The 222,692-nt window shown below is 66.3% G+C and carries 222 protein-coding genes, 2 tRNA genes and 1 pseudogene (2 of these 225 only partly in view); 71 read left to right on the forward strand and 154 right to left on the reverse strand.

The window, feature by feature from the left end; translation table 11 throughout:
• From eno to lipA, 7 genes are all read right to left on the reverse strand, one after another.
• A protein-coding gene (eno, locus tag Q9R14_RS05925; protein ID WP_039243670.1) for a phosphopyruvate hydratase crosses the window boundary here: on the reverse strand, positions 1–20 show its start. 1,258 nt of this gene lie to the left of the window's left edge; the window shows 20 of its 1,278 coding nt (coding positions 1–20); its start codon is at positions 18–20; its stop codon lies beyond the left edge, outside the window.
• A gap of 89 nt (positions 21–109) precedes the next feature.
• Complete coding sequence (locus tag Q9R14_RS05930) at positions 110–727, reverse strand: hypothetical protein (protein WP_306003800.1); 618 nt, start codon at positions 725–727, stop codon at positions 110–112.
• A 109-nt stretch (positions 728–836) separates the two neighbouring features.
• Entirely contained in the window at positions 837–1,019 is a 183-nt protein-coding gene (gene rpmF, locus Q9R14_RS05935) for a 50S ribosomal protein L32 (RefSeq protein ID WP_026108365.1), read from the reverse strand.
• A gap of 134 nt (positions 1,020–1,153) precedes the next feature.
• Positions 1,154–1,705: a sugar O-acetyltransferase gene (locus Q9R14_RS05940; protein WP_306003801.1), complete on the reverse strand. Its 552-nt coding sequence runs from the start codon at positions 1,703–1,705 to the stop codon at positions 1,154–1,156.
• Positions 1,702–2,817, reverse strand: a complete 1,116-nt coding sequence (locus Q9R14_RS05945; protein WP_306003802.1) for an NAD(P)/FAD-dependent oxidoreductase — start codon at positions 2,815–2,817, stop codon at positions 1,702–1,704. Before Q9R14_RS05945 ends, Q9R14_RS05940 begins: the two co-directional genes overlap by 4 nt.
• Positions 2,814–3,266, reverse strand: coding sequence for a type II toxin-antitoxin system RatA family toxin (locus Q9R14_RS05950; protein WP_306003803.1), 453 nt, complete (start codon positions 3,264–3,266; stop codon positions 2,814–2,816). Before Q9R14_RS05950 ends, Q9R14_RS05945 begins: the two co-directional genes overlap by 4 nt.
• 7 nt (positions 3,267–3,273) lie before the next feature.
• Positions 3,274–4,236, reverse strand: a complete 963-nt coding sequence (gene lipA, locus Q9R14_RS05955) for a lipoyl synthase (protein WP_017504838.1) — start codon at positions 4,234–4,236, stop codon at positions 3,274–3,276.
• 183 nt (positions 4,237–4,419) lie between these two features.
• Between lipA and Q9R14_RS05960 the strand changes: the two genes are divergently transcribed.
• Positions 4,420–5,973, forward strand: a complete 1,554-nt coding sequence (locus tag Q9R14_RS05960) for an AMP-binding protein (protein WP_306003804.1) — start codon at positions 4,420–4,422, stop codon at positions 5,971–5,973.
• Here the strand turns inward: Q9R14_RS05960 and ygiD are convergent, their stop codons facing one another.
• From ygiD to Q9R14_RS05980, 4 genes are all read right to left on the reverse strand, one after another.
• Positions 5,974–6,732, reverse strand: a complete 759-nt coding sequence (gene ygiD, locus Q9R14_RS05965) for a 4,5-DOPA dioxygenase extradiol (RefSeq protein ID WP_306003805.1) — start codon at positions 6,730–6,732, stop codon at positions 5,974–5,976. It abuts the gene before it with no gap.
• 4 nt (positions 6,733–6,736) lie between these two features.
• Positions 6,737–7,339 (reverse strand): NAD(P)H:quinone oxidoreductase, encoded by a 603-nt coding sequence (gene wrbA, locus Q9R14_RS05970; protein WP_055805062.1) that lies wholly within the window; start codon positions 7,337–7,339, stop codon positions 6,737–6,739.
• Positions 7,340–7,437: 98 nt separating this feature from the next.
• The gene (locus tag Q9R14_RS05975) at positions 7,438–7,896 is read right to left on the reverse strand and encodes a hypothetical protein (RefSeq protein WP_306003806.1); all 459 of its coding nucleotides are present in this window, start codon (positions 7,894–7,896) and stop codon (positions 7,438–7,440) included.
• Complete coding sequence (locus Q9R14_RS05980; protein ID WP_306003807.1) at positions 7,872–8,729, reverse strand: D-alanyl-D-alanine carboxypeptidase family protein; 858 nt, start codon at positions 8,727–8,729, stop codon at positions 7,872–7,874. Before Q9R14_RS05980 ends, Q9R14_RS05975 begins: the two co-directional genes overlap by 25 nt.
• A gap of 105 nt (positions 8,730–8,834) precedes the next feature.
• Between Q9R14_RS05980 and Q9R14_RS05985 the strand changes: the two genes are divergently transcribed.
• The 3 genes from Q9R14_RS05985 to Q9R14_RS05995 are packed head-to-tail and all read left to right on the forward strand — an operon-like array spanning position 8,835 to position 11,654.
• Positions 8,835–10,196: an MFS transporter gene (locus Q9R14_RS05985; RefSeq protein ID WP_161639248.1), complete on the forward strand. Its 1,362-nt coding sequence runs from the start codon at positions 8,835–8,837 to the stop codon at positions 10,194–10,196.
• Positions 10,193–10,987, forward strand: coding sequence for a nucleoside triphosphate pyrophosphohydrolase (gene mazG / locus Q9R14_RS05990; RefSeq protein ID WP_371929767.1), 795 nt, complete (start codon positions 10,193–10,195; stop codon positions 10,985–10,987). The genes Q9R14_RS05985 and mazG overlap by 4 nt, the downstream gene beginning before the upstream one ends.
• A 10-nt stretch (positions 10,988–10,997) precedes the next feature.
• Positions 10,998–11,654 carry an HAD-IA family hydrolase gene (locus tag Q9R14_RS05995; RefSeq protein ID WP_306003808.1) on the forward strand — a complete coding sequence of 219 codons (657 nt, stop codon included), beginning with the start codon at positions 10,998–11,000 and terminating at the stop codon, positions 11,652–11,654.
• A gap of 3 nt (positions 11,655–11,657) precedes the next feature.
• Here the strand turns inward: Q9R14_RS05995 and Q9R14_RS06000 are convergent, their stop codons facing one another.
• The 7 genes from Q9R14_RS06000 to dusB all read right to left on the reverse strand — a co-directional run bounded on the left by Q9R14_RS06000 (position 11,658) and on the right by dusB (position 20,561).
• Positions 11,658–13,295, reverse strand: a complete 1,638-nt coding sequence (locus Q9R14_RS06000) for a Na+/H+ antiporter (protein ID WP_306003809.1) — start codon at positions 13,293–13,295, stop codon at positions 11,658–11,660.
• 6 nt (positions 13,296–13,301) lie between these two features.
• Entirely contained in the window at positions 13,302–14,615 is a 1,314-nt protein-coding gene (gene hflX, locus Q9R14_RS06005; protein ID WP_306003810.1) for a GTPase HflX, read from the reverse strand.
• A complete protein-coding gene (gene hfq / locus Q9R14_RS06010) occupies positions 14,616–14,861 on the reverse strand; it encodes an RNA chaperone Hfq (protein WP_003164861.1) in 246 nt (81 codons plus the stop codon). It lies immediately after the preceding gene.
• A 101-nt stretch (positions 14,862–14,962) separates the two neighbouring features.
• Complete coding sequence (locus Q9R14_RS06015) at positions 14,963–15,823, reverse strand: D-amino-acid transaminase (RefSeq protein ID WP_306003811.1); 861 nt, start codon at positions 15,821–15,823, stop codon at positions 14,963–14,965.
• The gene (locus tag Q9R14_RS06020) at positions 15,823–17,229 is read right to left on the reverse strand and encodes a sigma-54 dependent transcriptional regulator (RefSeq protein ID WP_306003812.1); all 1,407 of its coding nucleotides are present in this window, start codon (positions 17,227–17,229) and stop codon (positions 15,823–15,825) included. The genes Q9R14_RS06015 and Q9R14_RS06020 overlap by 1 nt, the downstream gene beginning before the upstream one ends.
• 9 nt (positions 17,230–17,238) lie before the next feature.
• A complete protein-coding gene (locus Q9R14_RS06025; protein WP_306003813.1) occupies positions 17,239–19,509 on the reverse strand; it encodes a PAS domain-containing sensor histidine kinase in 2,271 nt (756 codons plus the stop codon).
• Complete coding sequence (dusB, locus tag Q9R14_RS06030) at positions 19,506–20,561, reverse strand: tRNA dihydrouridine synthase DusB (protein ID WP_306004126.1); 1,056 nt, start codon at positions 20,559–20,561, stop codon at positions 19,506–19,508. Before dusB ends, Q9R14_RS06025 begins: the two co-directional genes overlap by 4 nt.
• Positions 20,562–20,656: 95 nt before the next feature.
• On the opposite strand from dusB, the gene Q9R14_RS06035 reads away from it, so the two are divergent.
• Entirely contained in the window at positions 20,657–21,808 is a 1,152-nt protein-coding gene (locus tag Q9R14_RS06035) for a bifunctional 2-C-methyl-D-erythritol 4-phosphate cytidylyltransferase/2-C-methyl-D-erythritol 2,4-cyclodiphosphate synthase (RefSeq protein WP_306003814.1), read from the forward strand.
• On the opposite strand, the gene Q9R14_RS06040 is transcribed toward Q9R14_RS06035, so the two are convergent.
• On the reverse strand, positions 21,805–24,093 hold the full coding sequence (locus Q9R14_RS06040) for a fused MFS/spermidine synthase (RefSeq protein ID WP_306003815.1): 2,289 nt from the start codon (positions 24,091–24,093) through the stop codon (positions 21,805–21,807). The genes Q9R14_RS06035 and Q9R14_RS06040 overlap by 4 nt on opposite strands.
• Before the next feature lie 40 nt (positions 24,094–24,133).
• Here Q9R14_RS06040 and Q9R14_RS06045 point away from each other — a divergent pair, with 40 nt between their 5' ends.
• Positions 24,134–24,622, forward strand: coding sequence for a CinA family protein (locus Q9R14_RS06045; RefSeq protein WP_306003816.1), 489 nt, complete (start codon positions 24,134–24,136; stop codon positions 24,620–24,622).
• On the forward strand, positions 24,619–24,870 hold the full coding sequence (locus tag Q9R14_RS06050; RefSeq protein ID WP_306003817.1) for a sulfurtransferase TusA family protein: 252 nt from the start codon (positions 24,619–24,621) through the stop codon (positions 24,868–24,870). Before Q9R14_RS06045 ends, Q9R14_RS06050 begins: the two co-directional genes overlap by 4 nt.
• Here Q9R14_RS06050 and Q9R14_RS06055 read toward each other — a convergent pair.
• Positions 24,827–25,675 carry a YihY/virulence factor BrkB family protein gene (locus Q9R14_RS06055; protein ID WP_371929783.1) on the reverse strand — a complete coding sequence of 283 codons (849 nt, stop codon included), beginning with the start codon at positions 25,673–25,675 and terminating at the stop codon, positions 24,827–24,829. The two genes, Q9R14_RS06050 and Q9R14_RS06055, sit on opposite strands and share 44 nt — an antisense overlap.
• Before the next feature lie 297 nt (positions 25,676–25,972).
• Here Q9R14_RS06055 and Q9R14_RS06060 point away from each other — a divergent pair, with 297 nt between their 5' ends.
• The gene (locus Q9R14_RS06060) at positions 25,973–27,280 is read left to right on the forward strand and encodes a diguanylate cyclase domain-containing protein (RefSeq protein WP_306003819.1); all 1,308 of its coding nucleotides are present in this window, start codon (positions 25,973–25,975) and stop codon (positions 27,278–27,280) included.
• A 6-nt stretch (positions 27,281–27,286) separates the two neighbouring features.
• Here Q9R14_RS06060 and mfd read toward each other — a convergent pair whose 3' ends face one another.
• Both mfd and Q9R14_RS06070 read right to left on the reverse strand, forming a co-directional pair.
• Positions 27,287–30,736 carry a transcription-repair coupling factor gene (gene mfd, locus Q9R14_RS06065; RefSeq protein WP_306003820.1) on the reverse strand — a complete coding sequence of 1,150 codons (3,450 nt, stop codon included), beginning with the start codon at positions 30,734–30,736 and terminating at the stop codon, positions 27,287–27,289.
• Positions 30,736–31,077 (reverse strand): succinate dehydrogenase assembly factor 2, encoded by a 342-nt coding sequence (locus tag Q9R14_RS06070; RefSeq protein WP_306003821.1) that lies wholly within the window; start codon positions 31,075–31,077, stop codon positions 30,736–30,738. Before Q9R14_RS06070 ends, mfd begins: the two co-directional genes overlap by 1 nt.
• A 146-nt stretch (positions 31,078–31,223) precedes the next feature.
• Here Q9R14_RS06070 and recG point away from each other — a divergent pair, with 146 nt between their 5' ends.
• Complete coding sequence (gene recG, locus Q9R14_RS06075; RefSeq protein ID WP_306003822.1) at positions 31,224–33,311, forward strand: ATP-dependent DNA helicase RecG; 2,088 nt, start codon at positions 31,224–31,226, stop codon at positions 33,309–33,311.
• Here recG and Q9R14_RS06080 read toward each other — a convergent pair.
• From Q9R14_RS06080 to Q9R14_RS06100, 5 genes are read right to left on the reverse strand one after another with little or no spacing between them, the layout of a single operon-like run.
• Entirely contained in the window at positions 33,308–34,102 is a 795-nt protein-coding gene (locus Q9R14_RS06080; protein ID WP_306003823.1) for an MBL fold metallo-hydrolase, read from the reverse strand. The two genes, recG and Q9R14_RS06080, sit on opposite strands and share 4 nt — an antisense overlap.
• Entirely contained in the window at positions 34,099–34,881 is a 783-nt protein-coding gene (locus Q9R14_RS06085) for a TatD family hydrolase (protein WP_306003824.1), read from the reverse strand. Before Q9R14_RS06085 ends, Q9R14_RS06080 begins: the two co-directional genes overlap by 4 nt.
• A complete protein-coding gene (locus Q9R14_RS06090; RefSeq protein WP_306003825.1) occupies positions 34,881–35,870 on the reverse strand; it encodes a DNA polymerase III subunit delta' in 990 nt (329 codons plus the stop codon). Before Q9R14_RS06090 ends, Q9R14_RS06085 begins: the two co-directional genes overlap by 1 nt.
• Positions 35,867–36,499, reverse strand: coding sequence for a dTMP kinase (tmk, locus tag Q9R14_RS06095; protein ID WP_306003826.1), 633 nt, complete (start codon positions 36,497–36,499; stop codon positions 35,867–35,869). The genes Q9R14_RS06090 and tmk overlap by 4 nt, the downstream gene beginning before the upstream one ends.
• A 49-nt stretch (positions 36,500–36,548) precedes the next feature.
• Positions 36,549–37,382, reverse strand: coding sequence for a septal ring lytic transglycosylase RlpA family protein (locus Q9R14_RS06100; RefSeq protein ID WP_306003827.1), 834 nt, complete (start codon positions 37,380–37,382; stop codon positions 36,549–36,551).
• Between the two features lie 105 nt (positions 37,383–37,487).
• On the opposite strand from Q9R14_RS06100, the gene Q9R14_RS06105 reads away from it, so the two are divergent.
• Positions 37,488–37,577 (forward strand) — tRNA-Ser (locus tag Q9R14_RS06105).
• Positions 37,578–37,650: 73 nt separating this feature from the next.
• On the forward strand, positions 37,651–38,970 hold the full coding sequence (locus Q9R14_RS06110) for an Hsp70 family protein (RefSeq protein WP_306003828.1): 1,320 nt from the start codon (positions 37,651–37,653) through the stop codon (positions 38,968–38,970).
• An 8-nt stretch (positions 38,971–38,978) separates the two neighbouring features.
• Here the strand turns inward: Q9R14_RS06110 and Q9R14_RS06115 are convergent, their stop codons facing one another.
• The 10 genes from Q9R14_RS06115 to Q9R14_RS06160 form a co-directional block, all read right to left on the reverse strand.
• Positions 38,979–40,097: an acyl-CoA dehydrogenase gene (locus Q9R14_RS06115; RefSeq protein WP_306003829.1), complete on the reverse strand. Its 1,119-nt coding sequence runs from the start codon at positions 40,095–40,097 to the stop codon at positions 38,979–38,981.
• A 4-nt stretch (positions 40,098–40,101) separates the two neighbouring features.
• Positions 40,102–41,283 (reverse strand): acyl-CoA dehydrogenase family protein, encoded by a 1,182-nt coding sequence (locus tag Q9R14_RS06120; protein ID WP_306003830.1) that lies wholly within the window; start codon positions 41,281–41,283, stop codon positions 40,102–40,104.
• A gap of 131 nt (positions 41,284–41,414) precedes the next feature.
• The gene (gene rodA, locus Q9R14_RS06125; protein ID WP_039243638.1) at positions 41,415–42,569 is read right to left on the reverse strand and encodes a rod shape-determining protein RodA; all 1,155 of its coding nucleotides are present in this window, start codon (positions 42,567–42,569) and stop codon (positions 41,415–41,417) included.
• The gene (gene mrdA / locus Q9R14_RS06130) at positions 42,566–44,596 is read right to left on the reverse strand and encodes a penicillin-binding protein 2 (protein ID WP_242076648.1); all 2,031 of its coding nucleotides are present in this window, start codon (positions 44,594–44,596) and stop codon (positions 42,566–42,568) included. The genes rodA and mrdA overlap by 4 nt, the downstream gene beginning before the upstream one ends.
• On the reverse strand, positions 44,593–45,111 hold the full coding sequence (locus Q9R14_RS06135; RefSeq protein WP_306003831.1) for a hypothetical protein: 519 nt from the start codon (positions 45,109–45,111) through the stop codon (positions 44,593–44,595). The genes mrdA and Q9R14_RS06135 overlap by 4 nt, the downstream gene beginning before the upstream one ends.
• A complete protein-coding gene (gene mreC, locus Q9R14_RS06140) occupies positions 45,108–46,253 on the reverse strand; it encodes a rod shape-determining protein MreC (RefSeq protein WP_306003832.1) in 1,146 nt (381 codons plus the stop codon). Before mreC ends, Q9R14_RS06135 begins: the two co-directional genes overlap by 4 nt.
• Positions 46,254–46,404: 151 nt before the next feature.
• On the reverse strand, positions 46,405–47,445 hold the full coding sequence (locus Q9R14_RS06145) for a rod shape-determining protein (protein ID WP_017504801.1): 1,041 nt from the start codon (positions 47,443–47,445) through the stop codon (positions 46,405–46,407).
• Positions 47,446–47,665: 220 nt separating this feature from the next.
• The gene (locus tag Q9R14_RS06150) at positions 47,666–48,121 is read right to left on the reverse strand and encodes a hemerythrin domain-containing protein (protein WP_371929784.1); all 456 of its coding nucleotides are present in this window, start codon (positions 48,119–48,121) and stop codon (positions 47,666–47,668) included.
• A 73-nt stretch (positions 48,122–48,194) separates the two neighbouring features.
• Positions 48,195–48,908 (reverse strand): TVP38/TMEM64 family protein, encoded by a 714-nt coding sequence (locus Q9R14_RS06155; RefSeq protein WP_306003834.1) that lies wholly within the window; start codon positions 48,906–48,908, stop codon positions 48,195–48,197.
• 4 nt (positions 48,909–48,912) lie between these two features.
• Entirely contained in the window at positions 48,913–49,947 is a 1,035-nt protein-coding gene (locus tag Q9R14_RS06160) for a hypothetical protein (protein ID WP_306003835.1), read from the reverse strand.
• Positions 49,948–50,046: 99 nt separating this feature from the next.
• On the opposite strand from Q9R14_RS06160, the gene Q9R14_RS06165 reads away from it, so the two are divergent.
• A complete protein-coding gene (locus Q9R14_RS06165) occupies positions 50,047–51,252 on the forward strand; it encodes a pyridoxal phosphate-dependent aminotransferase (RefSeq protein WP_242076655.1) in 1,206 nt (401 codons plus the stop codon).
• A gap of 39 nt (positions 51,253–51,291) precedes the next feature.
• On the opposite strand, the gene Q9R14_RS06170 is transcribed toward Q9R14_RS06165, so the two are convergent.
• The 9 genes from Q9R14_RS06170 to serS form a co-directional block, all read right to left on the reverse strand.
• Positions 51,292–51,579, reverse strand: coding sequence for a hypothetical protein (locus tag Q9R14_RS06170; RefSeq protein WP_306003836.1), 288 nt, complete (start codon positions 51,577–51,579; stop codon positions 51,292–51,294).
• 86 nt (positions 51,580–51,665) lie between these two features.
• Entirely contained in the window at positions 51,666–52,655 is a 990-nt protein-coding gene (gene secF, locus Q9R14_RS06175; RefSeq protein ID WP_039243629.1) for a protein translocase subunit SecF, read from the reverse strand.
• Positions 52,655–54,247, reverse strand: a complete 1,593-nt coding sequence (secD, locus tag Q9R14_RS06180) for a protein translocase subunit SecD (RefSeq protein ID WP_055804957.1) — start codon at positions 54,245–54,247, stop codon at positions 52,655–52,657. Before secD ends, secF begins: the two co-directional genes overlap by 1 nt.
• A gap of 36 nt (positions 54,248–54,283) precedes the next feature.
• Positions 54,284–54,595: a preprotein translocase subunit YajC gene (gene yajC, locus Q9R14_RS06185; protein WP_306003837.1), complete on the reverse strand. Its 312-nt coding sequence runs from the start codon at positions 54,593–54,595 to the stop codon at positions 54,284–54,286.
• A 103-nt stretch (positions 54,596–54,698) separates the two neighbouring features.
• Complete coding sequence (locus Q9R14_RS06190; RefSeq protein WP_306004127.1) at positions 54,699–55,778, reverse strand: peptidoglycan DD-metalloendopeptidase family protein; 1,080 nt, start codon at positions 55,776–55,778, stop codon at positions 54,699–54,701.
• A 198-nt stretch (positions 55,779–55,976) separates the two neighbouring features.
• Positions 55,977–56,621 carry a protein-L-isoaspartate(D-aspartate) O-methyltransferase gene (locus tag Q9R14_RS06195; protein WP_306003838.1) on the reverse strand — a complete coding sequence of 215 codons (645 nt, stop codon included), beginning with the start codon at positions 56,619–56,621 and terminating at the stop codon, positions 55,977–55,979.
• Entirely contained in the window at positions 56,618–57,412 is a 795-nt protein-coding gene (surE, locus tag Q9R14_RS06200) for a 5'/3'-nucleotidase SurE (RefSeq protein WP_306003839.1), read from the reverse strand. Before surE ends, Q9R14_RS06195 begins: the two co-directional genes overlap by 4 nt.
• A gap of 2 nt (positions 57,413–57,414) precedes the next feature.
• Entirely contained in the window at positions 57,415–57,807 is a 393-nt protein-coding gene (locus tag Q9R14_RS06205; RefSeq protein ID WP_199060474.1) for a hypothetical protein, read from the reverse strand.
• Positions 57,808–57,809: 2 nt separating this feature from the next.
• Complete coding sequence (serS, locus tag Q9R14_RS06210; RefSeq protein WP_306003840.1) at positions 57,810–59,213, reverse strand: serine--tRNA ligase; 1,404 nt, start codon at positions 59,211–59,213, stop codon at positions 57,810–57,812.
• A gap of 718 nt (positions 59,214–59,931) precedes the next feature.
• On the opposite strand from serS, the pseudogene Q9R14_RS16370 reads away from it, so the two are divergent.
• Positions 59,932–60,150: pseudogene (locus tag Q9R14_RS16370) on the forward strand (cyclic nucleotide-binding domain-containing protein); the annotation flags it as partial.
• On the opposite strand, the gene Q9R14_RS16375 reads toward Q9R14_RS16370, so the two are convergent.
• The gene (locus Q9R14_RS16375) at positions 60,057–60,371 is read right to left on the reverse strand and encodes a hypothetical protein (protein WP_371929768.1); all 315 of its coding nucleotides are present in this window, start codon (positions 60,369–60,371) and stop codon (positions 60,057–60,059) included. The pseudogene Q9R14_RS16370 and the gene Q9R14_RS16375 overlap by 94 nt on opposite strands.
• Before the next feature lie 149 nt (positions 60,372–60,520).
• Here Q9R14_RS16375 and Q9R14_RS16380 point away from each other — a divergent pair, with 149 nt between their 5' ends.
• A complete protein-coding gene (locus Q9R14_RS16380; RefSeq protein WP_371929769.1) occupies positions 60,521–61,600 on the forward strand; it encodes a patatin-like phospholipase family protein in 1,080 nt (359 codons plus the stop codon).
• 1 nt (position 61,601) lies between these two features.
• Here the strand turns inward: Q9R14_RS16380 and Q9R14_RS06220 are convergent, their stop codons facing one another.
• Together Q9R14_RS06220 and Q9R14_RS06225 are read right to left on the reverse strand one after the other, a co-directional pair.
• Entirely contained in the window at positions 61,602–63,407 is a 1,806-nt protein-coding gene (locus Q9R14_RS06220; RefSeq protein ID WP_306003841.1) for an aminopeptidase P family protein, read from the reverse strand.
• A gap of 9 nt (positions 63,408–63,416) precedes the next feature.
• Positions 63,417–64,280, reverse strand: a complete 864-nt coding sequence (locus Q9R14_RS06225; protein WP_039243620.1) for a 50S ribosomal protein L11 methyltransferase — start codon at positions 64,278–64,280, stop codon at positions 63,417–63,419.
• A gap of 184 nt (positions 64,281–64,464) precedes the next feature.
• Between Q9R14_RS06225 and Q9R14_RS06230 the strand changes: the two genes are divergently transcribed.
• The 4 genes from Q9R14_RS06230 to Q9R14_RS06245 all read left to right on the forward strand — a co-directional run bounded on the left by Q9R14_RS06230 (position 64,465) and on the right by Q9R14_RS06245 (position 68,832).
• On the forward strand, positions 64,465–65,070 hold the full coding sequence (locus Q9R14_RS06230; RefSeq protein ID WP_306003842.1) for a hypothetical protein: 606 nt from the start codon (positions 64,465–64,467) through the stop codon (positions 65,068–65,070).
• 246 nt (positions 65,071–65,316) lie between these two features.
• Complete coding sequence (locus tag Q9R14_RS06235) at positions 65,317–66,882, forward strand: DEAD/DEAH box helicase (protein WP_306003843.1); 1,566 nt, start codon at positions 65,317–65,319, stop codon at positions 66,880–66,882.
• Between the two features lie 110 nt (positions 66,883–66,992).
• Positions 66,993–68,042 (forward strand): GGDEF domain-containing protein, encoded by a 1,050-nt coding sequence (locus Q9R14_RS06240; RefSeq protein ID WP_306003844.1) that lies wholly within the window; start codon positions 66,993–66,995, stop codon positions 68,040–68,042.
• Positions 68,043–68,079: 37 nt separating this feature from the next.
• Positions 68,080–68,832, forward strand: a complete 753-nt coding sequence (locus Q9R14_RS06245; protein ID WP_306003845.1) for a 1-acyl-sn-glycerol-3-phosphate acyltransferase — start codon at positions 68,080–68,082, stop codon at positions 68,830–68,832.
• Here Q9R14_RS06245 and Q9R14_RS06250 read toward each other — a convergent pair.
• From Q9R14_RS06250 to Q9R14_RS06290, 9 genes are read right to left on the reverse strand one after another with little or no spacing between them, the layout of a single operon-like run.
• Positions 68,825–69,184 carry a TfoX/Sxy family protein gene (locus Q9R14_RS06250; RefSeq protein WP_306003846.1) on the reverse strand — a complete coding sequence of 120 codons (360 nt, stop codon included), beginning with the start codon at positions 69,182–69,184 and terminating at the stop codon, positions 68,825–68,827. The two genes, Q9R14_RS06245 and Q9R14_RS06250, sit on opposite strands and share 8 nt — an antisense overlap.
• A 1-nt stretch (position 69,185) precedes the next feature.
• Positions 69,186–69,575, reverse strand: a complete 390-nt coding sequence (locus Q9R14_RS06255) for an iron-sulfur cluster assembly accessory protein (protein WP_055753478.1) — start codon at positions 69,573–69,575, stop codon at positions 69,186–69,188.
• 13 nt (positions 69,576–69,588) lie between these two features.
• Positions 69,589–69,978 (reverse strand): SUF system Fe-S cluster assembly protein, encoded by a 390-nt coding sequence (locus Q9R14_RS06260; RefSeq protein WP_039247388.1) that lies wholly within the window; start codon positions 69,976–69,978, stop codon positions 69,589–69,591.
• Between the two features lie 4 nt (positions 69,979–69,982).
• Positions 69,983–71,221: a cysteine desulfurase gene (locus Q9R14_RS06265; RefSeq protein ID WP_306003847.1), complete on the reverse strand. Its 1,239-nt coding sequence runs from the start codon at positions 71,219–71,221 to the stop codon at positions 69,983–69,985.
• Positions 71,200–72,222, reverse strand: coding sequence for a Fe-S cluster assembly protein SufD (sufD, locus tag Q9R14_RS06270; protein WP_306003848.1), 1,023 nt, complete (start codon positions 72,220–72,222; stop codon positions 71,200–71,202). Before sufD ends, Q9R14_RS06265 begins: the two co-directional genes overlap by 22 nt.
• Positions 72,219–72,980 carry a Fe-S cluster assembly ATPase SufC gene (sufC, locus tag Q9R14_RS06275; RefSeq protein ID WP_242076671.1) on the reverse strand — a complete coding sequence of 254 codons (762 nt, stop codon included), beginning with the start codon at positions 72,978–72,980 and terminating at the stop codon, positions 72,219–72,221. Before sufC ends, sufD begins: the two co-directional genes overlap by 4 nt.
• A gap of 13 nt (positions 72,981–72,993) precedes the next feature.
• Complete coding sequence (gene sufB, locus Q9R14_RS06280; RefSeq protein WP_306003849.1) at positions 72,994–74,460, reverse strand: Fe-S cluster assembly protein SufB; 1,467 nt, start codon at positions 74,458–74,460, stop codon at positions 72,994–72,996.
• Positions 74,460–75,599, reverse strand: coding sequence for a cysteine desulfurase family protein (locus tag Q9R14_RS06285; protein WP_306003850.1), 1,140 nt, complete (start codon positions 75,597–75,599; stop codon positions 74,460–74,462). Before Q9R14_RS06285 ends, sufB begins: the two co-directional genes overlap by 1 nt.
• Positions 75,596–76,075, reverse strand: a complete 480-nt coding sequence (locus tag Q9R14_RS06290) for an Rrf2 family transcriptional regulator (RefSeq protein ID WP_055753471.1) — start codon at positions 76,073–76,075, stop codon at positions 75,596–75,598. The genes Q9R14_RS06285 and Q9R14_RS06290 overlap by 4 nt, the downstream gene beginning before the upstream one ends.
• A 158-nt stretch (positions 76,076–76,233) precedes the next feature.
• Between Q9R14_RS06290 and Q9R14_RS06295 the strand changes: the two genes are divergently transcribed.
• From Q9R14_RS06295 to Q9R14_RS06305, 3 genes are all read left to right on the forward strand, one after another.
• Positions 76,234–76,884, forward strand: a complete 651-nt coding sequence (locus Q9R14_RS06295; RefSeq protein WP_017504016.1) for an alpha/beta hydrolase — start codon at positions 76,234–76,236, stop codon at positions 76,882–76,884.
• Between the two features lie 85 nt (positions 76,885–76,969).
• Positions 76,970–77,782: a transporter gene (locus tag Q9R14_RS06300; protein WP_306003851.1), complete on the forward strand. Its 813-nt coding sequence runs from the start codon at positions 76,970–76,972 to the stop codon at positions 77,780–77,782.
• Between the two features lie 5 nt (positions 77,783–77,787).
• Positions 77,788–78,093: a hypothetical protein gene (locus tag Q9R14_RS06305; RefSeq protein WP_306003852.1), complete on the forward strand. Its 306-nt coding sequence runs from the start codon at positions 77,788–77,790 to the stop codon at positions 78,091–78,093.
• Between the two features lies 1 nt (position 78,094).
• Here the strand turns inward: Q9R14_RS06305 and ahpF are convergent, their stop codons facing one another.
• From ahpF to Q9R14_RS06330, 5 genes are all read right to left on the reverse strand, one after another.
• Positions 78,095–79,684, reverse strand: a complete 1,590-nt coding sequence (ahpF, locus tag Q9R14_RS06310) for an alkyl hydroperoxide reductase subunit F (RefSeq protein WP_306003853.1) — start codon at positions 79,682–79,684, stop codon at positions 78,095–78,097.
• Positions 79,685–79,862: 178 nt separating this feature from the next.
• Positions 79,863–80,426 (reverse strand): alkyl hydroperoxide reductase subunit C, encoded by a 564-nt coding sequence (gene ahpC, locus Q9R14_RS06315; protein ID WP_017504020.1) that lies wholly within the window; start codon positions 80,424–80,426, stop codon positions 79,863–79,865.
• A 107-nt stretch (positions 80,427–80,533) separates the two neighbouring features.
• A complete protein-coding gene (locus tag Q9R14_RS06320; RefSeq protein ID WP_306003854.1) occupies positions 80,534–81,217 on the reverse strand; it encodes a DUF6624 domain-containing protein in 684 nt (227 codons plus the stop codon).
• Between the two features lie 62 nt (positions 81,218–81,279).
• The gene (locus tag Q9R14_RS06325; protein WP_306003855.1) at positions 81,280–82,482 is read right to left on the reverse strand and encodes a DUF1343 domain-containing protein; all 1,203 of its coding nucleotides are present in this window, start codon (positions 82,480–82,482) and stop codon (positions 81,280–81,282) included.
• Complete coding sequence (locus tag Q9R14_RS06330) at positions 82,479–82,997, reverse strand: DOMON-like domain-containing protein (RefSeq protein ID WP_306003856.1); 519 nt, start codon at positions 82,995–82,997, stop codon at positions 82,479–82,481. Before Q9R14_RS06330 ends, Q9R14_RS06325 begins: the two co-directional genes overlap by 4 nt.
• A gap of 71 nt (positions 82,998–83,068) precedes the next feature.
• On the opposite strand from Q9R14_RS06330, the gene Q9R14_RS06335 reads away from it, so the two are divergent.
• From Q9R14_RS06335 to Q9R14_RS06350, 4 genes are all read left to right on the forward strand, one after another.
• Complete coding sequence (locus tag Q9R14_RS06335) at positions 83,069–83,257, forward strand: hypothetical protein (protein WP_306003857.1); 189 nt, start codon at positions 83,069–83,071, stop codon at positions 83,255–83,257.
• Between the two features lie 616 nt (positions 83,258–83,873).
• Positions 83,874–85,127, forward strand: coding sequence for a tyrosine--tRNA ligase (tyrS, locus tag Q9R14_RS06340; RefSeq protein ID WP_306003858.1), 1,254 nt, complete (start codon positions 83,874–83,876; stop codon positions 85,125–85,127).
• Positions 85,127–85,591: a peroxiredoxin gene (locus Q9R14_RS06345; RefSeq protein WP_306003859.1), complete on the forward strand. Its 465-nt coding sequence runs from the start codon at positions 85,127–85,129 to the stop codon at positions 85,589–85,591. Before tyrS ends, Q9R14_RS06345 begins: the two co-directional genes overlap by 1 nt.
• 114 nt (positions 85,592–85,705) lie before the next feature.
• Entirely contained in the window at positions 85,706–86,251 is a 546-nt protein-coding gene (locus tag Q9R14_RS06350) for a polymer-forming cytoskeletal protein (RefSeq protein ID WP_082503411.1), read from the forward strand.
• An 87-nt stretch (positions 86,252–86,338) separates the two neighbouring features.
• Here the strand turns inward: Q9R14_RS06350 and prfB are convergent.
• Both prfB and Q9R14_RS06360 read right to left on the reverse strand, forming a co-directional pair.
• A protein-coding gene (prfB, locus tag Q9R14_RS06355; RefSeq protein ID WP_099052186.1) for a peptide chain release factor 2 occupies positions 86,339–87,461 on the reverse strand; the annotation gives its coding sequence in 2 pieces (ribosomal slippage) (positions 86,339–87,391 and positions 87,393–87,461; 1,122 coding nt in all).
• A gap of 118 nt (positions 87,462–87,579) precedes the next feature.
• Positions 87,580–89,994, reverse strand: coding sequence for a penicillin-binding protein 1A (locus Q9R14_RS06360; RefSeq protein ID WP_165117043.1), 2,415 nt, complete (start codon positions 89,992–89,994; stop codon positions 87,580–87,582).
• Between the two features lie 267 nt (positions 89,995–90,261).
• Here Q9R14_RS06360 and Q9R14_RS06365 point away from each other — a divergent pair, with 267 nt between their 5' ends.
• Together Q9R14_RS06365 and cobS are read left to right on the forward strand one after the other, a co-directional pair.
• On the forward strand, positions 90,262–90,690 hold the full coding sequence (locus Q9R14_RS06365; protein ID WP_306003860.1) for an organic hydroperoxide resistance protein: 429 nt from the start codon (positions 90,262–90,264) through the stop codon (positions 90,688–90,690).
• A gap of 59 nt (positions 90,691–90,749) precedes the next feature.
• Positions 90,750–91,754 (forward strand): cobaltochelatase subunit CobS, encoded by a 1,005-nt coding sequence (gene cobS / locus Q9R14_RS06370; protein WP_055753459.1) that lies wholly within the window; start codon positions 90,750–90,752, stop codon positions 91,752–91,754.
• Between the two features lie 3 nt (positions 91,755–91,757).
• Here cobS and Q9R14_RS06375 read toward each other — a convergent pair whose 3' ends face one another.
• Positions 91,758–92,117, reverse strand: a complete 360-nt coding sequence (locus Q9R14_RS06375) for a phage holin family protein (protein ID WP_242076686.1) — start codon at positions 92,115–92,117, stop codon at positions 91,758–91,760.
• Positions 92,118–92,225: 108 nt separating this feature from the next.
• Here Q9R14_RS06375 and Q9R14_RS06380 point away from each other — a divergent pair, with 108 nt between their 5' ends.
• On the forward strand, positions 92,226–92,663 hold the full coding sequence (locus Q9R14_RS06380) for an HIT family protein (RefSeq protein ID WP_242076687.1): 438 nt from the start codon (positions 92,226–92,228) through the stop codon (positions 92,661–92,663).
• On the opposite strand, the gene Q9R14_RS06385 is transcribed toward Q9R14_RS06380, so the two are convergent.
• The 7 genes from Q9R14_RS06385 to cyoA all read right to left on the reverse strand — a co-directional run bounded on the left by Q9R14_RS06385 (position 92,660) and on the right by cyoA (position 99,544).
• Entirely contained in the window at positions 92,660–93,196 is a 537-nt protein-coding gene (locus tag Q9R14_RS06385; RefSeq protein WP_306003861.1) for a response regulator transcription factor, read from the reverse strand. The genes Q9R14_RS06380 and Q9R14_RS06385 overlap by 4 nt on opposite strands.
• A complete protein-coding gene (locus Q9R14_RS06390; RefSeq protein WP_306003862.1) occupies positions 93,186–94,517 on the reverse strand; it encodes an ATP-binding protein in 1,332 nt (443 codons plus the stop codon). The genes Q9R14_RS06385 and Q9R14_RS06390 overlap by 11 nt, the downstream gene beginning before the upstream one ends.
• Positions 94,514–95,212, reverse strand: coding sequence for an SURF1 family protein (locus Q9R14_RS06395; protein ID WP_306003863.1), 699 nt, complete (start codon positions 95,210–95,212; stop codon positions 94,514–94,516). The genes Q9R14_RS06390 and Q9R14_RS06395 overlap by 4 nt, the downstream gene beginning before the upstream one ends.
• Before the next feature lie 67 nt (positions 95,213–95,279).
• Complete coding sequence (cyoD, locus tag Q9R14_RS06400) at positions 95,280–95,675, reverse strand: cytochrome o ubiquinol oxidase subunit IV (RefSeq protein ID WP_045811653.1); 396 nt, start codon at positions 95,673–95,675, stop codon at positions 95,280–95,282.
• The gene (gene cyoC, locus Q9R14_RS06405) at positions 95,672–96,295 is read right to left on the reverse strand and encodes a cytochrome o ubiquinol oxidase subunit III (protein ID WP_306003864.1); all 624 of its coding nucleotides are present in this window, start codon (positions 96,293–96,295) and stop codon (positions 95,672–95,674) included. Before cyoC ends, cyoD begins: the two co-directional genes overlap by 4 nt.
• A 2-nt stretch (positions 96,296–96,297) precedes the next feature.
• Positions 96,298–98,301 (reverse strand): cytochrome o ubiquinol oxidase subunit I, encoded by a 2,004-nt coding sequence (gene cyoB, locus Q9R14_RS06410; protein ID WP_306003865.1) that lies wholly within the window; start codon positions 98,299–98,301, stop codon positions 96,298–96,300.
• Positions 98,302–98,314: 13 nt separating this feature from the next.
• A complete protein-coding gene (gene cyoA, locus Q9R14_RS06415; protein ID WP_306003866.1) occupies positions 98,315–99,544 on the reverse strand; it encodes a ubiquinol oxidase subunit II in 1,230 nt (409 codons plus the stop codon).
• Between the two features lie 210 nt (positions 99,545–99,754).
• Here cyoA and Q9R14_RS06420 point away from each other — a divergent pair, with 210 nt between their 5' ends.
• On the forward strand, positions 99,755–101,107 hold the full coding sequence (locus tag Q9R14_RS06420; RefSeq protein ID WP_017504041.1) for an MFS transporter: 1,353 nt from the start codon (positions 99,755–99,757) through the stop codon (positions 101,105–101,107).
• 92 nt (positions 101,108–101,199) lie between these two features.
• Here Q9R14_RS06420 and Q9R14_RS06425 read toward each other — a convergent pair whose 3' ends face one another.
• The 4 genes from Q9R14_RS06425 to Q9R14_RS06440 all read right to left on the reverse strand — a co-directional run bounded on the left by Q9R14_RS06425 (position 101,200) and on the right by Q9R14_RS06440 (position 107,053).
• Entirely contained in the window at positions 101,200–102,552 is a 1,353-nt protein-coding gene (locus Q9R14_RS06425) for a hypothetical protein (protein ID WP_306003867.1), read from the reverse strand.
• 12 nt (positions 102,553–102,564) lie between these two features.
• On the reverse strand, positions 102,565–103,203 hold the full coding sequence (locus Q9R14_RS06430) for a TonB-dependent receptor (protein WP_306003868.1): 639 nt from the start codon (positions 103,201–103,203) through the stop codon (positions 102,565–102,567).
• Entirely contained in the window at positions 103,200–105,638 is a 2,439-nt protein-coding gene (locus Q9R14_RS06435) for a TonB-dependent siderophore receptor (protein ID WP_306003869.1), read from the reverse strand. The genes Q9R14_RS06430 and Q9R14_RS06435 overlap by 4 nt, the downstream gene beginning before the upstream one ends.
• Positions 105,639–105,700: 62 nt before the next feature.
• Positions 105,701–107,053, reverse strand: coding sequence for a dicarboxylate/amino acid:cation symporter (locus Q9R14_RS06440; protein WP_371929785.1), 1,353 nt, complete (start codon positions 107,051–107,053; stop codon positions 105,701–105,703).
• Between the two features lie 332 nt (positions 107,054–107,385).
• On the opposite strand from Q9R14_RS06440, the gene Q9R14_RS06445 reads away from it, so the two are divergent.
• The gene (locus Q9R14_RS06445; protein ID WP_306003871.1) at positions 107,386–109,125 is read left to right on the forward strand and encodes an ATP-binding protein; all 1,740 of its coding nucleotides are present in this window, start codon (positions 107,386–107,388) and stop codon (positions 109,123–109,125) included.
• Positions 109,125–110,456: a sigma-54 dependent transcriptional regulator gene (locus Q9R14_RS06450; RefSeq protein ID WP_306003872.1), complete on the forward strand. Its 1,332-nt coding sequence runs from the start codon at positions 109,125–109,127 to the stop codon at positions 110,454–110,456. Before Q9R14_RS06445 ends, Q9R14_RS06450 begins: the two co-directional genes overlap by 1 nt.
• Positions 110,457–110,476: 20 nt before the next feature.
• Here the strand turns inward: Q9R14_RS06450 and Q9R14_RS06455 are convergent, their stop codons facing one another.
• Positions 110,477–111,226: a sterol desaturase family protein gene (locus tag Q9R14_RS06455; RefSeq protein WP_306003873.1), complete on the reverse strand. Its 750-nt coding sequence runs from the start codon at positions 111,224–111,226 to the stop codon at positions 110,477–110,479.
• 74 nt (positions 111,227–111,300) lie between these two features.
• Here Q9R14_RS06455 and Q9R14_RS06460 point away from each other — a divergent pair, with 74 nt between their 5' ends.
• On the forward strand, positions 111,301–111,786 hold the full coding sequence (locus Q9R14_RS06460; protein WP_306003874.1) for a sterol desaturase family protein: 486 nt from the start codon (positions 111,301–111,303) through the stop codon (positions 111,784–111,786).
• Here the strand turns inward: Q9R14_RS06460 and fni are convergent.
• Positions 111,753–112,796, reverse strand: a complete 1,044-nt coding sequence (fni, locus tag Q9R14_RS06465) for a type 2 isopentenyl-diphosphate Delta-isomerase (RefSeq protein ID WP_306003875.1) — start codon at positions 112,794–112,796, stop codon at positions 111,753–111,755. The genes Q9R14_RS06460 and fni overlap by 34 nt on opposite strands.
• 109 nt (positions 112,797–112,905) lie before the next feature.
• Here fni and Q9R14_RS06470 point away from each other — a divergent pair, with 109 nt between their 5' ends.
• From Q9R14_RS06470 to Q9R14_RS06480, 3 genes are read left to right on the forward strand one after another with little or no spacing between them, the layout of a single operon-like run.
• Entirely contained in the window at positions 112,906–113,802 is an 897-nt protein-coding gene (locus Q9R14_RS06470) for a polyprenyl synthetase family protein (protein ID WP_306003876.1), read from the forward strand.
• The gene (locus tag Q9R14_RS06475) at positions 113,792–114,709 is read left to right on the forward strand and encodes an ABC transporter ATP-binding protein (protein WP_306003877.1); all 918 of its coding nucleotides are present in this window, start codon (positions 113,792–113,794) and stop codon (positions 114,707–114,709) included. The genes Q9R14_RS06470 and Q9R14_RS06475 overlap by 11 nt, the downstream gene beginning before the upstream one ends.
• Positions 114,706–115,773, forward strand: coding sequence for an ABC transporter permease (locus tag Q9R14_RS06480; RefSeq protein WP_306003878.1), 1,068 nt, complete (start codon positions 114,706–114,708; stop codon positions 115,771–115,773). The genes Q9R14_RS06475 and Q9R14_RS06480 overlap by 4 nt, the downstream gene beginning before the upstream one ends.
• Before the next feature lie 3 nt (positions 115,774–115,776).
• Here Q9R14_RS06480 and Q9R14_RS06485 read toward each other — a convergent pair whose 3' ends face one another.
• Genes Q9R14_RS06485 through crtY form a run of 3 tightly spaced genes read right to left on the reverse strand, consistent with a single transcriptional unit; the run spans position 115,777 to position 119,353 of the window.
• Complete coding sequence (locus Q9R14_RS06485) at positions 115,777–116,709, reverse strand: phytoene/squalene synthase family protein (protein ID WP_153922776.1); 933 nt, start codon at positions 116,707–116,709, stop codon at positions 115,777–115,779.
• On the reverse strand, positions 116,706–118,187 hold the full coding sequence (locus Q9R14_RS06490; RefSeq protein ID WP_055754144.1) for a phytoene desaturase: 1,482 nt from the start codon (positions 118,185–118,187) through the stop codon (positions 116,706–116,708). Before Q9R14_RS06490 ends, Q9R14_RS06485 begins: the two co-directional genes overlap by 4 nt.
• Positions 118,187–119,353: a lycopene beta-cyclase CrtY gene (gene crtY, locus Q9R14_RS06495; RefSeq protein WP_306003879.1), complete on the reverse strand. Its 1,167-nt coding sequence runs from the start codon at positions 119,351–119,353 to the stop codon at positions 118,187–118,189. The genes Q9R14_RS06490 and crtY overlap by 1 nt, the downstream gene beginning before the upstream one ends.
• Before the next feature lie 80 nt (positions 119,354–119,433).
• Between crtY and Q9R14_RS06500 the strand changes: the two genes are divergently transcribed.
• On the forward strand, positions 119,434–120,159 hold the full coding sequence (locus Q9R14_RS06500; protein WP_306003880.1) for a fatty acid desaturase: 726 nt from the start codon (positions 119,434–119,436) through the stop codon (positions 120,157–120,159).
• Positions 120,160–120,257: 98 nt separating this feature from the next.
• On the opposite strand, the gene Q9R14_RS06505 is transcribed toward Q9R14_RS06500, so the two are convergent.
• Positions 120,258–120,349: transfer RNA gene (locus Q9R14_RS06505), tRNA-Ser, on the reverse strand.
• 138 nt (positions 120,350–120,487) lie between these two features.
• Here Q9R14_RS06505 and Q9R14_RS06510 point away from each other — a divergent pair.
• From Q9R14_RS06510 to Q9R14_RS06525, 4 genes are read left to right on the forward strand one after another with little or no spacing between them, the layout of a single operon-like run.
• Complete coding sequence (locus tag Q9R14_RS06510) at positions 120,488–121,972, forward strand: exopolysaccharide biosynthesis polyprenyl glycosylphosphotransferase (protein WP_306003881.1); 1,485 nt, start codon at positions 120,488–120,490, stop codon at positions 121,970–121,972.
• Positions 121,969–123,429 (forward strand): lipopolysaccharide biosynthesis protein, encoded by a 1,461-nt coding sequence (locus tag Q9R14_RS06515; protein WP_371929770.1) that lies wholly within the window; start codon positions 121,969–121,971, stop codon positions 123,427–123,429. Before Q9R14_RS06510 ends, Q9R14_RS06515 begins: the two co-directional genes overlap by 4 nt.
• Positions 123,426–124,358, forward strand: coding sequence for a glycosyltransferase family 2 protein (locus Q9R14_RS06520; RefSeq protein ID WP_306003882.1), 933 nt, complete (start codon positions 123,426–123,428; stop codon positions 124,356–124,358). The genes Q9R14_RS06515 and Q9R14_RS06520 overlap by 4 nt, the downstream gene beginning before the upstream one ends.
• A 2-nt stretch (positions 124,359–124,360) precedes the next feature.
• Positions 124,361–125,293 carry a glycosyltransferase family 2 protein gene (locus Q9R14_RS06525; protein WP_306003883.1) on the forward strand — a complete coding sequence of 311 codons (933 nt, stop codon included), beginning with the start codon at positions 124,361–124,363 and terminating at the stop codon, positions 125,291–125,293.
• On the opposite strand, the gene Q9R14_RS06530 is transcribed toward Q9R14_RS06525, so the two are convergent.
• From Q9R14_RS06530 to Q9R14_RS06545, 4 genes are all read right to left on the reverse strand, one after another.
• Positions 125,294–125,797, reverse strand: coding sequence for a DUF1543 domain-containing protein (locus Q9R14_RS06530; RefSeq protein ID WP_306003884.1), 504 nt, complete (start codon positions 125,795–125,797; stop codon positions 125,294–125,296). It abuts the gene before it with no gap.
• Between the two features lie 11 nt (positions 125,798–125,808).
• Positions 125,809–127,473, reverse strand: a complete 1,665-nt coding sequence (locus Q9R14_RS06535) for an FAD/NAD(P)-binding protein (RefSeq protein ID WP_306003885.1) — start codon at positions 127,471–127,473, stop codon at positions 125,809–125,811.
• Positions 127,474–127,592: 119 nt separating this feature from the next.
• On the reverse strand, positions 127,593–128,294 hold the full coding sequence (locus tag Q9R14_RS06540; RefSeq protein ID WP_306003886.1) for a hfsB: 702 nt from the start codon (positions 128,292–128,294) through the stop codon (positions 127,593–127,595).
• A 47-nt stretch (positions 128,295–128,341) separates the two neighbouring features.
• A complete protein-coding gene (locus Q9R14_RS06545; protein ID WP_306003887.1) occupies positions 128,342–129,781 on the reverse strand; it encodes a chain-length determining protein in 1,440 nt (479 codons plus the stop codon).
• Positions 129,782–129,902: 121 nt separating this feature from the next.
• Here Q9R14_RS06545 and Q9R14_RS06550 point away from each other — a divergent pair, with 121 nt between their 5' ends.
• Complete coding sequence (locus Q9R14_RS06550) at positions 129,903–130,652, forward strand: polysaccharide biosynthesis/export family protein (RefSeq protein ID WP_306003888.1); 750 nt, start codon at positions 129,903–129,905, stop codon at positions 130,650–130,652.
• 9 nt (positions 130,653–130,661) lie between these two features.
• Here the strand turns inward: Q9R14_RS06550 and Q9R14_RS06555 are convergent, their stop codons facing one another.
• The gene (locus tag Q9R14_RS06555; RefSeq protein ID WP_306003889.1) at positions 130,662–130,967 is read right to left on the reverse strand and encodes a sel1 repeat family protein; all 306 of its coding nucleotides are present in this window, start codon (positions 130,965–130,967) and stop codon (positions 130,662–130,664) included.
• Between the two features lie 314 nt (positions 130,968–131,281).
• On the opposite strand from Q9R14_RS06555, the gene Q9R14_RS06560 reads away from it, so the two are divergent.
• Both Q9R14_RS06560 and Q9R14_RS06565 read left to right on the forward strand, forming a co-directional pair.
• Positions 131,282–131,866 carry an RcnB family protein gene (locus Q9R14_RS06560; protein WP_306003890.1) on the forward strand — a complete coding sequence of 195 codons (585 nt, stop codon included), beginning with the start codon at positions 131,282–131,284 and terminating at the stop codon, positions 131,864–131,866.
• 162 nt (positions 131,867–132,028) lie between these two features.
• On the forward strand, positions 132,029–133,123 hold the full coding sequence (locus tag Q9R14_RS06565; protein ID WP_306003891.1) for an RcnB family protein: 1,095 nt from the start codon (positions 132,029–132,031) through the stop codon (positions 133,121–133,123).
• 121 nt (positions 133,124–133,244) lie between these two features.
• Here the strand turns inward: Q9R14_RS06565 and gatB are convergent, their stop codons facing one another.
• The 4 genes from gatB to Q9R14_RS06585 form a co-directional block, all read right to left on the reverse strand.
• Positions 133,245–134,738 (reverse strand): Asp-tRNA(Asn)/Glu-tRNA(Gln) amidotransferase subunit GatB, encoded by a 1,494-nt coding sequence (gene gatB, locus Q9R14_RS06570; RefSeq protein WP_306003892.1) that lies wholly within the window; start codon positions 134,736–134,738, stop codon positions 133,245–133,247.
• Between the two features lie 2 nt (positions 134,739–134,740).
• Complete coding sequence (gene gatA / locus Q9R14_RS06575; RefSeq protein ID WP_306003893.1) at positions 134,741–136,219, reverse strand: Asp-tRNA(Asn)/Glu-tRNA(Gln) amidotransferase subunit GatA; 1,479 nt, start codon at positions 136,217–136,219, stop codon at positions 134,741–134,743.
• Between the two features lie 2 nt (positions 136,220–136,221).
• On the reverse strand, positions 136,222–136,509 hold the full coding sequence (gatC, locus tag Q9R14_RS06580; protein ID WP_039247681.1) for an Asp-tRNA(Asn)/Glu-tRNA(Gln) amidotransferase subunit GatC: 288 nt from the start codon (positions 136,507–136,509) through the stop codon (positions 136,222–136,224).
• A 109-nt stretch (positions 136,510–136,618) separates the two neighbouring features.
• Positions 136,619–137,164 (reverse strand): hypothetical protein, encoded by a 546-nt coding sequence (locus Q9R14_RS06585; RefSeq protein WP_306003894.1) that lies wholly within the window; start codon positions 137,162–137,164, stop codon positions 136,619–136,621.
• A 73-nt stretch (positions 137,165–137,237) separates the two neighbouring features.
• On the opposite strand from Q9R14_RS06585, the gene ruvX reads away from it, so the two are divergent.
• From ruvX to pyrC, 4 genes are read left to right on the forward strand one after another with little or no spacing between them, the layout of a single operon-like run.
• Positions 137,238–137,717, forward strand: a complete 480-nt coding sequence (gene ruvX / locus Q9R14_RS06590; RefSeq protein WP_242076719.1) for a Holliday junction resolvase RuvX — start codon at positions 137,238–137,240, stop codon at positions 137,715–137,717.
• Complete coding sequence (locus Q9R14_RS06595) at positions 137,714–138,637, forward strand: AEC family transporter (protein WP_242076720.1); 924 nt, start codon at positions 137,714–137,716, stop codon at positions 138,635–138,637. Before ruvX ends, Q9R14_RS06595 begins: the two co-directional genes overlap by 4 nt.
• Before the next feature lie 39 nt (positions 138,638–138,676).
• Positions 138,677–139,660 carry an aspartate carbamoyltransferase catalytic subunit gene (locus tag Q9R14_RS06600; protein ID WP_306003895.1) on the forward strand — a complete coding sequence of 328 codons (984 nt, stop codon included), beginning with the start codon at positions 138,677–138,679 and terminating at the stop codon, positions 139,658–139,660.
• A complete protein-coding gene (pyrC, locus tag Q9R14_RS06605; protein ID WP_306003896.1) occupies positions 139,657–140,931 on the forward strand; it encodes a dihydroorotase in 1,275 nt (424 codons plus the stop codon). Before Q9R14_RS06600 ends, pyrC begins: the two co-directional genes overlap by 4 nt.
• Before the next feature lie 8 nt (positions 140,932–140,939).
• On the opposite strand, the gene Q9R14_RS06610 is transcribed toward pyrC, so the two are convergent.
• Positions 140,940–141,872: a glycerophosphodiester phosphodiesterase family protein gene (locus Q9R14_RS06610; RefSeq protein ID WP_306003897.1), complete on the reverse strand. Its 933-nt coding sequence runs from the start codon at positions 141,870–141,872 to the stop codon at positions 140,940–140,942.
• A 128-nt stretch (positions 141,873–142,000) separates the two neighbouring features.
• On the opposite strand from Q9R14_RS06610, the gene plsY reads away from it, so the two are divergent.
• Positions 142,001–142,639, forward strand: coding sequence for a glycerol-3-phosphate 1-O-acyltransferase PlsY (gene plsY, locus Q9R14_RS06615; RefSeq protein ID WP_306003898.1), 639 nt, complete (start codon positions 142,001–142,003; stop codon positions 142,637–142,639).
• Positions 142,636–143,709, forward strand: a complete 1,074-nt coding sequence (gene dprA / locus Q9R14_RS06620) for a DNA-processing protein DprA (RefSeq protein ID WP_306003899.1) — start codon at positions 142,636–142,638, stop codon at positions 143,707–143,709. Before plsY ends, dprA begins: the two co-directional genes overlap by 4 nt.
• Here dprA and Q9R14_RS06625 read toward each other — a convergent pair.
• The gene (locus Q9R14_RS06625; RefSeq protein ID WP_039247670.1) at positions 143,706–143,900 is read right to left on the reverse strand and encodes a hypothetical protein; all 195 of its coding nucleotides are present in this window, start codon (positions 143,898–143,900) and stop codon (positions 143,706–143,708) included. The two genes, dprA and Q9R14_RS06625, sit on opposite strands and share 4 nt — an antisense overlap.
• Positions 143,901–144,038: 138 nt before the next feature.
• Here Q9R14_RS06625 and topA point away from each other — a divergent pair, with 138 nt between their 5' ends.
• The 4 genes from topA to Q9R14_RS06645 all read left to right on the forward strand — a co-directional run bounded on the left by topA (position 144,039) and on the right by Q9R14_RS06645 (position 150,357).
• A complete protein-coding gene (topA, locus tag Q9R14_RS06630) occupies positions 144,039–146,654 on the forward strand; it encodes a type I DNA topoisomerase (protein WP_306003900.1) in 2,616 nt (871 codons plus the stop codon).
• A 196-nt stretch (positions 146,655–146,850) separates the two neighbouring features.
• Positions 146,851–148,743, forward strand: coding sequence for a DNA mismatch repair endonuclease MutL (gene mutL / locus Q9R14_RS06635; protein ID WP_306004129.1), 1,893 nt, complete (start codon positions 146,851–146,853; stop codon positions 148,741–148,743).
• Positions 148,744–148,883: 140 nt separating this feature from the next.
• Positions 148,884–149,897: a hypothetical protein gene (locus Q9R14_RS06640; protein ID WP_306003901.1), complete on the forward strand. Its 1,014-nt coding sequence runs from the start codon at positions 148,884–148,886 to the stop codon at positions 149,895–149,897.
• 7 nt (positions 149,898–149,904) lie between these two features.
• Entirely contained in the window at positions 149,905–150,357 is a 453-nt protein-coding gene (locus Q9R14_RS06645; protein WP_306003902.1) for a low molecular weight protein-tyrosine-phosphatase, read from the forward strand.
• 34 nt (positions 150,358–150,391) lie between these two features.
• On the opposite strand, the gene rsmD is transcribed toward Q9R14_RS06645, so the two are convergent.
• From rsmD to Q9R14_RS06665, 4 genes are read right to left on the reverse strand one after another with little or no spacing between them, the layout of a single operon-like run.
• Positions 150,392–150,967, reverse strand: a complete 576-nt coding sequence (rsmD, locus tag Q9R14_RS06650; RefSeq protein WP_306003903.1) for a 16S rRNA (guanine(966)-N(2))-methyltransferase RsmD — start codon at positions 150,965–150,967, stop codon at positions 150,392–150,394.
• Positions 150,967–151,611: a TMEM175 family protein gene (locus tag Q9R14_RS06655; protein ID WP_306003904.1), complete on the reverse strand. Its 645-nt coding sequence runs from the start codon at positions 151,609–151,611 to the stop codon at positions 150,967–150,969. The genes rsmD and Q9R14_RS06655 overlap by 1 nt, the downstream gene beginning before the upstream one ends.
• A gap of 29 nt (positions 151,612–151,640) precedes the next feature.
• Positions 151,641–152,051 (reverse strand): GFA family protein, encoded by a 411-nt coding sequence (locus Q9R14_RS06660; protein WP_306003905.1) that lies wholly within the window; start codon positions 152,049–152,051, stop codon positions 151,641–151,643.
• Positions 152,052–152,074: 23 nt separating this feature from the next.
• A complete protein-coding gene (locus Q9R14_RS06665; protein WP_306003906.1) occupies positions 152,075–153,631 on the reverse strand; it encodes a pseudouridine synthase in 1,557 nt (518 codons plus the stop codon).
• A gap of 12 nt (positions 153,632–153,643) precedes the next feature.
• Between Q9R14_RS06665 and tadA the strand changes: the two genes are divergently transcribed.
• Both tadA and Q9R14_RS06675 read left to right on the forward strand, forming a co-directional pair.
• A complete protein-coding gene (tadA, locus tag Q9R14_RS06670; RefSeq protein ID WP_066626629.1) occupies positions 153,644–154,102 on the forward strand; it encodes a tRNA adenosine(34) deaminase TadA in 459 nt (152 codons plus the stop codon).
• Positions 154,103–154,152: 50 nt separating this feature from the next.
• Positions 154,153–154,578, forward strand: coding sequence for an MliC family protein (locus Q9R14_RS06675; protein WP_084140420.1), 426 nt, complete (start codon positions 154,153–154,155; stop codon positions 154,576–154,578).
• On the opposite strand, the gene Q9R14_RS06680 is transcribed toward Q9R14_RS06675, so the two are convergent.
• The 3 genes from Q9R14_RS06680 to Q9R14_RS06690 are packed head-to-tail and all read right to left on the reverse strand — an operon-like array spanning position 154,575 to position 156,831.
• The gene (locus Q9R14_RS06680; protein ID WP_306004130.1) at positions 154,575–155,162 is read right to left on the reverse strand and encodes a GNAT family protein; all 588 of its coding nucleotides are present in this window, start codon (positions 155,160–155,162) and stop codon (positions 154,575–154,577) included. The genes Q9R14_RS06675 and Q9R14_RS06680 overlap by 4 nt on opposite strands.
• Complete coding sequence (gene aroB, locus Q9R14_RS06685; RefSeq protein ID WP_306003907.1) at positions 155,162–156,268, reverse strand: 3-dehydroquinate synthase; 1,107 nt, start codon at positions 156,266–156,268, stop codon at positions 155,162–155,164. The genes Q9R14_RS06680 and aroB overlap by 1 nt, the downstream gene beginning before the upstream one ends.
• Positions 156,265–156,831 carry a shikimate kinase gene (locus Q9R14_RS06690; RefSeq protein WP_165117140.1) on the reverse strand — a complete coding sequence of 189 codons (567 nt, stop codon included), beginning with the start codon at positions 156,829–156,831 and terminating at the stop codon, positions 156,265–156,267. The genes aroB and Q9R14_RS06690 overlap by 4 nt, the downstream gene beginning before the upstream one ends.
• Positions 156,832–156,956: 125 nt before the next feature.
• On the opposite strand from Q9R14_RS06690, the gene Q9R14_RS06695 reads away from it, so the two are divergent.
• The 4 genes from Q9R14_RS06695 to Q9R14_RS06710 all read left to right on the forward strand — a co-directional run bounded on the left by Q9R14_RS06695 (position 156,957) and on the right by Q9R14_RS06710 (position 160,059).
• The gene (locus Q9R14_RS06695) at positions 156,957–157,859 is read left to right on the forward strand and encodes a tyrosine recombinase (RefSeq protein WP_306003908.1); all 903 of its coding nucleotides are present in this window, start codon (positions 156,957–156,959) and stop codon (positions 157,857–157,859) included.
• A gap of 90 nt (positions 157,860–157,949) precedes the next feature.
• Complete coding sequence (locus tag Q9R14_RS06700) at positions 157,950–158,897, forward strand: acetyl-CoA carboxylase carboxyltransferase subunit alpha (protein WP_306003909.1); 948 nt, start codon at positions 157,950–157,952, stop codon at positions 158,895–158,897.
• Positions 158,898–159,031: 134 nt separating this feature from the next.
• Positions 159,032–159,583, forward strand: coding sequence for a PleD family two-component system response regulator (locus Q9R14_RS06705; protein WP_039247653.1), 552 nt, complete (start codon positions 159,032–159,034; stop codon positions 159,581–159,583).
• A complete protein-coding gene (locus Q9R14_RS06710) occupies positions 159,580–160,059 on the forward strand; it encodes a chemotaxis protein CheE (RefSeq protein WP_306003910.1) in 480 nt (159 codons plus the stop codon). Before Q9R14_RS06705 ends, Q9R14_RS06710 begins: the two co-directional genes overlap by 4 nt.
• Here Q9R14_RS06710 and Q9R14_RS06715 read toward each other — a convergent pair.
• From Q9R14_RS06715 to Q9R14_RS06745, 7 genes are all read right to left on the reverse strand, one after another.
• The gene (locus Q9R14_RS06715; RefSeq protein ID WP_306003911.1) at positions 160,044–161,930 is read right to left on the reverse strand and encodes an ABC transporter ATP-binding protein/permease; all 1,887 of its coding nucleotides are present in this window, start codon (positions 161,928–161,930) and stop codon (positions 160,044–160,046) included. The two genes, Q9R14_RS06710 and Q9R14_RS06715, sit on opposite strands and share 16 nt — an antisense overlap.
• Positions 161,931–162,004: 74 nt before the next feature.
• Positions 162,005–163,021 carry a low specificity L-threonine aldolase gene (locus Q9R14_RS06720; protein ID WP_306003912.1) on the reverse strand — a complete coding sequence of 339 codons (1,017 nt, stop codon included), beginning with the start codon at positions 163,019–163,021 and terminating at the stop codon, positions 162,005–162,007.
• Positions 163,021–163,974, reverse strand: a complete 954-nt coding sequence (locus tag Q9R14_RS06725) for a mechanosensitive ion channel family protein (protein ID WP_306003913.1) — start codon at positions 163,972–163,974, stop codon at positions 163,021–163,023. The genes Q9R14_RS06720 and Q9R14_RS06725 overlap by 1 nt, the downstream gene beginning before the upstream one ends.
• 51 nt (positions 163,975–164,025) lie before the next feature.
• A complete protein-coding gene (locus Q9R14_RS06730; RefSeq protein ID WP_306003914.1) occupies positions 164,026–165,714 on the reverse strand; it encodes a cisplatin damage response ATP-dependent DNA ligase in 1,689 nt (562 codons plus the stop codon).
• Positions 165,715–165,812: 98 nt separating this feature from the next.
• Complete coding sequence (locus Q9R14_RS06735) at positions 165,813–166,277, reverse strand: RcnB family protein (RefSeq protein ID WP_306003915.1); 465 nt, start codon at positions 166,275–166,277, stop codon at positions 165,813–165,815.
• Positions 166,278–166,401: 124 nt separating this feature from the next.
• Complete coding sequence (locus tag Q9R14_RS06740; protein WP_306003916.1) at positions 166,402–168,219, reverse strand: response regulator; 1,818 nt, start codon at positions 168,217–168,219, stop codon at positions 166,402–166,404.
• Between the two features lie 80 nt (positions 168,220–168,299).
• Complete coding sequence (locus tag Q9R14_RS06745; RefSeq protein WP_039247647.1) at positions 168,300–168,596, reverse strand: BolA family transcriptional regulator; 297 nt, start codon at positions 168,594–168,596, stop codon at positions 168,300–168,302.
• Between the two features lie 45 nt (positions 168,597–168,641).
• Here Q9R14_RS06745 and Q9R14_RS06750 point away from each other — a divergent pair, with 45 nt between their 5' ends.
• Positions 168,642–169,310, forward strand: coding sequence for a J domain-containing protein (locus Q9R14_RS06750; RefSeq protein WP_039247646.1), 669 nt, complete (start codon positions 168,642–168,644; stop codon positions 169,308–169,310).
• A 4-nt stretch (positions 169,311–169,314) separates the two neighbouring features.
• Here Q9R14_RS06750 and Q9R14_RS06755 read toward each other — a convergent pair whose 3' ends face one another.
• Both Q9R14_RS06755 and Q9R14_RS06760 read right to left on the reverse strand, forming a co-directional pair.
• On the reverse strand, positions 169,315–169,992 hold the full coding sequence (locus Q9R14_RS06755; RefSeq protein ID WP_306003917.1) for an SDR family oxidoreductase: 678 nt from the start codon (positions 169,990–169,992) through the stop codon (positions 169,315–169,317).
• Between the two features lie 39 nt (positions 169,993–170,031).
• On the reverse strand, positions 170,032–171,207 hold the full coding sequence (locus Q9R14_RS06760; protein WP_306003918.1) for an N-acetylmuramoyl-L-alanine amidase: 1,176 nt from the start codon (positions 171,205–171,207) through the stop codon (positions 170,032–170,034).
• Positions 171,208–171,715: 508 nt separating this feature from the next.
• On the opposite strand from Q9R14_RS06760, the gene Q9R14_RS06765 reads away from it, so the two are divergent.
• The 3 genes from Q9R14_RS06765 to Q9R14_RS06775 are packed head-to-tail and all read left to right on the forward strand — an operon-like array spanning position 171,716 to position 176,696.
• Positions 171,716–174,430: an Rne/Rng family ribonuclease gene (locus Q9R14_RS06765; RefSeq protein ID WP_306003919.1), complete on the forward strand. Its 2,715-nt coding sequence runs from the start codon at positions 171,716–171,718 to the stop codon at positions 174,428–174,430.
• 59 nt (positions 174,431–174,489) lie between these two features.
• A complete protein-coding gene (locus Q9R14_RS06770) occupies positions 174,490–175,890 on the forward strand; it encodes a M48 family metalloprotease (RefSeq protein WP_306003920.1) in 1,401 nt (466 codons plus the stop codon).
• A gap of 26 nt (positions 175,891–175,916) precedes the next feature.
• Entirely contained in the window at positions 175,917–176,696 is a 780-nt protein-coding gene (locus Q9R14_RS06775) for a thioredoxin domain-containing protein (RefSeq protein ID WP_306003921.1), read from the forward strand.
• A gap of 155 nt (positions 176,697–176,851) precedes the next feature.
• Here the strand turns inward: Q9R14_RS06775 and Q9R14_RS06780 are convergent, their stop codons facing one another.
• Both Q9R14_RS06780 and Q9R14_RS06785 read right to left on the reverse strand, forming a co-directional pair.
• Entirely contained in the window at positions 176,852–178,573 is a 1,722-nt protein-coding gene (locus tag Q9R14_RS06780; protein ID WP_306003922.1) for a hypothetical protein, read from the reverse strand.
• Between the two features lie 60 nt (positions 178,574–178,633).
• Positions 178,634–179,878, reverse strand: coding sequence for an ectonucleotide pyrophosphatase/phosphodiesterase (locus Q9R14_RS06785; RefSeq protein WP_306003923.1), 1,245 nt, complete (start codon positions 179,876–179,878; stop codon positions 178,634–178,636).
• A 99-nt stretch (positions 179,879–179,977) separates the two neighbouring features.
• Here Q9R14_RS06785 and Q9R14_RS06790 point away from each other — a divergent pair, with 99 nt between their 5' ends.
• Together Q9R14_RS06790 and Q9R14_RS06795 are read left to right on the forward strand one after the other, a co-directional pair.
• Positions 179,978–180,889, forward strand: a complete 912-nt coding sequence (locus Q9R14_RS06790) for an ABC transporter ATP-binding protein (protein WP_306003924.1) — start codon at positions 179,978–179,980, stop codon at positions 180,887–180,889.
• On the forward strand, positions 180,879–181,736 hold the full coding sequence (locus tag Q9R14_RS06795; protein WP_306003925.1) for an ABC transporter permease subunit: 858 nt from the start codon (positions 180,879–180,881) through the stop codon (positions 181,734–181,736). Before Q9R14_RS06790 ends, Q9R14_RS06795 begins: the two co-directional genes overlap by 11 nt.
• 11 nt (positions 181,737–181,747) lie before the next feature.
• Here Q9R14_RS06795 and Q9R14_RS06800 read toward each other — a convergent pair whose 3' ends face one another.
• The 31 genes from Q9R14_RS06800 to rpsJ form a co-directional block, all read right to left on the reverse strand.
• Positions 181,748–182,557: a LysR substrate-binding domain-containing protein gene (locus Q9R14_RS06800; RefSeq protein ID WP_306003926.1), complete on the reverse strand. Its 810-nt coding sequence runs from the start codon at positions 182,555–182,557 to the stop codon at positions 181,748–181,750.
• A 258-nt stretch (positions 182,558–182,815) separates the two neighbouring features.
• On the reverse strand, positions 182,816–183,274 hold the full coding sequence (locus Q9R14_RS06805; RefSeq protein ID WP_306003927.1) for a GNAT family N-acetyltransferase: 459 nt from the start codon (positions 183,272–183,274) through the stop codon (positions 182,816–182,818).
• An 89-nt stretch (positions 183,275–183,363) separates the two neighbouring features.
• Positions 183,364–183,783: a 50S ribosomal protein L17 gene (rplQ, locus tag Q9R14_RS06810; RefSeq protein ID WP_017506039.1), complete on the reverse strand. Its 420-nt coding sequence runs from the start codon at positions 183,781–183,783 to the stop codon at positions 183,364–183,366.
• A gap of 104 nt (positions 183,784–183,887) precedes the next feature.
• Positions 183,888–184,907 carry a DNA-directed RNA polymerase subunit alpha gene (locus tag Q9R14_RS06815; protein ID WP_039248576.1) on the reverse strand — a complete coding sequence of 340 codons (1,020 nt, stop codon included), beginning with the start codon at positions 184,905–184,907 and terminating at the stop codon, positions 183,888–183,890.
• A 91-nt stretch (positions 184,908–184,998) separates the two neighbouring features.
• On the reverse strand, positions 184,999–185,388 hold the full coding sequence (rpsK, locus tag Q9R14_RS06820; protein ID WP_013268944.1) for a 30S ribosomal protein S11: 390 nt from the start codon (positions 185,386–185,388) through the stop codon (positions 184,999–185,001).
• A 9-nt stretch (positions 185,389–185,397) separates the two neighbouring features.
• The gene (gene rpsM, locus Q9R14_RS06825; protein WP_026108555.1) at positions 185,398–185,766 is read right to left on the reverse strand and encodes a 30S ribosomal protein S13; all 369 of its coding nucleotides are present in this window, start codon (positions 185,764–185,766) and stop codon (positions 185,398–185,400) included.
• 110 nt (positions 185,767–185,876) lie between these two features.
• The gene (locus Q9R14_RS06830; protein WP_306003928.1) at positions 185,877–186,605 is read right to left on the reverse strand and encodes a hypothetical protein; all 729 of its coding nucleotides are present in this window, start codon (positions 186,603–186,605) and stop codon (positions 185,877–185,879) included.
• Positions 186,606–186,650: 45 nt separating this feature from the next.
• On the reverse strand, positions 186,651–187,388 hold the full coding sequence (locus Q9R14_RS06835) for an energy transducer TonB (RefSeq protein WP_306003929.1): 738 nt from the start codon (positions 187,386–187,388) through the stop codon (positions 186,651–186,653).
• Positions 187,389–187,415: 27 nt separating this feature from the next.
• Positions 187,416–187,976, reverse strand: a complete 561-nt coding sequence (locus Q9R14_RS06840; protein ID WP_306003930.1) for an adenylate kinase — start codon at positions 187,974–187,976, stop codon at positions 187,416–187,418.
• Between the two features lie 37 nt (positions 187,977–188,013).
• Positions 188,014–189,393, reverse strand: coding sequence for a preprotein translocase subunit SecY (gene secY, locus Q9R14_RS06845; protein WP_017506043.1), 1,380 nt, complete (start codon positions 189,391–189,393; stop codon positions 188,014–188,016).
• 128 nt (positions 189,394–189,521) lie between these two features.
• The gene (rplO, locus tag Q9R14_RS06850) at positions 189,522–190,115 is read right to left on the reverse strand and encodes a 50S ribosomal protein L15 (protein ID WP_017506044.1); all 594 of its coding nucleotides are present in this window, start codon (positions 190,113–190,115) and stop codon (positions 189,522–189,524) included.
• A gap of 142 nt (positions 190,116–190,257) precedes the next feature.
• Positions 190,258–190,446, reverse strand: a complete 189-nt coding sequence (gene rpmD / locus Q9R14_RS06855; protein WP_184277823.1) for a 50S ribosomal protein L30 — start codon at positions 190,444–190,446, stop codon at positions 190,258–190,260.
• A 3-nt stretch (positions 190,447–190,449) separates the two neighbouring features.
• Positions 190,450–191,058, reverse strand: a complete 609-nt coding sequence (gene rpsE / locus Q9R14_RS06860; protein WP_055753395.1) for a 30S ribosomal protein S5 — start codon at positions 191,056–191,058, stop codon at positions 190,450–190,452.
• 12 nt (positions 191,059–191,070) lie between these two features.
• Complete coding sequence (rplR, locus tag Q9R14_RS06865; protein ID WP_008259637.1) at positions 191,071–191,427, reverse strand: 50S ribosomal protein L18; 357 nt, start codon at positions 191,425–191,427, stop codon at positions 191,071–191,073.
• A 3-nt stretch (positions 191,428–191,430) separates the two neighbouring features.
• The gene (gene rplF, locus Q9R14_RS06870; protein ID WP_055753394.1) at positions 191,431–191,964 is read right to left on the reverse strand and encodes a 50S ribosomal protein L6; all 534 of its coding nucleotides are present in this window, start codon (positions 191,962–191,964) and stop codon (positions 191,431–191,433) included.
• A gap of 1 nt (position 191,965) precedes the next feature.
• On the reverse strand, positions 191,966–192,364 hold the full coding sequence (gene rpsH / locus Q9R14_RS06875; RefSeq protein ID WP_008262310.1) for a 30S ribosomal protein S8: 399 nt from the start codon (positions 192,362–192,364) through the stop codon (positions 191,966–191,968).
• A 15-nt stretch (positions 192,365–192,379) separates the two neighbouring features.
• Entirely contained in the window at positions 192,380–192,685 is a 306-nt protein-coding gene (rpsN, locus tag Q9R14_RS06880; RefSeq protein WP_017506048.1) for a 30S ribosomal protein S14, read from the reverse strand.
• A 19-nt stretch (positions 192,686–192,704) separates the two neighbouring features.
• On the reverse strand, positions 192,705–193,265 hold the full coding sequence (gene rplE, locus Q9R14_RS06885) for a 50S ribosomal protein L5 (protein ID WP_017506049.1): 561 nt from the start codon (positions 193,263–193,265) through the stop codon (positions 192,705–192,707).
• Positions 193,265–193,573: a 50S ribosomal protein L24 gene (gene rplX, locus Q9R14_RS06890; protein WP_039248554.1), complete on the reverse strand. Its 309-nt coding sequence runs from the start codon at positions 193,571–193,573 to the stop codon at positions 193,265–193,267. The genes rplE and rplX overlap by 1 nt, the downstream gene beginning before the upstream one ends.
• Before the next feature lies 1 nt (position 193,574).
• Complete coding sequence (rplN, locus tag Q9R14_RS06895; protein ID WP_003164378.1) at positions 193,575–193,943, reverse strand: 50S ribosomal protein L14; 369 nt, start codon at positions 193,941–193,943, stop codon at positions 193,575–193,577.
• An 18-nt stretch (positions 193,944–193,961) separates the two neighbouring features.
• A complete protein-coding gene (gene rpsQ, locus Q9R14_RS06900) occupies positions 193,962–194,204 on the reverse strand; it encodes a 30S ribosomal protein S17 (RefSeq protein ID WP_017506051.1) in 243 nt (80 codons plus the stop codon).
• A 10-nt stretch (positions 194,205–194,214) separates the two neighbouring features.
• The gene (gene rpmC, locus Q9R14_RS06905; protein ID WP_008263673.1) at positions 194,215–194,412 is read right to left on the reverse strand and encodes a 50S ribosomal protein L29; all 198 of its coding nucleotides are present in this window, start codon (positions 194,410–194,412) and stop codon (positions 194,215–194,217) included.
• The gene (rplP, locus tag Q9R14_RS06910; protein WP_017506052.1) at positions 194,412–194,852 is read right to left on the reverse strand and encodes a 50S ribosomal protein L16; all 441 of its coding nucleotides are present in this window, start codon (positions 194,850–194,852) and stop codon (positions 194,412–194,414) included. Before rplP ends, rpmC begins: the two co-directional genes overlap by 1 nt.
• A 3-nt stretch (positions 194,853–194,855) precedes the next feature.
• A complete protein-coding gene (rpsC, locus tag Q9R14_RS06915; protein ID WP_017506053.1) occupies positions 194,856–195,611 on the reverse strand; it encodes a 30S ribosomal protein S3 in 756 nt (251 codons plus the stop codon).
• Positions 195,611–195,991, reverse strand: coding sequence for a 50S ribosomal protein L22 (rplV, locus tag Q9R14_RS06920; RefSeq protein WP_017506054.1), 381 nt, complete (start codon positions 195,989–195,991; stop codon positions 195,611–195,613). Before rplV ends, rpsC begins: the two co-directional genes overlap by 1 nt.
• A gap of 3 nt (positions 195,992–195,994) precedes the next feature.
• Positions 195,995–196,273 (reverse strand): 30S ribosomal protein S19, encoded by a 279-nt coding sequence (gene rpsS / locus Q9R14_RS06925; RefSeq protein WP_017506055.1) that lies wholly within the window; start codon positions 196,271–196,273, stop codon positions 195,995–195,997.
• Positions 196,274–196,275: 2 nt separating this feature from the next.
• Positions 196,276–197,112 (reverse strand): 50S ribosomal protein L2, encoded by an 837-nt coding sequence (gene rplB / locus Q9R14_RS06930; protein ID WP_017506056.1) that lies wholly within the window; start codon positions 197,110–197,112, stop codon positions 196,276–196,278.
• Positions 197,113–197,116: 4 nt separating this feature from the next.
• Positions 197,117–197,419 (reverse strand): 50S ribosomal protein L23, encoded by a 303-nt coding sequence (locus Q9R14_RS06935; protein WP_017506057.1) that lies wholly within the window; start codon positions 197,417–197,419, stop codon positions 197,117–197,119.
• The gene (gene rplD, locus Q9R14_RS06940; protein WP_017506058.1) at positions 197,419–198,057 is read right to left on the reverse strand and encodes a 50S ribosomal protein L4; all 639 of its coding nucleotides are present in this window, start codon (positions 198,055–198,057) and stop codon (positions 197,419–197,421) included. Before rplD ends, Q9R14_RS06935 begins: the two co-directional genes overlap by 1 nt.
• A complete protein-coding gene (rplC, locus tag Q9R14_RS06945) occupies positions 198,057–198,806 on the reverse strand; it encodes a 50S ribosomal protein L3 (RefSeq protein WP_039248546.1) in 750 nt (249 codons plus the stop codon). The genes rplD and rplC overlap by 1 nt, the downstream gene beginning before the upstream one ends.
• Positions 198,807–198,827: 21 nt before the next feature.
• Entirely contained in the window at positions 198,828–199,133 is a 306-nt protein-coding gene (gene rpsJ / locus Q9R14_RS06950; protein ID WP_003164367.1) for a 30S ribosomal protein S10, read from the reverse strand.
• Between the two features lie 590 nt (positions 199,134–199,723).
• Here rpsJ and Q9R14_RS06955 point away from each other — a divergent pair.
• Positions 199,724–200,476, forward strand: a complete 753-nt coding sequence (locus Q9R14_RS06955; RefSeq protein WP_306003931.1) for a porin — start codon at positions 199,724–199,726, stop codon at positions 200,474–200,476.
• A gap of 118 nt (positions 200,477–200,594) precedes the next feature.
• Here the strand turns inward: Q9R14_RS06955 and Q9R14_RS06960 are convergent, their stop codons facing one another.
• The 3 genes from Q9R14_RS06960 to Q9R14_RS06970 form a co-directional block, all read right to left on the reverse strand.
• A complete protein-coding gene (locus Q9R14_RS06960) occupies positions 200,595–201,482 on the reverse strand; it encodes a GIN domain-containing protein (RefSeq protein ID WP_306003932.1) in 888 nt (295 codons plus the stop codon).
• A gap of 98 nt (positions 201,483–201,580) precedes the next feature.
• Positions 201,581–202,495 carry a transcriptional regulator gene (locus Q9R14_RS06965; protein WP_306003933.1) on the reverse strand — a complete coding sequence of 305 codons (915 nt, stop codon included), beginning with the start codon at positions 202,493–202,495 and terminating at the stop codon, positions 201,581–201,583.
• Positions 202,496–202,505: 10 nt separating this feature from the next.
• The gene (locus Q9R14_RS06970) at positions 202,506–203,666 is read right to left on the reverse strand and encodes a GNAT family N-acetyltransferase (protein WP_306003934.1); all 1,161 of its coding nucleotides are present in this window, start codon (positions 203,664–203,666) and stop codon (positions 202,506–202,508) included.
• Positions 203,667–203,815: 149 nt separating this feature from the next.
• On the opposite strand from Q9R14_RS06970, the gene Q9R14_RS06975 reads away from it, so the two are divergent.
• Both Q9R14_RS06975 and Q9R14_RS06980 read left to right on the forward strand, forming a co-directional pair.
• A complete protein-coding gene (locus tag Q9R14_RS06975) occupies positions 203,816–203,977 on the forward strand; it encodes a hypothetical protein (RefSeq protein WP_306003935.1) in 162 nt (53 codons plus the stop codon).
• A 38-nt stretch (positions 203,978–204,015) separates the two neighbouring features.
• Complete coding sequence (locus Q9R14_RS06980) at positions 204,016–205,083, forward strand: L,D-transpeptidase family protein (protein ID WP_306003936.1); 1,068 nt, start codon at positions 204,016–204,018, stop codon at positions 205,081–205,083.
• On the opposite strand, the gene Q9R14_RS06985 is transcribed toward Q9R14_RS06980, so the two are convergent.
• The 5 genes from Q9R14_RS06985 to rpsL form a co-directional block, all read right to left on the reverse strand.
• Positions 205,080–206,675, reverse strand: coding sequence for a carboxylesterase/lipase family protein (locus Q9R14_RS06985; protein ID WP_306003937.1), 1,596 nt, complete (start codon positions 206,673–206,675; stop codon positions 205,080–205,082). The genes Q9R14_RS06980 and Q9R14_RS06985 overlap by 4 nt on opposite strands.
• Before the next feature lie 179 nt (positions 206,676–206,854).
• Positions 206,855–208,045, reverse strand: coding sequence for an elongation factor Tu (gene tuf / locus Q9R14_RS06990; RefSeq protein WP_017506879.1), 1,191 nt, complete (start codon positions 208,043–208,045; stop codon positions 206,855–206,857).
• A gap of 109 nt (positions 208,046–208,154) precedes the next feature.
• Positions 208,155–210,233, reverse strand: a complete 2,079-nt coding sequence (gene fusA, locus Q9R14_RS06995; RefSeq protein ID WP_055754906.1) for an elongation factor G — start codon at positions 210,231–210,233, stop codon at positions 208,155–208,157.
• A 145-nt stretch (positions 210,234–210,378) separates the two neighbouring features.
• Complete coding sequence (gene rpsG / locus Q9R14_RS07000) at positions 210,379–210,852, reverse strand: 30S ribosomal protein S7 (protein ID WP_017506744.1); 474 nt, start codon at positions 210,850–210,852, stop codon at positions 210,379–210,381.
• An 81-nt stretch (positions 210,853–210,933) separates the two neighbouring features.
• The gene (rpsL, locus tag Q9R14_RS07005) at positions 210,934–211,308 is read right to left on the reverse strand and encodes a 30S ribosomal protein S12 (RefSeq protein WP_008260482.1); all 375 of its coding nucleotides are present in this window, start codon (positions 211,306–211,308) and stop codon (positions 210,934–210,936) included.
• Positions 211,309–211,762: 454 nt separating this feature from the next.
• Here rpsL and Q9R14_RS07010 point away from each other — a divergent pair, with 454 nt between their 5' ends.
• On the forward strand, positions 211,763–212,515 hold the full coding sequence (locus tag Q9R14_RS07010) for a hypothetical protein (protein WP_306003938.1): 753 nt from the start codon (positions 211,763–211,765) through the stop codon (positions 212,513–212,515).
• A gap of 2 nt (positions 212,516–212,517) precedes the next feature.
• Here Q9R14_RS07010 and Q9R14_RS07015 read toward each other — a convergent pair whose 3' ends face one another.
• From Q9R14_RS07015 to rpoB, 3 genes are all read right to left on the reverse strand, one after another.
• Positions 212,518–212,649, reverse strand: coding sequence for a hypothetical protein (locus tag Q9R14_RS07015; RefSeq protein WP_306003939.1), 132 nt, complete (start codon positions 212,647–212,649; stop codon positions 212,518–212,520).
• Positions 212,650–212,769: 120 nt separating this feature from the next.
• Complete coding sequence (gene rpoC / locus Q9R14_RS07020; RefSeq protein ID WP_161640102.1) at positions 212,770–216,966, reverse strand: DNA-directed RNA polymerase subunit beta'; 4,197 nt, start codon at positions 216,964–216,966, stop codon at positions 212,770–212,772.
• Positions 216,967–217,069: 103 nt separating this feature from the next.
• On the reverse strand, positions 217,070–221,185 hold the full coding sequence (gene rpoB / locus Q9R14_RS07025) for a DNA-directed RNA polymerase subunit beta (protein WP_199060940.1): 4,116 nt from the start codon (positions 221,183–221,185) through the stop codon (positions 217,070–217,072).
• Between the two features lie 340 nt (positions 221,186–221,525).
• Between rpoB and Q9R14_RS07030 the strand changes: the two genes are divergently transcribed.
• Positions 221,526–222,077, forward strand: coding sequence for an FKBP-type peptidyl-prolyl cis-trans isomerase (locus Q9R14_RS07030; RefSeq protein WP_306003940.1), 552 nt, complete (start codon positions 221,526–221,528; stop codon positions 222,075–222,077).
• A 132-nt stretch (positions 222,078–222,209) separates the two neighbouring features.
• Positions 222,210–222,692: the 5' portion of a hypothetical protein gene (locus tag Q9R14_RS07035; protein ID WP_137721394.1), read on the forward strand. Its footprint extends 3 nt past the window's final position; only the first 483 of its 486 coding nucleotides appear in the window; the start codon lies at positions 222,210–222,212; its stop codon lies beyond the right edge, outside the window.

Raw genomic sequence — 222,692 nt, forward strand, 5'->3', positions numbered from 1 at the left:
ATGTCGGCAATGTCGGTCATGGCTCGGCTCTTTGGCTCAAGGGGCAAGGGAGGTCAGACGGTTTAGCCGCCTACCCGCCAAACGCCAATGCCGACATCGTCGCCGTGCGTCAGGAACAGCCCTCGACCAATTGGATCGAAGGATCGCCCGCATGGACCATCATCACCTTGCCGTCGCTGCCGATCTCATATCGAACGCCGCGCGCCGTCGGATCGGTGACATAGGTCGTCGATCCGCCTTTCGACCAGACGAACAGATCCTCGGCTGGCGCTTCCTGGTATTTATGCGGCTGGGCGAAGACCGCGCCGCCATAGGCTTGCTTGATTGCCATAGCCGTATCGCCCACCCCGAATCCGCGATCGGTCTTGGTCGTCGCACCGCGCGCCAGGGTGATTCGCGTCAGCACGCCGTTCTGGACCATCACTTGAACATCTGCGGGCGCCTTGGCCGGATGGAACTGGTCACAGACTTCGGGCTCGGCGCCGCCAGGGGCGTTCGGTTGGGGGTCCTCGCCCCAGACCTTCACCAGTTCGGCGCGCGTCATGCCGATTCGCACCGGCCCCAGCCCTTCGGCCGTCAAAGCATTGGGATCGGCGGCGGGCGTTGCGGGCGTCTCACTCGCCGAAGCGACCGGCGCTGCGGGCTCCGAGACGCGCTCTTCCGCGCGATTGCAGGCGGCAAGGGTCAGCAGCGCGCAGGCGCTGACGGCGGTGAAACGAATCATCATGCGGCGTCTCCAATGGAAGCTTCACCGGACTGAACGCACGAAAACGGCGCGCGGGTCACCGCGCGCCGTCGAAATCGTCATCCGACCGAAGTCGGGATCGCCTGAAAGACTAGTCTTCCTTGGGCGTGATGACCTGACGACCGCGATAGGTGCCGGTCTTCAGGTCGATGTGGTGCGGGCGCTTCAGCTCGCCGGTGTCCTTGTCCTCGACGTAGACGTTCGAGGTCAGGGCGTCGTGGGCGCGGCGCATGTTGCGACGCGAGGGAGATACTTTGCGCTTCGGAACGGCCATGTCCGTCTCAATCTTCTAAGTCGGGCGCCGCCCAGAGCCGAGCTCCGTCTAGCGCGAAAACAATAGCGGCGGCCCGAAAGAGCCGCCACGCGAGGCGCGGCTTATGCATGAACCGCGCGACGATTTCAAGGCGTTTAAGCAGGCGTCAGACGCCGGACGATCTTCGCAGGATTGCCGACCACCACCACGTCGGACGGCACGTCCTTTGTCACGACCGATCCCGCGCCGATCACCGAACGATCGCCGATGGTGACGCCCGCCAGAACGATGGCGCCGCCGCCGATCCAGACGTCGTCCCCGATGACGATCGGCCGCGCCGTTTCCTCGCCCCGGCGGGCGACCGCATCCAGCGGATGCTCCGGCGTCAGAAGCTGGACGCCTGGCCCAGCCTGGAAGTTGTCGCCGATACGGATCTCCGCACAGTCCAGGAACACGCAGTTGGCGTTCGCAAAGGCCCGCGCGCCCAAATGGATGTTGACGCCGTAGTCGCAGAAGAAGCCCGGCATGATGATCGCCTTACCATCGGCAGCATTGACCAGTTCGTTGACCAGGGCGCCGCGCCGATCGCGATCCGCCTCGGCGTTGATGGCGACGGTCAGGGCCACGGCGCGGGCGCGACCGTCGCGCAAATCCGGGTCGCCCGGATCATAGGGCAAGCCCGCCAGCATCTTTTCGCGCTCGGTCATGCGGCCTCCGTCAGGGCGTCAGCCACGGCTTCGCCGATGGCCAGGGAACTGGTCAGGCCCGGGCTTTCGATGCCGAACAGGGCCATCAGACCATCGATGCCGTGATGCTCGCGGCCATGAAGCTGGAAGTCCGGTTGCGGCTCGCCCGGCCCATGCAGTTTGGGCCGAATGCCGGCGTAGTCCGGTGTCAGGGCGCCGTCGGGCAATCCCGGCCAAAAGCGGCGGATGTAAGTGGCGAACTCTTCGGCCTTGGCGGGATCGACCGAATAGTCCTCGGTGTCGACATAGGCCAGATCGGGGCCGAACACGGCCTGACCGCCCAGATCCTTGCGATAGTGGGTGCCCAGCGCGCCGGGGATGGGCGGCGGATAGATCAGGCGGTCGAACGGCGCCTTGCCCGTCAGCCGGAAATAGACGCCCTTGCCGAAATGTCCGGCAGGGATGTCGCCGGGCGGATAGCCTTCGATCAACGCCGCCACCGCCTGGGCCGACAGTCCGGGCGCGGTGACCAGAAGGCGGCTGGTGACCTGCATCGTCCCCTCCCCGCCGACACGGATCGTGAAGCCTCCGCCCGCCAGCGGCTCCGCGCCCTCGAACGGCGCCGAGACCACGACCGATCCGCCCGCATCCTCGATCTCGCCCTGCAGGGCCAGCATATAGCCGTGGCTGTCGAACAGGCCGCTCTCGGGCGACAGGATGGCGGCGTGGGCGTTCAGCTCCGGCTCCAGCGCCCGCGCCTGGGCGCCGGTCAGATGCGCCAGCCCCTCGACGCCGTTCGCCGTCGCCTGTTCGAAGATCGCCTCGATCCGCTCGACCTCGGCCTCTTGCGTCGCCACGACCAGCTTGCCGCATTTCCAATGGTCGATCTTGCGGCTGGCCAGGAAGTCGTAGAGCGCGCGGCGTCCCTCGACGCAGAAGCGGGCCTTCAGCGATCCGGTCGGGTAATAGAGGCCGCCGTGGATCACCTCGGAATTACGAGAGGAGACGCCCTGCCCGATGTGGCCTTCTTTCTCCAGCACCAACACCGTCAGGCCACGTTTCGACAGCGCCCGACCGCAGGCCAGGCCCACAGCCCCGGCGCCCACGACCGTCGCGTCGAAATCTAAACTCATCGGACGCCGAATCTTCGTTTCGCCTCGGCCTCGAAACAGCCGATCAGCTTTTCCACGGCCCGGTCGAAGTTCGCCGACAGCATCATGTCCAGCATCCGGGACTTGAAGGCGAAGTCGATAATGAACTCCAGCCGCGTGCCGTCCTGATGGGGAAAGAACTCCCAACGGTTCTTCAGGTGCTTGAAGGGGCCGCGCAGCAAGCCGACCTCGACCTTGGGCGCATTGCGATCATGCCGGACCCAGGTGGAGAATCGCTCCTTCAGGAAGGAAAACCCGACGCTGGCCTCCGCGTCCTGCAGGCCGACGCCGTCGCCTTCCTCGCGCCCGTTCCAGACGCGCATCGACGTCACCCACGGTACGAAGTCGGGATAGGCGCGCACGTCGGCGACCAGATCGGCAAGCTGTTTGGGCGCATAGGGAAGAATGCGCGTGACGCGGTGGACGGCCATGGGGGACTTAGCGGCGCAGCTGCGCCTCGCGCGCCGCCTTCAGCCGGGCGAAGTCGTCGCCGGCGTGGTGGGACGAACGCGTCAGCGGGCTGGACGACACCATCAGGAAGCCCTTGGCCCGGGCGATCGCCTCATAGGCCTTGAACTCTTCCGGCGTGACGAAGCGGTCGATGGCGGCATGTTTGCGCGTCGGCTGCAGATACTGGCCGATGGTGATGAAGTCGACACCAGCAGACCGCATGTCGTCCATCACCTGCATGACCTCTTCCTTGGTCTCGCCCAGGCCGACCATGATGCCGGACTTGGTGAACTGGTTCGGGTCGCGCTCCTTCACCATCTGCAACAGGCGCAGGCTGTGGAAGTAGCGCGCGCCCGGCCGGATCTTCAGATAAAGGCGCGGCACGGTCTCGAGGTTATGATTGAAGACGTCCGGCTTGGCGTCGATCATCACGGCCGCCGCCCCGTCCTTTCGCAGGAAGTCGGGCGTCAGGATCTCGATGGTAGTGTCCGGCGCCTGAATGCGGATCTGGCGCACCACCTCGGCGAAGTGGGCTGCGCCGCCGTCGGCCACATCGTCGCGATCGACTGAGGTGATGACGACGTGGTTCAGGCCCATCTGCTGGACGGCCAGGCCCACCTTGCCCGGCTCTTCCGGATCCAGCGGCTGGGGCAAGCCCGTCTTGACGTTGCAGAAGGCGCAGGCCCGCGTGCAGGTGTCGCCCATGATCATCAGGGTGGCGTGCTTCTGACTCCAGCACTCGCCGATGTTCGGGCAGGCCGCCTCTTCACAGACCGTCACCAGTCCCTTGGAGCGAACGATCTCCTTGGTGGCGTTATACTGACCAGAACCCGGCGCCTTGACCCGCAGCCAGTCGGGCTTTTTCAGAACGACCGACTCGGGCCGGTTCTGCTTTTCGGGGTGACGCAGCTCGGACGGCTTGCGCTGAAGGGTGTCGATCAGGGTGACCATGGCCGGTATTTCGGACTTTGAGGCCGTTTAGGCAAGGCACACCGGGTAACAGACTTGCCGCAGGCGTGATCGCGCATCGGAACTCACGCGACGTTACGCATCTTTTCAAGCTGAGGCGACGTCATTAATGACAGTCGCCCGAACAACAGAGAGGGCCGCCCGCGTCCTCCGTAGGAGACGCGCTTGCGCCAGGCCCTGGATCCCTCGCTTTACGACTCGACCCTGATCGACGCCCTGATCGATGCGCGGTCGCGGTTCGGCGACAAGGAAATCCTTGAGGATCAGGACCGGCATCCGCTGACCTACACCGGCCTGATCCGCGCCGCCTTCGTGCTGGGCCGCAAGATCGCCAACATGACTGACAAGGGCGAGCGGGTCGCCATCCTGCTGCCGTCGTCGATGGGCGTCGTCGTCACCTTCTTCGGTCTGCACGCCCACGGTCGTGTGCCGGTGATGCTGAACTTCACCGCTGGCGAGGCCAATCTGAAGGCGGCGATCAAGGCCTCGGGCGTCAAGAAGGTGCTGACCGCCAAACGCTTCATCGACCAGGCCAAGCTGGACGACCTGATCGTCGAACTGAAGACGGTGGCCGAGGTCGTCTGGCTGGACGACGTGCGCAAGACCATCGGCCTGGCCGACAAGCTCTATGGCCTCGCCGCCGGCGCGGCGCCCAAGCGGTTCCGCGTGAAGACGGACCCCGACGCGCCTGGCGTCGTCCTGTTCACCTCCGGCAGCTTCGGCACGCCCAAGGGCGTGGTGCTGAGCCAGAAGAACCTCGTCGCCAATGCGCGTCAGGTGGCGGCCCATATCGACCTGTCGCCGGACTGGGTGATGTTCAATCCCCTGCCGACGTTCCACTGTTTCGGCCTGACCGGTGGGGTCATCCTGCCGCTGCTCCAAGGGTTGAAGGCCTTCCAGTATCCGTCGCCGCTGCACGCCAAGCAGATCACCGACCTGCTGCCCCAGGTGAACGCCTCGATCCTGTTCGCGACCGACACCTTCCTGAACCAGTACGGCCGCGTCGCCGAACCGAACGACTTCTCGACGTTGAAGTTCGTGGTCGCCGGCGCCGAGAAGGTGCGCGAGGAAACCCGCACCCTGTTCAACACCAAGTTCGGCGGCGTCGAACTGCTGGAAGGCTATGGCGCGACCGAGGCCTCGCCTGTCATCGCCGTCAACCATCCCGACCGCAATACGCCCGGCACGGTGGGCCAGGTGCTGCCTGGCATCGACTGGAAGCTGGAACCGGTCGAGGGCATCGACGCCGGCGGTCGCCTGATGCTGCGCGGTCCCAATGTCATGAGCGGCTATGTCACCTCGGCCGAGCCCTTGCAGTGGGATCCGATCGGCGACGACTGGCTGGACACCGGCGACATCGTCGACGTGACCGACGACGGCTATGTCACCATCCGCGGCCGCGCCAAACGTTTCGCCAAGATCGGCGGGGAGATGGTCTCGCTGACCGCCGTCGAAGGGATCGCCGGCGCCGTCTGGCCGGACCAGCGCCACGCCGTCGTGTCGATCCCGGACAGCCGCAAGGGCGAGAAGCTGGTGCTCGTCACTGACCATGCAGACGCTGAGGTCGCGCCCCTGGCTGAATGGGCGCGGACCAACGGTGCGCCCGAACTGATCGTGCCGAAAAAGATCGTCAAGGTCGCCGAGGTCCCCGTCCTGGGCACCGGCAAGACCGACTACGTGTCGATCCAGAAGATGGTCGAGGCCGAGAAGGCGGCCTGATCAGCCGATCTGGACGCCCGTCATGGAGATCGAGCCGCCCTCGATACGGTCGTTGAAGAAGCTGACCGCCTCGCCCGGCTCCTGCTGGGCGGCGATATAAAGCACTGGCAGGAAATGTTCGTCGGTCGGCACGCTCAGTTGCGCGTCCTCGGCCAGACCCACCCAGTCGATCAGCGCCTCATGGTCGCCCCGTTCGAACGCCGCCTTGACCGCCTCGTTGAAGCCGGTCGCCCAGGCGTAGGGCTCTGCGCCGTCCTCGCGCTTCCAGGTCCGCAGATTGTGAACGAAATCGCCCGAGCCGGCGATGACGATCCCCTCGTCGCGCAGCGGTTTCAGCGCCTTGGCCAGGTCGTAATGCTGGCGCGCCGTCAACTCGCGATTCAGCGACAACTGCACCACCGGCACGTCCGCCCCTGGCCACACATGGCACAGCACCGACCAGGTCCCGTGATCCAGGCCCCACGCTTGCGTCCGGACGGCGCCGGTCAGCGCCGACACCCGCGCCGCCAAGGCGGGCGACCCGGGCGCCGGATACTGCATCTCATGAAGTTCGCGCGGGAAGTTGCCGAAGTCATGGATGGTCTCGGGCTTCTCCTGCGCGGTGACGCCCAACCCGCGCGTCTCCCAGTGGGCGGAGATCATCACCACACCCTTGGGCTTGCCGATCGCTTCGCCCAGCCCACGCCAGGCGGCCCCATAGGGACCGCCGAGCGCATTCATGGGCGAACCGTGGCCGAAGAAGACGGCGGGCTGGCGCATCGGATCAGCCGTGCAGCTTCTTGGCCAGCTCGGCGATATGCTTGCCCTGGAACCGGGCGCCGTCCAGCTCGACGTCGCTGGGCTGACGCGAGCCGTCGCCGCCCGTGATCGTCGATGCGCCATAGGGCGAACCGCCGTGGATGGCGTCCAGCGTCATCTGTCCCTGGAAGGAATAGGGCAGACCCACGACCGGCATGCCGTGGTGCATGAAGAAGTTGTGCAGGCCCTGGAAGGTCGTCTCCTGACCGCCATGTTGTGTTGCCGTCGCGGTGAAGGCCCCGCCCACCTTGCCGATCAGGGCGCCCGAGAACCACAGGCCGCCGGCCTGATCCAGGAAGGCGCGCATCTGCGACGCGGCTGAACCGAAGCGTGTGCCGGCGCCGATGATGATGGCGTCGTAGTCCTTCAGATCGTCGATCTTCGCGATCGGCGCCTTCTGATCCAGCTTGTAGTGCGAGGCCTTGGCCAGCTCTTCCGGCACAGTTTCCGGCACGCGCTTGATGTCCACGACGGCGCCTTCGACCTCGCGCGCGCCTTCGGCAACCGCCTCGGCCATGGTTTCCAGGTGACCATAGGTCGAATGATAGAGGACGAGGACTTTCGGCATCGAGGAGGCTCCATTGAATGACAAGGGTCGTCATTCGCAACAACGACCGTTGCTAACTTGGCGCGCTGCTGAGCCTTCCGCAAGTCCCCGACATCAAATCACGTCTTGAAGGGACAGACGGTATCGTAAAAGGCCTCGTCGCCCGGCGTGGGGCGACCGCGGCGACAGTGGAAACGATGCTCCATCACCATCGCCTGCTGCTCAATGTTCAACGCGTCCCACCGGCAGGTCGGTTCCACGCGATAGACGTAGGAGGCCGAGGCGTCCCCAGCCTTCAGCTTTGCGAACAGCAGATTGACGCCCTGCTGGACCTGCCAGACGTGCGTCAATTCATGAATCAGAACGCCCTGCATTCGCTCGGACGCCAAAGTGAAGTCTGCGACAAGCTGCGCTTGCGGCCACACGATCCAGTCTCGCCCGAACCAGCGCCCGGCGACGAAGGCGCGGCGGAACGGCCAACCGATCAAGCGGACGGGCGCCAGGTTGATCGCGGCCCCGAAGGCCTCTCGTGCAAGCGATTTCTCAGCTTCGGTCAGGGCGCGAACGAAGGATCCCAAGGCTTCACATACTCCCAGTGCCACGGCTCATAGACATAGGGCACAAAGCCGAAACGCCCAGCGTTCGCCACTAGCCATCGATACGTCGCCGACCGCGCCATGTATTCGCGGCTGGCCGGGGTGGTGGAATCGACGCCCAGACCCGGCGCCTGGCCGACATACAGATCGACCGCCGTGCCCGTCCGATGCGGCGAGCAGACCGCGCGACGCAGGCCATCGCAGTTGCCCTGCTGCGCACAGCGCGCAGCGTCCGCCTCAGGATCGCGGAAGCCGGAGAAAATCTGCAGCAGTTCGGGATCGGCGCCCACTTCCGGAACCTCAGCCCGTGCGGCCGCGACCAGCCGGCGATAGGCGTCCAGCACGTCCCGGCGCAGCAAGCGTGTCAGACGGTCGGCATGTTCCTCGGACGCGACCAGATAGCCGAGCTGATTGATCGGCGGCGGCTCGGGACAGGCTCCGCCGACGCGCGCCATCACGAACGGCCGCCGCTCCTGCCAAAGGCCGCGAAACACCTGGAATGTCGCCGCATCGAACAGGCCGGTCGGCGCCAGGCCATAGGTCTGCTGAAACCCCGCCAGTTGCGACGCGAAGATCGGCGTGCCGGGCCCGCACATCGTATGCAGTTCGCGCTGGATCAGCGGCAGATAGGCCTGCCACCCCCACTCCGCCGCTCCGAACGGCGCCCATTCCATGCCGTAGGCCGATTCAGCGTTCGCCAGTCCCTGCGCCTGCCAGCCGTCGGCATTGGTGTGGCAAAGCCCGGCCGCACGCGCGCCGCCGGCAAACGTAAGAACGAAGCAAACGGACAGGAACGCAAAAAGGCTTCGCCACATGTCCCACAGGAAGCCCCAAGCCGGTCGATCTCACAAGTGCATGCGTCACCGATCGCTGGCATGGTGACGCGCGGCCGACTCGCGCCGCGCCTTTCGGACCGACGCATGTCCACCGCCGCGCCGACCGCGCCCCGCCGTTCCAACGCCGTGCTTGCGGCCTTCTCCGGCCCGTGCCTGCCGCTGGCGGCCTTCGGCGTCGCCCTGCCCGTCACCCTGCCGGAGTTCTACGCCACCCATGTGGGCCTGGAGCTGGGAGTCGTGGCGGCCGTCTTCATGGCCGTGCGCCTGATCGACATCGTCTTCGACCCCTTCATCGGCTGGGGCATGGACAAGACCAAGACGCGGTTCGGTCGCTACCGTCCGTGGATGGCGATCTCGACGCCGATCCTGATGCTGTCGGCCTTCATGATGTTCGTCGTGGTCCAGCCCGGCGCCGGACCGGCCTATCTGTTTGGCTGGCTGCTGGTCCTGTATCTCGGCTTTTCGATCGGCACCCTGGGCCAACTCGGCTGGGCCGCCGTGCTTGCCCCGCAGTATGACCAGCGCAGCCGCGTCTATGGCTGGTGGCAGGTGTTCAACATCATCGGCGTCATTCTGATCCTGGTGCTGCCGACCGTGGTGGTTCAGACGGGCATTGGTAACTATGCCGACGGCGTGCGCATCATGGGCTGGGCCATCCTGATCGCCCTGCCCGTCACCATCGGCCTGGCCATGGTCGCCGTGCCGGAGCCCGTCAACGCGGGCGACCAGCCGCACGGCGGCGCCGGCGCCTATCTGGCGCTGTTGAAGATGCCGACGGTCAGAAAACTGTTGATCGCCGATCTTCTGCTGGGCGTTGCGCCGGGCATCACGGGTTCGCTGCTTTTCTTCTTCTTTGGACAGATCAAGGGCTACGACCACAGTCAGGCCGGCCTATTCATGCTGTTCTATTTCATCGCCGGTCTGTGCGGCGCGCCCATCTGGGCCTGGCTGGCCACGCGGATCGGCAAGGACAAGGCCCTGGCTGTCGCCAGCCTGATCTTCGCGGCCCTCTATATCGCCGCCACCCTGGTTCCCGGCGGCAACTTCATGCTGACGGCAGGCGCCATGTTCATCGCCGGCCTGCCCTATGCGGCCGGCCTGTTCCTGCTGCGCGCCATGATGGCGGACGCGGGCGACGAGGTGCGGCTGGAGACCGGCGTGGATCGCACCGGACTGATGTTCTCCATCCTGTCCGCGACGACCAAGATCGGCCATGTGGTCGCGCTGATCCCCTACCTGATCCTGCAGGGCGTGGGCTTCAAGGCTGTGCCCGGACCGACGGGCAACAGCGATTTTTCCCTGCTGACGCTCCAAATCCTATTCATTCTGGTCCCCGGCCTGTTGCTGGCCGCCGCCGCCTGGGTGCTGAAGGGCTATCCCCTGACGCCGAAGCGGCACGATGAAATCCGCCTCGCCCTGGAAGCTCGCGACGGAGCCCGCCGTTGAGACCGATCGACCGCCTGCTCGACGTCATGGAACGGTTGCGCGATCCTGACGGCGGCTGCCCCTGGGACGTGGAGCAGACCTTCGCCACCATAGCCCCCTACACGATCGAGGAGGCCTATGAGGTCGCTGACGCCATCGAGCGCAACGATCTGGTCGAACTTAAGGGCGAACTGGGCGACCTGCTCTTTCAGGTCGTCTTCCATGCCCGCATGGCCGAGGAACAGGGGCTGTTCGCTTTCGACGACGTGGTCACGGCCATCGCCGACAAGCTGGAGCGCCGGCACCCCCACGTCTTTGGTGACGCGGCAAATCGCTCCTCGAAGGAACAGGCCACCGCCTGGGAAGTCATCAAGGCCGCCGAGCGCAAGGACCGCAAAAAACCCGGGGTCCTGGATGATGTGCCCGTTGGCCTGCCCGCCCTGACCCGCGCCGCCAAACTGACCAAGCGCGCCGGCCGCGTGGGCTTCGACTGGCCCTCCACCGACGAGGTCTTCGACAAGCTGGCCGAAGAGGTCGAGGAATTGCGCGTCGAGATCGCCGCCGGCGACAAGGCCAAGGCGCGCGAAGAGCTGGGCGACCTTCTGTTCGTCGTCGCCAACCTGGCGCGCAAGCTGGACGTCGAGCCCGAAGACGCCCTGCGCGCCGCCAACGCCAAGTTCGTGCGCCGCTTCGGCTTCATCGAGGCGGAACTGGCCAAGGACGGCCGTACGCCCGACCAATCGGACCTGGCAGAGATGGACCGCCTCTGGGACGCCGCAAAGGTCGCGGAAAAGGCCGCGCCTCAAGCCTGAGCGACCCTGCGTGACCTACGACCTTATCATCTTCGACTACGACGGCGTGGTCGCCGACAGCGAGGTGCTGAACAGCACCGTCATGGCCGAGCAACTGACCGCCATCGGCCTGCCGACCTCGCTTGACGACGTCTTGGCCGCCTATACCGGCAAGCGCTGGCGCGACAATCGGCCGGTCGTCGAGGCAGCCTTAGGTCGTGCCTGTCCTGACAACTTCCACACGACATGGTTTGCGACCTGTCGCCAGCGCGCGCCGCAGCAACTTGAACCCGTGCCCGGTCTGCTGGACTTCGTCGCCGCCCGCCGCGAGCCCCGCTGCATCGCCTCGTCGAGCGGCCCCGACTGGATCGGCGTCGGCCTGAACCTGTTCGGCCTGACGGATCATTTCGACGGCGCGGTCTTCACCGGCCTGGTGGTCGAGCGCGGCAAGCCCCACCCCGACATCTTCCTGCACGCCGCTGACGCCATGGGCGTCGATCCGGCGCGCGTCCTGGTCATCGAAGACAGCGAGGCGGGCGTCACCGCAGGCGTCGCGGCCGGTATGACGGTCGTGGGACTGACGGCGGGCGGTCATGTCCGCGACGGCCATGCCGAACGCCTGACGGCGCGCGGCGCCCACCACATCGCCGACAGCTATGCCGCCGTCTCCGCCTTCATGGATCGCTGAGCGTCAGAGGTAGCGCAGTTCCTGTAGATCGACGTCACGGAACAGCTTCTTGGCCGTAACCTCGTCCAGCTGACGCGCCCTCATCAATCGGCGCAATTCCTCGCGTTCTGCGGCCAGCCCGGCAAGCCAGAGACGACGCTCGATGTCGTCCATCTTGCGCGTCAGGGCGGCGTCTTCCTCGTCGGTGCGGGTGTGGGTCTCGATCCGCTGGCGATAGGTTTCCATGATCCGCCCGGCGATGTCGGAATAGAGGTCGGGGTTGGACTTGCCCTCCGCCATGGCGTGCGAGGCGTCCTCGATGGCGCGGATGGCGGCCGAGGCGGCGGCGACCCGACCCCGATCCTCTTCCTGCTCGTGCGACGGCTCCGGCGGCAGTTCGACGTTCTTCAGCAACCGGGGCAAGGCGAAGGTCGCCAGCACCAGCGACACCACGATCACGCCCGCCGCCAGGAAGATCGCCAGGTTCCGCGACGGCATCGGCGACCCGTCGCCCAAGGCGAACGGCAGGGTCAGAATACCCGCCAGAGTGATCGCACCCCGCACGCCCGCCAGAGACATCACCATGGTCAGCCGCAAACCGACCTTGGCCGGCGGCCCGCGATGGCGTCGGCGAAACAGGGTCAGCTTCAGCGAGGTCCACACCCAGACGAACCGCAGCGCCGCCAGGGTGGCGACGATGCCGAACACATAGACCGCCAGCCACCAGACCTCGGGCCGGCTGGTGCCCGCCACCACCTCGGCCGCCCGCGACATGATCGAGGGCATCTGTTCACCCAGGATCACGAAGATGATGCCGTTGGCGACGAACTGAACCGTGTCCCACACGACGCTGCGCCGGATTCGCGTCATCGCCATCGACTGGCCGGCGATGCCGCCGCGTTCGGTGAAACTCATCGTCACCCCGGCCGCCACCGCCGCCAGGATGCCTGACGCATGCAGTTCTTCTGCGACCAGATAGGCCGCAAACGGGATCAACAGGCTGATGAGAATCTGCGCGCCCACGTCCTCGCCCCAGCGTCGGCTGACGAAGCTCTTGGCGTAGCTGATGGCCATGGTGACCAGAACGCCGACGGCGACCCCGACCAGGGCCAGCCAGGCGAACGTCCCAACCGCATGGCCGATCGAAAACGCGCCCGTCGTCGCGGCGGCGACAGCGATCCGCATGCAGGTCAGGCCTGTCGCGTCGTTCAACAGCGACTCGCCTTCCAGAATGTGCATCAGACGCTTGGGGATGGGCGCCCGCGCTGCGATCGCCTGAACCGCGATGGGATCGGTCGGCGACAGTATGGCGGCCAGGGCGAAAGCGACCGGCAGCGGCATCTCCGGGATCATCCACCAGATCAGAAAACCCAGACCGACGACGGTGAACAGCACCAGCCCCAGCGCCAGCTCGAGGATGACCGCCCGGTCGCGAAACAGGTCTTCCTTGGGAATTCGCCAGCCATCCAAAAACAGCAGCGGCGGCAGGAACAGCAGAAAGAAGATGTCCGGCTCAAGATCGACCGTCTTGCCCGTCATCAGGACGATGGCGGCGCCCAGCCCGATCTGAACCAAGGGCAAGGCGATGCGCGTGATCCGTGCGATCGAACCCGACACCACCACGGCCAACAGCAGAAGCAGGACGGTTTCGATCAGATGCATGAAAACTCAGTCGGTCAGGTCGGGATACAGGCGCTCGAATCGCCCGAGCGCCGCAGGATGCAGCCGCACCGTGACGTGAGTACGGCCAAGCTCGTCAGCATCGCGCGACGTGACCCGCCCATGTTCGTACAGCCACGCCAGGGCGTCGCCCTGATGCGGCTCCAGCGTCAGCTGGGTCTCGGGATCATCGTCGATCAGGCCGGCGATGATCTGGCGCAGAGGCTCGATCCCCTCGCCCGTCCAGGCTGAGACGGCGACCGCCTCACCGTCTTTCGCCAACCGTTCGGCCTGACCAAGCACGGTCTCGCGCGCTTCGTCATCCAGCAGGTCGATCTTGTTCCAGACCTCCAGCACCCGGCGCGTCTTGCCCTCTGGCGTCTCGATCTGTTTCAGCACGGCCTCGACGTCCTTGGCCTGGGCGGCGCTGTCGGGCGAGGCGATGTCGCGGACATGCAGGATCAGATCGGCCTCGCCGACTTCCTCCAGCGTGGCGCGGAAGCTCTCGACCAGTTCGTGCGGCAGGTCGGAGATGAAGCCGACGGTGTCCGCCACGATGGCGGGCCGCCCCTGTGGCAGGCGGATGGTGCGCTGGGTCGTATCCAGCGTCGCGAACAGCAGATCCTTGGCGAAGACCTCTGATCCCGTCAGCCGGTTGAACAGCGTCGACTTGCCGGCGTTGGTGTAGCCGACCAGGGCGATCGTCGGGAACGGCGCCTTCTGACGCTGTTTGCGGTGCAGGCCGCGCGTGCGACGCACCTCTTCCAACTCGGCCTTCAGCCTGACGATCCGGTCGGCGATCAGTCGCCGGTCCAGTTCGATCTGAGTTTCGCCGGGCCCGCCGGTCGAACCGGTGCCGCCACGTTGCCGCTCGAGGTGGGTCCAGGTGCGCACCAGACGCGACCGCTCATAATCCAGCCGCGCCAGCTCGACCTGAAGCCGCCCCTCCTTGGTCCGCGCGCGACGGCCGAAGATTTCCAGGATCAGGCCGGTGCGGTCGATGACCTTCACCTCCCACGCCTTTTCCAGATTGCGCTGCTGCACCGGCGTCAGGGCGTCGTCGATGATGACGGCTTCGGCGTCCGCGGCGCGCACGAGCGCGGCCAGTTCCTCGACCTTGCCCGTGCCGAACAGGGTCGCAGGCGTGGTGCTGCGCAGCCGCACGATCTCTTCGGCGCGCACGTCGAGGTCCAGCGCACGGGCAAGGCCCGCAGCCTCCACCAGCCGTTCGCTCGCCAGCCGGGGACTGTCCGAGCGTCGGTCGGGGTGAATGACGACCGCCCGGATCAGCGGGACGGTGTGGTCGATCAGTTTTTGGGTCAATCAGTCTTCTTCGGCGTCGGGCTCGTACAGCTGCACGGGCGCGGACGGCATGATGGTTGAGATGGCGTGCTTGTACACCAGCTGGGACTGGCCATCGCGGCGCAGCAGGACACAGAAGTTGTCGAACCAGGTCACGATACCCTGCAACTTGACCCCATTGACCAGGAAGATAGTCAGCGGCGTCTTGGTCTTGCGGACCGAGTTGAGGAAGGTGTCCTGAAGGTTCTGACGTTTGTCTTGCGACATGGCAGGTTTTTCCTGTTCTTCGTTGTTTGTCGCCGTGGGAGCGGCGGGGCCGATGCAGCCGACCGCGACCTTAACCGCCGCCCGGCCGCTCGGGCAACGCCCTAAATGGCCCCTCGACGCGCCTGTTCAAGATAGAGTTCCCGCAGGCGGGTCGCGACCGGGCCGGGCTGGCCGTCGCCGATCTTCACGCCGTCCAGCGAAACCAGCGGCATGACGAAGGCGCTAGCGGCGGTGACGAACACCTCGCGCGCCCGTTTCGCTTCATCGACCGAGAAGGCGCGTTCTTCCAGTTCGACACCCTCGGCGGCGGCGAGATTGAGGACCGCCGCTCGCGTTACGCCCCGCAGGATATTGGCCTGGATGTCCCGTGTTCTCAGCCTGCCGTCCTCATCCACGATCCACGCATTGGTCGATGCGCCTTCGGTGATCAGACCCATGTCGTCATACATCAGGCACTCATAGGCGCCGCGCTCGCGCGCCGCCTGTTTGGCCAGCACGTTCGGCAAGAGACCGACGGTCTTGATGTCGCAACGCCCCCAACGAACATCGGGCTGGGTGACGCCGGCTGCGCCGTTTTTCGCCAGTCGCTGATTTCGCGCCGGATCCATCGACTTGGCCGTCACGATCACGCTGGGCGCGACATCGACCGGAAAACCATGATCGCGCGGCGCCGTGCCGCGTGTGACCTGCAGATAGACCATGCCGTGACGTACGCGATTTCGCCGCACGGTCTCGCGCAGAACGACGCCCAAGGCGCCGGCGCTCATCGGAATGTCGATCTTCAGTTCGCTCAGGCTGCGATGAAGGCGGCTCATATGACCTTCGAAATCGGCCAGCCGCCCGTCAAAGACGGACCAGACCTCATAGACGCCATCTGCAAACTGGAAACCGCGATCCTCGATATGGACCACGGCCTCGCCATGCGCGCTGTAGGCGCCATTCACATAGGCGACGCGTGACATCAGGCCGGTTCTTCCTCATCGCCGCCGCGCGCAGGCGACACGCCCAGCGACTTCAGCTTCCTGTGCAGGGCCGATCGCTCCATGCCGATGAAGGCGGCGGTGCGCGAGATATTGCCGCCGAACCGCATGATCTGCGCCGCCAGATATTCCCGTTCGAAGACCTCGCGCGCCTCGCGCAGCGGCAGGGCGATGGTGCGCTCGCCGCCCAGGTTCGCCGTCCCGCCGTTCGAGGTCGCCACCTCCTGCGGCAGCATGTCGGCGGTGATCGTCTCGGCCGGATCACCGGTCGCCAGGATCAGCAGACGCTCGATATTGTTGCGCAGCTGGCGGATGTTGCCGGGCCACGGATGAACCTGCAGCACCGCCACCGCGTCGTCCCCGACGATGCGTTTAGGCAGTCCCTGCGAAGCGCTGATCGTGTCGACGAAATATTCGACCAGCTCGGCGATGTCCTCGCGCCGTTCCGACAGCGGCGGGACACGGATCGGCACCACGTTCAAACGGTGGAACAGGTCTTCGCGGAAACGCCCCTCTGCGATCTCGGCCTTCAGATCGCGCGAGGTGGAGGTCACGACCCGCACATCGACCTGAACGTCCTGCTCTCCGCCGACCCGACGGAAACGCTGATCGACCAGGACGCGCAGAATACGGCTCTGGCTCTCGCGCGGCATGTCGCTGATTTCGTCCAGATATAGCGTGCCGTTGTGGGCGCGTTCGAACACGCCGATCTTGCGGGGGCGGCCGTCTTGGCCCTCTTCGCCGAACAGTTCGACGTCCAGACGTTCCGGCGTCATGCCGGCGGCCGAAATCGCGACGAACTCGGCGCGCGCGCGCGGGCTGGCTTCGTGGATCTGGCGCGCCACCAGCTCCTTGCCCGAGCCGGCCGGTCCGGCGATCAAGACCCGGCTGTTGGCCTGGGCCACCTTGGCGATGGTGCTGCGCAAGGCCTGCGCGGCCTGCGATCGGCCGATCAGACCCGACGGCGTCATGGTCGCCGCGCGCAGGCGGCGGTTCTCACGCTTCAGCGTCGCCGCCTCGATAGCGCGTTCGACCACGACGACCAGCCGATCCGACTTGAACGGCTTTTCGATGAAGTCATAGGCGCCGCGTTTCAGCGCCGTCACCGCCGTCTCGATGTTGCCGTGACCGGAAATCATCACCACCGGCAGGTCAGCGTCCAGTTCCTTGACGACCTCCAGCAACTCCAGCCCGTCCAGCCCCCCGCCCTGCATCCAGATATCCAGGATCGCCAGCGACGGCTTCCTGGCCCGGATCGCGGCGAGGGCTTCGTCGGAGTTGGCGGCGACGCGCACGGCATGGCCCTCGTCCTCCAGCAGGCCGGACACCAGGTCGCGGATGTCGGCCTCGTCATCGACAACGAGAATGTCGGAACCGGTTGGTCGCATCTTGCCTCGCTATTCGGCGGCCAGGGTCTGGAGCTTGCGCTCCACGCCCTCGCCGCCTTTGCCGTGGGGTTTCAGGGGGAAGATCATGCACACGCGTGCGCCGCGCAGGGTCTGGGCGTCGGCCAGCTTCAGCTCGCCGCCGTGGTCCTCGCAAATACGTTTGACGATGGCCAGTCCCAGGCCCGTGCCCTTCTCGCGCGTGGTCACATAGGGTTCGGTCAGGCGATCGCGGTCGCGCGTCGGCAGACCCACGCCATCGTCTTCAATCACGAAGGTCGCGACGCCGTCTTCGACTGTCAGCGACGCGATCACGCCCGCACGATCGGACGCCGCCGCCTCGCCCGCGGCAAGCCTGTGCGCCGCAACCGACTCGCCCGCGTTCTTGAGGATGTTGATCAGCGCCTGCCCCACCATGCGGCCGTCGGCCTGCATCGTCGCCTTGGGCAGGGGCTCGGTGATGTCGACGACGATGTCCGGCGCGGCGACCCGCTGAGCGAACACCGCCTCGCGCAACATTTCGGCCGGGTTCTCGGGCGCGAACCGCGGCGCCGGCATACGAGCAAACGAAGAGAACTCATCGACCATGCGACCGATGTCTCCGACTTGGCGGATGATGGTGTCAGTGCAGCGGTCGAAGATCTCGACATCCTCGCCGATCCGCGCGCGATATTTTCGCTTCAACCGCTCGGCCGACAGCTGGATCGGCGTCAGCGGGTTCTTGATCTCATGGGCGATGCGACGGGCCACGTCGCGCCAGGCGGCGTTTCGCTGAGCTGTCACCAGGCGAGTGATGTCGTCGAAGGTCAAGACCATCTCGCCGCCCAGCCCGCCCTCGATCCGAACGCGTAGCCGCCGCGTGTCCCCGCCCCGGCTGACGTCGATGTCTTCCTCGATATGGGCCTCGGCGCGGCGCACCAGATCACTAAGTTCCGGCGACAACGCCGCCAGTTCATGGCCCAGAACCTCGGCGTCCTCGATGTGAAGCAGTTGCAGGGCGCTGTCGTTGATCGCCGACACACGCCCGCGCTTGTCCAGGCCGATGACCCCGGCGCTGACGCCCGACAGCACCGTCTCGATGAAGCGGCTGCGGTCGTGCGCCTCGTCGCTCGCGGCCTTCAGCGCGGCCTGCTGAGCCTGCAAGTCGCCGGTCATGCGGTTGAAGGCGTCCGACAGGGTGGCGATCTCGGCCGGGGCGCCGTCGCTGTCGACCCGTGCGGTGAAATCGCCGCCCGCGACCTGTCCCGCCGCCTTCACCAGACGACCAATGGGCGCGGAGATGCTGCTGGCCGCCGACATCCCCAGCCACACCGCCCCGACCAGCACCAGCAGCGCCGTTTCCAGATAGCTAAGGATGAAGGCCGACTGGATGCGGGCCCTGCTCTCCTCCGCCTCGCGATAGGCCTGGATCGACTGATCCGACGCGTTCATCCGCGCGATCAGTCCCTCTTGGAGGGGACGAACGAGATAAAGGTAGGCGTCTCCATAAGCCGGCAGGGCGATGATGGAGCGCACGGTGTCTGGATTTTGCGTGACGTCAGTAGGCGGTTTGCCGTCCTGCCCAGCGGCCTCGATATAGCTGCGCGGCGGCGCCAGGTAAGGCGGCGCGCCGGGTTGCTCGGCTCGCGCCAGAACTTCGCCGTTGCCGTTGACAATATAGATGGCCGGGTATCGGAAAATGTCGCCGACCTGCGCCAAGGCGGCGTTGAACTGGATGCGGTCGTCAAACAGTCCTCTCGCGCTGTCCAACTGATCCGAGATCGTGACCAAATCCGCATCCATCGAACTGGCCACGTCGCGGACATAGGCGCGACCGATGATCGCGCCGTTGTCGACCGACGATTTCACGTTCTCGCTGAACCATTGGTCTACGCCTCGATTGACCAGAACGCCGAACACCAGGGCGATCAGCACCGACGGGACCAAGGCCACCATCGAGAACAGGGCCACGAATCTCAGATGAAGGCGTGAACCCGCTTCGTCGCTGCTGCGCACCAAGGTCAGCACGCGCCGGCCTACAATGATAGCCAAGCCGGAAATCAGCAGCAGATTGGCCGCCAGAACGATCAGCGCGATCTGGCTGCTCGATCCGCGCGCCGACCCCGATGTGGCGCCCGGCGCGACCGCCACCAGCCAGATGGCCGCCGCCGTGATCGCGACAGCCAGAAAGAACGCCAGTCCGAAGCCGGTCCGCGCCCGTTCGCTATCGACCCACCCCCAGAACGACCCGTCGTCCGACGCGAGGTCGGGCGAAGCGGTGCGTGCTGAAGGCGTATCCGTCATGCCACAGCAGTCTCCAACACCTGTGGCCCATTTTCAACAGCAGACTTACCCAACCGAGGCAAATCCGGCCGCCACAGTTCGTGCATGGCGTCTTCGACGGCCATCGGATCGTCCAGGCGGCAAATTCTTGCCTTCGCCTCGCGACGGTGTTGCGGATCGGCCGGCCAAGGCGCCTGTTCGATGTACCAGCCCAGATGTTTGCGGAACATTTTCAAACCCAGCGGCAGGCCGTAAAACTCGGCCGACGCCCGTAGATGTTTGATCACGATCGCCAGACGCTCTTCAGGCCCGGGTTCCTCCAGCGCCACGCCGTCGATCAACGCCCGCTCAAGGTGCGCCGCCAGCCATGGCCGGCCGTAGACGCCACGTCCCAGCATCAATCCGTCCGCGCCGGACTGCGCCAAGGCCTGGCGCGCTTCATCGGCGGTGATGATGTCGCCATTGACGATGACGGGGATGCCGACCGCCGCCTTCACCGTCCCGACTGCATCCCAATCCGCTTGCCCGGTGTAGAACTGCTTTCGCGTGCGGCCATGCACCGTGACGGCCTTGACGCCGATCGCTTCCGCGCGGCGAGCCAGTTCCGCGGCGTTTCGGCTCTCGTCGTCCCAGCCCAGCCGCATCTTGACCGTCACCGGCCGATCGGTCGCCTTGACCGCGGCCTCCATGATCCGACACGCCAGATCGGGCGTCCGCATCAGGGCCGAGCCGGCAGCCGAGCCCGTGACCTCCTTGGCCGGACAACCGAAGTTCAGGTCGACGATGTCCGCCCCGGCCTTTTGCGCCATGCGTGCGCCCTCGCCCATCTGTTCGGGATCGCGCCCGACCAGCTGGATGACGGTCAGCGGCAGGCCGGCTCCCACGGCGGCGCGCCGCACGACGTCCGGCCGCGCCCGCGCCAATTCCTTGGCGGCCACCATTTCCGTGGCGACATAGGCGGCGCCTAATCTAGAGGCGAGCACGCGGAACGGCAGATCGGTCACGCCGGTCATCGGCGCCATCAGCACCTGGCCGGGGACAGTCACATCGCCGATTTGCAAGGTCTTGGGCATTTCCGTCTTTCGCCGCATCGCAGCCGCCCTCGTCAAGCACGACCGCGGCGCTTTGATGGTTTCGCCCCGTCGCCGCGCGCACTATCAAGGCCGCCATGACATTCTCGGGCATCATCGTCGCGGCCGGTTCCGGCTCGCGCGCCGGCGGCGACAAACAGTGGCGGGACCTGGGTGGAAAGCCCGTGCTGCGCTGGTCAGCCGAGGCCTTATTGAACGCCGGCGCCGACGAACTGATCGTCGTGGTCGCCTCTGACGCCGTTGAGCAAGCAGCGGATGTGCTATCCGGTCTGCCCCGTTGGAAAGCCGTCGTCGGTGGAGCCGCCCGCGCCGATTCGGTCCGCGCCGGTCTCGCGGCCCTAACCTGTCCAGCGGATCAGCCGGTGCTGATCCATGACGCCGCCCGCCCCCTGCTGGATCGCGCCGTCATCGACCGTCTGCTTTCGGCCCTTGAAACTTCGGACGGCGCCCTGCCCGCCCTGCCTGTCGCCGACAGCCTTCGGCGTGGCGAGGCGGAAATCATGACCGACGTGGTTGATCGCGACGGTCTGTGGCGCGCCCAGACGCCTCAAGCCTTCCGCCGGGGCATGATTGAGACCGCCTATGCCGCCTGGTCGGACGCCGAGGTTCCGACCGACGAAGCCGTCGTCGTCCAGCGCAACGGCGGCGCGATGGCCCTGGTTCAGGGCGATGCACGTCTGATGAAACTGACCTATCCCGAGGATTTCGCCATGGCCGAAGCTCTGCTGCCTCAAGCGCAGCGTTATCAGACCCGTATCGGCTCCGGCTATGACGTGCATCGCTGGGGACCGGGCGGCTCCGTCTGGCTGTGCGGGATCGAAGTGCCGCACGATCAGACGCTGATCGGCCACTCCGACGCGGACGCCGGTCTCCACGCCCTGACCGACGCCATCCTGGGCGCCATCGCGGCGGGCGACATCGGCGACCATTTCCCGCCGACGGATCCGAAATGGAAAGGCGCCTCCTCGGACCAGTTCCTGATTCATGCCGCCGAACTGGTCGCGGCGCGGGGCGGCCGCATCGTCAATGTCGACGTCACCCTGATCTGCGAACGCCCCAAGGTGAAGCCGCACCGCCAGGCCATGCGCGACCGGATCGCCGGACTTCTGAACCTTCCGCTCGACGCGGTCAGCGTCAAGGCGACCACGACCGAAGGGCTTGGCTTCACCGGACGCGGCGAAGGTCTGGCCGCCCAGGCCGTGGCGACCGTGGAAACGCCGGCGCTCTAGCGCGCCGCCATCTGCATCTGTCGCACCAGCGATCCGAACAGATTGACGTAGTCGTCCGTCCAAGGACGCACCGTCGTCGGCGACAGCTTGCGCCAGCGCGCATCGTCTCTGAAGCCTTCCAGCGCCGCCGGGCTCCTGCCGATCAGCAGGGCCTCGGTCGAGGCCTCGGCCATGTCGCCCTGGCCCGACTGCTCGATATAGACCTGGTGCAGGTGCGGGACCTTGAGCACCTGCGCCGCCGCCTCGGCAGGCAGGGTGATCTCCAGATTTCGGTTCGACAGATGCAGCACCACGACGCCGTCGGGCGCCAGCAGCCGCAGATAGCCGCGGATCGCCTCGACCGTCAGCAGATGCGTCGGCACGGCGTCGGACGAGAAGGCGTCGATGACCAGCAGGTCGTAGGATCCCGCCGGCTCGCGATCCATCGTCAGGCGCGCATCCCCCAGAACCGTCCGCACCGCCCCATCGGCGCAGCCGTTGATGAAGCTAAACCATTGCGGATCGCGCGACAGCCGATCCACCATCGGATCAATCTCGAAGAAGGTCAGTTGGTCCTGGGCGCGCTTGTAGGCGGCCATGGCGCCCGAGCCCTGCCCCACCACGCCGACGCGCGCGCCATCCAACCGACGCGCCTGCATCTGCAGCATCGCCTGCCCCAGCGGCGTCGAGGTCGCATAATAGAGCGTCGGCTGGCAACGGTTCGACGGCGCCTGGGCCTGGGCGCCATGCAGGGTCGTGCCGTGCATCAGCACATGAACCGGCCCGCCCATCAGCAGATCGTCGATCTTGGCCACTCGCATCACGCCAAAGAAGCTGCGTTCCGAGAGAGCCCAGTCATAGCCGCGCGCCAGATGATAGCCGGACCAGACGATGGCGGCCAAAACGATCGTGAACATCACCGCCCGATCGCGCACCAGGAAGGCGAACAGGGTCGCGATCCCCAGGATGGCTTGCGCGATCCGCACCAGTTCGGCGTCGGGGATGGCCGCGCGGACGTCCGGCGCATACCGGACCGCCTCCATCGACAGCGGCCCCAGAAGAGCGATGACCACGCCGGCGACGCAGCAGATGATCTCCCACGGCCTGATCTCGCGTCGGCTCCACGGTCGCAGCAATCCGACCGCCACCAGCACTAGCGGATATTCCCACACCATGTCGAAAACGGCCGGCGCGATTAGGCCATTGAACAGTCCGCCGACCACGCCGCCCAGCGACAGCAACAGATAGAATTCGGTCAGCCGATCCGGCGCCGGCCGTCGCGCCGCCAGCCTCTGGTGACACATCAGCGCTGTGAAGAAGAAGGCCGCCAGATTGATGGTGAAAACCAGCAGCCATTCACCAGTCCGGAACGCGATCAGGGCGGCGCAGGCCGCTGCCGCCGCGGCCTGCAGACCAAGGCCGATGGCTGGCGAAACAGCCGGCCGTGTCTGGAACGCGATGACGAACGTCAGCAGATAGAGCGCGAGCGGTATGACCCATAGAAAGGGCGCCGAGGCCACATCCGTCGTCAGATGCGCCGTCACCCCCAGCATCAGACTGGACGGTGCTGCGGCCAGCAGAACCAGCATCCCCTTTTCGCGCCAGGCGATCGGCGGGCTGGCCTCAAGCGGCGCAGGCTCCGCCGTCCCGATCTCGCGTCGTCGCCAGACCTGCACGCCCAGCCCTACGACCATCATCACGAACAGCCCATAGCCGACGCTCCAACCCAGACGCTGATCCGACAGGCTGGCCAGCGGCTCGATCACCACCGGATAGGCCAGCAGGGCCAGGAAACTGCCGAGGTTCGAGGCGGCATAGAGAACATAGGGGTTCTGGCCGTCTGCGTGTCCGGCCCGCACACGCGCATACCAGGCCTGAAGCAGCGGCGCGGTCGCCGACAGAACCGCAAACGGCGCGCCAATCGACAACGCCAGCGTCGCCAGCAGCCACATCGCCGGTTGGGACGGATCGGGATCTCCCAGCAGGCCGCTGATCTGCAAGGGCAGGAAAAACGCAGCCACGATAAGCAGACCCAGGTGAACCCCGACCTGCGCCCGCATCGTCGCCAGACGTTGCAGCAGGTGCGCATAGCCATATCCGGCGAGCAGCGCAGTCTGGAAGAACACCATCGACGCGTTCCACACCGAAGGCGATCCGCCCAGCGTCGGCAACAGCAGCTTGGCCGCCATCGGTTGAACGACGAAGACCAGACAGGCCGATGTGAAAATGGCGAGGGCAAACAGGATCGGCGCGATGCGATCCGATGTCGGGGCGGCGTGGCGTAACGGATCGACAGCCTCGGTCATGGCTCTGGTTAGAGCGGGGTTCGCGGCCTATGAAAAGACCATGTTTTCCCAAGATATCGCGCACCTGGCGCAACAGATTGTCGCAACGGCCAGTGAGCGCGGCCTGATGCTGGCGACGGCCGAAAGCTGCACGGGCGGGCTGGTGTCCGCTGCAATCACAGCCATTCCCGGTTCGTCAGCGGTTCTGGATCGCGGCTTCGTCACCTACAGCAACGAGGCCAAGGCCGAGATGCTGGGCGTGTCACTGGAAATCCTGTCCGCCCACGGCGCCGTATCGCAAGCTGTTGCTCTGGCCATGGCTGAGGGCGCCGTTGCGCACTCGCGCGCCTCCGTTTCAGTTTCCGTGACAGGGGTGGCGGGACCGGGCGGCGGGTCGGCGGATAAACCTGTGGGTCTGGTCCACTTCGCGGCGTGCGGACCGCAGGGCGTCGTTCACCGCGTCGAGCGATTCGGCGACCTCGGCCGCGACGACATTCGCCAAGCCAGCGTTCGTGTGGCGCTGGAACTGCTGGCGGATCGGCTCGCGTGAGCGACCCCGTCGTCATCGACGCCAGGGGTCACCGCTGCCCTGTTCCCAGCCTGAAGCTGATGAAGGCGATGGAAACGGCCTCGCCCGGCGCGCGGATCGTGCTGCTGGCCACCGATCCGATGGCCCGGATCGATGTGCCGTTTCTGATGTCTCAAAAAGGCGGCCGTGTGCTCGAGATCGAGGACGCCGACGGCCTTCTGCGGTTTACGATCGAGAGCGGCGCCCGGCTCGACGCTCCGACAGATTGACGACATCGGCCGGCGGCGTGTCGGCGACCGCACGCGCCTTGGCCGCCAGTTCCATTTCGGTGGCGAAGGCGCCGCCGTAGAAGATGGCGTTGACGTTCCACGACAGCCAGATCAGCAGCACCACCACGGCGCCGACCGATCCATAGGTGGCCCCCAGCGGCGCGATCTGCTCGACATAGATGGCGCACAGCCACGACGACACCACCGACATCAAGGTCGCCACCAGACCGCCCGCCGTCGCCGGCAGCCAGGCGACCGGCGCCCTGTGGCTCATGGCGTAGCGGTAAAGCAGCGTCAGCCCGATCACCAAGCCAATGGCGGGCAGGAAGGCGTCCAGCGGCGCCATGCCGCTTCGCCCGGACAGGCCGGCGGCCGACGACGACGCATGCGCCATGATGCGAACAGTCACGACCGCGCCCGACACGACAGTGAACAGCGCAAAGGCGAAGATGGCCACGAAGAAGGCCAGCAGATTGAACTTGAAGAAGCCGTGCGGCTCGGTCTCGTCATGGATCAGGTTCAATCCCGCCAACAAGGCCTTGAAACCTCGATGCGCGGCATAGGCGCCGACGAACAGGGCGAAGGCGCTCTGAGCGGAAACCGTCCGCGCCGATGCATTGCTCAAACGCGTGATTTCGCCCTGGAAAATGGTCTGCGCCGCCTTGGGCAACAGGTCCGATAGCGCGGTCGCCTGGGCGCTGACTTCGCTGATCGACAGACCCAGTTTGTAGAAGCCGATCAGGATGGCGATCGCCGGAAACACAGCCAGCAGGGCGAAGAAGGACACGCCGCCCGTGTAGAGCATGACGTCGCGCCCCCAGCTGCGGGTAAACGCTCGCACGGCCAGCCCGCCCCAGAACCCGGGCGCTTTCAGGACCGACCGTGTCAGTTGCTCACTCAAATCGGTCCCCACAACCGTTGCACAAGCGGCGGAACCTAGCCGAATTCGTCTGTGGCGAAAGTCTCATCCGCGTGAGGACGATCATTCGCGATCCGGCCACATCCCTTTGGCCTGACGACATTGCATCCTTAGCACCCTCGTCGCTATGGTCCGCGCGTTTCCGGCCGGCTATTGGCGCGGCGACCTTTGGAGACGATCGGCTTGGCTTTCGACGCGCGCGTATTGATCCTGGCGGCTGACGATGGCCGGATCGGGCCGCTCGCTGCGGGTCTGGATGCGCTGGGCTGGACGACGGTGACCGCACGCGACGTCGTCTCGGCCGAGATGACGCTTCAGGACTTTCCGCTCGAAGCCGCCGTCATCGACATCAACACCTTCGACGCCGATGTGGCGTCACGGCTGCGCGCCGCCGCCGAGCCGCGTCGCCTGCCCATCGTGGTCATGGGCGCCCGCCCTGATTCGGTGAAGGGTGCGGATCTGACCATGTCCACGCCGCCGCATCCAGCCCAGGCCGCCTTGCGTCTGGAGCAGCTGGGTCGAGCCGCCATCGCCGAGGAAGAATATCGGCTGCGCGTCACCACTTTCGCCACGCGCGGGGTCGGTCTGGACAAGCGGACGGACGACGACGGTCCCTTGCGTGTTCTGGCCGCTGGCGTAGCCGACCGGCGCTTTCTCGCCCTGTCGAACGCCCTGACTGCGGCCGGGGTCGAGGTGGTGGCGGCGCCGACGCCCTACACCGCCTTCGACTATCTGCACGAAAGCCCGTTCGACGCCGCCGTTCTGTGGGGCGCCGAAGACCATGCGCCGGCCCTGTCGATCGCGGCGGGCATGAAGCGCAACACGCGCCTCTATCACATCCCGCTGATGCTTTATCTGCGCGGCAGGAACGAGATCAGCCTGGCCGAACTGTTCAATCGCGGCTTCGCCGACGTCGCCTCCGCCGACACGCCCGAGGGCGAAACGGCCGAGCGGATCCTGTCCCTGGCCGGCGCGCACCGCATCCACCTGGGCATTCGCAAGACGCTGGACTCGGTGCGCAGCCTGGACGTGATGGACCCGGAAACAGGCCTGTTCACGCCCGAACTGTTCGCCAGCCACCTGGGCCGTGTCGCCGAGGCCTCGCGCGCCCGCAAGCGCCCGCTATCCGTCTGCGTGCTGAGAGTGCGCGAAACCGAATCCGTCACCTGGGCGCGTCAGGGCGGTTGGCTGGATCGCGCCATGCCGCAGATCGGGGCCATGGTTTCGCGCCTGGTCCGCGTCGAAGACACCCCTGCCCGCCTGGCCAAGGAGGTCTTCGCCCTGGCCCTGCCCGCGACCCACGCTGAACCGGCGCGTCTGGCCGCAGAGCGAATCGCCGCCGTGATCGGCTGCACCGCCTTCGACGCCGGTCCGGACCGGTCGCCCTTCGTCGCCGAGTTCGACGTCGGCGCCGCCGAGATGCGCCCCGACGAAAGCGCCGCCGCCCTGCTTGAGCGCGCCTCGGCCGACCTGTTCGAAAAGACGCGCTGAGGAGCTCTACGCCCCCGCCACCCGCGCCAGATCGGCGGTGATCCGTTCGGCCACCTTGAGGCGCTCTTCCGCCGTCGGCCAATCGCCCGACACGACGATCTTCTGATCCGGCCGAATTTTCCAGAAGGCGTGGTTCTTCTGAATCAGCCCGACCAGCCCCGCCGGATTGGGGAAGCTGTTGTCGCGCAGCGTCAGCACCGCGCCGCGCGGCCCGATGTCGATCTTCTCGATGCAGGCCTTGCGGCAGTTCGACTTGATGCCCACGATCTTCAGCAACTGCTGCGCCTCATCCGGCAAGGGCCCGAAACGGTCGATCAGTTCGGCGGCCAGGGCTTCACGATCCTCGGCCTGTTCGGCGTCGGAAAGACGACGGTAGAGGCTCAGACGCACGTTCAGGTCTGGCACGTAATCTTCTGGAATCAGGACAGAAGCGCCGACATTGATCGACGGCGACCAACCGCGATCCACCGCCTGTCCCTCGCCCTTCTCGCGCAGCTCCGCCACGGCGTCTTCCAGCATCTGCTGGTACAGTTCGACACCCACCTCGCGGATGTGGCCCGACTGTTCGTCGCCCAGAAGATTGCCGCCGCCGCGCTGGTCCAGATCGTGGCTGGCCAGCTGGAAGCCGGCGCCCAGATTGTCGAGCGACTGCAGAACCTGCAACCGCCGCTCGGCCGATAGCGTCATCGGCTTGACCGCATCGGTGGTCAGATAGGCGAAGGCGCGCGCCTTGGACCGGCCGACCCGCCCCCGAATTTGATACAGCTGCGCCAGGCCGAACATGTCGGCGCGGTGCACGATCAGCGTATTCGCGGTCGGAATATCCAGCCCGCTCTCGACGATCGTGGTGGAGACCAGGACGTCATATTCCCCGTCGTAGAAGGCGCTCATCACCTCTTCCAGCTGGGTCGCGCTCATCTGGCCGTGGCCCACGACGAACTTCACCTCGGGCACTTGTTCGCGCAGGAACTTCTCGATGGCGGGTAAATCCTTCAGGCGCGGCGCGACATAGTAGGCCTGACCTCCGCGATACTTCTCACGCAGCAGGGCCTCGCGCACCAGGACCGGGTCCCACGGCGTCACGTAGGTCCGCACCGCCAGGCGATCGACCGGCGGGGTGGCGATGATCGACATCTCGCGGATGCCCGACAGCGCCATCTGCAGCGTGCGCGGGATCGGCGTGGCGGTCAGGGTCAACAGATGCACGTCGGCGCGCAGCGTCTTCAGCTTCTCCTTGTGCTTGACGCCGAAGTGCTGCTCCTCATCGACGATGACCAGGCCCAGGTCGCGGAAGCCGACGTGTTCGCTGAGCACCGCGTGGGTGCCGACAACGATCTCGACCGAGCCGTCCTTCAGCCCGGCGCGCGTCTCCGCCGCCTCCTTGGCGCCCACCATCCGCGACAACTGACGCACCTTGACCGGCCAGCCCGCGAATCGTTCGGAGAAGGTCTTGAAGTGCTGGCGCGCCAGCAGGGTCGTCGGCGCGACGATCGCCACCTGCTGCCCCGTCATGGCGACGACGAAGGCGGCCCTCAGCGCCACCTCGGTCTTGCCGAAACCGACATCGCCGCAGATCAGACGATCCATCGGCGTGCCCTTGCCCAGATCCTCCAGCACATCGCCGATGGCGTTCAACTGATCGTCGGTTTCCTCGTAGGGGAAGCGCGCGCAGAACTCGGCGAACAGACCCGGCGGCGGCGTGACCGCATCGGTTTCGCGCAGCGCCCGTTTGGCGGCCAGAGCGATCAGCCCCTCGGCCATGGCGCGCAGACGCTCCTTGGCCTTGGCCTTCCGCGCCTGCCAGCCTGCGCCGCCCAACTTGTCTAGTTGAACGCCTTCAGAATCCGAACCATATCGGGTTAGAAGGTCAATGTTTTCAACTGGCAGATAAAGTTTGCTCTCACCGGCGTAGAACAGTTCCAGGCAGTCGTGCGGGGCCTGCTGGATCTCCAGCGTCTTCAGCCCTTCATACCGGCCGATGCCGTGATCCAGGTGAACCACCAGATCGCCCGTCGTCAGGGCCGACGCCTCCGCCAGGAAGTTCGAGGCGCGGCGCTTCTTGCGCGGCCGCGCCAGACGGTCGCCCAGGATGTCGGTCTCGGAAATGACCGCCACGGCGTCGGTGACAAAGCCATGCTCGACCGGCAGGACGCCGCGCAGATAGAGGTCTTTCGGCGCCGCCTGAACGTCGGCCCAGTCGCGCACGGCGACGATGTGATCCAGCCCGTGGTCGGCCAGCATGGTCGCCAGCCGCTCCGAAGACCCTTCGGTCCAGGAGGCGAACAGCACCCGCTTGCCCTCGGCCTTCAGCGCCGCCGCGTGGGCCGCCACCGCCTCGAACAGATTCACGCTGTCCTGCGAACGTTCGGCGGCGAAGGTCCGGCCCAGCCGTCCGCCGGCATCCTCGCCTCCCGTGAAGAAGGGCGTGAACCGACGCACGGCGCGACCCGCCAGCGCCTGGTTCCAGTCTCCGGCGTCCAGATAGAGCCGCTTGGGCGGCAAGGCGCGATTGGCGCTGGCCTGTCCTTTGGCCTTGGCCGCCTCAGCGCGCGCGTCATAGGCGTCCGCGACCAGATCCCATCGCTCGGCGCGGGCCGTCTCGACCTGATTGTCGAGGAAGATCGCCGCGTCGTCCGGCAGATAGTCGAACAGGCTGTCCAGAGTCTCATAAAACAGCGGCAACCACTGCTCCATGCCCTGACGCCGCGCGCCCTCGCTGATCGTCGCATACAGCGGGTCGTCGCCCGGCGCGCCGAACAGGCTCAGATAGCCCGTGCGAAAGCGCGAGATGGCCGCTGCATCCAGCAGCGCCTCCGAAACGGGCGCCAAGGACACGGACGTCATCTGGCCGGTCGACCGCTGCGTCTCGGGATCAAAGGTGCGGATCGATTCCAACTCGGATCCGAACATGTCCAGCCGGACCGGCTCTTCAAAGCCAGGCGGATAGACGTCGACGACCCCGCCGCGCACCGCAAACTCGCCGCGCTCCGACACGGTCGAGGCCCGGACATAGCCGTTGGCGGCGAAATAGCGCTCCAGCGCCTGGATATCGAGATCGCGGCCGACCTTGGTTTCGAACCCGGCCTGTGTCGTGACCGACTTGGGCGGGGTGCGCTGCATGGCCGCCGACACCGTCGTCACGACCAGCACCGGCGCATCGCCGGGCTTGCGCATCGCCAGGCGCGTCAGCGTCGCCATGCGCTGCGCCGCGATCCCTGCCGTGGGGCTCAGTCGATCATAAGGCAGACAGTCCCAGGCCGGATAATCCAGGGCTTCAATCTCTTTCGAGAAGAACTGAAACGCCTGAACGAAGCTGCCCGACCTTTGAAAGTCGCGTGCGACGAACAGGCCGACACCGCCGCCGGCCTTGATCCGTTCGGCGACGATCAGCGCGTCCAACCCCTCGGGCGCGCCGCCCAGATCGGCATCGGCTCGGTATTCGACCTTAGCGTCCATCAGCCGATTCCCTTGCCAACTTCGGCCGCGACGTAGGCGCGCATGAAGGCGCGCACCTTGGCCATCACCGGCGTGTCGAACTCGGGCGGCGTCGGATCACGCTCGATGATCCAGCCGTAAAGCCACTGATCTTCCTCGTCGATCAACCGTTCGAACTGGTCCAGTTCCGCATCGGTCAGGGTCGGCGCGACCTGATCGGAAAACGGCCCCAGCACCATATCGGCCTCGCGAAAGCCCCGCCGCCAGGCGCGGAACTGAATACGGCCTAGCCGCTGCCTGCGCTCAGGCGTCATCTGCTCAGGGGTCATTTCGCCTTCAGGACGCGCGTCGATTTCGGCCACAAGAATCCTTGCCCGTTAAAAATGCCGATGCGCTCAAGCCGCGATCCGCCGCGCGGAGAGCGATAGCGCATCAGGAATGTGAGAAGCGCAGATAGCGTTCCTGAACGCACTTCGCCACCCATCATGGTCACGCTATGTTCACGGCGATGCGTCCGCAGATTCTCTTTCCCCTGTTTGCCGAGGTCTCGACCCTCAAGGGCGTGGGCCCTCGCGTCCTGCCCCTGGTGCAAAAGGTGGCGGGCCCGCTGGTCCGCGATCTGCTGTTCCTCAGCCCCTCCGGCGTCATCGTCCGTCGCCCTGCCGAGGCCGCTACCGCCGTCGACGGCGAGGTGGGCGTCTTCACCGTGACCATCGACCGATTGTTCACGCCCAGCCGTCCCGGCGCACCGCTGAAGGTCCGGGCGAGCGATCCGACCGGCTTCGTTCACCTGGTCTGGTTCGGCGGCTCGCCCCAGCACATCGACCGGTTGTTGCCGCGCGGCGAGACGCGGTTAGTCGCGGGCAAGGTCGAAAGGTTCAATGGCGAGGTCCAGATCGTCCACCCGGACATCGTGACACTGGACAAGGCGGCCCTTATTCCGGCGTCCGAGCCCGTCTATCCGGCGACGCAGGGCCTCAGCTCGCGCCAGTTGCGCAAACTGGTCCAGGCCGCCCTGCCCGCCGCGCCCGACCTGCCGGAATGGCAGGACCGCGCCTGGCTGAAGAAGCAGAACTGGCTGGGTTGGCGCGCCGCTCTGGACGCCCTGCATGCCCCCAAAGGCGAGATCGACCTGTCGCCCGATGCCCCGGTCCGCCAGCGCCTGGCCTATGACGAGTTCCTGGCTCATCAGCTGGCTCTGGCCCGTCGCCGGCGTGCCCGCGAGATCAAGCCCGCCCCCGTCATCGCCCCCGGCGCGGCGTCCGAACACCTGCTCCGGGCCCTGCCCTTCCAGCTCACAAACGCTCAGACCCAGGCCGTCGCCGAAATCCGTCGTGATCTGGCGTCGGGCCAGCAGATGGGCCGATTGCTGCAAGGCGATGTCGGCTCGGGCAAGACCGCCGTCGCCGCGCTCGCTCTGGCCGACGCCGCTTCGAGCGGCTTCCAGTCCGCGCTCATGGCCCCGACCGAAATTCTGGCGCGCCAGCATTACGAAAAACTCGGCCCCATGCTGGACGCGGCCGGCGTCGCCGCCATCCTGCTCACCGGCCGCGACACCCCGGCTCAGCGGCGCGAGAAACTAGCTGCCCTGGCCTCGGGTCACGCCCAGGTCGCCATCGGCACCCATGCCCTGTTCCAGAACGCCGTTCGCTTCGACCGACTGGCTCTGGCCGTCATCGACGAACAGCACCGGTTCGGCGTCAACGAGCGCCAGCGATTGCAAGCCAAGGGCGACCCGCGCCTGGGCGCCGTGCACCTGCTGACCATGTCGGCCACCCCCATCCCCCGCACGCTTGAGCTGACGCAATACGGCGAGCTGGAGGTCAGTCGCCTGATGGAGAAACCGCCTGGCCGCACCCCCGTCACGACCGCCGTCCTGCCTTTAGCCCGCATCGGCGAGGTCGCCGCCCGACTGAAAACCGCCGTCGAAAGCGGCGCCCAGGCCTATTGGATCTGCCCTCTCGTTGAGGAATCTGAGGCCATCGACCTGGCGGCCGCCGTCGATCGCGCCGACGATCTGCGACGCCTGCTGGGCGTCGAGGTCGGCCTCGCTCACGGCCAGATGCCGGGTGCCGAGCGCGAGGCGGTCATGGCCGACTTCGCCGACGGCCGACTGCCGGTTCTGGTCGCCACCACGGTGGTCGAAGTCGGCGTGGACGTGCCCAACGCCTCCATCATGGTCATCGAACACGCCGACCGCTTCGGTCTGGCCCAGTTGCACCAGTTGCGCGGCCGCGTCGGTCGCGGCGCCAAGGCCAGTTCCTGCATCCTGCTGTACGGCGGTCAGGATGGCGCCTTGGGCGAGACGGCGAAAGAACGCCTCGAAACCCTGCGTCGCACCGAGGACGGATTCGAGATCGCCGAAGAAGACTTCCGCCTGCGCGGCGGCGGCGATCCCCTGGGCCTGAAACAGTCCGGTTTTCCCGCCTACCGCTTCGCCGACCCGATCCGCCACCGCAGCCTGATGCTGGCCGCCGCCGATGATGCGCGCCTGATCATGAACCGCGATCCTGATCTGACGTCGGAACGCGGCCAGGCGGTGCAGGTGCTGGAAGAGCTATTCGACTGGAAAAACCACAAGGCCGGCGCGAGCTAGCCGATCACTCGGCTCCAGCCATCGAATCCGACCTCGACGTTTTTGGGAACAAGCGCCGACAAGGTCTTGTAATCCATGTCGATGTGCAGGTTCGTCAGCACGGCGTGTTCGACATCGGCTGCGGCGATCCACGCCAGGGACTGGTCCAGATGGGCATGGGTCGGATGAGGCGCATAACGCAGCGCATCGACGATCCAGAGTTTGCACCCGGCCACCGCCGCCAGGGCCGCCTCGTCCAGATCGGACACATCGCTGGAATAGGCGATGTCGCCCAATCGATAGCCGACCGAGCGGATCGGCCCATGCGCCTGGTCAAAGGTCGTGACCGGGATCGCTCCGCCCGCACCCTCGACCGACCAGGCCGTGCCATGCGGCGGAATGATCCGCCCGTCCAGCAGCGGCGGATAACCGAACTTGCTCTCGAAGATGTAGTCGAACCGATGCGTCAGCGAGCCATGCGTCGCCGCATCCATCCACGCCGGAATGCGCTTTCTCGCCCGCGCGGCGAAGGTGCGCAGATCGTCGATGCCATGGGTCTGGTCCGCATGATCGTGGGTGTAGAGGACCGCGTCCACATGCTTCGTGCCGCTGGCCAGCATCTGTTCGCGCAGGTCCGGCGAGGTGTCGATCAGGACATTGGTCACACCCTCGGCGCCGGTCTTTCTCGCCAGCATCGAACAGCGCGTGCGCCGGTTCTTCGGCTCGGTCGGGTCGCAGGCGCCCCAGTCGCCGTCCCCGCGCGGCACCCCGCCCGACGACCCGCTGCCCAGAATGACGACTTCGAAACTCATGCAGGCCTGGGTATCCGGTCAAAGAGGCCGAAGAAGGCCTCTGTCGTGATGCGGTCCGCCTCCTCAGCGCTCCAACCCCGGATCTCGGCCAGCTTGTCCAACACATGGCCGATGTAGGCGGGCTCGTTGCGCCGCCCCCGATGCGGAATGGGCGCCAGATAGGGGCAGTCGGTCTCGACGATGATCCGGTCGCCCGGCATATCCCGGATCACCGCCCGCACATCCTCGGCCGCCTTGAAGGTCGCGATACCGGAAACCGAAAACCAGGCGCCCATTTCAGCAGCGATTTTCGCCAGTTCCGCACCACTCGTATAGCAGTGCATCAACATCTTGAACGGCCCGGCGGCATATTCCTCGCGCAGGATCGACGCCATTACGTCGTCCGCCTCACGCGTGTGGATCACCAGCGGCAGACCGGTTTCGCGCGCCGCCTTCACATGCTGCCGGAACACCGCCGCCTGCACCTCGCGCGGGCTGAAGTCGTAGTGGAAATCCAGACCGCATTCGCCGATCCCCACCACCTTGGGCCGCTGGGCCAGATCGATCAGGGTCGCCGCCGTCAGGTCCGCCGCATCCTTGGCCTCGTGCGGATGGACCCCGACCGTGCACCAGATGTCGTCGTTGGCCATGGCGATGCCGTGCGTCGCCTCGAAGGTTGTCAGCTTGTCGGAGATCTCGATCATCAGCCCGACGCCTGCCTCGCGCGCGCGCGCGATCACGGCGTCCCGGTCCTCGTCGAACTGCGGCGCGTGCAGGTTCACATGACTGTCGATCAGCATCAGCCCATCCGTTCCTGCTGGGCCTGGACCCGCTTCAGGTCCGCCAGCGCGCCGGCAAGCACATCGGCCTTGTCCAGGTTCAGGCCCGCCGCCCGTTCCGGCAACGGCTGCAGCCGCTCCCATAGTTCGGCCCATCGATTGCCTGCGCCCGGCGCGCTCTGCAAGGCGCGCATCCGCACCGCCGCGATCAACCGGTCCATAAGGGTCTCGAACCGTTCCTGCCCCTCGGCGCCGCGGAACCGGTCGGCGATGGCCAGGGCTTCGGCCCGGTCCACGTCGCCCTCGACCCATCGCCGCGCCAGCTGGTCCATCTCGAACGTCGCGCCGGACGCCAGGGCCAGGGCCGCGCCCGGCGATCCGCCCGCCATGATCGCCGCGTGTTCGGCATCCTCACGCTCGGCGCCCGTCCGGTTGCGCACCAGACTCTCCAGCCGATCCGGCGTCCAGATCGGAAAGCTCAGCCGCCGGCACCGCGACCGAATCGTCGCCAGCAACCGTCCCGGCGCATGGGTCACCAGAAAAAGCACGCCACGCTCAGGCGGCTCCTCAAGAACCTTCAGCAAGGCGTTGGCGGCATTCAGATTCAGGTCACCCGCCGCATCGATGATCGCCACCCGGAACTGGGCTTGAGACGGGCTCTTTGAAAAGAACTCCGGCAGTTCGCGCGACTGATCGACCGAGATCGACTTCTTGGTCTTGCCCCCCTCAACCAGGCGTTCCAGCACCAGCAGGTCCGGATGCGACTGGGCCGAAATCAGCCGGCTGACCGGATCGTCGCGCCGGGCGCCCAGCGGCCCGGACGCCGGATCGGCCGCCGCGCCCAGCAGCCGTCGCGCCGCGCGATAGGCGAACGTCGCCTTGCCCGTCCCCTCGACCCCGCACAGCAGCCAGGCGTGGTGCAACCGCCCCCGTTCCCAGGCGTCCAGAAACGCCGTCTCCGCCGCCGCATCAGGAACCAGGTCGAACCGGTCGCGCGGGTGGTCGCTCACAGCAGCCTGTCCTGAACCGCCTGCCAGACCCGCGCCTCGACCTCATCCAGCGATCCGACCGCGTCGATCAGCACGCAACGCTGGGGATTGGCCTCGACGATCTTCAGAAAGCCCTCGCGCAGGCGCTGATGGAACTCCAGACCCTTGGATTCGAACCGCGTCTCGAACAGGCCGCGCCCGAACGCCCGCTCCAGGCCGACCTCGACCGGCAGGTCGAACACCAGGGTCAGGTCCGGCTGATCGTCCCCGACCACGCCGGCGTCGATCTGTTCGATGAAGCTTTGCGCCACGCCGCCGCCTGCGCCCTGATAGGCCCGGCTGGAATCGGCGAACCGGTCGCACACCACCCAGTCGCCGGCCGCCAGCGCCGGGCGGATGGTCCGCTCCAGATGGTCCGAGCGCGATGCGTACATCAGCAAGGTTTCGGTCATGGCCGACCACGGCTCGGCGTCCGTGGCCACCACCAGATTGCGGATCACCTCCGCGCCCTTGGACCCGCCCGGTTCACGCGTGCGCACGACCTTGCGCTCGCCCAGCACCGTCTGCAGCCGCGCGACCAGCCGCCCGACCTGGGTCGATTTTCCGGCGCCCTCGCCGCCTTCGAAGCTTATGAATTGTCCACGGGTCACGCGCCTTCATGGCGCGCCGACGCCGCCCGGCGCAAGCCCGCCCGCGCGATCAGCTGCCGGATATCAACAGGGCGCCCGCATAACCGCGCGCCACGACCGACTGACGCGCCGCCTCGGCGGCATTGGCGCTGTCCCACGGCCCCACCACCACATTGAACCGTCCTGCGCCCCGATCAGCCCGCACCCAGCCGCTCAGGCTGTCGGCGATTCGCCCGGCCTCGACCTGATCCGAGAAACTGCCTGCCTGGACCCAGAAGGTCGTCACCTCCGCCACGATCGACGCGGGCGCAACGACGGGCGCGCTGACCGGGGGAGAACCGCGCGGCACGGGCGCCGACGCCCTTAACAGCGTGCCCCCGCCCTGCTGCGGCGCCCGCCCGAGGTAGCGCACCCGCACCCGCCCCACGCCCTGCGACAGCATTCCCAGTTCGCTCGCCGCCTCGCGCGACAGGTCGATGATCCGGCTGTCCACGAACGGCCCACGATCGTTGATCCGCACCACCAGCCGCCGCCCGTTCTCCAGGTTCGTCACCTCGACCAGACCTGGCAGAGGCAGGGTCTTGTGCGCCGCCGTCAGGGCATGCATGTCGAACCGCTCGCCGGTCGAGGTCGGCCGGCCGTTGAAGGCGTCGCCGTACCAGGACGCCATCCCGACCTCTTCGTAATCCGGCTGCTCCTTCGGCGTGTACCAGCGCCCACGCACCTGATAGGGCCGCATCGTCCCCGCCACGATCGGCGCCGGATCCTTGACGACCGGCGGACGGTCCTCGCCGCGCCCGGCGACCGTCCCGCGCACGCTTGCTCCGCCGACGGTTGAACAGGCGGCCAGCAGCGAAAACAGCCCCAGGATCAGCGCACCGCGCACTCCCTGTCCAAACGTCATCGACCCGCCTCGCAAAAAATACGAAAACAGGATGACCGAAGACATTTCCGCTTTGGTTAATGACCCGTTCGCCTGCTATGGCGTCCGCCTCCGCTGCGGCGGCAAGGAAGTGTGGCCGAGTGGTTTAAGGCACTGGTCTTGAAAACCAGCGACGGTGAGAGCCGTCCGTGGGTTCGAATCCCACCGCTTCCGCCACTATCCTTCGCTTAGCCCTTGCTATTGCCCCGTCTGCCGTTAGGAACCCGGCTCCCCTGCCTGGAGCCCTGCCATGACGGCGACGAAACCGATGACGATCGGGATCGATTTCGGCACGACCAATACGGTCGTGGCCCTGACCGATGCCGACGGCCTCGCCCATCTCGTGACCTTCGACGCGGTCGAGGGCCAGACGACCACCTTCCGCTCGGCGCTCAGTTTCCAGACCCATCCCGGCGTGGACGGCCAGCCGCCCGAGCGCGTGGTCGAGGCCGGGCCCTGGGCCATCGCCGCCTATGTCGAGGACCCGCTGGAGACCCGGTTCATCCAGTCGTTCAAGACCTTCGCTGCCAGCGCCGCCTTTACCGAGACCCGGATCGACAACAAGCGTTACGCCTTCGAGGATCTGCTGGCCGCCTTCCTGCTGCGCCTTCGCCACCATGCGGGTGACGAACTGGCTGCTGCCCCGCCCGCCGTCATCGTCGGTCGCCCCGTCACCTTTGCGGGCGGCAATCCGGACGAGACCCTGGCCCTGTCGCGCTATCAGACGGCGTTCCAGCGGCTGGGTTTCACCGACATCCGATATGCGCACGAGCCGGTCGGCGCCGCCTTCTATTTCGCACGCCAGTTGAAGGCGGACGCCACGGTCCTGGTCGCCGACTTCGGCGGCGGCACCAGCGACTTCTCCATCATCCGGTTTGAACATACGCCCGACGGCCTGCGTTCGACGCCGCTGGCCCGCTCGGGTGTGGGCGTGGCGGGCGACGCCTTCGACTACCGGATCATCGACCAGCTGGTCTCTCCCGAACTGGGCAAGGGCGGTCTGTACAGCTCCGTCGGCAAACAACTGCCGATCCCGCAACGGTACTATTCCGCCTTCGCCCGCTGGGATCAGTTGGCCCTGCTGCGCGCATCGCGCGACATGCGCGACATCCGCGCCCTGGCCCGCACCGCGCTGGAGCCCGAGAAGATCGAGCGCCTGATCGAGGTGCTGGACGACAACCACGGCCATGACCTGTACCGCGCCGTCTCCACGCTGAAGATGGCCCTGTCTGCCGACGACCAGGCCACCTTCCTGTTCCAGGCCGGCGGCGTCCATATCGAAAAGCCGGTCGCCCGCGCCGATTTCGAACGCTGGATCGCGCCGGAACTGGCCGCCATCGAGGGCGCGGTGGATCAGGCGATGGCCTGCAGCGGCCTGGCGCCTGACGCCATCGACCGCGTCTTCCTGACCGGCGGCACCTCCTTCGTGCCGGCCGTGCGGGCGCTGTTCCATAACCGTTTCGGCGCCGATCGGATCGAGACGGGCGGCGAGTTCGAATCCATCGCAGCAGGCCTGGCCCTGATCGGGCGCGAGGCGGATCTGGACCTGTGGAGCGAAAAGGCGGTCTAGACCCGACCCTAGAACCCTTGCGCCCGCGCCACTCGTTCGGCGTGGAAGCCGGCGTCGCCCAGCAGTTCGTTCAGCACCCGCACCCGCTTCATGAACAGGCCCACGTCGAATTCGTCGGTCATGCCGACGCCGCCGTGCATCTGGACCGCCTCCTGCACCGCCAGTTCGGCGACGCGCCCTGCCTTGGCCTTGGCGATGGAAGCTGCCAGCGGCGCGTCCTCGCGCCCCTCGTCGAGGGCGATCTGGGCACCGATCGTCGCCGCGCGCGCCAGCTCCAGTTCCGAAAACAGATGCGCGGCCCGGTGTTGCAGCGCCTGGAACTCGCCGATCAGCTTACCGAACTGTTTGCGGGTGCGCAGATAGTCCATCGTCGTCTTGAACGCCTGATCGCCTGCCCCCGTCAGGCTGGAGGCCGCGCAGGCCCGCCCCAGGTTCAGCGCGCCGTCCAGCAGCGCCTCCCCGCCCCCGACCGCGCCGATCACGGCGTCTGCGTCGACCGCGACCTCGTTCAGGGTGATCCGCGCGGCATTGTGCGCATCCACCATCACCGTGCGCTCGATCTCGACGCCCGCCGTCGCCGGATCGACCAGGAACAGCGTCGTGCCCTCCTCAGCCGTCGCGACGACGATCAGGGCGTCCGCCACATGGCCGTCCAGCACAAAGGCCTTGGCCCCATTCAGCTTGAAGCCGTTGCCCGCCCGTTCGGCCCGCGTGGTGATCCGAGACGGCGCGTGTTTCGCGCCCTCGTCCACCGCGAGCGCCAGGATCGACTCGCCTGCCGCGATCCTGGGCAGCCAGGCCTGCTGCGCCTGCGATCCGCCGTCGATCAGTACCTTGGCCGAGAGGATCGACGATCCCAGATACGGCGACGGCGTCAGGGTGCGCCCCAGGCTCTCGGCGATCACTCCGGCTTCGACCGCGCCCAGCCCCATGCCGCCCAGCGCCTCGGGGATGATGACGCCGGCGAAACCCATTTCGCCAAAGGCCCGCCACAGGTCGCGCGACACCCCGTCGGCGTCCCGGTCGTCCCGCAGCTTTCTCAGATGGGCGATCGGCGCCTGTTCGTTCAGGAAGCCGTCGGCGGCGTCCTGCAACATCGTCTGTTCTTCGGTCAGGATCAGCGGCATCGTCTCACGCTCCCGGCAGTTGAAGCAGATGTTTGGCGATGATGTTCAGCTGAACCTCGCTGGTGCCGCCTTCGATGGAGTTGGCCTTGGTCCGCAGCCAGTCGCGCGCCGTCTTGCCGTCGTGCGACCGCTCGCCCTCCCATTCCAGCGCATCGGCCCCGCCCGCCACCATCAGCAGCTCATGGCGCCGCTTGTTCAGCTCGGAGCCATAGTATTTCAGCATGGAGGCGATGGCCGGATGCGCCTGTTTGGCCTTCACCTGATCGCCCACCCGCTCCATCGCCAGACGGAAGGCGGCGGCGTCGATCTCCAGGTCCGCGATCCGGGCGCGCAGCATCGGCTCATCCAGTCGTCCGGCCTCGTCGGCGCCGATGGCGTCCATCGCCACCTGCCCCACAGGCCGGCCGCCGCCGACCTCGCCCATCGCGCCGATCATGGTCCGCTCGTGCGCCAACAGATATTTGGCCACGTCCCAGCCCCGGTTCAGCGTCCCGACCAGGTTTTCCTTCTCCACCCGCACGTCGTCGAAGAAGGTCTCGCAGAAGGGGGACTTGCCCGAAATCAGGGTGATCGGCCGCGTCGTCACGCCCGGCGTCTTCATGTCGAACAGCACGAAGCTGATGCCCAGATGTTTGGGCGCCTCCGGGTCCGTGCGCACCAGGCAGAAGATCCAGTCGGCCTTGTCGGCGTAGGAGGTCCAGATTTTCTGGCCGTTGACGATCCAGTGGTCGCCCCGATCCTCGGCCCGCGTCTGGATGGACGCCAGATCGGACCCAGCGCCCGGCTCGGAATAGCCCTGGCACCAGCGGATCTCGCCGCGCACGATCTCGGGCAGGAAGCGCTTTTTCTGCTCTTCGGTCCCAAAGGCCAGCAGCGCCGGGCCCAGCATCCAGACGCCAAAACTGGCCAGGGCCGGCTGCGCCTTGATGCGGCGCAGTTCGGAGGCCAGCACCTTGGCCTCCTCGCGGCTGAGGCCGCCTCCGCCGTATGCCTTGGGCCATTCCGGCGCTGTCCAGCCCCGTGCCCCCATCCGCTCCAGCCACAGCTTATGCGCCGGGGTCTTGAACGTGGGATTTCGGCCGCCCCAGATCATTTCGTCGTCGGCCATCGGCCCGCGACATTCGGCCGGGCAGTTCGCCTCCAGCCAGGCGCGCGTCTCGGCGCGGAATTGCTCCAGATCGGTCATTCCTCGTCTCCCATGGCGTGCGTCGCTGACCGGCCGAAACCGATGCGAGACATCGTTGGGAATGACCTTATCCAGGAAATCCCCGCCTTAGAAAGCGAAACCTGAATGCTGATTACTTAGCTGACGTAACGTCAGATCAGACCGTGGCCCTTGGGCAGTTCGGCATAGCGGTGAACCCGCGTCGCCATAACCAGACCGAAGCCGATCATGACGGTCAGCATCACCGTGCCGCCATAGGACAAGAGCGGCATCGGCACGCCCACGACTGGCGCCAGTCCCATCACCATCGCCCCGTTGATCAGCACATAGAGCGCGAATGTCGCCGTCACGCCCGACGCCGCCAATCGCCCGAAGTGACTGTGCGACAGCGAGGCGATCCTCAGCGAGATCAGAATGATGGCGGCATAGGAGGCCAGAAGCGTGAAGGTGCCCACGAAACCGAACTCCTCGGCGAAGGCGGCGAAGATGAAGTCGGTCTGGCGTTCAGGCAGGAACTCCAGCTGGCTCTGGCTGCCCAGGCCGAACCCGCGTCCCAGCGGCCCGCCCGAGCCCATGGCAATCTTGGACTGCACGATCTGATAGCCCTTGTCCGACATGTCGGCCTCGGGGTTCAGGAAGGTCAGCACCCGGTGACGCTGATAGTCATGCATGCCGAACATCACATAGGGCGGCACCAGCACGGCGGCGGCGATGATCAGCGGCAGGATGATCCGCCAGCTCAGCCCGGCGACGAACATAATCGCCGCGCCCGTCAAGCCGATCAGCATGGCCGATCCCAGGTCCGGCTGGTGCGCGACCAGCAGGAACGGCAGGCCGATGATCCCGACCGGGAAGATCAGCTTCCAATGGAAGCTCGCCTCCTTGGCCGAGGCGCCGTGATACCAGCGCGCCAGGGCCAGCACGACGCCGATCTTCATGATCTCGGACGGCTGGATGCGGGTGAAGCCCAGGTCCAGCCATCGCGTGGCCCCTAGCGCCGTATAGCCCAGCGGCGTCTCCACCAGCGCCAGCATAAACAGCGCCATCCCGTAGATGGGATAGGCCAGGGCGAACCAGTAGCGGATGCTGATCAGCGACAGCATCAGCATCAGCGCCAGACAAAGGCCGAACCGGATCAGGTGTTTCATCGCCCACGGCGACCAGGATCCGCCCGCCACCGAATACAGCATCAGGGCGCCGGTGCCGGACACCACGCACAGCAAGGCCGTCAGCCGCCAGTCGATCTGGCCCAGCTTGGTCGAGACGCGTTCGCGCTCGCCGGGACGTGACAGGGCCGAGGCGGTCATCGGCCGGGCTCGGACAGATAGGGACGCGGCCCGCTGGTTGCAGACGGCGCAGGGCGGCTCGGTTGCGGCGGGGCCACGACATCGGGCTCGGGCGCGGCGCCGACCACCCCGTCCTCGACGATGGCGTCGCCGGTCGGTTCGGGCGGCAGCGGCCGTTCGATGCGGGCTCGCATGTCCGGATCCTTGAGCAGCACGGTGCGCATCACCTCGCGCGCACGCGGCGCGCCGGCGGTCGCCCCGCCCTTGCCCCCGTGTTCGACGATGACGGCGACCGCATATCGCGGCGCATCCACCGGCGCGAAGGCCACGAACAGGTTGTGGTCCTTCAGCGCCCAGATATTGCTCTTGCGCGAGCCGGAGCCGTAGTTCCGGACCTGCGCCGTGCCGGTCTTGCCGGCCATCTGGATGTCGCCCAGGCCCAACTGGCTCTGGCGATATGCGGTGCCGGATCGATCGTTGGCCACGGCGATCATGCCCTGACGCACATATTCGACGTGGGACGGATCGAACGGCAGGTCCGGCGCCTCGGCCCCGCTGGGCTGTTCGACGCCGCCGATGGACTTGATCAGGCGCGGCTGAAGCTGCTTTTTCCCGTTCGCCAGACGCGAGGTCATGACCGCCAGCTGCAGGGCGTTCACCGTGATCGCGCCTTGGCCAATAGCGACCGAGGTCGTCTCTCCGGGATGCCAGACCGGATCGCGCGGGAAGGTTCGCGCCTTCCATTCCGTGGACGGCAACAGACCCTTGCGCTGGTTGCCGACGCCGATGTCAAACTCATGCTCGAAGCCCAGCGCCAGCCCAGCCTTGCGGATATTGTCCACGCCCGCGCGGTTACACATGGCGTAGAAATAGACGTCGCAAGAGTTCTTGATCGCGTCGTGCATATTCTGGGTGCCATGCCGCCCCCAGCAACGTTGCACGCGGTTGCCGGTGCGATAGGCGCCGCTGCAGAAGACGCTGATGTTGGGATCGACGCCCGCCTCCAGCAGAGCCAGAGCGGTCGTCGGCTTGAAGGTCGATCCCGGCGGGAAGGTGCCGTTCAGCGTCTTGTCGAGCAGCGGCTTGCGTTCATAGTCAGCCAGCGCGCGATAGGTCTTGGTCGGCACCCCGCCGACGAACAGGTTCGGGTCGAACGACGGCGCCGAGACCATGCACAGAATGTCGCCGTTGCGCACGTCCATGACGACGCAGGCGCCCGACTCATCGCCAAACACCTCCAGCGCGCGGTTCTGGACGTCGGCGTCCAGCGTCAGGACGACTTCCTTGCCCGGCACGGCCGGCCGCGAGCCGCCAATATCCTCGGCGACGACGCGACCGCGCGCATCGACCTCGACCCGATTGCCGCCCGGCTCGCCGCGCAGCGACATATCCAGCGCCTTTTCGACGCCCTGGCGGCCGATGCGGAAGCTGGGGTTGAACAGCAGGGCGGGCGGCTGCTCGCCCTTGTCGCGGATCGCCTTGACGTCCCGGTCCGACACCTTGGCCACATAGCCGATGACGTGGGCGAACGATCCGCCGAACGGATAGTAGCGCGCCTCGTTCATATCGACCATCACGCCAGGCAGTTCGTTGGCGTACTGATTGACCTTGGCGAACTCTTCCCATGTCAGGTCGCTCTTGACCGGCACCGGGTTGAACTTGGACGCCGCATTGACGTCGCGGATGATGGCGCGACGGCGCTCCAGCGTGTCGGGCAACAGCCGTCCCAGAAGGTCCAGGGTCTGGTCCAGGTCCTTGGTCTCGTCGCGCACCACCAGCACACGGAAGCTCGGTCGGTTGCCGGCGATGACGACGCCGTTGCGGTCCTTGATCAGGCCGCGCGGCGGCGGGACCATGCGAAAGTTGAACTGGTTCTGCGACGACAGCGTCGCATATTCCTGAGCCTGAACGACCTGCAGCTGGCCCAGCCGCCCGATCAAGGCCGTGATCCCCAACGCCGTCGCCCCGCCGAACACGAAGGTGCGCCGCAGGAATGACCCCTGACGCTCATTCACATCGGCAAAGAAGATGGAGGGCTCGCCGCTCATCGGAACCGAATATCTCCGTCGTCGAATCGCTCAAGCATCCAGTTGGCGATCGGATACAGCAGCAGCGTCGGCGCGACCTGTCCGACCAGCGGAAGAATCGCCGGCGCGTTCGTCGCTCGCATGGTCACCACAAGATAGGCCAGAAAGAAGGCGCCCAGCGTACAGGCGGCATAGGCTCCGAAGCGGATCAGCCCCTCATGCCCCGCCAGCAGATTGCGCGACAGCAGCACCGTTCCATAGACGCTCATCAGGCACAGCGCCCAAAGGCCCAGCGGCGTATTCCAGAACAGATCCAGGAAAAGGCCGATTAGAAACAACACCGCTGGCGCCAGCATCGACGGCCGGATCAACGGCCAGGCGAAGGCCAGGATCATCGGAATGACCGGCTCGGGCAGATGCAGACCGAACAGTTGGAGCGGCGTTCCCAGAATGACCGTCGCGGCGAGGACGAGCATGGCCGGATAGACGATCCACTGAAGAGGTCCGACAACGCGAACCGCGACGGGCCGTCTCACGCAGCGCCTCCCGGAGCGGGCGTCGGCGCAGGGCTGGACGCCGTCGGTGCAGGCGACGGGGTCGAAGCCGCAGGCCTCGGAGACGTCGCAGCCGGACGAGCCGCCGTCGGCCCAGCGGCGAGCGCAGGCGTTGGCGCTGGCGTCGCGGCCGCAGCACGCGCCCGGTCGGCCTGGGCCTGTTGCGCCGCCGCGCGACGGGCGGCGGCGTCACGTATAGCCCCGACCTCGGTCGCGCTCGGCTCCGGCGCCGTCGTCAGGCCTGCGAGCGGCGGCGCGTTCAAGGCGTTCGGGCTGACCAGTTGTCCAAAGCTCTGGAACAGCAGCACGCGGACATAGTCGATCGCGCCGTGATCGCTGAACAGTTTGACCCGCCAGGCGCCGTCCACGCCCTTGGCGGCGACCCCGATCGGCAGCCCACGCGGCAGACCGCCGCCGTCGCCCGAACTAAGGATGCGGTCACCCGCCTTGATCGAACCGGATCCGCGAATGAATTCCAGACGCGGGCTGTCGCCGCCGTCGCCGGTCAGCATGGCGCGCGCATCGGTCCGCTCGATCATCACTGGGGTGCGCGACGCCACATCCGTCAGCAGCACGACGCGGCTGACGCCGCCCGTCACGCCGGTTATTCGCCCGACCAGACCGTGTTCCGTCACGACCGGGTTGCCGATCCGCACGCCCTTGGCCGAACCGACGTCGATCAGCTTGGCGTTGGAGAAGGGACCGCGCGATTCCGAAATCGCTCGCCCCGTGGCCATGGGCACCGGCGGCTCGGTGCGCAGACCCAGCAGGGCCTCATAGCGGCCGTTGATGTTCTTTTGTGCGATCGCTTCGTCGCGCCAGCCGCGCAGTTCGGCGATCTCGGCCTTCAGGCGGCGGTTCTCGCCGATGGCGAAGAAATAGCCGCCGACATAGTCGCGCGCGGCCCCAGCCCAACGCACCGGCGCGGCGAAGACCCCGCCGACAGGCCCGGCCGCCGCTTCGAATCCGCCACGCGCCGCGCCCATGGTCGAGCCGCCCTCGGACGTCGTCCGGTCGCCAAGCAACAGGACGATCGCGCCGATGACAGCCACGACGACGACGACCGCGGCGGTCCACGCCAGCGGCACCTTGATGTTTTCAAAAGGGCCGTCGCGAAACGCCACGGGCGACCTTCCACTCAAAGGGGTTGGAATCGGCAGGACGCCCCCTGCCGCTGAACCTGCCTATCGCAAAATCAAGGCCGGAATGGAACCGTGATCACGCAGGCTAGACAAGGATTTGCAACCACGCTTTCACCCGGCCGCAACGGGCGGATCAAAGCGCGGAGTCGAGCACGCCCTTCATCCAGCGCGGGTGCTCCAGCACGCGGCCGCAGCCGATGGCCACGCACGACAGCGGATCGTCGGCGACCGAAACCGGCAGGCCGGTGTGATCGCGAATCTCGACGTCCAGACCGCGCAAGAGGGCGCCGCCGCCCGTCAGCATGATGCCCTTGTCGGCGATGTCGGCGGCCAGTTCCGGCGGCGTGGCTTCCAGCGCGACCTTCACGGCCTCGATGATCTGGGTGACCGGCTCGGCCAGGGCTTCCGCCGCCTGACGCTCCGAAATGCGCACTTCGCGCGGCACGCCCTGCATCAGGTCGCGACCCTTGACCTCGATCGACAGGCCTTCGCCGTCGGCCGGGATGCGGGCGGTGCCGATGTCTTTCTTGATGCGTTCGGCGGTCGTTTCGCCGATCAGCAGGTTATGGTTGCGGCGCATGTAGCTGATGATGCTGTCGTCCATCTTGTCGCCGCCGACGCGGACCGAACGCGAATAGACGATGCCCGACAGCGACAGGACGGCGACTTCGGTCGTACCGCCGCCGATGTCGACGACCATCGAGCCGGTCGGCTCATGGATCGGCAGGCCGGCGCCGATCGCGGCCGCCATCGGCTCGTCGATCAGGCCCACGCGGCGCGCCGAGGCGTTCAGGCAGCTGTCGTTGATCGCGCGACGCTCGACCGCCGTGGCGCCCGAGGGCACGCAGACGATGATCTTCGGGTTCACGAAGCCCTTTCGGTTATGAACCTTGCGGATGAAGTGCTTGATCATCTCTTCGGCGACTTCGAAGTCGGCGATGACGCCGTCGCGCATGGGGCGGATCGCCTCCATGTGGCCCGGCGTGCGGCCCAGCATCTGCTTGGCTTCGATGCCCACGGCGTGGACGACCTTGCGCCCCCCGACGTTTCTCAGCGCCACGACCGACGGCTCGTTCAGGACGATGCCCTTGCCCTTCATGTAGATCAGGGTGTTGGCGGTGCCCAGGTCCATCGCGATGTCGTTGGAGATCGCGCCGAAAAGGGAGAAGCTCATGGGAATCGATACCGTTGTTAGCTGGCAGGGCGTCTAGATGTCTCAGTCGACCTGGCGACGCCCCAACTGCCCTGACATCCCCACGCCGGACAGTTCCTGATCGTCTTCGCCACGCCTACTAGCGGCGGGTTTGCCCGTATGAAACCGGGATTACAAGCCCCGATGACAGTGTCGTCATGTGCAGAGGGCTATCGAGGCGCGACGCCTGTGGACGCCATGACTAGAACGCCGCCCTGCTCCGCCCCTGTGGGCCCAAGCCAAAATTCGTGGCGGCCAGCATCGTCGGATACAGCGTGTCTTCCTCGCGCGCGACCCTGTGCGCCAGCGCGCCGATCAACCCCTTGGTCACACCGGCGAACCGGTCACGATCCGCTAGAATTCGGGCCTGCGTCCATTCCATGAAATAGTGCGCCCAAACCCCGCTGAGCGCGCCCATGTCCTCGACGTAATGCTGAGCGAGGTCACGAACCGACACATCTTCGGACTGCATCAGGACAGGGTAGAGTTCACCGTCCTCAATCGCCAGATGCTCGGTCAGGGCGACGTTCAGCGCGCTCATCAACTCGCGGGCGCGTGTCGCATCATCCGACGTATTCAGAACGGCGGCGGTCCCGCCCAAGGCGCTGGCCAATCGTATGATCCGCCCGTGCTGCGTTTTTAGAACCTCGACATCCATAGCGATGCCTCCCACAAGCCATCATGCAACCTGTGGGTGAAGAGACTCTAAATAGCAGGCTAAGCAAATTCCCTCAGTCGCCGCGCGCGATCTCGCGCCGCTTGACCAGTTCACGCACCACCAGCATCAGCGCCAGCCAGGCCAGCGCCACGCCAGCCAGTATGGCCGAGGTCCAGATGCCGTCACCGCTGACCGCCGTCATGAAGGATCCGCCGAAGAAGGCGACCAGAGCGGTCTTCGGCAATACGCCCAGCGCGCATCCTGCCAAAAAGCCCGGGAAAGACGCCCTCGCCGCCCCGAACGCCATGTTGACGACGATGAACGGCGCAGATGGCACATTGCGGATCATGAAGCTGGCGTAGAAGGCGTTCTTGCCGACGAACCGCGTCAGCCGTCCGACCGTCTTGCCGCCGTGCCGCGCCAGCAACCGCGCCGTGGGTCCGCGTCCCAGCCAGTAGGTCACGCCCGCCGACACGACCGTCGCGATCCAGCTGTAGAGGAAGCCGAACCACGGCCCGAACGCCACGACACAGGCGGCGATCAGGATGAACTGCGGCGCCCCAAAGAAAGCCGAGACCGTGAACACCACGATGGCGGCGACCAGGCCCCAAGGCCCTTGGCGGAATCCGGCCAGCCAAGCTTCCAGCCGCCCTTCGGCCTCCAGCCCCAGTTGGCTTTTGCCCACAGCGAACAGGGCGATCATCGCGCCCAGCAGCAGGGCCGTCGCCAGCACGGCGCGCCAGCGACGCGCCTCCATATTCGACAGGAAATCGAAAAACCGACTCATGACGTCAGTCCGTGACGGAGAACGGCTCCACGGTCCAGCGTTCCAACATCCATTCCGATAGATTGGGATCCCAGACCCATATCTGGCGATAGGGCGCAGTACGACCGCCTTCCGCTTCTACTGCGCCTTCGATCTGCGCTCGTGTTCGACTTAGCCCGCGGAATTTTGTCGGCCGAAACGACATCGGTGTTTGGCCCAGTCGCGCAACAATCGCCTCAGCCACCCGGTTGTCGCGTCCCCGATCCGTCGTTGTCACCTCGCCTTGCCAGTCCAGCGTCGGCGATCCGTTTGTGCCGAGATAGGCACGCCAGACACCGGGGTCTTTGGGATCGAGCCCATAGCGCGGTCGCCCCTCGGATTGCCGGTTCCAGAGTGTGGCCGCCGCGAAGCGATCCCCTTCTAGTCCGAGGCAAGTCTCCAGAATGGTCACGCTGTTTCGCTGTTTTTTCTCGTCAAGCAGTTGGCAAGGCCCCAAGGCTTCAACTGCCCGCTTCGCCAGATCAAAGGCGTAATCCACGGTCAGTTCGCCGTCACAACCGCTTTGTGTCGCCCTTCGAACCGGTTCGGTCTTGTGGCGCGCGACCTGGCTGTTGGCCATTTCGACCGAAACGACCCAGGCATGGAGACAAATGCTCGGCATGGACGGCGGCGAACCTGCAGCATTTGGCTGTGACGGCAATGGCGCCAAAACACGATCCGCGAAGCGAGACCCTGCGACGATCGCGTCCCAGCCTTCAGGACCGACCGGCGCCGTCAGCTTGCGGCCGTTCGTGCCGGAAACCTCAACCGTTGGATCCTGTCCTGGCCGTCTCACGAAAGCGACAACAGGCAAATCGCGCCCGTATCCGTCCACATAACGAGCGCGGTAGACTTCTGACTCGCTTCGCGCCTCCTCTTCTATCGAAGCTATGCTGAGCAGGTTCTCGACCCGAGCTCGATCCTCCGCCGCGCAACGGTCACGCCAGCTGTCGTCGCGGCAGGCCCGAGGCGGCTCGGCCTGGCTCGTAAACAAGGCGGCAAGAAAAGTCGCGATCAGCATTCTTCATCTCCGACACATCGGATCATTTGCGCATGCCGTTCTGCGCACGTAAACAACCCCGCCTCCCCGGCAAAAACTTCCAAAACCACGGGATAGTTCATGTCCAGCTTGCAATCTTCCGCCCTCGCCCGCGTCAAGCCCTCGGCCACCATCGCCGTCACCGCGCAGGCCCGGAAGCTTAAAGCCGAAGGTCGCGACGTGATCGGCCTGGGCGCCGGCGAACCGGACTTCGACACCCCCGAAAATATCAAACAGGCCGCGATCGACGCGATCAACCGCGGCGAGACGAAATACACCGACGCCGACGGCATGCCCGAACTGAAGGCGGCCATCGTGGCCAAGTTCAAGCGCGAGAACGCTCTCGACTATACGGCGGCCCACATCCACGTCGCGCCGGGCGGCAAACCCGTCATCTTCAACGCCCTGGTCGCCACGCTGAACCCCGGCGACGAAGTCATCGTGCCCGCCCCCTACTGGGTCAGCTATCCCGACATGGTGCTGCTGGCCGGCGGGGAGCCCGTGACCGTGGTTGGCGAGGAGAAGGACGGTTTCAAGCTGCTGCCGGCCGTGCTGGAGGCCGCGATCACGCCCCGCACCAAGTGGCTGATCCTGAACAGCCCGTCCAACCCCACCGGCGCCGCCTACACCCGCGCCGAACTGGAAGCCTTGGCCGAGGTCCTGCGTCGCCACCCCCACGTTTGGGTGCTGACGGACGACATGTACGAGCACCTCGTCTATGGCGACTTCGAGTACACCACCATCGCCCAGGTGGCGCCGGACCTGATCGATCGCACCCTGACGGTCAACGGCGTCTCCAAGGCATATGCCATGACTGGCTGGCGCATCGGCTACGCCGGCGGGCCCAAGCCGCTGATCGACCTGATGCGCAAGGTGGCCAGCCAGACCACGTCCAACCCGTCCAGCATCAGCCAGTGGGCGGCCGTCGAGGCGCTGAACGGGCCGCAGGACTTCATCCCCGAGCGCAAGGCCGCTTTCGAAAAGCGCCGCGACCTGGTCGTCTCGATGCTCAACCAGGCGGCCGGCGTCACCTGCGCCACGCCCGAGGGTGCCTTCTACGTCTATCCGTCGATCGCCGCACTGATCGGCAAGACCACGGAAACGGGCGTGGTCATCGACGGCGATTCCACCTTCGCCGCCGAACTGCTGAACGCCGAGGGCGTCGCCGTCGTCCAGGGCGAGGCTTTTGGCCTCAGCCCCTATTTCCGCATCAGCTACGCCACCTCGGACGCCGTGCTGGAAGAAGCCTGCACCCGCATCCAGCGCTTCACCGCCTCGCTGCGCTGATCGACGAAGGGCGGAGGCTCCGGCCTCCGCCCGCCTGCCCTATTTGACCGGCTGGCTGTAAACCACCCGGCAGTCGCCATCGATGGTCGTGTAGCGGTTGTTCGATGCGTCCACGAAGGCGATCCGGCCGCCGTCGTTGTACTCAACCTTGCCCGTCGATCGTCCCTTGAAGTTCTCCACCCCATAGGTCCAGCAAGTGATATCCGCCGGCTTGTCGCCCCAGGTGGCGTCATTGCGCGCCCGCTTGCTGTCGGTGCAGGCGGACAGTCCGCCGGTCAGGGCGCCAGTCAGGGCGAGGGCGGCGGCGATATAGACGAGCGCTTTCATAGGCTCAGCCTTGCACGGACGCCGTCCAAGGAAAAGGCCGCCCCAGCGATGCCGGGACGGCCCAACTTTCGACGCTGGCGCTCGACCTACGGCCGGCTGGCCATGCCCAGCTTCACCGGCTTGGCGTCGTCGGCCAGGGCGCCGCGCTTGACGCCCCACAGCAGGATGATCGGCGCGCCGACATAGATCGACGAATAGGTGCCGATGATGATGCCGAACATCAGGGCGATAGAGAAGCCGAACAGGGCCTCGCCGCCGAAGATGGCCAGGGCCGCCAGCACCATGACGGCGGTCACGCCGGTGATGATGGTCCGCGACAGGGTCTCGTTCAGCGACAGGTCGATCACGTCGCGCAGCGGCATGGTCTTGTACTTGCGCAGGTTCTCGCGAAGGCGGTCGAACACGACGACGGTGTCGTTCATCGAATAGCCGATGACGGTCAGGACGGCGGCGACCATATTCAGGCTGAACTCGAGCTTGAACAGCACGATCAGCCCGAACGTCAGGATCACGTCGTGCAACAGGCCGACCACGGCGCCAAACCCGAACTGCGGCTCGAACCGGAACCAAATATAGAGGAACATCAGGCCGATCGCGACGCCCAGAGCCAACAGGCCCGAGGTGAACAGCTCGCCCGACACCTTGGAGCCGACGACGCTGACGCCCGAATAGTTGACCTGACCGACCGCGCCGCTGATGGCGCCCTCGACCTGATTGACCACCTGGGTCTGATCGCGGCCTTCCGGCACCTGGAAGCGAAGAATGGCGGTCGAGCCGTCATCGACATTGGTGTCGCGGCGCGCGATGCCCTGGACCTGGACGTCGCCCAGGTTCAGGCCGTTCACGGCCTCGCGGACCCGATCCAGCTCGATCGTCTGGCCCGCCGGCTTGGACACTTCCATCGAGGCGCCGCCCCGGAAGTCGATGCCCATGTTCAGGCCGGGATAGAAGCAGGACACGATCGCCGCGACGCACAGGATCACCGACAGAACGCCGGCGAACCGCGCATATTTGACGAAGTGAAAATTCGTCTTCTGCGGCAGCAGTTTGATGAGGGGCCATCCACGCATCGCCATCACTCCGCGATCGGCAGTTTTTTGGGCTTGGCCGTCTTGAGCCAGTAGCCGAGCAGGACCTGGGCGACCAGGACCGACGAGAAGACCGAGGTGAACACACCGATGGTCAGGGTCCAGGCGAACCCGCGAACCGGGCCTTCGCCGAACACGAACATGATGCCCGCCGCGACCAGGGTGGTCAGGTTGGCGTCGATGATCGTGCCCATGGCCTTGTTGAAGCCGGCGTCCATCGAGGCGATGACGCTGCGTCCCGCCCGGGCCTCGTCACGCATCCGCTCGTAGATCAGCACGTTGGCGTCCACCGCGACCGCGAAGGTCAGGATCAGACCGGCGATACCGGGCAAGGTCAGCGTCGCCTGGGTCAACGACATGGCCGCCACGATCAGCACGCCGTTCAGCACAAGGCCGACCACCGACACGCCGCCGAACAGCAGGCCGTAGGCCAGGATCATGAACAGCACGATGATGGCGAAGCCGACGGCGGTCGACAGGGCGCCGGCGGCGACCGCGTCCGCGCCCAGTTCGGCCGTCACGGTGCGGCGCTCCTCGACGTTCAGCGGCGCCGGCAGGGCGCCGCCGTTCAGCAGGTTCACCAGCGTCGCCGCTTCCTGGATCGAGAAGTTGCCGGTGATCTGACCCGAGCCCGAGGTGATCGCGCTCTGGATCGTCGGGGCCGAAATGACCTTGCCGTCCAGGATGATGGCGAAGGGCTTTTGAAGGTTGGCGGCGGTGGCTTCGCCGAAGCGACGCGCGCCGGCGCCGTCGAAGCGGAAGTCGATGGCCGGGCGGCCGCTCTGGTCCGAACCGACGCCGGCGCGGGTCAGGTTCTCGCCCGATACCAGCACGCGCTTCTTGACCAGATAGGGCGTGCCGTCCTCGCCTTGCAGCAGTTCGGAATCGGGCGGCACACGGCCGGCCAGCGCGTCCTGAACCGAGTTCTCGACATCGACCATCTGGAAGGTCAGCTGCGCCGTCTGGCCGATCACTTCTTCCAGCTTGCTCGGATCGCTCTCGCCCGGCGCCTGGACCACGATCCGGTCGGCGCCCTGGCGGGTGATGGAGGGTTCGCGCGTGCCCAGGCTGTCGATCCGGCGGCGCACCACCTCGATCGACTGGTCCACGGCCGTCGCGCCCATGCCGTTCAGCGCAGCGTCGGTATAGGCGAAGCGGATGCGGTTGTCGCCCAGGCGCGTGGCGGTGCGTTCGGCCTGGCCGCCCGGTCCGACCTGACCGCCCAGTTGCTGCAGAGCCTTGAACGCGGCATCGCCCTGAGCCGGATTGGCCAGGGTGACGACCACGCCGCCGGCTTCACGCTGGAAGCCGTTGGTGGCGACGCCCGCACCGTTCAGCGTGACCCGAACGTCTTCGATCAGGTTGGTGACGCGCTTTTCGCGCATCGCCGGCACATCGACTTCCAGCAGCAGATACGAACCGCCCTGAAGGTCCAGCCCCAGGTTCAGCTTGTTCTTGGGCATGAAGCCGGGCAGCGCCTCGCGCTGCTGATCCGACAACAGGTTCGGGAACGCCAGCAGACAGCCGAGGACGGCCGCGACGACGACGAGAATGACTTTCCAGCGCGACAGCTGAATCATGAGGGCGGTCCAGGTATCGGCGGATACGCGAGCGTATCAGGCCTTGGAATCGTTGGCGGCGATGGCGGTGCGGTTGCGCACCTCGGCGATCATGGCCTTGACCACGCGCACATTGACGCTGGGGGCGATCTCGACGTTGACCTCGGACTCTTCGACGCGGGTGACCTTGCCGATCATGCCGCTGCCCAGGACGACGGTGTCGCCACGCTTGACGGCGGCGATGGCGGTCGCGTGTTCCTTGGCGCGCTTCTGCTGCGGACGGATCAGCAGGAAGTAGAACAGGATGAAAATACCGATGATGGGCGCAAACCCGATCAACTGCGCCGTCAAGCCGCCTTCAGCGCCCATGGGTCGTCTCCGAACATAGAAGGGTAGCCCTCGTCGGAGCCCCCATTAAAACGAGGCGCGGAACCTAGGGCCGCGCCTCGCAGATTGCAACGCGGCGAAAGCGCTACCTGGGCAACACTGTCAAAGGATCGACGGCGACCGGATCGTCGCCGCGCATCTGACGGGTCTCGAAGTGGATCGAGGGGCGTCCGTCGCCGGCCGTCAGCCCCACGGTGCCGATCTGCTGGCCCGCGCGCACGTCGTCGCCATCCTTGACCGTCGCCGAACCCAGATGGCCGTAGACCGTGCGCCAGCCGTTGGCGTGCACGATCAGCACTGTCAGCCCCTGCCCCACCAGATCGCTGCCGACATAGGCCACGCGCCCGGCCGCAGAGGCGCTGACCGTCGCGCCGGCCGAGGCGCCGATGTTGATGCCGTTGTTCCGCTCGCCCATGCCGACCGGGCCGAAACGCCGCACGATGTCGCCGCGCACGGGCCACAGCAGGTTCGGCTGACCGGCAGCGGCGCCGGCGGCGTTGGTCTGTTCGACAGGCCGCGTCTGGACCGGCAGCGCCGCATTGCCCGAGGGCGGCGGCGGGGGCGGCGGCACGGCGCCGTTGTTGGGCACCAGCACGCCGACGGGCGAGGCGCCGGTCGCGTAAGGGTCGCGGCCGGTATCCACCGCCGCTTCAGGCAGGATGATTCGCTGGCCCGTCGTGATCGCCCCGCGCGGGCCAAGGCCGTTCAGGTCGATCAGCGTCTGGACCGGGGTCTGGAACCGACGTCCCACGCCCGAAATCGTGTCGCCCGGTTGGATGATATAGGCCGCGCCCGGTCGCACCGGGGCCGACGACGACGGATAGGACGGCGGCGTATAGGCGGGCGGCTGCGACGCCGGCGGCTGATAGGTCGGTTGGCTCGGACCGACATTGACCGTCGGCGGCAAGGCTCCGCCGTCCACCGGACCGATCGGCGCCGTCGCGGGCGGCGGCGATTCATAAGGAGCCGGTCGATGGGGCTGGTTTGAATTCTGGCCCGCGTTCGGATAGGTCGGCTGCTGCGGATAGGCGCCCTGCCCCGGACCATAGGCCGGCGCCGGGTTCGCATGCGTCGAATAGCGCGGCTCCGAAGGATAGCTGATGCAGGCCGCCGTGCTCAACGCCGCCCCCGCGACCAGAACCGCTCTCATCCAGCCCGAAATCATCGCCACCGGCTGCTCCCATTCGTGGTTAAACTCGCCCGCCCGGTGTGCCCGCTCGCGCCCCATAAGCCAACCCCGCAAACCGCACGGAATTGGGGCGCGAAGGTTAACGGGCGGAACCAGGTGTGATTAGTGAGTGGTGATTCGTGAGCAGTCGCCTTATGGCGCCCTAGTCACCACTCACTATTCACGACTCACTCGTCACCCCTCCTTCGCCGTCCCCTCGACCAGGGGCACGAAACGCACTTCCGTCAGGCTTTCGCGGTGGAACGACCCGTCGCCCTGTCCGACGTAGCGATGCAGCATCTGCACCGACGTGCGCCCCACAGGCGCGACCAGCACCCCGTTCGGCTTCAGCTGTTTCAGCAGTTCGGTCGGCTCGGTCGGCGAGGCGGCCGTGACCATGATCCGGTCGAAGGGCGCCTGTTCGGCCCAGCCCAGGCCGCCGTCGCCGTGCTTGGTGATAACGTTCTCGATCTTCAGCACCCGCAGCCGCGCTTCGGCCTCGACCAGCAGACTGCGATACCGCTCCACCGAATAGACATAGCGCGCCAGCCGGCTCAGCACCGCGCACTGATACCCGCTGCCGGTGCCGATCTCCAAAACCCGATGTCGCGCCTGCACCTCAAGCGCCTGGGTCATCAGTCCGACGATATAGGGCTGGCTGATCGTCTGGGCGCAGTCGATCGGCAGCGCCTGATCCTCCCACGCCTGATCCAGGAATTTCTCGTGCACGAAGACCGCGCGGTCGATGCTCTCCATCGCCTTCAGCACGCGCGGGTCCATAACCCCCTGCTGCCGCAGCGACAGGATCAGCCGCCCGGCCCGGTCGTCGTGCAGGTTCATGCGGCGGTCGCCACGCTCTTCGGCGGCGCCCCGCCCAGCACCTTCTTCAGGTCATTCACGCTGGTCATGTGCGTCAGGTCGATATGCAGCGGTGTGACCGAGATCCGCCCTTCTTCGATCGCCCGCAGGTCCGTGCCCTCGGCATGCTCCTGCTTTTCGCCCCGGAAGCTCATCCAGTAATAGTCCCGTCCGCGCAGGTCCGTGCGCCGCACCGCATGCATCTCGCCGACGTTGCGGAAGCCCTGGGTCGTCACCTCGACCTGATCGACGGCTCCCGGGGGCCGGTTGGGGAAGTTCAGGTTCATCACCACCCCGTTCGCCCATTTCTGGTCCAGCAGCCGGCTGATGATCGCAGGCGCGAAGGCTTCGGCCGTCTCCCAGTGCGCGACCACCTCGTCGTGGAATCGCTCCAGGCTCTGGCTCAGGGCGATGGAGCGGATGCCGAAAGCCATCCCCTGCAAGGCGCCCGCCACCGTGCCGGAATAGCTGACGTCCTCGCCGATATTGTGCCCGCGATTGACGCCCGACAGCACCAGATCGGGCTTTTCCGGCATCAGGTCGTTGACCGCCAGGACGACGCAGTCGGTCGGCGTGCCGGTCACCGCGAACCGCTTCTCGCCCTGGTTCAGCACCCGAAGCGGTTCGGTCAAGGTGATCCCCCGCCCCTTGCCCGACTGCTCGACCGCAGGCGCGCACACCCACACGTCGTCACTCAGCGTGCGCGCGATCCGCTCGAGGCATTCCAGACCTTCGGCCTCGATGCCGTCGTCGTTGGTCAGGAGAATCCGCATACCTAGCGCAGCACCCGAACCGACTGGGCCTTGATGACATAGTCGCCACGGCACTGGTTGGTGATCCGCGCGCCCTCATGACGCATGGTCTGAACGCCGTCACTTTCGCTCCAGGGCACGGCCCGGCCTGTGAAGACCACTTTGGAGCCTCCCAGGTCTTGCGCCGCGTTCTGCTGATTGAACGGCAGCGCGCCGCTGACGCACCGAAGGGCGGACGGCGGCATGCGCAGATCGCGCTGCGCCTGATAAAGCTGGAATTCTCCATTCGCCACCCGCACCCAGCCTGTGAACTCCGAAGCGTTCGTATCCAAGTTGGGATTGGTCAGGGTCGTGGTCGAGGCGCAGGCCGACAGGGCTGCGGCTGCTGCGACGACGATCAGGCTCAGCGTCTTCATGATCAAACTCCTCCGACTTGGGTCAGACCGCCCATATAGGGCTGCAACACCTTCGGCACGGCGATCCGCCCGTCGTCCTGCTGATAGTTTTCCATGATCGCCACCAGCGTCCGGCCGACCGCCAGGCCCGAGCCGTTCAGCGTATGGACGAACTCCGTCTTTTTCTCGCCGGCCCGCTTGAACCGCGCATCCATGCGCCGCGCCTGGAAGTCGCCGCAGTTCGAGCAGCTGCTGATCTCGCGATAGGTCCCCTGGCTGGGCAGCCAGACCTCCAGGTCGAAGGTCTTCTGCGCCGAAAAGCCCATGTCGCCCCTGCACAGCAGCATCCGCCGGAACGGCAGCTCCAGCGCCTTCAGCACGGCCTCTGCACATTGCGTCATCCGCTCATGCTCGGCGTCTGAGTCCTCCGGCCGTGCGATCGACACCATCTCGACCTTCGAGAACTGGTGCTGGCGGATCAGCCCGCGCGTATCGCGCCCCGCCGACCCCGCCTCGGCCCGGAAGCACGGCGTCAACGCCGTCATCCGCATCGGCGTGGCGAGGTCGTCCTCGGACAGGATGTTCTCGCGCACGAGATTGGTGAGGGAGACTTCGGCGGTGGGGATGAGGAACCGTCGCGTGTCCTTTAAGCTTCCCAATGCGTAGTCGGTCGTATCGAACTGCTCGCCAGCGTCATCTGCATGAACGGCTTGTTCGACCGCTTTGGCTTTCAAATCAGCGAAGCTGACATCGATGGCTTGGAAAAGGTCATCTTCGAACTTCGGCAACTGTCCCGTGCCGAACATAGCCTCATCCCGCACCAAAAGCGGCGGGTTCACCTCCAGATAGCCGTGCTGATCCGTCTGCAGATCCAGCATGAACTGGCCCACAGCCCGTTCCAGCCGCGCGAGTTGGCCCTTCAGCACCGCGAACCGCGCGCCCGACATCTTCGCCGCCGCCTCAAAGTCCAGCATCGCCAGGGCCTCGCCCAGGTCGGCGTGATCCTTGGCCGGACCCGTCAGACGCGGCTCGCCCCAGGTCGAGACCTCGACATTACCCGCCTCGTCCTCGCCGTCCGGCACGTCCTCGGCCGCGAGGTTTTTCAAACCCGCCAGCAGGTCGCGCAGCTGCTTGCCGACCTTCGCCTCGACCTCGGCCGCCGCCGCGATATCGCCCTTCAACGCCTCGACCTCGGCCTTCAGCCGATCCGCCTCGGCCATGTCCTTGCGCCCCATGGCGGCGCCGATCAGCTTGGAGGCCGCGTTGCGCTTGGCCAGGGCGTCCTGCCCTGTCGTCTGGGCGTGACGCAGTTCGCCGTCCAGCCGCAGGATGTCCGCCACCAGCCCATCGGCCTCGTCCACCCCGCGCGACGACCAGCCCGCCACGTAAACCTGGGGGTTCTCGCGAATAGCTCTGATGTCATGCATGGTCTGAAACTTCGGCTGGGCGGAAGAAGCCGAACGCTCTACCCGCCTGCGCGGAATCGGGCAACGCGGGAAGCTCGCATCATCGTCTCCTCCCTGCTCTGCGGGGAGGGGGACCGCGAAGCGGTGGAGGGGTTCTTGAAATCCCACCGGCGCCCGCGATGATCTGAACAGCCCCTCCGTCTTTTCGCTGCGCTTCGAGCCACCTCCCCATGAATGGGGAGGAGACGATGCTCAGCCATCGCAATACCGCTGGTCCATCCGCAGCGATTTCAACCGCTTGCCGAGTTATGTCTCCCTTCTCCCATCCACGGGGTCAAACGGCCCATAATACCCCCGTCTCGTCGCATGGAGGGCTCGCCTGGCCTGCGACCTTGCGGCGGCGGGAGCGGAGGGAACGGGGGCGATGGTGAAATCCCATCGCGGCGCCGGGGCTGATCGGCCGGGGAATCGCCCCGGCGTCCGCAGTCGCGTCGCAGGGCCGAGGGGGATACTCGGCCGAACCGGGGATCGGGGATCGCTGCTCCGACCCGCCCGTCGCAGGCTTATGGGGTTAGGCGATAAGACCGCCACCGCTCGGCGCCCCGAGCTTGCAGGCCAACCCCCCGCGCGGAGCGTCATACCCATTCACCCGCTCCAGAATCGGGCCTACAAACGGACCATGGCCACGCTTCGCCCCGACACGCTGGCGACCTCGCTCGCGCGCATCTTCGAAGGTCGCATGGTCGACCGGGCCAGCTGGTTCGCACTGACCGGCGGCGAGCCGCTGTTCGCCCAGGGCGACCCGGCCGACACCCTGTATCTGGTCCGCTCCGGCCGTCTGGGCGTGTTTCGGATGGAGGCGGATCAGCCGCCGCACATGCTGGGCGTGGTCAAGGCGGGCGAGCCGGTGGGCGAGATGGCCATGCTGGCCGGCACGCCGCACACCGCCACCGTCGTCGCCCTGAGGGACAGCGAGATCCTGGCCCTGCCGCGCGAAGCGTTTTTCGAGGCCGCACGCACCGAGCCGGACCTGATGGTCGAACTGTCGCGGTTGATGATCCACCGCGCCCGCGAGCGCACCGCTGGCGCATCCGAGCCCAGCGTCTTCGGCTTCGTCTCGGCCCGCCCACGCCCCATTCGCGCCTTCGTCGAACGCATCGCCGCCGCCATCCAGGCCATGGGCTTCACCTGTCAGGTCATCGACCAGTCGGCCCTGGCCTCGGCGTCAGAGTGGTTCAGCCGGGTGGAAGGCGACCACGACTACGTCCTCTATGTCGCCGAACAGGATCAGCCCGCCTGGGCCAGTCTGCGCGCGTCAGGTGGACCGGATGTTCATCGTCGGCAGCGGCCTTCTGGCGCCGCCGTCCGCCGTGCCGCGCCGCCAGGGCTTCGGCGACGGTCGCCGCCTGACCGACCTGATCCTGTTGCGCGATCCGCGCATGCATCATCCGGCCAACACGCGCGTCTGGCTGGATGCGCTACAGCCCGACCGCTGGTTCCATTGCGTCGAAGGACTAGCCAAGGACGCCGAGCGGATCGCCCGCGTCGTCACCGGCACGGCGATCGGCCTGGTCCTGTCCGGCGGCGGCGCGCGGGCCTATTGCCACATCGGCGCGATCCGGGCCCTGGAAGAGGCCAAGGTCCCCATCGACTTCGCGGGCGGCGCCTCCATGGGCGCGGTCGTCGCCGCCGGCCCTGCCCTGGGCTGGTCCTTCGAACGGCTGGATTTCGAGATCCGGCGCGCCTTCGTCGAGTCCGATCCGCTGTCCGACCTCGCGGTGCCGATCATCGCCATGTCCCGCGCCCGCAAGGTCGCCCGTTTGCTGGAGCAGGCTTACGGCGACATCGACCTGGCGGACCTGGCCCTGCCCTTCTTCGCCGTTTCATCCAACCTGACCTCAGGCCGGATCGAGGCGCATCGCACGGGCCTGATGCGTCGGGCCATGCGCGCCTCCATCGCCATTCCCGGCGTCCTGCCGCCGGTCGTGATGGACGGTCAGGTGCTGGTGGACGGCGCCGTTCTGAAGAACTTCCCCACCAGCGTGATGCGCCAGCTGAACAGCGGCCCGATCATCGGCGTGGACATGTCCCAGACGCGCGGCGTCGATCCCCAGGCGCTGGAGAATCCGCCGTCCTGGTGGAAATGGGTCCTTTCCGGTGCCTGGAAGGCCGGCCCGCCCATCGTCTCCATCCTGATGCGCTCGGCGACCATCACCACCGATGTCGAGATGACCCAGTCGCGCGCCGACGCGGACATTCTGGTCCTGCCCCAGGTCGCCGGCAGCGACATTCGCGACTGGAAAACCTACGACGGCCCCGTCGCCACGGGCTATGAGGCGATGAAGGCCGCGCTGGCCGAACTGATGGTCCCCGTCACCCACCTGAGGCGACGGGTCCCGGTGCTCTAGCTCACAGCGGCGCGCAGGCCCGCTTCAACCAGTCCAGCGCCTCGCCGTCCATCAACGGCCCGACCTTGGCCAGGGTTTCGGCGTGATAGGCGTCGACATAGGCCCGCTCGTCCGGCGTCAGCATCTCGACCGCGATCAGCTTGCGGTCGATGGGCGCGAACGTCAGCTGCTCGAACCTGTGCATCGGCCGCTCGCCGCCTTCGGGGACCACCGCCGGCGTGACCACCTGCAGGGTCTCGATGCGGATGCCCCAGTGGCCTTCGCGGTAATAGCCGGGCTCGTTGGACAGGATCATCCCTTCCAGCAGCGGCTGGGACGTGCCCCATTTCGCGATCCGCTGCGGCCCCTCGTGGACCCCCAGATAGCTGCCGACGCCGTGGCCGGTGCCGTGATCGTAATCCAGCCCCGCCGCCCACATCGGCGCCCGCGCAATGGCGTCCAGCGCCATTCCGCTGGTCCCCGCCGGGAAACGGATCGTCGCCATGGCGATATGCGCCTTCAGCACCAGGGTGAACTTGTGGCGCTGATCTTCGCTCGGTTCGCCCACCGCCATGGTGCGGGTCACATCGGTCGTGCCGTCCAGATATTGGCCGCCGCCGTCCACCAGCAGCAGCGAGCCCTTCTCGACCTTGCGAATGCTGGCGCCCACCGGCTTGTAATGCGGCAAGGCCCCGTTCGACCCGGCCCCGGCGATGGTGTCGAAACTCAGGTCCTGCAACGCCCCGGTCTCCTCGCGGAACCGCTCCAGCGCCTCGACCACCTCGCGCTCGTCCGGCAGGGTCTCCTGCACCACTGTATCGACCCAGTGCAGGAACCGGCTCAGCGCCGCCCCGTCGCGGATATGCGCTTGGCGGCTGCCCTCGATCTCCACCGCATTCTTGGCTGCGCGGGGAATGGCGCATGGGTCCATCGCCCGCACAACCGTCGCGCCCGCCGCGTCCAGCCGGTCGAAATACCAGGCCGAGGACAGCGACGGATCGATCATGACCTTTCGGCCCGACAGCCCGTCCAGCGCAGCCGGCAGCTGCTCGGTCGCCTCGATGCGGACATCGTCGCCCAGCCAGGCCGGCAACGCGTTCGTCACCTTGGCCGGGTCCAGGAACAGCCGCGCCTTGCCGCCCGCCGCCAGGATGGCCTGACCGATCGGAAGAGGCGACCGGATCACGTCCCCGCCGCGCACATTGAACAGCCAGGCGATCGACATCGGCGCCGTCAGCACCACCGCGTCTGCGCCGGCGTCCGCCACGGCCTTGCCGATCCGCGCCCGCTTCGACGCGTGGCTTTCGCCGGAATAGACGTCCTCATGCGGCACGACCGGCGCCGTCGGCTGGGCCGGACGATCGGCGCCCCACGCCATATCCAGCGGATTGGCGTCCACGGCGCGCAACTCGGCCCCCGCCTTCTGCGCCGCCGCCTTCAGGGCGACCAGCGCATCCGGGCTGTGCAGACGCGGATCATAACCGATCACCGCCCCCTTCGCCGCTGTCTCGAGATAGGCCGCCACGTCGTTGAGGTCGCGTCGCTCGAACAGAGCCGGATCGGTCTGGGCCTTGACCTGAACGGTGTAGCGACCGTCGGTGAACATGCTGGCGCGATCCTGAAACACCACCGCCGCCCCGGCCGAGCCGGTGAAGCCGGTCGCCCAGGCCAGGCGCTCATTGGCGTCCGGCAGATACTCGTTCTGATGCTCGTCCTCATGCGGGATCAGAAACCCGTCCAGCCCCTGCTTGGCCATTTCGGCGCGCAGCAGCGGCAGATGTTTGGCCCCAAAGGACGGGTCGGTCGTCTCGTCGAAAGTCTGGCGCATGATCGATCCTCAGCCCTTGCGCAGTTGCAGGGCGCTCCAGGCGTCGTGATGGATAGTCTGTTCCACCGTGAAGCCCAGCGGCAGATAGGCCTCCAGCACCCGCTCCTCCTGCGTGCGCAGCAGGCCCGACAGGATCGCGACCCCGCCGCTCTTCAGCGCGGCCCCGATCTCGGGCGCCAGATGCACCAGCGGCGCGGCCAGAATATTGGCGAACACCAGGTCATAGGGCTGGTGCTGCGCGATGCGCGGATCGCTGAGACCATCGGCGAAATAGAAGTCGCACTTGGCCTCGTTGATCTCGGCGTTCTCATTGGCGATCCGGGCCGAGGGCTCGTCGATGTCGGTGCCGACCGCGATGGGCGTGCCCGTCTTGGCCGCCGCGATCGCCAGCACGCCCGTGCCGCAACCGACGTCCAGCACCTTCTCAAAGCTTTCGGTCTCCAGCAGCTTGTCGAACGCCTCCAGGCAGCCGACCGTGGTGCCATGGTGGCCCGTGCCGAATGCGGCGCCGGCGTCGATCTTCAGCGTGACGCGGCCCTCGGGCACCTTGCCCTGATCGTGCGCGCCATAGACGAAGAACCGTCCGGCCTCGACCGGCGGCAGACCCGACAGCGACATGGCCAGCCAGTCGGCGTCCGCCAGCTTCTCCACCAGCACCGTCACCGGATAGCCCGCCAGCACCGCCTTCAGCCCCTCGACCTCGTCATCGGTCGTGGGAAAAGCGTCGATGCGCCAGACGTCGTTGTCCTCGTCCTCTTCCAGGATCGAATAGGTCGCGCCTTCCAGTCGCGGATCGGCGTCGACGGCCTCTGCGGCGGCCTCTGCGGCGGCGCGAGGGCCACGGGCGATTATCTGAAGTGCGGACTCGGACATTTTTCAAACACCGGTAATATGGCGAATCGTAGCGATCCGGCGCTGTGAGCCCGTCGCCGCCGCGTTTTTATCAAACCGAGGGGTCGGGGAATACATGGCCAAGTCACCGTCTACGTCTAAACCAGCGTCGCCAAAGCCGGCGACCGCCGCTTCCAAGCCTAAAGCCGCGCCGAAGTCGAGCGCCGTGAAGACCACCGCCGAGAAAACCGCTGCGCCCAAGGCCGCTGCTAAGCCGGCAGCCGCTGCGCCGAAGGTCGCCGCCGCGAAGGCTGTCGCGCCCAAGGCTGCGGCGCCCAAACCCGCCGCCGCCAAGCCTGCTGCTAAGCCGGTCGCCGCCAAGGCCGCAGCCAAGCCGAAAACCGCCCCTGCCGCCAAGGCTGCTCCGAAAGCCGCGCCGAAGGCTGCTGCACCCAAACCCGCCGCCGCCACGACGGCAGTGAAGCCTGCAGCGCCGAAAGCGGCCGCACCGAAGGCGACGGCGGCAAAGCCTGCAGCAACCAAAACTGCCGCCCCCAAGGCCGCCGCTTCGAAACCCGCCGCCGCCCCGAAGGCCGCGCCTGTCGCCAAGCCGGCCGCAGCTGCGCCCAAGCCTGCCGAGCCCGTCGCCGCGCCCAAGCCCGCCGCTGCGCCCGCACCCGCTGCTGCGCCCGCCGCTGCGGCGCCCGCGCCGACGCCGGCTCCCGCTGCCAAGCCGGTCGAAGCCCCCAAGCCGGCGCCGGTGCCCGCCGCCAAGCCCGAGGAAAAGGGCTTCTTCGCCAAGCTGGGCGACATGATCTTCGGCAAGCGCTGATCGCACTTCCTCTCTGATCCAGCAGATCGCCGGACGGCTCGCCCGTCCGGCGATTTTCGTTTTCGGGACCGCGATTTACGACGTGCGGCCGGCTGAGCGAAAAACCAGGAATACTTGACTTCTGCGCAGGGGCTTCTATATGCCCCCCAGCCTCGGGACAGGTCTGCGATCCGCGCCGCCCGCTCGCCCAAAGAGGGGCGGTTCCGTCGCTGCTATGCACGCAGACGCTTTCTCTCCCAAGGATTCATGACCGAATTTTCGCAACTGGGCCTTTCGCCCACGACCCTTCAGGCCGTCGCCGACACCGGCTACACGACCGCCACGCCAATTCAGGAACAGGCGATCCCCGTCGCCCTCGCCGGCCGTGACGTGCTCGGCATCGCCCAGACCGGCACCGGCAAGACCGCCGCCTTCACCCTGCCCCTGGTCGACCGCCTGTCCACCGGCCGCGCTCGGGCCCGCATGCCGCGCGCAATCGTCCTGGCGCCGACGCGCGAACTGGCCGATCAGGTCGCCGAGAGCTTCGCCAAATACGCCAAGGGCACCAAGCTCAGTTGGGTCCTGCTGATCGGCGGCGTCTCCATGGGCGACCAGGTCGCGGCGCTGAACAAGGGCGTCGACGTCCTGATCGCCACGCCCGGCCGCCTGCTGGATCTGTTCGAACGCGGCAAGATGCTGCTGACCGGCGTCGAGATCATGGTCGTCGACGAGGCCGACCGCATGCTCGACATGGGCTTCATCCCCGACATCGAGCGCATTTTCAAACTTACGCCGCCGCGCCGCCAGACCCTGTTCTTCTCGGCCACCATGCCGCCGGAGATCACGCGCCTGACAACCGCCTTCCTCAAGGATCCGACCCGGATTGAGGCCTCGCGTCCGGCGATGACCGCCGACACCATCACCCAATATATCGTCCGCATCCCGACCTCGGACCCCAAGGCCAAGCGGACCGCCCTGCGCGCCCTGGTCGGTCGTGAGGACGTGCGCAACGGCATCGTCTTCTGCAATCGCAAATCTGAAGTCGATATCGTCGCCAAGTCGCTGAAGACCCACGGTTTCGACGCCGCGCCGATCCATGGCGACCTGGATCAGTCGCACCGGATGAAGACTTTGGCGGACTTCCGCTCGGGCGCGCTCAAGATTTTGGTGGCGTCAGATGTCGCCGCGCGCGGACTGGATATCCCGGACGTCAGCCACGTCTTCAACTATGACGTCTCGCACCACGCCGACGACTATGTCCACCGCATCGGCCGCACCGGCCGCGCCGGCAAGCTGGGCCAGGCCTTCATGATCGTGACCCCGGCCGACGACAAGTCGCTGGATAAGGTGCTGAAGCTGATCAAGAAAGACCCGGAAGAGCTGGTTCTTGACGGCATCGACTTCGCCGCCATCAAGGACGGCCCGCGCCGCGACGACAAACGCTCGGGCGAACGCGGGCGCAGCCGGTCTCGTACCAGCAGCGCGCCCACCCCGTCCGCAGAGCCTGTCGACATCGCCGCCGTCACCGCCGCGCCATCGTCTGAAGAGGTCGCGGCACCCCGCAGCCGCAGCCGCCGCAAGGCCCGCCCCGAGGCGCCGGTCGAAGTCGCGGCTCCCGTCGCCGCTGCAGTCGAGGCGGAAGCGACCGTCGAACCCGTCGAGACGGCTCGCGCCCCACGTCCCGACCGTGCAGATCGTGAGCCGCATCTGCTGCAATCCGATCGCCGCGGTGACCGCAAGGCCGACAAGGGCGACACGCAGCGCCAGGGCGTGCGTGGCTTCGGCGACGACATCCCCGCCTTCCTGCGTCGGCCCGTCGTTATCCGCGCCTGAATTCGTACACAACGGCGCGGTGAAACGCCGCGTCGTTTACCCTGCATTACGGAACATCCCGTAGTGTGCGCCCCGACACAGCTCCAGAACAGGAGCTCAGGGGAACAAGAATGTCGAAAAAGGTCGAGACGGCGCTAAGAGCTCCTCAAGCCTATGCTTTGGCGCGCAACGTCATCGGCGAAATGGAAAAGGCCGGCGTGTGGCCCACGCCGCTGAACTTCGAGCTTTGGCTGCATTACATCAGCGACCCCGACGGCCCCCTGGCCCAGGAAATCCGCCGTCTGCTGGCGCAGTCCGCCGTCATCACTGACAAGACGTCCGAAATGCTGGCCGCCGAGTTCCTGCCGCGCGGTCGGCTGCCGGATCAGATCCGCGACGTCGGCGCCGTGCTGGACCGCGAATTGGCCAGCGTCGCCAGCGCCATCGCCATGGCGCACAAGACCCAGCACGACTATGGCGAGACCCTCGCCGACGCCTCCCAGTGCATGGAAACCGTCGATGATCCGTCCTCACTGAAGGATCTGGTCGGCGACCTGTCGACCGCGACCAACCGCGTGCGCCGCGAAACGGCGATCCTCGAAAAGCGTCTGGAAAAGTCCAATAAGGAAGTCATCCGCCTGCGCGAAAACCTGGAACAGGTGCGCCGCGACGCCATGACCGACGCCCTGACCAATCTGGCCAACCGCAAGGCCTTCGACGAACGGCTCGAGGCCGCCTGCGCCGAGGATGACGGCGCGCCGCTCAGCCTGGCCATCCTGGACATCGACCATTTCAAACGGTTCAACGACACCTGGGGCCACCAGACCGGCGACCAGGTGCTGCGCTATGTCTCCACCGTCCTGTCCAACATCTGCGGCAAGACCCGATTCGCCGCCCGGTTCGGCGGCGAGGAGTTCGCGATCATCTTCCCGGGTGAAGGCGCTGGCGTCGTCATGGCGGCGCTTGAAAGCATTCGCAACGACGTGGCGTCACGCGCGCTGCGCCGTCGTTCTACCAATGACGACCTGGGCTCAGTCACGGTTTCTGCGGGCTTCGCTCAGCGCCAAAAAGGTGAAACCGCCGCCAGTCTGCTGGAACGCGCAGACGCCGCCCTGTACGAATCCAAGCGTGCGGGCCGAAACTGCGTCACGCCGGCCTCCTCGCTCGAAAAGGCGGCTTAGGGTCTGACAAGGCCAAGCTTTCTGCCATAGTCGTCCCATGCGCAGCTTCGCCTTCAACGTCGCCTACTGGATCCTGTCGATCGGCTACGGGCTGACCGCCGCCTTCGCCGCGCTCGCCCCCGGTCGCGGCCCGGCCAGCTGGGTCATCCGTCGCTATGTGAAGCGCATGGTTCAGGCCATGTCGATCTTCGCCGGCATCAAGCTGGACGTGCGTGGCAAGGACCGCCTGCCCGAGGGCGCCTTCATCATCGCCTCCAAGCATCAAAGCTGGGGCGACGGCTTTGCGACCTACGATCAGTTCGACGACATCGCCTTCGTCACCGGCGATCACCTGGAAAAGTTTCCCCTGCTGGGCGGAGTGCTGAAGAAACTGGGCGCCATAGTCGTCAACTCCTGCGGCGGCCACGAAGCGCGCAAGGCCCTGGCCATGCGCGCCGCCGAGGCCCGCGCCGAAAATCGCAAGATCCTGATCTATCCCGAGGGGCACCTCGCGCCCGTCGGCAAGAAGTTCAAATACCGCTCTGGCGTCTGGCACATGTACCGCGACTTCGACGTGCCGGTCGTGCCGCTCGCCACCAACCTCGGCCTCTTCTGGCCAGAGGAACAGTACGAAAAACACCCCGGCACAGCGACGCTGGAGTTCCTCGCCCCGATCCCCGTCGGCCTGCCCAAGGAGGAATTCCTGGCTCGCCTCGAAGCCGTCATCGAGACCCGCACCGCCGAGCTCGTCGCCCAGGCCACGGGTCAACCCGTGACGCCGGCCGTGCTGATCGACACACCGACTAAGTAACGGGCTTCGGCTTCTTCCCCGACGCCTTCTTCACCGCCACGTCCAGCGACCGCCGGGCCCAGGCGACGGCTTCGTCAGGATCGTCCAGCGCCGTCTCCGGCAGGGTCCAGTAGCCCATGCTCATCGTGCGGCCGTCCTTGGTCGGATAGGTGAACTGGCGCGAACCGGCCTCGACGAAGGCCTCGCCCAGGGCTTCGTCGCCCTTCAGCCAGACCACGCCGTCGTCCAGCAGGGCGAACATGACGCCGGCGGCATAGACCCCCGCCCCGCCGAACATGCGCTTGATCTCCAGACGGCCGAGCGCATGGAAATGCTCGCGGACCCACTCGCCGAAGTCCGCATCGTAAGCCATTTCAGTCGGCGGCGACCGGCACGATGGTCACGCTCTCGCCGCAGCCGCAGGCGTCGGTCTGGTTCGGATTGTTGAACACGAACTTGGACGCCAGACGCGTCGTCTCATAGTCGATCTCGGTGCCGATCAGGAAAAGCACGGCCCGGGGCTCGATCAGGATGGTGACGCCCTTGTCCTCGACCACCTCGTCCATCGGCCCGATCTCGTCGGCATAGGCGAAGGTGTATTCCTGCCCGGCGCACCCGCCGTTCTTGACCCCGATCCTCAGACCGATGTGATCGTTCTCGGCATTGTCCAGGATCTCACGCACCCGCTCGGCGGCTGCGTCCGTCAGGGTGACGGCCTTGGGGCGCGGGCGGCGCGGACGGGATGTGGCTTGAAGCTCGGTCATCAGAACAGGTCCATCAGAACATATTCAGGGCCAGCTTGGCCTCGTCGCTCATCTTGGAGGCGTCCCACGGCGGATCGAACACCAGATTGGCCTTGGCGCTGCGCACGCCCTCGACCTTCTCCACCGCCGTCTCGACCCAGCCCGGCATTTCGCCGGCGACCGGACAGCCCGGCGCCGTCAGCGTCATGTCCACCACCACGTCGCGATCGTCGTTGACGTCCACGCGGTAGATCAGGCCCAGTTCATAGATATCGACCGGGATTTCCGGGTCATAGACCGTCTTCAGCGCCTCGATCAGCTGATCGGTCAGGGTGTCCAGCTCGGCCTGCGACAGGGCGCTTTTCTGGGGTTCGTCCCAGGCGTCCCTGAAGGCGTCGCTGTCTTGAATCGGTTGGTCTGTCATCGGCTTACACGAAGAAGTTCCGCGCCTTGATCAGCGCATCCACGAAGGCGTCGGCATCCTCCACGGTGTTATATAGGGCGAAGGAGGCGCGGGTGCTCGACGTCACCCCCATTCTTTTCGCCAGCGGTTCGGCGCAATGCAGACCGGCCCGAACGGCGACCCCGTAGCGGTCCATGATCTGGGCCACGTCATGGGCGTGCGCGCCCTCGACGGCGAAGGTCAGGATCGCGCCCTTGCCTTCGGCCTGCCCCAAAATCCGCAGCCAGTTCTGACCCTGAAGTCGGTCGACAGCGTGCTGATAAAGGGCATGCTCATGCGCCTGCACCGCCGCCCGGTCGTATTGCGCCAGCCATTCCAAGGCTGCGCCCAGGCCGATGGCCTCCAGGATCGGCGGCGTCCCCGCCTCGAACCGGTGCGGCGGCCGGGCGTATGTCACGCGGTCCTGCTCGACCGTCTCGATCATCTCGCCCCCGCCCTGATAGGGCGGCAGCGCCTCAAGCGCCTCGGCCTTGCCGTACAGGGCGCCGATGCCGGTCGGGGCGAACAGCTTGTGGCCGGTCAGGACATAGAAGTCGCAGCCGATGGCCTGAACGTCCGGCGTCGCATGGACCGCCCCCTGGCACCCGTCGATCAGCACCTGAGCCCCGGCCGCATGGGCCAGTCGCGTGATCTCGGCGACCGGATTGATCGTCCCCAGCACGTTCGACATGTGGGTGACCGCAACCATCCGCGTCCTGGGCCCCAGCAGGTCGGCATAGGCCGTCATGTCCAGCGACCCGTCGTCCTTGACCGGAATCCACCTGATCACCGCCCCGCGCCGTTCACGCAGCAGATGCCACGGCACGATGTTGGAGTGATGCTCCATCTCCGAGACGATGATCTCGTCGCCCGGCTCGATGCTCAGCCCCAGCCCGTTGGCCACCAGATTGATCGCCTCGGTCCCGCCCTTGGTCCAGACCACCTGTTCGGCGCTCTCGGCGTTGAGTAAGTGGGCGACAATCTCGCGCGCCCTTTCGAAGGCTTCGGTCGCCTCGTTCGACAGGGTGTGCAGGCCCCGATGGACGTTGGCGTAACCGCCCTCCATCGTCGCGACCAGGGCGTCGATCACGGCGCGCGGCTTCTGCGCCGAGGCCGCATTGTCCAGATAGACCAGCGGCTTGCCGTTCACCTGTCGCGACAGGATCGGGAACTGCGCCCGCACGGCATAGGGATCGAAGGTGTTCACAACCGCGCCGTCAGCCATTCCCGCGCCACCTCTCTCGCGCCCTCATGCTCGATCCGGTCGATGACCTCGATCAGGAAGGCCTGGGTCAGCAGGGCGCGGGCTTCGTCGGCCGGGATGCCGCGCTGCTGCATGTAGAACAGGGCGCTCTCGTCCAGCGTCCCCACCGTGTTGCCGTGCGCGCACTGCACGTCGTCGGCATAGATGATCAGTTCCGGCTTTGCGTCGATCTCGGCTCGCTCCGACGCGATCAGCGCATGGTGGCCCATCCGCGCATCGGTGCCGTCGGCGCCGCGCTCGACCACGATCTTGCCCTGGAAAACGCCGCGCGCCGTATCGCGCGCCACGCCCTTGATCAACTGCGAAGTCGCGCCGTCGTGTTCGACATGACGCACCACGCTGGTCAGGTCGGCATGGCGCGATCCGTTCAGCAGATAAAGGCCGTCGGCCTGGACCTGAGCGCCCTGCGCATAGTGGGTGATGCGCGTCTCGATCCGCTGCAACTTGGCGCCGGTCGTGACGATGGTCTGGCGATAGACGCCGCCCGCCTCGACCTTCACATGGGCCTCGGCGATGGAGATGGCGTCCTCCGGCTCCTCGACCAGGACGACGCGCGTCACCTCGGCGCCGGCCGCCACGTCCAGCTCCAGCGTATTGTGCGCCACATAGGCCGAGCCTGCGCCCTCATGCGTTTCCAGCAGCAGCAGCTTGGCTCCCGCGCGCGCCGACACCCGCGCGCTGGCCGTGTGGCCCGTGCCGACGGCGTCCGACACATAGCGCAGCCGCAGCGTCCGCTCGCCCGAGGCGATGAAGTCGGTCACGCCCACGGCGCGCCCGTTGGCGAACACGATCGCTTCTCCGCCCAGATCATAAAACGGTCCCGGCGGCCCGACCTCAGCCGTGCCTGACGGCTCCGGCGCAGTGCGAAGATAGCGCTTCAGGTCGCTGTATTTCCACGCCTCCGTTCGTCGCGACGGATAGGTCTCGGCGTCGGACAGGTCGATGGCGAAGGCCGCGCTCATGCCGCCCCCTCTAGGACTGGCGGCAGATACTTGTCGTATCCTTCCGCCTCCAGCTCCAGCGCCAGCTCCGGCCCGCCCGAGGCCACGATCCGGCCGCCGGCCAGCACATGCACCCGGTCCGGTTTGATGTAGTCGAGCAGCCGCTGATAATGGGTGATGACCAGCATGGCGCGGTCGGGACGCCGCAGGGCGTTCACGCCCTCCGACACGATGCGCAGGGCGTCGATGTCCAGGCCGGAATCGGTTTCGTCCAGGATCAGCAGCGACGGCTCCAGAAGCGCCATCTGCAGGATCTCCATCCGCTTCTTCTCACCGCCGGAGAAGCCGACGTTCAACGGCCGCTTCAGCATGTCGAAGTCCATCTTCAGCGCCTTGGACGCCTCGCGAACCAGCTTCAGGAAGGCCGGCGCCGCCACCTCCTCCTCGCCCCGCGCGCGCTTTTGCGCATTCAGCGCCGTCCGCACGAAGGTCAGGGCCGGCACGCCGGGGATCTCGATCGGATACTGGAACGACAGGAAGACACCCTTGGCCGCCCGCTCGGCCGGGTCCAGCGCCAGCAAGTCCTCGCCCGACCATTCGACAGATCCTTCCGTCGCCTCATAGCCCGGCCGTCCCGACAGGGCGTAGCCCAGCGTCGACTTGCCGGCCCCGTTCGGCCCCATGATGGCGTGCACCTCGCCTGCGGGAACGTCGAGCGTCAGCCCCTTGAGGATCGGCTTTTCGCCGACAGAGACATGAAGGTTGTTGATATTAAGCATTGTTTCTTCTTGATTATCCAACCGAGCCTTCAAGGCTGATCGCCACCAGCTTCTGCGCCTCGACGGCGAACTCCATCGGCAGTTTCTGCATCACGTCGCGGACGAAGCCGTTGACCAGCAGGGCCACCGCCTCCTCCTGCGACAGCCCGCGTTGCTGGGCGTAGAACAGCTGGTCGTCAGACAGGCGCGTCGTCGTCGCCTCGTGCTCCAGCTGGGCTGAGCCGTTGCGCGCCTCAATATAGGGGATGGTGTGCGAGCCGCAGTCCTTGCCGATCAGCAGGCTGTCGCACTGGGTGAAGTTGCGCACGCCCGTCGCCTTCGGATGCACCGAGACCAGACCGCGATAGGTCGAATCCGACCGACCCGCCGACACCGCCTTGGCGATGATCCGCGACTTCGAATTCTTGCCCAGGTGGATCATCTTGGTGCCGGTGTCGGCCTGCTGATGTCCGTTGGTGATGGCGATGGAGTAGAATTCGCCGGACGACTCCTCGCCCTTCAGGATGCACGACGGATATTTCCAGGTGACGGCCGATCCGGTCTCGACCTGCGTCCAGCTGACCTTGGACCGATCGCCCCGGCAATCGGCGCGCTTGGTGACGAAGTTGTAGATGCCGCCCTTGCCCTCGGCGTCGCCCGGATACCAGTTCTGGACCGTCGAATATTTCACCTCGGCGTCGTCCAGCGCCACGATCTCGACCACGGCCGCATGCAGCTGGTTCTCGTCGCGCATCGGCGCGGTGCAGCCTTCCAGATAGGAGACGTAGGCCCCCTTGTCGGCGATGATCAGAGTGCGTTCGAACTGGCCCGTCTGGCTCGCATTGATGCGGAAATAGGTCGACAGCTCCATCGGACATTTCACGCCCGGCGGGATGTAGACGAACGACCCGTCCGAAAAGACCGCGCTGTTCAGCGCTGCGAAATAGTTGTCAGAGACCGGCACCACCGACCCCAGGTATTGCCGCAACAGATCAGGATATTCGCGCAAGGCCTCTGAAATCGGCATGAAAATCACGCCGACCTTGGCCAGTTCTTCCTTGAAGGTCGTGACCACCGACACGCTGTCGAACACGGCGTCCACGGCGACCTTGGGCGCGCCCTGCACCCCGGCCAGCACCTCCTGCTCCTTCAGCGGGATGCCCAGCTTCTTGTAGATTTCCAGGATCTCGGGATCGACCTCGTCCAGCGACTTGGGCCCGTCCTTCTTCTTGGGCGCGGCATAGTAGAACAGGTCCTGATAATCGACGGGCTCGTAACGGACCGCCGCCCAGGTCGGCTCCTCCATCGCCAGCCAGCGCTCATAGGCGGCCAGACGCCATTCCAGCATCCATTCCGGCTCGCCCTTCTTTTCGGAAATGAAGCGCACGATCTCGGCGTTCAATCCCTTGGGCGCATACTCCGTCTCGATGTCGGACGTGAAACCGTGCTCGTACTTCTCCAGCGCGGCGACGGCGTCGATTGTTTCCTTGACGGCGGCCATCAGGCGACCTCTCTCACGCGCTCGGCGGCGCGCGTCTTGTGCTTGTTGTAGGCGGCGACCCAGGCGTCGGCGAACCGCGCCCAGTCGCCCTCGACCGTGCCCCATCCGCCGGAGACGCGTACGCCCCCGGTCGCCAGCGCATTCAGGCCCATGGCGCTGATGGTCTTGGACGGCTTCACCTTGCCCGACGAGCAGGCCGAGCCGGCGGACACCATGACGCCCGTCAGATCCAGGGTAATCAGCTGCTGCGGACTGTCCCAGCCCTCGACCGCCATGAACAGGGTGTTGGGCAGCCGCGCTGCCCCGCCGCCGATGATCGTCGCGCCCGCGGCCTTGACCTTGGCTTCGGCCGCATCGCGCCAGGCGACGTGCGAAGCGATCGTCTCCAGATCCCGCGCGGCGCAATCGGCCGCGACGCCGAACCCGGCGATGCCCGGCACATTCTCAGTCCCGGCGCGCAGGCCCCGCTCCTGCCCCGCGCCGTGCAGGATCCGCACGCCCGATAGGCCTGCCTTGAAGATCAGGGCGCCGACGCCCTGCGCCCCGCCCAGCTTGTGCGCAGACAAGGTCAGGGTGTCCGCGTCCAGCGCACGTATATCGACCACGATCTTGCCCGCCGACTGGATGGCGTCGACATGCAGCCAGCCGCCCGCCGCCCGCACCAGGGCCGCCGCCTCGGCGATCGGCTGGATGACGCCGCTTTCGTTGTTCGCATGATGGATGGCGACCACGGCCCGGCCCGGACGGCGCAGCGCCTCCGCCAGCCAGTCCAGACCGACCACCCCGTTCGCATCGACCGGCAGCACCTCGACCGGCGCCCCCGCATTCGCAGCCGTCTCGGCCACGCACGGATGCTCGGTCGCCGACACGATCAGCCGTTCGCAACCGGCCGCCAGCGCGCTGGCGATGCCCTGGGCATTGGCTTCAGTGCCGCCTGAGTTGAACACCACCGCCGTCGGATCGGCCCCGACCAGGTCCGCGACCTGCGCCCGCGCGGTCTCGACCCGCGCCCGCGCCCGCCGGCCCGCCGCATGGACCGCCGACGGATTGCCGTTGTCGGCCAGCGCCCGCGCCATGACGTCCAGCACTTCCGGCCGCACTAGGCCCGAGGCGTTGTAGTCCAGATAGACGCCGCTCATGCCGCCACCCCCACGGCAGAGGGCTCGACGTTGCGCCGACGCTGGCCCGTGCGGTTCATCACCACATCCTCCAGCGACACGCCGGCCAGATAGCGATGGATTTCGTCGCCCAGGTCTTCCCAAAGATTGTGGGTGATGCAGCGTTCGCCGGCCAGCATGCAGCCCTTGGGTGAGCCATGCGCCACGCATCGCGTCGCCCGGATCGGTTCATCCACCGCCAGCACGATCTCGGCGACCACCGTCTCGTGCGCCGCCTTGGCCAGACGGTAGCCGCCGCCCGGTCCGCGCACGCTCTTGACCAGTTCGCTCTTCCTCAGACGGGCGAACAACTGCTCCAGATAGCTCAGCGAAATCTCCTGGCGCGCGGCGATCTCGGCCAGCGAAACCGCCCGGATTTCACCGCTCTCGCCGCGTCCGTTCTTCGCCAGATCGGCCATCGCCATCACGGCGTATCGTCCCTTGGTCGACAGACGCATTTCGCACCTTCAAAAATTGCGCGCTTTTCGGGGCTCCTGTGCTAGAACCCGCGCCTTCGCAAAGGCGGCGCGCTTGCGGAGGGACTTAGAAAGTCCCACCTCTGCGGTCAAGTATTACGCACTCGCGAAATGACAGTTGAACGGATTCCAGAGCCCCTATGCCTGAAGTCATCCTGCCCGGCGCCTCCGGTCGCATCGAAGGCCGCTATTCCCCGGGCAAGCGCCCGAACGCCCCGATCGCGCTGATCCTGCACCCGCATCCCAAGGCGGGCGGGCACATGAACAACCCGGTCGCGGTCACCCTGCATCAGCTGTTCCAGCAGCGCGGCTTTGCGACCCTGCGCTACAACTCGCGCGGCGTCGGCAAGTCGCAGGGCGAGTTCGATTCGGGCATCGGCGAGCTGGCCGACGCGGCCACCGCCCTCGACTGGCTCCAGGCCAACAATCCGGGCGCCAGCCAGACCTGGGTCGCCGGCTATCAGTTCGGCGCCTACATCGGCATGCAGCTTCTGATGCGTCGCCCCGAAACGGACGGCTTCATCTCGGTCTCGCCGCCGTCGAACATGTACGACTTCAGCTTCCTGGCGCCCTGCCCGGCGTCCGGCCTGTTCCTGCACGGCACGGCCGACACCATCGTCCCGCCGGTCGAGGTCGAGCGCGTGGTCAACAAGCTGCGCACCCAAAAGGGCATCATCATCGACTACGAACTGGAAGAGGGCGCCAGCCACTTCTGGCAGGACCATATGAGCGCGGTCGAAACCCGCGTCGGCGCCTATCTGGACAAGCGTCTGGAAGAAAAGCCGGCCTGACATCCGGCTTGTTATTCGGCTTGGCGTCACGGCTGATTAAGGCGCGGGCGGCATGATCGCGCGAGACATCGCTGCGAGATTCGCCATGCGCCCGCCCCTTCTGATCGCCTTGATCGCCTGCCTGGCCTCGCCCACGGCGGTGGCGGCTCAGTCTGCGCCAGAGCGCGATTTCTGCGCCGATCGCCCCGGCAAGGGCACGCCGACCTGCATCCTCGACAAGAGCCGCTGGCAGGTCGAACTCGGCCTGTTCGACGGCGCGCGCCACACGGACGGCACGACACGGACCGACACCTGGGACGCCGGCGATCTCTTCGTGCGCTATGGCCTGACGGGCCTGACCGAGCTTCAGCTCGGGCTCACGACCTGGAACCGCGAACGGATCCTCGACCGCGCGACCGGCGACCGTGAGGTGGCCGAGGGCGTCGGCGATCTCAGTATCGGCCTGCGGCACTCGCTGAAGAACCCTGACGGCTCGGGTCTGTCCGTCGCAATATCTGGTTTCATCACTGCGCCGACGGGTGCGCGCGATATTCGCGCCGACGGTTTCGAGGGCGGCTTCATCCTGCCGGTCTCCATCCCGCTGAACGACGACTGGAGCCTGAGCCTGTCGCCCGAGATCGACTGGGTCTCGGACGCGGACGGCGACGGCCGCCACGGCGCCTATACGATGGTCGCCGGCGTCGGACGCGGCTTCGGCCAATGGGACCTGGGCGCCGAGGTCTGGATCAGCCGCGACGATGATCCCGTCGCCCCGACCACGCCGTCCACCTTCGACCTGACCGCCGTCTGGTCGCCCCCGGCCCTGCCCGACGCCCAGCTGGACTTCGGCCTCAACTTCGGCCTGAACGACGACAGCCCGGATGTGGAGTTCGGCGTGGGTCTCGCACGGCGATTCTAGGCGAGATGACGCGGCGGAAAAGAAAGGCCGAGCCGGCGGAAGCGAAACCCACGACAGTCTGGGCGTGGTTGCGGCCCAGGATCACCCTGCCCAACTATCTGATGCTGTCGCTGCCGATGTGGGCGCTTGCACTGGTCGCGGGCAAGCTTACCCACTCCTCGCTGCCTTACAATGTCTGGGCTTTGCTGTGGGCGGCGCCGATGGGCCTGTATCTCGCCGCCCGCTGGATCTACTTCCTCGTCACCCTGATCTGGGCGATCCTGATCGAGATCGTGAAGGCCGTGCGAAAGCGGATCGCACGGCCCGATTAGATCACGCCGGTTCTGCCACAACCTCTTTCGCCGGCTCGGTGCGGATCATGTAGTCGAAGGCCGACAGACCCGCCTTTGACCCCTCGCCCATGGCGATGACGATCTGCTTGTAGGGCACGGTCGTCGCGTCGCCCGCCGCAAAGATGCCCGGCTGCGAGGTCTCGCCGCGGTGATCCACCTCGATCTCGCCGCGAGGGGTCAGGCCCACCGCGCCGTGCAGCCATTCGGTGTTCGGGACCAGACCGATCTGCACGAAGATGCCTTCCAGATCGACGTCGTGATGGGCGTCGGAGTTACGGTCCTTATAGGACAGACCCGTCACCTTCTCGCCGTCGCCATGCACCTGGGTCGTCAGGGCCGAGGTCACGATCCGCACGTTCGGCAGGGTCGCCAGCTTGCGCTGCAGCACCGCATCGGCCCGCAGCTCGCTGTCGTATTCGATCAGGGTCACATGGGCCACGATGCCCGCCAGGTCGATGGCCGCCTCGACGCCGGAGTTGCCGCCGCCGATCACCGCCACCCGCTTGCCCTTGAACAGCGGCCCGTCGCAGTGCGGGCAATAGGCCACGCCCTTGTTCTTGTACTGGTCCTCGCCCGGCACGTTCATCTGGCGCCACCGCGCGCCGGTCGACAGGATGACGGTGCGCGATTTCAGCGATGCGCCGTTCTCCAGCACCACCTCGTGCAGGCCGCCTGGAACCTTGGCCGGGATCAGCTTGGCCGCCTTCTGCAGGTTCATCAGGTCCACTTCATACTCGCGGACGTGCTGCTCCAGATGGGCCGCCAGCTTGGGTCCTTCGGTGTAGGGGACCGAGACGAAGTTCTCGATCGCCATCGTGTCCAGCACCTGGCCGCCGAAGCGTTCGGCGACAACGCCCGTGCGAATGCCCTTGCGCGCGGTATAGATGGCGGCCGCCGCTCCGGCCGGCCCGCCGCCGACCACCAGAACCTCGAACGGATCCTTGGACTTCAGACGCTCGGCCGCGCGTGCCTCGGCGCCCGAATCCAGCTTGGCGACGATCTGCTCCAGCTCCATCCGGCCCTGACCGAACAGCTCGCCGTTCAGGAAGACCGTCGGCACGGCCATGATCTTGCGGTCTTCGACCTCGTCCTTGAACAGGCCGCCCTCGATGGCGACGTGCTTGATGCGTGGATTGATCACGCTCATCAGGTTCAGCGCCTGCACCACGTCCGGGCAGTTCTGGCACGACAGCGAGAAATAGGTCTCGAACACATAGTCGCCGTCCAGGTCCCTGACCTGCTGGATCACCTCCTGCGCCGCCTTGGACGGATGGCCGCCGACGTGCAGCAGGGCCAGAACCAGCGAGGTGAACTCATGGCCCAGCGGAATGCCCGCGAACCGCACGCCGATATCCGTGCCCTTCCTGCGGATCAGGAAGCTGGGCTGGCGCTCGTCGTCATAGTCGCGGCCCATCTCCACCTTGCCGTGCGAGACCGAGACGATCTCCTCCAGCAGGGTCTTCAGCTCGATCGACTTGGGCCCCGCGCCCAGCGAGGCGACCAGTTCGACGGGGTGGACGATGTTCTTGAGGTAGGCTTCGAGCTGGGATTTCAGATTGGCGTCTAGCATCGGATGCTCCTCGGAATTCAATAGGTTGAGCGCCGCCCTCAAGCCGCTTCAGGCGAGGACAGGACGCAAAAAGGCCGCGGGGCTGGAAACGCTACGCACCCCGCGGCCTCTGCGAACGCCGAAAGGATCGGGCGTCCAGGCCGGCGACATCGAAACGCCGCCGGCCGAACCTGGGGTCTTAGATTTTGCCGACGAGATCGAGCGACGGGGCCAGGGTGGCTTCGCCTTCTTCCCACTTGGCCGGGCAGACTTCACCCGGGTGCGACCGCACATACTGGGCGGCCTTGACCTTGCGCAGCAGTTCGGCGGCGTTGCGGCCGATGCCTTCCGACGTCGTCTCGGTGAACTGGATCACGCCGTCCGGATCGACCAGGAAGGTCGCGCGGTCGGCCAGGCCCACGCCCGGACGCATGGCGTCGAAGTTGTTGGTCACCAGGCCCGACGGATCGCCCAGCATCGTGTATTCGATTTTGCCGATCGCCGGGGACGAGTCGTGCCAGGCCTTGTGCGAGAAGTGGGTGTCCGTCGACACCGAATAGATCTCGACGCCCAGCTTCTGGAACTCGGCATAGTGATCCGCCAGGTCTTCCAGTTCGGTCGGGCACACGAAGGTGAAGTCGGCCGGATAGAAGAAGAAGATCGCCCACTTGCCCGCAACGTCGGCGTCCGTGACCGTCAGGAATTTGCCGCCCTTATAGGCTTCGGCCGTAAAGGGTTTGATGGTCGTGTTGATGAGGGCCATGCGCAAAATCCAATGCAAGGTGGTTGGGAGGCGCCCTCCCTACCGCACCGCACCAAATAAGCCCAATCACTTATTTGCAGATGCGCAATAGATTTTAGTTATGGATCTTATTGCTGGGTGCAAGGCGGATAGTCCCTGAAGCGCGCCTCGTATTGCGTCAGCGTCCAAGGGAATTTCATTTCACGACGCCATTGTTCGACGCGTTCGGGATCCTCCAGAGTGTCGACCACCCAACGCCCATCTTTGCAGGTCATCTGCGTGCCGTAACGCTGCGGGCGGCCTTCGTTTATCGCCAGCCTGTCGTACATCAGACCATAGCTCTGACCCTCGACTTCGCCCTGCGCGACCAGCGGCTCCAGCACAGGAACGAATCGTCGCCAGTTTTCCAGATCGGAATGCTGAATGATCAGGAAGGCGGCGCCGGCTGCACGCTCGCCATAGACCGACTTTTTGAACCATCCTTCCGCCGGAACCATGGTCAAAAGCTCGTCCAGCAAGGCCTTGTCCACCGCGTTGATGTCCGCCCACGCCAAGGTCTCAGCGGTTTGTCGCTCGTCGGCAGGCAGGGCGCTGAAATCCAGCACTGTGAACGCCCGCCTGCCGACCTGATCCAGCGCGCCCATGCGTTCGAGTCGCTCGCGATCTGTCATTGGCGGCGGCAAGCCGGCCTGCCGCGCCTTTTCGGCTGCGATCGCCTCAGCGACCGGCGCAACAAGCGCTCTCGCCTCGGCACTCAGGCCGACTGGCGCCTGCTGCGCCAACAGCGCGCCCGCAATGATCAATCCAATCATGACGCCCCTCCACAATCTAAACGCGAGGTGATGCCGCTTTCATGGCGAAGTTTGGGCGGATTTCAATACAGCAGGAACGGCCGCCGCGCCTCTTCCCACGCCGCCTCGTCCGGCTGGGTCGCGGCATCCAGATCGCTTGGCGTCGCGCCTGCGTCGTCCACCCATTCCCGCAGGCCCGGCCCGCCGTTGATCACGTCGATGGGCAGTTTGCCGAACGCATACTCGTACGGAAAATCCCGCCACAGGTCATAGTCGGGATACAGCCGCCGGATCGCCTTGAAGCCCAAGGCCTGAACCCGCCACGGCTTGAAGGCCGCGTGGTCATAGCCGGGGTGATCGACGTGGATCTGCACCCCGCTGCACAGCTTTCCGACGTGCTTGTGGAAGGTCGGCTCGAACCACATGTCGCGCAAGACGCAGCCGCCCAGCCATTCCGGCGCCAGCGCCTGCATTTCCGCGATGACCGCGCGCGCGTCGATGTCCGGCGCCCCGAACAGCTCCAATGGCCGTGTCGTCCCCCGCCCCTCCGACAAGGTCGCCCCTTCCAGCATCACCGTGCCCGCATAGGCGCGCGCCATCGACAGGTTCGGCGCATTGGGGCTGGGATTGACCCATGACCGGTCCAGCAGCGGCCAGCCGAAGCCCGGCCCTGCCTCGGGCGCCCAGCCCTGCATCTCCACCACCCGATAATCCACATCCAGCTTGAACTGGTCGATGAACCACAGGCCCAGTTCGCCCATCGTCATGCCGTGGCGCATCGGCATCGGCCCGGCCCCGACGAAACTCTCCCAGCCGGGCTTCAACGTCATCCCCTCGACCGGCCGTCCCGCCGGATTGGGCCGGTCCAGCACCCAGACCGACTTGCCGTGTTTCGCCGCCGCCTCCAGCACGTAAAGAAGGGTCGTCACATAGGTGTAGATGCGGCAGCCCAGGTCCTGCAGATCGACCAGCAGCACGTCGAACTCGGCCATCCATTCGTCGCGCGGCCGCCGCACCTCGCCGTACAGGCTGAACACCGGGAAGCCGTGGACCGGATCGCGATAATCCGGGCTCTCCATCATATTGTCCTGCAGATCGCCCTTCATCCCGTGCTGCGGACCAAAGGCGGCGGTCAGGCGGATCTCGGAACAGGCGGCCAGCGCGTCCACCGCATGGGTCAGATCCTTCGTCACCGACGCCGGATGCGCCAGCAAGGCCACGCGCCGTCCCTTCAGCTGCGCCCTCAGGGCGTCGTCGGACAAAAGGCGGTCGAGGCCGAAGTTCATGTCAGGTCCAGCGCGAACGAGTCGGGATGATGAAAGTCCGGCTTATCCGAAGGATGCGCCAGCGCCCAATAGCCGATCGCCCCGTCCATGCCCCGGATCACCGCCGCCAAGCCCGTCTTCAGGCCCGCCGCCCCGACCGCATCCTCCGGCAAGGTCACGTCCGCCGTCAGCACGAACTGTCCGGGCGCCGACCGCGTCACGACGAAGGGCGCGGGCATCTCCAGCTCCCGCATCCCCTCGCGATAGCCGTCGAACCGATAGGCCGCCCACGTCCCCGACGGCGACAGATTGTATTCGACATAGCCGCCCGCCGTCCGCACGAACGCCTCGAAACAGGTCGCCTGCCACAGCCCGTCCGTCCGCACCCGCGCCGCCGCCCCCGGCCGCCACACCCCCTCCACCGGTCCGGCCAGCACATACTCCAGGCTCAGCACCGGCCCGGCGCGACGCGCCTCGACCTCCAGCGTCAGCCCGGCCGGGCTGGATGTCGGATGCGGGATCAGGGGCAAGCGCATGGCGCCTTCGTATCGCAGGCCAGCCAACTCGTCGATTGCATCAACCCAGGCGGCGAATCTACAATCTGGAGATGAAGCCCCTCGTCCTCTTTGCGCTGACATTCGCCTATATCTTTGCGCTGTTGCTCTTGAGCGAGGCCGCGCCCCCGCCTTTGCCGCACATGCTGGCGCTGGCGCTTTGCGGCGCCATCGGGGCGTCTCTGGCGAACGCCACCTGGTGGCTGGTCGAGCGAAAGCTGCTTCGCAAGCCCACGCGCTAGACCGAGAGCCGGCTTCCGACTTTTCCCCAACGCCTCATCAACCCTTGCGGGCGTCGGACCTCCGTGAAAACATCGCGATATGCCCAAGCGCTCCCCCTACGGTCCGCAGATGACCTTCTCTGAGAAGCGTCAGATGCTGAAGGATCGCTTCCACCTCCTGTTCGGACCGCTCGTTCTTTGTTTGGCAGTCAGCGGCGCTTCTTCCGAACCGTCCTCTGTGTTTCTGGCGTGGACAGTGGGAACCGCTCTGGTCGCGCTAGTCCTCAACCGGCTGATTCCTTGAAGGTGAAATCGCCGGTCTAAAAGTCGCCAGCCATCGCATCTTCTCGGGATGTCGGCTGGCTTTACAACGCTCTATGGCCAAGCAGCGTCGTCCCACCCATCGCGTCTCGAAACGGCGCTAAAATGGGCGCGCCATGCCCACAGCCGCTCCGCCTGAAGTTGCACCCCCTTGCATTTTGCACGCGTTTTCGCGTTGCGGTGCAATTTCGCGCCGACCGAGATTAGACGGATTAGACACTTTAGACGGTGTTTTTCATCCGCGCCGTCTGAACAGCCGACGCCGCCTCGACTAGGGGAAGACGACCCTCGTCATCCCTGCTAACCCAGCCTCACCATGACCGAACACGCCTTCAAATCCGACTTCCTCCGCACGCTTCAGGCGCGCGGCTACATCCACCAGATCACCCATCCCGTCGAACTGGACGAGGCGGCCGCCGCGGGCGTGGTGCCGGGCTATATCGGCTTCGACGCCACTGCGCCGTCATTGCACGTCGGAAGCCTGATCCAGATCATGATGCTGCGCCGGCTTCAGCAGGCGGGCGGCAAGCCCATCGTCCTGATGGGCGGCGGCACGACCAAGGTGGGCGACCCCACCGGCAAGGATACGTCGCGTCCGCAACTGACCGAAGAGACGATCCAGTCCAACATCGACACCATCAAGACGGTCTTCGCTAAGTTCCTGACGTTCGGCGACGGACCGACCGATGCGGTCATGGTCAACAATGACGACTGGCTGTCCGGCTACGGCTACATCCAGTTCCTGAGAGATTTCGGCACCCACTTCACCGTCAACCGGATGCTGAGCTTCGACTCGGTCAAGCTGCGCCTTGAGCGTGAGCAGCCCATGACCTTCCTAGAGTTCAACTACATGCTGATGCAGTCGGTGGACTTCCTGGAGCTCAACCGCAGCCACAAGGTCACCCTGCAAATGGGCGGCTCGGACCAGTGGGGCAACATCACTTCGGGCGTGGATCTGGTGCGCCGCGTGGATCAGAAGGCCGCCTTCGGCCTGACCACGCCGCTGCTGACCACGGCGTCGGGCGGCAAGATGGGCAAGACCGCTCAGGGCGCCGTCTGGCTGAACGCCGAACAACTCAGCCCCTACGACTACTGGCAGTTCTGGCGTAACGCCGAGGACGCCGACGTCGGCCGCTTCATGCGCCTGTTCACCGACTTGAGCCTGGAACAGATCGCGCAATACGAAGCGCTGGAAGGCGCGGCGATCAACGACGCCAAAAAGGCCCTCGCCGATGCGGCGACCACCCTGCTGCATGGCGCGGACGAGGCTGCAAAGGCGCGCGCCGCCGCCGAAAGCAACTTCGAAAAAGGCCAGTTGTCCGCCGACCTGCCGACCGTTGAACTGCCGTCGGCCGAGGTCTACGGCGCCATGATCGCCGCTGTCGTGACCAAGGCTGGCCTGACGGCCTCCAACGGCGAGGCCCGTCGCCTGGCCCAGGGCGGCGGCCTGCGCTTGAATGACGCCGCGGTGTCCGACGGCGCCCAGTTGCTCACCGAAGCCGACCTCAAGGACGGCGTCATCAAACTGGCGGCCGGCAAGAAAAAGATCGTTCTGGTGAGACCTGTTTGATGTCCGCAACCGAAGGCCAGCCCGCGCCCGCCCTCGACCTGCCCACGGACGGCGGCGGCCGCATTACCCTCGCCGCCCTCAAGGGCAAGCCCGCGGTCGTCTATTTCTATCCCAAGGACGACACGACAGGCTGCACCCGCGAGGCCCAGGACTTCACCGCCCTCGCCACCGACTTCGCCACGCTCGGCGTGCCGGTCATCGGCGTGTCCAGGGACACGGTGAAGAAGCACGACAAGTTCAAGGCCAAATACGATCTCGCCGTCACCCTGGCTTCCGACGAGGACGGCGCCGCCTGCGAGGCCTGGGGCGTCTGGGTGCAGAAAAAGCTTTATGGCCGCGAATATATGGGCATCGAGCGCGCCACCTTCCTGATCGACGCCGAGAGCCGCGTCGCCAAGGCCTGGCGCAATGTGAAGGTCGCCGACCACGCCGCAGCCGTCCTGGAGGCCGCCAGGGCCCTGTGATCGGCGAGCATCGTTCGGAAGCGATGCTTGACCTTGGCCCCTCCTCCACGGCCTAGTGGGCGTCGGGGCTAATAGGGGCTTGGCCGGCCTTGGCTGGCAGATGCGGAGCGCACCATGTTCACCAAGAGCAAATCCTACGACAGCGGATCGAACGGCCTGGGCATCCCCCCGGCGCCCGAACCGACCACGCCCACGCCGACGGCTGCGAGCACGCCGTCCCTGCCCGCCACGACGCCTGCGCCGCGCGCGCCTGAACCGGCCCGTCCGGCGGCCCGGTCCAGCAATCTTTCGACCCTGTCGGCCGGCGTGAAATACGAAGGCAACATCTCCGGCGCCGGCGAGCTTCAGGTCGACGGCTCGCTGAAGGGCGACGTCCGCGTCTCGCGCGTCGTGATCGGCGAAGGCGGCTCGGTCGAGGGCACGGTCCATGCCGACGTCCTTGACGTGCGCGGCCGCGTCTCGGGCGCCATCGTTGCGAAGCAGGTCAAGCTTCACGCCACCGCCCGCGTCGAGGGCGACATCACGCAAGAGCAACTCGCCATCGACCAAGGCGCCTGGTTCCAGGGCCGCTGCAATCAGGCCAAGCGCGACACGCCCGGCGCCGCCATGCTGGAAGCTCCCTCGCCGAAGGCCGACAAGGCGGACAAGACCGCCGCCTGACCGCGTCGAATGTGAAGGGGCTCAAGTCGGCTGCAAGGCCGATAGGCCAAAACAAAAAGGGCGGCTCATCCGAGCCGCCCTTTTCCGTCAGTCCACGCTCGATCCGCGGGTCTCTCCGACCCGCTGGGCCAGGGCCGCGCCCATGAAGGCGTCCAGGTCGCCGTCCAGCACCCCCTGGGTGTCCGAGGTCTCAACCTCGGTCCGCAGGTCCTTCACCATCTGATAGGGCTGCAGGACATAGGAGCGGATCTGGTGACCCCAGCCGATGTCTGTCTTGGCGTCGGCCAGCGCCTGAGCCGCCGCCTCACGCTTCTGCAATTCCAGCTCGTACAGGCGCGCGCGCAGCATCTTCCAGGCCATCTCGCGGTTCTGGTGCTGCGACCGGCCGGCCTGGCAGGCCACGACGGTGTTGGTCGGGGTGTGCGTCAGGCGCACGGCCGAGTCGGTCTTGTTGATGTGCTGACCGCCGGCGCCCGAGGCGCGATAGGTGTCGGTGCGCACGTCCGAGGGATTGATGTCGATCTCGATCGCGTCGTCCACGACCGGCGACACCCCAATGGAGGCGAAGCTGGTGTGGCGCTTGGCCGCCGCGTCATAAGGGCTGATGCGGACCAGGCGGTGCACGCCTGATTCCGACTTCAGCCAGCCATAGGCGTTGGGCCCCTCGATCAGGATGGTGGCCGATTTGACCCCCGCCTGCTCGCCCTCCTCGTGCGCCTCGATCGTGACCTCGTAGCCGTGCGCCTTGGCCCAGCGGGAATACATGCGCAGCAGCATCCCGGCCCAGTCGTTCGACTCGGTGCCGCCGGCGCCGGAGTTGACTTCAAGATAGGCGTCGTTGCCGTCGGCCTCGCCGGACAGCAGGGCTTCCAGTTCGGCGCGGGCGGCGCGTTCCTTGATGCCGCGCAACGACGCGCGCGCGTCTTCCAGCGCGCCCTCGTCGCCTTCCTCGTCCGCCATCTCGGCCAGCATCACCCCGTCTTCGAGGTCCTGCTCCATCGCCTTGACGGTGTTGATCTTGCCTTCCAGCTGCGAGCGTTCGCGGCTGACGGCCTGGGCCTCGTCGGGCTTGTCCCACAGCGTCGGATCCTCGACCCGCGCGTTCAGCTCATCCAGCTTTCTTAGAGCGACATCCCAGTCAAAGACGCCTCCTGAGCAGAGCGACGCTCTGCTCGATGTCGGCCTTCATGGCCTCGACATCCGGTCTCATCGCAATCTCCGCGACACAACGCCCTCAGCAGCGCGACCCGCAGGCCGCGCGACAGGGCAGGATTAATGGAAAACGGCGCGCCACGAGGACGCGCCGTTCGAAAGGCCTACCTAGAGCCTCAGTACAATCCGCTCAAGTCCTCCGCCGGCGCCTTCTTGGGGGGCGGCGGCGCGGTGGGCGCGGGCGACGAGGCGGGTGCGCCGCTGGCGGCCTCCTGCTCGCGGCGGATCACCTCATAGTAGTTCTGCGGTCCGACAGGCTGAGCCGGGCCGGTCGGGCGCGGCGGCGGGGCCTGGCGCTCGGTGCCGGGGCGGAAGGCCTCCTCGATGCCGTTGACGGTGCGGAAGATGGCGTTCTTGGGCCGCACGAACGGTCGAGCCGGCCTTTCCTTCAGCGCCGTCTGCATGAACTCCGTGAAGACCGGCACGGCGGCCGAGGCGCCGGCTTCACCGGACCCCAGCGAGCGGTTGTCGTCAAAACCGATGAAGACGCCGACCACGATGTCGGTGGTGAAGCCCACGAACCAGGCCGAGCGATATTCGTTGGTCGTGCCCGTCTTGCCCGCGACCCACGGCCCAAGCCCGCGCGCGCTGGCGGCGGTGCCGCGCTGAACCACGCCCTCCAGCATGGAGCTCATCTGATAGGCGGTGATCGGGTCGATGACCTGGGTGCCGCGTTGCTGAAGCCGCGGCGATTCCTGCCCCGAGAAGCCGCGTCCGCATTCGCGGCAGCTGCGATTGTCGGCGCGGAAGATGGTCTCGCCGTCACGGTCCTGAACATAGTCGATCAGATAGGGCGTCACCCGCCGCCCGCCGTTGGCGAAGGCGGAATAGGCGGCCGTGATCTCCAGCGGCGTGACCTCGCCGGCGCCCAGCGACACCGACAGGTTGGGCGTCATGCCCGGCAGACCCATCTTGGCCGACTGATCGACGATCTTCTTCATCCCGACCGACTGGGCCAGCCGCACCGTCATGACGTTGCGCGACAGCTCCAGCCCGCGCCGCAGCGTCTGAGGGCCATAGTATTGGCGGCTGTAGTTCTCGGGCGTCCAGCGCGTGCCGTTGGGACCGCCGGCGAAGCTGATCGGCGCGTCCAGGACGATCGAGGCCGGGGTGAAGTCGCCCTCCAGCGCCGTCGCATAGACGAAGGGTTTGAAGGCCGAACCCGGTTGACGGCGCGCCTGGGTCGCCCGGTTGAAGCTGGACAGCGCATAGGAATAGCCGCCGACCATCGCCAGCACGCGGCCGGACTGCGGCTCGATGGCGACGAGCGCCCCGTTGACGCGCGGCACCTGCTTCAGGGCGAACTGCCCCCCCTGCGGCTCCACGAAGATCAGTTCGCCGCGCTTCAGCTGACGATTGGCGTTGGCCCAGGCGGCGTCCGACGCCAGCAGCGTGCCGGACTTGTCGTCGCGGGCGGTGCGGATGCGAACCGTGTTGCCGCTGACGCTTTCGATGGCGGCGGCCTGCCAGCTGCGGCGCTCGGGCGGCGCCTGCTCCTTCAACGCGACCGCCTGCCAGCCGTCGGCGAAGTCGGTCGTGCCCCACCCGCCGCGCCAGCCATGACGACGGTCGTAGTTCTCAAGCCCCTGCATCAGGGCCCGGCGCGCCGCCGTCTGCAGCGTGGGGTCCAGGGTCGTGCGCATGTAGAAGCCGCCGGCGCGCAGCTGCTCGCCGAACTGAGGGTTGGCGGCGGCCTGGCGGCGCGCCTCCTCGACGAAGAAGTCGGCGTCCTTGTAATCCGACCGTTGCGGCGCATCGCGCGTGACCAGAGGCTTGGCGCGGGCCTCGACCAGTTGTTCAGGCGTCAGCCAGCCGCTCTGCTCCATCTCGCCCAGCACCCAGTCACGGCGGCCCTTGGCCGCCCCGGGGTGACGCTTGGGGTGATAATTGTTCGGCCCCTTGGGCAGGGACGCCAGGAAGGCGGCTTCGTCGGGCGTCAGCTGCGCCAGCGACTTGCCGAAATAGTTGTAGGCCGCCGAAGCGATGCCGAACGAGCGATAGCCCAGGAAAATCTCGTTCAGATACAGCTCGAGGATCTGTTCCTTGGACAGGGTCGCCTCCAGGCGATTGGCAAGGATGGCCTCCTTCAGCTTGCGGTTCAGGCTGGATTCGTTGGTCAGCAGGACGTTCTTGGCCACCTGCTGGGTGATGGTCGAACCGCCTTCCAGCCGACGTCCCGACGCCAGGTTGAAGACGTTCTTCAGCGACGCGCGGCCGATGCCGCCCACGTCGATGCCGCCATGCTGGAAGAAGTTGCGGTCTTCAGCCGCCAGGAAGGCGTGGATCACCGGCTGGGGAATCTGGTCGTAGGAGACATAGATTCGGCGCTCGTCCGAAAACTCGCCGATAAGGGTGCCGTCGCCGGCATAGACGCGCGTTGCGGTCGGCGGGCGATAGTCCGCCAGCTCCGACGCATCGGGCAGGTCGTGGAACAGCCACGCCGCATAGACGGCGACGACCAACCCCGCCAGGGCGATGCCGCCCAGCAGAACCATGCCCGCCCACACGAACCAGCGTTCGGCAATCTTCACTGCGTACTCCGACGACGCGCCCCGAAAGGGTGCTTTAGCCCGCGTCGCCGGTCGATGGCTAGACCTTGATCGGCTGGAGAGGAATCGCTCCGCGATTCCGCTGAAGCCGTGAATCAAGGTCTCGCTTGAAGCTGGAGCCTGATTCACCGCTACGTCGAAGCGCGAAGCGCTTCAACTCAAGCGGACCAGGCTCTAGCCGCGATGCAACGCCCCTTCCCGTCCGCCGTTAAGCTCCCATCTCAAGCATCCCAACCCAAGGAGCCTGCCATGGAAGTTCTGTATCGCGCCCAATCGACGGCATCGGGCGGAGGCCGTGAGGACGGCCGTTCGGCCACCGACGACGGCAAGATCGACGTCAAACTGTCCACGCCGACCGAGATGGGCGGCAAGGGCGGCGACGGCACCAACCCGGAGCAGTTGTTCGCCACCGGATACGCCGCCTGCTACCTCGGCGCGCTGCGTCTGGTCAGCGGCAAGGCCGGCACGCCCGTGGGCCCCGACACCAAGGTCACCGCCGGCGTCGGCTTCGGCAAGAACACCAAGGGTGAGGGCTTCAACCTGGATGTCGACCTGACCGTGACCGACCACGGCCTGGACCAGGCCGTCATCGACGACCTGATCGAGAAGGCGCACCAGGTCTGCCCCTACTCGAACGCCACCCGCAACAACGTCGATGTTCGCCTGAGCGCGAAATAACCGACGCCGAGGGCCGCGCGCGTGTTGAGCCGCGCGCGCGGCGCCTCTAGATGAGGTCCATGACCTCCCCGCTCGACGCCTCCCCCGATCCCCTGCTGACGCTCGAACCGCATCGCCGCGTGACCCTGCGCGAAGCCTTTGGCGTGGACAGCGACATGACCGTGCCCGCCTTCGACGAGCGCGACAGCCATGTGCCCGAGATCGACGAGGCCTATCGCTTCGATCCCCAGACGACGATCGCCATCTGCGCCGGCTTCGCCTTCGACCGACGCGTCATGGTCCAGGGCTATCACGGCACCGGCAAGTCGACCCACATCGAACAGGTCGCCGCCCGCCTGAACTGGCCGCTGGTGCGGGTGAACCTGGACAGCCACGTCAGCCGGATCGACCTGATCGGCAAGGACGCGATCGTCCTGAAGGACGGCAAGCAGATCACCGAATTCCGCGAGGGCATCCTGCCCTGGTCGCTGCAACGCCCCATCGCCCTGGTCTTCGACGAATACGACGCCGGCCGGCCCGACGTGATGTTCGTGATCCAGCGCGTGCTCGAGGCTCAAGGCCGCCTGACCCTGCTGGACCAGAACCGCGTCATTCGCCCGAACCGCTATTTCCGTTTGTTCGCCACGACCAACACCATCGGCCTGGGCGACACCACAGGCCTGTATCACGGCGCGCAACAGATCAATCAGGCCCAGCTGGACCGCTGGAACATCGTCACCACGCTGAACTATCTGGATCACGACGTGGAAGCCGAGATCGTCGCCGCCAAGGTGCCCGAGTGGAAGGACGCCGAGGGCCGCCGCCGGATCGCCGCCATGGTCCGCGTCGCCGACATGACCCGCAACGCCTTCATGAACGGCGACATCTCGACCGTCATGTCGCCCCGCACCGTCATCACCTGGGCCCAGAACGCCCAGATCTTCAACGACGACCTGGGCCTCAGCTTCCGCCTGACCTTCCTGAACAAGTGCGACGAGCTGGAACGCCCGACCATCGCCGAGTTCTACCAGCGCGCCTTCGGCGAAGACCTGCCCGAGGCGGCGACGCGGGTAAAGGTGGGGTAAGGCTCAGCCCCGCGCTTCTTCGCCGCCGCCGATGAAGGCGCCGGCGATCCAGCTGACGACGCCGGTCACGATGGCGGCGCCGATGCCGGCCCACAGGCCGTCGACCCGGAAGCCGTCTAGGAAGACCGACGTCAGCCCGATCATGGCGGCGTTCACGACCAGCAGGAACAGTCCCAAGGTCACTACGGTGATCGGGAAGGTCAGCACGACCAAGATCGGCCGCACAAAGGCGTTGACCAGCCCCAGAATGATGGCCGCCGCGATCAGCGACCCGGTGCTTGTGAAATCGACGCCCGGCACGACTTGGGCGGACAGCCACAGGCCCGCCATCGTGATCAGCGCCTGAATGATGAAACGGATCATGACGGCCCTCGTGACGTTCAAGCGTGACCATAATGCACGACGTGCACGAAGGCTCCCCCTTCGCGGACGGCGCTGCTATCGAAGGTTCGAACCGCACGGAGACCGCCCATGAGCCTGCACGGCGCCTATGACACCAACAACATCTTCGCCAAGATCCTGCGCGGCGACATTCCGTCGGTGAAGGTGTGGGAGGACGACCACGTCCTAGCCTTCATGGACGTGTTTCCCCAGTCGGAAGGCCACGTCCTGATCATCGCCAAACAGTCCCAGGCGCGTAATCTACTGGAGATCGAGCCGGAAGTTCTGGCCCACGTGACCGCCGCCCTGCAACGCACGGCCAAGGCGGTCGAGAAGGCGCTGAAGCCCGAAGGCCTGTCGATCCTGCAGTTCAACGGCGAGGCGGGCGGACAGACAGTCTTCCACCTGCATTTCCACATCGTGCCGCGCTGGGCCGATCGCGAGATGAAGGGTCACGGCCATGCGCCGATGGCGGACACGGCGACCTTACGGGCGCTGGCCGACCGGATCGCGGCCGAACTGGACTAGGTGACGCGGCGCTTTTCCAGCTTTCGCGCCAGGGTGCGGCGGTGCATGCCCAACCTCCGCGCCGCCTCCGAGATGTTGAAGTCTGTCTCAACCAGCGTCTCGTGGATCCGCTCCCATTCCAGCGTCTTGATCGAGGTGGGGCGCGTGCCCAGGGGCGTCTCGGCGTCGCCGCCGGCCCGGCCGAAGGCGGCTTCGATGTCATCGGTGCTGGCGGGCTTGGCCAGATAGTGCCGGGCGCCCAGCTTGATCGCCTCGACCGCCGTGGCGATGCTGGCGAAGCCGGTCAGGACGACGATGTTCATCTCGGGATCGAAAGCGTGAAGAGCCTCGACGCAGGTCAGGCCGGAATGCCCGCCCAGCTTCAGATCGACGACCGCATAGCCGGGACGATGCGTCTTCAGTACCTCGGCCATCTGGTCGGGACTGGCGGCGCTGACGACCGTATAGCCGCGCCGTTCAAACGAGCGTCGCAGGGTAGTTGAAAACGACTCGTCGTCCTCGACGATCAGCAGCAATCTGACGTCATCGGTCATGGAGGGTCTCGTCCGTCGGAGCCAAGGCCGAAAGCGGCAGGGTCAGACGCACTTCTGCGCCGCCCGCCGGGGGATTGGAGGCTTCTACCCGTCCGCCAAGCGACCGGATCACATTCATGAGCAGAAAGAGGCCAAGACCGGCGCCGGGCCTGGGCTTGGTGGAGTTGTAGGGCTTGCCCCAGGCCTGAAGGATCGCCGGAGGAAAGCCCGGTCCGTCGTCGCGGACCGCAATGCCGAAATCCTCGTCCGTGCGTGTCGTGGTCACGGTGATGCGGCTCGCTCCGGCCTCGACCGCATTGTCGAACAGCACGCCCAGCACCTGACGCAGGGCCGGGTCGGCGATGATCGACGGGTTCTGGGCCAGTTCGTCGCGGATCTGCACCGCCACACCGTCGCCGCTCCAGCTGGCCACTACATCGGCGACGAAGGCGCGCAAGGTGGTGCGCTCGGGCGCCTGTCCCCTCGCCTCGCCGGCCGACATCAGGATGCCGGTAACGATGGCCTTGCAGCGTTCGACCTCGGCCCGCATCACCGTCATGTCCTGGGCCAGGTCGGCGTCCCGGGTCAGGGCCGGCATACGCTTCCAGTCGCTCAGGATCACCGACAGCGAAGCCAGCGGCGTTCCCAGCTCGTGCGCCGCGCCCGATGCGAGCAGGCCCATGCGGACGATATGATCATGCTCTGCCGTCTGCTGGCGCAGGGCGGCCATGGACGCGTCGCGCTCACGCAGGTTCTGGCTGATCCGGGTGACGAACAGCACCAGCAGCACGGCCATCAGCACGAAACAGATCAGACTGCCCTGAAGATAAAGGCTGAGCAGCGAATCCTCGCGCGCCGGCGGCAGGTTCAGCGGGCGGGAATGCAGGCCCAGCCCGGCGAAACACAGGCTGGTGACGGCGATCAGCGCCCAGGCATAGACCGGCGCCAGCAGCACCGCCCCCAAGACGACTTGCAGCAGATACAGCGCCACAAACGGATTGGCCGCGCCCCCGGTCAGGAACAGCAGCCAGGTCAGGGCCGCCACATCCGCCAACAGGGCGATCATCAGCGCCTGATCCTCGACCTCCTGCCGGCGTACGGTCAACGGCGCGCTGACCAGATTGACCAGAACCAGACCCGCCGGCGCCGCCAGCAGCCAGAGCACCGGCAGCGGGATCCGCATCACATATTGGACCAGCAGGATCGTCGCCACCTGCCCGGCGACCGCCAGCCAGCGCAACTGGATCAGCAGCAGCATGTTGCGGCGGTTGGCGCCGCCGTGGGTCGCGACCCCGCCTCTGAGCCCCAGGCCCAGCAGTCTTTGCAAAGTTGTCGTCGTCACGACCTGTTGCGCCTGCTGTCGCGCAGGAACAGCCAAAGACCGACCACGGTCAGCAGCGCCATGCCGAACCAGGTCAGGGCATAGACCAGATGGCTGTTGGCGAACCGGATCACCGTCAGCCCTCCGCGCGGCCATCCCCCTGGGTTCGGGCTGGCGTCCGCGTCAATGAAATAGGGCGCGACGCTCGTCAGGTCGCGCCGCGCCGCGATCGCCGCGACGTCGCGAGACCGCCAGCGATCACCGGCCGGATCATTGGCGCGCAGGAAGCCGCCCTTCGGCTCGGTGATGCGGAGCAGTCCGGTCACCGTCTGCGGCCCCTCGACCTGACCATCGGCGCGGACGGCCGGATCGCGTCGGCCTGACGGCACGAAACCGCGATTGATCAGGACGGTGAAGCCCCGGTCGTCAACCAGGGGCGTCATGACCCAGAAGCCGCCGCCGGCGTCGGTCACCGCCTGAACCAGGGTTTCCTTGTTGTGCAGGAATCGACCGCGAACCGTGACGCGGCGGTACTGATCCCTGTCGCGTGTCACGCCGGCCCATTGGGTCGGACCGGGCGCAGGAACGGCGGCCGCATGAACGCGGGCGTCGACCTGGGCGATCAGATGGGTCTTCCAGGCCAGGCGCTGAACCTGCCACCCGCCCAGCGCCAGAAAGCCGACGAACAACGCCAGGCCCGCGACCACGACCGCCATGCGGAAGGATCGCGAACGTCTGGCCTTGCCGCCGGCCGGGACTGAGGACGGGTCCGTGATCTCGACCTCAGCCGCCCATCTGCGCCATGTCGTGCGTCATGGGCATCATATTGGTGTTCAGGTGGTACATGACCCACAGCGAACCCGACAGGGCGATGACCACCACGATGATGGTGAAGATCAGCGCCAGCATGATCCAGCCGCCCTCGGACTTGGAGTTCATGTGCAGGAAGAAGATCATGTGGACCACGATCTGCACCACGGCGAAGCCCATGACGATCAGGGCCGTCGCCTGGGTCGGCAGGACGCCGGTCATGACCAGGGCGAACGGGATGGCCGTCAGGATCACCGACAGCACGAAGCCGATCATGTAGCTCTTGAAGGAGCCGTGATTGTGCCCCTCGTGACCCAGGTGATCGGTCTCGTGAGACTCAGGGCTGTGGTCGTTCTTGTCGGCGCTCATCGCAGCATGCCCAGCAGATAGACGAAGGTGAAGACGCCGATCCAGATGACGTCCAGGAAGTGCCAGAACATCGACAGGCACATCAGGCGGCGTTTGTTGGCGGGGATCAGGCCCTTCATGCTGACCTGTACCATCAGCGTCACCAGCCAGATGATACCGAAGGTGACGTGCAGGCCGTGGGTGCCCACCAGGGTGAAGAAGGCCGACAGGAAGGCGCTGCGTTGCGGCGTCGCGCCCTCATGGATCAGGTGCGCGAACTCGTAGAGCTCGATCCCCAGGAAGGCCAAGCCGAACAGGCCGGTGATCGCCAACCAGACCAGCGTCTGACGCTGGTTGTTCCGATCCATCGCCAGCATGGCGAAGCCATAGGTGATCGACGAGAACAGCAGCATGGCGGTGTTGATCGCCACCAACTCCAGGTTGAACAGCTCCTTGGGCCCCGGCCCGGCGGCGTAGTTGCCGCCCAGTACGCCGAACACGGCGAACAGCATCGCAAAGATGAGGCAGTCGCTCATCAGATAGAGCCAGAAGCCCAGCATGGTGCTGGAGCCTTCCTCGTGGTGCGGCTCCTCTTCCAGGTGGAAGACGGTCCGGTCGATCTCGGTCGCAGTCGCGCTCATGATCAGGCCTCCGTTCCGGCCAGGGCGCGGGTGCGCGCCTCTTCTGTCGCACGGACCTCATCCTCGGGGATGTAGTAGTCGCGCTTGTAGTTGAAGGTATGGCCGATCGAGACGGCCAACACCCCGATGAAGCTGATGGCGGCCAGCCACCAGATGTACCAGATCAAGGCCAGCCCCATCACCAGGCACAGGCCCGAGATGATGATCCCCGCCCCGGTGTTCGAGGGCATGTGGATCGCCTTGTAGCCGCTCAGCGGACGCTGATAGCCCTGCTTCTTCATGTCCCACCAGGCGTCGGCGTCATGGACGTAGGGTGTGGCGGCGAAGTTGTAGGCCGGCGGCGGCGACGAGGTCGCCCACTCCAGCGTGCGGCCACCCCACGGGTCGCCCGTCGTGTCGCGCAGCTTGTCGCGGTTGATGATCGACACGGCGAACTGGATGAACATGGCCGCGATGCCCAGGGCGATGACGCCGGCGCCGATGGCGGCGATGACGAACCAGATCTGCAGCGAGGGATCGTCGAACACCCGCATCCGGCGCGTCACGCCCATCAGGCCCAGCACGTACAGCGGCAGGAAGGCCAGCCAGAAACCGGGCACCCAGCACCAGAAGCTGATCAGGCCCCACTTCTTGTCCAGCTTGAAGCCGAAGGCCTTGGGCCACCAGAAGTTGATCGCCGCGAACAGGCCGAACAGCACGCCGCCGATGATGACGTTGTGGAAGTGGGCCACCAGGAACAGCGAGTTGTGCAGCACAAAGTCGGCCGGCGGCACCGCCAGCAGCACGCCCGTCATCCCGCCGATCACGAAGGTCAGCATGAAGGCGACCAGCCACATCATCGGCAGCTCGAACCGGATGCGTCCGCGGTACATCGTGAACAGCCAGTTGAAGATCTTCGCGCCCGTCGGGATCGAGATGATCATCGTCGTGATGCCGAAGAAGCTGTTCACCGACGCGCCCGAGCCCATGGTGAAGAAGTGGTGCAGCCAGACCAGGTAGGACAGGATCGTGATGACGACCGTGGCGTAGACCATGGAGGTATAGCCGAACAGCTTCTTGCCCGAGAAGGTCGAGGCGATCTCCGAGAAGACGCCGAACAGCGGCAGGATCAGGATGTAGACCTCGGGGTGACCCCAGATCCAGATCAGGTTCACGTACATCATCGGATTGCCGCCGAAGTCGTTCGTGAAGAAGTTGGTGCCGACGTAACGGTCCAGCGTCAGCAGGGCCAGGACGGCGGTCAGGACCGGGAAGGACGCCACGATCAGCACGTTGGTGCACAGCGAGGTCCAGGTGAAGACCGGCATCTTCATCATGCCCATGCCGGGCGCGCGCATCTTCACGATGGTCGCGATCAGGTTGATGCCGGACAGCGTCGTGCCCACCCCCGCGATCTGCAACGCCCATATGTAATAGTCGACCCCGACGCCGGGGCTGTAGCCGATGCCCGACAGCGGCGGATAGGCCAGCCAGCCAGTGCGCGCGAACTCGCCCACGAACAGCGAAGCCATGACGATGACGGCGCCGGCCGTGGTCATCCAGAAGCTGAAGTTGTTCAGGAAGGGGAAGGACACGTCGCGCGCGCCGATCTGCAGCGGCACGACGTAGTTCATGATGCCCGTCACCAGCGGCATGGCTACGAAGAAGATCATGATCACGCCGTGGGCGGTGAAGATCTGATCATAGTGGTGCGCGTTCAGGTAACCCTCGGACCCGCCGAAAGCCATCGCCTGTTGCAGGCGCATCATGATGGCGTCGGCGAAGCCGCGCACGAACATGATCAGACCCAGGATCATATACATGATCCCGATCTTCTTGTGGTCCACGGTGGTGAACCATTCCTTCCAGAGATAACCCCACAGCTTGAAATAGGTCAGGGCGCCGAACAGGGCGAGGCCGCCCAGCAGCACGACCGACATGGTCACGACCAGGATCGGCTCGTGCAACGGCAGAGCCTCAAGCGTGAGGCGCCCGAAGATTAGCGGAATGAGTTGATCAGCGTTCATCGACTGTGTTCGCTCAGGCGTTGGGGGCGGAACGGACGTCGGTCGGAACCGGCCCCGTGGCGAAGGGATTGCGGGCCAGCGTCGTCAGCGAGGCCATCGGAGTCTGGCCCGGCGACAACCCCTGCCCGGTCAGGCGCTCCAGGCTGGTCGGTCCGGCGACCGTATCCAGCTCGGCGCGGCGCATGCGGTCGGCGGCGGCCGCCTCGGCCTGCAGCGGGGTGCAGATCGTCATGACGTAGCTCTCGTTGGAGCCGAAGTAGGCGGGCGATTTTCCGCGGCCGGCGTATTTGTCATAGACCAGCGGCATGGTGTTGCGCACCGACGCCATGGACAGGCCGCCCTGTTTGTCGATGGCCATCATCTCGCCCATGCACATCTTGCCCGGCTCGACGCACATGTTGAGGATCGCGTCCCACAGCATGCCGTCGACGTTGGAGAAGCGCATGACCGGCGCCTTCTCGCTGGGCTTTTCCAGCTCCAGATAACGGTCGCGGTCCAGCGTCTGGCCGCCCTGGCGCACGCCGGCGATCCATTGGTCGAACCCGGACTGATCCAGACCGTGGAAGGCGAAGCGCATGTGCGAGAAGCCGTCGCCGGAATAGTTGGCCGAGAAACCTTCGTATTCGCCCGGACGGTTGATGACGGCGTGCAGCTTCGTCTCCATGCCCGGCATGGCGTAGATCTGACCGGCCAGGGCAGGAATGTAGAAGCTGTTCATCACCGAGGACGAGGTGATGTGGAAACGGATCGGACGGTCAATCGGCGCGGCCAGTTCATTGACCGTGGCGACGCCGTACTGCGGGTAGATGAACATCCACTTCCAATCGAGCGCGACGACATTCACCTGCAACGGCTCGACGCTTTCCTCGACGGACTGACCCGGCTTGATCCGGTCGATCGGACGATAGGGATCCAGCAGGTGCGTGCCCGCCCAGGTCAGGGCGCCCAGGCAGATGATGATCATTAGCGGCGCGGCCCAGATGACCAGCTCCAGCGACGTGGAGTGATCCCAGTCGGGACGATAGTCGGCCTCGGCCTCCTTGTTCGACGCCCGATACTTCCAGGCAAAGAATATGATCAGACCCATCACCGGCACGATGATGATCAGCATCAGCAGGGTCGATATCATCAGCAGATCGCCCTGCTGGGACGCGACGTCGCCGGCAGGGTTCAGGACGACCAGGTTGCAGGCCGACAGCAGGGCCACGACGGGCGCGAGCAAAAGTAGGCGCAGACGGCGCAAGGCGGATCCAATCGAAAAGCGTCGGGCGAGGGGGAGGCGCCGCGACGGTTGGCGTTCGTAGGCGGCGGGATACTCAAGCTCAATCAGGAACGACATTGGGCAATATGTCCTATCCTCACGAGGCCGCTTTCATCGCAAAGGCCGCCCGGTCATAATGCGGCGACCTGCCGTACGGCCGATAATTCAGTCTCACACGGAGCGACCAAGCCCATGTCCGCCTCGACGACCCCTTCGTCAGAGTCGCTGGAACGCGACGCCGCCGCCCTTCACACGGGCCATGGCAAGGTTGACGCCGGCGAGATCGCCATCGGCGTCATTATCGGCCGAACTTCCGAGTTTTTCGACTTCTTTGTTTACGCCATCGCTTCGGTGGTCGTTTTCCCGCAGCTGATCTTCCCCTACGCGGGCGCGGTGGGCGGCACCCTGCTCTCCTTCGCCGTCTTTGCCCTGGCTTTCCTGGCCCGGCCGCTGGGCACCGTCCTCTTCATCGCCATCGACCGCAAGTTCGGACGCGGCGCCAAGCTGACGACCGCCCTGCTGCTGCTGGGCACCTCCACCGTGTCGGTCGCCTTCATCCCCGGATATGAGAGCATCGGCATGTGGGCGCCGGTGCTGCTGGCCCTGACCCGTATCGGGCAGGGCGTCGCCCTGGGCGGCACCTGGGACGGTCTGGCCTCCCTGCTCGCGCTGAACGCGCCAGAGAAGAAGCGTGGTTGGTACGCCATGATCCCGCAACTCGGCGCGCCCATCGGCCTGCTGGTGGCTTCGGCCCTGTTCGCCTTCTTCCTGAACACGCTGTCGGCGCCCGACTTCCTGGATTGGGGCTGGCGCTATCCGTTCTTCGTGGCCTTCGCCATCAACGTCGTGGCCCTGTTCGCGCGCCTGCGCATCGTGGTGACGCCGGCCTTCCAGAAGCTGTTCGAGACGCGCGAGCTTCAACCCACGCCGATCAGTCAGGCCCTGCGCGACGAAGGCCCCAAGATCGCCATCGGCGCCTTCGCGCCGCTCGCCAGTTTCGCCATGTTCCACATGGTCACCGTCTTCCCGCTGTCGTGGGTGTTCCTGTTCACCAAGGAAACGCCGGTCCGATTCCTGCTGATCGAGATGGTCGGCGCCGTCTTCGGCCTGCTGGCCATCCTCGCATCGGGCATTCTGGCCGACCGCTACGGCCGCCGGACCTTGCTGGCGATCACGGCCGCCGGCATCGCCGCCTTCTCCGGCTTTGCGCCGCAACTGCTGAACGGTGGCCCGGTCGGCGAGCTGACGTTCATGATCTCCGGCTTCATCCTGCTGGGCCTATCGTTCGGCCAGGCCTCTGGCCCGGTGGCCTCCAGCTTCAGCCTAACCAACCGCTACACTTCGTCCGCCCTGACCTCGGACCTGGCCTGGCTGTTCGGCGCCGGCTTCGCGCCCCTCGCGGCCCTGTGGATCTCCAGCCAGTTCGGCCTGATCGCCGCCGGCGCCTATCTGCTGTCGGGCGCCATCTGCACCTTGCTGGCCCTGTGGCTGAACCGCGAACTGGCCCGCAGCTCCTCCGACAAGGACCGCGCCAAGACGGCCTGATCTTTCAGGTCACGCACAAACAGACACGGCCCGCAGTCGCCTGCGGGCCGTGTTGCGTTTGGAGCAGATCGTTGTGAGCCGCAGCGGCAGCTTCAGTTGGGGCGGCTGTCCGTCGACGGCTTGAAGGTGGTGTCGAAATGACAGCCGTCCTCGTAGCGTGAAGCCGCCACCTGACACAGCGTGGCAACGTCAGCGGGCGTCGGCTTCACGCCCTCGTCCAGCCAGCGCATCATCGCCTGGAAAAGACCGACGTACTCTGGCGGCGATAGGCGGCTATGTTCGGACTCGTCTGTGAACGTCTGGACCAATAAGTCCGATCGTCCCGCCGTGGCGACCGTTTCCCTGTAAAGCGCGTCGTTGGAGACAAAGGCCGTAGCATCATTCTTGGCGTGAATTGTCAGCGTCGGCGCCACGATCAGACCGCTGAGATCCGCGTCGTAGGCCAAGCGCGCCACACCCATCGGATCAGCCGCGAACCGCTGAACGCCAGCGTTCAACGCCTCGTCGTCGTGCGAACCCTGATAGACCGTATGGCTGTTGTCGAAGGGGTTCAGCCCGTCAAGACGGCGCAAAACCATGTCGCGGAACAGGAAGGTCGCCCAGGCCAGATGCGGAACCAACTGTTCCTCGTTGACGCCCGTCACGGCCAGGATATCCGCCAGATTGCGCTTCTGCTCTGCCGACCTTTCAGCAAGCGGCAGGCCCACGCCCGTGCAGGTTTTGACCCGCTCGGCCAACTGCGCCCGGTTCAGATCGCTGTCTAGCGGCAGCCCCTGCCACAGCGGATACTGGGGCTCGTTCGGAAGCGGATGGTTATTGCAGTAGAACTGGTACACCGCTCTCAGATCGGCGCGGAAGCGGTAGGTGCGGGTCCCGCCGCCGATTACGCCGTTGGTCAGGACGACGCCGTCCCACAGAACTTGTCCCTCGGCATCGCGGGCGTAGAGCTCAGCCGTCTTGGCCGCGACATTTCCGCCCCAGGACTGGCCATGCACCAAAGTTCGACGTGGCTTGCCGAAGGCGTTCCAGAAAATCTGCCGCAGATCGTCCGTATCTTCCGCGGCCATCCGTACGCCATAACCGCCACGGCGATAGGTTGAGCCCGCCCAGGCGAAGCCTTCCTTCACCGTCATGGAGAACCGCTCCATGTCCTCCAGCGGATCGTTTGGTTCTGGTGCGCTGGTGCGGGGTCCGCCATGTGCGTGAACGATCAGGGCACCGTTCCAGTCCTTAGGGACGGCGATCCAATAATAGCCGCCTTTGACCGCCCTGCCCGACCAGCACCGCGTCTGTTGCGGCACGAAGTCCGGGCAATCGGCTGGTGCAGGCGCAGAATCGACAGCCGCCGCGACGGCCGTCTGCGTTTCCTGCGCCTGCGTCATCGGCGCGATGCCGGCCCAGGCGACGACCAGCGCCCCCAGAGATCGAACGATACGGTCGGTCATCGCGCCTCTCTCTTAGAACGTCTTGGAGATGTTGGCGTACCAGTAGCGGCCGTAGGGATTGTATAGCGCACCCAGATAGCCCGACGAAGTCAACGGCGGCTGCTCGTCAGTGATGTTGCGCGCCCCCAGTCGAACCGTTGTGCCGGACGCAAAGCCGGCGTTGTCGCCGAACTCATACTGACCATACAGATTGCCGGTGATCTGGCTATCGACCTGCCAGGGATCGCCTTGGGCGCTGAGGAAGCCGGTTTCGGTGACGGCGCTGTTGTATTGGGTGAATGCGCCCACCTGCCATGGCCCTTGCGACCACGTGAACGAGCCCGTCACCCGCCATTCCGGCCGGCCGTTGCGAGCCAACAGGGTCTGAGAGATCGGCAGCGGCGTGTTCGCATTGATCTGGCCGGCTTCACGCGCTGCGAACAGCGACTCGACCAAGGGGCCGGGAGAACGATCGAACTTCGTCAGGTGCGCCGCATTCACGCTGGCGCGGAAGTTGCCCCACGGCGTGCCGCGCAGCCGCCATTGTAGGCCGATGTCGAGCCCCTCCACCGTCTGCGGCAGTAGGTTTATGAACTGATCTTCGACCGAGACGATCTGTCCGACAGGAGTGATTCCGCTGCCCTGGAAAAAGGCGATGTCGTCGGCCGTCACCGCCGCGCGCGGTTGACGTTGTCGTTCCGCGTGCCGTTCAAGATGTTCAGATAGTCCAGCACGACGTTCGACTGCGCGCCCAGCAGACCGACGATCTTCTCCTGCTCGATCTTCCAGCGGTCCAGCGTGAAGGTGAACCGGCCGAACTGCTCGGGAATGAACCAGGGCTGTAAAACCAGGCCGATGGACTGATTGGTGCTTTCCTCGGGCTGAAGCTCGGGATTGCCCGACACCAGCAGCGAGGCGCTGGCAGGTTGCGAACATTGGTTGAAGTTGGTGATCCGACCCAGGCGCAGATCGGCCTCACAGCGGATGTAATCGTTATTGGTCGATAGACGCCCGTATTGCGCCGCGTTGGTCTGTTCCAGGTTCGGGGCGCGGAAACCCTCGGAATACGAGCCCCGGACGCGCACGCCTTCGACCAGGTCCCAGGCCATGGCGATCTTGGGCTTGGCCACATCGCCGAAGTCGGAATAGTGCTCATATCGGCCGGCCAGTTGGAAATCGAGACTGCGAACCAGCGGAATGTTCATCTCGGGCGAAACGACAGGCACAGCGAACTCGACATAGGCCGAATAGACCTCGCGCTTGCCGTAGGTATCGGGGTTTGAGCTGACCGCCGCAATGTTGGACTGGCTGATCTCGCCCGACACGCTGTCGCGGAAGACGTTGGTGCCGTCCAGATCGGCGTCGCGGTCGTCACGCTGAGTTTCCCGACGCGCCTCGACGCCCAGGGCCATACCGACAGGTCCGCCCGGCAGGGTGAAGACATCGGGACGGCTGACCTTGAAGTCCCACAGCGCCAGCGTCGTCTTGGAGACCCGCGTCAGGTCGGTCGTGATGGCATCGATCGCGGCCTGAGAACTGGGCGTGCAATCGCCGAAGCTGGTATCGTTCACACAGCCGCCGCTGAACGGATTGTAGGCGTCGGGCGTCGACAGGGCGAGATTGGCCTGAAGCGCGGTCAGATTGACGGCGTTCGAGCTGTCGGTGGCCTCGGCTTCCGAATACAGCAGCGCGCTTTCCCAATCGAAGCCGCGCCATTCGCCCCGCAGGCCGCCCAGGAATCGGGACTGCCAGTTGTCGACATCCACCACTTGGGCGCCCAGATCGTTGAAGCGATACCGAACCAGCTTAACGGCCGTCCCGGCTGTGGGGACGTTTGTCAGGCCAGCGAGACGATTGGGATTTCGCGTGCCGTCGGCAAAGGTGACGGGGCCAAACGGATTCCAGTAGTTGCTGGCTGGGATCCAGAGCGGGTTCAGCAGGATGGTCGGCGGCTGAATGTTTTGGGTCGATGCCGTGTAATAGCCGAGTTCGCCAAAGGCCGTGACGCCGTTGTCGAGATCGTAGTGACCCGACACGAACAGGTTCAACCGTTCGATATCCGGCGATTGGGTGGTGCCCCGCGCCCCGTCATAGCGCAACTCGCGGCCAGCGCCGCTGTAGCTGATATTGCCGCTGGCCAGGCAAACATCACCCCCAACCGGCGCGGTGCAGCCGAAGCTGGAAGGCTGATTGTGGAAGGCGCCGGCGCCGGTCGTCAGAGCAGTCGTGCCCCGACGGACCTGGAATGGTGTCTGGAAGTTGGCCCAGGCTGTATAGGATGAACGACCATCGGTGTCGGTCGAATTCTCATAGCCCGGCACGTTGGCGAACAGGCTGCGGCGGTCGTCAGAGGCGGTATAGGGTTCGTCGCTGGCCTGCTGGGCGGTGCGGTTGGTGTAATCGAGGAAGCCCGACAGATTGCCCCGCTCGAAATCCTTGCCTGCGAACATACCGAAGGTGAATTCTCGGCGATGCGTGCCCTCCGCGCCGCCGTACTGGGCCTTCATCTCCAAGCCATCGAAATCCTGCTGAAGCACAGTGTTCACGACGCCCGCGACGGCGTCCGCGCCATAGATGGCGGCGGCGCCGTCCAACAGAACCTCCAACCGCTCCAGCCCCGAGACCGGAATGGCGTTGGAGTTGTAGCTGAGCACCGGCACCGTGCCGGTGTCTGACGTCCCCTGGCTGGTGGGGTGCTGAACGATCCGACGTCCGTTCAAGAGCACCAGGGTGTTGCCCACCCCGAGCGAGCGCAGATTGACCGAGTTGACGTCGCCTCGCGCGGCGTTCGAGGTTTGAGGATTGTTGGCGCTGGAGAACAACACATCGCCCATCTGGGGAATGGACCGTAGCAGATCATCACCGCTGACGGCCCCGGTCGCGATGATTTCTTCCTGCGTGACGACGGTCACTGGCAGAGCCGCCGTGGTGGAGGCGCCGCGAATCTGGGAGCCGACGACGACGATGTCCTCGACCTGCGCCGCCTCAGCCTCCTGCGCTGGAGTAGATTGAGGCGTGGCCTCCTGAGCCAGAGCCGCTCCCGCTGAGATCAGCAGGACAGCCGAGGCCGCGCCCGCCATCAGTGCGAACTTGGATTGCATCTTCATGTTTCCTCCTCCCGGGCCGTCGTTATGTCGGCGGTCCCGTCATTCAAAAGTCGTTCTCGCCGTCAGTCCTTGGCGAGAACCAGATCGTCTCCAGGCCCCGCCGCAGGGTCGGGCAGTGCCGCCACCGGCGACGGATGTCCGTCCAGCGCGGCCTTCAGGGCGTCGCGATTCAGCGCGTTCTCCCAGCGGGCCACGACGATGGTGGCCACGGCGTTGCCGATGAAGTTGGTCAGGGCCCGGCATTCGCTCATGAAGCGATCGATGCCCAAGATCAGCGCCATGCCGGCGACTGGCACATCCGGCACGACCGACAGGGTCGCCGCCAGGGTGATGAAGCCCGCGCCCGTGATGCCCGCTGCGCCTTTTGAGCTGAGCATGGCGACCAGCAGAAGCGTGATCTGCTGCCAGATGGTGAGTTCGATGTTCAGCGCCTGAGCAATGAACAGAGCAGCCATCGTCATATAGATGTTGGTGCCGTCCAGATTGAACGAATAGCCGGTCGGCACGACCAGGCCGACGACCGACTTGGCGGCGCCCGCGCGTTCCATCTTGGAGATCAGGCTGGGCAGGGCCGCCTCTGAACTGGAAGTGCCCAGCACCAGCAGAAGCTCTTCCTTGAGGTAACGGATCAGCTTGAGAATGTTGAAGCCGTTGGCGACGCCCACCAGACCCAGTACGCCGACGACGAAGATGATCGCGGTGACGTAGAAGGTCACGATCAAGGCGGCCAGATTGGCGATCGATGCGATGCCATAGGCGCCGATCGTAAAGGCGAAGGCCCCAAAGGCGCCGATGGGCGCAGCCTTCATCACGATGGCGACCAACTTGAACACGGCAAGGCTGAGGGTCTCGAACAGATCGACCACCGGCTGGGCCCGTTCGCCCACCAACGCCAGGGCGAGGCCAAACAGGATCGACACGAAGAGAACCTGCAGGATGTTGCCGGTCGAGAAGGCGCTGACCAGCGTGTCGGGAATGACGCCCATCAGGAAGCCGACGATCGTGCTCTCGTGCGCGGCCGCCGCATACTGCTCGACCGCGCCGGCGTTCAACGTCGCCGGGTCGATGTTCAAGCCATGGCCCGGACGCACTAGATTGGCGATGATCAAGCCCACGATCAGAGCCAGAGTCGAGAAGACCAGGAAGTAGGCGAAAGCCTTGGCGGCGACGCGACCGACGCTGCCAAGATCACGCATGCCGGCGATGCCGGTCACGATGGTCAGGAAAATCACCGGCGCGATCACCATCTTCACCAGTTTGATGAATCCGTCGCCCAGCGGCTTCAGGCTTTCGCCGAATGTCGGCCAGAAGTGACCGATCAAGGCGCCGAGCGCGATGGCGATCAGCACCTGGAAATACAGGTGGCGATAGAACGGCCGGCGAACGACCGGCGCGGCCTCTGACGGGACTGAGATCACGAAGGGCTCCTGATGTGCGGGGGTGATCCCGCAGTCTCCTCGATGGGCGCGATCTTCGCCACGCTCCGTTGGATAGAGCTTCCAACGAGAACCATCATCGCGAAAGCGATTGATCCAACGCCTCGATCTCTATGAAAATCAGGAACTTTCTGGAAAAGCGTGAGAATCGGTTGAGATGTTTGTGCGGTTTTTCACCCAGAAGGCTGGCCCTGTCGTGCGATTATCCGCACACTGCGAACATGCAGCATTCACCGGTTACAGGCTCGGCTCGAAAGCCTTGGCGGTCCCGTTGGCTGGTAACGACAGCGGCCTGGTTCACGATCGCCGCCTTGGCGGCTTTCGCCGCGGGCGAGGTCGCTCGGCGTGACGCTAAGATCGAACTGGCTCGACAAACAGAGGCGGCCGCCGCCTTGCACGCGGCAGTGCTACGCAGCGAACTGGAAAAGCACCGCTCCCTGCCCCTGGCGTTGGCGAGCGATCCCGACATCGCCGACCTGCTGAGCGCCATGCAAACTGCCAAAGGCGATCCGGTCAGCCTTAAACTGGAAACCTTGGCGCGTCAGACACGCGCCGCCGCCATCTATATCATCGACGCCAGCGGACGAACCCGCGCTGCCAGCAACTGGCGCCTGCCGACCAGTTTCGTCGGCGCCGACTACGGGTTTCGGCCTTATTTCATCAACGCCATGCGCCAGGGCCAGGCGGAATTCTTCGCCTTGGGCACCGTGTCCGGCCGACCCGGACTCTATCTGGCGCGGCGTGTTCACGGGTCGAGCGGCTCCGCCGTGGGCGTCGTCGTGGTCAAGGTCGAGTTCGCCGCTCTCGAGGCCGAATGGCGCGCGTCTGGTGAGCCGGCCTATGTTGTCGACCCCGGCGGCGTCGTGCTGATCACCAGCGTCCCGGCATGGCGTTTCCGCACCACCGAAGCGCTGGACGAACGTCGACGGCGGCTGACATTGACCGATCAGACGCTTCAACCCGAGGCGTTGCGGCCCCTCCCCTTCGTAACGCCTCCCAATGATCGACCGCGTCTGATCCAGGCTCCAGTCGATGGCCGCGAGCAGCGCTGGATGCATGCGGCGATCCCAACGGAAACGCCCGGCTGGACTCTGCACCTGCTGTCGCCGGATCGTGGATCCATTGGGATGGCCGTCGCAACCGCGCGGGCGCTTGCGGCCCTGATCGTCACCCTGCTGGCAGGCGTCATCGTCGTGCTCCTGCGTCGTCGCCATCAGGCCCTTGTCCGCGCCCGTGCCGAGGAAGAGGCGCGGCTGGAACTGGAAAGGCTGATCGACGAACGCACCCACGAGCTTCGTAACGCCAACGCCGCCCTCAATCGCCAGATCGAGGAACGTCGCCAAGCCGAGACCGCACGCGAACTGCTGCGTGACGAGTTGGTTCAAGCCAGCAAACTCGCCGCGCTGGGGCAGATCGTCGCCAGCGTGGCGCACGAGATCAATCAACCCGTCGCCGCCATCCAGACCCAGGCAGAGACCGCCGGCGTTCTGCTTGATCGCGACGAGGCCGCCAAGGCGCGTGGGGCATTGGCGCGGATCAGCGACCTGACCCAGCGCATCGGGGCCATCACCGAAGGCCTCAGGGTCTTTTCCAGAAAGTCAGATCCCAAAATCGGCATCGTCCGTCTTGAGGACGCGATCCACGGCGCCCTGCTGCTGACGCGCGGCCGATTGGACGAGGGCGGCGTCGAACTGATCCGCGAAGGCGACGCAGACGTCACAGTACGCGCCGATCGCTTTCGTCTGGAACAGGTGATCGTCAATCTGGTCAAGAACGCCTCAGAAGCGCTGGAAGGCTGCGATCGGCCACGACTAACGCTGAAGGTCTCGCGCGATAAGGACCGTGTTCGATTGAGCATTTCCGACAATGGTCCAGGCGTCCCGCCCGCTGTGCGCGCCCAACTGTTCACGCCCTTTGTCACCACACGAGCAAATGGGCTCGGCCTGGGTCTGGTCATCTGTCGAGATCTGATCGCCGGGTTCGGTGGCGAGCTCGACTTGGTCGACGAGGACATCGGAGCGACCTTTGTCGCCACGCTGAGGATCGCGTGATGGAATTTGCCCGCCCCACTGCCGTCGCCCTGATCGAGGACGACGCCGATTTCCGCCATGCCTTGGTCGAGCGCCTGACCCTGGAAGGTTATGACGTTCGCGCTTTCTCAGGGGCGGAACCCGCGCTGAGAGCGATCGACGCCGATTTTCCGGGCGTCGTGATCACCGACCTGCGGATGCCTGGCCTTGATGGCCGTCAGTTGCTCAGCCGCCTGCAAGCGTTGGACGCCGCCCTGCCGATCATCATGATCACTGGCCATGGCGACATCACCGACGCCGTCGCAGCGATGAAGGACGGCGCCTACGACTTCGTCGCCAAGCCTTTTCCGTTTGAGCGCCTTCAAGACAGCTTGAACCGCGCTCTGGAAAAACGCGGTCTGGTCCTGGAAAACCGTCGCTTGCTGGCGATAGCCTCGGACAGCGGACAGGAGTTGCCCCTAGCCGGATCGTCTCGCGCCATCACCGCCCTCCGCGCCACCATCGCTCAGATCGCCGACGCCCGAATGGACGTGCTGATCGAAGGCGAAACCGGAACAGGAAAGGAGGCCGTTGCGCGCGCCCTGCACAACGGCGGCCGGCGACGATTGGCGCCGTTCGTCGCCGTCAACTGCGGCGCCCTGCCTGACGGGCTGATCGAGAGCGAACTGTTCGGACACGAACTCGGCGCCTTCGCCGGAGCCTTGCGCCGCCGGGTCGGGCACGTCGAACGCGCCCACAACGGCTCATTGTTTCTGGACGAGGTCGAGAGCATGCCTCTGGCCGTTCAGGTCAAGATTTTGCGTGTCCTGGAAGAACGCGAGGTCCATCCCATCGGTGCCAACGAGCCCCGCGCCTTAGATTTGCGTGTACTGGCCTCGTCAAAGATCGATCTGGGCGAGGCCGCGCGCGGGGGTGCCTTTCGCGAAGACCTCTATTACCGTCTGAACGTGGTGAGACTCCGCGTACCGCCCCTGCGCGAACGGCGAGAAGACATTCCCCTGCTGTTCGCCCACTTCCTGCGTCGCGCGGCGGACCGCCACGGCGTCGATATTCCCTCTATAAGCGACAGCGTAAGACGCCTGCTGGTCGAGGCCGACTGGCCCGGCAATATCCGCGAACTGGCGCATTTTGCGGAACGCGTCGCCTTGTCACTCGATGACAACACCCGCGCGCCCGATCACGGCCTAAGTCTTCCCGACCGCGTTAACAGGTTCGAAGGCGAACTGCTGCGCGACGCGCTCCAGTCCCATCGTGGGGACATATCCGCAGTGCTGGCCGAAATGCAGGTTCCGAGGAAGACATTGTACGACAAGCTGCAGCGGCATGGCCTAAAGCCTGCCGATTTCCGCTGAGAACGCCCCACCATCCTGGATCAAAGCGGTGGCGTCCCCTCGTTTCTCCGCCGAGCGGAAGAAATCTCGCTGCCTGCCCATCGATCCCACATCTGGAAATACAGACCGTAGTTGCCGTTGAAGCGTTTGTGGTGCGCGTCGTGGTGGGTGGCGGTGATCATCCAGCGCAGGGGGGCGCGGTTTAGCCACGAGGCGGGCCAGACTTCGCGGCCGGCGTGATTCAATACGGCCGTGGCGGTCATCAGGGTCAGCAGCGCCAGCGCCACGCCCCAATGGATCGGGATGAAAAGGGTCAGGGCTGGCAGGAACCAGGCCGTGGCGATCGCTTCGGCCGGATCGAAGGCGAAGGAGGCGAAGGCGCTGGGGTCGCGCGACCGATGATGTTCGGCGTGGGCCCAAGGGAAGATGCGCGGGTGATGCAGCCCGCGGTGGACCCAATAGTAGAAGGCGTCGTGGGCCAGCATGTAGACGATGAAGCTGACGGGCAGCCACCACAGCGGCCAGGCATGGAGATCGTCGTAGATCGCCGTGCCGCCGCGCTTCCAGAGTTCGATGACGAATGCGGCCGGCAGGGCGTAGATCGGGCAGGCGATCAGGGACGCGATGACCTCGGCGCGGATGCGTTTCGCCGCCGGCGGCCTGTGGTTCAGCTGACGCCCCCGTCCCGCTCCGCCCCACAGCAAGCCATGCGTCACAATGCCAACCAACAGATAGCGCACGCCAATGATCAGGCTGAGCGCGAGGGTGGTGACGAACAGGTCCTTCAACATGGGCGCACAGACGGCGAAACGTCGCGCCGGGTCAAGTCGTGACGCGCGGTCCCCAAAGCGCCTATGATGCGGTCATGTCCTGGCCGACGATGATCCTGCTGTTCCTCGCCACCTTCCTGGGGATGGAGGTCTTCGCCTGGGCGATGCATCGCTATGTCATGCACGGCCTGCTGTGGACCTGGCACCGCAGCCATCATGAGCCGCACGACGACGTGCTGGAAAAAAACGACCTGTTCGCGGTGGTGTTCGCCGCCCCGGCCATCGTCCTCGTCGCCTTGGGTCTGCACGTCTGGCCCTGGGCGCTGCCGATCGGCCTGGGTGTCACAGCCTATGGACTGATCTATTTCTTCTTCCACGACGGGCTGGTGCATCGCCGGTTCCCGACCGGGATCGCGGGGCGCTCGGGGTTCTGGACACGGCGCATTCAGGCCCACCGGCTGCATCACGCGGTGCGGACACGCGAGGGCTGCGTGTCGTTCGGCTTTCTGTGGGTGCGTTCGGCGCGGGCGCTGAAGGCCGAACTGTCTCAGAAACGCGGCGCTTCCAGCAACGGCGCCTGAGCCAGGGCGGTAAGGTCCCCCGAGCCGGTGCAGAAGCAGGCCAGTCTCAGCTGAGCCGCCATCAGATCCAGATGATCGACCACGGCCTCGGTTGACGTCAGCGCCGCTTCGAGCACGCCCGCCGCCTGACCGACCAGACAGGCGCCCAGCCGGATCGCACGCGCCGCATCCAGCCCGTCGCGGATGCCGCCCGATCCGATCAGATCCAGTTCCGGCGCAGCCTGGGCGCAGTCTGCCAGGCTGCGCGCCGTCGGTACGCCCCAGCCGGCGAAGGGCGCGGCCAGCGCTTCCGCCCGACCGCCCGTCGCTCTTGCGCCCTCGATCAGGCCCCAGTTGGTGCCGCCCGCCCCGGCGACGTCGAGCGCCGCGACCCCCATGTCCGCCAGGCGACGCGCCACCGCGCCCGACAGGCCGGCGCCCGTCTCCTTGACGATCACCCGGCCCGGAAAGGCCGCCGCAACCCGTTCGATGCCCTGCGCCACGCCGCGCCAGTCGCGATCGCCCTCGGGTTGAACGCCCTCCTGCAATGGGTTTAGATGCAGGATCAGGGCGTCGGCGCCGATCATCTCCATGGCCCGCCGCGCCTCGTCCACGCCATAGCCCAGGGCGAACTGCACGGCGCCCAGATTGGCCATGATCATCGCATCCGGAGCCCGGCGTCGCAGATCCAGCCCCAGACCCAAACCGCCGTCCGTCTCCAGCGCCACACGCTGCGAGCCGACCGCCAGCACCACGCCCAAAGCCTGGGCGGCCTCGGCCAGACGCGCATTGATCGCCTCGGCCCGCGAGGGCCCGCCGGTCATCGAACTGATCAGGAACGGCAAGGCGACCGGTCGCCCAAGAAAGCGCGTCGCCAGATCGATGGCGTCGTGATCGATATCCGGCAGAGCGTCGTGAACAAAACGGATGGCGTCCAGACCCGATGTCGTCTGGCTGACGCCTCGCCCGGCCCGCACGTGGTCGATGTGTTCGTCCTTGCGCCGGATCAAGGCATCGGCGTCGGTGGACATCGCAAACGGCTCCTGGCGGGTTGCATCCGACGCGGTCGTGATGCCGTATGGCATCATAAGGGTTCGGCGCGTGGCCGCAACGCGACGTCGGCGACAATGGGAGATCTGTATGGCCATCGTCGGCATCCGGCGCCAACCGCATCTGGCGGGCGCATCCTGCGACCCCGACGATCTGCGTCTGCAGGTTCAAGCGCGTCTGGCCGAGGTCGCCCCGGCTCATGACGGCCTGTTGTCCACGGCCGCCCGCGAAGCCTTGCTGGGACAGGGAAAACGCGTCCGGCCGGTGCTGGCCATGCTGGCGGCGGCGCATGTCGGCGGCGAGCCGGAAGACGCCCTGGACTATGCCTGCGCCCTGGAAATGGTCCATGCCGCGTCGCTGGTTTTGGACGATCTGCCATGCATGGACGACGCATCGCTGCGTCGGGGACAGCCGACCCTGCACCGTCGCCATGGGGAGGATACTGCAGTGCTGGCGGCCGTGGCCCTGCTGAACCAGGCGACGCGTCTGGTGCTGCAGACGCCTGCGCCGGCGGAAATGCGTCTGGCGGCCCTGGACCTTTTGACGCAGGCGATCGGCTTCGATGGTCTGTCCGAGGGTCAGATGCGCGACCTGCGCGACGACGCGAGGGATCGCGACGAAAACGCCTTGCGCCAGATCAACGATCTGAAAACCGGCGCCCTGTTCGTCGCCACCGTGCGCGGCGGCGGCCTGCTCGGCGGCGGCGACGCGCAGGATCTGGCGCGGCTGTCGATTTTCGGCGAGGCGATCGGCTTTGCCTTCCAGCTCTGCGACGATCTGCTGGATGTCTGTTCGACCGTCGATGCGGTCGGCAAGGACGTGGGTCAGGACGACGACACCACCACCTTCGTTGATCTGTGGGGCGAATGCCGGACCCGCGCGGCGGTGCGGCAATCCTTGGCCAAGGCGGTCGAGGCGGTCGGCCATGACAGCCCCCTGGCCCTCTACGTCCTGGACCTTTTCCAGCAGGCCGAACTTGGGGTCTGACGTCGCGCCGGCCCTGTCGCTGAGCGGGATCGATGCGGGCTATGACGGCCGATCCGTGCTGAGCGACTTCAGCCTGAGCATCGCTGCTGGTGAGGTCTATGCCCTGCTCGGGGCGAATGGTGCGGGCAAGTCCACGGTGGCGCGTGTCGCTTCGGGTCTGCTGCCCGCGCGGCGCGGGCGTGTCGTCGTGGGCGAAGGCGGCGGACCACGCGGGCGCATCGGGCTGGCGCCGCAGGACAGCGCCCTTTTCCCAGCCCTGTCGCCACGCGAGAACGTCGATGTCACGGCGCGCCTGTGCGGCGTGCCCAAGCGGGATCGCGGCGCGGCGGTGAACCGCGCGCTCGACCTGACCGGCTGCGGCCCGCGCGCGGACCAGCCGGTGCGCACCCTGTCCGGCGGCTGGAAACGGCGCGCCAACCTCAGCGCTGCCCTGGTCGGAAAACCGCGCCTGCTGATCGCCGACGAACCGACGGAGGGCGTGGATGCTACGACCCGCAGCGTCCTGTCCGTCGCCCTGCGCGAAACCGCAAAGGCCGGCGCCGGCTGCCTTCTGATCAGTCACGACGCCGTCTTCGTCGCCGATACGGCCGACCGGATCGGTGTCCTGGCGCAGGGACGACTTCTGGCGGAAGGCGCGCCGAACGCCCTGCTCCATCGCGCGTTCGGCTCAGCTCGGCTGCTCAGCATTCGCCTGACGCGACCCGCGTCAGACCCCGCCGCCCAATGGTTCGCCCAGGCGGGGCTGACCGCATCGGACGATGGGCTGGAGTGGCGTCGGCTCTGCGAGGACGCGCTGGCCATCGCCCAGATGCTTGCCGCCGTGGTCGATGGCGAGGATGGCGAGGTCGCCGTGCGCCGCCCCGACCTGGACGATCTGGTCGCACAGCTGTCGCAGGCTCCGTCATGATGGCGGTGGCGGGCGCCTGGGCAAGAGGGTTCTGGCGCGACCGCGCAGGCGTGATCCTGACCCTGCTTTTGCCGCCCCTGGTCTATCTGTTGTTCGCGGCGATCTTCGGCGCGGGCGCACGGGGCGACATCGACACCACAGTCGTCCTGCATGACGCGTCGCGCACGCCCGCGACGGGGGCGGTCCGCGAGGCTGTGTCGAAGGACATGGGCGCGCGTCTTCGAATCGTCGAAGATCGCGTGGCCTTCGACCGCGCCGTCATCGACGGTCGCGCTGACGCCGGCATACTGATCCAGCCGTCGACGCAGGGACCGCCAAAACTGGTGATCGTTTCCGCCGCCGGCCGGGACGTGACGGCGTCGGCGCTTCAGGCGCGGATGGAGCCGATGGCTGCCACCCTGTCGGGTCAGGGCGCACGACCCGCACCGCGCGTTCAGACCCTGCAGATCGGTCCCCAGGGTGATGTGCAGGCGACCTATTATGCGGGCGCGGTCAGCGTCATGTTCGTCTTTTTCGCCGCCATGCACGGGGCCATGGGTGGGCTGGACGAGCGGCGGTCCGGTCTTCAGTCACGTTTGGCCCTGGCGCGCGGCGGCCTTGCGCCCATCCTGGCTGGACGCGCCGTCTGGCTGACGGCGGTGGGCGTGATGCAGTCGGCGACGGTCTTCGTCGCGGCCTGGGTCAAGCTGCCCGCCCTGGAGCCCTGGCAGATGGCGGCGGCGGCGGTCACTGCCCTGGCGGTCGGTTTCTGCGCCGCCGGCCTGGCCCTGGCCCTGACGGCGGTGTGTCGATCGCGCGAGCAGGCCCAGCCGTTGACGACCTTCGTGGTCCTGTTGCTGGCCGCTCTGGGCGGATCGATGGCGCCGCGCTTTTTGATGCCCGAGGCCTTCCGCGACCTCGGCTGGATCACGCCCCACGCCTGGGCCATCGAGGCCTATCAGGCCGTGATCTGGCGCGGCGAGTTCACCTCGACGGTCATCGCCGCCTGGGCGGTCATGGCCGGCCTTGGCGCAGGCGGCCTTGCGGTCGCCCTGACGTTGGAGCGGCGGCGCGCGGCTCGCTGATCGTCAGACGTGGGTCCACAACGCCGGGCGGGGCGGCGGTTCGCGCCAGGCGTCCAGCGTCTTGCACCACAGGGCGATCAGTCCGCCCCGGCCCAACAGCATCAGCTTGCCGGCCTTATCGACCGACGTCCGCCCGTCCCAGGCGCTCACGCCGGCGCGCGAGACATGACGACCGATCGAACGATAGACGCCGCGCGCCGTCGCGATGGCCCAGGCCGAGCGCGGGTTCAGATCGCGCAACCCCCACCGCGCCGAGGCGTAGAAGGGCTCGGCCGCCGCCACCAGACGCTGCGCCGTTTTAGCCACCGCAGCGCGGTGCTGGGGCTGATCGACCTGATCGCGCGGCACGCCCGCCTCATCCAGCCAGGCGCCGGGCAGATAGACGCGCCCGCCCTTCGCGTCCTCGACCACGTCGCGGGCGATGTTCGTCAGCTGGAACGCCAGCCCCAGGTCCTGTGCGCGTCGCAGGGTCGGCGCATCATCCACCCCCATGATCCGCGCCATCATCACCCCGACGACGCCGGCGACGTGATAGGCATAGTCCAGCGTGTCTTCCAGCGTGTCGTAGCGCCGGCCGACCACGTCCATCTCGAACCCCTGCAACAGGTCCATCGCCTCGTCGGCCGGAATGCCGTGACGCATGGCGACGCGCTGGAAGGCGGTGAAGACCGGGTCCGTCTGCGGCTCACCGGCCAGGGCGGCGGCGGTGCGCAAACGCAGTTCGTCCAGCTTCTCTCCGGCCAGTACCGGATCGATGCCGACCGCGCCGTGGCCCAGCACCTGGCCGTCGATCTCGTCGTCGCAGTGCCGGCACCAGGAATACAGCATCCAGGCGTCGTCCCGGATCGCCGCCGGAAACAGGCGCGCGGCGGCGGCGAAGCTTTTGGACCCCTGCTCCATCGACTGGCGGCTGTGATCCAGGACGGCGTCGGTCATGCCGGCTGCCTCGCGTCCTCGATCATCAGGGCGGCGGTGGCCTTGGCCGATCCGACCACGCCCGGCACGCCCGCGCCGGGATGGGTGCCGGCGCCCACGAAATAAAGGTTCGGGATCTGGTCGTCGCGGTTATGCACCCGGAACCAGGCGCTCTGGGTCAGGATCGGCTCCAGCGAGAAGGCCGACCCCTGATGGGCGTTCAACTGGTCGCGGAAATCGACCGGCGTGAAGATGCGGCAGGTATCCAGGTCCGCCGTCAGGCCGGGGATGTAGCGTTCTTCTAGATAGGCCAGTATCCGGTCGCGATAGCGCGGCCCCTCGACCTCCCAGTCGATGTCCGCCGAGGCCAGGTGCGGCACGGGCGCCAGCACATAGAAGGCGTCGCAGCCTTCCGGGGCCAGTGACGGATCGGTCCGCGTCGGCGCATGCAGATACAGCGAGAAGTCGTCGGGGAGATCCGGCCCCTTGAAGATTTCGGCGATCAGCTCGCGATAGCGCGGCCCGAACAGCACCGTGTGGTGGCGCACCTCCGGATGGACCCGCTTCAGGCCGAAATAGATGACGAACAGCGACATGGAGTGACGCCGCGACGCCAGCTTGGCGCCCTCCTTCTGACCGCGCGGTTCCTGACCCAACAGGCGCTGATAGGTGTGCACCACGTCGGCGTTGGAGGCGACCATGTCGAAGGCCAGCGTCTCTCCGTTCACCACCACGCCGGTCGCGCGACCGTTCGCCATGGTGATGCGCTCGACCGGACTGTTCAGCCGCACCTCACCGCCCAGATCCTTGAGCAGACGCACCATGGCCTGGATCAGGGCCCCGGTGCCGCCACGCGGGAACCACACGCCCCAGCGCCGCTCCAGCGCATGGATCAAGGCATAGATCGACGAGGTCGCGAACGGATTGCCGCCGACCAGCAGGGAGTGGAAGCTGAACGCCTGACGCAGGTGCTCGTCCTGGATATAGCTGGCGACCTTGTCATAGACCGATCGCCAGGCCTGAAGCCGCATCAGTTCCGGCGCTGCCTTGACCATGCTGGCGAAGTCCAGGAACGGCACGGCTCCCAGCTTCAGATAGCCTTCCTTCAGCAGGTCCTGCGAATAGGCCAGGAACTTGCGATAGCCTTCCTTGTCGGCCGGATTGCGCGCCACGATCTGGCGGTCCAGCTCATCCTGATCGTTGACGTAGTCAAAGACGTCGCCGTCTTCCCAGCACAGTCGGTAGAAGGGCGCGACCGGCAGCAGTTCGACATAGTCCGACAGCTTGCGCCCGCTGGCCTCGAACAGTTCCTCCAGCGCCGACGGGTCGGTGATGACGGTGGGACCGGCGTCAAAGGTGTAGCCCTTGTCCTTGAACACATAGGCCCGGCCGCCCTCCAGATCGCGGGCCTCGAACACCGTGGTCTGAATGCCCGCCGACTGCAGCCGTATGGCCAGCGACAAGCCTCCGAAGCCCGATCCGATTACTGCAGCCCGCATCACGCACGTCCTTTTTCGACCAGACAGGTCAGTGCGGCGCCGATCGGCACCGGGGGTTTTCCGCTCAGGATCCGCGCCTTGTCGGCAAGGGTGGATCCAGCGGCGTAGAAGCGTTCGACCAATGGCTGGGGCAGACGATAGAACCGCTCCAACACCTTGTATCGCTCATCGGGCCGCGCCGCACGGAATAGCATCCGGTTCAGCAACCGATAAAAGCCTCGTCCGGCCCATACGTCATGCGCATGACGCCGGATGTCTTCGGCGACCGTCGCCGGCTTGAAATCCCGCGCCAACCGGTCGGCCAGGCGCACCGCGTCCGGCAGGGAATAGCCGGTGGTCGGATGAAACAGCCCGGCGCGCAGACCGCTGAGCGCCGTCGGCCCCATCCGCGACAAATGCGCGCCAATGTCCCCGTCGAGCGCCACGGGCAGGACGCCGTCCTCCTCGCGCAAGACCGTCTTGATCTCCCAGCCCTGCGCGCGGGCGTAATCCAGCACGCCCTGCCGGAAGGCCTCGCGATCCAGCGCATCGCCGTCGGTATAGCGCGTATCCTCGATCAGCAGCGTGCGATCATCGAACGGCAGGGTGTAGAGAAACCGGTAGCCCCCGGCCTGATCGACACAGGCGTCCATGACGATGGGCGTGGTCAGACCGTGCGGCGCCGCCAGCCGCACCTCCAGCCCGACGAACTTCTGAAACCCCAACGCCAGATCCGGTGTTGCGGTCGGCCCGCGCCCATCGATCACCGCCTTGGCGCTCAGACGCCGTCCATCAGCCAGCACCGCTTCGGTCGGCGACACCGAGGCGACTGGCGCGCCCAGCATGATCCGTCCGGGCGAGGCCGCTTCGACCACCGCCGCGAACCGTTCGGCCGTGACGCTGCAATAGGGCGTCGACAGCGCGCGTTCGAACTGGGGAAAACGGACGCGGTATCCCGGCCAGCGATGCACCACCAGGGGCGCGATCCAGTCGCGCTGAGCCTGCGTCAGGTCGCTGTCGAAGAAGGACCAGGTATGGACCCCGCCCAGGGTCTGCGCCGCCTCTACGATTCGCACATCCAGATCAGGACGGACCTGTGACAGCCGCAGCGCCAGCAGGCCATTGGCCAGGCCGCCGCCGACCAGCAGAAGGTCCGGCGCGGAAGTGTCAAAGGCGTCGACCTGCATTCCAGACAGGTGGCACGCGCGGACGCATGCGGCAAGCGAACAGGATGCTTACCGGGCCGCGATGCGCTAAGTGTCGCGCCATGTCCGCCGTCACGCCAACGTCAAGGGTCGTCCCGAACCAGGCCCTGATCGGCCTGACGCTGGCTGGCCTGATCGCGGCGGCCTGGCTGAGCCTGCATATCTACGGCGTCTATTTTCATCGCTGGACGATCTGGAGCGTCCTGACCGTTCCGCTGATCGTCGCCGTCCAGACGTGGCTGTCCGTCGGCCTGTTCATCGTCGCCCACGACGCCATGCACGGCTCTCTGGCGCCGGGCCGCCCCCGGCTGAACACCGCGATCGGCAGCCTGGCGCTGGCCCTCTACGCCGGTTTTCGGTTCGCGCCCTTGAAGACGGCCCACCACGCCCATCACGCGGCGCCCGGCACGGCGGACGATCCCGATTTTCACGCCGACGCCCCCCGCGCCTTCCTGCCCTGGTTCTACGGCTTCTTCCGCACCTATTTCGGCTGGCGAGAACTGGCCGTTCTGACGGTGCTCGTGGCCGTTGCGGTGCTCATCCTCGGCGCCCGCATGCCCAATCTTCTGGTCTTCTGGGCCGCGCCCGCGCTGCTCTCGGCCCTACAGCTCTTCACCTTCGGCACCTGGCTGCCGCACCGGCATACCGACGACGCCTTCCCCGACCACCACAACGCCCGCACCAGTCCCTTCGGCCCGGTCCTGTCGTTGCTGACCTGCTTCCACTTCGGCCGTCACCACGAACACCACCTGACCCCCTGGAAGCCTTGGTGGCGTCTTTTCAGCTAGTCGTACACGGTGGTCGTTTTCAACGGCGACATGACGCGCGAAGCCAACTGACCCTTTGCGCAGCGGGTGGCTGCTGTCGGCCCATATTCTAAGAGGAATGGCGGAGACGGAGGGATTCGAACCCTCGGTACCCCTTACGGGGTACGACGATTTAGCAAACCGTTGCCTTCAGCCACTCGGCCACGTCTCCTGCGAGGGCGTCGATAGCGGAGGCTGATGCGTCGCGCAATCCGGTTCGAGAGAAAGCGTCCACGTTAACGCGACATAGAGGCCAAAGCGGCAGTATCGCGGCCATCATTCGCCCCCCGGATCGCTTCTGGACCGCCTGTTGCTCGACCGTCCCGCCAGTCTCGCCGCCGACACGCCGCTGAAAAGCCGGCCGTCGCGCGGGCCGTTCCGCCCGGAGATCTGGCTGAATGCGCGCGAGCGATCGTCCGTGCGCCTGTCGGCGCACTATTTCCGACTGATCGACGTGTTGATGGTCTGCGGGCTGGCGTTCAGCGCAGTCCTGGCGATCCAGCCGACAGGTTTGGCCTCGATCACGGTCGGCGACGCCGCGCCCGTGGTCGTCGGCGCCGTTTCGGTGCTCGTGCTGATGCGCGCGCTTCAGCTTTATCGATTCGGACGCGACACGCCCTGGCCTCTGCATATGGCTGGCGTTGTAGGCGTGGGCGTCGTCTCGGCCGGTATTGCGCTCGTCCTGGGTTGGCTGCTGGACCGGCCGGCGCTGGACGTCATTGCGCCGTGGGCGCTGACGACGACGGCCGCCCTGGCGCTGTTGCACGGCCTGTGGCTGGTCGTCATTGCGCGGTGGCGTCGGCTGGGTGTGCTGTCACCCAACATCGTCATCGTCGGCGCGACCCGAAACGCACGACGTCTGATCGAACAGGCGCTGGAGCGGCGTGACATGAATGTGCTGGGCGTGTTCGACGACCGGCTGGCCCGCTCGCCCGACAGCCTGGCCGGCGTACCGGTGCTGGGGACCGCCAAGGCCCTGCTGACCCACCGCCTGACGCCCTATGTTGATCGAATCGTGTTGGCCATCGATCCCGAAGCGGGCCAGCGCGTGCGTGACCTGACGCAGACCTTGAACGCCCTGCCCAATCCGCTGACGGTCCTGGTCGATTCGGAACTTGGTCGCGACGGGCTGCTGAACAGGCTGGCGAATGCGCCGCTTGCGTCTCTGGATGGTCCTGCCGACCCGGATCGCCGCGCCTTCAACAAGCGGATGCAGGATTTGCTGATCGGCGCCGTCGCCTTGGTCGTCGCTGCGCCCATCATGGCCCTGGTCGCCCTGGCGGTGAAGCTGGACAGCCCCGGCCCCGTCTTCTTCCGCCAGCGCCGCCATGGTTTCAATCACGAGACCATCGTGGTGTGGAAGTTCCGCTCCATGCGTCACGCCGCCGCCGATGCGACCGCCAGCCGCCAGGTCTGCGCCGACGATGACCGCGTCACCCGCGTCGGTCGCTTTATCCGCGCCACCAGCCTGGATGAACTGCCGCAGATCTTCAACGTGCTGTCAGGCGAGATGTCCCTGGTCGGCCCCCGCCCCCACGCCATCGGCATGAAGACCGGCGAGACCGAATCCGCCCTGCTGGTCGCCGAATACGCTCATCGGCACCGCATCAAGCCCGGCATGACCGGCTGGGCCGCCATCAAGGGCTCGCGCGGACCGGTGGACACCGAGGCTCAGGTGCGCGAGCGCGTCCAGTTGGACATCGAATATATCGAGCGCCAGTCCTTCTGGCTGGACCTGTGGGTCATCGCCGTCACAATCCCCGTTCTGCTGGGTGACCGGGCGGCCGTGCGTTGAGCGAGAAGCGCATGTTCTGGCGCGGCGTCTGGGGCTATCTGCCGGCCCAGATCGTCCAGGGGGTCGTCGGTTTTCTGACGATCTTCGTCTTTACGCGCCTGCTCAGCGCTGATGACTTCGGCCATTACGCCCTGGCGTTTTCGGTCACCACTTTGGCCCACACCGTGACCTTTACCTGGCTGGAGGCGTCGATGGCGCGGTTCTGGGCGGCCGAGCGCACGCCCGAGGGCATGGCGACCCATTTCGCCAGCCTGTACCGCACGTCCTTCGCCATCATCGCCGTCTTCACCCCGATCGCGGCGCTGATCGTCTGGCTGGCGCCGCTGACGCCGGCGTTCAAGATCGCCGTCGCCTTCGGCCTGGCCGGCGCGCCGGTGCGCAATCTCGCCAAGCTGGCGCAGGAGCGGTATCGCGCGGCGGGCGAGGTGTCGAAATCCGCCGTCGTGGACATCGGCGTTGCCATCCTGGGCTTTCTGGTCGGGGCCGGGTTCGCGCTGGCCGGCGCCGGTGCGGCGTCTCCTCTGTTGGGCCTGGCCGTAGCCCCCCTGTTCGCCCTGCCCTTCATCCTGCCGGGCGAATTGCGACAGGCGGGCGGCGGGACCGTCGATCGCACGCGGCTGAAAGCCTACGCCCTCTACGGCTATCCCATCGCGGCGTCTCTGACCCTGGCGCTGGTGCTGGCCTCGACCGATCGGTTCCTGCTGGCCGCGTTCATGGATGCGGCGGCGGTTGGCGCCTATCACGCCAGCTACAGCCTGGCGAACCGGACGCTGGACGTCATCTTCATCTGGCTGGGGGCGGCCGGGGCGCCGGCCATGGTCATGTCGCTGGAGCGCGGCGGCCGCGAGGCGCTGCGTCAGACAGCTATCGAGCAGGGTTCAACCTTGATCCTGATCGGCCTGCCCGCCGCCGTGGGCCTGTCGCTGGTCGCGCGACCGCTGGCGGAGCTGATGATCGGCCAGGATTTGCGCGCGGCCGCCGCCCTGGTGACGCCTTGGATCGCGGCCTCGTCCTTCTTGTCGGGCATGATCGCCTATTATTTCGGCTTCGGCTTCACCCTGGGCAAGAAGACCGGCCTGCTGCTGGTGACGATGGCGATCCCGGCGCTTTGCAACGTGGCGCTGAACCTGGTCTTGATCCCCCGCATGGGCGTCACCGGCGCGGCCGTCTCGACCGCCGCCAGCTTCGCCATCGGCGTGATCGCCTGCATTCTGCTGAGCCGCCGCGCCATCGCCCTGCCGATGCCTTGGGAGGCCCTGATCCGTTGCGGGATCGCCTCCGCCGTCATGGCCGGGTTAGTCTGGATGCTGCCGCCCATCGGCGGGTTCCTGGAACTGATGCTGGACGCGAGCGTAGGCGGTGTCGTCTATGCCGTCGTCGCCCTGATGTTGAACGCCGCCGGGGTCCGTGACGTGCTGATGCGCTTGATCCGCGCGCGCCGGGGCGTGACGGCATGAGCGCCCATATTCACGACAACGCCGCCTGGTCTCAGGCGATGCCGACGATCTCGGTCCTGGTCCCCTTCCTGCGCGACGATCCGCAAGGCCTGTTGCGCCAACTGGACATCGAGGACCCGGCCCTGTCCGGCGCGGTCGAGCTGATCCTGCTGGACGACGGCACCGCGGACTCCGACCTGACCCAGCAGATGCAAACGACGATCGATACGTTGCGACTGCCCGTCCGCCTCATAACCCTTGCCGCCAACGAGGGCCGCGCCAGGGGCCGCAACCGGCTGACTACCGCCGCGCGCGGCGAGGCCTATCTGTTCCTCGACAGCGACATGCGGCCCGACACGGCGGTCTTCCTGCAAAGCTGGCTGCGACTGGTCACCGACAGCGCGCCCGCCGTCGCCTTTGGCGGCTTCTCGCTGGATCAGGCGCCGAACGACGCGCGGTTCGCCGTCCACCGCGCCCTGTCCGGCGCCTCGGAATGCCTGCCGGCGTCACAGCGCGCGCTGACGCCCGAGAAATACGTCTACACCTCCAATCTGCTGGTGCGCCGCGACGTCTTCGCCGCCGAGGCCTTCGATCCCGGTTTCAGCGGCTGGGGCTGGGAGGACGTGGAGTGGGCCATGCGCGTCTCGCGCCGGTTTCCCGTCGTCCACATCGACAACCCCGCCACCCATATGGGCCTGGACACGGTCGAGGATCTGGCGCGCAAGTTCGATCAGGGCGCCAGCAACTTCGCCCGCGTCGTCGCCCTGCATCCCGCCATCGTCCAGACCTATCCCAGCTACAAGGCCGCGCGCGCCCTGAAACGCCTGCCCGGCCTGCCCCTGGCGCGTCGCCTGATGAAACAGGCCGCCCTGACCCCGGCCCTGCCGATCAAGGCCCGCGCCTTTGCGCTCAGGCTCTACCGCGCCGCAGTCTATGCGGACGCCGTCTGACCATGCGCGATGTCGCCGTCATCATCCCGACCCTGCGCAGGCCGGACAGTCTGGAGCGGGCCCTGCGGTCGGTCTTCGGACAGACCGGATCGCTGCAGCGCGTCGCCGCCATCGTCGTCGCTGACAACGACCCCGACGGCTCGGCCGCCACCCTGATCGAGCACCTGCGCGCCGAGGCGCCCGTGCCCCTGACCTACGCCCACGCCCCCATCCCCGGCGTGGCGACGGCGCGCAACGTGGGCCTGTCCGCCACCGACGCGACCCTGATCGCCTTCTTGGACGACGACGAAGCCGCCTCTCCCGGCTGGCTCGCCGCCCTGCTGAGCGCCCAAACCCAGACCGGCGCCGATGTCGTCTTTGGCCCCATTCGCGGGCGGGTGCCGGAAAACACCGGCTGGACCACCGCCTATCTGGAGCGGTTCTTTGGCCGCGAAGGCCCGCGCGAGACCGGCCTGACCGACCACATCCACGGCTGCGGCAACAGTCTGATGGTGCGCGCGACCGCCCTGCCCGGCGAGGCCCCGTTCGACATCGCCATGAACGAGACGGGCGGCGAGGACGACCGCCTATTCACCGCCCTGAGCGCGCGGGGCGGCCGGTTCGGCTGGGCGGCCGAGGCCTGGGTGGATGAGTTCGCCCCGCCCCACCGCGCCACGCTGACCTACGCCCTGACCCGCGCCTTCGCCTACGGCCAGAGCCCGACCCAAATGGCCGCCGACCGCCGCGACTGGCCCGGCGTCGTTAAATGGATGCTGGTTGGCCTGGTCCAGACCGGGATTTGGGGCGCCGCATCGCTTCTGGCCGCCGTCCTTCGCCGTCCCGACCGCGCCCACACCTACGACCGCTGCGCGCGTGGTCTCGGCAAGGTCTTCTGGACCAAAGGCTTCGAGCCGAAACTCTACGGCGCGGCGTTGCTGAAGCGCCCCACGGCCTGATCAGCGGATCGGCATGTAGCGGCAGGTGAAGTCCGGATCGCCGCTCATCAGGCTGGGCTTGAGGTGGATGTACAGACGTTCAGCGCCTGCAACGTCGTCCAGCGCAAACGCCTGTTCGGCCTCATACATCTCGTCCCGATGCGCGTCCGTCCAACCCTTGGCTAGTTTGATAGCCCGCGCTTTGGCAGCCGGCAGGCTGTCGGCGACGACAAAGACATTGCGGTGCTGCTCGGCGAACCCCACCCCGTCGTAGCCGCCCAGGTTAACGTAGTAGAGCTTTTCCTTGCCCTCATAAGGCTTCGGCGACAGGCTGACCTGATAGCCGTCCGCTTGCGAAATCTCCGACCAGCAATCGATGTGCAACGTCCCTTCGCGTCCCCACCATTGCGCCAGCAAGGCGTCTTTCGTCGCTTCGATCGTGGGGGCGACGAGGAAGCGCATATCGTGCACCTCGATATTCGCGCCAGGGTGTTCCCCGCCGATGTAGATCGCAAACAGCTTCATTCGTCCTCGCGTCAGGCCGCCGTATCGGCGTGGTCGACCGCAGGCTTTGCGGTATTCAGGATCAACGCCAGTCGCCGACCGACGATCCCGCCCATATCGTGCGAACTGGTGATCCCTTGCGCAAAGGGATGCCGCCCCATGATGAACGGCAGGCTGAGACAGAACAGCCGATCCATCGGCAGGGGCGCGTCGACTGGCCGAAATAGGTCGTCGACCGCAATCCCCCTGACCACATCGGGCGCATCGTTGGCGACCTGATCTCGAACGATCCCTTGCTCGAGAAGGGACAGGAAGGGAAACTGGATGCCGCTCAGGGCCGCCTGCCCTGTCGCCTCGATGAATATCGGATAGTGGCGGGTCGTGTCGCCGATGGCCACGCGCGCGCCGCCTTCGGGACAGCGCACATCGACGTCGTGGTCGTCGCCCAAGGCGATGACGTCCAGCCGCCCGGCGGCGTGCAACGCCAGCATCCGCTCGATCGATTCATGCGGTACCCCGGCGTAGATATCGACGAAGATCGGCTTGAAGGCGCGGCTGAACCGCTCGAACTCGGCGCTGTCCAGATGCGGCACGATGACGGCGACAATCTCGTGCATGCGAAGGATGCCGTCGCGCCAGGCCAAGGTCACCTGTGCGGCATGGTTCGCCTGCGCCTCCTTCAGGTTCGCGGCGGCCCAGACAAACGCATCGACCGCCGCGCGGCGAGCGAAATAGGCCTCGGCGAAGGTTTCCAGCGTCGCATCCTGCAGTCCCGTCTCGGCGGCGTAGTCAGGGTCCAGATGGATCAGCTCGGTTCGAAACAGGTCGAACACAGCGTCCAGCAGCCCGTCAGGGCCGCGCGCCACAGCCGCAGCGACAGCCTCAGGCGTGCAATAGGCCAGCGGCCCATGCGGCAGCGGAAAATAGAAGTCCGCCTCGGGCAGCAGCCCCTTTCGCGACGTCATGGCGATGTGAAAATCCTCGGTATCCGGCGCGGGCTGATAGATCAGCCGATCATCCCGCCGAACGAAGTCGCCGTGCGACGTGGCTAAGGCGACCGCCGCGTCGATGGCCGTCAACGAAGATCCCCGGATACCAATGCGTGTCGCCGAAATGTCAGACAGGACCGACGCGGGCCAGGGGCTTAGGAAATATCCAGGCTGCGCGTCCGGCCGCGACGGCCACTGGTGCCCCGTCGCCAGAACCGCGTGGTCGAATACAGCCTTGGCGACCTTCCGCGACGGCGGCGACGTGAAGGTCAGCTCGATGCCGTCCTTGCGATTTGCCGCGTCGATGACCCGACATCCCGTCCGCACATCGATGAGAACGCCCTTGGCGCGGGCCTGCTGAACCAGGGTGGCGAACTGACTTTCGAAATATCGCCCCAAGGCGACACGCGGGACGAAGGTGCGCTCATCGAGAGACGCCCCATCCACGTCCAGCTCGGCCAACTCGGCGGGCGTTCGTGCCGACAGCCAGTCGGCCAGCGTGTCCTGCAATGGCGGGATTTCGATGCTGGCGATGTTGGACAACATCGCCGGATCGTTCCAGTCCGGGCTGTAGGGACTACCGCAGCCAGCCGTCTCGCGCGCCTCGAACACTGTGACCCGCGCCGAAACAACACCTTGGGACAGCAGGGCATGCAGGGCGTAGAGCGTCGTCGGCCCCGCTCCGACGAATGCGACGGACTTTGTCATGGCCACACAATGCGCGACGCACGCAAAGGCGCCGCATCCGCGCTCGATTTCAACGCAACCGCTTCATTTTCTTGCCGAATGTGCGGAATCGGACGCGGAAACGTCTACTAGGAAAGGCTTCAGCCCATCAGCCGCTGCAAGAACCCCGGCGCCTTGTAGGTCGAGCGGTTCATGACCACGCCGGCGATCTTGCCCCCCACAGCCTCGATCTCGTCGCGCAGGATGACCGGCGCATGGGCGGCGGTGCTTTCGGCGGCGATCACCAGAACCGTCATGTCCACAAAAGGCGCCAGGATGATCGCCATGTCGTTGCGGTCAGCGGCGGGCGCGTCGATGACGATGGTGTCGGCGTGGGGCCGCAGCGCCTCCCAGTAGCGGGGCTCTCCGACCGCCTCGACCCGGTGCCCGGACCGCAGCGCCTCCATGTGGAAATGCGTGACCCAGAGCCGTCCGCCCAGGCACGACCGCGCCGTCAGCAACCGCGAATCCGGCACCGGCTTGCCGTCGCGCCCCGTCACGCGCGGCGTCACGGCGTAGAAGCTTGAGCCGTCGGGCGAGCCTTGCGCGGCCTTGCCGATTTGGCCGAACCGATCCGGCTCGGCTGACACCGTCTCCAACTGTCCCTGTTGCGCCAGATCGCCGTCAATCAGCCAGACGGGCTTGCGCGCCCGCACCGCCGCCAGCCGCGCGAACTCGCGCGCCACGGTCGAGACCCCCTCTCCGGTGACGGCGGAGGCAAACTGGATCACGCGCGCGCGGTGCGCCGGCGCCGGTCCCAACGTCGCCCAAAGGCCCGCCATTTCTGAAGTCAGATCGACCATCGAATCGCCAAGGCGCTCCCTAAGCCCTCAGCCTAGCACGAGTTTCGCTAAGCCGCCTTGGCCGGCGCGACGGCGAGAACCGGCATGTCCAGCGTGCGGCTGACCGAGGCCGGGGTCGTGAAGCCGCGACGCGTGAACACCCGCAACAGGCCGACGCACAGGGCCGTGAAACCCGCGAACAGGAAGACCGCCGCCAGCAGCGGGATCTTCAGGCTCTTTCCGGTCGCCGGCGGCTGGGCGCGTTCGATGACGGTGACGTTGTCGGCGCCGGCGGCGACCAGCGCGTTGTCGGCGCGGCTCTGGGTTTCGCGCTGCTGGAACTCCCGGATGGAGGCGCTCAGCACTTCGCGATTGCCGGCCAGGGTCGTGTTCTCGGATTCCAGCGCCGTCAGCCGCGCCTGCCGCGAACGGATGTCGGCCAGTTGCCGATCCAGCACCGCCAGACGCGCCGCCAGCGAGTCCCGCTCGGCCCGGGTGTTGATCCGCGTGGTTTCCAGCTCGGTCCAGACGGGGTTCGGTCCGGTGCGGACCTCCTTGGCTCCGACGGCTGTGCCGGTCGCGACATAGGCTTGCAGTTGGTTGATCCGCGCTTCGATGTCCTTCACCGGCTGGGCGTCGGGCTGATAGCGCGACAGAAGCTGCTCGCGCTCGGTGCGCAGTTGCAGCACCTGATCCTGGGCCGAAATGTTCAGATCCTGCTGCAGCGCCACCTCCGCCGGCGTTCCCGCCTGCTGCGCGATCAAGGTGTTCAGTCGCTGGGCGGTCTGGTTCAGCTGACTCTGCGTCGACATTCGGTCGGTGAAGACCGTCTGATAGGTCGCCGCCAGCGTCGCCTTGGCCGCCGTGAAGTCGCCGATGTCATTGGACGCTAAGAAGGCCTCATAGGCCCGGTCCGCATTGCCGAGTTCATCCTCGAAGGCGATGCGCTGGCTGGCGATGGCCGGCGTCTTGTCCTGGAAGACTTCGCGGCGGTAGATCAGATATTGCTCGATGATTTTGTTCAGGACCCGGGCCGCGCGTTCGGGATCGTCGGCCTTGTAGGTCAGATGGATGACCGCGCTGCCCGGCGCCGTGGCGACGCCCAGGCCGCCGCCGACGGCCTTCAGCGCAGCGGACCGCGCGGCCTGCGGACTGCCCTTGTGCGGCTCGCCCAGGATGGCGGCCGGGCCCAGGGCATCGACCACCTTCTGGCGAACAGCGCTTGAACCCAGGATGGCGGCTTCGGAGTTGGCGACCTCGTCGCCCTGCGGCGCCTGGCCCCGTTCGGCCGTGCCGACGCGCGGCTGATAGACGTATTCCTGCCCCACGCCTGCAAACACCGAGCCGGTGGCCGTGTAGCTCTTCTTCAGCGTCATGGCGGCGGCGAACCCCAGCCCCAGGATCACCACGAAGACGACGATCATCAGCAGCAGTTCGCGGAACAAAAGGCCGATCACGTCCAGAACGCCGTAGCGCGGCCTTGTGGTGACGTGTGCGGTGGAGCGCATCGGGCGGGCCGAATCCCTTGAAAGGCGTGTGGTCTTCACCCTTCGCCCACCGGCGTTAACCGATGATTACCCATAACCGGCGAGGTTGCCTGATATCCCTCGTCGAGGCCGACCGATTCCCATGCTGACCGATCGCCGCCTGTTTCTGCTGACCCTGGGTTCAGCCTCCATCACCGCGTCGCTGGCGGCCTGCGGCGGGGCCGGCGGCGTTCGCGATCCCCGGCGCGTCGATCGGTCGCCCTACGACGACCTCGCCGGCCTGGCCTTCGCCCCCTGGACGGATCAGGAGCCGGAATATCTGCTGTATCCTGGCGACGAAATCGAGGTGGCGACGCCGACGGCCTCGGAGTTGACCCGGACCCTCAAGGTCAGTCCCGATGGTCGTATCGCCCTGCCCCTGATCGGATCGGTCATGGCGGCGGACCGCACCCTGCCCCAGCTTCAGCAGGTCATCTCGACGGCCTATGCGACCCAGTTGGTGCGCCCTGTTGTCGAGGTCACCCTGCGCCAGGCCGGGCCGATCCGCGTCTGGGTCGACGGCGAGGTGCGCAACCCGGGCGTCTTCGAAATGATCGGCGATCTGGACGCCTATCAGGCGGTGATCCAGGCCGGCGGCTTCGCACCGACCTCGCGTCAGGACAGCGTGGCCCTGATCCGTCGAGGGCCTGGCGGTTCGCGCATGATGCGTGTGGTGGACCTGCGTCCGCGTCGCGGCGAAGTCGTGCCCTTGCGGCGCGGCGACATCGTCTTCGTACCGCGTTCGACACTGGGCGAACTGGCGGCCTTCTTCACCCAGGTGCGCGCCGCGCTGCCGATCGGCTTCAGCTATTCGATCAACGGATCGAATGGCAACGGCTACGCCCAGTTCTGAGCCAGCCGCTTAGGCGACCAGCTGAACCACGCCCTGATCGATGTAGCGCCGCGCGGCCTTCTGGGCTTCCGCGATCTCCTCGCGTTCCATCTCCAGGCTCATCTCGCGGCGATAGACGCGCGCCTCGATCGAACCCTTCATGGCCGCCAGGTTGAAGATCATGTGGGCCGACACCCGGTCCATCGGGCAACCGCCCGATCCAGCCGAATACATCATGCCCAGCTTGAACAGGTCGTCGCCGGACATGTCCGGGGTCGGCAGGGGCAGACCGTCGTCGCGGGCCTGCAGGTCGTGCGCCATTTCTTGCGCGTTCATCACCGTATCTCCTCAACGGGCGCCCTTCTGGACCCGCCTCTGAGACGCCATCAAATACCGGTGGTTTGAAGTTAAAGTTAACGGCGAGAGGCCTCGCACGCACTTTTCAGTAAAGCAGAAATGAATACTTCCGACGCGATTCAGATCTCGGAAATCTCTGATAAATCTCTCGTTTACTCCTCGCAGGCGCGGCCTACGCGCGCTGCAAACCTGACGGGATCGTTCAGCGGGCATTCAGGCGCGAAATCCGACCTTGCTCATCATTAACGGGTCGGATCGGCACATCCGTCGGCGGCCCAGAATGGAGCACGAAGATGAACCGCCTCACCAAGGCCGCCGTCGTCGCCCTCGCCCTGTCGACCACGGCCGTGCCGATGCTCGTCCAGGCCCAGGACCGCGACCGCCGCGAGTATCGTCAGGATCGTCGTGACGACCGCCGCGACTTCCGCCAGGAACGCCGTGAAGATCGCCGCGACTGGCGCGACGGTCGCTATGACAGCCGCCAGGACTATCGCCGGGACCGCCGCGACGACCGTCGTGACTATCGCGACGAACGCCGGGACGACCGTCGCGATTGGCGCAACGACCGCTGGGACAGCAATAACAGCAACTGGTGGCGCGGCCGCTCGGACTTCCGTGGCTATAACGGTCCGCGAGCAGGCTACTGGTACGCCCCCAGCTATGGCTACTACCGGGTCGAGCCGCGCTACAGCAACTATCGCTGGCGCACCGGCGGTTATCTGCCCTACCAGTATCGCAACTACTACGTCCGCGACCCCTATGTTTACGGTCTTCGCGAAGCGCCGCGCGGCTATCGCTACGTCCACGCCGGCAACGACATCCTGTTGATCGCTGTGGCCAGCGGCCTGATCGCCAGCGTCCTCTCGGGCGTCTATTAAGCCTCGTCATAACCGGACGATCGAACCCCGCAGGTCTTGCCTGCGGGGTTCTGCTTTTTCGGACAATCCCTTGATTGCGAACAGTGTTCAGCCTGGGTTCATCGCCACGGATCGATGATCGTCTCAAGCCGCCGGAGACCCGGCGTGCAGGAACCAAAGACCATGAAACGCCTCCTGATGGCTTTCACCGCCATCGCCGCCGTCGCCGGCCCGCTTGCAGTCCCGATGCAGGCCCTCGCCCAGGAACAGGACCAAGCTCAGCAGGAACGGCCGCAGCGCGAAGGGCGCGCCCGCGGCATGAACCGGCCCGAGCGTCCGCAGATGGGTCGTGAAGACGGACCGCGCGAGCCTCGCCCCGAACGTCCCAGCCGCCCCGCAAACGATACGCCCCGTGCCGAGCGCCCGTCGGGTGGCGAACGGCCCAATGCGGGCGGCCAGCGTCCGGATCGGCCCGAAGGTGGCTGGAACCGGCCCGATCGTCCGAACACCGGCGGCCAGCGTCCGGATCGTCCCGAAGGCGGCTGGAACCGGCCCGATCGTCCGAACACCGGCGGCCAGCGTCCGGATCGTCTCGAAGGCGGCTGGAACCGGTCCGATCGTCCGAACACCGGCGTCCAACGCCCAGACCGACCCGAAGGCGGCTGGAACCGGCCCGATCGCCCCAATACCGGCGGCCAGCGTCCCGACCGGCCCGAAGGTGGCTGGAACCGGCCCGATCGTCCGAACACCGGCGGCCAACGTCCAGATCGCCCCGAAGGCGGCTGGAACCGACCCGATCGGCCCGACCGCCCAAATGCGGGCGGTCAGCGCCCCGACCGTCCCGGAAACGGCTGGAACCGTCCCGACCGCCCGGGCTCGGGTTGGAACAACGGTCGTGACCGCGACCGTCAGCACCGCGAGTTCCGCCAGCACTTCAACGGCGATCAATGGCGGCGCGACTTCTATCGCAGCCACCGCTCGGACTGGTGGCGCAATGATCGGCGCTTCAGGGGTTACAATGGCGTTCGCGTCGGCTTCTACTTCGCGCCGGGCTGGGGCTACTACAGCGTGCCGCGCTCCTATTGGGGCCGGTCGTGGTCGGTCGGCCAGTATCTGCCGGACGTCTTCTGGCGCTATCAACTGAACGACTGGCGCACCTACGGCCTGGGCTATCCGCCGGAGGGCACACGCTGGGTCTCGGTCGACAACACCCTGTATCTGATCGACGAATACGACGGCTACATCATCGACGTCATCCGCGACGCCTGGCGCTGGTAAGAACAAAGGCCCGGAGAGCAATCTCCGGGCCTTTATCGTGCAGTGTGTCGCTCAAGCAGCGAGCGACCGCGTCGCGAGCGTTAGCGACAAGCCGGGGTTTGGGGGCCGCAGCCCCCAAGCATCAGAGCCCCAGCTTGGCCTTCAGGATGTCGTTGACCGCCGCCGGGTTGGCCTTGCCGCCCGTGGCCTTCATGACCTGACCGACGAACCAGCCGATGGCCTGGGGCTTTTCAGCCACCGCCCCCGCCTTGTCCGGATTGGCGGCGATGATCTCGTCCACGGCCTTTTCGATGGCGCCGGTGTCCGTGACCTGTTTCAGGCCGTGCTTCTCGACCACCTCGGCCGGCGAGCCTTCGCCGTTCCAGACGTGATCGAAGACCTCCTTGGCGATCTTGGACGAGATCACGTTCGTCTCGATCAACTCCACCAGCTGCGCGACGTGCGCCGCCGGCAGCGGGTTCTCACTGAAGTCCTTGCCCTCGGCCGCCAGGCGCGCCGAAACCTCGTTGGTGACCCAGTTCGACACCAGTTTGGCGTCCCGACCCTTGGCGGCGGCTTCGAAATAGTCGGCCTTGGCCTGTTCCGAGATCAGCACGATGGCGTCGTATTGCGACAGGCCATAGTCCCCCATCAGACGCTTGCGCTTGTCGTCCGGCAGCTCGGGCAGCGACGCCTTGATCTCGGCGATCCACGCCTCTTCCAGATCCAGCGGCAGCAGGTCGGGATCGGGGAAGTAGCGATAGTCCTGCGCCTCCTCCTTGGACCGCATCGAGCGCGTCTCGCCGGCCGTCGGGTCGTAAAGGCGCGTCTCCTGGGTGATCGAACCGCCGTCTTCCAGGATCTCGATCTGGCGGCGCGCCTCATACTGGATCGCCTGAGAAATGAAGCGGAAGCTGTTGACGTTCTTGATCTCGCAGCGCGTCCCCAGATAGCTGAAGTCGCCCGTTTCCTTGAACTTGTCGTAGTTCCCGGCCCGGCACACCGACACGTTCACGTCGGCCCGCAGATTGCCCTTCTCCATGTCGCCGTCGCAGGTGCCCAGATAGATCAGGATGGTCCGGATCTTCTTCACATAGGCCACCGCCTCGTCCGGCGTGCGCAGGTCGGGACGCGAGACGATCTCCATCAGCGCCGTGCCGGCCCGGTTCAGGTCGACGTAGCTCTCGGTCGGCGACAGGTCGTGGATCAGCTTGCCCGCATCCTGCTCCAGGTGCAGCCGCTCGATGCCGACGTTGAAGAAGCTGCCGTCCTCGGCCTCCACCTCGACCACGCCTTCACCCACGATGGGGTAATAGAGCTGGCTGATCTGATAGCCGGTCGGCAGGTCGGGATAGAAGTAGTTCTTGCGGTCGAACTGGCTGCGGCGGTTGATCTGCGCGCGCAGGCCCAGGCCCGTCTTCACCGCCTGTTCGACGCAGTGTTTGTTCAGCGTCGGCAACATGCCGGGAAAGCCCGCATCGACCAGCGACACCTGCTCGTTCGGTCCCGCGCCGAAGCCGACGGCGGCCCCGGAGAACAGCTTGGCCTTCGACGCCACCTGGGCGTGGATTTCCAGGCCCATGACGATTTCCCAATCGCCGGTGCGGCCTTTGATGGTCTTGGTATTGTCGCTCATGCTCACCACCACTTGCCCGGCTTGGCCGTGAAGCCCGCCGCACGTTCCAGCGCGGCGCCGACCTGGAAGACCGTCGCCTCGTCCAGCGCCTTGCCAATGACCTGAAGCCCCAGCGGCAGGCCGCCGGCGTCCACGCCCGCCGGCACCGAAATGCCCGGCAGGCCGGCCAGATTGGTCGTCACCGTGAAGACGTCGTTCAGATACATGGTCAGCGGATCGATCTGCTTGTCGCCCAGCGCGAACGCGGCCGACGGCGTCGACGGCGTCAGGATGGCGTCCACCTGGCCCCAGACGTTGTCGAAGTCCTCTGCGATGCGGCGACGCACCTTCAGCGCCTTGACGTAGTAGGCGTCGTAGAAGCCGGCCGACAGCACATAGGCGCCGATGGTCAAGCGACGCTGGACCTCCTTGCCGAAGCCCTCGGCGCGCGAGGTCGCATACAGGTCGTCCAGCGACTTGAAGTCCTCCGCCCGATGCCCGAACCGCATCCCGTCGTAGCGGGCCAGGTTCGACGAGGCCTCGGCCGGCGCCACGATATAGTAGGTCGGCAGGGCGTATTTGGTGTGCGGCAGGCTGATCTCGACGATCTCGCAGCCGGCGTCCTTCAGCCAGGCCACGCCCTGATCCCACAGGGCCTGAATCTCGGCCGGCATCCCGTCCACGACATATTCGCGCGGCACGCCGATGCGCAGACCCTTGACCGATTGGCCGACCGATTGGGTCCAGTCGGGCGTCGGGATGTCCAGGCTGGTCGAATCCTTGGCGTCGAACGAGCACATGGATTGCAGCAGCAAGGCCGCGTCCTCGACCGTCTTGGTGATCGGCCCGGCCTGGTCCAGCGATGAGGCGAAGGCCACCATGCCGAAGCGGCTGGCGCGGCCATAGGTGGGTTTGATCCCGACCGTGCCGGTGAAGGCGGCCGGCTGGCGGATCGACCCGCCGGTGTCGGACGCGGTCGCGGCCAGGCAGAGGTCCGCCGCGACGGCGCAGGCCGAACCGCCCGACGAACCGCCCGGCGTCAGTTCGGCGTTCGAGCCGGTCGACTTCCACGGGTTCTTGACCGGACCAAAGGCCGAGGTCTCGTTGGACGAGCCCATGGCGAATTCGTCCATGTTCAGCTTGCCCAGCATGACCGCCCCGTCGCGCCACAGATTGGCGGTGACGGTCGATTCATAGGGGGGCGTGAAGCCGCGCAGCATGTTGGAGCCGGCCGTCGTCTGAACGCCCTCGGTGCAGAACAGGTCCTTGATCCCCAGCGGCGCGCCTTCCAACGCCCCGCCCTGGCCGGCAGCGATGCGGGCGTCCGACGCGCGCGCCATGTCCATGGCCTTGTCCGCCGTCACCTCGACATAGGCGTTCAGGGTCGGGTTCGCGGCCTCGATCGTGGTCAGGAAGGCCTGGGTGATTTCGGCCGAGGTGAAGTCCCTGGCCTTCAGCCCGTCGACGGCGCCCTTCAGGGTGAGTTTGGTCAGGTCGCTCATGACTATTCGACCACCTTGGGCACGACGAAGAAGCCGTCCGCCGACTTGGGCGCATTCGACAGGACCGCATCGACCTTCGCGCCATCGGTGACGACGTCGTCGCGCAGGCGCAGCGGCTGGGCGACGTTCGAGGTCATCGGCTCCACGCCTTCGACATCCACCTGATCCAACTGCTCGATCCAGGCCAGGATGCCGTTCAGCTCCTGCGCCAGCGGCTCCAGCCGGTCCTCGGGGGTCTTGATGCGGGCGAGATGCGCAACCTTGCGCACCGTCGCAGCGTCGATGGCCATGCGGCCCTCCAATCGAAAGCGTTGAGTTGAAAGTGTTGAGCGCTGTTGATCGCGTCTTTCAACATTGCCCAACTAACCGTCCGACCCTCGATTCACAAGGCGACAGCCCTCATTGCGTTGTGCTTACGGACACGGCATCCGGCGGCGTCTCGCCGCTCGGGGGGAAGTCGATCTGAACCGTCCGCTCCACCTTCAGGATGTCGCCGTTCGGCCCCGCCGTGTCCTGACGCACCGCCAGGACCACGCGCCCGGCCTTCGCCTCCACAACCTTCCATTCGGCGTAGTCGCCCAGAGGATAGGCGCGCCAGCCCTCTGCCGGGCCGCCAAACAGGGCGAAATAGGTCACCAGGCCATTCACCGCCGGATCGCCGCCCGACAGGCTGAAGACCTTGGCGCTCTGGTCCGGCAGAGCCAGCAACTGCGACACGTCGGCCGCCGTGCCGATCTCTTCGCGTGCAGCAGCCGCGCGCCGTTCGGCAGGCCCGACCGGCTTGGTGGTCGGGGGCGTGACCGCGCGTGTGATGGCGGCCGGCGTCGGCGCGGCTGCCGCAGTCTGGGTATCCTGTGCGGTCGGGGTCCTGGCCGGCGCATCGGACTGTCCGCAACCACTCAGCACAAGCCCGAAAGCCGTCATCGCTGCTGTCGCTATGCGCATATCATCGTCCTTCCTGTCCATCATCGTCACCATCGCCTTTGACTTCGGCCCGCGCCAGTCCTAACCGCAGGCCGTGCCCGTCCTCGACCTCCTCGACCTGCCCGCCGCCTGCCCGCCCGACACGCCGTGGATGGGGCTGGATTTGGGCGAAAAAACTATCGGCGTCGCCGTGTCGGATTCCACCCGCCTGATCGCCTCGCCCCTGGAGCTGGTCCGCAAGTCAAAGTTCACGCTTGAAGCCGAACACCTGTTCAAACTGATGGCGCATCGCAAGGTTTCGGCCCTGGTCATCGGCCTGCCCGCCAACATGGACGGCACGGAAGGCCCGCGCGCCCAGTCGTGCCGCGCCTTCGCCCGCAATCTGGAGCGGCTGCGGCCCGTCAACATCGCCTTCTGGGACGAGCGGCTGTCCACCAGCGCCGTCGAGCGTTTCCTGATCGAGGATCTGGACCTGAACCGCAAACGCCGCGCCCAGGTCGTGGACCGCACCGCCGCCGCCTGGATTCTGCAAGGGGCGCTTGATCGGGTTCGGGATCAGGCGACCTGGGTTTGACGGCCCTGATCGCCGGCGTCCTGCCGGTATTTCTGATGATCGCCCTGGGCTACGGCTTGCGAAAGTCCGGCTTCCTGCCCGACGAGGCGTGGCGGCCGATCGAGAAGCTGTCGATCAACATCTTCTACCCCAGCTTCCTGATCCCCGCGATCTGGCACGCCGACCTCGCCGGCGGCGGCGCGACCGTGGCGGGCGCGGCGGCGGTCGGGGCGACCCTGATCGTGGCGGCGGCGACCCTGGCGGCCAAGCCCCTGATCACACTGGACGGCCCGGCCTACACCAGCGTCTTTCAGGGCGTGATCCGCTGGAACAGCTTCGTCTTCGTGCCGGTGATCCAGTCGGTCTATGGCTCGGAAGGCACGGCGCTGGCCGCGGTCGCCATCGCCTTCATCATTCCCGTCACCAACATCGCCTGCGTCGCCGTGCTGGCGAAATGGGGTTCGCTGCGCCGCGAGCCGTCGGTGGTCGGGCTGATCAAGTCGATGCTGGCCAATCCGATTCTGCTGGCCTGCCTGATCGGCCTGGCGCTGAACCTGTTGCGCGTCCCGCTGATCCCGGGCCTGTCGGATGCGATGGACCTGCTGGGCGCCGCCGCCCTGCCGCTGGGCCTGATCGTCGCCGGGGCGGGTCTGTCCTTCGCCGAGGTCAAACGCCGCCGCACCACCATCGCCGCTGTCAGCCTGGTCAAGCTGGGCGTCATGCCGCCGCTGATGTGGTTCATCGCCTGGGCCCTGGGCGGCGACAGTCTGGCGCAGGGCATCGCCCTGATCTGCGGCGCGGCTCCCGGATCGGCCGCCTCCTACATCCTGGCGCGCCAGATGGGCGGCGACGCCCCCCTGATCGCCGGCGTCATCGCCCTGACCACCGTGGGCAGCGCCGTGGTCATTCCCATTCTGCTGGCCCTGTTCCACTTCACCTGACTGGCGTTCAGACCGAGTCGCGCCTATAGCCGCGTCTCGATGACCCAGCCCGCTCAAGTCACCGATCAGACCATCCGCGACCGGCTGGTTCCGTTCCCAAAACCGCACTTCCTGGCCGCATCGGACCTCGATCCGTATGTGACGCCGCAGTTGCTGGACCTGGGCGACGCCTTCGTCGACTTCAATCGCCAGTCGTCCAAGGCCCTGGACCTGCTGCACGGCCGCACGGTCGTGAACCTGTTCTTCGAGAACTCAACCCGCACCAGTTCCTCTTTCGAAATCGCCGCCAAGCGGTTGGGCGCCGACGTCGTCACCATGCCGGTCGCCGCCTCTTCGGTGAAGAAGGGCGAAACCCTGATCGACACGGCGGTCACCCTCAACGCCATGAAGCCCGACATCCTGGTCATCCGCCACTCGGCCTCGGGCGCGGCCGAACTGTTGAGCCAGAAGGTGGGCTGCGCCGTCGTCAACGCCGGGGACGGCCGCCACGAACACCCGACCCAAGCCCTGCTGGATTTGCTGTCCATGCGCCGCGCTTTCGGCGATGTGACCAGCCTGACCGTCGCCATCTGCGGCGACATCACCCACAGCCGCGTGGCCCGCTCAAATGTCGCCCTGTTGCAGATGATGGGCGCGCGCGTCCGCCTGATCGGCCCGCCGACCCTGGTGCCCGGCGACGCCGATCGCTGGGGCTGCGAGGTCTTCCATGACATGCGCGAAGGTCTGAAAGGCTGCGACGTGGTCATGATGCTGCGGCTTCAACTGGAGCGGATGGCCGGCGCCCTGGTCCCCTCGACCCGCGAATATTTCCGCTTCTGGGGCCTGGACCGCGAGAAGCTGGCCTGGGCCAATCCGGGCGCCCGGGTCATGCACCCCGGCCCCATGAACCGTGGCGTCGAGATCGACTCCGACGTGGCCGACGACCTGGACATCTCTCTGATCCAGGATCAGGTCGAGATGGGCGTCGCCGCCCGCATGGCCGTGCTGGCCTCCCTCTCCGCCCGTTGGGGAGACGCCCGATGACCACCGTCGCCATCATCAACGCCCGTCTGCTGGACCCCGCGTCCGACTACGACGGGCCCGGTGGCCTGCTGATCCAGGACGGCCGCATCAGCCGCGTCATCCACGGTCCGGCACCGGACCTGGCGGCGGACCAGATCATTGACGCCGACGGTCTGTGCCTCGCGCCCGGCCTGATCGACATCAGGGTCAAGACCGGCGAACCCGGCGCCGAGCCGAAGGAGACGCTGAAGTCCGCCAGCCTGGCCGCCGCCGCCGGGGGCGTGACGACCATCGTGGTCCAGCCCGACACCGATCCCGCCGTCGACGACCCGGCCATGATCGACTTCATCCAGCGGCGCGGCGCGGCCCTGAACCTGGTCAACGTCCGCGCCGCCGGCGCTGCAACCAAGGCCCTGGACGGTCAGCGCATGGCCGAGATCGGCCTGATGGACGAGGCCGGCGCGCTGTATTTCACCGACGGCGACCAGGTCATCGTCAACAGCCGCACCCTGCAACGGGTGATGAGCTACGCCGCCGCCTTCAACGCCCTGATCGCCTGCCGCCCGGCCGACTTCTGGTTGACGGAAGGCGCGGTCGCCGCCTCCGGCGAACTGGCCACGCGCCTGGGCCTTTCCGGCAGCCCCGCCATCGCCGAGCGGATCGGGCTGGAGCGCGACCTGGCCCTGGTCGAACAGACCGGCGCGCGGTTCCTCGTGGATCAGATTTCGACCGAGGGCGCGCTGGACACCCTGGCCCGCGCCCGCGCCAAGGGGCTTGAGGTCGCCGTCAGCGTCTCGATCAACCACCTGTGCTTCAACGAGGTGGACATCGGCGATTACCGCACCTTCTACCGGCTGGATCCGCCGCTGCGCTCCGAAGCCGACCGCCAGGCCCTGATCGAGGCTGTTCGGGAGGGCCTGATCGACGTCATCACCTCCGCCCATGCTCCCGCCCCGGCCGAGGACAAGCGCCGTCCCTTCGCCGAGGCCGCGCCCGGCGCGATCGGCCTGGAGACCCTGCTGCCCGCCGCCCTGACCTTGCATCACGAGGCAGGCCTCGACCTGCTCGACGTCCTGCGCCCCCTGACTCAGGGCCCCGCAGCCCTGCTGGGCCTCGACGCCGGCGTGCTGGCCGAGGGCGCGCCCGCCGACCTGATCCTGTTCGACGCCGGCGCGCCAGTGATCATCGACGCGGACGCCCTTCGCTCCAAGTCCAAGAACTCGCCCTTCGACGGCCGCCGACTTCAGGGCAAGCTGATCGGAACCTGGGTGGGCGGCCGAAAGGTCTTCTAAGGCTCAGATCAGCGCGGGCGCTCGCACGTCGCGGCCTTGGCCACCTCGGCGCCCAGAACCGACTTGACGGCCAGCGGCGTGTCGGTGGCGATCACCGTGACGCCCTGGCGCACCAGATCGCGGTATTCCGAAACGTCCCCGTCGGCGGCGTAGCGGTCATCGCGGCGCACGCCCTCGGCGCCCAGGGTGCCGAACTGAACCTCGACCCCGGCCTCACGCAGGGCGCGCCACAGCGCCGGACGCTCCTCGCGCGTGCCGGTCCAGGCCAGGATTTGCGCCGGGTTCAGCCCGCTCAGGTTATCCACGCCGCTTAACCCGGCCGAGATCATCATCTCCGGCGCCATGGCCGCCACCGCCCTCGCATCGGCGTCATTATAGGTGATCAGGATCACCCGGTTTCCGGCCCGCGACTGGCGCACCTGATCGATCACCGCTCGCGCCAGATCGACCGTGGTCTCGCCGTCGGCGGGTTTCAGGTCGATGCTGGCGATGGCCCCCACGCGTCCGGCGGCGTCCAGCGCCTCGCCCAGCGTCGGCGGCGCGGCGCGCGTCAGGGCGCCGTTCGACGCCTTCAGCCGCGCCTGTTTCACCTGGGCTAGCGTCAGGTCCGCGACCCGCCCGCGCCCGGTGGTCGTCCGGTCCATGGTGTCGTCATGCATCAGAACCAGCTGACGGTCCTTGGTCAGGACCGCGTCCAGCTCCAGGATCGCATTGGGGATCGCCCGGCCTGTCGCCTCGATGGCGGCGATGGAGTTCTCTGGCTGGTCCAGCGCCGAAACCGCCCGGTGCGCCGAAATCGCCACGCCGCCGTCCCGCACGCAGTCGAAATAGGCCGCCATCGCCGGACCCGAGGGCGGCGCAGACGCCACCGGCGGAGCGCCCACGCAACCTGTCGTCGAAAGCAGCAGCAGGGTCGCGGCGGCGGCGGAAATACGGGTCATGGATCGGCTCCGGAAAGACGCGCGGACCAAACGCTGCGCCGATCATCGGGTCAAGAGGTCGGATCGCCCTTGCTCCCGACCGCCCCGCGACGCATTTTGCCGCAACGACACGCGGGGAGCGAATCAACGTGCAGGATCTAGTGGCCCCGGCTTTCGGGACCTTGGCGCTGGTGGCGCTGGGCGGCTATCTGCTCGGCTCGATTCCGTTCGGCGTGGTGATCACGTGTGCAGCCGGCGCCGGCGATGTGCGCAACATCGGCTCGGGCAACATCGGCGCGACAAACGTCCTGCGCACCGGCCGCAAGGATCTGGCCCTGGCCACCCTGCTGCTGGACGCCGGCAAGGGCGCGGTCGCCCTGTTGATCGCCCGTCATCTGTTCGGCAGCGAACTGGCGGGAGCCATCGCCGGCGGCGCGGCCTTCCTGGGCCACCTTTTCCCCGTCTGGCTGGGCTTCAAGGGCGGCAAGGGTGTCGCCACCTTCTATGGCCTGCTGCTGGCCGCCGCCTGGCCGCTGGGCCTGATGGCGGGGGCGGTTTGGCTGCTCTGCGCCTTCCTGTTCCGCTATTCGTCGCTGGCGGCGCTCATTTCATCGGCGACCGCGCCGCTGCTGGCGCTTCTGCCGTTCGCCGTCGTCGGCCTCCCGGTCAGCCTGCCCATCCTCGCCCTGACCGTCTTCGCCGCCGTCCTGATCTGGGTGCGACATCACCAGAACATCGCCCGGCTGCTGAAGGGCGAAGAACCGCGCATCGGGGCCAAGAAGGCGTGAGCCTGGACCCGGCCGAACGCTTCGCCCGGCTGCGGCTTGCCCGCACCGACCGCATCGGCCCCGTCACCTTCACCCAACTGATCGGCCGCTACGGCTCGGCCCTAAGCGCGCTGGACGCCCTGCCCGATCTGGTGCGCAAGTCCGGCGCCGCCTCCGTTCCGCCGCCGGTCGAGACGGTCGAACGCGAGATCGCCGCCGGCGACGCCATCGGCGCCCGCCTGCTGGTGCTGGGCGATCCCGACTATCCCGAGATGCTCGCCGCGCTCGATCCGCCGCCGCCGATCCTGTGGACGCGCGGTCGCGTCGATCTGCTGAACCAGCCCTCGGTCGCCATCGTCGGCGCCCGCATCGCCTCGGCGGGCGGTCAGCGGATCGCACGCGGTCTGGCGCAGCAACTCGGTCAGGCCGGTCATGTCGTCGTTTCGGGCATGGCGCGCGGCATCGACGCCGCCGCCCACGAAGGCGGCCTGGCGACCGGAACCGTCGCGGTCCTGGGGGGCGGGGTGAACGACATCTATCCCTCCGAACACGCCGACCTCTACGCCCGCCTGACGGAACAAGGCTGCGTCGTGTCCGAAAGCCCGGTCGGCGCCCGCGCCCAGGCGCGCGATTTCCCGCGCCGCAACCGCATCATCTCGGGCCTGTCGCGCGGGGTGGTGGTCGTTGAAGCCGAGGTCCGGTCCGGTTCCCTGATCACCGCCCGTCTCGCCGCCGAACAGGGCCGCGATGTCTTCGCCGTGCCCGGATCGCCGCTGGATCCCCGCGCGCGCGGTCCGAACGAACTGCTGCGTCAGGGCGCCATCCTGTGCGAGGGGATCGAGGATATCGACCGCGCCTTCAACACCCTGCGCGCCCTGCGCGAGCCGCCTGCCGATCCGATGCGATTCGACGGCGACATCGACGACGCCTTCCTCGACCGCGTCGCCGCCCTGCTGTCGCCAACCCCGACGCCGCGCGACGAGATCGCCCGCGCCCTCAACGCCCCGGTGTCCCAGGTCGCCGCCGCCCTGCTGGAGCTCAGCCTGACCGGCCGCGCCGACCTGCTGCCCGGCGGCCTGGCTTCTCTTTAGGCCTGCGGATGACCCGCCACGGCCGCCGCCTGTTCCAGCAAGCCGGCCAGCCGCACGTCGCCCTCGTCCCGCGCCAGCCGCGCCATTTCCAGCGCCATGGCGCCGATGTATTCCCGCGTCGGAAAGGCCGCCGCTTCGATATGCGCCTGGCGATCCGTTTCGCAGGCCGATTGAGGGTGCGCCGTCGCCATGATCGTCTCCGTTGCCAGACACACAATCTAACCGCGCTTCATTAAAACACAACTACCTTGGGGTGTAAGACGACAGGTGCGATTGACTCACGGCTCCGCTCCAACCACGTTCGCGCCCCTTCCCGAGACCGGACCGTTATGAACCTCGTCATCGTCGAGAGCCCCGCAAAGGCCAAGACCATCAATAAGTATCTGGGCTCGGACTATGAGGTTCTGGCCTCGTACGGCCACGTCCGCGATCTGCCGTCCAAGGATGGCTCGGTCCTGCCCGACGACGACTTCTCCATGCATTGGGAAGCCGACGCCAAGGGCGCCAAACGCCTGTCCGAGATCGCCGAGGCCGCCAAGCGCGCCGACCGCGTCATCCTGGCCACCGACCCCGACCGCGAAGGCGAGGCCATCAGTTGGCACGTGCTGGAGGTCCTGAACAAGAAGAAGGCGCTGAAGGACACAGAGGTCCAGCGCGTCACCTTCAACGCCATCACCAAGTCCGCCGTGCTCGACGCCATGGCTAATCCGCGTCAGATCGACATGGAACTGGTCGAGGCCTATCTGGCCCGCCGCGCGCTGGACTACCTCGTCGGCTTCACCCTCTCGCCGGTCCTGTGGCGCAAGCTGCCGGGCGCCCGCTCGGCCGGCCGCGTCCAATCCGTGGCGCTGCGCATCGTCGTCGATCGCGAGATGGAGATCGAGAAGTTCAAGGCTCAGGAATACTGGTCCATCGAGGCCGACCTGAACGCCGACAGCCCGCCCTTCACCGCTCGCCTGGTCAAGCACGCCGGCAAGCGCATCCAGCGTCTGGACATCAAGGACGAGGCGACGGCTTCGGCCGCCCGCGCGGCCATCGCCGCCGGCGACTTCACCATCAATGCGGTCGAAAAGAAGCCCGTTCGCCGCAATCCGGCCCCGCCCTTCACCACCTCGACCCTGCAGCAGGAAGCGGCGCGCAAGCTCGGCTTCTCGGCCCAGCGCACCATGCAGGCGGCGCAGAAACTGTATGAGGGCGTCGACGAGACCGGCGGCCTGATCACCTATATGCGGACCGACGGCGTCCAGACCACGCCCGAGGGCATCGCCCAGGCGCGCGAGGTCATCGGCCAGCAGTTCGGTCCGGCCTTCGTCCCGCAGGAACCGCGCTATTACAAGACCAAGGCCAAGAATGCTCAGGAAGCGCACGAAGCGATCCGGCCGACCAACATCGCCCGCCATCCCGACAGCCTGCGCCTCGAATCCGATCTTCAGCGCCTCTATGAACTGATCTGGAAGCGGATGGTCGCCTCGCAGATGGAGGCGGCCCGGATGGACCGCACCACCGTCGACATCGAGACCGCCGACGGCCAGACGGGTCTGCGCGCCACCGGCCAGGTCGTGACCTTCGACGGCTTCCTCGCCGTCTATGAGGAAGGCCGCGACGAAAAGCAGAAGGGCGCCGAAGACGACGAGAGCGACGACACCAGCCGCCTGCCGGCGCTCAAGGAAGGCGCCAAGGCCAAGGTCGACGCCATCCGCACCGACCAGCATTTCACCGAACCGCCTCCGCGCTATTCGGAAGCCACCCTGGTCAAGAAGCTGGAAGAACTGGGCATCGGCCGACCCTCGACCTACGCCTCGACCCTGTCGACCCTGCGCGACCGGGAATACGTCCGCGTCGACAAGAACCGCTTCTATCCCGAGGACAAGGGACGGCTGGTGACGGCCTTCCTGGAGCAGTTCTTCAGGAAGTGGGTCGAATACGACTTCACCGCCGCGCTGGAGACCCAGCTCGACGAGGTCTCGGCCGGTCAGCTGGACTGGAAGGTGCTGCTGCGCAACTTCTGGCAGGATTTCCACGCCGCGACCCAAGCCGCCGGCGAACTGCGCACCACCGCCATTCTGGACGCCCTGAACGAAAGCCTCGGCGCCCACATCTTCCCGGACAAGGGCGATGGCTCCGATCCGCGCGAATGCCCCCTGTGCCACCAGGGCCAGCTCAGCCTGAAGACCAGCCGCTTCGGCGCCTTCATCGGCTGCGACCGCTATCCGGAGTGCAAATACACCCGTCCCGTCGCCAGCCCCTCGGCTGAAGACGGCTCGGCCGAGAGCGGCGACCGCGAACTGGGCGTCGATCCGGAAACGGGCCAACCGGTCCAGCTGAAGATCGGCCGTTTCGGCCCCTATGTCGAAATCACGCCGCCGGAGGGCGACAAGCCCAAACGCTCGTCCCTGCCCAAGGGCTGGTCGCCCGCCTCCCTGACGCTGGATCAGGCCCTGCGTCTTCTGGCCCTGCCGCGCGAGGTCGGGGTCCACCCCGAGGACGGCAAGATGATCACGGCGGGCCTGGGCCGTTACGGACCCTTCGTCCTGCACGCCGGCACATACGCCAATGTGTCTGACATCGACGAGGTGTTCGAGGTCGGCCTGAACCGCGCCGTGGCCCTGCTGGCGGAAAAGCGCGCCGGTCGTCCCGGTCGCGGCGCGGGTGCGGCTCCGCTCAAGGATTTGGGCGCCCACCCGGAAACGGGCGAGCCGATCCACGTCATGGCCGGCCGTTTTGGCCCCTACGTCAAGTCCGGCAAGATCAACGCCACCCTGCCGAAAGGCACGGCGCCCGAAGACCTGACCCTGGAAGACGCCCTGCCTCTTCTGGCCGCCAAGGCCGGCGCCGCGCCCAAGAAGAAGGCGCCCGCCAAGAAGGCTGCGGCTCCGAAAAAGGCCGCCGCCAAGAAACCGGCCGCCAAGAAGGCTCCGGCGAAAAAGGCCAAGACCGCCGAGTAATCCCTTCTCCCCTCGGGGGAGAAGGTGGCTCGCGGAGCGAGACGGATGAGGGGGCTGCCAGACGCCGTCTCCCCCTCACCATCCAGAGGCCGACAGCCCCCTCATCCGAGACCTCCGGCCCCACCTTCTTCCCCATGGGGAGAAGGACGCCTGACGCATGGCGCGAATCCCCCCCGCGCCCTATCTTCGCCTGCTCATGCCCATCCGCCGCCTTTCCCCCGAAACCGTCAACCGCATCGCCGCCGGCGAGGTGGTCGAACGGCCGGCCAGCGCCATCAAGGAACTGGTCGAGAACGCCCTGGACGCCGGCGGTCGCAATATCGAGATCCAGGCCGACGGCGGCGGCCTGTCTCGCATCCTGATCGCCGACGACGGCAAGGGCATTCCGCGCGAGGAACTGCCGCTGGCCATCGAACGCCACGCCACATCCAAGCTGGAGCCTGACGACGCCGGCGACGTGGACCTGTTGCGCATCCACACCCTGGGTTTCCGGGGCGAGGCCCTGCCCTCGATCGGCTCGGTCGCCCGCCTGTCGATCACCACCCGATCGCGTGACGCAACCGACGCCTGGGCCATTCAGGTCGAGGGCGGCGAGACCCGGCCCCTGTCCCCCGCCCCGTTCCCCGGCCCGCACGGCGCGCGGGTCGAGGTGCGCGACCTCTTCTACGCCACCCCCGCCCGGCTCAAGTTCATGAAGTCCGAGCGGTCCGAGGCCATGGCCATCTCCGAAGAGATCAAGCGCCAGGCCATGGCGCACGAGGCCGTCGCCTTCACCCTGTCGCTGGACGGCAAGGTCACCCTGCGCCTGCCCGCCGAACACCCCGGCGACGAGGGCCGGCTGAAGCGCCTGTCCGCCCTGTTGGGCCGCGACTTCGAGGCCAACGCCCTCTTGATCGATCAGGCGCGGGACGGCGTGCGCCTGTCCGGCTATGCGGGCCTGCCCACCTATTCGCGCGGCAATGCGGCGCATCAGTATCTGTTCGTCAACGGCCGCCCGGTGAAGGACCGGCTGCTGCAAGGGGCCCTGCGCGGCGCCTACGCCGACTTCCTGGCGCGCGACCGGCACCCGGCCGCCGTCCTCTTCCTCGACATCGATCCCCTCTATGTCGACGTCAACGTCCACCCCGCCAAGGCCGAGGTCCGGTTCCGCGATCCGGCCCTGGTGCGCGGCCTGATCGTCGGCGCCCTGCGGCACGCGCTCCACGCCGCCGGCCACCGCGCCAGCACCACCGTCGCCGCCGACGCCCTATCCAGTTTTCAGGCGGGTTTCCAGCCCCACACCGGCGTCGCCTCCGATTCCGCCTACAGCCCGAGCGCCTCGTCGGCGCAAGGCTTCAGCGGCTGGTCCCAGCCCGCAGCGGCCGCGCAAGTCCTGCCCGGCCTCAACGAACGCAGCGCCCGCGTCGAACCCAGCTGGGACGGCCCGTCATGGCCGTCGCAACCCGCCGATGCCGCCTCGATCAGTCACGAGTCACGATTCACCGCTCACTCCCCCGCCGACCCCCTCGACTACCCCCTGGGCGCCGCGCGGGGTCAGCTCCACGCCAACTATATCGTCGCCCAGACCCGAGACGGCCTGGTCATCGTCGACCAGCACGCGGCGCATGAGCGGCTGGTCTATGAGCGGATGAAGGCCCAGATGGCCGAGGGGGCCGTGACCCGCCAGGCCCTGCTGACGCCCGAGGTGGTCGATCTCGACCCCGCCGAGGCCGAACGCGTCGCCGGGCGGGCCGAGGAACTGGCCGAGATGGGCCTGATCGTCGAGGCGTTCGGTGCCGGCGCCGTCCTGGTGCGCGAAACTCCGGCCATGCTGGGCGACACCGACGTTCAGGGCCTGATCCGCGACATCGCCGACGACCTGTCCGAACACGGCCAGGCCCTGTCGCTCAAGGAACGCCTCGCCGCCATCTGCGGCACCATGGCCTGCCACGGCAGCGTCCGCTCCGGCCGCGTCCTCTCGGCGCCGGAGATGAACGCCCTGCTCCGCCAGATGGAAGCCACCCCCCACTCCGGCCAATGCAACCACGGCCGCCCGACCTATGTGGAGCTGAAGCTGCACGATCTGGAGAAGCTGTTCGGGAGAAGGTGAAGAATGTCCCGCGGACACGAGGAATAGCCACATCGCTATCCAGCGATTTTGTTTCTTCTAGAGCTACGTCAAAAGACGAAATATTTACAACTCAGGCGATAAATTTAGCCGCAAGAAATCCATTCAATGACGGCTAAAAATTGTCTACGATCGACATCTCGATACCGCAAGACCGATCACCAGAAAGCATATCTAAGTTTAGCAAAGATCTAAACGCATTAGGTGACGCCGACGAGTATGTCGTAGATTTCGGAAGTCCACGATTTATGCCTCCGTTTTCAATGATTTTGCTGGCAACTCAACTTCGCCAGTTCAAGATTGATAGAAAAGGGAGCGCTTGTTTCGCCAAAAATTATGAAAAACACTCCTATGCTGCGCACATGGGACTATTTAAAGCATTTGGCCTTGATCATGGAAACGCACCGGGCGAAGCGAATGGTAGTTCCACCTACATCCCAATCACAGAGATTGGTCGTGAGCAGATTGAGAGGGAAGCATCCGCCCTCGATAAGCACCCTGGATTTATAATTGAAAATCGATCAGCTGATCTTGCGAAGATGTTAACACGGTTCAACGACGGACCATTGCTAGACACCCTAACTTTTTCAATTCGAGAAATCATTCGTAATGTTGTAGAGCATAGCGAAGCTGAAAATGCATACATTTGTGCTCAATACTGGCCAACAAGGCATTCAGTCGAAGTTGGAATAACTGATTGCGGACGAGGAATCCGTGACGGCCTCTCCGACAATGACCGATACGAATACGAAACCGATAGAGAAGCTATTCAGATAGCCCTACTGCCAGGCGTGTCAGGGAACATAGCTGCAGGAAAAGGCGGCGACGATCCTTGGCAGAATTCCGGTTACGGCCTCTACATGACAAGTCGAATTTTTCGACACGCTGGATCGTTTTCAATCTACAGCGGAGATGCAGGCATTAAGCTTAGCGGATCCACAAAAACTGATATTCCACCACATTTGAAAGGGACGGCTGTTCGAATGCTTCTGGACACACGCCTAGTCAGCAACCTCGACAGTCAACTAGATCAGTTCCGTAAAGATGGACGGAATGCAGCGAAAAATATGGTGGGAGCGGCGCAGATCACTGCTTCCACAGCATCTCAAATGTTATCAAGAAATTTCGCAACCTGAAGGCCCCATGCCCTCCGTTCTCTTCGTCTGCCTCGGCAACATCTGTCGCTCTCCCCTCGCCGAGGCCGCCCTGCGCGCCGAGGCGGAGCGGCTCCGGCTCGACCTGATCGTCGATTCCGCCGGGACCGGGGACTGGCATGCGGGCGAGGCGCCGGACCCGAGGGCGCAGGCGACGGCGCGGCGGCATGGGGTCGAGATCTCGGGGTTGAAGGCGCGGCAGGTGACGCAGGCGGACTTCCGCCGCTTCACCCATGTCATCGCTCTGGACCACGAGAACCTGAAAAACCTGCGCCGCCTGCGGCCCGCCGATGCGACCGCCGAGCTCAGCCTGCTGCTCGACCACGTCCCCGGCCGCGAGGGCCAGGCCGTCGCCGATCCCTATTTCGGCGACGACGACGGTTTCGAAATCACCTGGGCCGAGGTGACGGCGGCGGCGAAAGCTTTGGTCGCCAAGCTGTAACCCCCACCCGTTGAGAGACGGGCAGCGTCGCCAATCACTCGGCTGTCGGCGAAACCTTCAGGAACAGCACCCTGGCTGCGCCATAGTCGCGCACGTCCAGCCGCTGATAGCCGGGGGTGTCGATCTCCGGCTCGTCCGATCCGCGCTCGAACACCACCAGGGCGCCGGGCTTGAGCCAGCTTCCCTCGATCAGCCGCACCAGCGTCTGTTCCCCCAGCCCCTTGCCATAGGGCGGGTCCAGAAACGCCAGGTCGAACGCCTCGGCGATCGGGCCGGGCCGCACGCCCAGGTCCGTGGCGCTGCGCCGATGCACTCGCGTGCGCCCCATCAGCCCATAGGCGTCGGCGTTCTCGCGGATCGCGCCGCGCGCCCCGTCGTCCGTCTCGACGAACAGGCAGAAGCCCGCCCCCCGGCTGACCGCTTCGAACCCCAGGGCGCCCGAACCGGCGTACAGGTCGATGACCCGCAGCCCTTGCAGGCTCTCGCCCCAGGCGGCGTGTTCCAGCACGTTGAACACGGCCTGGCGCGCCCGATCAGAGGTCGGGCGCGTGCCCTGCCCCTCCGGCGCGACGATGGCCCGGCCCTTCAGGCTTCCGGCGACGATCCGCATCAGGCCGCTCCGCCGAAGCGGCGTCCGACCCACACCCGGCCGGCGATCAACAGACCCAGCGCCAGCGCCGTCATGGCCGCCAGCAGCCCCACGCCCCGCGCCATCAGGAAGAAGCTCAGCGCGCAGGCCAGTCCCGGCATCAGGGCATGGGTCACGACCACCGTGGCGCGCACCGCCCAATGCGGCCGCGGCCGGATCGCATCGGTCACGAAGGCGGCCCAGCCATAGGCGCCGGCGTGCATCACCCCGACCAGGGCCACCAGGCTCAGATAGATCCAGGCCCCCTCGCCGTTGCGCGGCTGTTCGTAGAGCAGGGTCGTGGCGAACGGCATCAGCACCACCCCCGCCAGGGCCAGCATGTTGAACAGCATCACCCCGTTGCTGAAGCCGGTCATGCGGGCGAACACCCGCCGGTGCGTATTCCAGAAGACGCCGATGATTGCGAAGCTGAGCGCAAAGGCGGTGAACATCGGCCACCGCTCGGCCCACAGGCTGGCCCACTGTCCGTTCCAGCCTTCCGGCACATGCAGTTCGATGGCCAGCAGGGTGATGGCGATGGCGAACACCCCGTCCGAGAACAGCAGCAGCCGTTCTAGGCTGTGATCGCCCTTCGCCGGGCTCAGGTCTGCTGTCGTCGTCGTCATCGCCATTCCCCCTGTCGCAACCCTTGTCGTCAATCCTGCGGCGGCGCGAACTGCGCCCATAGCTCGTCCGTCGTCAGGCGCGGCCGCTCGCCCGCCAGCGCATAGGTCGCCGGCTTGCTCTCGATGCAGAACTCATCCTCAAGGACAAAGGCCGACGGATCGTCGAACGCCTGGGCCGAGACCATGGTGATCGCCCCGTCGTTCGAGCGCCAGAACAGGCCGGTCCCGCAGGCGGGACAGAACTGACGCGTCGCCCAGTCGGACGACACATAGGTCGCCACCTCGCCCGTGACCGCGACGCTGTCGCCGCAGTCCACGCTGAACAGGATGCCGCCCGACTGCCGCCGGCAGGTCGGGCAGTGGCAGGCGTGCATCCCGCCGTTCGGCGTCGCGGTGAAGGTGACGGCGCCGCACAGGCACCGCCCGGTCGAGATCGTCATCGCTCAGTCCTCGGCGGCGATCCTCAGCGGGGCGTGCGCGGCTTGCCGCCTGGCCCGCGTCCGCTCGTTCCAGACGGACCGGCCGGCTTGCCACCACCGCCCGTGCGAGGCTTGAAGTCGCGGCCGCCGCTCGGCTTTCCGCCGGGACCGCCTGCGCGGGGGCCGGAACCGGCGCGTCCCGCCGGCTTGGCGCCGGGCTTGCCGCGCCGATCGTCGATGAACTGGTCGTCGCGCGGCTTGAAGGCGCGCTTGGGCCGATCTCCATCCCTCACGGAGTTGGCCTCACGCGCCGGGCGGTCGCCGGCGGGCGCGGTGCGTTCGCGCGGCTTGAAGGTCTTGGAATGCTCGAACCTGGGCGCGGCCTTGGCCCAGCCTTCCTTCTTGGGCGGACGCTCGCGGCGCTCGACCGCATCCGCCTGGGCCGTTTCGGCGGCGCGGACGCGACTGGGTTTGCGCGACGGGTCCGACATGGCCGAACCCGACCGGCCCTTGACGATGGGCGTCGACACCCGACGGCCGGGGATGGGCGCGGGCGTCTCGACCGTATTGCCGGTCGGCAGGTTCTCGGGCCGGATGTAGTCGGCCAGCAGCTCGCGGATCACGCGCGGCCCGACCTCTTCCACCGACCCGACCGGCAGCACGTCCAGGCGGAACGGGCCGTAAGCCAGGCGGATCAGCCGGTTGACCGTCAGGCCGACGGATTCCAGCACCTTCCTGACTTCGCGGTTCTTGCCCTCGGTGATCGAGACCGAGATCCACAGGTTGGCCGGGGCGCGACCGTCCTCGGACTTGGACTCCTTGGCCTTGTCCAGCTTGGCCTCGATGGGACCATAGGACACGCCGTCCACGACCACGCCGTCCTTCAGCGCGTCCAGCTGCTCCTGGGTGATCTTGCCCCGCGCCCGCGCCCGGTACTGGCGCACCAGCGATGTCGAGGGCAGCTCCAGCGCCCGGCTCAGCTCGCCGTCGTTGGTCAGCAGCAGCAGGCCTTCGGTCGCCAGATCCAGTCGTCCGACCGAGATCACGCGCGGCAGACCGGCCGGCAAGGCGTCGAACACCGTCGGGCGACCCGTCGGATCGCTGTGGCTGGTCAGCAGGCCCGCCGGCTTGTGATAGCGCCAGACGCGCGTCGCCTGGGTCGAACCGATGGGCTTGCCGTCCACCGTGATGACGTCGTCGCGCGTCACCAGGGTCGCGGGCGTATCCAGGATGCGGCCGTTGACCGCCACCTTGCCCAGGCCGATCAGCCGCTCGACCTCGCGGCGCGAGGCGATACCGGCGCGCGCCATGGTCTTGGCGATTCGCTCGGCGCGCAGAGGCGTCTCAGGCGTCTTGGACTTGCCGTCCTTGCCGCCCTTATCAGTGCGGGGCCGGTCGCTGCGCGGCTTGTCGCTGCGGGGGCGGTCGGCCTTGTCGCCGAACCGCTTGGCGCCGTCTTCGCGAGGGCCGCGCGGCTTGTCGCCGAATGATCTCGTCCCGTCGCCGCTCTTGCGGGGACCGGAGGATTTAAAGGGCCGGGGCGACCGTTCGTCTTGACGGGCGCGGGGCTTCTTGTCGTTGTCGTCTGTATGGCGGACCATGATGAGCGGTTCATGCGCATGGCGCTGGACCAAGCGCAAGCGGCGGCGGACGCAGGAGAGGTGCCCGTGGGCGCAATTCTTGTCGATCCTGCTTCAGGTGAGGTAATTTCGACCGGCGCCAACGGTCCGATTGCGGCCCACGACCCCACCGCCCATGCCGAGATCGTCGCCATGCGGCGCGCGGCGACGGCGCTGGACAACTATCGCCTGACCGGCCTGACCCTCTATGTGACGCTGGAGCCCTGCGCCATGTGCGCGGGCGCTATCAGCCACGCCCGCATCGGCCGCGTCGTCTGGGCCGCCGACGATCCCAAGGGCGGCGCCGTCATCCACGGTCCGCGCCTGTTCGAACAGCCGACCTGCCACTGGCGGCCGACGACGGACTCAGGCCTTCTGGCGGACGAGGCGTCGTCGCTGCTCAAATCCTTCTTCCGTCAAAGACGGGGAACGGCGACAGGCGGCGCACGTTAGAACGCCGCGAAAAGCTGCGCCGTTGGGCGTGGCCGTGGAGGGAAAAGACCTTGTTCAAGCCGGATCTGCCGCAGTCGATCGTGTTCAGCGGCTTGGCCGCCCTGGCCCTCCTCACCGCTTGCGGCGCCGATCCCGACAAGGCGCCGCGCACCGGCGACGAGGTCAAGGAGCGCGCCATCGAAGCCCAGACCGCCCGCCAGCGCACCGGCGCCGAAATCCAGGACCGCACCCTAAACCGCGTCGTGCACACCGTTTATCTTTGCGACAACGGCGAACGCCTGTCGGTCGATTTCGACAACCCGCGCCAGATGGCCACCATCCGCAACTCGTCCGGCGAGGCCATCGACCTGTATCAGGAACGCGCCGCCGACGGCATCTGGTACCGCGCTTCCAACGTCGAACTGCGCGGCAAGGGCGTCCTCGCCACCTGGTCCGTCGAAGGCCGCCAGCCGACGGAATGCCGGGCGGTAGACTAAGCGAAGGCCGCTAACCGCCGGTCCAGCGTGTGGCGCACCTCGGGCCAGTCGTCGTCTATGACGGCGAACATCGCCGTGTCGCGCGCCCGGCCAGTCCAGGTGATCTTGTGCTTGCGCAGGACGCCTTCGGCCTTGGCGCCCAGCTTCAGGATGGCGGCCTGGCTCTGCACGTTGACGGCGTCGGTGATGATTTCGACCCGAACCGCGCCCGCGTCGAAGGCATGACCGAGCAACAGCCGCTTGCAGGCCGGGTTGATCGCCCCGCCCCGCGCCTCGGGCCGATAGAAGGTCGAGCCGATCTCGCAGCGGCAATAGGCCGGGTTGATCTCGTACAGGCTGGTCGTCCCGACCACCGCCCCGTCCGAGCGCCGCCGCACCGCATAGGCGATTCGCGTCTGCGCCTGCATCGCCGCGAGCGCGGCCTTCCACCAGGCGTCGAAATGATCGCCATAGGCTGGCGCGACCATGATATCCCAGGACGCGGGGTCGCAATCCAGCGCGGCCTTGACCTCGGCTTTCAGTCCTTCCTCGAACGGCTCCAGCCGCACAAAGCGGTCCTCCAGAGGAACCGCGGCGATCTGCATCACGCGGTCGCGCCTTCCTCGATCAGGAAGGCCCTAACCTTGGCCGCATCCACGCCCTTGGCGACGAAGGCCTGGCCGATGCGGTGCGCCAGGATCAGGGTCAGCTCCCCGCCCTCGGCCTTCTTGTCGCCCGCCATCAGGGCAAGCAGACGGTCGGCCGCGAACGATCCCGCCTGATCCAGCCGCGTTGGCAGCCCAGCCGCTGCGACCACCGTTTCGACCCGTTCGACATCGGCGGCCGAAGACAGTCCTTCGCGCGCCGAATATCGGAAGGCCATGCAGCAGCCCAAGGCGACCGCCTCGCCGTGCGCCAGCGCCCCTTCGTCGAAGCCGACCTCGGTCTCGATCGCATGGCCGAAGGTGTGGCCCAGGTTCAGCAGGGCGCGCCGCCCCGCCTCCTTCTCGTCCTCGCCGACCACCGCGCTCTTGATCTCGACCGAGCGGATCACCGCCCGTTCCAGCGCCGCCGGATCGCCCTTGGCGCCCGCAGCCCCCTCGCCCGCCAGCCAGTCGAAGAAGGCCGCGTCGCAGATCAGCCCGTGCTTAAGCACCTCTGCCCAGCCGGACCTCACCTGGCGTGCCGGCAGCGTCGCCAGCACGTCGATGTCCGCCAGCACCAGGCGCGGCTGATGAAAGGCGCCGACCAGGTTCTTGCCGCGCGGCGTATCGATGGCTGTCTTGCCGCCGACAGACGAGTCGACCTGGGCCAGCAGGGTCGTCGGAATCTGCACGAAGTCGATGCCGCGCATGAACAGGGCCGCCGCCAGGCCCGCCAGATCGCCCACGACCCCGCCGCCCAGGGCAATGACCACGTCCTTGCGATCCAGCCCGATCTCCAGCAGTCGGTCCAGGACGCGCTCCAGCTCGGCGAAGGACTTGGAGCCCTCGCCCGCCGGCACCGCCACGATCTCGCTGGTCACGCCCGCCGCCGTCAGCGACGCGGTCAGGGTATCGGCGTGGATGCCCGCAACCGTCTCGTCGGTGATGATGACCGTCCGCCCGTTGGCCAACGGCGCGATGTGTGCGCCGGCCTGCGCCAGCAGCCCGCGCCCCACCACGACGTCATAGGCGGCAAAGGCGCCGCCGCTGACCGGAATGATCGTCATTGCGGGGTCTCCGTGCGTCGTCTCTGGCGCCAGTGTCGGCGAAGGTTCTTGTGAATGGCGTCCACCGCCTGGCCGTGCGAGCCCTGCCCGACGTCCACGGTCACATCGGCCTCGCCGTAGATGGGATAGCGGGCTTCGGCCAGGCCGGTCAGCACCTCCAGCGGGTCCTTGCCGCGCAACAGGGGCCGGGTGTCGCGGCGCGCCACCCGTTCCGCGATGACCGCCAGATCGGCCCTCAGCCAGACCGTGTCGGCCTTGGCCTTCAGCAGCGCCCGCGTCTCCGGGTTCATCATCGCCCCGCCGCCGGTCGCCAGCACGATGGGCGGCCCCTCCAGCAGGCGGCGGATCACCCGCGCCTCGCCGGCGCGGAACTCAGCCTCGCCCAGGGCGGCGAAGATTTCCGAAACCGTCATTCCGGCCGCCGCCTCGATCTCTACATCCCCGTCCGCAAACGGCAGTCGCAGCCGATTGGCCAGCCGACGACCGACCGACGATTTGCCCACCCCCATCAGGCCGACCAGGGCTATGGTGCGGGTCGGACCCGGATTCGCGCGCCGCCTCATCCGGCGGCTCCGGCGGAACGGTCGGTCGAGAGGAAGGCGAAGGCGGCGGCGCGGGCAGGCATGATCCAGAAAACCTCTACACCAAGCCTGACCCTGCGCCAGTCGTTCAGGCCGAGGATCGCCGCATGACGCCCCAGATCGAGGCCTTTCTGGAGATGATGGCGGTCGAGCGCGACGCCTCGCCCCACACCCTGTCCGCCTATGGCCGCGATCTGGCGGACGCGGAGATGGCGTTGTCAGAGGCCGGCGGGCTGATGAAGGCCGACGCCGAAGCGGTAGAGGCCTGGTTCGCGGACCTGTCGCGGCGCGGTCTGTCCGCAGCCACGGCCGCCCGTCGGCGGTCCTCCGCGCGCCAGTTCTACCGCTTCGCCCTGGCCGAGGGTTGGCGCACCGACGACCCCTCGCGCCGCCTCGACGCCCCCAAACAGGGCCGTTCGCTGCCGAAGGTGTTGAGCCGCGCCGAGATCGACGCCCTGCTGGCCGCATCGGCCGCCCTTGACGCCGCGGCGGGCCTGCGCCTGGTCGCCCTGGTCGAGATGGCCTACGCCTCCGGCCTGCGCGTGTCCGAACTGCTGGGGCTCAAAGTCGAGGCCGTTCGGCGCGACCCCGCCTATCTGATCGTGCGCGGCAAGGGCGGCAAGGAACGGCTCGCCCCCCTCAATGCCGCCGCCCGCGAAGCGATCAAGGCCTGGCTCATCGCGCGTGACGCGAAGCGAAAGCCTGATGCGCCCGACAGTCCCTGGCTGTTCCCTTCCTCCGGCCGCACCGGCCATCTGACCCCGCGCCGTTTCGCCCAACTGCTGGACGAGGCGGCGATCACGGCCGGCATCGACCCCGCCCGCGTCAGCCCCCATGTCCTGCGGCACGCCTTCGCCACCCACCTGCTGGAAGGCGGCGCCGACCTGCGCGTCGTCCAGACCCTGCTGGGCCATGTCGATATCGCCACGACCCAGATCTACACCCACGTCGCCACCGATCGCCTGGCCCAAGTCGTCCAACAAAACCACCCCTTGGCGCGCGACGACTGAACCCCCGCTTGCCCGGCGGCGTTGACCTCTCTAGGTTCGCGCGCCTTCCCCAAGGGCGCTTTCGCCCGTTTGCAGTTCCCGGACGCCTTGATGGCCACGCACTATCTCGACTTCGAAAAGCCGATCGCCGATCTGGAAGCCAAGATCGAAGAGCTGTCGCTGCTGGCCGACACCTCGGGCGACATCGACCATGAGATCGAGGGCCTGCGCAAAAAGGCCGAGCAACTGCGCAAGAAGACCTACGCCGGCCTCGACCCCTGGATGAAGACCCAGGTCGCGCGTCATCCGCAGCGCCCACACTTCATCGATTACGTCCAGAGCCTGTTCACTGACTGGAACGAGCTGCACGGCGACCGTCAGTTCGGCGACGACCAGGCCATCCTGGGCGGTCTGGCCCGGTTCCGCGGCCGGCCCGTCGTCATCATGGGCCACGAAAAGGGTCACGACACCGCGACCCGCATCACCCACAACTTCGGCATGGCGCGGCCCGAGGGCTATCGCAAGGCTGTGCGCCTGATGGATATGGCCGAGCAGTTCGGCCTTCCGGTCCTCAGCTTCATCGACACCGCCGGCGCCTATCCGGGCCTGGGCGCCGAGGAGCGCGGCCAGGCCGAGGCCATCGCCCGCTCGACCGAGCGCTGCCTGACCCTGGGCGTGCCCTCCATCGCCACCATTACGGGCGAAGGCGGTTCGGGCGGCGCCATCGCCATCGCCGCGGCCAGCCGTGTGCTGATGCTGGAGCACTCGATCTATTCGGTCATCTCGCCCGAGGGCGCCGCCGGCATCCTGTGGCGCGACGGCGCGCGGGCCAAGGACGCGGCCATGGCGATGAAGATCACCGGCCCGGACCTGATGCAGCTGAAGATCGTCGACCGCCTGATCGACGAGCCTGTCGGCGGCGCCCATACCGATCGCGACGCGGCCATGGCCAATGTCGGCGACGTTCTGACCGAAGAGCTGAAGGGCTTCGATGGCCTCACGCCGCAGCAGATCAAGAAGCGTCGCGCGGATCGCTTCTACGCCATCGGCGCCCTCTGACGCCCGGTCGCTCTGGCGACCAGCGTTAACGCAGCATCCACCCTCGTCTGCCAAGCTCGGCGCTTCGTTCAGGGGCATCGGGGTTTGCGACCGGCCATGAGTTCAGCGGCGCGACAGACGGGGGCCTTTGCGCCATGAGCGGCGGCGAGTCCCTGCGTGAAAGCGCCGTCTTCAATCTGGCCGGGGCGATCACGATGATCGTCGATGATTCGCCTTTCTCCCTGACCCTGACGTCCAACGCCCTGACCGGTTTCGGCATCCGGCCGACCTATGCGTGCGGCACGGGCATGGAAGCCAAGAAGCTGCTGACCGACAAGCCCGTCGATCTGCTGGTCGTCGATACCGACATGCCCGACATCGACGGGTTCGAACTGGTGCGCTGGCTGCGTCGCTCCGGCCCCAATCCGAACGCCTTCACCCCCGTCATCATGACCGCAAGCCACATTCGTCGCGGGCGCGTCGCCGAGGCGCGGGACTGCGGCGCCAACTTCGTCGTCACCAAGCCCTTCAGCCCGGCCCTTCTGCTGGAGCGCATCCTGTGGGTCGCGCGCGACAGCCGGCCCTTCCTGGAGGTCGGCGACTACCTGGGGCCGGATCGCCGGTTCCGGCACACCGGCTATGAAGGCGTGGAACGTCGCGCCGACATGATTCGCAAGGCGAAGGGGATGGAGAGTCTGGCCCTATGACCGTCATCACCCACACTCAGCGCAAGTCGCGTCTGGCAGAGATGCTGGATCGCCCCGGCGGCGTCAGCGTCGGGGTCGCCCTGGCCCAGGCCCGCGCCAATCTGGACGGACTTCAGGAACAGGCCCGCGCCATCATCGGCGACAATATCGCGGCCCTGCTGGCCAAGCCCGATCCGAACCTGATCGAGCCGATGCGGCTGGATCTGGCCTATTCCTCCTCCAGCCAGATCATCGATGCGGCCAGCCCTTTCGAGATGGACGACCTGTGCACGGCGGCCAAGGGCCTGTGCGACCTGCTGGACGCCGCGCCGCGTCAGGGCGGTTTCGACTGGCGCATCGCTACGGTCCATGCCCAGGCGATGAAGCTGTTGCTGGCGCTGCCGCCGCAAGAGCAGGCCGCGCGGACCGCCATCCTGACGAACCTGCATGAGGTTCTGAGAAAGAAGCTGCCGACCCCCGATCAGTCGGCCATCTGAGGCGTCTTGCCGCCACGCGTCTGTTTGCGCCACAGCGCCGCATATTCCCCGCCCTGTCGGGCGACCAGTTCGTGGTGCCCGCCGCGTTCGACGATCCGCCCGGCCTTCAGCACCAGAATCTGGTCCGCATCCGCAACGGTCGACAGCCGGTGTGCGACCACCAGGGTCGTGCGGCCGGTCCTGGCCTTGCGCAGCGTCTTCTGGATCGCGGCCTCGGTGCGGCTGTCCAGGGCGCTGGTGGCCTCGTCCAGGATCAGGATGCACGGATCGGCCAGCAGGGCGCGGGCGATGCCCACCCGCTGGCGTTCGCCGCCCGACAGCTTCAGCCCCCGTTCGCCGACCTTGGTCTGCATCCCATCCGGCAAGCCGCGGATAAAGTCGGCCAGTTCCGCCGCCTCCGCGGCCGCCCACACCTGCGCCTCATCCGCCTCGGGCCGGGCGAAGGCGATGTTGGCGGCCAGGGTGTCGTTGAACAGCGCCACATCCTGAGGCACCAGCGCCACCGCCGACCGCAGCGAAGCCTGGGTCACCTCACGCGCATCATGGCCATCGATCAGCACGCGCCCTTCCTGCGGATCGAGCAGACGCAGCGCCAGTTTGACAATGGTGGACTTGCCCGCGCCGGAGGGGCCGACCAGCGCCGTCGTGGTGCCCGGCGCGGCGTAGAAGCTGACGTCCTCCAGCCCATTGGTCCGCGCGTCGTGGCGGAAGCCGACGCCCTCGAACGCCACCGACGCCCCGCGCGCATCGACCGGCCGCGGCAGGGCGACGGCGTTCGGCGCATCGGCGACCTGCGGCGTCTGTCGCGTCACCTTCAGCATCTCCTCCATGTCGATGAAGGACTGACGGATTTCCCGATAGGCGAAGCCCAGGATGTTCAGCGGCGCGTACAGCGAGATCATGATCAGCACCGCCGCCGTCACGTCGCCCGGCCCCATCCGACCGGCCGCCGCCTCGAACCCGGCCATCACCGCCATGACGCCCAGGCCCAGGTTCATCACCAGGGCCTGCATCCCGTTCAGCATGTTCAGCGAACTGTTGGCCTTCAGCGACGCCTCGGCATAGTCGCCCAGCGCCCGGTCATAGGTCTGGGCCGCGCGCGTCTCGGCCCCGAACGACTTGACCGTCTCATAGTTCAGCAGGGCGTCGACCGAGACGCCGGCGGCCTCGGAATCGGCCGCATTCATGATCCGGCGATGCTCCAGCCGCCAGTTGGACATGGCGAAGGTGGCGGCGGTGTAGATGACGACCACGACCACCGCGACGGCGGCGAAACGCCAGTCGTATTTGGCGCCCAGCACCCCGGCCGCCAGCACCAGTTCCACCCCGGTCGGGACCAGGTTGAAGGCCAGGATGCGCAGCAGGAAATCGACCGCGCGCGATCCCCGGTCCATCGTCCGCGACAGGGCGCCCGAGCGTTTGGTCTGATGGAAGTCCAGCGACAGGCTCAGCGCATGAGCAAAGGCCTCGGCCGCCGTCGCGCGCTGGGCGGCAGCGCGCACCGGCGCGAACACCACGTCCGACACCAGGGGCGAGGCCGCCGACAGGAACCGCACGAGGGTCCAGCCGATGGCGAAGGCCGCAAAGCCCAGGCCGACGGCGGTCGCCGCACCCTGCCCCGCCGCCAGACGGTTGACCGCCGCGCCCAGCACCAGCGGCGCCAGAACGCCCAGCCCCTTGCCCGCCAGCGTCAGCAGGATGGCCGAAATCAGCCGCAGTTTCAGGTGCGGCGCGCCCGATCGGGCCACCAGCCGCGCAAGGTCCGCCAGCGCCGTCAGCGTCGGGGGTCCATCCGTCTTGTCCTGTGGGCTCCCTGCCTGCTGCGCCTTGACCATCGGGTCACGCCTGCCGCCGGAGCGTTCGCCTCGCATCGCCATGATCCGCATATGGAAAGCCAATGCGACCGGGGAAAGGCCACGCTGGCGCGCAAGCGGGGATTCGTCGCTCAGCGCAGACCGGCCACCGCCTCGATCAACTCGTCCACGGCCGCTTCCTGCGTCGCCCACGAACAGACGAAGCGCACCGAACCGTCATCGAAGGCGTAGCAGGCCCAGCCCATTTCGTTCAGGCGGGCGTGCGCCTCTGGCGGCATCCGCACGAAGACGGCGTTCGCCTCCACCGGGTGGGCCAGGACGAAGGGCGACCGCCCCGCAATGCCGGCCGCCAAGCGCTGCGCCATCAGATTGGCGTGGGCGCCGCCCGATTCCCAATCGCCGCTTTCCAGCAAGCCCAGCATCGGACCCGACAGCAGACGCGTCTTGGACGACGTCTGGCCCGCCTGCTTCAGCCGGTTGTCCAATCGCCGCGCCAGGCTCTTGTCGAACAGCACGATCGCCTCGGCGCAGTTGGCGCCCGCCTTGGCCCCGCCGAACACCAATACGTCCACGCCCAGGCGCGGAATGTCCTTCAGGTCGAAACCGGCGGCGACCGCATTGGTCAGGCGCGCCCCGTCCATGTGAACGCCGTAGCCCAGCGCCTTGGCCGGTTCGATCAGGTGGCGCAGTTCTTCCTCGGTATAGACCGAGCCGTACTCCGTGGCCTGGGTCAGCGACAGGGCGGCGGGCGGCTGACGATGCCCGACTTCGGGTTCGCCCAATTGCGCCTGCAGGGCCAATGGATCGATCTTGCCCGAGAAGCCCGGCAGCCCGATCAGGCCGACGCCGTGACCGAAGAAGCCCGGCGCCCCCGTCTCGTCGGTGCAGATGTGCGCCGCATGGTGAGCCAGCACCGCCTCATAGGGTTGGGCCAGCATCGACAGGGCGATGGCGTTGGCCGCCGTCCCGCTGAAAACAAACCGCACCTCGGCGTCGGCATCCAGACGCTGGCGAATCTGGTCGGCGGCGCGGGCTGTGACCTCGTCTGCGCCATAGGCGCGGGCGAATCCCTTGTTGGCGCGCAGCAGGCCTTCGATGGCGCTCAGCGCCATGCCGGCGGTGTTGTCGGAACCAAAATCGTAACGCATCAACGGTTCGTCGCCTTCAGATCGGCAGCATCGTCATCGACCGTGCGGACGCGCACGACCGGGACCACATCCTCATCGCCATACGGCACGGCGACCTGGTGCGGGAACGGAATCTCGATCCCGGCGGCGTCTAGCGCCTCCTTGCCGCCCTGCATCAGATCGGCCTGGGTCTGCCACCAGTCGCCGACCTTGACCCAGGCGTGCAGCGTCACCTGCACCGAGCTGTCCAGCAGGCCCGTCACGCCCGTCCAGGGATGGGGATCGTGCAGCACCTTGTCGTGTGCGGCGGCCATATCCGCCAGCACGCAGCGGGCCTGGTTCAGATCGTCGCCATAGCCGACCGTGAAGTTGATCTCGATCCGGCGGGTCTGCTGGCCGGTCAGATTGGTCAGCGGGTCGCTAAGGACCTTGGAGTTCGGAATGACGATCTTGTGGTTGTTGGCGTTGGACAGCTGGGTCGTGAACAGGTCCAGTCGCTGCACCGTGCCGCTCATCCCGCCGACATCCACCACGTCGCCGACGCGATAGGGTCGCAGCACCAGCAGCATTATCCCCGACGCCACGTTCGACAACGTGCCCTGCAAAGCCAGGCCCACCGCCAAGGACGCCGCACCCAGCACGGCGATGATCGAAGTGGTCTGAACGCCCAGGCGTTGAAGCACGGCGATCATGCCGATGATGAAGACCACCACCCGCACCACCTGGACCGCAAAGCTCAGGACCGTCGGATCGTGGCGGAAGCCCTTGACCCGCGACAGGGTATTGCGCGCCGCCCGCGCCGCCCATTTCGCCGCAAAGACCGTCAGGACGAAGATCAGGATGGCGATCGTCAGATTGATCGCGAAATCACCCGCCATGTCGGTCAGCTTGGCGATCACGGCGGCGTCGATCGAAACGGCCTTGCGCCCTGCGGCGACCGCTTGGGCGACATCGGTTGGAAGAGGCGAAGACATGGGTCGGGTCTAACGCCTGGTGCGCCGATTGGAACCCCCGAAAGCCGGATTTCAGGCCTTTGCGATCCGTCCGCCGCCGCTTTCGATGGCGTCCAGCAGATCCATGACATCGTCGATGGTGTTGGCCTCTCGCGCCGGCTTGTCCCAGCGAATGCGGCTGACGCGCGGAAAGCGCATGGCCACGCCCGACTTGTGCCGCGTCGAGCGATTCAGCCCCTCGAAAGCGATCTCCAGCACCAGGCCGAAATCCCGCTCGGCCCGCACCGACCGCACCGGCCCGAACCGGTCGATGGTGTGATCGCGCACGAACTTGTCGAGTTGCTTCAACTCCTCGTCGGTGAAGCCGAAATAGGCCTTGCCTACCGGCGTAAGCGCGCCCTCCGGCGTCCAGACGCCGAAGGTGTAGTCGGAATAGAAGCTGGAGCGTTTCCCATGCCCCCGCTGAGCGTACATCAGGACGGCGTCGATGACGTGCGGGTCGCGCTTCCACTTGAACCACGGCCCCTTGGGTCGCCCCGCCAGATACGGGCTGTCCCAGCGTTTCAGCATCAGTCCCTCGGCCGCCGCCCCGACCGGCGGATCGGCGCGCAACCGCGCCAACTGTTCCCAATCCGCATAATCGACCACCGGCGACAGATGCAGTCGCTCGCCATTATGACCGTTGACCAGGGCTTCCAAACGCGCCCGACGCTCGCGCAGCGGCAGGCCGCGCAGATCCTCGCCATCCTGGGCCAGCAGGTCATAGGCGACGACCGCCGCCGGAAAGGCCTGCATCGCCTTGGCGTCCACCGACTTGCGGTTCAGCCGCTGCTGAAGGTCCCCGAACGGCGCGACCGCCCCGTCGCGCCAGACGATCAGCTCGCCATCGATCGCGCCTTCGAACGCCAGGGCTTCCATCACGTCTGGAAAGGCGGTCGAAATCTCGTCGCCGGTTCGGGAATAGAGTTTGCGGACCTCGCCCTCCAGCACCGCCTGAACCCGGATGCCGTCCCACTTCCATTCGGCCGCATAGTCGGCGGGCGACAGTTTGGGCAGATCGACCGCTTCATCGATGGCGACGGCCAGCATGACGGGCCGGAACCGGCCGGGCGCATCCGGGCTGGGCCGCTCCGCCCTGCCCTCCAGCCAGGCGAACAAATCGGCGTAGGGCGGCTCGACCGCGTGCCAGACTTCCTCGATGGCCGAGGCGTCGAGGGCCTCCAGCGTCATCTGCGCCTCGTCGCCCTCCGGCGAAGGCGGCGCCATCACCGCATCCGGGCGCATCATCGCCGCGGCCGTCTTGGCCAGCCGCGCCGACAGGCCCACGCGCAAGGCCCCCGTCATCAGCTTCAGCAACGCCCAACGCCCTTTCGGCTCCAACGCATCCAGCCAGCCTTCCAGAAGGCCGCGCACCTCGGTCCGCGTGGCGGTCCTTAGCGCCTCGACGACCTCGGCCAACTCGGGCTCGCGGTTCGGCCGATGATCAGGCGTCACGGGCCAGATCAGGGCCACGGTCTCCGCCAGATCGCCCACATAATCGTAGGACCATCCGAACAGCACGCTGTCGACCCGGCCTTCGACTGCCTTTCGGATCATGGCCGGCTTGGCCGCGTCGAACGTCAGGTCGCCGGTCAGGGCCGCCAGCGCCCATCCCCTGTCGGGATCCGGCGTTGCCCTGAGATAATCGCGCACCAGCACCAGCTTCGCATTGCGCGAAGCCGTCAGGGACAGGCGATCCAGAAGCTCGGCGAAGGCGCGCATCGTCATCCATCTTGGGCGCCGGAAGCGTCGCCGTCCTGTGCAGAACGAAAAACGCCCCGGAGGTTTCCCTCCGGGGCGCATCTCAAATCCTTGACGGATTAGTTGAACAGTCCGGCGATCACGGCGGTGATCAGGCCGCCGGCGACGGCGGCGAGCACCACGTCATTGCCGCTGCGGACGTATTGGTAGCCACGGGGCGGCGCGCGCAGGCCATAGCGGTTATAGTCGTTCACCACATAGGCGTTGGTGCGGTAGTAGGACGGCATCCGTTGACCATAGCTCCAGGTCCGAACCGCATAGCCGCGCGGCGGGACATAGCGCGGGGCGTTGTAACGACGTTCCGCACGCTGCCAGCGTTCATAGGCGCGTTGCTGCTGGCGATACTCACGACGCTCTTCGCGCAGCTCGCGACGATAGTCGCGCCGATCCTGGCGGTAGTCGTGACGGTCGTAATGACGTTCGTAGCGGTGATCTCCGCGAGACTGCGCCGAGGCTGCTCCGGCTGCGCCCAAGGTGGTCGTGGCCATCAGAGCGGCCATTGTTGTGGTCAGGATCTTTTTCATGATCGTGTCTCCATCTGCGCCGAAGACCATCGGCTTGGGTGCAGTTATGGAGCACGGCGACTGAGGCGCGCCTGAACCGGCGTCCTCGGACTAGGTTCATGTCGGGAACACAGGATCGCCTCAATCAGGCGGCGACGGAGGCCTCTGATGGCGGTGCGGCCATCTGCGCAACCGCGTCGCGACCGCCGCTGACGCGCCCCATCAGGGCGGCCAAAGCGCCGAAATCAATCGGCTTGTTCAGATAGGCGTCGGCGCCCGCCTGAAGACCAGCCTCGTGATCCTCATGACGCGCCGAGGCCGACAGGACCACGATCGGGGTGCCGGCGTTCTGGCCGCCCTCGCGGATGATGCGCGTTGCGGTCAGTCCGTCCATGACCGGCATGTTCACATCCATGATGATCAGGTCGAACGGCTGGTTCTTGGCGATATCGACCGCGACCTGGCCGTTCTCGGCTGTCGAGGTGACGTGGCTGGCCGAGCTCATCCAGGCCTCCAGGATCATGCGGTTCACGGGGTGATCCTCGACCACCAGGACGCGCAGCGATTCGCCACCCTCGATCTCGGCATGAACCTCGGCCGCCGCGACGGGCTTGGCCCATTCCACGACCTCGGCCTCGATTTCCAGGGTGAAGCACGAGCCCTCGGCGAGCTTGGACGTCACGGTGATGTCGCCGCCCATGATGTTGGCCATGCGTCGCGCGATGGTCAGGCCTAGACCCGTGCCGCCAAAGCGCCGCGTCGACGAGGTGTCGACCTGGGTGAAGGGCATGAACAGCCGCTCCAGATCGGCGGCCGCAATCCCTGCGCCGCTATCCTGGACGACGAATTCGAACCGCACGCGCTGGTCCGAAATGCGGTGGCCCCGCACGAGATAGTGGATTTCGCCGGTCTCGGTGAACTTGACCGCATTGGACAACAGATTCTGCACCACCTGACAGACGCGCAGCGGATCGCCTCGCACCACCGTCGGAATCTCGCCCTCCACGGTCGTGACGAACGTCAGGCCCTTGGCTTCGGCCTGCGCTTCGAAGGGGCCCGTGATGCGCTTGTTCAGGCCGTCGATGACGATGTCGACGACCTCGAAGTTCATCTTGCCGGCCTCGATCTTGGTCATGTCGAGGATGTCGTTCAGCAACGACAACAGATTGTCGCCGGAGTTGCGGATAATCGACAGATACTCGCGCTGCGTCGTCTCCAGTCGCGTCGCGCTAAGCAGTTGGGCCGCGCCCAGCACGCCGTTCATGGGCGTGCGCAGTTCGTGCGAGATCACGCCCAGGAAGTTCGACTTGGCGTCATTGGCGGCGTTGGCCTTGTCGCGGGCCGCTTCCAGTTCCTCGATCAGATGCGCCTGATGCGACTGGAAGGCCCGAATGCGGTCTTCGCGCAGCAGGGTCATGGTCACCAGCACGAACAGACCCGCCGCTGTGAACGGCAGGACCGCCAGCATCGACCAGAAGGCGTTGGTGCCCCACAGGCTGAACAGAATGATCGTCGCGGCCGCGCCGTAGGGCGAAGAGATGATCAGGGCCTGACGCGGCGAGCTGCGAAGCTGAGCGAACACCAGCACATAGCCGGAAATCAGCAGGGCGAGGGCCAGGGGCCGCCCGAACTCGGTGGGCGAGAACCAGGCCATCAGAGGCGCAATGGCCCAGGCGCCGGTCGTCACCGTGGCCACGATCGGGAAGATCACGCCCCAGTTGGTGTCGACGCGATGGCTCAGACGATGTTCGACGATTCCCCGCAGCGACCCGGCCGCCAGGGTGCCGCCGAACCAGAGAAGCGCCGGCCACAAGCCGACGGTGCCCAGAAGACCCACGCCCCACGAGGCGATGATCATGTAGCGGAGATACTGCGTCTGCAGGATGGCTGTCAGCGCCTGGGCCGCGTCTCCGGCGCGTTGCTCGCCTTCGAGCGCCTTCGCGACGCCGTCTGATTCCACCATAAGCCCAGATCCCCACGTTCTGTTTGGTCGGATGACGCTAAGACGAAGGTTCTAAGACGATGTGAACGCAGTTCTTTCGCTCAGCCAGCCTCCTCCGGCGTCAGCGCCTTGATCGAAAGGGCGTGGACCGGTCCGGCCATCTCATCTTTCAGCAGGGCGTTGACCGCGCGCTGTCGCGCCAGCCGCGATTGCCCCTGGAAAGCGGCGGACACGATCACCAGATTGAAATGGCTTTCGCCGCCAGGCTTGGCGTCCATTCCGCCTTCATGATGATGACCGGCGTGGCGCCAGCTGTCGTCCTCGACCTCCAGACGCAGGGGCGACAGCCCTGCCGTCAGTTTTGCACGAATAATCGTCGCCACCGGGCCTTCAGACATGATCGATTCCTTGATGCTGTCCCAATCGGGCTTACACTTCGACTGATGTCCGCCTCCTTTCAATACAAGCCGCGCTTCACCGACATTCGGGTGAAGCCGCCCAAGCCCGAGGAAGAGGCGGCGAAAGCCGACGTCCTGCACCTGAAGCCGGGCGAAAAGCCGTGCCAGTGGCCCGATTGCCGCCGGGCTGCTGCGGCCAAGGCGCCCAAGTCGCGCGAACGGCTGAACGACTTCTACGAATTCTGCCAGCCGCACGCCGGCGAATACAACAAGGGCTGGAACTTCTACGCCGGCATGACCGAGGGTGAGATTCGCGCCGCCCAAGAAAACGAAGCCATGACCGGCGGCCGCCCGACCTGGGAGATGCAGGCCGGCAAGTTCACGCGCGAGGCCGCCGCTTTCGCCGCCAAGATGGGCACCTCGAACACCACTGGCGCCGGCTCATGGCGCGACAGCTTCGGCCTGTTCGGGCGCAAGGGCGATCAGGCGCCGCAATCCGCGACCGAGGACCGCCGCATCGGCAAGCTGGAACGCGCCGCCCTCGCCGACCTCGATCTGGATCCGGGCGCGGACAAGGCGAAGATCAAGGCTCAGTATCACGAGCTGCTGAAGCGGTTTCACCCCGACACCAACAGCGGCGACCGCAGCGCCGAGGCCAAGTTGCAACGCGTGATCAAGGCCTGGAAGACGCTGAAGAAGGCCGGTCTGGCCTGACGGCCTAGTCGGCGTAGATCATCTTGCGCGTCATGCCGCCGTCTACGGTCAGCACCTGGCCGGTGACGAAGCCCGCTTCGGCAAGATAGAGCACGGCCTCGGCGATGTCCTCGGCGCGGCCGACGCGGCCGACCGGATGCTGTTTGTGATCGACAGGACGCAAATCCTCGCCGTCCGAAATCCAGCCGGGCGCGATGGCGTTGACCCGGATCCGGGGGCCTTCGCTGATCGCCAGAGCGTGGGTCAGGGCAGATAGCGCACCCTTGGACGCCGCATAGGCCTCGGTGTGCGGCTCGGACATGAAGGCGCGCGTCGAGATCATGTTCACGATGGCGCCGCCCTCGTTCAGCATCGGAATGGCGGCGCGGCTCATCAGAAAGGCGCCGGTCAGATGGCTGTCGATGGTCTTGCGCCAGTCCGCCAGCGACAGCTCAGCCAGCGGGCCGTTCACCGGATCGGCGATGCCCCCGTTGTTGACCAGCAGGTCCAGCGACGACCAGCCCAGGGTCTCGAACGCCTGTTTGACCGAGTCCTCATTACCCAGATCGCAGTCGATATGACGCGCCTCACCCTCACCCGGCTTCAGGTCGAAGGAGGCGACCTCCCATCCGTTGGCCTGCAGGGCGTCACAAACGCCCGTTCCGATCAGGCCTGATCCGCCCGTGACAATCGCTTTTTTCATGGTGCCGAAACCGGCGACGGCCGGCTTGGTTGCGCGGAATCAGGGCTGGCCGGCGGCTTGGTTGTTCGCGGCGGCCATCATAGGGCTCAACGGCTCGCGGAAATAGCGATCGATGCCGTCCGCGACCGACTTCATCAGGCGACGGCGCGCGCGCTCGTCGGTCAGCAGCCGCTCGTCCTCGGGATTGGTGATGAAGCCCATTTCCAGCAGCACGGCCGGCACGTCGGGCGCCAGGAGCACAGCCAGACCCGCATCGCGATGGCTGCGGCGCAAGAGAGGATGGTCCGAGCCTTCCAGGTGCGTCAGCAGAACGCGCGCGAACTGGGCGGAGCGGTTCTGGGTCGCGCGCTGGGTCATGTCGAGCAGGATGCGATCCACCGACGGGTCGCGGCCCGGCAGATGCAACTCACGATGCCAGTTGTCGCCGCGCGTGAACTCACGCACCGCCCGGCCGGCGCCCTGCTCCGACAGGGTATAGACGCTGGCCCCGCGCAGCGCCGGATCGGCGCCAGCGTCCGCGTGCAGGGAAATGAACAGGTCGGCGTCGGCCTGACGCGCGATGGAGACGCGACGATAGAGGTCGACATAGCGGTCGTCGGTCCGTGTCAGGCGCACGCGATAACGACCGTTCTTCTCAAGCTCGGCCTTCAAGGCCAGGGCGGCGGCCAAAGTGACCTGCTTTTCCTGGGCGCTCGCGCCGCTGGCGCCGGGATCATTGCCGCCATGGCCGGCGTCGATGACGATCAGGGGGCGTTCAGCGCGGCGCGGCGGTGCGCTGGTGCGCGGCGCCGGCGTGGTCGAGGCGCGCGCGGCGGCTCCCGTCGCCTTCAGATCGACGACATAACGATAATGGCTGACGCCGTCGCCGGGCGGCAGCAGAAAGCGCCGTTCGATCTCGCTGCCGCGCGCCAGTTCCAGCTGAACTCGCGACGAACCGCCGGACGACGTGACCTCATAGGAGCGCACCAGACCCGAACCACCGCCGTTCAGACCGCGTCCTGGCGCAACACCGCTGAGGGCCAGGACCACCCGGCCCTCGCCGCCTGCGTCGATGACGCGTCCCTGCGCCGTCTTGTCCAGATCGATGACGACGCGGGTCCGATCGCCGTCGGCGCCGAAGCGCACCGCCAGTACATCGCCCTGCGCGCCCCAGGCGAAACCGCGCGTTGCAGACAGACCGACCATGCAGATGACCACGAAGGCCAGGGCGGTCATCGCCCACTCCTTCGCGCCCCAGCGCATCAGACCTGTCAAAACGCGACCGCTCATCTGCGTCGGCGAACCCGGTTTAAGCCTACTTGAACCTCATCATGACAGAGGCTCGTATTCAGGGGGTTAAGGCGAGCGCCTTTTAATTCTCCCGTTGCATGACTATGCTGTGACCGCTCGCGAACCGATCGCGCCGATTTCGCCCTTGCGGATCTTGGCGCGCCCTCCTCGCGGCGTTGACTTTCACCAATCCTAGAACCGCCCCGGCCTGGCCGATGGTTCGAAGAGCGGACCAGGGACGCGGCCTTCCCAAGGGATTGGCGCGCCCGGTTCAGGACCGACGACTTAATGGGCCTTTCCGCCTGCGTTCCCCAACGGCTTGATCAAGCCTTCTTCGCCGTTCTCGGCGAGGGGATGTCGCGCGCGCCGGCCCTCACCTTCATTCGGCGAGCCGCCATGACCCTGTCCGGAGATCCGGGACGGTCGGCCTGCGCGCGCCAGAGAGAGACTTTCCATGTCAAAAACAATGCTGATCGATGCGGCGCATCCCGAGGAGACCCGGGTCGCCATCGTGGACGGGCGCAAGATTGAGGAATTCGATTTCGAATCCCGTGCGAAGCGCCAGCTTCGCGGCAACATCTACCTCGCCAAGGTCACCCGCGTAGAGCCCAGCCTGCAGGCCGCCTTCATCGAATACGGCGGCAACCGCCACGGCTTCCTCGCCTTCAACGAAATCCACCCCGACTACTACCAGATCCCCGTCGCCGATCGTGAAGCCATCATGGCCGAGGCGCACGACGACGAGGACGAGGATGATCTCGACCGCGAATCGACCGGCGACGATGTCGATCCCGAATCGGCGCTGGCTGACGAAGAGCGCCTGAAGCGCCGCCTGATGCGTCGCTACAAGATCCAGGACGTGATCAAGCGCCGCCAGATCCTGCTGGTCCAAGTCGTCAAGGACGAGCGCGGCGCCAAGGGCGCGGCCCTGACCACCTGGCTCTCGCTGGCCGGCCGCTACTGCGTGCTGATGCCCAACACCGGCAAGGGCGGCGGCATTTCGCGCAAGATCACCAACACTTCGGACCGTCGTCGCCTGAAGAGCGCCGTCTCGGCCCTGGAAGTGCCCAAGGGCATGGGCCTGATCATCCGCACGGCGGGCGCCAAGCGCACCAAGGCCGAGATCAAGCGCGACTATCAATATCTGCTGCGTCTGTGGGAGACGATCCGCGAGACCACCCTCGCCTCTCACGCCCCCTCGGTGATCTACGAGGAAGAGAACCTGGTCCGCCGCGCCGTGCGTGACATGTTCGACAAGGACTTCGACGGCATCCAGGTCGAGGGCGTCGAAGGCTTCAAGGAAGCGCGCGACTTCATGCGCGTGCTGATGCCGGCCCAGGCCAAGAAGGTTCACCTGTATCGCGGCTCGCGCCCCCTGTTCGCGGCCAACGGCATCGAGGAATTGCTGACGCAGATCCATCAGCCGGTCGTGCCGCTGAAGTCCGGCGGCTATCTGGTCATCAACCAGACCGAAGCCCTGGTGGCCATCGACGTCAACTCGGGCCGCGCCACCAAGGAACGCAACGTCGAACAGACGGCGTTCAAGACCAATATGGAAGCGGCCGAGGAAGCCGCCCGCCAGCTGCGCCTGCGCGACCTCGCCGGCCTCGTCGTCATCGACTTCATCGACATGGATGAGGGCAAGAACAACCGCGCCGTCGAGCGCGTGCTGAAGGAGGCCCTGTCCTCCGACCGCGCCCGCATCCAGATGGGCCGCATCTCGCCCTTCGGCCTGATGGAGATCAGCCGTCAGCGTCGCCGCCTAGGCGTGATCGAGGGCGCGACCGAAGCCTGCCCGCATTGCCAGGGCACGGGCCGCATCCGCTCGGCCGAATCCGCCGCCCTGATGACCCTGCGCGCGGTCGACATCGAGGCCGGCAAGAACGGCGCGGGCGTCGTGGTGCTGAAGGTCTGCACCGCCGTCGGCCTGTACATCCTGAACCACAAGCGCGCCTATCTGCAGTCGCTGCTGGAACGTCGCGGCCTGAACGTCATCGTCCAGATCGACGACAGCCTGGGCCAGGGCGAGCACAATATCGAGCGCACCGAGACGAACGAGGACTTCGTCGCGCCCGAGATCGAGATGCCCAACCTCGACGACGACTTCGACGCCTCGCTGTACGAAGACGAGGATGAGGACGACGACGAGGAGATCATCGCCGACGACGATGACGACACGGTCGAATCCCTGGATCGCGAAGACAGCGACGACGACGAACCGCGCGAACGCTCCGAGCGTCACGAAGGCGGTCGCGATCGGGGTCGCGGGCGCAACCGTCGCCGTCGCGGCGGTCGTCGCGACGAGGAAACCTCCGACGTCGAGGCCGTCGATACGGTCAGCGCCGACGACGCCTCAGACGATGAGGAAGACGAAAACGTCCGCCGCCGTCGCCGTGGCCGCCGTGGCGGTCGCCGCGTCCGCGAGGATGGCGAGCGCGACGTCTACACCTGGGTTCGCGGGCGCACGCCGTCGCTGGACGACCCCTATGTCTGGTTCGACCCGCTGAACCCCGGTCGCTCGGAAGGACGCCCGGAACGCGGCGAGCGCCCTGAGCGGTCTGAACGCCCCGCTTTCGCTCAGTCCGAGGGCGAAGGCCTGGATGTCGTCGCCAATAGCGGGGCTGGCGAAGGCTCCGGCGAGGAAGGTGGCCGTTCGCGCCGTCGCCGTCGTCGCGGTCGCGGTCGTGGCGACGGTCCCGTCAGCCACGAGATCAAGGTCGAGAACCGCGCCACCAACGAAGGCATGCCGCCCGACGGCTCGCCCGAGACGCCGATGGCCGTCATGGTCGAGCCGACCGAGGCCGTCGAAATGGCTGCCCCTGCCATCGCGCCTGAGCCTCAGCGTCGTCGCGTGCGCCGCAAGTCGGCTAGCGCCAACGTCGAGATCGCGACCGAACCGCATCCCGACACCGCCATCGAGCCGAACGAGGCCACGGTCCAAGGCGCGCCGGTCGAACTGGACGTGACCCCGCACGAGGCGCTGGCCGCCGAACCGGCCGAAGTCGCCTCGGTCGCCGCCCCGACCGCGGTTCCGGTGAGCGAGGCCGTGCTCGCCGAGCCTTTCGTCGCCCCCACGCCGGAGATCGACGTTCAGGCCATCATCGCCGAAGACCCGAACCAGATCGTCGCACCGCCCGAAAAGCCCAAGCGCGGGTGGTGGCGCCGCTGATCGGTCACGATTAGACTGTCTGGATACAGGCGGGGGCCGGTTGTTGTTGGAGTAGAGCCATGAGATGGCTTCCCCGATCTGCATCCCGCGTTCTGGCGGCGGCGGCGACGGCCTTGATGGCTGTTTCCGTCGCCGGCCAGGCCTCCGCGCAAAGCCTGATCCGCGACACCGAGGTCGAGGGCATCGTGCGCGAATGGGCCGACCCGGTCTTCGTGGCCATGGGGCTGAACCCGAACGACATCGAAGTTCTGCTGGTCAACGACAACGACCTGAACGCCTTTGCGACACGCGGGCGGATCATGGGCGTCAACACCGGCCTGATCCTGCGCACCAAGACACCCGGCGAACTGCTGGGCGTGATGGCGCACGAGGCGGGCCACATCAAGAACCGCCACACACTGCGCGACGGGGCCGAGAACGCCGGCAAACAGCCGATGTTCATGACCATGGCGCTGGGCGCCCTGGCCATCGCCGCCGGCGCGCCGGACGCAGGCGTGGCCCTGCTCGGCTCCAGCCAGTATTTCGGCGCTCTGGGCGCGCTGCATTACATGCAGAGCCAGGAAGGCGAGGCCGACATCTCGGGGGCGCGGGCGCTGGAGGCCGCCGGCGAATCGGGCGCCGGACTGGTGTCCTTCTTCGAGAACTTCCGCTCGCAGGAGGTCTTCTCCGACGCCCGCCGCTATCCCTATTTCCGCAGCCACCCCCTGTCGTCGAACCGAATCGAGAGCCTGCGCCGCTACGTGCAGGAACAGCCGCACTACGACCATCGCGACAGCCCCGAACGTATGGCGCAGCACGCGCTGATCCTGGCCAAGATTCACGCCTTCATGGATGCGCCGAACGCCACCCTGCGCGACTATCCGTCGACGGATGCGTCCCTGCCCGGCCGCTATGCGCGGGCCATCGCCTGGTATCGCGACGGCCAGACCGACAAGGCGCTGACGGCGGTGGACGCGCTGATCGCCGGCGACGTGAACAACCCCTACTTCCAGGAACTGAAGGGTCAGATCCTGTTCGAGGAAGGCCGTCCGGCCGAGGCCGTCGCCGCCCACCGCGAGGCGGTCCGCCTGAAGCCCGACGCCCCCCTGCTGCGCGTCAACCTGGCCCACGCCCTGATCGAGACCAATGACAAGGCCAAGTTGGATGAGGCCATCGACCAGCTGAAACACGCCGTCGTCGCCGAGAAGGACAACACCATGGCCTGGCGCCTTCTGGCCCAGGCCTATGCCTCCCAGGGCAAGGAGGGCGAGGCGCGACTGGCCTCGGCGGAATACTATTTCGCCGGTGGGGACGAGCAACAGGCCACCCAGTTCGCCCTGCGCGCCCGCTCCATGCTGAATCCCGGCTCGATCGAATGGCGCCGCGCCGTCGATATCGTCCTGGCCTCGGGCGCCACGCCCGACGATCTCAACGACCTGGACCGCCGCGACGCCGCGCGCCGGCCCGCCACCCTCAACTGATCCCTTACCGCCGACTGCGAGCCTGAATGACCGACGACGCCCCCACGCCTGCGCCCGAACCCAAGACCGCCAAGCCGGGATGGCTCAGCGGCGGCCGCGCCGGCTATCTGGCCCTGGGCCTGTCAGTCATCGCGCTGGGCTTTTCAGCGGCGCCCTATCTGACCGGCGGATCGAACGTGCGCGCCTATCTGCTGGAGCATCCCGAGGTCTTGCAGGAGGCGCAGATGGCGCTCCAGACCAAGGACGCAGAGGCCGCCGTCGAGGAGACGAACCAGGCCGCCGCCTCCAACGCCGGCCTCCTGGCGCCCGACGCCCGCGATCCGGCCTTCGGTCCGGCGAACGCCAAGGTCACGGTGATCGAATTCTTCGACTTCCGCTGCCCCGGCTGCAAGGCCGTGGCCCACGACTATCGCGCCCTGATGGCCGCCCATCCGGAAGTCCGCTTCGTCTTCAAGGACTGGCCCATCCTGGACCGCGGCGACGACATCACCTCGCAATACGCCGCCCGCGCCGCCTTGGCCGCGCACCAGCAGGGCAAGTATCTGGAGGTATATGACGCGCTGATGACCGAGCGGGCGCTGTCGATCGAAGCGATCGACGCCATCCTGGCCGCGCATGGCGTGGACATGGCCCGCGCCAAGGCCGCCATCGCCGCGCCCGAAACCACCCGCCACATCGCCGACATCCACACCACGGCAGCCGCCCTGCGTCTGCGCGGCACGCCGACCTTCTTCGTCAACGGCAAGGCCAGCCCCGGCATCGACCCGGCCGAAATCGGCAAACTGATCGAAGCGGCGAAGAAATAGGCATCCCTCTCCCATTGGGAGAGGGCCTGAGCGCACGGCGGCGATAGCCGTCGTTCTGGCGCGAAAGGGTGAGGGTCGGGTGTGCGAACTGGCCCACCGGCCGACCCTCATCCGGCCCTCCGGGCCACCTTCTCCCAACGGGAGAAGGAAAGATATTAAGCCTCACCCAGCGTCATCTGTCCGCCGATCCATTCGACGCCGGCATGGCGCAGGGCGTCATTGGCCGCCGTCTCGTCGCCCAGCGCCTGTTCGGCGCGGTAGAGGACGTAGTAGCTGTAGGGATCGTTCGGCCAATCCTTCAGCAGTTCGCCGATCTTGACCTTGGCCCCCGCCGCATCGCCGGACGCCAGCAGGGCGGCGGCCAGGCTGCGGCGCGTCGGATACCAGATCATGGGCGGATCGCCGCCCTCGGGCGCCATGGCCTGGATCGCCGCCGCCCGGCCATAGGCGGCGATGGCGGCGGGATAGTCCTGATCAATCATGGCCGCACGGCCTTCCAGCACCTTCTGGAACAGTTCGGCGAAACCGGTCTGACGATCCGCCATCGGGCCCTTGAACGCCTGGTCCGCCAGCAGGGCGGCGATGGCCTGGGCCTCGATCCGAACCGCCGCCGCATCGCCGCGCCGCGCCGCCACCTCACCCCGCGCATAGCGCCAGCCGACCCGCATCAGCGGACGGCCTACGTCCGGCTCGGCCAGGGCTGCGACCTGGGCGTCCGATCCGAACCGGCCGTAAAGCGCATAGGCGTCGGCCGCCATCACCTGGCGATAGACGACATACCCGTCCTCTCCGGCCTCGGGCGGTCCCGCCAGCTGCGGATAGGTCGCCATATACCAGTCGGCCAGTTCCAGCCCCCGCTCGGCCCCGCCCGCCATCAGGGCGCCGCCCATGCCGAAATGGATGTTGTGGGCATGCAGCCGCATGCCGCGAATGCCGCCCGGCGGTCCGACCAGCTGGTCGTAACTCTTGTCCAGCGCCACGGCGTTGACGTTGGACATCATCGCGTCCTTGTAGCGCCCGACCCGATAGAAGGTGTGCGACGGCATGTGCACCAGATGGCTGGCGCCCGGCGCTAGCAGGGCCAGCCGCTCGCCATAGGCCAGCGCCCTGTGTGGATCGTCCGACCATTCGGTCAGGTGGATGTACAGGTGAATGGCGCCCGGATCATTCGGCTTGACCGTCAGGGCGTGCTCCAGGATCGCCATGGCGCGGGTGACTGCCGGATCGGTCGCCTTGCCGTCCTTGTCCCACCATTCGCCCTCGGGCTGGAGCATCCAGGCGTCGGCGGTGATCGAGGCGACCGATACGTCGTCGGCATGACGCTTTGCGATCCGGTCCATGGCGCGGGCGTAACGCAGGGCGCGGGTCTTCTCCTTGCCGGAATAGCGCTGGATCAGGGCGTCGATCATCTGGCGCTGCATCGGCGTGGCGTCGCGGGCCAGACGCCGCGCGTCACGCGCGACGCGCAGGCCGGTAGCGATTGATTCGGGATCGCCCCCGCCGCCATTCAGGTTCGGCCCGATCGCCCAGGCCTCGCCCCAGGCGCACATGCCGCACGACGGGTCCAGCTGTCTCGCCTTCCTGAAGGCCCGCACCGATTCCGAATGCTCGAACGCCCAGCGCAGTCGGACCCCGTGGTCGAACCAGGCCTGGGCCTCGGGGTTCTTCGTATCGACCGCGAAACCCTCGTCGCCGAAGCCTGGCGCCATGACCATGTCGCGTGTCGGCTGGACATCGCCCACGGCCTCGACCCGGCCGCAGACCTGCGGATTGGTGATCAGGGCCAGGGTCGCCGCCGTCGCCGTGGCGTCGGCGACCGCCACGGGTGCAATCAGACAGGCGACCGAAACCGTCGCGACCCACAGACTCTTGCGCATCTTCGCCTCCCCCTCTGGCGACCAGTGTGCGCCCAAATCGTCGGCTCGCCAATCACCCGGTCAGGGCATGGTGACGGACAAGGTGTCTTGCGCCCGCCCGTCGCCGGCCGGCGCCGTGATCCCGAGCATCCGCGCCAGGAAGGGCTGCACGTCGACACTGTCCAGATCGATCAGACGACGCCCGGCGACCACGCCCGGCCCATGGGCGATGAAGATCGCCGCCATCTCCGGCGCCTGGTTATCATAACCGTGGGCGCCGCCCGCGCGCGTCACCGGCCGATCCCGCGTCGCCGTCAGCCAGCCGGTTTCGACCAGACAGACGAACTGCGCCACGCGCGGGTTGGATCCATAGACCAGCCGCGCCGGCACGTCGGCCTTGTTCCAGCATTCCATATGGGGATGGCGCCCGACCAGCTTGGCCTGTACCTCGGCCTCGCGACCCGGCGCCGGATCGGCGGTCAGGACCGCCCCGCCATAGCCGATCATCAGCGCCGCCGGATCGATGATGTCGTCGATCCACACGACCCGGTCCGGCGAAGTCGCGGCCATGCCGTGATCCGACACCACGACCAGCATCGTGCGATCATAAAACCCCCTCGCCTTCAGCCCCTCGATCAACCGTCCCATCGAGGCATCGACCGACGCGGCGGCGGCGCGCGTCTCGGGCGCATCGGGGCCGTTGCGATGACCGGCGGTGTCGACGATGTCGAAGTACAGCGTCTCCAGCTTCGGTCGCTGATCCAACGGCAGGTCCAGCCACGACAGCAGACGATCCACGCGCGCATCGCCCGGCATTCCCTGGTCGAACGGCGCCCACTGGCTGGGCCGCACGCCGTGGATCTCGACCTCCGATCCCGGCCAGAACATGGTGCCGGTGCGCACGCCCGCCTTTTCGGCCGTGACCCAGATCGGCTCGCCCTGATCCCAGAAGCCGCTTTCCTTGCTGGCCATGGTGAAGGCGCCCAGTTGCGCGTCGGTGAACCGGTTGCCGACAACGCCGTGGTGGTCCGGGTGCAGGCCCGTCACCAGCGTATAGTGGTTGGGGAAGGTCACGCTGGGGAACGACGGCCGCATCGGTCCGAACGCGCCGCCGGCGATCAGTCCATCCAGCACAGGCGTCTTCCCCTTGCCCAGATAATCCGGCGAGAAGCCGTCGATCGACACCAGGATGACCAGATCGGGACGGGTCGTCTGCTTGGCCTGCTCGAGAACCGGCGATGTAAGGCTGGGTTGCGGGCCTCCGGCGCAGGACGCAACGGCGAAGGCGGCGGCAACGGCCAGGCTGGCGGCGACGAAACGAGACATGGGCTTACTCCAAGGCGGTACTGAACCATTGCCTAAACTTAATGGACGACAGCCACGCGACGGCTTGTGCGACCGGCGTTCACTCGCCAAGCTTGGCGGATGGAAACCGTCATCGACATTCGCGGCCTGACCAAGACCTACGGGACGGTAAAGGCCTTGGACGGCCTGACCCTGTCGATCCCGCGCGGCGGGGTCTACGGCATTCTGGGTCCCAACGGGGCGGGCAAATCGACGCTGTTTCGCACCCTGCTGGGTTTGATTCGGCCGACCGAGGGCGAGGCTGTGGTGATGGGCGGTCGGATCGGCGATCCGGCCTCGATGCGGCGCATGGGCTCGATGATCGAGACGCCGCGCTTTCCGCCCTTTATGACCGCCCGTCAGGTGCTGGAATGGCTGGCTCGCGCCCATGGCGGCGTGTCGTCGGCCGAGATCGACAATTGGCTGCAACGCGTCGGCCTGACCGAGGCCGCCAATCGCCGCGTGAAGGGCTTTTCGGTCGGCATGCTGCAACGCCTGGGCGTCGCCGCCGCCCTGATGACCAAGCCGGACCTGGTCATCCTGGATGAACCGACCAGCGGCATGGATCCGCCCGGCATCCAGGAGATGCGCGCCCTGATCCGCAGCCTGGCCGACCATGACGGCGTGACCGTCATCCTGGCCAGCCACCAGCTTCAGGAGGTCCAGCGCGTCTGCGACCGCGTCGCCATCTTCAACAAGGGCAAGGTGATCACCGAGGGCCGGGTCTCCGACCTGACCGCCTCGGGCGAGCGGCTGCGCCTGTCGGTCACGCCTCTGGCCAAGGCCATGTCCGTGCTGGGCGACCGCGCGACGCTTGAGGGCGACGCGGTCGTGGCCGCCGTGCCCCGTAGCGACGCTGCCGCCGCCATCAAGGCCCTGGTCGAGGGCGGCGTCGATATCGAAGAGGCCCGCTGGATCGGCGCGGACCTGGAAGACGTTTTCATGAGCGAAACCGGCTGGACCGGCGTGCAGGAGCAACACCGTGCTGGCTGACGCGATCCGTTCCGAAACCTACCGCTTGTCCAAGAACCGCACCGCCCTGTTCTGGAGCGTGCTGTTCATCCCGATCATGGGCGTAATCCTCGCCACCCTGGGCTTCGTCGTCGCTAAGGCCAATGAGGCCAAGCTGGCGGGCAAGCTTCCGCCGGACATGATGAAAGGCGGCCCGCTCGATCTGGGGATGGCCCTGGTCAAGAGCGCGGGCGACTTCGCCAATCCGGCCATCCTGATGTTCGTCCTGATCGGCGCGGCGACGATATACGCCGGCGACTACCGCTGGGAAACTTGGCGGCTGATCAGCGCGCGCAACACCCGGCCGAACCTGCTGACCGGCAAGGTCGCGGTGGTGGGTCTGGTGATCGTGCTGGCGACCATCGCCGCCCTGATCTCCGACGTGATCGCCAGTGTGATCCAGGCGGCGGTGTTCGGCCGCCCCCTCACCTTCTCGATGAACGGCGAAGCGGCGGCGGACTTCGGCCTTCTGACCCTGACCTCCTGGGCGCGCATCCTGCAGTTCACCATGCTCGGCCTTCTGGCCGCCGTGGTGACGCGCTCGTTGCTGGCGGCCCTGTTTGCGCCGCTGGTGATCGGCGTGGCCCAGTTCTTCCTGCCCCAATTGCTGCTGCCGATGGGCGTAACGCCGGACGGCTGGCTTCTGCCCCTGCTGTCGCCCGGCATGGCCACCGACCTGCTGAAGGCCGCCATCGAAGGCGGCATGGGGGCGACCGAACTGCCCGATCACGCCGTGCTCAAAGGCGTCCTCAGCCTGGCCCTGTGGATCGGCGTTCCCTTCGCCGCCGCCGTCGCCTGGTTCAACCGCCAGGACCTGTCGAAGGAATAGGCGGCGACGGACTACGCGCGCCTTCCGCAACCAGCCAGTCGCGGAAGGCGTTCACCGCCGCATCCTTGCGACCTTCCGGCCGCAGAAAGACGAATCGAGACGGTCGCTCCGACGAAACCGAACGGCGCGGCCAACCTGCCGGCCATGACATCGGGCGCCACGAAGGCCCAGGGCGCGATGGCGACGCCCAATCCAGCGATCGCCGCCTCCACCAGCGAATGATTGTGCGCGAACTCTCGCTCCATCGTCGCCGCCGGCAGGGTCTCCCCGGCCAGATCAGCCCAGACAGACCACGCCCGACGGAAGGTCGCCGAATGCAGCCGCGGCGCGCCGGCTAAGGCGTCTATCGTTGGCAGTTGGGCCATCATGGATGGCGATCCGACAGGCCCCTGATGTTGGCCCAGGAAGGGCGTCGCGTCGGTTCGCGCATGAACCTGATCCGGCTCCACGATGCGGATGGCGCCGTCGAAACGGTCGCGCCGATAATCGACTGGCGCGTAGGATTCCGACAGCTTCACACGCACCTCAGGATGCTTTTCCAGAAAGGACGGCAAGCGCGGGATCAGCCATTTCAGAGCGAAGGTCCCCAGACAGGAAATCTCTATCTCCCGAACCGCGCTCTGCCGCGCGCCCTCGACCGCATCGCCGATCGCGCTGAACGCTGGCGTCAGGCCTTCGGCCAGTTTTGCGCCAGTCTCGGTCAACGTCAGCGCATGGCGCGGCCCGACGACCAACGCCACGCCCAGCGAGGCCTGCAAGGCCGCGATCTGGCGGCTGACCGCCCCGTGGGTGACACATAACTCGGCCGCTGCACGCGTCATGCTGCCGTGCCGAGCGAACGCTTCGAAGGTTCGCAGTGCATTCAGCGGCGGCGGCGCGCGACCCGACATGTGACCTTCCCTCACAGACCGTCACCCGCTTAATCGATTTCGCGGTCATCGCCTTTCGGCTTCAAGCTTGGCGATGCCGCTTCCGAACCCACCGCCCAAGCCGCCCCGCCGCTCGCCTCAGGATCAGATCGCCTACGGCCTGTGCATTCTGCTCATATGGAGCATGGCGATCGCTGCGTTCTGGGACGGCTAAAGCCGTTTCTCCATGAAGACGTCCGCGCGCACATAGGGCGTGGGACGTGGCGGCAGGTGAACGAAGCCGGCGCTTTCATACAGGGCGATCGCGGGCTTCAGGGCGCTGTTCGTTTCCAGATAGAGACGGTCAGAGCCCGCTTGCCGCGCCGCCGCTTCACAGGCCTCCAGCAGGCGTCGCGCCAGCCCCTGGCCGCGCGCGGCGGGCATGACGGTCATCTTGCAGACCTCCACCCCGTCATCGGTCGGGACCATGGCGCAGCAGCCCACGGCCTCCCCATCCTTCTGCGCGATGAAGATGCGCCCGCCCTTGTCCAGGAACACGCCCTGCGGATCATCGATCGCCAGCCGATCCTTCGCTTCGATGGCGAAGCCGCCCTCGATCAGCCAGGCAGTGTTCAACTGCGCCCAGGCGGCGGCGTGATCGGGACGGAAATCGACGATGGCGACGGTCATTCAACCGTCATGACTGGTTTGCACGCAAAGCAAAAGGGCGGTCGGATCGCTCCGACCGCCCTTCCGGCGTTTGGTCAAACGACCAAATCTTAGTCTTCGTCGTTGCCTTCGAAGGCCAGGACCGGACCGGAGTCCTTGCCCTTGGCTTCGACGTCGCGGTCGACGAACTCGATGACGGCCATCGGGGCGTTGTCGCCGTGGCGGAAGCCGGCCTTCATGATGCGGATATAGCCGCCGTTACGCTCGCTGTAGCGCGGGCCCAGCGTTTCGAACAGCTTGCCGACTTGCGGCACGTCGCGAACCTGACTGATGGCCTGACGACGCGCGTGCAGGTCGCCCTTCTTGGCGAGGGTGACCAACTTCTCGACGAAGGGACGCAGTTCCTTCGCCTTGGGCAGGGTCGTGGTGATCTGCTCGTGCTTGATCAGCGAGGCGGCCATGTTGGCGAACATGGCGGTGCGGTGGCTGGTCGTGCGACCGAGTTTACGATGGGCGGCGCCGTGGCGCATCTGGGTCTCTCCTACTCCGGAACCGGTATCCCGACAGGGACCTGGAACCGTAATCTTCTAACCGCCCCGACATTCTCCCGAAGGAAACGGGCGGAGGGTTGAACTTAGATCTGGTCGTCGAACTTCTTGGCCAGATCTTCGATGTTTTCGGGCGGCCAGTTCGGCACGTCCATGCCGAGGCTGAGGCCCATCGTCGTGAGAACTTCCTTGATCTCGTTCAACGACTTGCGGCCGAAGTTCGGGGTGCGAAGCATTTCGCCCTCGGTCTTCTGGATCAGGTCGCCGATGTAGACGATGTTGTCGTTCTTCAGGCAGTTGGCCGAACGAACCGACAGTTCCAGCTCGTCCACCTTCTTCAGCAGCGCCGGGTTGAAGGGCAGGTCGGGCTTGCCGTCCGACTGCTCGACAGCCTTCTTGGGCTCTTCGAAGGTGATAAAGATCTGGAGCTGATCCTGCAGGATGCGCGCGGCGTAGGCCACGGCGTCAACCGGCGTCACCGCGCCATTGGTTTCGACTTCCAGCAGCAGCTTGTCGTAGTCCAGCGACTGACCCTGACGAGTCGGCTCGACGCGGTAAGCCACCTTCTTGACCGGCGAATACAGGGCGTCGACGGCGATCAGGCCGATCGGCGCATCCTCCGGACGGTTCAGCTCGGCGGCGACATAGCCCTTCCCGTTCTGGACGGTCAGTTCCATGCGGACCGACGCGCCGTCGTCCAGCGTGCAGATGACGTGGTCGGGGTTCAGAACCTCGATGTCCGCCGGCACGTCGATCTGACCGGCCGTCACCGGGCCAGGGCCCGTGGCGCGCAGGGTCATGCGCTTGGGGCCTTCGGCGTGCATGCGCAGCGCCAGTTGCTTGATGTTCAGGACGATGTCGACCACGTCTTCGCGCACGCCTTCCAGCGACGAGAACTCATGGACGACGCCGTCGATCTGGATGGCCGTGACGGCCGCGCCTTGCAGCGAAGACAGCAGAACGCGACGAAGCGCGTTGCCGAGCGTCACACCGAAGCCACGCTCGAGGGGTTCGGCGACCAGGCGCGCCTTGCGCTGGGCATCGGAACCGGTCTCGATCTGAGGCTTCTCGGGACGGATCAGTTCTTGCCAGTTTCTTTCGATCATTTTGTCCCTCGAACGGGTTTCGCCTGCTCCGGCCTTGTCGACGAGGCCATGATGGAGCGGACGGAGATGGGGGTGCTACAGGCGGTGTCGCTTAGACGCGACGACGCTTGGGCGGACGGCAACCGTTGTGCGGCATCGGGGTGACGTCGCGGATGGTCGTGATCGTCAGACCGACCGACTGCAGCGCGCGCAGGGCCGATTCACGGCCGGAGCCCGGACCCGAGACGTTCACTTCCAGCGTCTTCACGCCGTGTTCCTGGGCCTTCTTGCCGGCGTCTTCCGCAGCCATCTGAGCGGCGTAAGGGGTCGACTTACGCGAACCCTTGAAGCCCATGTGACCCGCCGAAGACCACGAGATCGCGTTGCCCTGGGCATCGGTGATCGTGATCATGGTGTTGTTGAACGAAGCATTCACGTGGGCGACGCCCGAGGTGATGTTCTTGCGCTCGCGCTTCTTTACGCGACCCGGTTCCTTGGCCATGTGTCTGCCTTACTTCTTCTTGCCGGCGATCGGCTTGGCGGGACCCTTGCGGGTACGGGCGTTGGTGTGGGTGCGCTGGCCGCGGACCGGCAGGCCCTTGCGGTGACGCAGGCCGCGGTAGCAGGCCAGATCCATCAGACGCTTGATGTTCATCGACGTCTCGCGGCGCAGGTCGCCCTCGACGGTGTGATCCTTGTCGATCGTTTCGCGGATCGACAGGACTTCGGCGTCCGTCAGCTGGTTCACCCGGCGGGCGGGCTCGATGCCCACCTTCTCGGTGATGTCCTTGGCGGCGGCCGGGCCGATGCCATGGATATACTGAAGCGCGATCTCTACGCGCTTGTTGGTCGGGATGTTGACGCCAGCAATACGGGCCACGAAATTCTCCAGATACGCGTTAGTCAGACGCAACAAACGCTCCGGTTAACAAACCAGGAGCGTGGCGCCCTTCGCGGGAAGGCGCCCTTATACAGATGATTCACCGGGCGTCAACCAGAGGGCTTATCGGCGTCCTTTGGCGGCGCGGGGAAAGCCAAGGCGATCGTCATTGCTTGTCGATCCAAGGCGCGCCCGCTGCTCGTGGCAGGCTTGATCCGGAACTCGCGCGCCCGCGCTAACGCCTCACGTCGATAGCCGGATGGACGGGGGTGCTCCCCCACGACGCGGCACCGCTCTAATCTCTCCGTCAGCCTTAACTGGCAGCGTAGCACCACATGAGCCCCGGTCGAGTCGTAAAGCGATGCTCGCGATATAGCCTCCGATATCGCAGCGTTGGCGGGCCCTTGGATCAAGATTGGAGCGGTGCGGCCTCCGCCGCCGTCACCTTCACCTTCACCTGCGCCTCTGCCATTATCGCTTCCGCCCTGACCCAGCCCCGGCTGCTCGCTTTCAATATCGGCCAAACCGATCACATGCGGTTGCTCGTCGGCTTGGATACGAGGCTGTTCCAGCTCTTGCTCAAATTTGCGCGGGATTGGCGGCTTGTGCGTGCGAGACGGCGCCGCCGCAGCGCCGCCCGTCTTGGCAACTTCTGGCTGGCTGCCGAGATCGACACGCGGCGACAGAACGACGTCAAAGATGGGAGGCGCGATCGGGATGCTGACTTCAGTCCTCGTCAGCGCCAACAACCACAAAGCGGCAATGTGCACTGCCGTCACCAGGACGATCGCCATCCACCGGCTGCGCCGAGCTTGGAACACAGACGGCGTGACGAACATGACCTTCCCTCCAGGTCACCAACATGAAATCCACAGTTGCGGCCGTCAACCTCTGTTCGGCGGGCGGCCGAAATCGACGCCGACGGTGACCCGCTGGCCCTCGACCGGTCGACCGTCTTCGGTCGGCGGCTGGAAGCGGAAATAGCCGGACACCTGCAAGCCGGCCGCGCCGAAGCCCAGACCGGGGGGCGTCTCTTGAACGACGCGGCAACCGTCCAGCCGGCTGTCCAAACGAATGACGCAGGACAGTTCGACACGACCGTAACGGCTGCGGGCGCCGGGCGGGTGGTTGGCGCGAATCTGGCCGATGGTGGGCCCGGTGACCAGACGCGGTCCGGTCGAGCCGCTACCGGGGCCGGATCCAGAGCCGACGCCGGATCCGCTGCCTGTCCCCTGCCCGCCCTGGCCAAAGCCGGGTTGCGGCGACGGCGCCGGCGCGACCCCGACGACGGGGGCGGGTTCCGGCGCCTTGACGGGCGGCGCCGGAACTTCGCGCGGGCGTTCCTTGGGCGGAGGCGGCGGCGTGTGAATGACGGATGGCGCAGCGGGCGCGCCGCCGCCGGTCTCGGGCGCCGGGGGTTCGTTGGAAATGGGCGGTGGCGGATCGTAGAGCACAACCTCGAACGGCGGCGGCTCCACCACTGGCGTCCGCGCAGGACCCCTCACCTGTCCCAGCAACAGGAACAGGCCGATCTCGGCGACCGCAACGGCGACGAATATGCCCGCCATGCGCCAGCGACGCAGGCGGATCTTCTGGGGCTTGGGATCATCCAACTCAGTCATCAGGCGATCAACGCCCGAAAACGCAAATCAGGCCAAGGCCTCGTCGATCGCCTTGGCGACGGATTCGATCGAGCCCATGCCGTCGGCCTCGGTCAACTTGCCCTGGGCTTCGTAGTAGGGAAGCAGAGGCGCGGTGTTGCGGTTGTAGGCCACGAGCCGGACCTTAAACGATTCCGGATTGTCGTCCGGACGGCCCTGTTCGGCGAAGCGCTTGGCGATCCGTTCGGTCAGGGCGGCGTCGTCAACCTTCAGGCGGACGACGGCGTCGATCTGAACACCGCGCTTGGCCAGCATCTCGTCCAGCGCCTCGGCCTGGGCCACGGTGCGGGGGAAGCCGTCGAAGATGGCGCCGCCGGCGGCCTCGGCCTCCGTCAGGCGATCCTCGATCAGAGCGATGACGATCTCGTCGGTGACCAGATCGCCGCGCGCCAGCACATCCTTGACCTTCAGTCCCAGCTCCGAGCCCGAGGCGATCGCGGCGCGAAGCATGTCGCCGGTGGAGAGCTGGACCATGCCCTTTTCTTCCACCAGCCGCTTGGCCTGGGTGCCCTTGCCCGCCGCCGGCGGTCCAAACAGGATCAAGTTCATGCTTCAGCCCTCCCCTGGGCGTCTGACAACCTAAGACTTAGCGGCGGACGGGCGTGGGAGCGCCGCGACCGCCACGACCACGCAGCTTGGCCTTCTTGATCAGGCCTTCGTACTGGTGCGCCAGCAGTTGGGACTGGATCTGGGCCACAGTGTCCATGGTGACCGAGACGACGATCAAGATAGACGTTCCGCCAAAGTACAGGCTGTTGCCGAACTGGCTGACGATGAACTCGGGCAGCAGGCAGACTGCGGTGATGTAGGCGGCGCCGATCACGGTCAGGCGGGTCAGGACATAGTCCAGATATTCCGCCGTGCGCTTGCCCGGACGGATGCCCGGCAGGAAGCCGCCGTATTTGCGCAGGTTCTCGGCTGTGTCCTCGGGATTGAAGGTGATCGAGGTGTAGAAGAAGCAGAAGAAGACGATCAGGGCGGCATACAGCGCCATGAACAGCGGCTGGCCGTGCGTCAGCTGCGCCGTCACCAGCGGCAGCCAGCTCATCCAGCTGGGCAGGTCGGCGTTGGCCGTCATGGTCGCAACCGTCGTCGGCAGCATCAGCAGCGAAGAGGCGAAGATCGGCGGGATCACGCCGGCGGTGTTGACCTTCAGCGGCAAGAACGAACGCTCGCCGCCAGCCATGCGGTTGCCTTCCTGGCGCTTCGGATACTGGATCAGAAGACGGCGCTGGGCGCGCTCCATGAAGACGATGAAGACCACGGTGGCCACGGCCAGGATGGCGATGAACAGCAGGGCGAAGGCCGACATCTGGCCCTGCTGGGCCAGGCCCAGCAGGCGGGCGATGGTGGACGGCAAGACCGCCACGATGCCGGCGAAGATGATCAGCGAGATGCCGTTGCCGACGCCGCGCGCCGTCACCTGCTCGCCCAGCCACATCAGGAACATGGTGCCGCCGGTCAGGGTCACGACTGTCGAGATGATGAAGAAGATGCCGGGGTTGTCGACCAGGCCGGCCGTGCTGTTCAAGCCTGCCGCGATGCCGAAGGACTGCGCCAGCGCCAGGAACACCGTCAGATAACGGGTGTATTGGTTCAGCTGCTTGCGGCCGCTTTCGCCGCCTTCCTTCTTCAGCTTCTCCCAGGGCGGATACACCGTGCCCATCAGCTGCACGATGATCGAGGCCGAGATGTAGGGCATCACGTTCAGGGCGAAGATGGCCATACGCTCGACCGCGCCGCCCGAGAACATGTTGAACATGTCCAGGATGCCGCGCTGACCGTCCGGGTTCTGGAAGAACTGCAGGAAGGCCTGCGAGTTGATGCCCGGGATCGGCACATAGGTGCCGATGCGATAGACCAGAAGCGCGCCCAGCGTGAACAGCAGGCGTTTATGCAGCTCGGTCGCTTTCGCGAACGAGCCCATGTTCATATTGGCGGCGAGTTGTTCTGCGGCCGAAGCCATTATGCGTCCCCACGACTGATTGAGTCGTCAGATAGGCGGAAAGCGGCCCTCATGCGAGGGCCGCTTCCGTTCTTTCGTCGTCGCAGATGTAATCAGGTCACGACCTAATCGCCGCGACGACGCGTGACTTAGGCTTTGGCGGCGGTACGCTTGGTGCGGGCCGAGATCTTGTTCTCGTCGCCGCGCGGCGCCTTGGCGGCCGGAGCCTTGCCCTTGGCGGCGTTGCGCTTCTCGACGCGCGCGGCGGCCTTGGCTTCGGCTTCGATGCGTTGCTCGACGACCGAGCCGCCAGCGGCTTCGATGGCCTTCTTGGCGCCGGCGGTGGCCGACCAGACGACCAGGTTCAGCGCTTGCTTCAGTTCGCCGGTGCCCAGCAGACGCACGCCATCCTTGACGCGACGGATCACGCCGGCGGCCACCAAGGCGTCGCCCTTCAGTTCCGATTTGGCGTCCAGCTTGCCGGCGTCGACGGCGTCTTGCAGGCGCCACAGGTTCACTTCAGCCAGCTTCAGAGCATTGGCGTTGTTGAAGCCGCGCTTGGGCATGCGCATGTACAGCGGCATCTGGCCGCCTTCGAAGCCGCCGATGGCGACGCCCGAACGGGACTTCTGACCCTTGACGCCACGGCCAGCGGTCTTGCCCTTGCCCGAACCGGGGCCACGGCCGACGCGCATGCGCTTCTTGTGGGCGCCTTCGTTGTCGCGGATTTCGTTCAGTTTCATGTGCCTGATCCTTTCGGGTGCTAGCGCCCGGACATCGTCCGGACTCGGCTTGGAAAAAATGAAGGGCCGCTGATAGGCGACCCTCTGGGTATTCGCAAGAGCAGAAACGCCCTCCCCCGGGTTCGGGAGAGGGCGAAACGGCTTACTTTTCGACGATCTCGGTCAGGTGGGCGACCTTGGCGATCATCCCGCGAACCGAAGGCGTGTCTTCCAGAGTGGATTCACGACCCAGGCGGTTCAGACCCAGGCCCACAAGAGTGGCGCGCTGGTCGTTCTTGCGGCGGATCGGCGAACCGGTCTGCTTGACGGTGACGGTTTTCTTCTCAGCCATGACTTAGGACTCCACGGCTTCGGGCGCCGAGGCGCCGTCGTTGCGACGGCCCATCAGATCCGCAACCTTCTTGCCGCGCTTGGACGCGACTTGACGGGGCGAGGACTGGACCTTCAGCGCTTCGAACGTCGCACGGATCATGTTGTAGGGGTTCGACGAACCGGTCGACTTGCCCACGACGTCCTGGACGCCGAGGGTTTCGAGCACGGCGCGCATCGGACCGCCCGCGATGACGCCGGTCCCGGGAGGGGCGGCGCGCATCATGATCTTGCCGGCGCCCCAACGGCCGTTGCCGTCGTGGTGCAGGGTGCGGTTCTCGCGCAGCGGAACGCGGATCATCGTCTTCTTGGCTTCTTCAGTCGCCTTGCGGATGGCTTCCGGCACTTCGCGCGCCTTGCCGTGACCGAAGCCGACGCGACCCTTGCCGTCGCCGACGACCATCAGGGCTGCGAAGCTGAAGCGACGGCCGCCTTTGACGGTGGCGGCGACGCGGTTGATGTGAACCAGCTTCTCGACGATGTCGGAATCCGGACCATCAGCAGCGGGACCGTTGCGGTTGTCACGACGGTTGCGATCGTTGCCGCCGCCGCCGCGTTGGGGTTGTTGCGCCATCTGTCGCGTCCCTTAGAAGTTCAGGCCGGCTTCACGCGCGGCTTCCGCCAGCGCCTTCACCCGTCCATGATAGATGTACTCGCCACGGTCGAAGACGACGTCCTTGACGCCCTTCTCGATGGCGCGTTCGGCGATCAGCTTGCCGATCGCGGCGGCCGCAGCCGTGTCCGAACCGCGCTTGCCCTTGCCGCCTTCCAGCGACGAGGCAGCCACGACGGTCACGCCCTGGGCGTCGTCGATGATCTGGGCCGAGATGTTCTTGTCCGAACGGTAGACCGACAGACGCAGACGACCGTTGGCGACAGCCTTCAGGCGGCGACGCGTGCGCTCCGAGCGACGCTTGGCTTGTTGTCGAAGAGAAAGAGCCATGACTTACTTCTTCTTGCCTTCCTTGCGACGGACCTTCTCGCCCGCGTAACGGACGCCCTTGCCCTTGTAGGGCTCCGGCGGACGCAGCTTGCGGATGACCGAGGCGATCTGACCGACGGCTTGCTTGTCAGCGCCCGAGATCTTGATCTCGGTCTGCTTCGGCACAGCGAAGCTGACGCCGGCCGGCGGAGCGATATCGACTTCGTGCGAGAAGCCGAGTTGCAGCGAAAGGGCGTCGCCCTTCATCGCGGCGCGGTAACCCACGCCGACCAGCTCCAGCGACTTTTCAAAGCCCGTGGTGACGCCGACGACCATGTTGTCGACCAGGGTGCGCGACAGACCCCACATCGCGCGAGCGCGAGGCGTGTCCGAACGCGGCGTCAGCGACAGTTCGTCGCCTTCCTGCTTGACTTCGATCTCGTCGGCGACGGTCCAGGCGCTCTCGCCCTTGGGTCCCTTGACGGTGACGTTCTGGCCGTCGAGCGTGACAGTCACGCCCTTCGGCACGGCGATGGTTTTCTTGCCAATACGGGACATATCAGTAGACCCTGCAGAGGACTTCGCCGCCGACGTTAGCGTCGCGGGCGGAAGCGTCAGACATGACGCCCTTCGAAGTCGAGAGGATCGAGATGCCGAGGCCGTTCTTGACGGGCTTCAGATCGCCGATCGCCGAATAGACGCGGCGGCCCGGCTTGGACACGCGCGCGATCTCGGCGATGACGGGCTGACCGTCGAAGTACTTCAGCTCGATCTCGAACTGCGGAAACTCACCCGGGTTCTGAACCAGGTTGTAGCCGCGGATGTAGCCTTCGTCCTGCAGCACGTCGAGGACGCGCTGCCGCAGACGGGAAGCCGGGGTCAGCACCTTGGAACGCTTGCGGGTCGCCGCGTTCTTGATGCGAGCGATCATGTCGCTCAGGGGATCGTTGATCATCATGTCTGTTCGCTCCCCTTACCAGCTGGACTTCGTCAGGCCGGGAATCTGGCCCAGGTTGCCCAGTTCACGCAGCGCAATCCGGCTCATCTTGAGCTTGCGGTAGAACGCCCGCGGACGACCCGTCACTTCGCAGCGGTTGCGAATGCGGCTCGGCGCGGAGTTGCGCGGCAGGGCGGCCAGTTGCAGGCGCGCCTCGAAGCGCTCCTCCAGCGGCAGGTTTTCGTCGTTGGCGGTCGCCTTCAGGGCGGCCCGCTTCGCGGCATACTTCGCAACCAGGGCCTTGACGGCTTCGTTGCGGTTTACGGCGCTTTTCTTAGCCATTGTGCTCTTCCCTTCCCGCTCAGTTCTTCACGAACGGGAACTTGAACTCGGTGAGGAGAGCCTTGGCTTCCTCATCGGTCTTGGCCGTGGTGCAGACGACAATGTCCATGCCCCACATCTGATCGATCTGGTCGTAGTTGATCTCCGGGAACACGATGTGCTCCTTCAGACCCGTGGCGTAGTTGCCGCGACCATCGAAGGACGTGCCCTTCAGACCACGGAAATCCTTCACGCGCGGCAGCGCGATCGTGATGAATCGGTCCAGGAACTCGTACATCTGGTCGCCGCGCAGGGTGACCTTGCCGCCGATGACCATGCCTTCGCGCAGCTTGAAGCCGGCGATGGAGTTACGGGCCTTGGTGGCGACGGCCTTCTGACCGGCGATGGCGGTCAGATCCTTGAGGGCGGTGTTCGCCTTCTTGGAGTCCGCGACGGCTTCGCCGATGCCCATGTTCAGGACGATCTTGTCCAGCTTGGGCACCTGCATTTCGTTCGTATAGCCGAACTTTTCCTTCATCACCTGGCGGATGCGAGCGTGATACTCGTCCTTGAGGCGCGGGGTGTACTTCTCGGTAGCCATCAGATGACGTCTCCCGTCGTCTTGGCGATGCGGACCTTCTTGTCCCCATCGATCTTGAAGCCGACGCGGGTCGCCTTGCCGTTGGCGTCGGCGATCGCGACGTTCGACAGGTGAAGCGAGGCTTCCTTGTTCTTGATGCCGCCCTGCGGGTCAGCCTGGCTCGGGCGCGTGTGGCGCTGAACCATGTTGACGCCTTCGACGAGGACGCGGTTTTCGGTGGGCAGGACCTTCAGCACGTTTCCCGTGCGGCCCTTGTCCTTGCCGGTGAGGACGACGACGCGGTCGCCCTTCTTGATCTTGGCGGCCATGTTACAGGACCTCCGGAGCCAGCGAGATGATCTTCATGTGGTTCTTGGCGCGCAGTTCGCGAGGAACCGGGCCGAAGATCCGCGTGCCGACAGGCTCGTTCTGCTTGTTGACGATGACGGCGGCCGACTTGTCAAAGCGGATGACCGAGCCGTCCTTGCGTTGGATGTCCTTGGCGGTGCGCACGACGATGGCGCGAACGACGTCGCCCTTCTTCACACGGCCGCGCGGAATGGCTTCCTTCACGGAGGCGACGATTGTGTCGCCGATCGAGGCGTAGCGGCGCTTGGAGCCGCCCAACACCTTGATGCACATGACCCGGCGGGCGCCCGAATTATCGGCCACTTCCAGGTTAGTTTGCATCTGGATCATAAGATCAGATCCTTCTGATTACGAGGCGGAGGCGTTGGAAAGAACTTCCCAGCGCTTCAGTTTGGACTTGGGGGCGCACTCGACGATGCGAGCGATGTCGCCGACCTTGAGCGCGTTGGCTTCGTCGTGCGCGTGGTACTTCTTGGACGACCGGACGGTCTTCTTCAGAAGCGGGTGAAGCAAGGTGCGCTCCACCTTCACAACGACAGTCTTCTCGCCCTTGTCGGACACGACCACGCCTTCAAGAATTCGCTTGGGCATATTCGTTTCCTTACGAGGCCGCACGCTTCTCGCGCAGAAGCGTCGAGATGCGAGCGATGTCTTTGCGGACTTCACCAACGCGGTGAGTCTTTTCCATTTGGCCGGTAGCCGCCTGGAAGCGCAGGTTGAACTGTTCCTTCTTGAGCTTCAGCAGCTCGTCGGACAGTTGGTCGGTCGTTTGCGACCGCAGATCGGCGATCTTGGTCATTAGGCGGCAGCCTCCACATGCGCGACGCCGGCGTCGATACGGGTCACGACCTTGGTGCGGACCGGCAGCTTGGCGGCGCCGAGACGGAGTGCTTCGCGGGCGACATCGTCCGGCACGCCGTCGATTTCAAACAGGATGCGGCCAGGGTGGCAACGCGCGGCCCAGTGGTCCACGGCGCCCTTGCCCTTACCCATCCGGACTTCGGCTGGCTTGCCCGTGACAGGCAGGTCGGGGAAGACGCGGATCCAGACGCGGCCCTGACGCTTCATCTGGCGAGTGATCGCGCGGCGAGCCGCTTCGATCTGACGCGCGGTGATGCGCTCCGGCTCCAGCGTCTTCAGGCCATACGACCCGAAGTTCAGCGAGAAACCGCCCTTGGCCGAGCCATGGATCCGGCCCTTGAAGGCCTTGCGGTATTTGGTCTTCTTCGGTTGCAACATGACTTAGTTCTCACGTCCCCGGTCGCGACGCGGACCGCGGTCGCCACGGGGGCCGCCGCGTTCGCGGCCTTCGTTCGAGGACGGACCCGACGCTTCCTGGGCCCAACGCTTGTCCTGCGCCATGGGATCGTGCTCCAGCACTTCACCCTTAAAGACCCAGACCTTCACGCCGATGATGCCGTAGGTCGTCTTGGCTTCGTAGAAGCCATAGTCGATATCGGCGCGCAGCGTGTGAAGCGGCACGCGACCTTCGCGGTACCATTCCATACGAGCGATTTCCGCGCCGCCCAGACGACCCGAGACATTCATACGAATGCCCTTGGCGCCCAGACGCATGGCCGACTGCATCGAACGCTTCATGGCGCGACGGAAGGCCACGCGGCGCTCCAGCTGCTGCGCGATGTTCTCGGCGATCAGCTGCGCATCGGTTTCCGGCTTGCGGACTTCGATGATGTTCAGGTGAACTTCACCCTCGGTGCGCGCCGAGATGTCCTTGCGGAGCTTCTCGATGTCAGCGCCCTTCTTGCCGATCACGACGCCCGGACGGGCGGCGTAGATGGTGATGCGGCACTTCTTGTGCGGGCGCTCGATGATGATGCGCGACACGCCGGCGGCGGCCAGGCGTTCCCGCAGCCACTCGCGCAGCTTCAGGTCCTGGTGCAGCAGGCGGGAATAGTCGGCGCCGGCGGCGAACCAGCGGCTGTCCCACGTGCGGTTCACGCCGAGGCGCAGACCGACCGGATTGATTTTCTGTCCCATCAGGCGGCCTCGCCGGCTTCACGGACCACGATGGTGATCTCGCTGAACGGTTTCAGGATGCGCGACGAACGACCGCGAGCACGGCTCGCGAAACGCTTCATCACCAGGTTCTTGCCCACGAAGGCCTCGGCGACGACCAGATTGTCGATGTCGAGGTTGTGGTTGTTCTCGGCGTTCGAGATCGCCGAATACAGGACCTTGCGGACGTCGCCGGCGATGCGCTTACGGCTGAACTCCAGCTCGTTCAGCGCCTTCTGGACCGGCATGCCGCGGATCGAAGCGGCGACCAGGTTCAGCTTTTGCGGGCTGATGCGCACGTTGACCAGCTTGGCGCGGGCCTCGGTCGGGGCGACCCGACGCTCGTTTTTTGTCTGGGCCATCGGTTACTTCCTTTTGGCCTTCTTGTCCGCCGCGTGACCCGGGAAGTTCCGGGTCGGGGCGAACTCGCCGAGCTTCATGCCGACCATCTCTTCCGAGACCGACACGGGCACGTGCTTCTGACCGTTATGGACGCCGAACGTCAGACCGACGAACTGCGGCAGGATGGTGGAGCGGCGCGACCAGGTCTTGATCACGTCCTTGCGGCCCGACGATTGAACGGCGTCGGCCTTCTTGAGCAGATACCCGTCGACAAACGGGCCTTTCCAGGAGGAGCGGGCCATTCTTAGCGAGCCTTCTTAACGTGGCGGGTACGGATGATGTACTTGTCCGTAGCCTTGTTCTTGCGGGTACGAGTGCCCTTGGTGTCCTTACCCCACGGCGTGACGGGGGTACGACCACCAGAGGTCCGGCCTTCACCACCACCATGCGGGTGGTCGATCGGGTTCATGGCGACGCCGCGAACGTGCGGACGCCAGCCCATGTGACGCTTACGACCGGCCTTGCCCAGGTTCTGGTTCATGTGGTCGGGGTTCGAAACCGCGCCCACCGTGGCGATGCAGCCGTCCAGGACCATGCGCAGTTCGCCCGAGCCGAGACGGATCTGGGCGTAGCCCTGATCGCGACCGACCAGCTGGGCGTAGGCGCCGGCCGAACGGGCCAACTGGGCGCCCTTGCCCGGCTTCATTTCGATGTTGTGGATGATCGTACCCACCGGCATCGAACGAAGCGGCATGGCGTTGCCCGGCTTCACGTCGGTCTTTTCGCCTGCGACGATCGTGTCGCCCGCCTTAAGGCGTTGCGGCGCGATGATGTAGGTCTTCTCGCCGTCGGCATAGGTGACTAGGGCGATGAAGGCCGTGCGGTTCGGATCGTATTCCAGACGCTCGACCGTGCCGACCATGTCCCACTTGCGACGCTTGAAGTCGATCTTGCGGTACAGGGTCTTGGCGCCGCCGCCGCGGAAGCGGACCGCGATGCGACCGCCCTGCCCGCGTCCGCCCGACTTGGTCAGGCCTTCAGTCAGCGACTTTTCCGGACGGCCCTTGTGGAGTTCCGAACGGTCGACCAGCACGAGGGCGCGACGGCCCGGCGAAGTCGGATTGTAGGTTTTCAAGGCCATCTGATCAGAGCCCCGTGGTGACGTCGATCGACTGGCCGTCGGCCAGCGTCACGATCGCTTTTTTGATGTCGACGCGACGACCCAGGATGCCCCGGAAGCGCTTGGTCTTGCCCTTTTGAACCAGGGTGTTGACCTTGACGACGTTGACTTTGAACAGGCTTTCGACCGCAGCGGCGATCTCGTCCTTGGACGCCGTGTCGGCGACGCGGAAGACGACCTTGTTCTGCTCGGACAGGATCGTGGCCTTTTCGGTGATCACCGGGGCCAGGATGGTGTCGTAGTGCTTGGCGGTAGGTTGAGCGGCCATTACGCGGCTTCCTTATCGCTGAAGCGGGCTTCGATGGCCTCGATGGCGGCCTTCGTCAGCACCAGCTTGTCAGCCCGCAGGATGTCATAGACGTTCAGGCCGGCGTTCGGCAGCACGTCGATGTGCGGGATGTTGCGTGCGGCCAGGCCGAAGTTCGTATCGACTTCGGGACCCGCGATGATGAGCGCCTTGGTCCAGCCCAGCTTGCCGAGCGTTTCGCGCAGCGAAGCGGTCTTGGCTTCCTTGACCGAGACGGTGTCGACCACGATTAGGTCGCCCGACTTGGCCTTGGAGGACAGGGCGTGACGCAGAGCCAGGGCGCGGATTTTTTTGGGCAGCGAGAAGCCGTGATCGCGAACGATCGGGCCGAAGGCGCGCGAACCGCCGACGAACTGCGGTGCACGGCGCGAACCGTGACGAGCGCCGCCGGTGCCCTTTTGCTTGTACATCTTCTTACCCGTACGAGAGTTCTCGTTGCGGGTTTGAACCTTGTGCGTGCCGGCGCGGCGCTTGGCCAGTTGCCAGTTGACGGTGCGGGCCAGGATGTCGCCGCGGATGTCGGAGATGCCGAAGACGGCGTCCGACAGTTCCACGTCGCCAGCAGCCTTGCCGTCGAGTTGGATGACAGAGAGTTTCATTACGCTTCACCGCCTTCGGTCGCTTCGACGGGAGCTTCTTCAGCCGGGGTCGAGGCGGGTTGAGCAGCAGACTTGCTCGACTTCAGCGCGCCGGGGAACGGAGCGTCGGCCGGGCGAGCCTTCTTGATGGCGTCGCGAACCTTGACGTAGCTGCCGTCGTGACCGGGGACAGCGCCCTTGATCAGGATCAGGCCACGCTCGGCGTCCACGCGGACGACGGTCAGGTTCTGGGTGGTGACGGTCTCGGCGCCGTAGTGGCCGGCCATCTTCTTGCCGGGGAACGTGCGACCCGGGTCCTGACGGTTACCCGTCGAACCGTGCGAACGGTGCGAGACCGAAACGCCGTGGGTGGCGCGAAGGCCGCCGAAGTTCCAGCGCTTCATGGCGCCGGCGAAACCCTTACCGATGGTCTCGCCCTGGATGTCGACCTTCTGGCCCACCAGGAAGTGTTCGGCCGACAGTTCGGCGCCCACGTCCAGCAGACCGTCCGCATCGACGCGGAACTCGGTCACATAGGCTTTCGGTTCGACTTCCGCCTTGGCGAAGGTCTCGCGTTGAGCCTTGTTGGTGTTCTTGGCCTTCTTCGTGCCAGCGCCCAGCTGGAGAGCGACGTAGCCGTCACGCTCCTGGGTACGTTGGCCGACGACTTGGCAGCCGTCGAGCTGCAGCACAGTGACCGGTACGTGCGCGCCGTCATCGGCGAACACGCGGGTCATGCCCAGCTTCTTGGCGATCACGCCCGTGCGCATCGGATCCCGCCTCTTTCTACTTTAAATCTTGATCTCGACGTCCACGCCGGCGGACAGGTCGAGCTTCATGAGCGCGTCCACGGTCTGCGGGGTGGGGTCGACGATGTCGAGCACGCGTTTGTGCGTGCGGATTTCAAACTGCTCACGCGACTTCTTATCGACGTGCGGAGAGCGGTTCACGGTGAACTTCTCGATCAGGGTCGGCAGCGGAATCGGACCGCGAACGGTCGCGCCGGTGCGCTTGGCGGTATTAACGATCTCGCGCGTCGAAAAATCGAGGACGCGGTGATCAAAGGCCTTGAGCCTGATGCGGATGCTTTGATCCATATCGGTGCTTACTTCCAATGCGGTCGGAGGACCGCGTCCCTGTGAACCATTTCAAAGACCGAAGGCCTTCGGGCAAAAAGCCCTCAGGGAACGCAAATCCGCAAAAACGATCGGCCCACGCAGTTGCCCGCGAAGGCCGTTGATATCCCAAGAAGCTGCAAAGAACAGTGACTTAGGTCGTTCTTGCGAACCGCGTTTGCAGCGAACTGCACAGCCGGTCCAACAAGAGTGGTGGCTTATGCCTATCGATTCTGATTTCGTCAAGCGCGCAAACCCGGGCTGACACAGGATTTCGACGCGGTCTTCGCCGAGGGCTCTCCACGGCGCGAAGACACATTCGGCGGCGACGTCGGCGGCGTTGGACGCCCTCTTTATAATGCACGAGCGCGACTGCAGCGCGCGATTAACGACTTGCCCCACAGATCGCCAAGTCGTGACACATTCTGGCCGCAACGCGTGGCTGCTGCGCAACAACCTTGCCATCCCAGGCCAATCGAACGTCGGTTTTTTGCTCCGCTTCGTCTTAGCCTGATAGCAGCGCCCCTCCCCGGACCCCCATCCGGGTGCAGACTGCTAAGGACAAAAGAAAAATGAAGACGATCCTCCTCGCCACGGCCGCCGCCGCCCTGTTCGCCGCCCCGGCCTTCGCCCAAGACGCCATCGGTTCGGTCGGCGTGACCTATTCCAACCCGTCGATCGAAGTCGCCGGCGACGACGTCGACGCCGACGTCTGGACCGTTGACGGCTCGGTCGCCCTGCCGGCCCAGGACTGGACCGTGACCCTGAACGGCGCGATCGACTACACCAAGGCCTTTGGCGAAGAAGACGTCACCGGCGCCGCCGCCGCTCACCTGACCAAGATGTGGTCCTCCGACGTCCGCGCCGGCGCCTTCGTCGCCGCCAACGGCATCGGCAGCGGCAACGAGCCGATCTGGACCGTCGGCGCCGAAGCGCAGAAGTATCTGTCGAACGCCACCCTGACCGGCCAGGTCGCCTACACGACCGCCGACAACGTGGACGCCGACATCTGGACCGTCGGCGCTGACGCCGCCTTCTACGTCATGCCGAATCTGCGCCTGAACGCCGGCGTCGCCTACAACAACGTCGACTTCTCGGGCGGCGACACCGACGCCTGGACCTACGGCGTGGGCGCCGAATACGAGTTCGAGAACACCCCGTTCTCGCTGGGCGCCGCCTACACCCGCGCCGACATCGATGCGCTGGACGTCGACACCTGGTCGGTCGGCCTGCGCTACTCGTTCGGCGGTGGTCTGCAAGCGCGTGACCGCGCCGGCGCCAACCTGGGCGTCTCGGCCATCTCCAGCGTCCTGAACGTCTTCTAAGCGTCTCGGACCTGAGCCATGCGAAGAACCCCGGCGGAGCAATCCGCCGGGGCTTTTTGTTTAGAAGGGAAAAGAACCCCGGGGTTCCACGACCGGGGGCCTTCTCGTCGCTCGGGTCTTATTGCCCGATCTGCAAGGTTCCCGATCCGACGACGGAGCGAGAAACCGATCCCGTTGCCGAGGCGACGCGGACGCTGCCCGATCCGGCGATCGCCACGTCCAGGTCGCGCGTCGCGCCGCCGTAGCGAACATCGCCCGAGCCGCCGATGGCGACCGACAGCTTGTCCATTCGGCCCTCCCGCACATTCACACCGCCCGAGCCGCCGATGGACAGTTCGCTGCGTCCGCCGGCGCTGGCCACCTCGACATTGCCCGATCCGCCGACGGCCGCCTTCAGGGCTCCGGTTGCTCCGGCCGAGATGGAGCCAGACCCGCCGACGCTGGCGTTCAGCGATCGAGACGTGCCCGCGCGGATCGCGCCTGATCCGCCAAGGCCCAGTTCCACATCGCCATCCACATTGGCCACGTTCCAGTTGCCGCAGCCGCCATTGTCCAACTCGACCGATCGCGCGCCGCGTCCGACCGAGCCGAAGACCGCGCCGCTGGCGCTGACGTCAACGGCGCGCGGCGTACGCACGACGATCAGCGGCGCGTCTTCCAGGCGGATCCGCCCCAGGTCGCGCACCTCAACGGTGGCGCCCTGCCCCGGCTGGCCCGCATCGCTGCGACCGGAGTTGCAGCCGCGAATGGCGCTGTTGCCGCCCCACATGCCGTTACGCCGCAAGCCGCCGTCGATCTTGACGTCATTGCCGTCGCGGCGAACCTGAATGGCCGGCAAGCGTGTCTGGCCTTGCGTGACCTCGACCCCGATATCCTGACGATCCTCGACGATGACCACCACACGGGCGACGGCGTTGCGGATCTCGACCTCGGCGGCCGAAGCGGGCGCCGCGACAAACCCGGTCAGGGTGGCGACGGCGGCGGCGGCGATCAGTGCGGTTTTCATGAGCGGTGTTCCCTTCCCGAATGTGAGGAGAAGGTGCGCGCCGTCCGCGCCCAAGTCATTTTAACTCGAGGTCATGAACTCGAATTAACGCCTCGAGCTTATAACGTCGCGTTCAGCGCGCCCGCGCCGTCAGCCGCGCCGATCTCCGGCTCGAAGTCGCGCTCGAAGTTTGCGATCTTGCTTTTCATCGCGCCCGCCTTCTTCAGCGCCAGCGACGCGGCCCAGCGCGCCGCCAGCTCCGGCGTCGTCATGCCGTCGGTGAAGCGCGGCCGCCCGCCCCGGCTGCGGATCACCGCATTGGTGAACAGCGCGCCGTTGCGGAACCGCGACGGCCAGGTCTGGAAATCCATCGACAGGCTGACGCAGAAGCGGTCCAGATTCTCCACCCGGTGCGGCGCATACAGGGGCCAGGTCAGGGCGCGGCCTGGCTCCAGATCCATGACCTGCGCATCCTGTTCGAACGCCAGCGTGTAAGGCAGTTCCTCGGTCGTCTGACGCGCGACCACCTGTTCCATGTTTCTCTCGGGCAGATGCCCCTCGTCGCCGGGATAGACGAACAGCCGCTTGCGCCCACGAAGATGGAACAGCACCACGCCCGCCGCGTCGAAATGATAGGGCACGCGCGCCTTGGGCGACGACAGGATCAGCTGCCCCGCGTTTCGCACCGCCCGCATCCCCGGATAGGTCGCCTGGATCGCGGCGAAATCCTTCATCGCCGCCGCCCACAGTTCGGGCCAGCCGGTCTCGACCCCGCGCAGATTGACCCACAGCCGACCCTGTTTGATCGCCTCCAGCAACTCCTCACCTGACAGCCGCCCGCGCGCGCCGGTGCGCAAGGACACCTGCCCCTCCTCGTCGTAGTCATACAGGTTGATGTCGAACAGCTCGGCCGGATAGCGATCCAGCACGGCGGCCAGCGCCGCGTCCTCGGCGAATCCTTGCTCGATCAGGGTGTGGGCGTGTGTCTTGGCCTCGGCGATCGGGCCCGGATAGCGTGTGCGGCGTTGGGTCATGCCGATATCCTCAAACGTGGGCGACGCGCGCCGGCGTCTTCTTCTTCGCAGCCGCCTTCTGGACAGCCGACCGTGCGGCGACCGCGGCGCCCCTCAGCCGCCCGACCGGCGTCGCCTCGCAAGCTTCGATCGTGGCCCAGCGCCGACGCAGGGACGCCCGCACCGCCTCGCCGCGTCCGCCCGCCCTGTTCAGCGCCGCGACCGTGATGTCGCCCAGCGCCTGGGTCACGCCCGGCTGCATCACCACGGCTTCGCGCACCGTCTGGCGCGCGTTGACGAAATACTTCTTGTAGGTCTCGCCCTCGAAGCCGAAGTCGAACACCCGGAAGCCCTCGGCCGCCGCCAGCCGCATCGTGTCCATGCTGAGCAGGATGCCCGGCGAGCACCGCGCAAGCGTTGGCTCATAGGCCGGGAACCAGAAATGGTAATGCCGCCCGGCGTGCAGCGAGAACTCGATCGCCACCAGCTTGTCGCCCGCGTGCATCGCCGCCATCGAAGCGCCGAAGCCTTCTCGCGGCTCGCTCATCAGAGCGTGGAGCAGATCCCGCGTCCATCCGCAGGCGAAGATGTCATGAAGGCCCGAGCGCCGATACTGCGCCGCCTTCAGCGCGATCAAATGATCCAGCAGCACCGGATCTCTGAGACCCCGCTCCACCCGGATCGGCCCCAGTTCGGCCTCCAAACTGCGGCGCGCCCGCTCCTTGTCCTTGAAGTATTTGCCGAAGGTCTTGCGACGCTCGGCGTACCAGTCGTCATAGCCCGCCTCGGGCATGGCCACCTGCACCGTCTCACGCGTCTGGCCTGTTTCGCCCGCGCCGATCCAGCCGGGCACGTTCAGCCGCTTGGCTTTCAACAGCCGCGCCACCTCTTCCAGCGTGATCGTCTCGTCCGCCGGGGCGATGACGCCGTGATAGTCGTTCATGGGCGCGCCCAGCGGCTGCACCGCTCCGCCGCGTCGCTGATGCGGGAAGAAGCCGACGATCTCGCCATCTCGCCGGAACACGGCGATCGCCGCGCCGGGGCAGACCCGCGAGGCGATCTCGGCATAATCCCAGCGGAAATACGGGCTGGCCAGATCGGGATTGCCAGCCGTCCACGCACGCCACAGGGCGACAGCGCCGGCGTTCATCGCCGCCGCGTCCATGATCTCGACCTGCAGCATTCCGGCCATACGCATCCTCTTCGGGCCTTGCGCAGCAAGGTCCATTCCACATCGCACCCTGCCCCATGCGCGTTTCATCAGGGTTCACCGTCATGGTGAATGCACGTTGAAGGAGCCGCGGTCGCCCTGGCGCGTTTGAGTGACCCAAGGAGAAGACCATGACCGATCAACGCCCTGACAGCAAAGCCGTCGAGAACGAGAACCTGCGGCCGGACGCCGACGGCCAGCCGCCGCGCCCGGCGACCGAGCCCAAGCGCTCGAAGGACTCGTCCAACTCCGGCGAAACCGAAACCGACCCCGCGACCGGCGAACCCAACTGAACACCGACCGACTGCACTCACCATCTCGAAAGTCTCTTATGAACCGTCCTGCCTACCTCGCCGCACTCGCTGTTCTCTCTCTGGGCGCCTGCTCGCCGAAGGAAGAGAACACATCCGCCCCAGCGGCGCAGACGGCCGAGACCGCGCAAGTGGGCCAAACCGGCCCGCTCTCTCGAGACGCCATCGAAAACACCGCCTATGCGCCGCCGCCCGCCGCGCAAGAGGGGCAGCCGGCAGCCGCGAATGCCGCCCAGCAGCAGCCGCAGCCCGCCCTGATCCGCGCCCAGGTTCTTCTGGAACGCGCCCGCTTCTCGCCCGGCGCGATCGACGGCCTGGCGGGGTCGAACATGCGCCAGGCGATCTCGGCGTTTCAGGAAGCGAACGGCATGACGGTGAACGGCGAGTTGAACGCCGACGTGATGGGAAGCCTGCGCGCCGCCGCCGGACCGGGCGCAGTGACCACCACCTACACCATCACTCAGCAGGACATCGCCGGACCCTACCTCGGCGTCGTTCCCACGGAGTTGGAAGCTCAGGGTCAGGCGGCCCACATGGGCTACGCCAATATCGTCGAGGCCTTGGCCGAGCGCTTCCACGTCACCGAGGCCTTGCTGCGCGCCATGAACCCCGGCGCCGACTTCAATCGCGTGGGCCAGGGCCTGCTCGTCCCCGCCGTCAACACCGCCCCCCTGCCCGCCGACGTGGACCACATCGACGTCGACAAGAGCGAAGGCTCGGTCAAGGCGTTCGACGCCGACGGCAAGCTGATCGCCTACTTCCCCGCCACCATCGGCAGCGGCGACAATCCCACCCCGACCGGCACGGTCAAGGTCAACGGCGTGGCGCGGAACCCGGACTACACCTACGACCCGTCGAAACTCAGCTATGGCGACGGCAAGAAGAAGGTCGTCGTAAAACCGGGCCCCAACAATCCGGTCGGCGTCGTCTGGATCGATCTGAACAAGCCGAGCTACGGGATCCACGGCACGCCGGACCCTCATCTGGTCGGCAAGACGGCCTCGCACGGCTGTGTGCGCCTGACCAACTGGGACGCCTGGATGCTGGCCGACAAGGTCAAGCCGGGCGTCACCGTCCGCTTTATCTAGTGGACGGCGCCGAACGGCGTCCCGTCCCAGAAGTCGCAGTGGTGGCGTTCGAAGAAGCCGTCGTCCATGACATCGCCTTGTGGCTTGAACACGCGCACCGGCCCCGCACCCTCGACGCGGGGCCATTCGGCGGCGAAGGCCGAACGCCCGAACGTCGCCCACAGCCTTTGCATCCGCTCCGACAGCGCTCTCTGCTCAGGCGTGAACCGCTTTGGATCAGCAAACACCCAGCGCGTTCCGAACACATAGGCCAGTTCGCTGGCGTGATAGGCGCCCAGGTCCAGACCGACAATCCAGTCGGGCAAGACGAACGGCGCCTCGCGATCGGCAAACTCATAGCCCCACACCGGCACATGCTGGGCCAGCAGTCGTCGCAAAGCCTGTGACGGACAGGCGAACCTCTGGTCGGTAAAGTTGGTGGCGATGGCATAGGCAGGCCCGTCCTCCCCCACCGGATAGCGCGCCAGCACCCGCTCACCCTGGTCGCCGTACATCCAGATCGTCTCCTTTTGATAGCGATCCATGTCCTGCACTTCGTTGGCGAACAGCCGCCCCTCATCGAGGTTCGTCCCGACGAGGACGGGCACACGTATGAACCGCCCCTCGCGGATCGCGACCGCCGGGTTTTCCGGCACAGTGGCGTCCGTGTGCACCGGCCCCCATGATCCCGGCCCGTTGATGCCCGCCCTCAATGACGCCGCGCGCGACAGCCGCCAGGCCGGAAGCGCTTTCAGACACGCGATCTGATCCTCGCCGGTGCAGCCCAGCCTTTCTGCGAACATCGGCCCCGACTGGGCCGCGTCCTGCGCCCTGACCAGGGACGACGGCTCGAGACATCCGCCGCTCTGCATGATGACCCGCTGATACAGCCCTTCCGATTGCGGCGACGCCATCAGATAACAGGCTGTCCACGCCCCCGCGCTCTCGGCGAACAGGGTGACGTCGCCCGGGTCGCCGCCGAAGGCCGCAATGTTCCGGTGCACCCACTTCAGCGCCGCCTGCTGATCCATCAAGCCGAAGTTGCCGCCGAAGCCTTCGCCGGTCGCCTGAAACCCCGGATGCGCCAGCCAACCCAGCGCGCCGAGCCGATAATTCATCGTCACGACCACCCGCCCCTGCTCGCGGGCCAGTTTCGACGGGTCGTAGTTGGCGCCCGCCCCCACGGTGAAGGCGCCGCCCGGGATATAGACCATCACCGGCCGCGCCTCGGCCGCCTCTCCGCCCGGCGCATAGATGTTCAGATACAGACAGTCCTCGGACCCGACGACGATGCCGCCGCCGCCGCCCAGGATCGAGCGGCGTCCGATCGCTTGGGTACAGTCCGCACCGATCCGCGTCGCGTCCCGAACGCCCTGCCAGACCTCAACCGGTTGCGGCGCGCGCCAACGCAGATCGCCTACCGGCGGCGCCGCGAACGGCACGCCGAGGAACGCTCGCGTCCCCGCCCCATCGACGCCGCGCACCGTCCCGGATTCGGTCGTCGCCAGTATCGGCTCGGCGTCCTTGGCGAACCGGACCTGATCGACCTTGCCGGGATGGGTGGCGCAGGCCGACAGGGCGACAAGGCACGCAAGCAACGAGATCAGACGCATCGTGAACCTTGGCTGTTGGGCAGACAATCTCAACGCCTGAGCGTCCTGCCCGTTGCGGGCCCGGTAGTCGCCCAAACAGCAAAACGGCCCCCGGATCGCTCCGGGGGCCGTTCTGTTACGCTACTTTGTCTTTGGCCTATGCGCGCCTCGCGGAGGCGCGCGGCTTGAGGCCGTTTAGCTTAGGCGATGATCTTGGCCACGACGCCGGCGCCGACGGTGCGGCCGCCTTCACGGATGGCGAAGCGCAGGCCCTGGTCCATCGCGATCGGGGTGATCAGCTCGACGTTCAGCTCGGCGTTGTCGCCCGGCATGATCATCTCGACGCCTTCCTTCAGCTGAACGATGCCGGTCACGTCCGTCGTGCGGAAGTAGAACTGCGGGCGATAGTTCGTGAAGAACGGGGTGTGACGACCGCCTTCTTCCTTGGTCAGGATGTAGGCTTCGGCCAGGAACTTGGTGTGCGGGGTGATGGAGCCCGGCTTGCACAGAACCTGGCCGCGCTCGACGTCTTCACGCTTGGTGCCGCGCAGCAGAACGCCGACGTTGTCGCCCGCTTGACCTTGGTCCAGCAGCTTGCGGAACATTTCCACGCCCGTGCAGGTCGTCTTCTGGACCGGACGGATGCCGACGATCTCGACTTCCTCACCGACCTTGATGATGCCCTTCTCGACGCGGCCCGTGACCACGGTGCCGCGGCCCGAGATCGAGAACACGTCTTCGACCGGCATCAGGAACGGCAGGTCGACCGGACGCTCCGGCTGCGGGATGTAGGCGTCGACGGTTTCCATCAGGGCCAGAACGCGCTGTTCGCCGATTTCCGGGTTCACGCCGTCGGTCGCGGCCTTGGCCGAACCCTTGGTGATCGGAATGTCGTCGCCGGGGAACTGGTAGCTGCTCAGCAGCTCGCGCACTTCCATCTCGACCAGTTCCAGCAGTTCTTCGTCGTCGACCAGGTCGACCTTGTTCATGAAGACCACCAGGGCCGGCACGCCGACCTGACGGGCCAGCAGGATGTGCTCGCGGGTCTGCGGCATCGGGCCGTCAGCGGCCGACACCACCAGGATCGCGCCGTCCATCTGCGCCGCGCCGGTGATCATGTTCTTCACATAGTCGGCGTGGCCGGGGCAGTCGACGTGGGCGTAGTGACGGTTGGCCGTCTCATATTCCACGTGCGCGGTGTTGATCGTGATACCGCGCGCCTTCTCTTCCGGCGCAGCGTCGATGTCGGCGTAGTTCATCGCCTTCGCGCCGCCGGCCTTCGCCAGCGTCATCGTGATCGCAGCCGTCAACGTCGTCTTGCCGTGGTCAACGTGACCAATCGTGCCGATGTTGCAGTGCGGCTTCGTCCGTTCGAACTTTTCCTTGGCCATTTTCTAGCTCCTAAGGTCCCCGAACCGGGGTTCCTGCAGTTTGGGGGTTAAGGACGCCCGGTCCTTACGGTCCGGGCGCATATAGGCGGGCTTTCCGAAAAGGGAAAGCTTAGGCGTACTTCTTGATCACTTCGTCGGCGACGTGTTGCGGCACCGGCTCGTAGTGGTCGTATTGCATGGTGAACTGGGCGCGGCCCTGCGACATGCCGCGCAGCGTGTTCACATAGCCGAACATGTTGGCCAGCGGCACGAAGGCGTTCACGACGGTGGCGTTGCCGCGCATGTCCTGACCCTGGATCATGCCGCGACGGCCGTTCAGGTCGCCGATGACCGAGCCGAGGTATTCCTCGGGGGTCACGACTTCCACCGCCATGATCGGCTCGAGCAGCTTGGGCGAACCCTTCTCCTTCAGTTCGCGGAAGGCGGCGCGCGACGCGATTTCGAACGCCAGCACGCTGGAGTCGACGTCGTGGTACTTGCCGTCCGTCAGCGTCGCCTTGAAGTCGATCAGCGGGAAGCCGGCCAGCAGACCGTTGTCCTTGGCCGAGTTCAGGCCCTTTTCAACGCCGGGGATGTATTCCTTCGGCACTGCGCCGCCGACGATCGAGTTCTCGAACACGAAGCCCGAACCCGGCTCGCCGGGTTCGAAGGTGATCATGACGCGGGCGAACTGGCCCGTACCGCCGGTCTGCTTCTTGTGCGTGTAGTCGATGTCGACCTTGCGGCCCAGCGATTCACGATAGGCGACCTGCGGCGCGCCGATGTTGGCCTCGACCTTGTAGGTGCGCTTCAGGATGTCGATCTTGATGTCCAGGTGCAGCTCGCCCATGCCCTTCAGGATCGTCTGGCCCGACTCGTGGTCGGTCGAGACGGTGAAGGAGGGATCTTCCGAGGCCAGCTTGGCCAGGGCGACGCCCAGCTTCTCCTGGTCGCCCTTGGTCTTGGGCTCGACCGAGATCTCGATGACGGGCGCCGGGAACTCCATCTTCTCCAGGATGACTGGCGACTTGATCGGATCGCACAGGGTATCGCCCGTGCGGGTTTCCTTCAGGCCAGCCAGGGCGACGATGTCGCCGGCGTAGGCTTCCTTGACGTCTTCACGGTTGTTGGAGTGCATCTGCAGCATCCGGCCGACGCGCTCTTTCTTGTCGCGGCTGGAGTTCAGCAGCGACTGACCGGTTTCCATCTTGCCCGAGTACAGGCGGCAGAAGGTCAGCGAGCCGACGAAGGGGTCGTCCATAATCTTGAAGGCCAGGACCGACAGCGGCTCTTCGTCCGAAGCCTTACGAACAACGGGCTCTTCGGTCTTGAAGTCGATGCCCGGCGTCGGCGGGATGTCCAGCGGCGACGGCAGATAGTCGACGACGGCGTCCAGCAGCGTCTGCACGCCCTTGTTCTTGAAGGCCGATCCGCACAGGATCGGATAGAAGGCGCCGGTCAGAACGGCCTTACGGATGCACTTCTTGATGGTGGCTTCGTCGGGCTCGTTGCCTTCGAGGTAGGCTTCCATCGCCTCGTCGTCCAGCTCGACGGCGTTGTCGATCAGGTACTGACGCGCGGCGATCGCCTTGTCCATCAGGTCGTCCGGGATCGGCACGTCCTTGTAGGAGGCGCCCAGGCCGTCGTTGTCCCAGACCACCCCGGTCATGCGGACCAGATCGACCAGACCCGACAGCGAGGACTCAGCGCCGATCGGGAACTGGATCGGCACGGCCTTGGCGCCCAGACGGTCGCGGATCGACTCGACCGAGGCGTCGAAGTCGGCGCCGATCTTGTCCATCTTGTTGACGTAGACGATGCGCGGCACCTTGTACTTGTCGGCCTGGCGCCAGACGGTTTCCGTCTGCGGCTCGACGCCGGCGTTGCCGTCCAGCACGGTCACGGCGCCGTCGAGGACGCGCAGCGAACGTTCGACTTCAATGGTGAAGTCCACGTGGCCGGGGGTGTCGATGATGTTCAGGCGCTTGCCCTGCCAGAAGGCGGTCGTCGCGGCGGACGTGATGGTGATGCCGCGCTCCTGCTCCTGGTCCATCCAGTCCATGGTCGCAGCGCCGTCGTGGACTTCGCCGATCTTGTGGGATTTACCGGTGTAATACAGGATCCGCTCGGTCGTCGTCGTCTTGCCCGCGTCGATGTGGGCCATGATGCCGAAGTTGCGGTAGTCCTCGAGCTTGTGAGTGCGGGCCATGAAAGCGTGCCTTGAAAATTTCAGGACGCTCAGGTGCGCCCTCGGAAGGATGTCGGTGTTCGGATAAGCGAGTGCGGGCGATTTAGCTCAAACCGCCCGCACCGGAAACCCTTAGATAGTCAGCGCAGATGACGCTTTGAAGGCGTTACCAGCGATAGTGGCTGAAGGCGCGGTTGGCTTCGGCCATCTTGTGGGTGTCTTCGCGCTTCTTGACCGCGGTGCCGCGGTTGTTCGAAGCGTCCAGCAGTTCGGCGGCCAGCTTTTCGGTCATGGTGTTCTCGCCACGCTTGCGCGCAGCGTTCACCAGCCAGCGGATAGCCAGGGCGCGACGACGGTCCGGACGGACTTCGACGGGCACCTGATAGGTGGCGCCGCCGACGCGACGCGAGCGCACTTCGACCGACGGAGAGACGTTTTCCAGAGCGGCGTGGAAGGTCGCGACCGGCTCCTGGTCCTTCTTCTTCTCGGCCAGGATATCGAAGGCGCCGTACACGATGTTCTCGGCGACGGCCTTCTTACCTTCGTACATGACGTAGTTCATGAACTTGGTGACGACCAGGTCCCCGAACTTGGGATCCGGCAGAACTTCACGTTTCTGGGCGCGGTGACGACGCGACATGGGGTATTCCTTGCAGTGCCCGACCAGCGCCGGGATGATCTCGAAATGGCCTCCAGGCGCGACGGCCCGGAGAAGAATGGCTTACTTCGGACGCTTGGCGCCGTAGTGCGAACGACGCTGCTTACGGTCCTTGACGCCTTGGGTATCCAGAACGCCGCGCAGGATGTGGTAGCGAACGCCGGGCAAGTCCTTCACGCGGCCGCCGCGGATCAGAACAACCGAGTGTTCTTGCAGGTTGTGGCCTTCGCCGGGGATGTAGCACACGGCTTCGTAGCCGTTCTTGGCCAGACGGACCTTGGCGACCTTACGCAGAGCCGAGTTCGGCTTCTTCGGGGTCGTGGTGTAAACGCGGGTGCAGACGCCGCGACGCTGGGGCGAACCCTCCAGAGCCGGCACCTTGTTGCGGGTGGGCTTGGGCTTGCGCGGCTTGCGGATCAGCTGGTTGATCGTAGGCATTCGAAACTCGTCTCGACTTCTGATGGAGGCGTGTGTCTTTCGACCGAAGCGCCTCTCGCCTTCTTGTGAACGGGGGACCATCCCCTCGCCCGGGTGTCATCGAGACTGATCGCGCGACCACCCAAACAGAAAAACCGGAACGCGCGCTTTGGGCGTTCCGGCGGGCACAGCCCGTCCGTTCGATTGTCACGATCTCAGCGACCGGCGAACCGGCCACGCCTCGAAAGTGGGCGGCTTCTACGCGCGATGGGCGCGAAGGTCAAGGCGACGCTCATCTTCAGAGCAGAAACCAGGCGGTGCTTCCGTTGTCGTCGGTTCGCCTTCCGCCCGAAAGCGGCCATGCTTCTAGCACAGCTTGCATTGGAGCAAGGGGGACGACGCATTGGCGTTTGCACAGGTGACGCGACCCGACCGACGCCTCGACTGGCGAAAAGCGGGTTTGGCGACGGCGTCGGTGGCGATCAACACCGCGCTGATCGCCTTCCTGTCGTTCACGGCCCTAGGCGTAGAGGGAGACCTCGTCGCGCCCGAACAGCCGCCGATCTACGTCGACATCACGCCCCGCCCCCTGCTGCCCGACGAGTGGCCTAGAACGCCGGTCCAGGCGCGCGCAATCAACGACGTGGCGGCCGCAGCGCGGAACGCGCGCCCGACGGTTCAAACGCTCCCTTCCCTTCAACAGACGCCGCAGGATGTCCGCCCGTCTCCGATTCGTCCGCGGATCGCCGCGCCGGCACCGCAGGGCGCGCCCGCGCCGCCGGACGCCTGGACGGTCAATCCGAACGACCGCGCCGGCGCCATGTCCCGCGTCCTGCGTCAGGGCCTGATCGGCTGCACCACGCCGCAACAGCTCGACGCCGCCGAGCGCGCCCATTGCCGCGAGGACGCCATGCGACGCGGCATGAACGCCGCTCCGATCACCGGCACGGGCAACCCCGAGCGCGACGCCGCCTTTGCTCGCGAGGGCGCACGGCGTCTGGCCGAATGGGAGGCGCGACGTCGTCCTCTGTCCGGCGGCGTCGGCGTGGTGGGCCCGGCGGACTGCGTCGGCTCGAACTTCGGCACGGGCTGCGCCGGCGCTCAGTTGAACCCGTCGCTGGCGCCGGACTCGACCCGCAACGTCCAGACCCGACGCGACGGCCACCGGGCCGGCGGCGCACCGATCACGCCGGGCGCTTCGGCCCCGATGGAGCGGTGGAAAGACTGAGGTCAGTGATCCTGGCAGTAGGCGTCGTGCATGGTTGCGCCGAGGTTGAGCATCATCGTCTTGGCTTCGACGACGACGAAGAGCGACAGCATCACAGCCGTTAGGCCCCACAGCACCTTGTCGGATTTCGTCATGGCAGCCCCACACAACCTCGGTTTAGTTCGCCGCAATCCACGCACGCGTCAAGGCATAGAATAAGGGCGACGCCGTCGCCGGCGCCGCCCCCTTCATGTCTTCGCTTCTGAAGCGGAAGATCAGCTCTCGCTGCTCTCCAGCTCCAGTTGCAGATCGGCCGGCAGCGGCTCGATCGCCTCTTCCAGGGCCGAGGTCAGTTCTGCATCACGCGCGTTGGCGATCTTCTGCAGGCTGCGCAGGTAGGCGCCGGTGCCGGCCGGGATCAGGCGGCCGACGATGACGTTTTCCTTCAGGCCTTCCAGCATGTCCTTCTTGCCGTGGACCGAGGCGTCGGTGAGGACGCGGGTGGTCTCCTGGAAGGACGCCGCCGAGATGAAGCTGCGGGTTTGCAGCGACGCCTTGGTGATGCCCAGCAGGACGGGCTGGGTGGTGGCCAGACGGCCGCCACGCTTCTCGACCTTGGCGTTTTCCAGAACGGCTTCGGCCACTTCGACGGTGTCGCCGCGGATCAGGGTGGTTTCACCCGAATCCAGCACTTCCACCTTCTGCAGCATCTGACGCACGATGACTTCGATGTGCTTGTCGTTGATCGGCACGCCCTGCAGTCGATAGACCTCCTGCACTTCGTTCACCAGATACTCGGCCAGCGCCTCGACGCCCTGGATGCGCAGCAGATCGTGCGGATCCGGGTTGCCGTCGATGATGTAGTCGCCCTTCTGGATCAGATCGCCGTCGTGGACGGAGATGTGCTTGCCCTTCGGGATCAGGAACTCGACCGGTTCGCCCTGCACGCCGTCGGCGTTGGGCTCGGGCGTGATCTTGATGCGACGCTTGTTCTTGTAGTCGCGACCGAATTCGACGCGACCATCCATCTCGGCGATGACCGCGCAGTCCTTCGGACGGCGAGCTTCGAACAGTTCGGCGACGCGCGGCAGACCGCCGGTGATGTCGCGGGTCTTGGCGCCTTCGGTCGGAACGCGGGCGATGATCTCGCCCGGCTTGACCTCATCGCCGTTCGACACGGACAGAACCGCGCCCACGGGCAGCAGATAGCGGGCGTCCGAACCGGACGACAGCTTGGCGTAGGCGTCGCCCAGGGTGACGCCCATGGCCGGACGCAGGTCCGAACCACGCGGGCTGGCGCGCCAGTCGCTGACGACGCGCTGGGCGATGCCCGTCGCTTCGTCGGTTTCTTCCTTGACCGACAGGCCTTCGACCAGGTCCTCGAAGCGCACGACGCCGCCGACTTCCGTCAGGATCGGGGTGGTGTAGGGGTCCCACTCCGCCAGGCGCTGGTTCTTCTTGACCTCGTCGCCGTCCTTGACGCGGATGCGGGCGCCGTAAGGAGCCTTGTGCGTCTCGCGGTCCTTGCCGTCCACGACCACTGTCACGATGACGTTGCGGCTCATGGCCACCAGGTCGCCGTGGGCCGCGACGACGGTCGGGCCGGTGACCTTGGCCGTACCGGCGTTGGTCGCCTCCATGAAGGAGGTTTCCGCCACCTGGGCCGTACCGCCGATGTGGAAGGTCCGCATCGTCAGCTGGGTGCCCGGCTCGCCGATCGACTGGGCGGCGATGACGCCGACCGCTTCGCCGATGTTGACGTTGGTGCCGCGCGCCAGGTCACGGCCGTAGCAGTGGGCGCAGATGCCGGCGTCCGCCTCGCAGGTCAGGGCCGAACGGACCTTGACCGACTGGACGCCCGCAGCCTCGACGGCCTCGGCGACTTCTTCCACCAGATAGGTGTCGGCGGGGAACAGGACGGTGTCTGTGCCCGGCTCCTTGATGTCCTCGGCCGCATAGCGACCCAGGATGCGCTGACCCAGCGAGACCAGCACGTCGCCGCCTTCCATCACCGCACGCAGGGTGATGCCGCGCGTCGAGCCGCAATCCTGCTCGGTGACGATGGAGTCCTGCGCCACGTCCACCAGACGACGGGTCAGATAACCCGAGTTGGCGGTCTTCAGCGCGGTGTCGGCCAGACCCTTGCGGGCGCCGTGGGTGGAGTTGAAGTATTCAAGGACGGTCAGGCCTTCCTTGAAGTTCGAGGTGATCGGCGTCTCGATGATCTCGCCGGACGGCTTGGCCATCAGGCCGCGCATGCCGCCCAGTTGCTTCATCTGCGCCTGCGAACCCCGGGCGCCGGAGTTGGCCATCATGAAGACCGAGTTGATGTCGGGGTTTTCACCCTCGATCAGCACGCGCGGTTGCGCGATCTCGCCCATCATGGCGTCGGCGATCCGGTCCGTGGCCTTGGACCAGGCGTCGACCACCTTGTTGTACTTCTCGCCGCGCGTGATCAGGCCGTCGGCGTACTGTTGCTCGTACTCCTCGACCTGGGTGCGGGTCTCGGCGACCAGCTCGACCTTCTTGGCCGGGATCACGATGTCGTCCTTGCCGAACGAAATGCCGGCCTTGGCGGCTTCGCGGAAGCCCAGGCCCATCATCTGGTCGGCGAAGATGACCGTCGCCTTCTGACCGCAGTGGCGATAGACCACGTCGATCAGATTGCCGATTTCCTTCTTGGTCAGGTTCTTCTCGAGCAGGCGATAGCCGACGTTCGGGTTGCGCGGCAGCAGGGCGGCCAGCTTCATGCGACCCGGCGTGGTGTCGATGACCTTGGTCACCTCCTTGCCTTCGGCGTCCTGTTCCGTCCAGCGCGCCTTGATGCGCGTGTGCAGGGTGACGACCTTGGCGTCCAGCGCCGCATCGATCTCGCCGATGTTGGCGAACAGCTTGCCTTCGCCCGGCTCGCCGTCCTTGACCAGCGACAGATAGTACAGGCCCAGGACGATGTCCTGCGACGGCACGATGATCGGCTTGCCGTTGGCGGGCGACAGGATGTTGTTGGTCGACATCATCAGGACGCGCGCTTCCAGCTGGGCCTCGAGGCTCAGCGGGACGTGAACGGCCATCTGGTCGCCGTCGAAGTCGGCGTTGAAGGCGGTGCAGACCAGCGGGTGCAGGCGGATGGCCTTGCCCTCGATCAGCTTGGGCTCGAACGCCTGGATGCCCAGACGGTGAAGCGTCGGCGCGCGGTTCAGCAGAACCGGGTGCTCGCGGATGACCTCGTCTAGGATGTCCCAGACGGCGGGCTGCTCGCGCTCGACCATGCGCTTGGATTGCTTGACGGTGCCCGACAGGCCCTTGGCGTCAAGGCGCGCATAGATGAACGGCTTGAACAGCTCCAGCGCCATCTTCTTGGGCAGGCCGCACTCGTGCAGCTTCAGTTCCGGACCCACGGTGATGACCGAACGGCCCGAATAGTCGACGCGCTTGCCCAGCAGGTTCTGACGGAAGCGACCCTGCTTGCCCTTCAGCATGTCGGCCAGCGACTTCAGCGGACGCTTGTTGGCGCCCGTGATGACGCGACCGCGACGGCCATTGTCGAACAGGGCGTCGACCGACTCCTGCAGCATCCGCTTTTCGTTACGGATGATGATGTCCGGCGCGCGCAGCTCCATCAGGCGCTTCAGGCGGTTGTTGCGGTTGATGACGCGGCGATACAGGTCGTTCAGGTCGGAGGTCGCGAAACGACCGCCGTCCAGCGGCACCAGCGGACGCAGTTCCGGCGGGATGACCGGCACGATCGTCAGGATCATCCACTCGGGCTTGTTGCCCGATTCCAGGAAGGCCTCGATCAGCTTCAGGCGCTTGGACGCCTTCTTGGCCTTCATTTCCGAGGGATTGTCGGCCAGCTCGGCGCGGTGCTTTTCGGCTTCCGCGTTCAGGTCGATGCCCATCAGCAGGTTGCGGACGGCCTCGGCGCCGATTTCGGCGGTAAAGCCGTCATCGCCGAACTCTTCCTGGTAGCGATAGAACTCGTCTTCCGTCAGCAGTTGGTTCTGCTTCAGCGGGGTCAGGCCCGGCTCGGTGACGATGTAGTTCTCGAAGTACAGGACGCGCTCGACGTCCTTCAGCGCCATGTCCAGCATCAGCGAGATGCGGCTGGGCAGCGACTTCAGGAACCAGATGTGGGCGACCGGCGCAGCCAGGTCAATGTGACCCATGCGCTCGCGGCGAACGCGGGCCAGGGTGACTTCGACGCCGCACTTCTCGCAGATGATGCCCTTGTACTTCATGCGCTTGTACTTGCCGCACAGGCATTCGTAGTCCTTGGTCGGGCCAAAGATACGTGCGCAGAACAGGCCGTCACGCTCGGGCTTGAACGTGCGGTAGTTGATGGTTTCCGGCTTCTTGATCTCGCCGAACGACCACGAACGGATCTTCTCGGGCGAGGCCAGGGCGATCTTGATCTGGTCAAAGGTCGGGGTGACCGGGACCGGGTTGAAGATGTTCAGGACTTCCTGGTTCATCTTGATTCCTTCTGCGGGGCTGACCCGCGAAAATTATTCAGAACGGAGAAAAGCGGAGGGATCGCCCTCCCCCGCCGTGGCGAGAGAGGGCTCGTGATCCGGATCAGCTGTTCCCCAGCTCCACGTTCAGACCCAGCGAACGCATTTCCTTGATGAGCACGTTGAAGCTCTCGGGAATGCCGGCCTCGAAGCTGTCGTCGCCACGGACGATGGCCTCGTAGACCTTGGTCCGGCCGGCCACGTCGTCGGACTTCACCGTCAGCATCTCCTGCAGGGTGTAGGCGGCGCCGTAAGCTTCCAGAGCCCAGACCTCCATTTCCCCGAAGCGCTGACCGCCGAACTGCGCCTTGCCGCCCAGCGGCTGCTGGGTGACCAGCGAGTACGGGCCGATGGAGCGGGCGTGGATCTTGTCGTCGACCAGGTGGTGCAGCTTCAGCATGTAGATGTAGCCGACCGTGACCGGGCGCTTGAACTGCTCGCCGGTCTGGCCGTCGTACAGGATCGACTGGGCCGACTTGTTCAGCCCCGCCTCTTCCAGCAGACGCTCGATGTCGCTGATGTGGGCGCCGTCGAAGACCGGGGTCGCGAAGGGCACGCCCTTGGACAGGTTCTTCGCCAGTTCGACCAGTTCTTCCTCATCTTCCGGCAGCGGGGTTTCCGGGCCGTAGATTTCGGTCAAACGCTCGACCAGAGCCTGCTTCTGACCACCCCCTTGCCAGGCTTCCAGCAGACCGGAGATCTGCTTGCCCAGACCGGCGGCGGCCCAACCCAGGTGGGTCTCGAAGATCTGGCCGATGTTCATGCGCGACGGCACGCCCAGCGGGTTCAGAACGACGTCGACGTGCGTGCCGTCTTCCAGGTGCGGCATGTCCTCGATCGGCAGGATCTTGGAGATGACGCCCTTGTTGCCGTGACGGCCGGCCATCTTGTCGCCGGGCTGAAGCTTGCGCTTCACGGCCACGAAGACCTTGACCATCTTCATCACGCCGGGGGGCAGTTCGTCGCCGCGTTGCAGCTTCTCGACCTTGTCTTCGAAACGACGGTCGAGTTGCTTGCGAGCGTCCTCGAACTGGCGCTTCATCGCTTCCAGCTCGCCCATGGCCTTCTCGTCGTCCAGGGCGATCTGCCACCACAGACCACGGCTGACCTCGGCCAGCTTCTCTTCGGTCAGTTCGCCGCGGCCGATGCCCTTGGGCCCCGACACGGCGTTCTTGCCGACGATCAGCGGCTTCAGGCGGCCATAGACGTTGCGCTCCAGGATCTTGAGCTCGTCGTCGCGGTCCTTGCCCAGACGTTCGATCTCGGCGCGTTCGATCGCCATGGCGCGCTCGTCCTTGTCGACGCCGTGACGGTTGAAGACGCGAACGTCGACGATCGTGCCGGCGACGCCGGGCGGCAGGCGCAGGGAGGTGTCGCGCACGTCCGAAGCCTTCTCGCCGAAGATGGCGCGCAGCAGCTTCTCTTCCGGCGTCATGGGCGACTCACCCTTCGGCGTGACCTTGCCGACCAGGATATCGCCCGGCTGGACCTCGGCGCCGATGGCCACGATGCCCGCTTCGTCGAGGTTGCGCAGGGCTTCCTCGCCGACGTTGGGGATGTCGCGCGTGATTTCCTCAGGGCCAAGCTTCGTATCGCGGGCGGCGACTTCGAACTCTTCCAGGTGGATCGAGGTGAAGACGTCGTCGCGCACGATGCGCTCGGAGATCAGGATGGAGTCTTCGAAGTTGTAGCCGTTCCAGGGCATGAAGGCGACCAGGGCGTTGCGGCCCAGAGCCAGTTCGCCCAGGTCCGTCGACGGACCGTCGGCGATGACATCGCCACCCTTCACCTGATCGCCCACGCGCACGATCGGGCGCTGGTTGATGCAGGTCGACTGGTTCGAACGCTGGAACTTCGACAGGCGGTAGATGTCGACGCCCGAGCGGGCGGCGTCCACGTCGCCGGTGGCGCGCACGACGATCCGCGTGCCGTCGATCTGTTCGACGACGCCGTCACGACGGGCGACCACGACGGCGCCTGAGTCCACGGCCACGACCGCTTCCATGCCGGTGCCGACCAGCGGCGCGTCCGACTGCACCAGAGGCACGGCCTGACGTTGCATGTTGGCGCCCATCAGCGCGCGGTTGGCGTCGTCGTTTTCCAGGAACGGGATCAAGGCCGCGGCGACCGAAACGACCTGTTTCGGCGACACGTCCATCATGTCCACGGCGTCCTTGTTCAGGAGCTGGGATTCACCGTTGATCCGGCCGGGGACCAGGTCCTCGACGATCTGGCCGTTCTTCAGTTCGATGTTGGCCTGAGCGATCGTGTACTTCGACTCTTCCATGGCCGAGATGTAGACCACCTCGCCCTGGGCCTGGCCGTCCTTCACGCGGCGGTACGGGCTCTCGATGAAGCCGTACTTGTTGACGCGCGCGTGGGTGGCCAGCGAGTTGATCAGGCCGATGTTCGGGCCTTCCGGCGTTTCGATCGGGCAGATGCGGCCGTAGTGGGTCGGGTGCACGTCGCGGACTTCGAAGCCCGCGCGCTCACGCGTCAGACCGCCCGGGCCAAGCGCCGACAGACGACGCTTGTGGGTGATTTCCGACAGCGGGTTCGTCTGGTCCATGAACTGCGAGAGCTGCGACGAACCGAAGAACTCGCGAACCGCGGCGGCGGCCGGCTTGGCGTTGATCAGGTCGTGCGGCATGACCGTGTCGATATCGACCGAGGACATGCGCTCCTTGATGGCGCGCTCCATGCGCAGCAGACCGACGCGGTACTGGTTTTCCAGCAGCTCGCCGACCGAACGGACCCGGCGGTTGCCCAGGTTGTCGATGTCGTCGATCTCGCCGCGGCCGTCCTTCAGGCCGACCAGGATCTGCAGCACCTTCAGCACGTCTTCCTTGCGCAGGACGCGGATCTCGTCGGAGACCTCGGGGCTTTCCAGACGCATGTTCATCTTGACCCGGCCGACGGCCGACAGGTCGTAGCGTTCGCTGTCGAAGAACAGCGAGTTGAACATGGCCTCGGCGGCTTCCGGGGTGGGCGGCTCGCCCGGACGCATCACGCGATAGACGTCGAACAGGGCGTCTTCGCGGTTGTCGTTCTTGTCCACGCGCAGGGTGTTGCGCATGTAGGCGCCGACCGTGACGTGGTCGATGTCCAGCACTTCGATGGTGGTGAAGCCGTTTTGCTCCAGCACTTCGATGGTTGGGGCGTCCAGTTCGTCGCCGGCCTCGGCGAAGATTTCGCCGGTCTCGAAGTTGACGGCGTCATTGGCCAGATACTTGGTGACCAGGGCGTCGGCGGCCAGCGACAGCGAGGTCGTCGTCTCGCCCAGCTTCTTGGCGGCGCGGGCGCTGATCTTCTGACCGGCCTGGGCGACCACTTCGCCGGTGTCGGCGTCGATCAGGTCGAACTCCGGCTTAACCCCGCGCCAGCGCTCGGCCTTGTAGGGCGTGACCCAGCCTTCGCCGCGCTTCTCGTAAGGCACGGTCTCGTAGAAGGTCTTCAGGATTTCTTCGCCGTCCATGCCCAGACCCATCAGGAAGGTCGTGGCGGGCAGCTTGCGGCGGCGGTCGATGCGCACATAGACCACGTCCTTGGCGTCGAACTCGAAGTCGAGCCACGAGCCGCGGTACGGGATCACGCGGGCGGCGAACAGCAGCTTGCCCGACGAGTGCGTCTTGCCCTTGTCGTGATCGAAGAAGACGCCTGGCGAACGGTGCATCTGCGAGACGATCACGCGCTCGGTGCCGTTGACGATGAAGGTGCCCTTGTCCGTCATGAGCGGGATGTCGCCCATGTAGACGTCCTGCTCCTTGATGTCCTTAACCGAACGGGCTCCCGTTTCCTCGTCGGTTTCGAACACGATCAGGCGCAGCTTGACCTTCAGCGGCGCGGCATAGGTCATGTCGCGCTGAATGCACTCTTCGACGTCGTACTTCGGCTCTTCGAACTCGTACGAGACGTATTCGAGGATGGCGCGTTCGTTGAAGTCCTTGATCGGGAACACCGACTTGAAGACCGCCTCGATGCCTTGCTCCTTACGGACGCCCGGACGGACCTCGCGCTGCAGGAACTGTTCGTAGGAGGCGCGCTGAACCTCGATCAGGTTCGGCATCGCGATCGCTTCGGGGATACGCCCGAAGGATTTGCGGATGCGCTTCTTGCCGGTGAACGAGGTGGCGGAAGCGATCTGACCGTTGATGGCGAGATCGTGGGCGACGTCAGTCATTCAGTGTTTCCCATGGCGCACGTCCCGGGGAAGACGTGCGTGAAATGCAGCAGCCACGGCGCGCGTTTCCGCGTCCGCAGCCAGGGTTTCGGCATCCACCCTCGGCCCGCTGCCGGGCCAGGACGCCTGAAATGGACCGGCTCCCTGGGAAGGAGCCGCGCCTTCGCTCGGTCGGAGGGCGACGGACCGGGCCTCGGCGCTTGCGCGCAGACTCATGTGGAGTGTTGCGGAGCGCGCACATATACGCGCATTCGCGACGAAATAAAGGCCCCAGGGAACCTTTTCGACAGAGGCGACCAATCTCGTTGCGAGCGACGATGGGCTGATCTAGCGTCGCCTTATGACACGGATCGCCCTGCCCCTGCTCGCCGCTCTCGCCCTCTCCGCCTGCGCCACCCATCGCGAGCCGGTGACCTATGCCGAGACGGCTTCGGCCGCCGCGCGCGCCGCTGATCAGGTCAACGGCCAGGGGGCGCTAACGCCGCAGCAGGCCTGGGACGCCGGCAATACCGCCTACCTCGCCTGGAACGGCGCGCGGCGCGGCTGGACCACCACCGAAAGCGGCCTGCAATATCGCCGCGTCGGCAAGGCCCACCCCGAGGGCGCGCAGCCCAAGGCGACCGACACGGTCAAGGTCCACTATCGCGGCACCTTCATTGACGGGCGCGAGTTCGACAGTTCCTACGCCCGCAACGAACCGGCCGAGTTTCCGCTGAATCGCGTCATCAAGGGCTGGACTGAGGGCTTGGCCCTGATGCGCGTCGGAGAGATCTACGAGTTCGTCATCCCCGCCTCGCTGGGCTACGGCTCGCGCTGGGTCGGCGGCGACGAACTGCCCCCCAACTCCACCCTGCGCTTCTCTGTCGAACTGCTGGACGTCAAGCCGGGCTGAAGACCGAAACAGGATGGCTGGCGACCGCGCTCCATCCTATTTCGACATCCTGACCGCTGCCTATTCAACGGCTTGGGCGCGCCAAGCGTCATTGTTCCGGCCATAGCCGACGCCGCCCGCATCATGGGCGGCATGACCGATGACATCTCCGATCCCAATCCGAACTCGCCCGACTGGACCCGACGGTCCGCCGCAACCTGGGCCGCCGCGCGCAAAGACTATCTCGCCGGGGGTTTCGCACAGGAGGTCTGCGCGCGCCACGGCCTCAGCCTGTCGACCTTCCGTTGGCGCGCTCGTACGGAAGGATGGCGCCGATCGGACCAGCCGCACGGCGCGGTTTTCGAACCGCTGGACGCCTATGAGTTGGACGCCATCGACCAGCGCCTGCCCTGCAACGCCGCCGACATGGCGCGTCTGGCCTGGGCCAATGCTTCACGGGCGATGATCGACGGCAAGCTGATCGAGGCGCGGGGCTGGTCCCGGCTGCACAAGGATCTGGAGGCCATCGCCAAGATCGACGACCATGCCGTGCGCTACTACCGGGGCATGGCCAACGACCCGAAACGGCAGCACAATCTGCCCACCACGCCGCCCCTGCGTCCGATGGAGGAGGAC

The sequence above is a fragment of the Brevundimonas sp. C43 genome (genome assembly GCF_030732185.1).
GTDB lineage: Bacteria > Pseudomonadota > Alphaproteobacteria > Caulobacterales > Caulobacteraceae > Brevundimonas > Brevundimonas diminuta_C.

Coding starts and splice junctions, on each gene's coding strand:
- Q9R14_RS06975 (WP_306003935.1), top strand. CDS start 203,816: ATGACCGATCAACGCCCTGACAGCAAAGCCGTCGAGAACGAGAACCTG.
- Q9R14_RS06225 (WP_039243620.1), bottom strand. CDS start 64,280: ATGTCCGAGTCCGCACTTCAGATAATCGCCCGTGGCCCTCGCGCCGCC.
- rpsL (WP_008260482.1), bottom strand. CDS start 211,308: ATGCCTACGATCAACCAGCTGATCCGCAAGCCGCGCAAGCCCAAGCCC.
- rsmD (WP_306003903.1), bottom strand. CDS start 150,967: ATGCGGATCGTCGCCGGAAGCCTGAAGGGCCGGGCCATCGTCGCGCCG.
- gatA (WP_306003893.1), bottom strand. CDS start 136,219: ATGAGCGACCTGACCAAACTCACCCTGAAGGGCGCCGTCGACGGGCTG.
- Q9R14_RS06300 (WP_306003851.1), top strand. CDS start 76,970: ATGCGCCCGCCCCTTCTGATCGCCTTGATCGCCTGCCTGGCCTCGCCC.
- Q9R14_RS05950 (WP_306003803.1), bottom strand. CDS start 3,266: ATGGCCGTCCACCGCGTCACGCGCATTCTTCCCTATGCGCCCAAACAG.
- Q9R14_RS06745 (WP_039247647.1), bottom strand. CDS start 168,596: ATGTCTGAAGGCCCGGTGGCGACGATTATTCGTGCAAAACTGACGGCA.
- tadA (WP_066626629.1), top strand. CDS start 153,644: ATGCGCATGGCGCTGGACCAAGCGCAAGCGGCGGCGGACGCAGGAGAG.
- Q9R14_RS06365 (WP_306003860.1), top strand. CDS start 90,262: ATGGAAGTTCTGTATCGCGCCCAATCGACGGCATCGGGCGGAGGCCGT.
- Q9R14_RS06385 (WP_306003861.1), bottom strand. CDS start 93,196: ATGACCGATGACGTCAGATTGCTGCTGATCGTCGAGGACGACGAGTCG.
- Q9R14_RS06540 (WP_306003886.1), bottom strand. CDS start 128,294: ATGGTCGATCTGACTTCAGAAATGGCGGGCCTTTGGGCGACGTTGGGA.
- gatB (WP_306003892.1), bottom strand. CDS start 134,738: ATGAGCGACAATACCAAGACCATCAAAGGCCGCACCGGCGATTGGGAA.
- Q9R14_RS06830 (WP_306003928.1), bottom strand. CDS start 186,605: ATGTTCGTCACGCCGTCTGTGTTCCAAGCTCGGCGCAGCCGGTGGATG.
- Q9R14_RS06435 (WP_306003869.1), bottom strand. CDS start 105,638: ATGAAGATGCAATCCAAGTTCGCACTGATGGCGGGCGCGGCCTCGGCT.
- Q9R14_RS06560 (WP_306003890.1), top strand. CDS start 131,282: ATGAACCGCCTCACCAAGGCCGCCGTCGTCGCCCTCGCCCTGTCGACC.
- Q9R14_RS06235 (WP_306003843.1), top strand. CDS start 65,317: ATGACCGAATTTTCGCAACTGGGCCTTTCGCCCACGACCCTTCAGGCC.
- cyoC (WP_306003864.1), bottom strand. CDS start 96,295: ATGAGCGCGACTGCGACCGAGATCGACCGGACCGTCTTCCACCTGGAA.
- Q9R14_RS06970 (WP_306003934.1), bottom strand. CDS start 203,666: ATGGCCGGAATGCTGCAGGTCGAGATCATGGACGCGGCGGCGATGAAC.
- Q9R14_RS07015 (WP_306003939.1), bottom strand. CDS start 212,649: ATGACGAAATCCGACAAGGTGCTGTGGGGCCTAACGGCTGTGATGCTG.
- rpsN (WP_017506048.1), bottom strand. CDS start 192,685: ATGGCTAAGAAAAGCGCCGTAAACCGCAACGAAGCCGTCAAGGCCCTG.
- Q9R14_RS06160 (WP_306003835.1), bottom strand. CDS start 49,947: ATGCTGATCGCGACTTTTCTTGCCGCCTTGTTTACGAGCCAGGCCGAG.
- Q9R14_RS06035 (WP_306003814.1), top strand. CDS start 20,657: ATGACATTCTCGGGCATCATCGTCGCGGCCGGTTCCGGCTCGCGCGCC.
- aroB (WP_306003907.1), bottom strand. CDS start 156,268: ATGACGATCATTCCGGTCAGCGGCGGCGCCTTTGCCGCCTATGACGTC.
- Q9R14_RS06085 (WP_306003824.1), bottom strand. CDS start 34,881: ATGCTGATCGACAGTCATGTGAACCTGCACGCGCCGCAGTTCGACGAG.
- Q9R14_RS06960 (WP_306003932.1), bottom strand. CDS start 201,482: ATGAAAACCGCACTGATCGCCGCCGCCGCCGTCGCCACCCTGACCGGG.
- rplR (WP_008259637.1), bottom strand. CDS start 191,427: ATGGCTCTTTCTCTTCGACAACAAGCCAAGCGTCGCTCGGAGCGCACG.
- pyrC (WP_306003896.1), top strand. CDS start 139,657: ATGACCACCGTCGCCATCATCAACGCCCGTCTGCTGGACCCCGCGTCC.
- rpsQ (WP_017506051.1), bottom strand. CDS start 194,204: ATGCCCAAGCGAATTCTTGAAGGCGTGGTCGTGTCCGACAAGGGCGAG.
- Q9R14_RS06720 (WP_306003912.1), bottom strand. CDS start 163,021: ATGCGTTACGATTTTGGTTCCGACAACACCGCCGGCATGGCGCTGAGC.
- secD (WP_055804957.1), bottom strand. CDS start 54,247: ATGATTCAGCTGTCGCGCTGGAAAGTCATTCTCGTCGTCGTCGCGGCC.
- Q9R14_RS06055 (WP_371929783.1), bottom strand. CDS start 25,675: ATGCTCTACACGGGCGGCGTGTCCTTCTTCGCCCTGCTGGCTGTGTTT.
- Q9R14_RS05930 (WP_306003800.1), bottom strand. CDS start 727: ATGATGATTCGTTTCACCGCCGTCAGCGCCTGCGCGCTGCTGACCCTT.
- Q9R14_RS06480 (WP_306003878.1), top strand. CDS start 114,706: ATGATGGCGGTGGCGGGCGCCTGGGCAAGAGGGTTCTGGCGCGACCGC.
- Q9R14_RS06145 (WP_017504801.1), bottom strand. CDS start 47,445: ATGAGCTTCTCCCTTTTCGGCGCGATCTCCAACGACATCGCGATGGAC.
- Q9R14_RS06815 (WP_039248576.1), bottom strand. CDS start 184,907: ATGATCGAAAGAAACTGGCAAGAACTGATCCGTCCCGAGAAGCCTCAG.
- Q9R14_RS06325 (WP_306003855.1), bottom strand. CDS start 82,482: ATGAACTTCGGCCTCGACCGCCTTTTGTCCGACGACGCCCTGAGGGCG.
- Q9R14_RS06285 (WP_306003850.1), bottom strand. CDS start 75,599: ATGAGCGGCGTCTATCTGGACTACAACGCCTCGGGCCTAGTGCGGCCG.
- rpsK (WP_013268944.1), bottom strand. CDS start 185,388: ATGGCCAAGGAACCGGGTCGCGTAAAGAAGCGCGAGCGCAAGAACATC.
- rplC (WP_039248546.1), bottom strand. CDS start 198,806: ATGCGCACGGGCGTGATCGCCAAGAAGCTGGGCATGACCCGCGTGTTC.
- Q9R14_RS06935 (WP_017506057.1), bottom strand. CDS start 197,419: ATGGCCGCTCAACCTACCGCCAAGCACTACGACACCATCCTGGCCCCG.
- Q9R14_RS06600 (WP_306003895.1), top strand. CDS start 138,677: ATGACCCAGCCCGCTCAAGTCACCGATCAGACCATCCGCGACCGGCTG.
- Q9R14_RS06490 (WP_055754144.1), bottom strand. CDS start 118,187: ATGCGGGCTGCAGTAATCGGATCGGGCTTCGGAGGCTTGTCGCTGGCC.
- Q9R14_RS06800 (WP_306003926.1), bottom strand. CDS start 182,557: ATGACGCGTGCAGCGGCCGAGTTATGTGTCACCCACGGGGCGGTCAGC.
- mrdA (WP_242076648.1), bottom strand. CDS start 44,596: ATGAGCGGCGAGCCCTCCATCTTCTTTGCCGATGTGAATGAGCGTCAG.
- Q9R14_RS06025 (WP_306003813.1), bottom strand. CDS start 19,509: ATGACGGATACGCCTTCAGCACGCACCGCTTCGCCCGACCTCGCGTCG.
- Q9R14_RS06245 (WP_306003845.1), top strand. CDS start 68,080: ATGCGCAGCTTCGCCTTCAACGTCGCCTACTGGATCCTGTCGATCGGC.
- rpmC (WP_008263673.1), bottom strand. CDS start 194,412: ATGACCAAGATCGCCGATCTGCGGTCGCAAACGACCGACCAACTGTCC.
- fusA (WP_055754906.1), bottom strand. CDS start 210,233: ATGGCCCGCACTCACAAGCTCGAGGACTACCGCAACTTCGGCATCATG.
- Q9R14_RS06775 (WP_306003921.1), top strand. CDS start 175,917: ATGACCGACGACGCCCCCACGCCTGCGCCCGAACCCAAGACCGCCAAG.
- Q9R14_RS06980 (WP_306003936.1), top strand. CDS start 204,016: ATGAACCGTCCTGCCTACCTCGCCGCACTCGCTGTTCTCTCTCTGGGC.
- cobS (WP_055753459.1), top strand. CDS start 90,750: ATGACCTCCCCGCTCGACGCCTCCCCCGATCCCCTGCTGACGCTCGAA.
- Q9R14_RS16375 (WP_371929768.1), bottom strand. CDS start 60,371: ATGGCCTGGATGGCGGCGGCGATGCGTTCGACGAAGGCGCGAATGGGG.
- Q9R14_RS06115 (WP_306003829.1), bottom strand. CDS start 40,097: ATGCCGCTGATCCTGACCGAAGAACAGACGATGTTGCAGGACGCCGCC.
- Q9R14_RS06555 (WP_306003889.1), bottom strand. CDS start 130,967: ATGAACGCGCAAGAAATGGCGCACGACCTGCAGGCCCGCGACGACGGT.
- Q9R14_RS06760 (WP_306003918.1), bottom strand. CDS start 171,207: ATGACCGCCCTGGCCTTCGTGGTCATCTGCATGGTCGGTCTGTCTGCA.
- Q9R14_RS05940 (WP_306003801.1), bottom strand. CDS start 1,705: ATGACCGAGCGCGAAAAGATGCTGGCGGGCTTGCCCTATGATCCGGGC.
- Q9R14_RS06500 (WP_306003880.1), top strand. CDS start 119,434: ATGTCCGCCGTCACGCCAACGTCAAGGGTCGTCCCGAACCAGGCCCTG.
- rplB (WP_017506056.1), bottom strand. CDS start 197,112: ATGGCCTTGAAAACCTACAATCCGACTTCGCCGGGCCGTCGCGCCCTC.
- rplO (WP_017506044.1), bottom strand. CDS start 190,115: ATGAAACTGAACGAAATCCGCGACAACGAAGGCGCCCACAAGAAGCGC.
- hfq (WP_003164861.1), bottom strand. CDS start 14,861: ATGTCGCAAGACAAACGTCAGAACCTTCAGGACACCTTCCTCAACTCG.
- cyoB (WP_306003865.1), bottom strand. CDS start 98,301: ATGAACGCTGATCAACTCATTCCGCTAATCTTCGGGCGCCTCACGCTT.
- Q9R14_RS06765 (WP_306003919.1), top strand. CDS start 171,716: ATGTCAAAAACAATGCTGATCGATGCGGCGCATCCCGAGGAGACCCGG.
- Q9R14_RS06690 (WP_165117140.1), bottom strand. CDS start 156,831: ATGAGGCGGCGCGCGAATCCGGGTCCGACCCGCACCATAGCCCTGGTC.
- Q9R14_RS06655 (WP_306003904.1), bottom strand. CDS start 151,611: ATGACGACGACGACAGCAGACCTGAGCCCGGCGAAGGGCGATCACAGC.
- Q9R14_RS06680 (WP_306004130.1), bottom strand. CDS start 155,162: ATGCAGATCGCCGCGGTTCCTCTGGAGGACCGCTTTGTGCGGCTGGAG.
- Q9R14_RS06955 (WP_306003931.1), top strand. CDS start 199,724: ATGAAGACGATCCTCCTCGCCACGGCCGCCGCCGCCCTGTTCGCCGCC.
- Q9R14_RS06725 (WP_306003913.1), bottom strand. CDS start 163,974: ATGTCTTCGCCTCTTCCAACCGATGTCGCCCAAGCGGTCGCCGCAGGG.
- Q9R14_RS06170 (WP_306003836.1), bottom strand. CDS start 51,579: ATGAAAGCGCTCGTCTATATCGCCGCCGCCCTCGCCCTGACTGGCGCC.
- Q9R14_RS06455 (WP_306003873.1), bottom strand. CDS start 111,226: ATGTTGAAGGACCTGTTCGTCACCACCCTCGCGCTCAGCCTGATCATT.
- rodA (WP_039243638.1), bottom strand. CDS start 42,569: ATGACCGCCTCGGCCCTGTCACGTCCCGGCGAGCGCGAACGCGTCTCG.
- rpmD (WP_184277823.1), bottom strand. CDS start 190,446: ATGGCTGAGAAGAAAACCGTCACCGTCAAGCAGACCGGTTCGCCGATC.
- Q9R14_RS06715 (WP_306003911.1), bottom strand. CDS start 161,930: ATGCGAGGCGAACGCTCCGGCGGCAGGCGTGACCCGATGGTCAAGGCG.
- Q9R14_RS06840 (WP_306003930.1), bottom strand. CDS start 187,976: ATGAACTTGATCCTGTTTGGACCGCCGGCGGCGGGCAAGGGCACCCAG.
- gatC (WP_039247681.1), bottom strand. CDS start 136,509: ATGGCCATCGACGCTGCGACGGTGCGCAAGGTTGCGCATCTCGCCCGC.
- Q9R14_RS06665 (WP_306003906.1), bottom strand. CDS start 153,631: ATGGTCCGCCATACAGACGACAACGACAAGAAGCCCCGCGCCCGTCAA.
- Q9R14_RS16380 (WP_371929769.1), top strand. CDS start 60,521: ATGTTCATCGTCGGCAGCGGCCTTCTGGCGCCGCCGTCCGCCGTGCCG.
- Q9R14_RS06205 (WP_199060474.1), bottom strand. CDS start 57,807: ATGAAGACGCTGAGCCTGATCGTCGTCGCAGCAGCCGCAGCCCTGTCG.
- Q9R14_RS06250 (WP_306003846.1), bottom strand. CDS start 69,184: ATGGCTTACGATGCGGACTTCGGCGAGTGGGTCCGCGAGCATTTCCAT.
- Q9R14_RS06835 (WP_306003929.1), bottom strand. CDS start 187,388: ATGACTGAGTTGGATGATCCCAAGCCCCAGAAGATCCGCCTGCGTCGC.
- Q9R14_RS06610 (WP_306003897.1), bottom strand. CDS start 141,872: ATGACCCGTATTTCCGCCGCCGCCGCGACCCTGCTGCTGCTTTCGACG.
- Q9R14_RS05985 (WP_161639248.1), top strand. CDS start 8,835: ATGTCCACCGCCGCGCCGACCGCGCCCCGCCGTTCCAACGCCGTGCTT.
- Q9R14_RS06290 (WP_055753471.1), bottom strand. CDS start 76,075: ATGCGTCTGTCGACCAAGGGACGATACGCCGTGATGGCGATGGCCGAT.
- Q9R14_RS06485 (WP_153922776.1), bottom strand. CDS start 116,709: ATGACCGACGCCGTCCTGGATCACAGCCGCCAGTCGATGGAGCAGGGG.
- Q9R14_RS06375 (WP_242076686.1), bottom strand. CDS start 92,117: ATGATCCGTTTCATCATTCAGGCGCTGATCACGATGGCGGGCCTGTGG.
- Q9R14_RS06700 (WP_306003909.1), top strand. CDS start 157,950: ATGGCCACGCACTATCTCGACTTCGAAAAGCCGATCGCCGATCTGGAA.
- Q9R14_RS06965 (WP_306003933.1), bottom strand. CDS start 202,495: ATGACCCAACGCCGCACACGCTATCCGGGCCCGATCGCCGAGGCCAAG.
- tuf (WP_017506879.1), bottom strand. CDS start 208,045: ATGGCCAAGGAAAAGTTCGAACGGACGAAGCCGCACTGCAACATCGGC.
- Q9R14_RS06585 (WP_306003894.1), bottom strand. CDS start 137,164: ATGCGCATAGCGACAGCAGCGATGACGGCTTTCGGGCTTGTGCTGAGT.
- Q9R14_RS06755 (WP_306003917.1), bottom strand. CDS start 169,992: ATGAAAAAAGCGATTGTCACGGGCGGATCAGGCCTGATCGGAACGGGC.
- Q9R14_RS06450 (WP_306003872.1), top strand. CDS start 109,125: ATGGAATTTGCCCGCCCCACTGCCGTCGCCCTGATCGAGGACGACGCC.
- Q9R14_RS06305 (WP_306003852.1), top strand. CDS start 77,788: ATGACGCGGCGGAAAAGAAAGGCCGAGCCGGCGGAAGCGAAACCCACG.
- Q9R14_RS06220 (WP_306003841.1), bottom strand. CDS start 63,407: ATGCGCCAGACTTTCGACGAGACGACCGACCCGTCCTTTGGGGCCAAA.
- dusB (WP_306004126.1), bottom strand. CDS start 20,561: ATGCCCAAGACCTTGCAAATCGGCGATGTGACTGTCCCCGGCCAGGTG.
- cyoD (WP_045811653.1), bottom strand. CDS start 95,675: ATGAGCGCCGACAAGAACGACCACAGCCCTGAGTCTCACGAGACCGAT.
- rpsS (WP_017506055.1), bottom strand. CDS start 196,273: ATGGCCCGCTCCTCCTGGAAAGGCCCGTTTGTCGACGGGTATCTGCTC.
- Q9R14_RS06805 (WP_306003927.1), bottom strand. CDS start 183,274: ATGACCGTCGCCATCGTCGATTTCCGTCCCGATCACGCCGCCGCCTGG.
- rplN (WP_003164378.1), bottom strand. CDS start 193,943: ATGATCCAGATGCAAACTAACCTGGAAGTGGCCGATAATTCGGGCGCC.
- Q9R14_RS06040 (WP_306003815.1), bottom strand. CDS start 24,093: ATGACCGAGGCTGTCGATCCGTTACGCCACGCCGCCCCGACATCGGAT.
- Q9R14_RS06045 (WP_306003816.1), top strand. CDS start 24,134: ATGTTTTCCCAAGATATCGCGCACCTGGCGCAACAGATTGTCGCAACG.
- Q9R14_RS06565 (WP_306003891.1), top strand. CDS start 132,029: ATGAAACGCCTCCTGATGGCTTTCACCGCCATCGCCGCCGTCGCCGGC.
- ahpF (WP_306003853.1), bottom strand. CDS start 79,684: ATGCTAGACGCCAATCTGAAATCCCAGCTCGAAGCCTACCTCAAGAAC.
- Q9R14_RS06660 (WP_306003905.1), bottom strand. CDS start 152,051: ATGACGATCTCGACCGGGCGGTGCCTGTGCGGCGCCGTCACCTTCACC.
- Q9R14_RS06790 (WP_306003924.1), top strand. CDS start 179,978: ATGGAAACCGTCATCGACATTCGCGGCCTGACCAAGACCTACGGGACG.
- Q9R14_RS06525 (WP_306003883.1), top strand. CDS start 124,361: ATGCGCGATGTCGCCGTCATCATCCCGACCCTGCGCAGGCCGGACAGT.
- Q9R14_RS06015 (WP_306003811.1), bottom strand. CDS start 15,823: ATGTCACGCGTCGCCTATGTGAATGGCGCCTACAGCGCGCATGGCGAG.
- rplP (WP_017506052.1), bottom strand. CDS start 194,852: ATGTTGCAACCGAAGAAGACCAAATACCGCAAGGCCTTCAAGGGCCGG.
- Q9R14_RS06350 (WP_082503411.1), top strand. CDS start 85,706: ATGTTCACCAAGAGCAAATCCTACGACAGCGGATCGAACGGCCTGGGC.
- tyrS (WP_306003858.1), top strand. CDS start 83,874: ATGACCGAACACGCCTTCAAATCCGACTTCCTCCGCACGCTTCAGGCG.
- Q9R14_RS05980 (WP_306003807.1), bottom strand. CDS start 8,729: ATGTGGCGAAGCCTTTTTGCGTTCCTGTCCGTTTGCTTCGTTCTTACG.
- rplE (WP_017506049.1), bottom strand. CDS start 193,265: ATGGCTACCGAGAAGTACACCCCGCGCCTCAAGGACGAGTATCACGCT.
- Q9R14_RS06330 (WP_306003856.1), bottom strand. CDS start 82,997: ATGCGCTTGCCCCTGATCCCGCATCCGACATCCAGCCCGGCCGGGCTG.
- rpoB (WP_199060940.1), bottom strand. CDS start 221,185: ATGACTGACGTCGCCCACGATCTCGCCATCAACGGTCAGATCGCTTCC.
- Q9R14_RS06080 (WP_306003823.1), bottom strand. CDS start 34,102: ATGAGTTTCGAAGTCGTCATTCTGGGCAGCGGGTCGTCGGGCGGGGTG.
- Q9R14_RS06730 (WP_306003914.1), bottom strand. CDS start 165,714: ATGCGCGCCTTCGCCGAGCTTCTGGATCGCCTGTCCCTGACGGCTTCG.
- surE (WP_306003839.1), bottom strand. CDS start 57,412: ATGCGGATTCTCCTGACCAACGACGACGGCATCGAGGCCGAAGGTCTG.
- Q9R14_RS06155 (WP_306003834.1), bottom strand. CDS start 48,908: ATGAGTCGGTTTTTCGATTTCCTGTCGAATATGGAGGCGCGTCGCTGG.
- Q9R14_RS06110 (WP_306003828.1), top strand. CDS start 37,651: ATGACGGCGACGAAACCGATGACGATCGGGATCGATTTCGGCACGACC.
- sufB (WP_306003849.1), bottom strand. CDS start 74,460: ATGGCCGCCGTCAAGGAAACAATCGACGCCGTCGCCGCGCTGGAGAAG.
- rpoC (WP_161640102.1), bottom strand. CDS start 216,966: ATGAACCAGGAAGTCCTGAACATCTTCAACCCGGTCCCGGTCACCCCG.
- fni (WP_306003875.1), bottom strand. CDS start 112,796: ATGTCCACCGACGCCGATGCCTTGATCCGGCGCAAGGACGAACACATC.
- mfd (WP_306003820.1), bottom strand. CDS start 30,736: ATGGACGCTAAGGTCGAATACCGAGCCGATGCCGATCTGGGCGGCGCG.
- Q9R14_RS06100 (WP_306003827.1), bottom strand. CDS start 37,382: ATGACGTTTGGACAGGGAGTGCGCGGTGCGCTGATCCTGGGGCTGTTT.
- Q9R14_RS06020 (WP_306003812.1), bottom strand. CDS start 17,229: ATGCGACCAACCGGTTCCGACATTCTCGTTGTCGATGACGAGGCCGAC.
- Q9R14_RS06520 (WP_306003882.1), top strand. CDS start 123,426: ATGAGCGCCCATATTCACGACAACGCCGCCTGGTCTCAGGCGATGCCG.
- rpsC (WP_017506053.1), bottom strand. CDS start 195,611: ATGGGACAGAAAATCAATCCGGTCGGTCTGCGCCTCGGCGTGAACCGC.
- Q9R14_RS06625 (WP_039247670.1), bottom strand. CDS start 143,900: ATGGCGACGGCGCACCCTCAATCGGCCTGCGAAACGGATCGCCAGGCG.
- rpmF (WP_026108365.1), bottom strand. CDS start 1,019: ATGGCCGTTCCGAAGCGCAAAGTATCTCCCTCGCGTCGCAACATGCGC.
- Q9R14_RS06120 (WP_306003830.1), bottom strand. CDS start 41,283: ATGACCGATCTGGAGCAATTCCGCGCCGAGACGCGCGCCTGGCTGGAG.
- Q9R14_RS06420 (WP_017504041.1), top strand. CDS start 99,755: ATGTCCGCCTCGACGACCCCTTCGTCAGAGTCGCTGGAACGCGACGCC.
- Q9R14_RS06345 (WP_306003859.1), top strand. CDS start 85,127: ATGTCCGCAACCGAAGGCCAGCCCGCGCCCGCCCTCGACCTGCCCACG.
- Q9R14_RS06645 (WP_306003902.1), top strand. CDS start 149,905: ATGCCCTCCGTTCTCTTCGTCTGCCTCGGCAACATCTGTCGCTCTCCC.
- rplV (WP_017506054.1), bottom strand. CDS start 195,991: ATGGCCCAGACAAAAAACGAGCGTCGGGTCGCCCCGACCGAGGCCCGC.
- serS (WP_306003840.1), bottom strand. CDS start 59,213: ATGCATGACATCAGAGCTATTCGCGAGAACCCCCAGGTTTACGTGGCG.
- Q9R14_RS06295 (WP_017504016.1), top strand. CDS start 76,234: ATGCCTGAAGTCATCCTGCCCGGCGCCTCCGGTCGCATCGAAGGCCGC.
- mutL (WP_306004129.1), top strand. CDS start 146,851: ATGCCCATCCGCCGCCTTTCCCCCGAAACCGTCAACCGCATCGCCGCC.
- Q9R14_RS06265 (WP_306003847.1), bottom strand. CDS start 71,221: ATGGCTGACGGCGCGGTTGTGAACACCTTCGATCCCTATGCCGTGCGG.
- rpsG (WP_017506744.1), bottom strand. CDS start 210,852: ATGTCGCGTCGTCACCGCGCCCAGAAACGTGAAGTTCTGCCGGATCCC.
- rplX (WP_039248554.1), bottom strand. CDS start 193,573: ATGGCCGCCAAGATCAAGAAGGGCGACCGCGTCGTCGTCCTCACCGGC.
- topA (WP_306003900.1), top strand. CDS start 144,039: ATGAACCTCGTCATCGTCGAGAGCCCCGCAAAGGCCAAGACCATCAAT.
- Q9R14_RS05945 (WP_306003802.1), bottom strand. CDS start 2,817: ATGAGTTTAGATTTCGACGCGACGGTCGTGGGCGCCGGGGCTGTGGGC.
- rpsE (WP_055753395.1), bottom strand. CDS start 191,058: ATGGCGCAACAACCCCAACGCGGCGGCGGCGGCAACGATCGCAACCGT.
- sufC (WP_242076671.1), bottom strand. CDS start 72,980: ATGCTTAATATCAACAACCTTCATGTCTCTGTCGGCGAAAAGCCGATC.
- Q9R14_RS06190 (WP_306004127.1), bottom strand. CDS start 55,778: ATGATTTCGGGCTGGATGAGAGCGGTTCTGGTCGCGGGGGCGGCGTTG.
- Q9R14_RS06780 (WP_306003922.1), bottom strand. CDS start 178,573: ATGCGCAAGAGTCTGTGGGTCGCGACGGTTTCGGTCGCCTGTCTGATT.
- Q9R14_RS06985 (WP_306003937.1), bottom strand. CDS start 206,675: ATGCGTCTGATCTCGTTGCTTGCGTGCCTTGTCGCCCTGTCGGCCTGC.
- sufD (WP_306003848.1), bottom strand. CDS start 72,222: ATGAGCGCGGCCTTCGCCATCGACCTGTCCGACGCCGAGACCTATCCG.
- Q9R14_RS06195 (WP_306003838.1), bottom strand. CDS start 56,621: ATGAACCTGCACGACGACCGGGCCGGGCGGCTGATCCTGTCGCTGCGG.
- rplD (WP_017506058.1), bottom strand. CDS start 198,057: ATGAAACTCTCTGTCATCCAACTCGACGGCAAGGCTGCTGGCGACGTG.
- Q9R14_RS06535 (WP_306003885.1), bottom strand. CDS start 127,473: ATGACAAAGTCCGTCGCATTCGTCGGAGCGGGGCCGACGACGCTCTAC.
- Q9R14_RS06260 (WP_039247388.1), bottom strand. CDS start 69,978: ATGACAGACCAACCGATTCAAGACAGCGACGCCTTCAGGGACGCCTGG.
- crtY (WP_306003879.1), bottom strand. CDS start 119,353: ATGCAGGTCGACGCCTTTGACACTTCCGCGCCGGACCTTCTGCTGGTC.
- ygiD (WP_306003805.1), bottom strand. CDS start 6,732: ATGCGCCAGCCCGCCGTCTTCTTCGGCCACGGTTCGCCCATGAATGCG.
- Q9R14_RS06750 (WP_039247646.1), top strand. CDS start 168,642: ATGTCCGCCTCCTTTCAATACAAGCCGCGCTTCACCGACATTCGGGTG.
- Q9R14_RS06255 (WP_055753478.1), bottom strand. CDS start 69,575: ATGACCGAGCTTCAAGCCACATCCCGTCCGCGCCGCCCGCGCCCCAAG.
- Q9R14_RS06395 (WP_306003863.1), bottom strand. CDS start 95,212: ATGGCGGTCGTGGTCGCGGGCCTGGCGTTGTTCGTCGGCTTTCTGGCG.
- rplF (WP_055753394.1), bottom strand. CDS start 191,964: ATGTCCCGTATTGGCAAGAAAACCATCGCCGTGCCGAAGGGCGTGACT.
- lipA (WP_017504838.1), bottom strand. CDS start 4,236: ATGGTCACCCTGATCGACACCCTTCAGCGCAAGCCGTCCGAGCTGCGT.
- Q9R14_RS06000 (WP_306003809.1), bottom strand. CDS start 13,295: ATGCATCTGATCGAAACCGTCCTGCTTCTGCTGTTGGCCGTGGTGGTG.
- Q9R14_RS06165 (WP_242076655.1), top strand. CDS start 50,047: ATGTCCAGCTTGCAATCTTCCGCCCTCGCCCGCGTCAAGCCCTCGGCC.
- secF (WP_039243629.1), bottom strand. CDS start 52,655: ATGGCGATGCGTGGATGGCCCCTCATCAAACTGCTGCCGCAGAAGACG.
- Q9R14_RS06550 (WP_306003888.1), top strand. CDS start 129,903: ATGCTGACCGATCGCCGCCTGTTTCTGCTGACCCTGGGTTCAGCCTCC.
- yajC (WP_306003837.1), bottom strand. CDS start 54,595: ATGGGCGCTGAAGGCGGCTTGACGGCGCAGTTGATCGGGTTTGCGCCC.
- Q9R14_RS06530 (WP_306003884.1), bottom strand. CDS start 125,797: ATGAAGCTGTTTGCGATCTACATCGGCGGGGAACACCCTGGCGCGAAT.
- Q9R14_RS06460 (WP_306003874.1), top strand. CDS start 111,301: ATGTCCTGGCCGACGATGATCCTGCTGTTCCTCGCCACCTTCCTGGGG.
- Q9R14_RS06695 (WP_306003908.1), top strand. CDS start 156,957: ATGACGCCCCAGATCGAGGCCTTTCTGGAGATGATGGCGGTCGAGCGC.
- Q9R14_RS06705 (WP_039247653.1), top strand. CDS start 159,032: ATGAGCGGCGGCGAGTCCCTGCGTGAAAGCGCCGTCTTCAATCTGGCC.
- Q9R14_RS06710 (WP_306003910.1), top strand. CDS start 159,580: ATGACCGTCATCACCCACACTCAGCGCAAGTCGCGTCTGGCAGAGATG.
- Q9R14_RS06470 (WP_306003876.1), top strand. CDS start 112,906: ATGGCCATCGTCGGCATCCGGCGCCAACCGCATCTGGCGGGCGCATCC.
- rplQ (WP_017506039.1), bottom strand. CDS start 183,783: ATGCGCCACGGCGCCGCCCATCGTAAACTCGGTCGCACGACCAGCCAC.
- ahpC (WP_017504020.1), bottom strand. CDS start 80,426: ATGGCCCTCATCAACACGACCATCAAACCCTTTACGGCCGAAGCCTAT.
- Q9R14_RS06735 (WP_306003915.1), bottom strand. CDS start 166,277: ATGAAAAAGATCCTGACCACAACAATGGCCGCTCTGATGGCCACGACC.
- Q9R14_RS06785 (WP_306003923.1), bottom strand. CDS start 179,878: ATGTCTCGTTTCGTCGCCGCCAGCCTGGCCGTTGCCGCCGCCTTCGCC.
- Q9R14_RS06240 (WP_306003844.1), top strand. CDS start 66,993: ATGTCGAAAAAGGTCGAGACGGCGCTAAGAGCTCCTCAAGCCTATGCT.
- Q9R14_RS06740 (WP_306003916.1), bottom strand. CDS start 168,219: ATGGTGGAATCAGACGGCGTCGCGAAGGCGCTCGAAGGCGAGCAACGC.
- secY (WP_017506043.1), bottom strand. CDS start 189,393: ATGGCTTCGGCCGCAGAACAACTCGCCGCCAATATGAACATGGGCTCG.
- recG (WP_306003822.1), top strand. CDS start 31,224: ATGCGTCCGCAGATTCTCTTTCCCCTGTTTGCCGAGGTCTCGACCCTC.
- Q9R14_RS06335 (WP_306003857.1), top strand. CDS start 83,069: ATGAAGCCCCTCGTCCTCTTTGCGCTGACATTCGCCTATATCTTTGCG.
- wrbA (WP_055805062.1), bottom strand. CDS start 7,339: ATGCCGAAAGTCCTCGTCCTCTATCATTCGACCTATGGTCACCTGGAA.
- Q9R14_RS06150 (WP_371929784.1), bottom strand. CDS start 48,121: ATGGATGTCGAGGTTCTAAAAACGCAGCACGGGCGGATCATACGATTG.
- rpsJ (WP_003164367.1), bottom strand. CDS start 199,133: ATGGATCAAAGCATCCGCATCAGGCTCAAGGCCTTTGATCACCGCGTC.
- Q9R14_RS06770 (WP_306003920.1), top strand. CDS start 174,490: ATGAGATGGCTTCCCCGATCTGCATCCCGCGTTCTGGCGGCGGCGGCG.
- Q9R14_RS06425 (WP_306003867.1), bottom strand. CDS start 102,552: ATGACCGACCGTATCGTTCGATCTCTGGGGGCGCTGGTCGTCGCCTGG.
- Q9R14_RS06545 (WP_306003887.1), bottom strand. CDS start 129,781: ATGCGCTCCACCGCACACGTCACCACAAGGCCGCGCTACGGCGTTCTG.
- Q9R14_RS06380 (WP_242076687.1), top strand. CDS start 92,226: ATGAGCCTGCACGGCGCCTATGACACCAACAACATCTTCGCCAAGATC.
- Q9R14_RS07030 (WP_306003940.1), top strand. CDS start 221,526: ATGACACGGATCGCCCTGCCCCTGCTCGCCGCTCTCGCCCTCTCCGCC.
- rpsH (WP_008262310.1), bottom strand. CDS start 192,364: ATGATGATCAACGATCCCCTGAGCGACATGATCGCTCGCATCAAGAAC.
- Q9R14_RS06320 (WP_306003854.1), bottom strand. CDS start 81,217: ATGATTGGATTGATCATTGCGGGCGCGCTGTTGGCGCAGCAGGCGCCA.